General features: G+C 72.3%; 180 protein-coding genes, 3 tRNA genes and 4 pseudogenes (2 of these 187 only partly in view). 86 read left to right on the top strand and 101 right to left on the bottom strand.

Features of this window, described 5'->3' with window-relative positions; all coding sequences use genetic code 11:
• The 3 genes from SCAB_RS30615 to SCAB_RS30605 all read left to right on the top strand — a co-directional run.
• Positions 1–279, top strand: the 3' portion of a protein-coding gene (locus SCAB_RS30615) for a ketoacyl-ACP synthase III (RefSeq protein WP_013003980.1). The gene continues 753 nt to the left of window position 1, outside the view; only the last 279 of its 1032 coding nucleotides appear in the window; the start codon falls outside the window, past its left edge; the stop codon is at positions 277–279.
• 103 nt (positions 280–382) lie between these two features.
• Positions 383–631, top strand: a complete 249-nt coding sequence (locus SCAB_RS30610) for an acyl carrier protein (RefSeq protein WP_007381745.1) — start codon at positions 383–385, stop codon at positions 629–631.
• 104 nt (positions 632–735) lie between these two features.
• Positions 736–2007 (top strand): beta-ketoacyl-[acyl-carrier-protein] synthase family protein, encoded by a 1272-nt coding sequence (locus SCAB_RS30605; protein WP_013003979.1) that lies wholly within the window; start codon positions 736–738, stop codon positions 2005–2007.
• A 105-nt stretch (positions 2008–2112) separates the two neighbouring features.
• Here the strand turns inward: SCAB_RS30605 and SCAB_RS30600 are convergent, their stop codons facing one another.
• A complete protein-coding gene (locus SCAB_RS30600; RefSeq protein ID WP_037725175.1) occupies positions 2113–2607 on the bottom strand; it encodes a DUF3145 domain-containing protein in 495 nt (164 codons plus the stop codon).
• Between the two features lie 276 nt (positions 2608–2883).
• On the opposite strand from SCAB_RS30600, the gene SCAB_RS30595 reads away from it, so the two are divergent.
• Positions 2884–3783, top strand: a complete 900-nt coding sequence (locus tag SCAB_RS30595; protein ID WP_013003977.1) for an SGNH/GDSL hydrolase family protein — start codon at positions 2884–2886, stop codon at positions 3781–3783.
• Positions 3784–3900: 117 nt separating this feature from the next.
• Here SCAB_RS30595 and SCAB_RS30590 read toward each other — a convergent pair whose 3' ends face one another.
• A complete protein-coding gene (locus SCAB_RS30590; protein ID WP_013003976.1) occupies positions 3901–6366 on the bottom strand; it encodes a glycoside hydrolase family 3 protein in 2466 nt (821 codons plus the stop codon).
• 111 nt (positions 6367–6477) lie between these two features.
• Between SCAB_RS30590 and SCAB_RS30585 the strand changes: the two genes are divergently transcribed.
• Both SCAB_RS30585 and SCAB_RS30580 read left to right on the top strand, forming a co-directional pair.
• Positions 6478–7074: a TetR/AcrR family transcriptional regulator gene (locus SCAB_RS30585; protein ID WP_013003975.1), complete on the top strand. Its 597-nt coding sequence runs from the start codon at positions 6478–6480 to the stop codon at positions 7072–7074.
• 142 nt (positions 7075–7216) lie between these two features.
• The gene (locus SCAB_RS30580; protein WP_013003974.1) at positions 7217–8566 is read left to right on the top strand and encodes a hypothetical protein; all 1350 of its coding nucleotides are present in this window, start codon (positions 7217–7219) and stop codon (positions 8564–8566) included.
• Positions 8567–8600: 34 nt separating this feature from the next.
• On the opposite strand, the gene SCAB_RS30575 is transcribed toward SCAB_RS30580, so the two are convergent.
• The 4 genes from SCAB_RS30575 to SCAB_RS30560 form a co-directional block, all read right to left on the bottom strand.
• On the bottom strand, positions 8601–9428 hold the full coding sequence (locus SCAB_RS30575; protein ID WP_013003973.1) for an EI24 domain-containing protein: 828 nt from the start codon (positions 9426–9428) through the stop codon (positions 8601–8603).
• A 39-nt stretch (positions 9429–9467) separates the two neighbouring features.
• On the bottom strand, positions 9468–10661 hold the full coding sequence (locus SCAB_RS30570) for a GDSL-type esterase/lipase family protein (protein WP_013003972.1): 1194 nt from the start codon (positions 10659–10661) through the stop codon (positions 9468–9470).
• Positions 10662–10726: 65 nt separating this feature from the next.
• Positions 10727–11305, bottom strand: coding sequence for a TetR/AcrR family transcriptional regulator (locus SCAB_RS30565; RefSeq protein ID WP_041669844.1), 579 nt, complete (start codon positions 11303–11305; stop codon positions 10727–10729).
• Between the two features lie 119 nt (positions 11306–11424).
• Positions 11425–12489, bottom strand: a complete 1065-nt coding sequence (locus SCAB_RS30560; RefSeq protein WP_013003970.1) for a serine/threonine-protein kinase — start codon at positions 12487–12489, stop codon at positions 11425–11427.
• Positions 12490–12630: 141 nt separating this feature from the next.
• Here SCAB_RS30560 and SCAB_RS30555 point away from each other — a divergent pair, with 141 nt between their 5' ends.
• Positions 12631–13791 (top strand): EstA family serine hydrolase, encoded by a 1161-nt coding sequence (locus SCAB_RS30555; protein ID WP_013003969.1) that lies wholly within the window; start codon positions 12631–12633, stop codon positions 13789–13791.
• A gap of 123 nt (positions 13792–13914) precedes the next feature.
• Here SCAB_RS30555 and SCAB_RS30550 read toward each other — a convergent pair whose 3' ends face one another.
• Positions 13915–14937, bottom strand: coding sequence for an NADP-dependent oxidoreductase (locus SCAB_RS30550; RefSeq protein ID WP_037725171.1), 1023 nt, complete (start codon positions 14935–14937; stop codon positions 13915–13917).
• 126 nt (positions 14938–15063) lie between these two features.
• On the opposite strand from SCAB_RS30550, the gene SCAB_RS30545 reads away from it, so the two are divergent.
• Both SCAB_RS30545 and SCAB_RS30540 read left to right on the top strand, forming a co-directional pair.
• On the top strand, positions 15064–15501 hold the full coding sequence (locus tag SCAB_RS30545; protein ID WP_013003967.1) for a MarR family winged helix-turn-helix transcriptional regulator: 438 nt from the start codon (positions 15064–15066) through the stop codon (positions 15499–15501).
• Positions 15502–15542: 41 nt separating this feature from the next.
• Entirely contained in the window at positions 15543–15992 is a 450-nt protein-coding gene (locus SCAB_RS30540) for a GNAT family N-acetyltransferase (protein ID WP_013003966.1), read from the top strand.
• Positions 15993–16059: 67 nt separating this feature from the next.
• On the opposite strand, the gene yjfF is transcribed toward SCAB_RS30540, so the two are convergent.
• The 6 genes from yjfF to SCAB_RS30510 all read right to left on the bottom strand — a co-directional run bounded on the left by yjfF (position 16060) and on the right by SCAB_RS30510 (position 23701).
• Positions 16060–17094, bottom strand: coding sequence for a galactofuranose ABC transporter, permease protein YjfF (yjfF, locus tag SCAB_RS30535; protein WP_037725169.1), 1035 nt, complete (start codon positions 17092–17094; stop codon positions 16060–16062).
• Positions 17094–18224 (bottom strand): ABC transporter permease, encoded by a 1131-nt coding sequence (locus SCAB_RS30530; RefSeq protein ID WP_013003964.1) that lies wholly within the window; start codon positions 18222–18224, stop codon positions 17094–17096. Before SCAB_RS30530 ends, yjfF begins: the two co-directional genes overlap by 1 nt.
• 11 nt (positions 18225–18235) lie before the next feature.
• A complete protein-coding gene (locus SCAB_RS30525) occupies positions 18236–19768 on the bottom strand; it encodes a sugar ABC transporter ATP-binding protein (protein ID WP_013003963.1) in 1533 nt (510 codons plus the stop codon).
• Between the two features lie 407 nt (positions 19769–20175).
• Positions 20176–21186, bottom strand: a complete 1011-nt coding sequence (locus SCAB_RS30520; protein ID WP_037725163.1) for a substrate-binding domain-containing protein — start codon at positions 21184–21186, stop codon at positions 20176–20178.
• Positions 21187–21326: 140 nt separating this feature from the next.
• A complete protein-coding gene (locus SCAB_RS30515; RefSeq protein WP_013003961.1) occupies positions 21327–22373 on the bottom strand; it encodes a LacI family DNA-binding transcriptional regulator in 1047 nt (348 codons plus the stop codon).
• A 425-nt stretch (positions 22374–22798) separates the two neighbouring features.
• Positions 22799–23701, bottom strand: coding sequence for an SCO2400 family protein (locus SCAB_RS30510; RefSeq protein WP_041669841.1), 903 nt, complete (start codon positions 23699–23701; stop codon positions 22799–22801).
• A gap of 263 nt (positions 23702–23964) precedes the next feature.
• Here SCAB_RS30510 and SCAB_RS30505 point away from each other — a divergent pair, with 263 nt between their 5' ends.
• The 8 genes from SCAB_RS30505 to SCAB_RS30470 all read left to right on the top strand — a co-directional run bounded on the left by SCAB_RS30505 (position 23965) and on the right by SCAB_RS30470 (position 34338).
• The gene (locus SCAB_RS30505; protein WP_041669839.1) at positions 23965–25122 is read left to right on the top strand and encodes a mandelate racemase/muconate lactonizing enzyme family protein; all 1158 of its coding nucleotides are present in this window, start codon (positions 23965–23967) and stop codon (positions 25120–25122) included.
• A complete protein-coding gene (locus SCAB_RS30500) occupies positions 25119–26159 on the top strand; it encodes a zinc-dependent alcohol dehydrogenase (RefSeq protein WP_013003958.1) in 1041 nt (346 codons plus the stop codon). Before SCAB_RS30505 ends, SCAB_RS30500 begins: the two co-directional genes overlap by 4 nt.
• 133 nt (positions 26160–26292) lie before the next feature.
• A complete protein-coding gene (locus SCAB_RS30495; protein WP_037725158.1) occupies positions 26293–27261 on the top strand; it encodes a hypothetical protein in 969 nt (322 codons plus the stop codon).
• A gap of 136 nt (positions 27262–27397) precedes the next feature.
• Positions 27398–28510, top strand: a complete 1113-nt coding sequence (gene chvE / locus SCAB_RS30490; RefSeq protein WP_349239019.1) for a multiple monosaccharide ABC transporter substrate-binding protein — start codon at positions 27398–27400, stop codon at positions 28508–28510.
• 43 nt (positions 28511–28553) lie between these two features.
• The gene (gene mmsA / locus SCAB_RS30485) at positions 28554–30104 is read left to right on the top strand and encodes a multiple monosaccharide ABC transporter ATP-binding protein (RefSeq protein ID WP_013003955.1); all 1551 of its coding nucleotides are present in this window, start codon (positions 28554–28556) and stop codon (positions 30102–30104) included.
• Complete coding sequence (gene mmsB / locus SCAB_RS30480; RefSeq protein ID WP_013003954.1) at positions 30101–31342, top strand: multiple monosaccharide ABC transporter permease; 1242 nt, start codon at positions 30101–30103, stop codon at positions 31340–31342. Before mmsA ends, mmsB begins: the two co-directional genes overlap by 4 nt.
• Positions 31343–31412: 70 nt before the next feature.
• The gene (locus tag SCAB_RS30475) at positions 31413–32456 is read left to right on the top strand and encodes an aldose epimerase family protein (protein ID WP_013003953.1); all 1044 of its coding nucleotides are present in this window, start codon (positions 31413–31415) and stop codon (positions 32454–32456) included.
• Between the two features lie 193 nt (positions 32457–32649).
• Complete coding sequence (locus SCAB_RS30470; RefSeq protein ID WP_013003952.1) at positions 32650–34338, top strand: pyridoxal phosphate-dependent aminotransferase; 1689 nt, start codon at positions 32650–32652, stop codon at positions 34336–34338.
• Positions 34339–34446: 108 nt separating this feature from the next.
• Here the strand turns inward: SCAB_RS30470 and SCAB_RS30465 are convergent, their stop codons facing one another.
• On the bottom strand, positions 34447–35301 hold the full coding sequence (locus SCAB_RS30465; protein ID WP_013003951.1) for a calcium-binding protein: 855 nt from the start codon (positions 35299–35301) through the stop codon (positions 34447–34449).
• A 405-nt stretch (positions 35302–35706) separates the two neighbouring features.
• On the opposite strand from SCAB_RS30465, the gene SCAB_RS30460 reads away from it, so the two are divergent.
• Positions 35707–36969, top strand: a complete 1263-nt coding sequence (locus tag SCAB_RS30460) for an ABC transporter substrate-binding protein (RefSeq protein ID WP_013003950.1) — start codon at positions 35707–35709, stop codon at positions 36967–36969.
• A 16-nt stretch (positions 36970–36985) separates the two neighbouring features.
• Here the strand turns inward: SCAB_RS30460 and SCAB_RS46040 are convergent, their stop codons facing one another.
• The gene (locus SCAB_RS46040) at positions 36986–37366 is read right to left on the bottom strand and encodes a hypothetical protein (RefSeq protein ID WP_063775681.1); all 381 of its coding nucleotides are present in this window, start codon (positions 37364–37366) and stop codon (positions 36986–36988) included.
• 348 nt (positions 37367–37714) lie between these two features.
• Here SCAB_RS46040 and SCAB_RS30450 point away from each other — a divergent pair, with 348 nt between their 5' ends.
• The gene (locus SCAB_RS30450; RefSeq protein ID WP_013003948.1) at positions 37715–38221 is read left to right on the top strand and encodes an ATP-binding protein; all 507 of its coding nucleotides are present in this window, start codon (positions 37715–37717) and stop codon (positions 38219–38221) included.
• 4 nt (positions 38222–38225) lie between these two features.
• On the opposite strand, the gene SCAB_RS30445 is transcribed toward SCAB_RS30450, so the two are convergent.
• A complete protein-coding gene (locus SCAB_RS30445; protein ID WP_013003947.1) occupies positions 38226–38684 on the bottom strand; it encodes an RrF2 family transcriptional regulator in 459 nt (152 codons plus the stop codon).
• Positions 38685–38755: 71 nt separating this feature from the next.
• Positions 38756–40270 carry an arabinosylfuranosidase ArfA gene (arfA, locus tag SCAB_RS30440; protein ID WP_013003946.1) on the bottom strand — a complete coding sequence of 505 codons (1515 nt, stop codon included), beginning with the start codon at positions 40268–40270 and terminating at the stop codon, positions 38756–38758.
• A 221-nt stretch (positions 40271–40491) separates the two neighbouring features.
• Between arfA and SCAB_RS30435 the strand changes: the two genes are divergently transcribed.
• The 3 genes from SCAB_RS30435 to SCAB_RS30425 are packed head-to-tail and all read left to right on the top strand — an operon-like array spanning position 40492 to position 43336.
• Complete coding sequence (locus SCAB_RS30435) at positions 40492–41106, top strand: hypothetical protein (RefSeq protein WP_013003945.1); 615 nt, start codon at positions 40492–40494, stop codon at positions 41104–41106.
• Positions 41103–41942, top strand: coding sequence for a toxin-antitoxin system, toxin component (locus SCAB_RS30430; protein ID WP_231885149.1), 840 nt, complete (start codon positions 41103–41105; stop codon positions 41940–41942). Before SCAB_RS30435 ends, SCAB_RS30430 begins: the two co-directional genes overlap by 4 nt.
• The gene (locus tag SCAB_RS30425) at positions 41939–43336 is read left to right on the top strand and encodes an MAB_1171c family putative transporter (protein WP_013003943.1); all 1398 of its coding nucleotides are present in this window, start codon (positions 41939–41941) and stop codon (positions 43334–43336) included. Before SCAB_RS30430 ends, SCAB_RS30425 begins: the two co-directional genes overlap by 4 nt.
• 77 nt (positions 43337–43413) lie before the next feature.
• On the opposite strand, the gene SCAB_RS30420 is transcribed toward SCAB_RS30425, so the two are convergent.
• The 4 genes from SCAB_RS30420 to SCAB_RS47855 form a co-directional block, all read right to left on the bottom strand.
• A complete protein-coding gene (locus SCAB_RS30420; protein ID WP_013003942.1) occupies positions 43414–44286 on the bottom strand; it encodes an SMP-30/gluconolactonase/LRE family protein in 873 nt (290 codons plus the stop codon).
• Positions 44283–45056, bottom strand: coding sequence for an IclR family transcriptional regulator (locus tag SCAB_RS30415; protein WP_013003941.1), 774 nt, complete (start codon positions 45054–45056; stop codon positions 44283–44285). The genes SCAB_RS30420 and SCAB_RS30415 overlap by 4 nt, the downstream gene beginning before the upstream one ends.
• A gap of 341 nt (positions 45057–45397) precedes the next feature.
• Positions 45398–46639, bottom strand: coding sequence for a helix-turn-helix domain-containing protein (locus tag SCAB_RS30410; RefSeq protein ID WP_013003940.1), 1242 nt, complete (start codon positions 46637–46639; stop codon positions 45398–45400).
• Between the two features lie 3 nt (positions 46640–46642).
• The gene (locus SCAB_RS47855) at positions 46643–46795 is read right to left on the bottom strand and encodes a hypothetical protein (protein WP_013003939.1); all 153 of its coding nucleotides are present in this window, start codon (positions 46793–46795) and stop codon (positions 46643–46645) included.
• A gap of 211 nt (positions 46796–47006) precedes the next feature.
• Between SCAB_RS47855 and SCAB_RS30405 the strand changes: the two genes are divergently transcribed.
• From SCAB_RS30405 to SCAB_RS30350, 12 genes are all read left to right on the top strand, one after another.
• Positions 47007–47984, top strand: coding sequence for a DUF3068 domain-containing protein (locus tag SCAB_RS30405; protein ID WP_013003938.1), 978 nt, complete (start codon positions 47007–47009; stop codon positions 47982–47984).
• A gap of 284 nt (positions 47985–48268) precedes the next feature.
• A complete protein-coding gene (locus SCAB_RS30400) occupies positions 48269–49420 on the top strand; it encodes a glycosyltransferase family 4 protein (protein ID WP_013003937.1) in 1152 nt (383 codons plus the stop codon).
• Between the two features lie 179 nt (positions 49421–49599).
• A complete protein-coding gene (locus SCAB_RS30395) occupies positions 49600–50280 on the top strand; it encodes a class I SAM-dependent methyltransferase (protein ID WP_037725329.1) in 681 nt (226 codons plus the stop codon).
• Positions 50277–54710 carry an alpha-(1->3)-arabinofuranosyltransferase gene (locus tag SCAB_RS30390; protein WP_037725147.1) on the top strand — a complete coding sequence of 1478 codons (4434 nt, stop codon included), beginning with the start codon at positions 50277–50279 and terminating at the stop codon, positions 54708–54710. Before SCAB_RS30395 ends, SCAB_RS30390 begins: the two co-directional genes overlap by 4 nt.
• A complete protein-coding gene (locus tag SCAB_RS30385) occupies positions 54707–56143 on the top strand; it encodes a condensation protein (RefSeq protein WP_013003934.1) in 1437 nt (478 codons plus the stop codon). Before SCAB_RS30390 ends, SCAB_RS30385 begins: the two co-directional genes overlap by 4 nt.
• A complete protein-coding gene (locus SCAB_RS30380; RefSeq protein ID WP_013003933.1) occupies positions 56140–56898 on the top strand; it encodes a class I SAM-dependent methyltransferase in 759 nt (252 codons plus the stop codon). Before SCAB_RS30385 ends, SCAB_RS30380 begins: the two co-directional genes overlap by 4 nt.
• Positions 56899–56913: 15 nt before the next feature.
• Positions 56914–57831: a DMT family protein gene (locus SCAB_RS30375; protein ID WP_013003932.1), complete on the top strand. Its 918-nt coding sequence runs from the start codon at positions 56914–56916 to the stop codon at positions 57829–57831.
• Positions 57828–58085 (top strand): Trm112 family protein, encoded by a 258-nt coding sequence (locus tag SCAB_RS30370; RefSeq protein WP_013003931.1) that lies wholly within the window; start codon positions 57828–57830, stop codon positions 58083–58085. The genes SCAB_RS30375 and SCAB_RS30370 overlap by 4 nt, the downstream gene beginning before the upstream one ends.
• Positions 58082–58930, top strand: a complete 849-nt coding sequence (locus tag SCAB_RS30365; protein WP_013003930.1) for an FkbM family methyltransferase — start codon at positions 58082–58084, stop codon at positions 58928–58930. The genes SCAB_RS30370 and SCAB_RS30365 overlap by 4 nt, the downstream gene beginning before the upstream one ends.
• Positions 58890–59522 carry a hypothetical protein gene (locus tag SCAB_RS30360; RefSeq protein WP_046773305.1) on the top strand — a complete coding sequence of 211 codons (633 nt, stop codon included), beginning with the start codon at positions 58890–58892 and terminating at the stop codon, positions 59520–59522. Before SCAB_RS30365 ends, SCAB_RS30360 begins: the two co-directional genes overlap by 41 nt.
• A gap of 155 nt (positions 59523–59677) precedes the next feature.
• Positions 59678–60670: an MEDS domain-containing protein gene (locus tag SCAB_RS30355; RefSeq protein ID WP_041669836.1), complete on the top strand. Its 993-nt coding sequence runs from the start codon at positions 59678–59680 to the stop codon at positions 60668–60670.
• Positions 60667–61089, top strand: coding sequence for an ATP-binding protein (locus SCAB_RS30350; RefSeq protein WP_041669832.1), 423 nt, complete (start codon positions 60667–60669; stop codon positions 61087–61089). Before SCAB_RS30355 ends, SCAB_RS30350 begins: the two co-directional genes overlap by 4 nt.
• Here SCAB_RS30350 and SCAB_RS30345 read toward each other — a convergent pair.
• The 3 genes from SCAB_RS30345 to SCAB_RS30335 all read right to left on the bottom strand — a co-directional run bounded on the left by SCAB_RS30345 (position 61067) and on the right by SCAB_RS30335 (position 65523).
• On the bottom strand, positions 61067–63466 hold the full coding sequence (locus SCAB_RS30345) for an ATP-binding protein (RefSeq protein WP_013003926.1): 2400 nt from the start codon (positions 63464–63466) through the stop codon (positions 61067–61069). The genes SCAB_RS30350 and SCAB_RS30345 overlap by 23 nt on opposite strands.
• Before the next feature lie 137 nt (positions 63467–63603).
• Positions 63604–64494 (bottom strand): ATP-grasp domain-containing protein, encoded by an 891-nt coding sequence (locus SCAB_RS30340; protein ID WP_037725326.1) that lies wholly within the window; start codon positions 64492–64494, stop codon positions 63604–63606.
• 159 nt (positions 64495–64653) lie between these two features.
• Positions 64654–65523, bottom strand: coding sequence for a DUF3152 domain-containing protein (locus SCAB_RS30335; RefSeq protein WP_013003924.1), 870 nt, complete (start codon positions 65521–65523; stop codon positions 64654–64656).
• A gap of 429 nt (positions 65524–65952) precedes the next feature.
• Between SCAB_RS30335 and SCAB_RS30330 the strand changes: the two genes are divergently transcribed.
• Positions 65953–67020, top strand: a complete 1068-nt coding sequence (locus tag SCAB_RS30330) for a MerR family transcriptional regulator (RefSeq protein ID WP_041669831.1) — start codon at positions 65953–65955, stop codon at positions 67018–67020.
• Positions 67021–67098: 78 nt separating this feature from the next.
• On the opposite strand, the gene SCAB_RS30325 is transcribed toward SCAB_RS30330, so the two are convergent.
• Complete coding sequence (locus tag SCAB_RS30325) at positions 67099–68100, bottom strand: nucleotidyl transferase AbiEii/AbiGii toxin family protein (RefSeq protein WP_013003922.1); 1002 nt, start codon at positions 68098–68100, stop codon at positions 67099–67101.
• Positions 68097–68789 (bottom strand): hypothetical protein, encoded by a 693-nt coding sequence (locus SCAB_RS30320; protein ID WP_013003921.1) that lies wholly within the window; start codon positions 68787–68789, stop codon positions 68097–68099. Before SCAB_RS30320 ends, SCAB_RS30325 begins: the two co-directional genes overlap by 4 nt.
• A gap of 246 nt (positions 68790–69035) precedes the next feature.
• Between SCAB_RS30320 and SCAB_RS30315 the strand changes: the two genes are divergently transcribed.
• The 4 genes from SCAB_RS30315 to SCAB_RS30300 all read left to right on the top strand — a co-directional run bounded on the left by SCAB_RS30315 (position 69036) and on the right by SCAB_RS30300 (position 74011).
• The gene (locus tag SCAB_RS30315; RefSeq protein WP_013003920.1) at positions 69036–70541 is read left to right on the top strand and encodes an acyl-CoA synthetase; all 1506 of its coding nucleotides are present in this window, start codon (positions 69036–69038) and stop codon (positions 70539–70541) included.
• Entirely contained in the window at positions 70534–72012 is a 1479-nt protein-coding gene (locus SCAB_RS30310; protein WP_013003919.1) for a carboxyl transferase domain-containing protein, read from the top strand. Before SCAB_RS30315 ends, SCAB_RS30310 begins: the two co-directional genes overlap by 8 nt.
• A gap of 195 nt (positions 72013–72207) precedes the next feature.
• Positions 72208–73245: a rod shape-determining protein gene (locus tag SCAB_RS30305; RefSeq protein ID WP_037725325.1), complete on the top strand. Its 1038-nt coding sequence runs from the start codon at positions 72208–72210 to the stop codon at positions 73243–73245.
• Between the two features lie 274 nt (positions 73246–73519).
• Positions 73520–74011, top strand: a complete 492-nt coding sequence (locus SCAB_RS30300; protein WP_231885148.1) for a hypothetical protein — start codon at positions 73520–73522, stop codon at positions 74009–74011.
• 27 nt (positions 74012–74038) lie between these two features.
• On the opposite strand, the gene SCAB_RS30295 is transcribed toward SCAB_RS30300, so the two are convergent.
• A complete protein-coding gene (locus SCAB_RS30295; protein WP_013003916.1) occupies positions 74039–74953 on the bottom strand; it encodes a DUF4231 domain-containing protein in 915 nt (304 codons plus the stop codon).
• A gap of 231 nt (positions 74954–75184) precedes the next feature.
• Here SCAB_RS30295 and fxsA point away from each other — a divergent pair, with 231 nt between their 5' ends.
• The 5 genes from fxsA (at position 75185) to fxsT (ending at position 83759) form a co-directional block, all read left to right on the top strand.
• Positions 75185–75364: an FxSxx-COOH cyclophane-containing RiPP peptide gene (gene fxsA / locus SCAB_RS30290; protein ID WP_037725135.1), complete on the top strand. Its 180-nt coding sequence runs from the start codon at positions 75185–75187 to the stop codon at positions 75362–75364.
• A 97-nt stretch (positions 75365–75461) separates the two neighbouring features.
• A complete protein-coding gene (gene fxsBH, locus SCAB_RS30285; protein WP_037725134.1) occupies positions 75462–77618 on the top strand; it encodes a radical SAM/SPASM protein FxsBH, inactivated beta-hydroxylase extension form in 2157 nt (718 codons plus the stop codon).
• Positions 77611–78384, top strand: coding sequence for an AAC(3) family N-acetyltransferase (locus SCAB_RS30280; RefSeq protein ID WP_013003913.1), 774 nt, complete (start codon positions 77611–77613; stop codon positions 78382–78384). The genes fxsBH and SCAB_RS30280 overlap by 8 nt, the downstream gene beginning before the upstream one ends.
• Positions 78385–78480: 96 nt before the next feature.
• Entirely contained in the window at positions 78481–79812 is a 1332-nt protein-coding gene (locus SCAB_RS30275) for a TIR-like protein FxsC (protein ID WP_013003912.1), read from the top strand.
• Complete coding sequence (fxsT, locus tag SCAB_RS30270) at positions 79809–83759, top strand: FxSxx-COOH system tetratricopeptide repeat protein (protein WP_013003911.1); 3951 nt, start codon at positions 79809–79811, stop codon at positions 83757–83759. Before SCAB_RS30275 ends, fxsT begins: the two co-directional genes overlap by 4 nt.
• 202 nt (positions 83760–83961) lie before the next feature.
• Here the strand turns inward: fxsT and SCAB_RS30265 are convergent, their stop codons facing one another.
• A complete protein-coding gene (locus SCAB_RS30265; RefSeq protein ID WP_013003910.1) occupies positions 83962–84864 on the bottom strand; it encodes an alpha/beta fold hydrolase in 903 nt (300 codons plus the stop codon).
• A gap of 252 nt (positions 84865–85116) precedes the next feature.
• Between SCAB_RS30265 and kstD the strand changes: the two genes are divergently transcribed.
• Complete coding sequence (kstD, locus tag SCAB_RS30260; RefSeq protein WP_049875792.1) at positions 85117–86916, top strand: 3-oxosteroid 1-dehydrogenase; 1800 nt, start codon at positions 85117–85119, stop codon at positions 86914–86916.
• Here kstD and SCAB_RS47850 read toward each other — a convergent pair.
• Together SCAB_RS47850 and SCAB_RS30250 are read right to left on the bottom strand one after the other, a co-directional pair.
• Positions 86913–87377 (bottom strand): GNAT family N-acetyltransferase, encoded by a 465-nt coding sequence (locus tag SCAB_RS47850; RefSeq protein WP_013003908.1) that lies wholly within the window; start codon positions 87375–87377, stop codon positions 86913–86915. The two genes, kstD and SCAB_RS47850, sit on opposite strands and share 4 nt — an antisense overlap.
• Positions 87374–88423 (bottom strand): cyclase family protein, encoded by a 1050-nt coding sequence (locus SCAB_RS30250; RefSeq protein WP_013003907.1) that lies wholly within the window; start codon positions 88421–88423, stop codon positions 87374–87376. Before SCAB_RS30250 ends, SCAB_RS47850 begins: the two co-directional genes overlap by 4 nt.
• A gap of 70 nt (positions 88424–88493) precedes the next feature.
• Between SCAB_RS30250 and SCAB_RS30245 the strand changes: the two genes are divergently transcribed.
• Positions 88494–89417 (top strand): LysR family transcriptional regulator, encoded by a 924-nt coding sequence (locus SCAB_RS30245; RefSeq protein WP_013003906.1) that lies wholly within the window; start codon positions 88494–88496, stop codon positions 89415–89417.
• Between the two features lie 4 nt (positions 89418–89421).
• Here the strand turns inward: SCAB_RS30245 and SCAB_RS30240 are convergent, their stop codons facing one another.
• Together SCAB_RS30240 and SCAB_RS30235 are read right to left on the bottom strand one after the other, a co-directional pair.
• The gene (locus SCAB_RS30240; RefSeq protein WP_037725125.1) at positions 89422–89982 is read right to left on the bottom strand and encodes a TetR/AcrR family transcriptional regulator; all 561 of its coding nucleotides are present in this window, start codon (positions 89980–89982) and stop codon (positions 89422–89424) included.
• A 110-nt stretch (positions 89983–90092) separates the two neighbouring features.
• Entirely contained in the window at positions 90093–92288 is a 2196-nt protein-coding gene (locus SCAB_RS30235) for an MMPL family transporter (protein ID WP_013003904.1), read from the bottom strand.
• A 335-nt stretch (positions 92289–92623) separates the two neighbouring features.
• On the opposite strand from SCAB_RS30235, the gene SCAB_RS30230 reads away from it, so the two are divergent.
• Together SCAB_RS30230 and SCAB_RS30225 are read left to right on the top strand one after the other, a co-directional pair.
• Positions 92624–93106 (top strand): SRPBCC domain-containing protein, encoded by a 483-nt coding sequence (locus SCAB_RS30230; protein WP_041669827.1) that lies wholly within the window; start codon positions 92624–92626, stop codon positions 93104–93106.
• Positions 93107–93160: 54 nt separating this feature from the next.
• Positions 93161–94420 carry an FAD-dependent oxidoreductase gene (locus SCAB_RS30225; RefSeq protein ID WP_013003902.1) on the top strand — a complete coding sequence of 420 codons (1260 nt, stop codon included), beginning with the start codon at positions 93161–93163 and terminating at the stop codon, positions 94418–94420.
• Between the two features lie 86 nt (positions 94421–94506).
• Here the strand turns inward: SCAB_RS30225 and SCAB_RS30220 are convergent, their stop codons facing one another.
• The 7 genes from SCAB_RS30220 to SCAB_RS30190 form a co-directional block, all read right to left on the bottom strand.
• Positions 94507–95745: a cytochrome P450 gene (locus tag SCAB_RS30220; protein WP_013003901.1), complete on the bottom strand. Its 1239-nt coding sequence runs from the start codon at positions 95743–95745 to the stop codon at positions 94507–94509.
• A 198-nt stretch (positions 95746–95943) separates the two neighbouring features.
• The gene (locus SCAB_RS30215) at positions 95944–96360 is read right to left on the bottom strand and encodes a hypothetical protein (protein WP_013003900.1); all 417 of its coding nucleotides are present in this window, start codon (positions 96358–96360) and stop codon (positions 95944–95946) included.
• A 232-nt stretch (positions 96361–96592) separates the two neighbouring features.
• On the bottom strand, positions 96593–97639 hold the full coding sequence (locus tag SCAB_RS30210) for a ketoacyl-ACP synthase III family protein (protein WP_013003899.1): 1047 nt from the start codon (positions 97637–97639) through the stop codon (positions 96593–96595).
• Positions 97640–97666: 27 nt separating this feature from the next.
• Positions 97667–99292 (bottom strand): phosphopantetheine-binding protein, encoded by a 1626-nt coding sequence (locus SCAB_RS30205; protein WP_013003898.1) that lies wholly within the window; start codon positions 99290–99292, stop codon positions 97667–97669.
• Positions 99282–100868, bottom strand: a complete 1587-nt coding sequence (locus SCAB_RS30200; RefSeq protein WP_013003897.1) for a class I adenylate-forming enzyme family protein — start codon at positions 100866–100868, stop codon at positions 99282–99284. The genes SCAB_RS30205 and SCAB_RS30200 overlap by 11 nt, the downstream gene beginning before the upstream one ends.
• The gene (locus SCAB_RS30195; protein ID WP_013003896.1) at positions 100865–101929 is read right to left on the bottom strand and encodes a ketoacyl-ACP synthase III family protein; all 1065 of its coding nucleotides are present in this window, start codon (positions 101927–101929) and stop codon (positions 100865–100867) included. The genes SCAB_RS30200 and SCAB_RS30195 overlap by 4 nt, the downstream gene beginning before the upstream one ends.
• A 284-nt stretch (positions 101930–102213) precedes the next feature.
• Positions 102214–103461, bottom strand: a complete 1248-nt coding sequence (locus SCAB_RS30190) for an MFS transporter (protein ID WP_013003895.1) — start codon at positions 103459–103461, stop codon at positions 102214–102216.
• Between the two features lie 264 nt (positions 103462–103725).
• Here SCAB_RS30190 and SCAB_RS30185 point away from each other — a divergent pair, with 264 nt between their 5' ends.
• Positions 103726–105318 carry an MFS transporter gene (locus SCAB_RS30185; protein ID WP_013003894.1) on the top strand — a complete coding sequence of 531 codons (1593 nt, stop codon included), beginning with the start codon at positions 103726–103728 and terminating at the stop codon, positions 105316–105318.
• A gap of 766 nt (positions 105319–106084) precedes the next feature.
• Here SCAB_RS30185 and SCAB_RS30175 read toward each other — a convergent pair.
• Together SCAB_RS30175 and SCAB_RS30170 are read right to left on the bottom strand one after the other, a co-directional pair.
• Positions 106085–106876 carry a thioesterase II family protein gene (locus SCAB_RS30175; protein ID WP_231885147.1) on the bottom strand — a complete coding sequence of 264 codons (792 nt, stop codon included), beginning with the start codon at positions 106874–106876 and terminating at the stop codon, positions 106085–106087.
• Between the two features lie 145 nt (positions 106877–107021).
• Positions 107022–107858, bottom strand: coding sequence for an AfsR/SARP family transcriptional regulator (locus tag SCAB_RS30170; RefSeq protein ID WP_013003892.1), 837 nt, complete (start codon positions 107856–107858; stop codon positions 107022–107024).
• Positions 107859–108153: 295 nt separating this feature from the next.
• Between SCAB_RS30170 and SCAB_RS30165 the strand changes: the two genes are divergently transcribed.
• The 4 genes from SCAB_RS30165 to SCAB_RS30150 all read left to right on the top strand — a co-directional run bounded on the left by SCAB_RS30165 (position 108154) and on the right by SCAB_RS30150 (position 113929).
• Entirely contained in the window at positions 108154–108471 is a 318-nt protein-coding gene (locus SCAB_RS30165; RefSeq protein WP_037725119.1) for a TIGR04351 family putative TOMM peptide, read from the top strand.
• Positions 108468–110864: a TOMM precursor leader peptide-binding protein gene (locus tag SCAB_RS30160; RefSeq protein ID WP_013003890.1), complete on the top strand. Its 2397-nt coding sequence runs from the start codon at positions 108468–108470 to the stop codon at positions 110862–110864. Before SCAB_RS30165 ends, SCAB_RS30160 begins: the two co-directional genes overlap by 4 nt.
• A 59-nt stretch (positions 110865–110923) precedes the next feature.
• Positions 110924–112588, top strand: a complete 1665-nt coding sequence (locus SCAB_RS30155; RefSeq protein WP_013003889.1) for a SagB/ThcOx family dehydrogenase — start codon at positions 110924–110926, stop codon at positions 112586–112588.
• Positions 112589–112675: 87 nt separating this feature from the next.
• On the top strand, positions 112676–113929 hold the full coding sequence (locus SCAB_RS30150; RefSeq protein ID WP_013003888.1) for a sensor histidine kinase: 1254 nt from the start codon (positions 112676–112678) through the stop codon (positions 113927–113929).
• Between the two features lie 77 nt (positions 113930–114006).
• Here SCAB_RS30150 and SCAB_RS30145 read toward each other — a convergent pair whose 3' ends face one another.
• From SCAB_RS30145 to SCAB_RS30120, 6 genes are all read right to left on the bottom strand, one after another.
• The gene (locus SCAB_RS30145) at positions 114007–114612 is read right to left on the bottom strand and encodes a response regulator transcription factor (protein WP_013003887.1); all 606 of its coding nucleotides are present in this window, start codon (positions 114610–114612) and stop codon (positions 114007–114009) included.
• A 109-nt stretch (positions 114613–114721) separates the two neighbouring features.
• Positions 114722–115741, bottom strand: coding sequence for a ScbA/BarX family gamma-butyrolactone biosynthesis protein (locus tag SCAB_RS30140; RefSeq protein WP_041669818.1), 1020 nt, complete (start codon positions 115739–115741; stop codon positions 114722–114724).
• A 52-nt stretch (positions 115742–115793) separates the two neighbouring features.
• The gene (locus SCAB_RS30135; protein WP_013003885.1) at positions 115794–117440 is read right to left on the bottom strand and encodes an FAD-dependent monooxygenase; all 1647 of its coding nucleotides are present in this window, start codon (positions 117438–117440) and stop codon (positions 115794–115796) included.
• Positions 117437–118111 (bottom strand): HAD family hydrolase, encoded by a 675-nt coding sequence (locus SCAB_RS30130; protein ID WP_037725095.1) that lies wholly within the window; start codon positions 118109–118111, stop codon positions 117437–117439. Before SCAB_RS30130 ends, SCAB_RS30135 begins: the two co-directional genes overlap by 4 nt.
• A gap of 791 nt (positions 118112–118902) precedes the next feature.
• Positions 118903–121296, bottom strand: a complete 2394-nt coding sequence (locus SCAB_RS30125; RefSeq protein WP_013003883.1) for an MMPL family transporter — start codon at positions 121294–121296, stop codon at positions 118903–118905.
• A gap of 104 nt (positions 121297–121400) precedes the next feature.
• The gene (locus SCAB_RS30120) at positions 121401–122432 is read right to left on the bottom strand and encodes an SMP-30/gluconolactonase/LRE family protein (RefSeq protein WP_041671059.1); all 1032 of its coding nucleotides are present in this window, start codon (positions 122430–122432) and stop codon (positions 121401–121403) included.
• Between the two features lie 631 nt (positions 122433–123063).
• On the opposite strand from SCAB_RS30120, the gene SCAB_RS30115 reads away from it, so the two are divergent.
• From SCAB_RS30115 to SCAB_RS30095, 5 genes are all read left to right on the top strand, one after another.
• On the top strand, positions 123064–124977 hold the full coding sequence (locus SCAB_RS30115; protein WP_041669817.1) for a 2-oxoacid:acceptor oxidoreductase subunit alpha: 1914 nt from the start codon (positions 123064–123066) through the stop codon (positions 124975–124977).
• Entirely contained in the window at positions 124967–126013 is a 1047-nt protein-coding gene (locus tag SCAB_RS30110; protein ID WP_013003880.1) for a 2-oxoacid:ferredoxin oxidoreductase subunit beta, read from the top strand. Before SCAB_RS30115 ends, SCAB_RS30110 begins: the two co-directional genes overlap by 11 nt.
• Positions 126014–126100: 87 nt before the next feature.
• Positions 126101–126412: a ferredoxin gene (fdxA, locus tag SCAB_RS30105; RefSeq protein WP_013003879.1), complete on the top strand. Its 312-nt coding sequence runs from the start codon at positions 126101–126103 to the stop codon at positions 126410–126412.
• 244 nt (positions 126413–126656) lie between these two features.
• A complete protein-coding gene (locus tag SCAB_RS30100; RefSeq protein WP_013003878.1) occupies positions 126657–127682 on the top strand; it encodes an AfsA-related hotdog domain-containing protein in 1026 nt (341 codons plus the stop codon).
• A gap of 69 nt (positions 127683–127751) precedes the next feature.
• Positions 127752–130511, top strand: a complete 2760-nt coding sequence (locus tag SCAB_RS30095; protein WP_013003877.1) for an AfsR/SARP family transcriptional regulator — start codon at positions 127752–127754, stop codon at positions 130509–130511.
• A 90-nt stretch (positions 130512–130601) separates the two neighbouring features.
• Here SCAB_RS30095 and SCAB_RS30090 read toward each other — a convergent pair whose 3' ends face one another.
• The 14 genes from SCAB_RS30090 to SCAB_RS30025 all read right to left on the bottom strand — a co-directional run bounded on the left by SCAB_RS30090 (position 130602) and on the right by SCAB_RS30025 (position 148240).
• Positions 130602–131630, bottom strand: coding sequence for an alpha/beta fold hydrolase (locus SCAB_RS30090; RefSeq protein ID WP_013003876.1), 1029 nt, complete (start codon positions 131628–131630; stop codon positions 130602–130604).
• Between the two features lie 3 nt (positions 131631–131633).
• Complete coding sequence (locus tag SCAB_RS30085) at positions 131634–131876, bottom strand: hypothetical protein (RefSeq protein ID WP_037726487.1); 243 nt, start codon at positions 131874–131876, stop codon at positions 131634–131636.
• A gap of 368 nt (positions 131877–132244) precedes the next feature.
• A complete protein-coding gene (locus tag SCAB_RS30080; protein WP_013003875.1) occupies positions 132245–133483 on the bottom strand; it encodes an alpha/beta fold hydrolase in 1239 nt (412 codons plus the stop codon).
• A gap of 321 nt (positions 133484–133804) precedes the next feature.
• Entirely contained in the window at positions 133805–134698 is an 894-nt protein-coding gene (locus tag SCAB_RS30075; RefSeq protein ID WP_037726486.1) for a 4'-phosphopantetheinyl transferase family protein, read from the bottom strand.
• Entirely contained in the window at positions 134631–135497 is an 867-nt protein-coding gene (locus SCAB_RS30070; protein ID WP_013003873.1) for a 2-oxo acid dehydrogenase subunit E2, read from the bottom strand. Before SCAB_RS30070 ends, SCAB_RS30075 begins: the two co-directional genes overlap by 68 nt.
• Entirely contained in the window at positions 135494–135721 is a 228-nt protein-coding gene (locus SCAB_RS30065; RefSeq protein WP_013003872.1) for an acyl carrier protein, read from the bottom strand. Before SCAB_RS30065 ends, SCAB_RS30070 begins: the two co-directional genes overlap by 4 nt.
• A 36-nt stretch (positions 135722–135757) precedes the next feature.
• A complete protein-coding gene (locus tag SCAB_RS30060) occupies positions 135758–136816 on the bottom strand; it encodes a 3-oxoacyl-ACP synthase III family protein (RefSeq protein ID WP_013003871.1) in 1059 nt (352 codons plus the stop codon).
• 61 nt (positions 136817–136877) lie between these two features.
• Positions 136878–139928 (bottom strand): type I polyketide synthase, encoded by a 3051-nt coding sequence (locus SCAB_RS30055; protein ID WP_013003870.1) that lies wholly within the window; start codon positions 139926–139928, stop codon positions 136878–136880.
• On the bottom strand, positions 139925–140233 hold the full coding sequence (locus SCAB_RS30050) for an acyl carrier protein (RefSeq protein ID WP_005478986.1): 309 nt from the start codon (positions 140231–140233) through the stop codon (positions 139925–139927). The genes SCAB_RS30055 and SCAB_RS30050 overlap by 4 nt, the downstream gene beginning before the upstream one ends.
• 46 nt (positions 140234–140279) lie before the next feature.
• A complete protein-coding gene (locus SCAB_RS30045) occupies positions 140280–142079 on the bottom strand; it encodes an acyl-CoA dehydrogenase family protein (protein ID WP_013003869.1) in 1800 nt (599 codons plus the stop codon).
• Complete coding sequence (locus SCAB_RS30040; protein WP_013003868.1) at positions 142073–143995, bottom strand: acyl-CoA dehydrogenase family protein; 1923 nt, start codon at positions 143993–143995, stop codon at positions 142073–142075. The genes SCAB_RS30045 and SCAB_RS30040 overlap by 7 nt, the downstream gene beginning before the upstream one ends.
• Before the next feature lie 3 nt (positions 143996–143998).
• Positions 143999–145807 (bottom strand): fatty acyl-AMP ligase, encoded by a 1809-nt coding sequence (locus tag SCAB_RS30035; RefSeq protein WP_013003867.1) that lies wholly within the window; start codon positions 145805–145807, stop codon positions 143999–144001.
• Positions 145808–145935: 128 nt separating this feature from the next.
• Positions 145936–146274, bottom strand: a complete 339-nt coding sequence (locus SCAB_RS30030) for a DUF6059 family protein (protein WP_013003866.1) — start codon at positions 146272–146274, stop codon at positions 145936–145938.
• Positions 146275–146284: 10 nt separating this feature from the next.
• The gene (locus tag SCAB_RS30025) at positions 146285–148240 is read right to left on the bottom strand and encodes an HAD-IIIC family phosphatase (protein ID WP_013003865.1); all 1956 of its coding nucleotides are present in this window, start codon (positions 148238–148240) and stop codon (positions 146285–146287) included.
• A 620-nt stretch (positions 148241–148860) separates the two neighbouring features.
• Between SCAB_RS30025 and SCAB_RS30020 the strand changes: the two genes are divergently transcribed.
• The 3 genes from SCAB_RS30020 to SCAB_RS30010 are packed head-to-tail and all read left to right on the top strand — an operon-like array spanning position 148861 to position 152635.
• Entirely contained in the window at positions 148861–150468 is a 1608-nt protein-coding gene (locus SCAB_RS30020) for an amino acid adenylation domain-containing protein (RefSeq protein ID WP_013003864.1), read from the top strand.
• Entirely contained in the window at positions 150465–151826 is a 1362-nt protein-coding gene (locus SCAB_RS30015; RefSeq protein ID WP_013003863.1) for a ferredoxin reductase domain-containing protein, read from the top strand. The genes SCAB_RS30020 and SCAB_RS30015 overlap by 4 nt, the downstream gene beginning before the upstream one ends.
• A gap of 41 nt (positions 151827–151867) precedes the next feature.
• Positions 151868–152635 (top strand): enoyl-CoA hydratase-related protein, encoded by a 768-nt coding sequence (locus SCAB_RS30010; RefSeq protein ID WP_041669815.1) that lies wholly within the window; start codon positions 151868–151870, stop codon positions 152633–152635.
• A gap of 201 nt (positions 152636–152836) precedes the next feature.
• On the opposite strand, the gene SCAB_RS30005 is transcribed toward SCAB_RS30010, so the two are convergent.
• Positions 152837–154291 (bottom strand): amino acid permease, encoded by a 1455-nt coding sequence (locus tag SCAB_RS30005; protein WP_013003861.1) that lies wholly within the window; start codon positions 154289–154291, stop codon positions 152837–152839.
• A gap of 733 nt (positions 154292–155024) precedes the next feature.
• Here SCAB_RS30005 and SCAB_RS30000 point away from each other — a divergent pair.
• The 3 genes from SCAB_RS30000 to SCAB_RS29990 all read left to right on the top strand — a co-directional run bounded on the left by SCAB_RS30000 (position 155025) and on the right by SCAB_RS29990 (position 158766).
• Positions 155025–155759: a FadR/GntR family transcriptional regulator gene (locus tag SCAB_RS30000; protein WP_013003860.1), complete on the top strand. Its 735-nt coding sequence runs from the start codon at positions 155025–155027 to the stop codon at positions 155757–155759.
• 77 nt (positions 155760–155836) lie between these two features.
• Complete coding sequence (locus tag SCAB_RS29995) at positions 155837–157306, top strand: APC family permease (protein ID WP_037726478.1); 1470 nt, start codon at positions 155837–155839, stop codon at positions 157304–157306.
• Positions 157307–157494: 188 nt separating this feature from the next.
• A complete protein-coding gene (locus SCAB_RS29990) occupies positions 157495–158766 on the top strand; it encodes a DUF418 domain-containing protein (RefSeq protein WP_013003858.1) in 1272 nt (423 codons plus the stop codon).
• Positions 158767–158831: 65 nt separating this feature from the next.
• On the opposite strand, the gene SCAB_RS29985 is transcribed toward SCAB_RS29990, so the two are convergent.
• The 3 genes and pseudogenes from SCAB_RS29985 to SCAB_RS29975 form a co-directional block, all read right to left on the bottom strand.
• Positions 158832–159533 carry a hypothetical protein gene (locus SCAB_RS29985; RefSeq protein WP_158512267.1) on the bottom strand — a complete coding sequence of 234 codons (702 nt, stop codon included), beginning with the start codon at positions 159531–159533 and terminating at the stop codon, positions 158832–158834.
• 134 nt (positions 159534–159667) lie between these two features.
• Positions 159668–159978: pseudogene (locus SCAB_RS29980) on the bottom strand (PIN domain-containing protein); the annotation flags it as partial.
• A gap of 135 nt (positions 159979–160113) precedes the next feature.
• Positions 160114–160773 (bottom strand): hypothetical protein, encoded by a 660-nt coding sequence (locus tag SCAB_RS29975; RefSeq protein ID WP_158512266.1) that lies wholly within the window; start codon positions 160771–160773, stop codon positions 160114–160116.
• A gap of 526 nt (positions 160774–161299) precedes the next feature.
• On the opposite strand from SCAB_RS29975, the gene SCAB_RS29970 reads away from it, so the two are divergent.
• A complete protein-coding gene (locus SCAB_RS29970; protein WP_037726474.1) occupies positions 161300–162151 on the top strand; it encodes a MerR family transcriptional regulator in 852 nt (283 codons plus the stop codon).
• Between the two features lie 206 nt (positions 162152–162357).
• On the opposite strand, the pseudogene SCAB_RS49560 reads toward SCAB_RS29970, so the two are convergent.
• From SCAB_RS49560 to SCAB_RS29935, 8 genes and pseudogenes are all read right to left on the bottom strand, one after another.
• Positions 162358–162910, bottom strand: a pseudogene (locus tag SCAB_RS49560) (helix-turn-helix domain-containing protein); the annotation flags it as partial.
• A 394-nt stretch (positions 162911–163304) separates the two neighbouring features.
• Complete coding sequence (locus tag SCAB_RS29965; RefSeq protein WP_013003850.1) at positions 163305–164936, bottom strand: MFS transporter; 1632 nt, start codon at positions 164934–164936, stop codon at positions 163305–163307.
• Positions 164937–165030: 94 nt separating this feature from the next.
• Positions 165031–166074, bottom strand: a complete 1044-nt coding sequence (locus SCAB_RS29960) for an NAD(P)/FAD-dependent oxidoreductase (RefSeq protein ID WP_231885145.1) — start codon at positions 166072–166074, stop codon at positions 165031–165033.
• Complete coding sequence (locus SCAB_RS47435) at positions 166071–166238, bottom strand: hypothetical protein (RefSeq protein ID WP_158512265.1); 168 nt, start codon at positions 166236–166238, stop codon at positions 166071–166073. Before SCAB_RS47435 ends, SCAB_RS29960 begins: the two co-directional genes overlap by 4 nt.
• Before the next feature lie 730 nt (positions 166239–166968).
• Positions 166969–167847, bottom strand: coding sequence for an alpha/beta fold hydrolase (locus SCAB_RS29950; protein ID WP_013003845.1), 879 nt, complete (start codon positions 167845–167847; stop codon positions 166969–166971).
• Positions 167848–168039: 192 nt separating this feature from the next.
• Positions 168040–169524, bottom strand: coding sequence for an ATP-binding protein (locus SCAB_RS29945; RefSeq protein ID WP_013003844.1), 1485 nt, complete (start codon positions 169522–169524; stop codon positions 168040–168042).
• Positions 169521–171161, bottom strand: a complete 1641-nt coding sequence (locus SCAB_RS29940; protein ID WP_086022895.1) for an FAD-dependent oxidoreductase — start codon at positions 171159–171161, stop codon at positions 169521–169523. Before SCAB_RS29940 ends, SCAB_RS29945 begins: the two co-directional genes overlap by 4 nt.
• A 113-nt stretch (positions 171162–171274) precedes the next feature.
• Positions 171275–172090 carry an oxidoreductase gene (locus tag SCAB_RS29935; protein ID WP_013003842.1) on the bottom strand — a complete coding sequence of 272 codons (816 nt, stop codon included), beginning with the start codon at positions 172088–172090 and terminating at the stop codon, positions 171275–171277.
• A gap of 214 nt (positions 172091–172304) precedes the next feature.
• On the opposite strand from SCAB_RS29935, the gene SCAB_RS29930 reads away from it, so the two are divergent.
• Entirely contained in the window at positions 172305–172928 is a 624-nt protein-coding gene (locus SCAB_RS29930; protein ID WP_013003841.1) for a TetR/AcrR family transcriptional regulator, read from the top strand.
• A gap of 1062 nt (positions 172929–173990) precedes the next feature.
• Here the strand turns inward: SCAB_RS29930 and SCAB_RS29925 are convergent.
• From SCAB_RS29925 to SCAB_RS29910, 4 genes are all read right to left on the bottom strand, one after another.
• A complete protein-coding gene (locus tag SCAB_RS29925) occupies positions 173991–174329 on the bottom strand; it encodes an XRE family transcriptional regulator (RefSeq protein ID WP_013003839.1) in 339 nt (112 codons plus the stop codon).
• Positions 174326–174703, bottom strand: coding sequence for a type II toxin-antitoxin system RelE/ParE family toxin (locus tag SCAB_RS29920; protein ID WP_049875791.1), 378 nt, complete (start codon positions 174701–174703; stop codon positions 174326–174328). The genes SCAB_RS29925 and SCAB_RS29920 overlap by 4 nt, the downstream gene beginning before the upstream one ends.
• 235 nt (positions 174704–174938) lie before the next feature.
• Positions 174939–175982, bottom strand: coding sequence for a ketopantoate reductase family protein (locus tag SCAB_RS29915; RefSeq protein WP_013003837.1), 1044 nt, complete (start codon positions 175980–175982; stop codon positions 174939–174941).
• Between the two features lie 616 nt (positions 175983–176598).
• Complete coding sequence (locus tag SCAB_RS29910; RefSeq protein WP_013003835.1) at positions 176599–177015, bottom strand: winged helix-turn-helix transcriptional regulator; 417 nt, start codon at positions 177013–177015, stop codon at positions 176599–176601.
• 533 nt (positions 177016–177548) lie between these two features.
• Between SCAB_RS29910 and SCAB_RS29905 the strand changes: the two genes are divergently transcribed.
• Positions 177549–177905: a nitroreductase/quinone reductase family protein gene (locus SCAB_RS29905; protein WP_078580356.1), complete on the top strand. Its 357-nt coding sequence runs from the start codon at positions 177549–177551 to the stop codon at positions 177903–177905.
• Positions 177906–178406: 501 nt separating this feature from the next.
• On the opposite strand, the gene SCAB_RS29900 is transcribed toward SCAB_RS29905, so the two are convergent.
• From SCAB_RS29900 to SCAB_RS29890, 3 genes are all read right to left on the bottom strand, one after another.
• Positions 178407–178480: transfer RNA gene (locus SCAB_RS29900), tRNA-Ile, on the bottom strand.
• A 175-nt stretch (positions 178481–178655) separates the two neighbouring features.
• Positions 178656–178728 (bottom strand) — tRNA-Asn (locus tag SCAB_RS29895).
• Positions 178729–178734: 6 nt separating this feature from the next.
• A tRNA-Asn gene (locus tag SCAB_RS29890) sits at positions 178735–178807 on the bottom strand.
• Between the two features lie 174 nt (positions 178808–178981).
• Between SCAB_RS29890 and SCAB_RS29885 the strand changes: the two genes are divergently transcribed.
• The 4 genes from SCAB_RS29885 (at position 178982) to SCAB_RS29870 (ending at position 184662) form a co-directional block, all read left to right on the top strand.
• A complete protein-coding gene (locus SCAB_RS29885) occupies positions 178982–179287 on the top strand; it encodes a hypothetical protein (protein WP_037726468.1) in 306 nt (101 codons plus the stop codon).
• Positions 179288–179356: 69 nt separating this feature from the next.
• Positions 179357–180811 carry an FGGY family carbohydrate kinase gene (locus tag SCAB_RS29880; RefSeq protein WP_013003831.1) on the top strand — a complete coding sequence of 485 codons (1455 nt, stop codon included), beginning with the start codon at positions 179357–179359 and terminating at the stop codon, positions 180809–180811.
• A gap of 183 nt (positions 180812–180994) precedes the next feature.
• Positions 180995–182728: an ABC transporter ATP-binding protein gene (locus SCAB_RS29875; RefSeq protein ID WP_013003830.1), complete on the top strand. Its 1734-nt coding sequence runs from the start codon at positions 180995–180997 to the stop codon at positions 182726–182728.
• Complete coding sequence (locus SCAB_RS29870) at positions 182728–184662, top strand: ABC transporter ATP-binding protein (RefSeq protein WP_013003829.1); 1935 nt, start codon at positions 182728–182730, stop codon at positions 184660–184662. The genes SCAB_RS29875 and SCAB_RS29870 overlap by 1 nt, the downstream gene beginning before the upstream one ends.
• A gap of 99 nt (positions 184663–184761) precedes the next feature.
• Here SCAB_RS29870 and SCAB_RS29865 read toward each other — a convergent pair whose 3' ends face one another.
• The 3 genes from SCAB_RS29865 to SCAB_RS29855 form a co-directional block, all read right to left on the bottom strand.
• Positions 184762–186087: an RNA polymerase sigma factor gene (locus tag SCAB_RS29865; RefSeq protein WP_037726464.1), complete on the bottom strand. Its 1326-nt coding sequence runs from the start codon at positions 186085–186087 to the stop codon at positions 184762–184764.
• A 213-nt stretch (positions 186088–186300) separates the two neighbouring features.
• Positions 186301–188202 (bottom strand): DNA primase, encoded by a 1902-nt coding sequence (dnaG, locus tag SCAB_RS29860; protein WP_013003827.1) that lies wholly within the window; start codon positions 188200–188202, stop codon positions 186301–186303.
• A gap of 114 nt (positions 188203–188316) precedes the next feature.
• Positions 188317–189582, bottom strand: coding sequence for an NAD(P)/FAD-dependent oxidoreductase (locus tag SCAB_RS29855; protein WP_013003826.1), 1266 nt, complete (start codon positions 189580–189582; stop codon positions 188317–188319).
• 361 nt (positions 189583–189943) lie between these two features.
• On the opposite strand from SCAB_RS29855, the gene SCAB_RS29850 reads away from it, so the two are divergent.
• Positions 189944–191521 carry a M28 family metallopeptidase gene (locus tag SCAB_RS29850; protein ID WP_013003825.1) on the top strand — a complete coding sequence of 526 codons (1578 nt, stop codon included), beginning with the start codon at positions 189944–189946 and terminating at the stop codon, positions 191519–191521.
• A 96-nt stretch (positions 191522–191617) separates the two neighbouring features.
• Here SCAB_RS29850 and SCAB_RS29845 read toward each other — a convergent pair whose 3' ends face one another.
• The gene (locus SCAB_RS29845) at positions 191618–192943 is read right to left on the bottom strand and encodes a deoxyguanosinetriphosphate triphosphohydrolase (RefSeq protein ID WP_013003824.1); all 1326 of its coding nucleotides are present in this window, start codon (positions 192941–192943) and stop codon (positions 191618–191620) included.
• Between the two features lie 169 nt (positions 192944–193112).
• Complete coding sequence (locus SCAB_RS29840; protein WP_013003823.1) at positions 193113–193973, bottom strand: sirohydrochlorin chelatase; 861 nt, start codon at positions 193971–193973, stop codon at positions 193113–193115.
• Positions 193974–194278: 305 nt separating this feature from the next.
• Here SCAB_RS29840 and SCAB_RS29835 point away from each other — a divergent pair, with 305 nt between their 5' ends.
• Positions 194279–194944, top strand: coding sequence for a SanA/YdcF family protein (locus SCAB_RS29835; RefSeq protein WP_013003822.1), 666 nt, complete (start codon positions 194279–194281; stop codon positions 194942–194944).
• Between the two features lie 39 nt (positions 194945–194983).
• Here SCAB_RS29835 and SCAB_RS29830 read toward each other — a convergent pair whose 3' ends face one another.
• The gene (locus SCAB_RS29830) at positions 194984–195511 is read right to left on the bottom strand and encodes a hypothetical protein (protein ID WP_013003821.1); all 528 of its coding nucleotides are present in this window, start codon (positions 195509–195511) and stop codon (positions 194984–194986) included.
• Positions 195512–195827: 316 nt separating this feature from the next.
• Between SCAB_RS29830 and SCAB_RS29825 the strand changes: the two genes are divergently transcribed.
• A complete protein-coding gene (locus SCAB_RS29825) occupies positions 195828–197945 on the top strand; it encodes a molybdopterin oxidoreductase family protein (RefSeq protein ID WP_013003820.1) in 2118 nt (705 codons plus the stop codon).
• A 40-nt stretch (positions 197946–197985) separates the two neighbouring features.
• Here SCAB_RS29825 and SCAB_RS29820 read toward each other — a convergent pair whose 3' ends face one another.
• The 4 genes from SCAB_RS29820 to SCAB_RS29805 form a co-directional block, all read right to left on the bottom strand.
• Positions 197986–198426 carry a gamma-glutamylcyclotransferase family protein gene (locus tag SCAB_RS29820; RefSeq protein WP_013003819.1) on the bottom strand — a complete coding sequence of 147 codons (441 nt, stop codon included), beginning with the start codon at positions 198424–198426 and terminating at the stop codon, positions 197986–197988.
• A gap of 51 nt (positions 198427–198477) precedes the next feature.
• The gene (locus SCAB_RS29815) at positions 198478–199347 is read right to left on the bottom strand and encodes a TIGR03943 family putative permease subunit (RefSeq protein WP_013003818.1); all 870 of its coding nucleotides are present in this window, start codon (positions 199345–199347) and stop codon (positions 198478–198480) included.
• Positions 199344–200408 (bottom strand): permease, encoded by a 1065-nt coding sequence (locus SCAB_RS29810; RefSeq protein WP_374194919.1) that lies wholly within the window; start codon positions 200406–200408, stop codon positions 199344–199346. Before SCAB_RS29810 ends, SCAB_RS29815 begins: the two co-directional genes overlap by 4 nt.
• A gap of 61 nt (positions 200409–200469) precedes the next feature.
• Positions 200470–200910, bottom strand: coding sequence for an SsgA family sporulation/cell division regulator (locus SCAB_RS29805; RefSeq protein WP_078580205.1), 441 nt, complete (start codon positions 200908–200910; stop codon positions 200470–200472).
• A gap of 373 nt (positions 200911–201283) precedes the next feature.
• Here SCAB_RS29805 and SCAB_RS49100 point away from each other — a divergent pair, with 373 nt between their 5' ends.
• Positions 201284–202897, top strand: coding sequence for a sigma-70 family RNA polymerase sigma factor (locus SCAB_RS49100; RefSeq protein ID WP_013003815.1), 1614 nt, complete (start codon positions 201284–201286; stop codon positions 202895–202897).
• 404 nt (positions 202898–203301) lie between these two features.
• Here SCAB_RS49100 and SCAB_RS29795 read toward each other — a convergent pair whose 3' ends face one another.
• A complete protein-coding gene (locus SCAB_RS29795) occupies positions 203302–203940 on the bottom strand; it encodes an NADPH-dependent FMN reductase (protein ID WP_037726455.1) in 639 nt (212 codons plus the stop codon).
• Positions 203941–204218: 278 nt separating this feature from the next.
• Between SCAB_RS29795 and SCAB_RS29790 the strand changes: the two genes are divergently transcribed.
• Both SCAB_RS29790 and SCAB_RS29785 read left to right on the top strand, forming a co-directional pair.
• Positions 204219–204758, top strand: coding sequence for a hypothetical protein (locus tag SCAB_RS29790; RefSeq protein ID WP_013003813.1), 540 nt, complete (start codon positions 204219–204221; stop codon positions 204756–204758).
• A gap of 153 nt (positions 204759–204911) precedes the next feature.
• On the top strand, positions 204912–205571 hold the full coding sequence (locus tag SCAB_RS29785; protein WP_013003812.1) for a class F sortase: 660 nt from the start codon (positions 204912–204914) through the stop codon (positions 205569–205571).
• Between the two features lie 55 nt (positions 205572–205626).
• On the opposite strand, the gene SCAB_RS29780 is transcribed toward SCAB_RS29785, so the two are convergent.
• On the bottom strand, positions 205627–206415 hold the full coding sequence (locus SCAB_RS29780) for a sulfite exporter TauE/SafE family protein (RefSeq protein WP_037726453.1): 789 nt from the start codon (positions 206413–206415) through the stop codon (positions 205627–205629).
• 396 nt (positions 206416–206811) lie between these two features.
• Here SCAB_RS29780 and SCAB_RS29775 point away from each other — a divergent pair, with 396 nt between their 5' ends.
• From SCAB_RS29775 to nirD, 3 genes are read left to right on the top strand one after another with little or no spacing between them, the layout of a single operon-like run.
• Entirely contained in the window at positions 206812–208044 is a 1233-nt protein-coding gene (locus tag SCAB_RS29775; RefSeq protein WP_013003810.1) for an NAD(P)/FAD-dependent oxidoreductase, read from the top strand.
• Complete coding sequence (gene nirB / locus SCAB_RS29770) at positions 208045–210648, top strand: nitrite reductase large subunit NirB (protein ID WP_013003809.1); 2604 nt, start codon at positions 208045–208047, stop codon at positions 210646–210648.
• A complete protein-coding gene (gene nirD / locus SCAB_RS29765) occupies positions 210645–210995 on the top strand; it encodes a nitrite reductase small subunit NirD (protein ID WP_013003808.1) in 351 nt (116 codons plus the stop codon). The genes nirB and nirD overlap by 4 nt, the downstream gene beginning before the upstream one ends.
• Before the next feature lie 18 nt (positions 210996–211013).
• On the opposite strand, the gene SCAB_RS29760 is transcribed toward nirD, so the two are convergent.
• The 3 genes from SCAB_RS29760 to SCAB_RS29750 form a co-directional block, all read right to left on the bottom strand.
• Positions 211014–211946: an oxidoreductase gene (locus SCAB_RS29760; RefSeq protein WP_013003807.1), complete on the bottom strand. Its 933-nt coding sequence runs from the start codon at positions 211944–211946 to the stop codon at positions 211014–211016.
• Positions 211947–212236: 290 nt separating this feature from the next.
• Entirely contained in the window at positions 212237–214066 is a 1830-nt protein-coding gene (locus tag SCAB_RS29755) for a SulP family inorganic anion transporter (RefSeq protein ID WP_013003806.1), read from the bottom strand.
• On the bottom strand, positions 214063–214704 hold the full coding sequence (locus tag SCAB_RS29750; protein WP_013003805.1) for a carbonic anhydrase: 642 nt from the start codon (positions 214702–214704) through the stop codon (positions 214063–214065). The genes SCAB_RS29755 and SCAB_RS29750 overlap by 4 nt, the downstream gene beginning before the upstream one ends.
• A gap of 274 nt (positions 214705–214978) precedes the next feature.
• Between SCAB_RS29750 and SCAB_RS48705 the strand changes: the two are divergent.
• The 6 genes and pseudogenes from SCAB_RS48705 to SCAB_RS29725 all read left to right on the top strand — a co-directional run.
• Positions 214979–215251, top strand: a pseudogene (locus tag SCAB_RS48705) (response regulator); the annotation flags it as partial.
• Between the two features lie 720 nt (positions 215252–215971).
• Positions 215972–216373, top strand: a pseudogene (locus SCAB_RS48700) (winged helix-turn-helix domain-containing protein); the annotation flags it as partial.
• Positions 216370–218016, top strand: a complete 1647-nt coding sequence (locus SCAB_RS29740) for a sensor histidine kinase (protein WP_013003803.1) — start codon at positions 216370–216372, stop codon at positions 218014–218016. The pseudogene SCAB_RS48700 and the gene SCAB_RS29740, both read left to right, overlap by 4 nt.
• 193 nt (positions 218017–218209) lie before the next feature.
• Positions 218210–219370, top strand: coding sequence for an alkaline phosphatase PhoX (locus SCAB_RS29735; protein WP_013003802.1), 1161 nt, complete (start codon positions 218210–218212; stop codon positions 219368–219370).
• Positions 219371–219478: 108 nt separating this feature from the next.
• On the top strand, positions 219479–220813 hold the full coding sequence (locus SCAB_RS29730; protein ID WP_078580355.1) for a glycosyltransferase: 1335 nt from the start codon (positions 219479–219481) through the stop codon (positions 220811–220813).
• A gap of 164 nt (positions 220814–220977) precedes the next feature.
• Positions 220978–222486: a condensation domain-containing protein gene (locus SCAB_RS29725; protein WP_013003800.1), complete on the top strand. Its 1509-nt coding sequence runs from the start codon at positions 220978–220980 to the stop codon at positions 222484–222486.
• A gap of 62 nt (positions 222487–222548) precedes the next feature.
• On the opposite strand, the gene SCAB_RS29720 is transcribed toward SCAB_RS29725, so the two are convergent.
• From SCAB_RS29720 to SCAB_RS29695, 6 genes are all read right to left on the bottom strand, one after another.
• Positions 222549–222902 (bottom strand): hypothetical protein, encoded by a 354-nt coding sequence (locus SCAB_RS29720; protein WP_037725011.1) that lies wholly within the window; start codon positions 222900–222902, stop codon positions 222549–222551.
• Between the two features lie 121 nt (positions 222903–223023).
• On the bottom strand, positions 223024–225324 hold the full coding sequence (locus tag SCAB_RS29715) for an FtsX-like permease family protein (RefSeq protein WP_013003798.1): 2301 nt from the start codon (positions 225322–225324) through the stop codon (positions 223024–223026).
• Entirely contained in the window at positions 225321–226007 is a 687-nt protein-coding gene (locus SCAB_RS29710) for an ABC transporter ATP-binding protein (RefSeq protein WP_041669803.1), read from the bottom strand. Before SCAB_RS29710 ends, SCAB_RS29715 begins: the two co-directional genes overlap by 4 nt.
• Positions 226008–226070: 63 nt before the next feature.
• Positions 226071–226490, bottom strand: a complete 420-nt coding sequence (locus tag SCAB_RS29705) for a hypothetical protein (protein ID WP_049875890.1) — start codon at positions 226488–226490, stop codon at positions 226071–226073.
• 254 nt (positions 226491–226744) lie between these two features.
• On the bottom strand, positions 226745–229492 hold the full coding sequence (ppdK, locus tag SCAB_RS29700; RefSeq protein WP_046773719.1) for a pyruvate, phosphate dikinase: 2748 nt from the start codon (positions 229490–229492) through the stop codon (positions 226745–226747).
• A gap of 518 nt (positions 229493–230010) precedes the next feature.
• Positions 230011–230686, bottom strand: partial view of an ROK family protein gene (locus SCAB_RS29695; protein WP_013003793.1) — the 3' portion only. 545 nt of this gene lie beyond the right edge of the window; only the last 676 of its 1221 coding nucleotides appear in the window; the start codon falls outside the window, past its right edge — the gene reads right to left on this strand; the stop codon is at positions 230011–230013.

Below are 230686 nucleotides of genomic sequence, written 5' to 3'. Positions count from 1 at the left end.
CTGGACGCGGCCGGGATCACCTCGGACGACCTGGACGTCTTCATTCCCCACCAGGCCAACGAGCGGATCATCGACTCGATGGTGAAGACACTCAAGCTGCCGGAGCACGTCACGGTCGCGCGTGACGTGCGCACCACCGGCAACACCTCGGCCGCCTCGATCCCGCTCGCGATGGAGCGGCTCCTGGCGACCGGTGAGGCGAAGAGCGGCGACACCGCGCTCGTCATCGGCTTCGGGGCGGGTCTCGTGTACGCAGCGACGGTCGTTACCCTCCCCTAGGCACCGCTGCCGGATCCTCGGTTCCGGCGCGGGAAACACGCACAACCTGCCGCTGACGCGGCGGGCCGCCCACCCTCTGGAAACCAACGAAGGAGCGCCCGACATGGCCGCCACCCAGGAAGAGATCGTCGCCGGTCTCGCCGACATCGTGAACGAGATCGCCGGCATCCCGGTCGAGGACGTCCAGCTGGACAAGTCCTTCACCGACGACCTGGACGTCGACTCCCTGTCCATGGTCGAGGTCGTCGTCGCCGCCGAAGAGCGCTTCGACGTCAAGATCCCGGACGACGACGTCAAGAACCTCAAGACGGTCGGCGACGCGACCGACTACATCCTCAAGCACCAGGCCTGATCCGGCGGGATCGGGCCCGGCCCGGTCCCTCGCGGAGCAGTCCGTTTGCCCCGCCACCCGGCGGTGGCGCCGCTGAATCCTCGTAACCGTTGGAGAAAAATCCCGTGAACTCGACCAATCGCACCGTGGTCGTCACCGGTATCGGCGCAACCACACCGCTGGGTGGCGACGCGACTTCCACCTGGGAGGGTCTGATCGCCGGCAAGTCCGGTGTCGGTCCCCTGGAGCAGGAGTGGGCCGCCGACCAGGCGGTCCGCATCGCCGCGCAGATCGCCGTGGAGCCGACCGAGGTCATCCCCCGGCCGCAGGCCCGCCGTCTGGACCGCTCGGCGCAGTTCGCGCTGATCGCGGCCAAGGAGGCGTGGGCCGACGCCGGTTACACGGAGACCTCCGCCGACGACGGCACCGTCGACGCGGACCGTGTCGGCGCGGTCATCGCCTCCGGCATCGGCGGTGTGACGACCCTGCTCGACCAGTACGACGTGCTGAAGGAGAAGGGCGTACGCCGCGTCTCCCCGCACACCGTGCCCATGCTGATGCCCAACGGCCCGTCCGCCAACGTCGGTCTGTACGTCGGCGCGCGCGCCGGTGTGCACACCCCGGTCTCCGCCTGCGCGTCGGGCGCCGAGGCCATCGGCTACGCCATCGAGATGATCCGCACCGGCCGCGCCGACGTCGTGGTCGCCGGTGGCACCGAGGCCGCCATCCACCCGCTGCCGATCGCCGCGTTCGGCAACATGATGGCGATGTCCAAGAACAACGAGGACCCGCAGGGCGCCTCCCGTCCGTACGACACCGGCCGTGACGGCTTCGTCCTCGGCGAGGGTGCCGGTGTCGTCGTCCTGGAGTCGGCCGAGCACGCGGCGGCGCGGGGTGCCCGGGTCTACGCCGAGGCCGTGGGCCAGGGCATCTCCGCCGACGGCCACGACATCGTGCAGCCGGAGCCGGAGGGGCGGGGCATCGCCGCCGCCCTCCAGCACCTGCTGGAGAGCACCGACCTGGACCCGGCGGAGATCGTGCACGTCAACGCGCACGGCACGTCGACGCCGGCCGGTGACATCGCCGAACTGAAGGCGCTGCGCAAGGTGTTCGGTGACGACACCGACCACTTCGCGGTGTCCGCGACCAAGTCCATGACCGGCCACCTGCTCGGCGGTGCCGGCGGGGTGGAGACGGTGGCGACGGTGCTCGCGCTGTACCACCGGGTGGCCCCGCCGACGATCAACGTGAACGACCTCGACCCCGAGGCCGAGGCAAACGCGGACATCGTCCGCGGCGAGGCGCGGAAGCTGCCGGTCGAGGGCCGTATCGCCGCCCTCAACGACTCGTTCGGGTTCGGTGGGCACAACGTGGTGCTGGCGTTCCGGACGGTGTGACCGTTCGCCGACGCGCGTGTGGCCCGGGTCCCTTTCAGGGATCCGGGCCACAGTCGTCTGTCCGTCCCGGCCGCGACCGAGGTCACCCCGCGCTCGGACGGGGCGTCAGACCACCTGGTGGAGCCAGCGGACCGGGGCGCCCTCGCCCGCGTGCCGGAAGGTCTCCAGTTCGTCGTCCCAGGGCTTGCCGAGGAGCTTGGCGATCTCGGCCTCCAGGTCGGTCTCGCCGCGCTGGGAGCGGGTCAGGGCGGCCCGGAGGCGGTCCTCGGGGATGAGAATGTCGCCGTGGATGCCGGTGACGGCATGGAAGATGCCGAGGTCGGGGGTGCAGCTGTAGCGCTCGCCCTCGGCGGTGGCGCAGGGCTCGGCGGTGACCTCGAAGCGCAGCAGGTGCCAGCCGCGCAGGGCGGAGGCGAGCGTGGAGGCGGTGCCGGCCCGGCCCTGCCAGGAGAACTCGGAGCGCCAGGTGCCCGGGGCGGCCGGCTGCCGGATCCAGTCGAGGTTCACCCGGGTCCCGAGAACGCCCGCGACGGCCCACTCCACGTGCGGGCACAGCGCACGTGGCGCGGAGTGCACGTACAGGACTCCACGTGTGGTCACCGGGGCCTCCACAGAGCAGGACGGTTTGCGATTCGACGGATCGGCGGTGGCCGGGCGGCCACGGGGCGAGGCTACCGTGCGGCGGGGCAAGGAGTGTGACGTACCGTCGGAGCAAGGGCCAGGATGCCGTGCTGTTTCACCCGGGGGGACGCCTGTGCGGATGGAACGGTTCCGCCTTCTGTCGCATCCGGCCCACGGCCTTCCGTTCCCGGGAACTCCCGCGCGTTGTCATGGGTGGGAGCTTGTACGTGCGGGACCGACCGAGGGGACCAGGGGATGCGGAAGCGACGTCACCGTTCGAGGGCGGTGTTCGGCGCGGCCTTGGCGGCGGTATTGCTCGGCGTGTCGGGGTGTGACGCCACCGGCGGCGACTCCCCCGGCCCCGAGGGGACGGGACCGAGGGCGAAGCCCTCCGCCTCGCCCACCCCCGCCTGGGACAGCACCCCCGGATCGCTGGCCGCCGTCGGGGACTCCATCACCCGGGGCTTCGACGCGTGCCAGGTGCTCTCCGACTGCCCCGAGGTGTCCTGGGCGACCGGGACGAAGGCGTCCGTCGACAGTCTCGCCGTACGGCTGCTGGGCGAGTCGGGGGCGACGCGGCGGAGCTGGAACTACGCGGTGACCGGGGCCCGGATGGCCGATCTGCCGAGCCAGATGGCCCGGGCGGTCGCCCGTGAGCCGGAGCTGGTCACGGTGATGATCGGCGCGAACGACGCGTGCCGGGCGACGGCCGCCGCCATGACGCCGGTCGCCGACTTCCGCGCCGACTTCGAGGACGCGATGGCCACCCTGCGCAAGAGCCTGCCCAAGGCGCAGGTGTTCGTGGCGAGTGTGCCGGACCTGAAGCGGCTGTGGTCCGAGGGTCGTGCGAACCCGGTCGGCAAGCAGGTCTGGAAGCTGGGCATCTGCCCGTCCATGCTGGCCGACCCCGACCTGCTCACCACGGCGGCGGGCGAGCGGCGCGACGCCGTCCAGGGCCGGGTGGAGGCGTACAACGACGTGCTGCGCGAGGTGTGCGGGAAGGACCGCCACTGCCGTTACGACGGGGGCGCCGTCTTCGACTACCGGTTCGGGCAGGCCCAGCTCAGCCAGTGGGACTGGTTCCACCCGAGCGTGGACGGGCAGGCGCGGCTGGCCGAGATCGCGTACCGGATCATCAGCGGGAAGGGTTCGTGACCCGGGGTTCTGCCGTGCCCCCGGGTGGCGCTCACAAGTGAACTCGGCCGGACCGGCCGCGGTTCGCGCATACGCGACCGCGGCCGGGCGGCGTTCACCGGGTGAGCGGGGGCCGTGTCACGGTGCCTCGATCGTCACCCGCGTGCGGCGGTCCGCGATCGAGCGGCCGGCCGCCACCTCGTACGAACCCGTCACGTACACCCACGCGCCGGTGGTCTCGTCCCAGATCTCGAAGGCCCGGCGCGGGAGTCGGACGACGGCTTCCGCCGTCTCGCCCGGGGCCGCCTCCACCGTCGCGAAGCCCGCCAGCCAGCGGGTCGGCCGGTTCTCGTCCGCGGTCGTGGGGGCCAGGTAGAGCTGGACGGTCTCCCGGCCCTCGCGGGTGCCCGTGTTGCGGACGCGGACGGTCGCCGTGGTGCCGGTGACGTCGAGGGACTCGTACGTCCAGTCGGTGTAGCCGAGGCCGTGGCCGAAGGGGTACGTGGGGGTCCTGTCCTCCTTGTCCCAGGCCCGGTAGCCGATGAACACGCCCTCGTCGTATACGAGTTCACCGGCGGTGGGGGTGACCTGGGTGACCGGGGCCCCGGTCAGGGAGCCCCAGGTGGTGGGGAGGCGGCCGCCGGGCTCGTGGGCGCCGGTGAGGACCTCGGCGAGGGCGGCGCCGCCCTCCTGGCCGGGGAACCAGGTGAGCAGGACGGCGGCGACGTCCTCGCGCCACGGGAGCTCCACCGGGGAACCCGCGTTGACGACCACGACCGTGGCGGGGTTCGCGGCGGCCACCGCGCGGACCAGGTCGTCCTGGCGGCCGGGCAGGCGGAGGTCCTTGCGGTCGAAGCCCTCGGACTCGACCCGTTCGGTGGTGGCGACCACGACGACGGCCGTGTCGGCGGCGCGGGCGGCCTCGACGGCCTCGGCGATCAGCTCGTCGGGGTCGCGCTGCGGTTCCTGGTGGCAGAGCGAGAAGGCGAGCATCGTGATCGGGGCGTCCGCGGCGAGCTCCACGACATGGGTGAGGGAGACCTCCAGCGGTGTGCCCTCGGTCAGTTCGACCTCGGCCAGCGGGACGGGGGCGCCGAAGAACGACACGAAGGGATCGTCCGTGTCGGTGGTCCGGACCCCGTCGAAGTGGGTCGTGCCGTCGACGGTGAGGGTGTAGGCGCCCAGGCCCTTGACGCCGAAGGTGTGCGTGCCGGTCTCGCGCGGGGTGAACGTGCCGGTCAGCTCGACGGAGTGCAGGGTGGCGTGGGTGACGCCGTCGGGCAGGTCCGAACCCATCCACTGGATGTGGCCGTTGGGGGCGGAGCGTGTCCCGATGACGGTGCCGGAGGCGTCCCGGCAGACGGCCCGGAGCGTGAACCCCGTGTCGGCGACGGCCAGTTCCTCGTTGGGGTCCGCACCCAGGGCGTAGGTCGGCGCGCCCTCGGGGAGGGCGGCGGTCAGGCCGTCGAGGGGGGAGACGACGCGGGCGGGGAAGACCGTGGCGGAGCCGCCGCCGAGGACGCGGGCGTCACGGGCCGCCGCGCCGATGAGGGCCACCGTCGCCCCCTGCTCCAGGGGCAGGGCCGCCCGGCCGTCCCGTACCTCGTTGCGGACCAGGACGAAGGAGCGGCGGGCGATCTCGCGGGCCAGGGCCTCGCCGTCGACGGGGGCGGGGAGTTCGGTGACGGCCGGGGCGGCACCCTCCAGGATGCCGACGCGGGCGGCGAGGCGCAGGACCCGGCGGACCGCCTCGTCGAGGAGGGACTCCGTGACCTCGCCGGCGCGGACGGCGGCCGCCAGGGGCTCGCCGTAGACGGTCGCCGGGCCGGGCATGGCGACGTCGAGTCCGCCGGTGAGGGCGCCGGTCGTGGAGCGGGCGGCCAGCCAGTCGGAGACGTTGAAGCCGTCGAAGCCCCACTCGCCGCGCAGGACCTCGTTCACGAGATAGCGGTGCTCGGTCATCGTGGAGCCGTTGACCTGGTTGTAGGCGGTCATGATGCCCCAGGGGTGGGCGTTCGCCACGATCGCCTCGAAGGGAGCCAGATACAGCTCGCGCAGGGCGCGTGCCGAGACGAGGTTGTTCACCGTGAAGCGGTCGGTCTCGGCGTCGTTGGCGACGAAGTGCTTGACGGTGGTGCCGACGCCGCCGGCCTGGACGCCGGTCACATAGCCCGAGCCGATCTCGCCGGTGAGGTACGGGTCCTCGCTGTACGCCTCGAAGTGGCGGCCGCCCAGGGGGGAGCGGTGCAGGTTGACCGTGGGGGCGAGGAGGACGTGGACCCCCTTGCGGCGGGCCTCCTGGGCGAGCAGCACCCCGGCGCGACGGGCGAGTCCGGGGTCCCAGGTGGCGGCGAGGGCGGTCGGGGAGGGCAGGGCGACGGACGGGTCGTCGGCGGTCCAGCGCACCCCTCGCACCCCGATCGGCCCGTCGGACATGACGAGGGAGGCCAGGCCGATCTCGGGGAGTGCGGGCAGGGTCCACATGTCCTGACCGGACAGCAGCCTCGCCTTGGCGTCCAGGTCCAGTGCGGCCAGGGCCTTCTCCACGGCCGCTTCGCGCGCCTCGTCGGCCGGGGTGGTGCGGGTGCCCGGGGTTGCCGCCATCGCGGTGCCTCCTCGTCGAGTCCGATCGTCCCCTCATCGTGCATCGATTACCTGTAGAGTGGTAGGTTTCGTTATTCTGCCGTTATCTTTAGCGGCGGTGGACGGGACGGGATGCCGTACGGTGACGGCATGAGCGGCACCAGCAGGACCAGGGGCGTCAGGGGCGAGGAGCGGCGCGCGGAGATCGTTCTCGCGGCCCTGGAGGTGATCGCCGAGCGCGGGTACCGGGGCGCGAGCATGGCGGCGGTCGCCGAGCGCGTCGGGCTGACCCAGCAGGGCCTGCTGCACTACTTCCCCACCAAGGACGCGCTGCTCGTCGCCGTCCTGGAGGAACGGGACCGCTGGGACGCGCTGCCCGACAGCACGCTGCGGCTCGATCTGCTGGGCTCGCTCGTCGAGTACAACGCCATGCGGCCCGGCATCGTCCAGACCTTCTCCGCGCTGCTCGGCGAGAGCGTCACCGAGGGCCATCCCGCGCGGGAGTTCTTCACGCAGCGGTACGGCCGGGTGCGGGGGGCCATGGCGGAGGTGCTGCGCGCCGAGTACGGCGACCGGCTGCCGAGCGGGCTCACGCCGGAGCGGGCGGCGCCGCTGCTGGTAGCCGTGATGGACGGACTGCAGTACCAGTGGCTGCTGGATCCGGGCTCCGTGGACATGCCGGGGGCCTTCCGGGACTTCCTGGCGCTGCTGGGCGAGGACCAGGGCTGAGACCGGCCGCACGCGCGTACCGCCGCACCTGTCGTGACGACCGGAGGCGGCCGTGGCGCGCGCCCCTCCCGTCACGCGATACTGCCGCCGTCCCCGAGCGAGACCCCCACGGCACCACAGCGACGGAAGGACTCCGAGTCCCTTGACATCCTTACTGACTTCCCGGCGGGCACGCGGCGCGACGATCTGTCTGGCGGCCCTGCTGGCCGGCCTCTGCACCCCCGCGTCCGCCTCTCCCGCCTCCCCCTCCCCCTCGGCCGCTTCGGCGGCGGCCCCCACCGTCGAGGAGCAACGGCTCGACCGGGCCGTCCCCCAGGAGATCCTGCGGCGCTCCGGATTCGACACCGTGGCACCGGAGTTCGGGCGGGCACTGGCCGGGGCGCGGTCGTACGCCCGCGCCGAGCGGATCGTCGTACGAGAGGGTGCGCGGCTGTGGACGCGGGCCGTTGACCGGGCGCAGGGGCGCGGGCCCGCGGGCGGTGATCTGAGCCGGGACGACGACCGGCCCCTGTACTGGGCGCGGTTGGGCATGACCCGGGAAGTGCGGGGATGGGAGCCCGAGTTCGGCCTGTCGGACCGTCAGAGGGCGGACCTGCTGGCCGCGTTGGAGCGGGCGTCACGGGGGCAGGACTCCCTGGGCTTCCCCCAGGGCGGCAAGGGGCTGAAGCGGATTCTGGTCACCGGGTTCGATCCGTTCACGCTGGACCGGGACATACGGATCTCCAACCCGTCCGGGGCCACGGCCCTCGCCCTCGACGGCACGGTGATCCGGACCGCCGACGGTCCCGCGCGCATCGAGACCGCCGTCTTCCCGGTCCGCTGGCAGGACTTCGCGGACGGCACGGTCGAGCGCACCCTGCGGGGGCCGCTGCCCCGGGTGGACCTCTTCGCGACCGTCAGCCAGGGCCGGGTGGGGCGTTTCGACGTCGAGCGGACCAACGGGGCCTGGCGCGGCGGTTTCGCCGACAACGACAACATCGGCAGCACCGGGACCGTGCCGGTGAGCGACCCCGCCGGCCAGCCCCAGTGGACGACCACGACCCTGCCGTACGCGGACATCGTGGCCGCCCGGACGGGCCGCTTCCCGGTGTACGACAACACGAGCGTCACCGAGATCCCCGCGGGCGGCACGACGGCGGTCGTCCGGCCGGACGGGCCCACCCCCGGCTCGACCGCGCGGGCGGGGGGCGGCGGTGACTATCTCTCCAACGAGATCGCCTACCGGGCGACGCTCCTGCGCGACCGGCTGGGGCTCGGCCCCTCGCTGCCGGGCGGGCATGTGCACACGCCCGTCCTGCAGTTCGGCGCCGGCAACACCGACCCGGCGACCGGGACGGTGACCGACCCCGAGTTCGTACGGAACCGGCTGGACATCATCGCGCAGGTGCGGGCGATCGTGACGGTCGCCGTGGAGTCGGCGGGCGCCTCGGGCGGCGCCGCGACCGGTTCCGGTGCGTCTGGCTCCGGTGCGACCGGGGGAACGCGGGACTGACGCGGGGGCCGGGTGTCGGCGCCGGGGATCCGTCTCAGGCGCCGACCCGGGGCTTGCGGAACATGTCGTGCTGCCCGTTCTGGGCGGGGACCCGGTTGCGCTCCTCCTCGTCCGTGGTCTCCTCGCCCAGCAGGTCGCGGGCCATGAGGGTGGCGCCCGCGACCGCGCCCGGCATCAGGAAGACGGCGACGAACGGCACCAGGAAGGCGAGACCCAGCGGGGTGCCGAAGCCCCAGATCAGCATCTTGCGGGAGCGCAGAAGGGCGAGCCGGGCGCGGAGTTCGACGCGGCGGCGCTGGAGGGCCACGGCGGTCAGTTCCTCGGTGAGGAAGAAGCCGGTCACCATGAAGCCGATCACGGGGACGACCGTCTGGCCGACGAACGGGACGAAGCCGAGGCCGAAGAGCAGCAGGGCCCACAGCAGCGCCCGTACGACGACCCGGACGCTGTCCCGGGCCGAGATCCACAGCTCCCGCCACAGCGGAAGGCCGGACTCCGGTGCGGTGCCGTCCGGGGAGACGTCCCGGTCGACGCTCTCCGAGAGGCTCTCGTAGAAGGGCTGGCCGATGAGGAGGGTCACCGCGGTGAAGGTGACGACCGCGAGGGCCAGGGCGAGGGCGAACAGCACGGCGGTGAGCAGGCCCCGGAAGAGGCCGGCCCAGGGGCTGGACCAGTCGTCCGCGAAGGGGGTCGCCCAGGTGACGAAGTCCGGGCCCCAGACGCCGAGCGCGACCAGGGCGCCCAGGTAGAGGACGAGTGTGATCAGGCCCGGGATCAGACCGAAGCCGTACTGCCTGCCGTGCCTGGCCACCCAGCGTTGGCCCTGCACCAGGTACTGGAAACCCACCCCTAGATCGCGCATGGGGGAAATTTTACCCAGCGGGGGCCTGGCCTCCGGCGCTCAGGGGGCGAAGGCTCCGTCCTCCCCGAAGGCCAGCTTCGCGAAGCGTTCGCCGATGAGGCGGTGGGTCTCGGCGTCCGGGTGCAGGTCGTCCGGGAGCGGGAGGGCGGCTGTGTCGGGCTCGCCGTACAGGGTGAGGCCGTCGAGGTGGTGCAGGTGCGGGTCCTCGGGGGCGCGCCGGGCCACGATCGCCGCCAGTTCCTCGCGGATCACCTTCAGGGTGAGCCGGCCTGGGGTGGGGTCGTCCGGGTCGCCCATGGCACGGAAGCGGAGCCGGCCCTCGGCGAGGTCGGTGAAGTCGGGGGCGCTGGGGCCGGGGGTGTCCTCGTGGATGGGGCAGAGGATCGGGGAGACCACGAGGAGGGGCGTGGTGGGGTGGCCGTCGCGGATCGTGTCGAGGAAGCCGTGCACGGCGGGGGCGAAGGCGCGCAGCCGCATCACGTCGTGGTTCACCAGGTTGATGCCGATCTTGACGCTGATCAGGTCGGCGGGGGTGTCCCGGATGGCGCGGGCGGTGAAGGGGTCGAGGAGCGCGCTGCCGCCGAGGCCCAGGTTGACGAGTTCGACGCCGGCGAGGCCGGCGGCGTGGGCGGGCCAGATCTCGGTGGGGCCTGCGGCGTCGGAGCCGTGGCTGATCGAGCTGCCGTGGTGCAGCCAGACCCGGCGGCCCCGGTCCGGGACGGGCTCGACGGGAGCGTCGGTGCGCAGGGCGAGAAGCTCGGTGGTCTCGTTGTGCGGGAGCCAGATCTCGACCGTCTTGAGGCCCTCGGGGAGCTCCGTGAAGCGCACGGTGCCGGGCGGGCCGGACCGGTGCTCGGACCGGCCGGTGGTCATGTCGAGGGTGATGGTGTTGCCGTCCGGCACGCTCGCGCGGGCGGTCAGCCGGCCGTCGACGAGGAGGTCGTACAGGCCGTCCGGGCGGGGCGGGGCGCCCACGTAGGCCCGCTTGGTGCGCAGGGCGTCCAGTTCGATCGCGGTGGCGCGGGTGCGCAGGACGAGGCGTACGCCGGAGGGCTGGGACTCGACGACGGCCAGCTGCGGATCGGTGCACTGGGCGCGGGCCCGGGCCGGCAGCCGGTGGGGCAGCACCCCGTGCTCGGTGCGCTCCAGCTCCAGGGCGCCGCGCAGGAGGTCTGCGGTGAGGGGGGTGGTGATCCACCGGGGGCCGGTGGGGTTCTCGGGGTTCGTGGGCATGACCTGACCTGACGATCGGTGGGGTGGGGGGTCCGGCGGTGCGTGTCGTGGGGCCGCCCGCCGGTTCAACCGGGGGGCGGGACCGGCCAGTTGCGCAGCAGGGCGTCGAGGGCGTCGAGGATCCGCTCCCAGCTCTCCTGCGAGTCGGGGGCGCTGTGGCTGAAGCCGCCGGCCGACTCCAGGCTGACGTACCCGTGGAAGACGCTGCCGAGGAGCCGGACGGCGTGGGTCTGGTCCGGTTCGGTGAGGTCGTAGCCGCGCAGGATGGCCCGCGTCATCTGCGCGTGCCTGCCACCCGCACTGGCCGCGGCGGCCTCCGGGTCCAGCCTCAGCCGGGTCGCCTCGTAGCGGCCTGGGTGTGCGCGGGCGTAGTCGCGGTACACGTTCCCCAGCGCCGCCAGCGCGTCCTTCCCGGCCCGCCCGGCGAGCGCGGCGGCGCCCCGGTCGGCCAGCTCCTCCAGGGCGAGCAGGGCGATCCGGGCCTTGAGGTCCTGGGAGTTGCGCACATGGGAGTACAGACTCGCGACCTTCACGTCGAACCGCCGGGCCAGCTCGGACACAGTCACCTCCCCGAACCCGATCTCATCGGCCAACTCCGCGCCCGCCAGAGCAAGACGCTCCGGGGTGAGCCCCACGCGTGCCATGACCGTCCTTCGCTCGACAGGGCCGACGGGTGCCGACCGGGTGGATCGGCGACTGGATGGATTGCCGACCGGGTGGATTATGCAATTACCTAAAGCTTTTAGGCAAGAGTCAATGGCTCTTAGGTAAGGTCCAGGAACCGGTCAAGCTCCTCCACGGGGTACGGGGTGCTGCTCTCGGCCTCCAGACGACGGAAGAAGCCCGCCATCACGGTGGCGAGCGGCGCGTACCGGGCGATCGCCGCCGCGGCGGCGTCCGGGATCCCGGTGGGGCGCTCTCCCTGGGCGTACGCGCGCGTCCGGACCTCCCGTTCCTCCCGGTCGAGGTCGTACAGGTCCTTGAGCAGCCAGTTGACCAGGTAACTCAGGGAGTAGCAGCGGTCGTAGTGGCGATGACCGTCGAAGAAGGCCCGTTCCTGCGGTGTCAGGTCGAAGCGTGCGGAGAGGGCGAGGCCGAAGTCGGCGAAGTAGAGGCGGTGACCGTCGGTCAGGATGTTCTGGAAATGCGCGTCGAAGTGGAGCAGACCCTGGCTGTTCATGAACGTGATGCCGGCGGCCAGTTCCCGCTCCACCAGGGCGCAGGCCCGGTCGGCGGCCGCGGCGCCGGCCGTCGTCTGTGCACCCAGCCAATCGTGGAGGGTGCAAGGGATGTACTCCAGGAACAGCGTGACGCTCGCCGAGGAACTTCCGCGGGCCTCGATGCGCTCGCGTACGCCCGGGGCGCCACCCCAGTGGGCGACGGCCCGTTCGACGTCGGTCAGTTCCTCGGGGAGGGGCGGGGAGTCCGGCAGCACCCGCCAGTGGTGCATGAGCGGGAAGCCGTCGTACTCCCCCGCGAGCACCCAGTTGGTCGTCATCGTGTGGACGGCGAGTTCGCGCCAGGCGCCGAAGCCGGGGCTGCCGACGGCGCCGACGCCGTACTGGCACCAAGGGGGAAGCCCGAAGAGGTTCGCCGTGGAGTGGACGTTCTCCGGGCGTCGTTCGAGGTCCGTGAGGGGCACCCGTTTCACGAAGACCTGAAGCCCGTCGAGTTCCAGCAGCACCGAGGTGCCGCCGATACCGGAGCCGCACGGGGTGGCCTTGTCGAGGAGCCTGCTCAGGGAGCGGTCGCTGTGCCGGGCGAGGGCGGTGGCGGCCGTATGGTGGGAGGTCAGGCGCGCCTCGCGGGAGATGCCGGGAGAGTTCATCCGCGATGCGTAGCACCTCGGCGGACTCCGGCGCACCCGTTCCCGCCCCTCCCCCATGACCGCCCCAGGCCCCCGGGGGAATGCGCGCAGGTGGGGCCGGTGTTGGGGAGCGGGTGGGTGGTGTCGAGGAGAGGGTTGGGTATGGGTGAGGGGACTCGGGCGGTCGGTGTCCAGGGGTCGGTCGCCGGTGGTTTCGAGGCGGTGCGTGAGGCGTTCGCCTTGTTCGTGGCCGGTGAACGGGACGACTACGAGGGGCAGTTGACCGCCTATGTGGACGGGCGGCGGGTCGTGGATTTGTGGGCAGGCCCTGGTGGTGACACGTTGCACGGCGTGTTCTCCTCCACCAAGGGGGCCGCGCATCTCGTCGTCGCGCTGCTCGTCCAGGACGGTGTGCTGGAGCTGGACCGGGAAGTCGCCCACTACTGGCCGGAGTTCGCGGCCGAGGGCAAGGGGGCGGTGACCCTGCGGGAGCTGCTGGCGCACCGCGCGGGGCTCGTCGGCACCGATGCCGGGTTCACCCTGGAGGAGCTGGCGGACGACCGGGTGATCGCCGAGCGCCTCGCCGTCCAGCGCCCGTTCTGGCGGCCGGGCACGGCCTTCGGGTACCACGCGCTCGTGATCGGCGCGCTCACCGGAGAGGTCGTACGGCGGGCGACGGGGCGCACGCTGCAGGAGGTGTACGAGGAGCGGGTCCGGGCCCCGTACGGGCTCGATCTGTTCCTGGGGCTGCCCGCCGAGCACGAGCCCCGGTTCCGGAGCGTGCTGCCGATGACGCCGACGCCCGCGCAGCAGGCCGAGCTGGACGCCGTCCCGCAGGGGCCGCACACGCTGACGTCGATCGCGTTCAACTCCCAGGTTCCGGAGCCGGGCGAGCTGACGGACTTCCCCAACGCGCGGATCGTGCGGGCGAACGGGCAGGCGTCGGCGGGCGGGATCGGCTCGGCGCGCGGGCTCGCCGGGATGTACGCGGCGGCCATCAGCACGGTGGACGGCCGTCCGCCGCTGCTGAAGCCCGACACCATCGGCGAGTTCGGCCAGATCCACTCCGTCGGCCACGACCTGGTGGCCCGCGCCCCCAAGGCGTTCGGCCTCGGCTTCCAGGCGACCGCCGAACTGGTCCACCCCTTCCTCGGCGCCGGCACCTTCGGCCACAGCGGCGCCGGCGGCTCCCAGGCCTTCGCCGACCCCCGCAGCGGCCTCGCCTACGGCTACACCCGTCGCCGTATGGCGTTCCCGGGCGGGGCGGCGCCGGAGAACGCGGGGTTCGTCCGGGCGGTCCACACGGCGGCGCTGGCGTTCTGAGGACCGCGGGTCGGGCCCCGTGACCCGACCCGCGCACACGAACGGAGTCCGCACCCCACGTCCAGGGGTGCGGACTCCGTCTTGTGCAACGAACGTGAGCGGGCGTCCGTCACGGGGCGGGGCTCAGAGCTTGACGATCATCTTGCCGGTGTTGTCGCCGCGCAGGACGCCGAGGAATGCCTCCAGGTTGTTCTCGATGCCCTCGACGACGGTCTCGCGGTACTTGAGCGCGCCCGAGGCGACCCAGGGGCCGACCTCCTGGACGAACTGCGGCTGGAAGTCGTAGTGGTCACCGACGAGGACGCCCTCGACGCGCAGACGGTTCTGCAGGATCTTGACCATGTTGCGCGGGCCCGGGGTCGGCTCGGTCGAGTTGTACTGCGAGATCATGCCGCAGATCACGGCCCGGCCCCGCAGGTTGAGCGCGCCGATCGCGGCCTCCAGGTGCTCGCCGCCGACGTTGTCGAAGTAGACGTCGATGCCGTCGGGGGCCGCCTCCTTGAGCTGCTCCCACACGGGGCCGTTCTTGTAGTTGAAGGCCGCGTCGAAGCCGTACTCCTCCACGAGCAGCTTGACCTTCTCGTCGGAGCCGGCCGAGCCGATGACGCGGGAGGCGCCCTTGAGCTTGGCGATCTGCCCGACCTGGCTGCCGACCGCGCCGGCGGCGCCGGAGACGAACACGGCGTCGCCCTCCTTGAAGGCGCCGACCCGCAGCAGGCCCGCGTAGGCGGTGAGGCCGGTCATGCCGAGGACACCGAGGTAGGTGGAGAGCGGCGCGGCGTCCGGGTCGACCTTCACGGCCTGCTTGGCGTCGATCGTGGCGTACTCGCGCCAGCCGCCGAAGTGCAGCACGTGGTCACCGGCGGCGATGCCGTCCGCCGCCGAGGCGACGACCTCGCCGACGGCGCCGCCCTGCATGACCTTGCCCAGCTCGAACGGGGCGACGTACGACTTCGCGTCGCTCATGCGGCCACGCATGTACGGGTCCACGGAGAGGTACTTGTTCCGTACGAGGACCTCCCCCGCGCCGGGCTGCCGGATCTCCGCCTCGACCAGGGCGAAGTCCTCGTCCTTGGGCCAGCCGACGGGGCGGCTCAGCAGGTGCCATTCGCGGCTGGTGGCGGGGAGGGCGGGGGTGTCGGACATGGGGGTGGGCCTTCCTGCGGGTGCGTGGTGCGAACGGTGGCACATACCGTGCGGTTACTTCAGTGCCTGAAACAACCATGCTCCTGAATATTTCATGTTGTCAAGTAAAGGGGTAACCTCGACGCCATGCCCACGCAGAAGACGACCCCCCGCATCGACCCCTTGACCATGGAGGTCGTCGAACTCATCGGCACGGTGGTGGCCCGCTACCACGAGGAGTACGAGGCCGCCGCCGCCGAGCACACGCTCACCGGCGCGCAGGCACGCCTCCTCGGCCTCCTTTCCCTGGAACCGCTCCCCATGCGCCGCCTGGCCCAGAAACTCCGCTGCGAGCCCTCGAACGTGACCGGCATCGTGGACCGGCTGGAGAGCCGGGGCCTGGTGGAGCGTCGCCCCGACCCCGGGGACCGCCGCGTGAAGCTGGCGGCGGCCACGGACGCAGGCCGCCGGGTGGCCGGCAGCCTGCGGGACTCCCTGGACTTCGCCCGGGAGCCGCTGGCGGGGCTGAGCGCGGCCGAGCGGGAGGTGCTGCGCGATCTGCTGCGGCGGATGGTGGGGGCGTAGGGCCGGTGCCCAGCGTGCACCGAGCCGCTATCGTGTAATGCATGCCGAGCCAGAATGACCCTTACGACCTCAGCGTGGGCGTGCCCTCGGTCGAGGTCTTCCGCCGACTGCGTACCGACGCGGGCCTGTCCGACAAGGCGCCCGAGGCGGTCGCGCTCGCCCTGCCCCGCACCTGGCACGGGGTGATCCTGCGGCACGAGGGGCGGCCCATCGGCATGGGGCGGGTCATCGGGGACGGCGGAACGGCGTTCCAGATCGTCGACATCTGTGTGCACCCCGCCCACCAGGGCCGCGGCCTCGGCCGGCGCATCATGGCCGCGCTCACGGAGGAACTGGAGCGCCGGGCGCCCGCCACCGCGTACGTCTCCCTGATCGCGGACGGCCCCGCCCGCTTCCTCTACGAGAAGTTCGGCTTCGCCGACACCGCCGCGCACGGCTCGATCGGCATGTACCGGGTGATGGGCGGGGGTCCGCAGGGCCACGGTACGTAGGCGACCAGGCGGAAAGGGGACGCCCGCCCGTTCCCGGGCGGGCGTCCCCTTCGGCTCGGGTGACGCGTCAGGTCTTCTTGCGTGCCGTCATCGCCCGCTGGATCAGGATGAACGCGCACAGCAGCACGCCCGTGGCGATCTTCGTCCACCAGGAGCTGAGGGTGCCCTCGAACTGGATGATGCTCTTGATGAGGCCCAGCACGAGGACGCCGAACAGGGTGCCGATGACATAGCCGGAGCCGCCCGTGAGCAGCGTGCCGCCGATGACGACGGCGGCGATCGCGTCCAGTTCCATGCCGGTGGCGTGCAGCGGGTCGCCGGACTGGATGTAGAGGGTGAAGAGCAGGCCCGCCAGCGCCGAGCAGAAGCCCGACACCGTGTAGACGGCGATCTTGGTGCCGCCCTGCGGGAGGCCCATCAGCATCGCGGACTGCTCGCTGCCGCCGATGGCGTACACCCGCCGGCCGAAGCGGCTGTAGTGGAGGATGTAGAACGCCGCCGCCAGCACCACCAGCGCCACGATCGCGCCGATGGAGAGGAAGCCGAAGCCCAGCTGCGCCTGTGCCTGCGCCAGGCTGCTGACCGTCTCGTCGCCGATGGCGATGGACTCCTTGCTGATGACCAGGCACAGGCCCCGGAAGAGGAAGAGGCCGGCGAGGGTCACGATGAAGGGCTGGATCTCGAAGTTCTGGATCACGTAGCCCATCAGGAAGCCGCCGAGCGCCCCCACGGCCAGGGCCAGCGGGATCACCAGCAGGATCGGCAGGCCCTGACGCTCCACCAGCCAGGCCGTGAACATCGTGGTGAAGCCGATGACCGAGCCGACGGACAGGTCGATGCCGCCGGAGAGGATCACGAAGGTCGCGCCGACGGCGGCCACCAGCAGGTAGCCGTTGTCGATGAACAGGTTGAGGAAGACCTGCGGTTCGCCGAAGCCGTAGTTCTGGTAGCGGCTCAGCCCCGTGATGTACATCGCGAGGAAGAGCACGGCGGTCACCAGGACGGGCAGCCGCCGGTCGGCGAGGAGCGCCGAGACCCTGGACGAGGACGCCGATGCCGCGAGGGTGTCCTGGGGCGGCGGGGTCTTGGTGGTCGCGGTCATCACGACACCTCCATCTTCGGGGCCGCGTCGGCGGGCGCGGTGGCGGTCTTCGCCGGGGCCGCGGGCGACGTGCCGCCGCCGGTCGCGCCGGACTTGGAGCCGAACCGGGCGCCGAAGACCTTCGCACGGAACTTCGGGGACTGGAGCAGGCAGACGACGATCACGACGGCCGCCTTGAAGACCAGGTTGGTCTGGGTGGGGACACCGATCGTGTAGATCGTCGTGGTGAGGGTCTGGATGACCAGGGCGCCGACGACCGTGCCGCCGATGGAGAACCGGCCGCCCAGCAGCGAGGTGCCGCCGATCACCACGGCGAGGATCGCGTCCAGCTCGATCCACAGGCCGGCGTTGTTGCCGTCGGCGGCCGAGGTGTTGGAGCTGATCATCAGGCCCGCGATGCCCGCGCACAGGGCGCAGAAGACGTAGACCATGATCTTGATGCGCATGGAGCGGATGCCGACCAGACGGCTGGCCTCCGCGTTGCCGCCGACCGACTCGACGAGGAGGCCGAGGGCGGTCCTGCGGGTCAGGGCCACCGTGATGGCGACGACCGCCGCGACGACGAAGATGGAGAAGGGCAGCGTCAGCCAGTAGCCGCCGCCGATCAGCTTGTACGGCTCGCTGTTGATGGTGATGATCTGGCCGTCGGTGATCAGCTGGGCGACGCCCCGGCCGGCGACCATGATGATCAGGGTCGCGATGATGGGCTGGATGCCCATCCGGGCCACCAGGAAGCCGTTCCACAGCCCGCAGACCACGGCGGCCACCAGACCGATGCCCATGGCCAGGAAGACCGCCGACAGCGTGTTCTGGTCGGCCTGGTCGCTGATGTACGAGCAGGTCAGGGCGCCGGTGATGGCGACGACCGCGCCGACGGAGAGGTCGATGCCGCCGGTGGCGATGACCAGGGTCATGCCGACCGCGACCAGGATCAGGGGCGAGCCGAAGAGCACGATCGAGACGAGGCTGCCGTAGAGGTGCCCGTCCGTCATCCTGATCGAGAAGAAGTCGGGGGTGAAGGGGACGTTGATGAGCAGCAGCGCCACCAGGACCGCGACCGGCCAGAACAGGTGGTGGTGCGCCAGCGCCCGCCAGCGGGATGCCGTGCCGGTCGTGGCCGTCGTCGCCACGGGTGGGGTGCTCAACTGTCTTCTCCGCTCGCGATGGTCTCCAGGATCCGGCTGGTGGTGATCTCCGGTCCGTTGGTGAGCTTCGCCACCAGCTTGCGGTCGCGGAGCACTCCGATGGTGTGGCTGAGGCGGAGGACCTCCTCCAGCTCGGCCGCGATGTAGAGCACGGACATCCCGTCCTCGGAGAGGGACACCACGAGCTTCTGGATCTCGGCCTTGGCGCCGACGTCGATGCCGCGGGTGGGCTCGTCGAGGATCAGCAGCTTCGGCTGGGTGATCAGCCAGCGGGCGAGCAGCACCTTCTGCTGGTTGCCGCCGCTGAGCTGGCCGACGCGGGCCTCCGGGTTGGCGGGCCGGATGTCGAGGGCCTTGATGTACTTGGCGACCAGTTCGTCGCGCTGGGCGGCCGGGATGGGCCGGGTCCAGCCGCGGGACGCCTGCAGGGCCAGGATGATGTTCTCCCGGACCGTCAGATCGGGGACCAGGCCCTCGGTCTTGCGGTTCTCCGAGCAGAACGCGACCCCGGCACCGATGGCGTCGTTCGGGGCGTGCATCGGGACCTGCTTGCCGCCCACGGTGACCTTGCCGCTGTCGGGCTGGTCGGCGCCGAAGAGCAGCCGGGCGAGTTCGGTGCGGCCGGAGCCGAGCAGTCCGGCGAGGCCCACGACCTCGCCCTTCTTGATGTCCAGGTCGAAGGGGGCGATACCGCCCGTGCGGCCGAGGCCCTCGGCGTGCAGCAGGGTCTCGCCGACGTCGGCGTGCAGCTGCTGCTCGTGCAGCTCCTCCAGCTGGTCCAGGTCCTTGCCGATCATCAGCTGGATCAGGCCAACCTGGTCGAGTTCGCTGACCATGTGCTCGCCGACGAGGGTGCCGTTGCGCAGGACGGTCATGCGGTCGCAGGTCTCGTAGATCTGGTCGAGGAAGTGCGACACGAAGAGGATCGCGACGCCGTCGTCCTTCAACCGCCGCATCAGGCGGAAGAGTTCGAGGACCTCGTCGCGGTCGAGGCTGGACGTCGGCTCGTCGAGGACGAGGACCTTGGTGCCCTTCCCCTCCTCGCCGCCGGAGCTCACCGACCGTACGATCGCGACCAGTTGCTGCACGGCCAGCGGGTAGGAGGACAGCGGGGCCGTCACGTCGATGTCGAGGCCGAGCCGGTCGACCAGCTCCGCGGCCTCCTGGCGCAGGCGCTTCCACTGGATGCGGCCGAAGCGGGTGGGCTCGCGGCCGATGAAGATGTTCTCCGCCACCGAGAGGTTGGGGCAGAGGTTGACCTCCTGGTAGACCGTGTTGATGCCGGCCTGCTGCGCCTGCAGCGGGCTGGCGAACCGCACGGACTCCCCGTCGAGGGTGATCGTTCCGCCGTCCAGGGAGTAGACCCCGGTGAGCACCTTGATGAGGGTGGACTTGCCGGCGCCGTTCTCGCCCATGAGGGCGTGGATCTCGCCGGGGAAGAGCCGGAAGTCGACGCCCGACAGAGCCCGTACCCCCGGGAATTCTTTGACTATGCCCGTCATCTCCAGGACGGGCCGCGGCTCTGCCATAAGTCTCCTAGCGAGGACCACCGGGGATGTCCGGTGGGGGAATTCACTTACGTGGGCTGTGGTGCGTTCGTCCCGGCCCGCGCGGGGCCGGTCGGGGCCGGACCCGCGCTCCGCGGGTCCCGGGCCCTCGCACGGGGCGCGGTCGTCGCCGCGCCCCTCGTGCGATCGCGTCGCCGCAGGCCCTAGGGCCCTTCTGACGGGTCTCCGTGGGAGAAGGAGCGGCGTTCGGTGCGTGCTCTCGGCGTGCCGGGCGGAAGACCTCGTACTGGACGTACTTGGGCTTTCGCCCGGTGCGGCGAGAGGGCGTGCCGGGCGTCGCGACGCCGCGGAGAACCGTCAGAAGGGCCCTGAGGGGCCCGGCCGACCGTGATCCCGGTCGGCCGGAGGCTCCCTGCCGGTGGATGCGGTCAGTACTTGCGGGTGGGGAGGGCGTCCTTGGCCTGGTCCTGCATGAAGTCGCTCTCCTTGGTCTTGATCCAGCGATCGACCTTCTCGCCGTTCTTGACCTTCTCCACGACCTCCATCAGCTGGGGGCCGAGCAGCGGGTTGCACTCCACGATGGCGTTGATCTTGCCCTCGGACATGGCGATGAAGCCGTCCTTCACGCCGTCGACCGTGACGATCAGGATGTCCTTGCCGGGCTTCTTGCCGGCCGCCTCGATGGCCTGGATGGCGCCGATGCCCATGTCGTCGTTGTGCGCGAACAGCACGTCGATGTCCGGGTTGGACTGCAGGAAGGCCGCCATGACCTGCTTGCCGCCGGCGCGGGTGAACTCACCGGTCTGGCTGACGACGATCTCCCAGTCGTCCTTGTGCTCGGCGTCCATGACCTCCTTGAAGCCCTTGGCGCGCTCGATCGCGGGGGCGGCACCGGTGGTGCCCTCCAGCTGGGCGATCTTCACCTTGCCCTTGTGGCCGGCCTTCTCCAGGACCTTCTCCAGGATCTTGGCGGCGCGGCGGCCCTCGTCGGTGAAGTCGGAGCCGACCAGGGTGACGAACAGGGACTCGTCGGAGGTCTCGACGGAGCGGTCGGTGAGGACGACCGGGATCTTCTTGGCCTTGGCCTCCTTGAGCACCGCGTCCCAGCCGGTGACGACCACCGGGGAGAAGGCGATGACGTCCACGCCCTGGGTGATGTAGCTGCGGATCGCGGAGATCTGGTTCTCCTGCTTCTGCTGCGCGTCGGAGAACTTGAGGTTGTAACCCGCCTCCTTGGCCGCGGACTTCACCGAGTCCGTGTTGGCGCTGCGCCAGCCGCTCTCCGAGCCGACCTGGGAGAAGCCGAGGGTGATCTTCTTGCTGCCGCCGTCGCCCTTGCCGGTGTCACCGGAGGAGCTGTCCTCCTTGGCGCAGGCCGTCAGACCCGTCGCGGCCACCACGCCGACCGCCGCGGTGAGGAAGTTTCTTCTGTTGAGCATGTCTTCTCCTTTGAAGAGCCGGCCCGGGAAGGACCGTTGGTACTCGTGGTGGACCGGCCGCACTGCGTCCAACCTGTCGATCATTGTTCGAAATGTCGGCCACACGGGTGGATGAAAAGCGTTCGGTTGTTCGGTGCCCGTCAGCCGGGCGGGGGGCCCGCCGAGGGCAGGTACGGGAAGGTGCTGGCCCGTACGACGAGCTGCGGTTCGATGGCGATCCTGGACGGTCCGGCGGGGGGCCGGCCTTCGATCAGGTCGAGCAGCAGGGCGATGCTGCGCCGGCCCACCGTCGTGAAGTCCTGCCGGACGGTGGTCAGGGGCGGGGCGAAGAACTCCGACTCCGGGATGTCGTCGAAGCCGACCACCGCCACGTCCTGGGGCGTGCGTACGCCCGCCTCCCGCAGCGCGCGCAACACCCCCAGTGCCATCTGGTCGTTGGCGACGAAGACGGCGGTCAGACCGCGGCCCACCCAGCCGGCCAGTTCCTGGCCCGCCCGGTAGCCCGACAGCGGGCTCCAGTCCCCGCGCAACGGCTGCGGCGGTTCGATGCCCGCCTCCTCGAGGGTGGCCCGCCAGCCGGCGGTCCGGTCCGCCGACTCCTGCCAGTCCTCGGGTCCGGCGAGGTGCCAGACCTTGCGGTGCCCCGCGGCGAGCAGATGGCCGGTGGCCAGCCGCGCGCCCAGTTCCTGGTCCACGTTGACGCTGGGGACCTCGGAGCCTGAGCCGGTGCCCACGGCCACCACCGGGAAGGGCAGCCGCAGTCCGGCGAGGGCCGCGACCGCCGAGCGCTGCGGGGCCAGAGCGATCACTCCGTCCACGCCGCCGTCGCTGAGGCGGTCGACCGCCTCGGAGAGCGTCTCCATGGTCAGTTCGCGAAGACTGACCGTCGAGACGAGGTACCCCTCGGCCCGAGCCGCCTCCTCCAGCGCGAACAGCGTGCTGGCGGGGCCGTAGAGCGTGGTGTTGGAGGCGACCACGCCCAGGGTCTGGGTGCGCCGGGTCACCAGGGCCCGTGCGGAGGAGTTGCGACGGTAGCCCATCTCCTCGATCGCGCGCTGCACCCTCGTGCGGGTCTCGTCCCGGACGTTGGGGTGGTCCCCCAGCACCCGGGAGACGGTCTGGTGGGAGACACCTGCCTGGCGTGCCACGTCGGCCATGGTGGGCGGCCGGAGCTGCGAGTGGGTCACGGCCGCACCTCCTCGGCGGTCGACGGTGGACTGGTTCTGTGCTGCGGGTGGTTCCGTACTGCGGGTAAGTCCGGTGGCGGCGAAGGTTCCCGCGCCGTGGACGGACCCTGTGCGGCGGGCGGATGGTTCCGCGCCGTCGGCTTCACCTCCGGGTCCCTGAAAAACCCGGGTCGGCCGCCGGTGAGGCGAGTGGGGACGGTGCCGGCAAGACGGTCGTACCTCCTCGGATGCCCTGGGGCGTCGACTGGTGAATGCGGACGTCATTGTGAGCGCTAACAATTCATGGCGGTCAAGAGGGATGCGCCGGGGAAGTCGTCACGGTTGAATAACGCGGCGGCCGCGAGGAGTTGGGCAGAAGGCGGCCGGAGCATGCCGGAGCCCCCGGCGCGGACCACGCGCCGGGGGCTCTGACCTGGCTTTTCTCTCTAGGAGCACCACCACAGGAACTGCTTGCAGGTGGCCGAAGGACTGGGCTGCGGGGCGGGCTCGTCCGCGGTCGGCCCGGCGGTCGGCCCATCGGTCTCCTCGGGGTCCGAGGTCGGTTTCCCGGCCGAAGGGGCGGGGCTCGCCGTGGCTTTGGACGCCGACCTGTCCCCCGGGTCGTCGCCGTCCTCATCGGCGTCCTCGGCCGCGGACTTCTCGGACTCGGAGGCGGACGGGGAGGCCGACTTGTCCGGCTTCTTCCTGTCCTTCGCCGCGTCGGCCGGCCCGGCCCCGGTACCGTCGCCGGACTGTTCGGAGCCGCCCGCCGAAGCCGTCGGGGAGGCGTCGGAGACGTCGTCGACGGAGGCCGCGCGCGGCTCCTTCGGCGGTGCCTCCATGCCGAGTTCGGCGAGGCTCAGTCCGCCGGCGGCGAGCAGCAGCCCGGCCCCGGCGATCAGCACCCGCCGGCGCCGGCGCCGGTGCGCGGCGGCCTTGCGGTCCCGCCGTCCGGCCCGCGCGCCGCGCCCGCGGCCACGCCCCTGGGACCGGCCCCGGCGCGGGCCGTCCTCCGGGGTGCCGTCCGGGGCGTCCTCCGAGGTGTCATCCGGGGCGTCCCCCGCGAGGCCGTGCCCGAACCGGGTTGCCTCGCCGTCGAGTTCGTCCACGTCAGGGGCTGCCTGCGCAACCCGCGATCCGCGGCCCCGGCCACGGGACCGGGCGCGGCGCCCGCCGGGGCCCGCGGGGGTGGTCCCGGGCTCGAAGGAGGTCTCGTGTTCGTCGGCGACCGTGTCGCCCCCGGCGGACAGGGCGTCCGGGTGGGTGCGGCACTCTTCGGCCGACGCGCCGCATCCCGAGCAGGAGAAGGCGCCATTGAGGTGCCGTTGGCACGGGTGGCAGTAATCCATGACGCCGGAAGATTATGTTCCGCGGCGGTGACGTTCCCGGGTGGGCCCGTGAAAGTTGTGTAGGAACCTTGTGGACCAGGCGCGCCGGGCCCGGACGGCCGGGACCGCCCGCCCGCCTCCGGGTCTCCGGCCCCCCGGACGCGCAACCGTTGTGGGTTCACCCCATTGACACCCAGACCGGGTCGTCCTTACTGTCGCGATCAGCATTTCGAACGAGCGACGAAATTTCGAACAGACACAGACCACAGAGGACAGGGAGTACCGTGCGCATCACGGGAATCAGCACGCACGTGGTCGGGACGCCGTGGCGGAACCTGACCTACGTACAGGTGCACACCGACGAGGGGCTCACCGGCGTCGGCGAGACCCGCATGCTGGGCCACACCGACGCGCTGCTCGGCTATCTGCACGAGGCGAAGACCAACCATATTCTCGGGTCGGACCCGTTCGCTGTCGAGGACCTCGTCAAGCGGATGAAGTACGGCGACTACGGCCGGGCCGGCGAGATCGTGATGTCCGGCATCGCCGTCATCGAGATGGCCTGCTGGGACATCAAGGGCAAGGCCCTCGGCGTGCCGGTCTGGCAGCTGCTCGGCGGCAAGGTCACCGACAAGGTCAAGGCGTACGCCAACGGCTGGTACACCACCGAGCGCACGCCCGAGGCGTACCACAAGGCGGCGCAGGGCGTCATGGAGCGCGGCTACAAGGCGCTCAAGATCGACCCCTTCGGCACCGGCCACTTCGAGCTGGACCACGAGCAGAGCCTGTACGCCGTCTCGCTGATCGAGGCCGTGCGCGACGCCATCGGGCCGGACGCCGAGCTGATGCTGGAGATGCACGGCCGGTTCTCGCCCTCCACCGCCGTCCGTCTGGCCAAGGACCTGGCGCCCTTCAAGCCCGCGTGGCTGGAGGAGCCGTGCCCGCCGGAGAACCTGAAGGCGCTGGAGAAGGTCGCCGCCAAGGTGGACATCCCGGTGGCCACGGGTGAGCGCATCCACGACCGGATCGAGTTCCGCGAGCTCTTCGAGAGCCAGGCCGTGGACATCATCCAGCCCGACGTCGGCCACATCGGCGGCATCTGGGAGACGCGCAAGCTGGCGGCCACCGCCGAGACCCACTACACGCTGGTCGCCCCGCACAACGTGGGCGGTCCCGTGCTGACCGCGGCCTCGCTCCAGGTCGGCTTCACCTCCCCGAACTTCAAGATCCTCGAACACTTCAACGACTTCGCGGACGCGGAGATCAAGAAGGTCGTCTCGGGGGCCCCCGAGGTCGTGGACGGCTACTTCCACCTGTCCGACAAGCCCGGCCTCGGCGTCGAGCTCGACGTGGACGCGGCGGCGGAGTTCCCGCAGCAGCAGGCCCGCTTCGACCTGTGGGCCGAGGGCTGGGAGCAGCGCAAGCCCAAGGGCAGCCAGTGACCGGCACGCCCGACGCGGCCGACGCCGGCTCCCCGGCCACCGCCGTCGTCATCGAGGCACCGGGCGAGCACCGGCTGGTGGCGCACGAGCCCCGGCAGCCGGCGGCCGGCGAAGCCCTCGTCCGGGTGCACGCCTCCGGGATCTGCGGCAGCGACCGCGAGGTCTTCCAGGGCAACAGGCCGGAGGGGTACGTCCGTTACCCCCTGACGCCGGGCCACGAGTGGTCCGGTACGGTCACCGCGGTCGGTGACGGTGTCCCTTCAAGTCTTGTCGGCCGCAAGGTCGTGGGCGAGGGCTTCCGGAACTGCCAGGTGTGCGACCGCTGTCACGCGGGCGAGACCACGCTGTGCTCGGCGGGGTACGAGGAGACCGGGTTCACCCAGCCCGGCGCGATGGCCACGACCCTCACCCTGCCGGCCCGTCTGCTGCACGTTCTCCCGGACGACGCGGATCTGTCGGCGGCGGCGCTGCTGGAGCCGGCCGCGTGCATCGCGGCCGCCGCGCTCAAGGCGAACGCCGTCCCGGGCGAGCGGGTGGCCGTGGTGGGCACGGGGACGCTCGGCATGTTCGCCGTTCAGTTCCTGAAGGCGGCGTCCCCGGCCGAGCTGCTCGTCGTGGGCACCCGGCCGGACCGGGCGGAGCTGTCGAAGCGCTTCGGCGCCACGGACTTCCGCACCAAGGACCAGGAGCTGCCCGGCGACTTCGACGTCGTCATCGAGACCGCCGGGTCCGCGGACGCGGCGACCACGGCCGCCGCCCTGCTGCGGCGCGGCGGCCGGCTCGTCCTGACGGGCATCCCGGCGGCGGGCGCGGACGGGCTCGACCCGACCGACCTCGTCGTACGGCAGCTGGAGGTGCACACGGTGTTCGGCGCGGCGCCGGACGCCTGGGCGCACACCGTGCGGGTCTTCGGAGCCGGGCTGCTGGACCCGCTGCCGCTGGTCACGCACGAGCTGCCGCTGGAGCAGTTCCCGCAGGCCATCGAGCTGGTGGGGTCCGGTGACCCGACCGTCGGAAAGGTCCTGCTGCGGCCATGACACACCCCTGAGCCGTGCGCCGGTACGGGGCCACCTGACGACCTCGTACCGGCGCACATCCACGAGTTCTGTGCACCAAGAGCCGCGAACCTTGTCCGAAATATCGAATCCGATGCAGCCAGAAGGACAGCTTGTGACCGACACCACCGCTCCGGCGCCGCGCCGACCCGGCGAGCAGGCCCTCGCCGCGCTCGGGCTGAACGCACCCGCCCTCGACCCCTCCGACGCCTCCCCGCACTCCTTCCCCGGCGGTGGCCGCTGGCGCACCGAGGTGCCCTCCGTCGAGGGGCCCGAGGCGCTCGGCGTGGTCCTCAAGGAGGCCTCGCGGCTCGACGTGCCGATCCACCGGATCAGCCAGGGCAGCGGCGTGTGGATGCTCACCGACGCCGAGATCACCGAGATGGTGGAGGCGACGGCCGAGCGCGACATCGAGCTCTGCCTGTTCACCGGCCCGCGCGGCACCTGGGACATCGGAGCCTCCACCCGCACCGACTCCAAGGGCGCCGGTCTGCGGGCCCGCGGGCACGACGCGGTCGCCGGGTGCGTCGAGGACGCCGTGCGTGCGACCGAGCTGGGCGTGAAGTGCCTGCTGGTCGCCGACGAGGGTGTGCTGTGGACGCTGCACCGGGCGCGGGTGGAGGGGATCATCCCCGCCGACACGACCTTCAAGGTGTCGGCGCTGATCGGCCCGGTCAACCCGACCGCCTACGCCGTCTACGAGAACCTCGGCGGCGACTCGATCAACGTGCCGAGCGACCTGACGCTCGATCACCTCACCGAGATCCGGCGGGTGTCGGGCGCTCCCATGGACATGTACATCGAGGCGCCGGACGACCTCGGCGGCTATGTGAGGATGTACGAGGTCGCCGAGCTGATCCGGCGCGGCGCACCGATCTACCTGAAGTTCGGCCTGTCGAAGGCCCCCGGGATCTACCCCTACGGGCACCACATGCGGGACCTGACCCTGTCCACGGCGAAGGAACGGGTACGGCGCGGCCGGCTGGCCCTGGATCTCCTCGCGCGGCACGGAGCGGACGGTGACATGGCTCCGCTCGGTACCCGTTTGCCCGGAGATCTGAAGCGCTTCGAAAATCCCTCATAACGAAGCGGACAACTGGCTTCACAGAAGAAGACGCAGTCACACAGAATCCCCCACATCTCCTCTGGCTCCTTTCGGCTCATGAAGCGCCGTCCCCGCCAGAACGTACAGAGCCTTCAAGACATCAAGGATGATGATCATGCGCACTCGCCGAGCCGCACTCGCCGCCCTGGCCTCCACCGCCTCCCTCGCCCTGACCCTGACCGCCTGCGGCCAGAACAGCGAGGGTGGCAGCGACGACAAGGGCGGCAGCGCCGAGGGCGGCACGATCGGCATCGCGATGCCGACCAAGTCCTCCGAGCGCTGGATCGCCGACGGCAAGAACGTGGTGACCAACCTCGAGAAGATGGGCTACAAGACCAAGCTGGTCTACGGCGAGGACGACCCGGACCAGCAGGTCGGCCAGATCGAGAACCTGATCACCCAGGGCGTGAAGGCCCTCATCGTCGCCGCCATCGACAACAAGTCGATGAACAACGTGCTGCAGCAGGCCGCCGACGCCGACATCCCGGTCATCTCCTACGACCGTCTGATCCTCGGCACGAAGGACGTGAACTACTACGCCTCCTTCGACAACGAGAAGGTCGGCGAGCTCCAGGGCGGCTACATCGTCGAGAAGCTGGGCCTCAAGGACGGCTCCAAGAAGGGCCCCTTCAACGTCGAGCTGTTCGCCGGCTCCAACGACGACAACAACACCCGCTACTTCTTCCAGGGCGCCATGAACGTCCTGCAGCCCTACATCGACAAGAAGCAGCTCGTCGTCAAGTCCGGCCAGACCGAGCTGAACCAGGTCACCACCCTGCGCTGGGACGGCGGCACCGCCCAGAAGCGCATGGACGACATCCTGACCTCGGCGTACAAGAGCGACCGCGTGGACGCCGTCCTGTCCCCCTACGACGGCATCTCCATCGGCATCATCTCCGCGCTGAAGTCGGACGACTACGGCTCCAAGAGCAAGCCGCTGCCGATCGTCACCGGCCAGGACGCCGAGGTCGCCTCGGTGAAGTCGATCATCGCCGGTGACCAGGCGATGACCGTCTACAAGGACACCCGTGAGCTCGCCAAGGTCGCCTCGAACATGGTCGACTCGCTGCTGAAGGGCAAGAAGCCCGAGGTCAACGACACCAAGACCTACGACAACGGCTCGAAGGTCGTCCCCGCCTACCTGCTGGAGCCGGTCAGCGTCGACAAGTCCAACTACAAGGAGACCGTCGTCGACTCCGGCTACATCAAGGAGAGCGACCTCAACTAGTCAGACGGATTCCCCGACCGACCACTGATTGGAAGGCACGACCATGGCGGGACCCGTCCTGGAAATGCGCTCGATCGTCAAGACCTTTCCCGGCGTCAAAGCGCTGTCGGACGTCACACTGACCGTCCGGCAGGGCGAGGTCCATGCCATCTGCGGCGAGAACGGCGCCGGCAAGTCGACCCTCATGAAGGTCCTCTCCGGCGTCCATCCGCACGGCAGTTACGAGGGCGACATCCTCTTCGAGGGTGCGCCTTGCGAGTTCAAGGACATCAGGGCCAGCGAGCAGCGCGGCATCGTCATCATCCACCAGGAGCTGGCGCTGTCGCCCTACCTCTCCCTCGCGGAGAACATCTTCCTCGGCAACGAGCACGCCAAGGGCGGGTTCATCGACTGGCGGGAGACCCTGCGGCACGGCACCGAGCTGCTGCGCCGGGTCGGGCTCTCCGACCACCCGGACACCCGCGTCGCCGACATCGGCGTGGGCAAGCAGCAGCTCGTGGAGATCGCCAAGGCGCTCTCCAAGAAGGTGAAGCTCCTCATCCTGGACGAGCCGACGGCCGCCCTGAACGACGAGGACAGCGACAAACTCCTCGATCTCATCCTGGAGTTGAAGAAGCAGGGCATCACCTCGATCATCATTTCCCACAAGCTGAACGAGATCCGCAAGGTCGCCGACTCGGTGACGATCATCCGCGACGGCCAGACCATCGAGACCCTCGACGTGAAGGCCCCGGAGACCACCGAGGACCGGATCATCAGCGGCATGGTGGGGCGCGACCTGGAGCACCGCTTCCCGGAGCGCACCCCGCACGAGCCCGAGCTGGGCGCCTCGCCCGCGCTGGAGATCCGCAACTGGACCGTGCACCACCCGATCGACCAGCAGCGCATGGTGGTCGACGACGTGTCCGTCCAGGTGCGGCGCGGTGAGATCGTCGGCATCGCGGGCCTCATGGGCGCGGGCCGGACCGAACTGGCGATGAGCGTCTTCGGCCGCACCTACGGCCGCCACAGCGGCGGCACGGTCCTCAAGGACGGCAAGGAGATCCGTACCCGGACCGTCCCCGAGGCGGTCGGACACGGCATCGCCTACGTCACCGAGGACCGCAAGCACTACGGCCTCAACCTCATCGACACCATCAACCGCAACATCTCGCTCAGCGCGCTGAGCAAGGTCGCCAAGGCCGGCGTGGTGGACGAGCACGAGGAGCGGAAGGTCGCCGAGCGGTTCCGCACGTCGATGAACATCAAGGCGCCGACCGTCTTCGAGCCGGTGGGCAAGCTCTCCGGCGGCAACCAGCAGAAGGTCGTCCTCAGCAAGTGGATCTTCGCGGGTCCCGATGTGCTGATCCTGGACGAGCCGACCCGCGGGATCGACGTGGGTGCCAAGTACGAGATCTACACGGTCATCGACAAGCTGGCGGCCGAGGGCAAGGCGGTCGTCTTCATCTCCTCCGAGCTGCCGGAACTGCTCGGAATGTGCGACCGCATCTACACGATGGCCGCAGGACGGCTGACGGGTGAGTTCTCGCGTGCCGAGGCCACGCAGGAATCGCTGATGCGTCAGATGACGAAGGACAAAGAGGTAACCCGATGAGCACGGACGTGACCGCCAAGAGCCCGGCCCCCGCGCCGGGCAAGAGCGGGACGGCGGCGGGCGGCGGCCTGCTCCAGCTGGTCCTGGACGGCATGCGCCGCAACATGCGGCAGTACGGCATGCTGATCGCCCTCGGCCTGATCGTGGCGCTGTTCGCCGTGTGGACCGACGGCGACCTGCTGCTGCCGCGCAACGTGTCGAACCTGGTGCTGCAGAACAGCTACATCCTGATCCTCGCGATCGGCATGATGCTGGTCATCATCGCCGGCCACATCGACCTGTCCGTGGGCTCGCTGACCGCGTTCATCGGCTCGATGGCCGCCGTGTTCATGGTCGACAACGACATACCGTGGCCGCTGGCGGTGCTGCTGTGTCTGGCCGTGGGCGCCGCGGCGGGCGCGGCCCAGGGCTTCTTCATCGCGTATCTCGGCATACCGTCGTTCATCGTGACCCTGGCGGGCATGCTGGTCTTCCGCGGTCTCACCGAGATCTTCCTCAAGGGCCAGACCCTCGGCCCGTTCCCGGAGGGCCTGCAGAAGGTCGCCAACGGCTTCCTCCCCGAGGTCGGCCCGCAGACCAACTACCACAACCTCACGCTGCTGCTGGGCTTCGCCCTCATCGGATTCGTGGTGCTCCAGGAGTTCCGCGACCGGCGTCGGCAGCAGGAGTTCGCGCTCGACGTGCCGCCGATGAACCTGTTCGTCCTCAAGCTCGTCGCGATCTCCGCGGCCCTGCTCACCGTCACCATGCTGCTCGCCAGCTACAAGGGCGCCCCGATCGTCCTGCTGATCCTCGGCGCGCTGGTCGTCGGCTTCGGCTACGTGATGCGCAACGCGATCATCGGCCGCCACATCTACGCCATCGGCGGCAACCTGCCCGCCGCCAAGCTGTCCGGTGTGAAGGACAAGAAGGTCACCTTCCTGATCTTCCTCAACATGGGCATGCTGGCCGCGCTGGCCGGTCTGGTCTTCGCCGCACGCTTCAACGCGGCGTCCCCGAAGGCGGGCCTCAACTTCGAGCTGGAGGCCATCGCGGCGTCCTTCATCGGCGGCGCGTCGATGAGCGGCGGCGTCGGCACCGTCCTCGGTGCGATCATCGGTGGTCTCGTCCTCGGTGTTCTCAACAACGGGATGAACCTCGTCGGCATCGGCACCGACTGGCAGCAGGTCATCAAGGGCCTCGTCCTGCTGGCGGCCGTCGGATTCGACGTGTGGAACAAGCGCAAGGGCGGCAGCTGACCGCACGGCAAGGGGGCCTCGCCGAACCGGCGGGGCCCCTTTCCCATGGGAGAAAGGCGGGACCTCACCCGTGAAGGAACTCTTCGGCACGCTCTCCGACGGCACCGAGATCCACCGCTGGTCGCTGGAGAACGGCGGCACCCGGCTGAAGGTCCTGTCGTACGGCGGGATCGTGCAGTCCCTGGAGACCCCGGACCGCGACGGCCGGTACGCGAACATCTCCCTGAACCTCGGCACCGTCGAGGAGTACGTCGCAGGGTCGCCCTACTTCGGCGCGCTGATCGGCCGGTACGGCAACCGGATCGGCGCGGGCCGCTTCACGCTGGACGGCGAGACGTACGAACTGCCCGCGAACGACGGCGCGAACAGTCTGCACGGCGGGACGGACGGCTTCGACCGGGCCGTGTGGGACGTCGAGCCGTTCACGGACGGCACCGACGTGGGCCTGCGCCTGACCCGCACGAGCGCCGACGGCGAGATGGGCTACCCCGGCACCCTGGACGTGCGGGTGACCTACACCCTCACCGAGCGGGGCGAGTGGCGGATCGACTACGAGGCCACCACCGACCGGGCCACGGTCGTCAACCTCACGAACCACGTGTACTGGAACCTCGCGGGCGAGGGCAGCGGCTCGGTCCTCGACCACGAGCTGACGATCGCCGCCGCCCGCTACACCCCGGTCGGCCCCGGCCTGATCCCCACCGGCGAACCGGTCCCGGTCGCGGGCACCCCCTTCGACTTCCGTACGGGCAAGGCGGTCGGCGACGACCTCCGCGCGGCCGACCAGCAGCTGCTGCACGCCAAGGGGTTCGACCACAACTGGGTCCTGGACAAGGGGGTCACCGCCGAGCCGGAGTGGGCCGCCACCCTCACGGACCCGGCGTCCGGCCGCACCCTGCGGATCTCGACCACCGAACCGGGGCTGCAGTTCTACTCCGGCAACTTCCTCGACGGCACGCTGGTGGGAGGCTCCGGGAGGATCTACCGGCAGGGCGACGCGCTGTGCCTGGAGACCCAGCACTTCCCCGACTCGCCGAACCAGCCGTCGTACCCCTCCACGGTGCTGCGCCCCGGGGAGACCTACCGCTCCACGACCCTCCACGCCTTCGGCTGACCGCGGTCGCCGGCCGGCCGGCGACCGCGCCACCGCCTTCACAGACGGCTCACATGTTCTTACCGAAATCTCAGCGGTTGAACGGAGCCGTTCCGGCCTCCGTATGTAGGGGCGGCCCGTGCTCCCCCGCACGGGCCGCCCTTAGTCGTCGGGCCCGGCCGTCCCCAACGGGTCCGCCCCCTACGGAGGTTCCATGTCCGACAACGTCACCTCGTTGTTCCGCAGCACCGCGGCGCACAGCCCCTCGATGGCTGCGCTGACGCGTGAGGGCGGCGACGGGGTGGGGCCGGTGGACTTCTGTATCCCGTGCAACCCGTACTTCCCCACGCCCGCGATGTTCGACGACATGGCGAGCAGGCTGCGCGACATCATCACGTACTACCCGAGCAGCGCCGACACCATCACCGCCGAGCTGTGCAATCTGCTCCAACTCCCGCCGCAGTGCGTGGCGATGGGCAACGGTTCGACCGAACTCATCACCTGGCTCGACCATCTGATGGTCCGTGAGTCCCTCGCCGTCCCCGTCCCCACCTTCGGCCGCTGGACCGACCAGCCGATGGAGACCGGCAAGCGGGTCGACATGTTCCCGCTGCAGGAGTCCAGCGGCTTCGCCCTGGACCTCGCGCAGTACGCCGAGTTCATCCGGGCCCGCGGCACCCGGGTCGCCGTCATCTGCAACCCGAACAACCCCGACGGCGGCTTCCTGCACCGGCACGCGCTGGTGCAGTTCATGGACGCGATGGCCGACCTGGACCTGATCGTCATCGACGAGTCGTTCCTGGAGTTCGCCGACGCCGAGTCCGAGCCGTCCACGGTCCAGGACGCGGTCATGCGGCCCAACGTGGTCGTGCTGCGCAGCCTCGGCAAGAACTTCGGCCTGCACGGCATCCGCTTCGGCTATCTGGTCGCCAACCCGGCGCTGGCCGGCAAGGTCCGCTCGATGCTGCCGAAGTGGAACCTCAACTCCTTCGCCGAGCACGTGGTGTTCATGCTGAAGAACCACGGCGCCGAGTACATGGAGAGCCTGCACCAGGTCCGCCGCGACCGGCTGGACATGGCCCGCCAGCTCTCCGCCCTCCCCGGGCTGACGGTCTACCCGTCGCAGGGGAACTTCCTCTTCGTGCGCCTGCCCGTGGGCGCCGAGGGCACCGTGGTCCGCGACCGGCTGCTCACCGAGCACCGGATCCTGGTCCGCGAGTGCGGCAACAAGGTCGGCTCGTCCAGTCGCTTCCTGCGACTCGTGGTCCGGCCCCAGGTCGACGTGCGTCGCCTGGTGTCCGGCCTGGAGTCGGTTCTCTACGGGTCCAGGAGGGGAGCCGCCGTACCCGAGCTGGGCACCGGGACCAGCTACAGCTCGGGTACGGCGGCCGTGGACCGGCTGATGAGCGAGACCAACGGCACGGGCATGCACAACCTCGCCGCGCAGGCCATGAGCATGCCGGCCCCGGCGCCCGCGTCCTCCATGCAGTTCGCCTCCCCCGTGCAGACACCCGCGCCCGCCCCCGCTCCGGCGCCCGTCCCCGTCCCCGCCGCCGCGTCCATGCAGTTCGCGGCACCGGCCCCCGTCCCCGCCCCGGCTCCGGTCGCCCCGATGCAGTTCCCGGCCCCGGCACCCGCTCCGGCGCCGATGCCGATGCCGATGCCGGTCCCCGCTCCGGCACCGATGCCCGCAGCACCGGCCGCCGCCATGCCGGTCCCCGGTCTGCAGCCCGTCGCCCAGACCGGGATGCCCGGCCTCGCGACCGCCGCCCAGAACCGCCGCACCATGGGCGCGGCCCAGGGCCTCACCGCCGCCCAGGTACGCGGCCGCACCCAGCCGGAGCCCCTGGAGGAGCCCCTGGGGTGGCCCGCGGCCGGCGGGGTGTACAACCAGGTGGGGTGAGCCGGACCACCCCCTGACGGACCCCATGGGGCGACGCCCCCGACAGACGCCCAGGCCCTGTCGGGGGCGTCGCCCTGTCCAAGCCTCCCGGCCGGGAGGCGAGGTGCGTCAGTTCTGGTGGAGCCTGTCGCGGCCGGGCCCGCCGGAGAGGGTGTCCCTGCCGCTGCCGCCGTACAGGACGTCGTCGCCGCTGTTGCCGTAGAGCCTGTCGTCGCCGTCCTCGCCGTACAGCCTGTCGTCGCCCTTGCCGCCGTGCAGGGCGTCGGCGCCGGCCCGGCCGCGCAGGACGTCGTCGCCGGAGTCGCCGTACAGGCCGTCGGACTCGGCGCCGCCCGTGAGCGTGTCGTCGTCGGCGCCGCCGTGGCAGGCGTAGGAGCAGTCGCCGAGGACGTCGTCGCCGCGTCCGCCGAAGGAGCCGAGGCCCCACACGCCACCGCCGCCGTCGATCCGGTCGTCGCCGTCCTCGCCCTGCAGCACGACGGACCTGTTGCCGAGCAGGACGTCGTCGCCGGCGCCGCCGTGGATCGTGGCGTACGCGGAGTCGGCGGCGGCGATCGTGACGGTGTCGTTCCCGTCGCCGAGGCCGACGTCGTAGATGTCCGTGTCGTCGGAGTTCATCGGGATCGGGACCGCGCACTCGGCGACGGTGCGGTCGGCCGGCTGCGGGTAGGTGCACTCCTTCGCGGCGAGGGTGATGGCGTACCGGTCGTTGAAGGTCAGCACGTAGTCCGCCTCCCACTCCGTCCGCTCCACGATCTTCGCCGACACCGTCAGCCGGTTCGCCTGGCCGGGCGCGGCCTTGAACCACAACTCGCCCCTGTCGTGCACGAGGGAGGCGGCGGGCGCGGGGGCGGCCAGGGCGGGGGACGCGGTGAGCGGAACGCAGGCCAGGGCGAGCGCGGCGCCGACAGCGACGGCGGGGGCGGTGACGGCTCTGTGCCTGGGCAGTCCACGGGTGGGCATGCGGGGTTCTCCTTCGCTGAACGCCGGAACGAGCACCCGGTACGACCCGGCCCCGAAGCCGGGGGTTGTGGCGCAACACCGCCCCGAGGGCCCTCGGAGGGCGGTTTCATCCGGGATACCTCCGCAGGAGTCCGGGAGTTCACCCGGTGGCCACCGGGCGGGCCGGACCCCGGCCGGCCGGCTGAACGGCGGGGGCGCCGGCCGCGTACCTCCTGTCGGCGGTGGCGCGTCCCGGTCACGTCTCCGGTCGTGCCCCCGGTCACGACGCCACTCCGTCACGCCGTCGGAACCAGAACGCAACGCCCACGGCGCCCCGCACACCCGTGCGCGCCCTACGATCAAGCCCCGTCGCAACTCCGTACCCGCCCGTGCCGGGTGCGGCCGAGAGCTGGAGGTGGGTGGACCGTGCGCCACAACGCCCGGACGATCGTGGCGGTCACGGCCGCGCTGGGGCTGGCGGCCGGACTGTCCGGCTGCGGCAGCGGCGCGGACGCCGAGTCGCGGACGGTCTCCCTGACCGTCGTCGCGACCAACTACGGCGACAGCGTGCGCAAGAACTCCGAGGGCTACTGGGACCGGGTCGCCCTGGCCTTCGGCGCCGCACACCCCGGCATCGACGTGGACGTGCGCGTCTACGGCCCGGACGAGGTCGAGGAGAAGGTCGCCGAGCTCGTCGAGCGGGGTGAGGCGCCCGACATCGTGCAGACGGACAGCTACTCCGAGTACGCCGCGCGGGACCTGCTCTACAGCGCGGACGAGGTGCTGTCGGTCCAGGTCCAGGCCTCCTTCGTCCGCAGCCTCGCGAACGCCGGGGAGATGGACCGGGCGCAGTACGGCCTGCCGTTCACCGCGAGCACCCGCCTGCTCTACTACAACAAGGACCTGTTCGCACGGGCGGGCCTGAAGCCGCCGAAGACCTGGGACCAACTCCAGTCCGCCGCAAGGGCGTTGAAGGCTCAGGGGGTGAAGTACCCGATCGCCGTGCCGCTCGGACCGGAGGAGGCGGAGGCCGAGACGCTGATGTGGCTGCTGGCCGGTGACGGCGGCTACACCGACTCCACGAACCGTTACGACATCGCCTCCCCCGCCAATGTGGCGACGCTGACCTGGCTGAAGGAGAACCTGGTCGGCGAGGGTCTCACCGGCCCGGTCCCGCCCGGCGAGCTGAACCGCGGCGAGGCCGTCGACGCCTTCCTCACCGGTGACGCGGCCATGGTCAACGCCCCGCTGTCGCTGGTGCGTCAGATCGCGGACTCCTCCGACTCCGTGCCCTACGGCGCGGTGCCGCTGCCGAGCCGCGACGGGAAGGAGACCCCCACGATGGGCACGGCAGACTGGGTCGTCGCCTTCCGCAACGACGACCACCGCGCCGCCATCGGGGAGTTCCTCGACTTCCTCTACACCGACAAGTACGTCACCGAGCAGGCCGCCCAGTACGAACTGCTCCCCGTCACCACCTCCGCCGCCGACGCGATGCGCGCGGACAAGACCCACCGGGCCCTGTGGAGCGGCCTGGACACCCTGCAGAACCTCCGCCTCTACCCCGTCGCCGAGACCGACTGGTCCGAGGTCGCCGCGGCCGTCCGGGCACGCATCGGCGGGGCGGTGACCGCGCAGGGGAACCCGCGCAAGGTGCTGGAGTCGATCGCGCGGGTGACGAGGAAGTAGCGGCGGACGGCGGAGGTCAGGGGCCCGTCGGCGTGGAACCGGTGCGGCCGGCGCCGACGGTGCCGGGGCGGTCGGTCAGGTCGGGGCGCGCGTCGGGGCCGGGGCGCTCGGGTCGGTCCGGCGGCGCCAGCAGGTGCGTCGCCATCCCGGCCGCGACCAGGCCCGACGCGAGGAGCAGGCCCTGCGGCAGCACCATGCCCAGGACCAGCATCGCGAGCGAGACGGCCAGGAGGGCCCAGGCACGGCCGCGTCGCCGGCGGTACGCGCGCGGCGGGCGGGGACGTGGGCGGGGACCCTCCGTGTGCGGGCCGTTCCGCGCCGTCCTCTCCCTCGCCGCGATCGGCGGAGCGTGCGGCGGTTCGGTGCCGGGCTGCGGTTCGGTGCCGGGCTGCGTCATGACTCCTCCCTCCGGACCGGTGAGCGGGTGTACCGCCACCGTCACACGCGGCCTCCCGGTGCCACCATCGGGTCCGGCACCCATTTCCGTGCGCACCGGACCCCACGACCGGCCGGCCGGATGGGCAGCGCTACCGATGGACACCGGCGCACCACGCCCCGCCGCCGGGCCCCAGCCGATCGATGAACGCAAACCGATCAGCAGAGGTCGGGCGGAACCGATCACGATTCGATCGAATACACACGGTTTTGACCAGGCACGATGCCCTCTCGATCTCCTGGGTACACATCGAACGAGCACGGCTAGCGTGGGCGGAGTGCGGCAGTTCACGTTTGACGCCCAGCACCCGTGCTCGTACCCATCGAGTCCCATCGAGAGGAGGCGGCCGTGATGCCGGGCGGGGAGACGGACAGCGGTACAGGAACGATCGGCGGCCCGGGCCACGAGGCCCCCGGCCGCGCCCCCGGGACCCTCTTGCTGAAGCGGCACTTCACGGGCGAGAACCTGCCCCAGGTACGCGTCCAGGTGGAGGACACGGCCGCGGCGGCGGGCCTCGGCGGCGTCCGCCTCGGCGAGTTCACCCTCGCGGTCAGCGAGATCGCCACCAACGCGGTCGAGCACGCCGGCGGCCAGGGCCACCTCGAACTCCGCCGCCTCCCCCATGAACTGGAGTGCCGCATCACCGACAGCGGCCCCGGCTTCGTCCCCGCCATCCCCGAACTCCTGCCCGGCCTCACCGGCACCTGCCCCGGGCGCGGCCTCTGGCTCGCCCACCTGGTCACGGACCGCCTGACGGTGCGGACGGCCCGCCGGGGGGCCGGGGCCGAGGTGACCCTGGCGATGCGGCTGGCGTGAGGGGTCAGGGGTTCTCCCAGGCCGCCGGCTCCGCCGCCAGGTTCCTCACCGGCTCGGGAAGGGCGCCGGCCGCGATGTCGGCCACCGTGACGCCCTCCAGGATGCGCCGGACGTTGGCCCGCAGGGCGATCCACAGCGGCAGCAGCGGTTCGGCGGAACCGGTGTAGGTCAGGCCGGTGGGGCGCTCGCCGCGCACCGACACGATCGGGCCGTCGACGGCCCGGATCACGTCGGCGACGGTGATGGCGGCAGGCTCGCGTGCCAGCCGGTACCCGCCGCTGCCGCCCCGTCTGCTGGTGACCAGGCCGCCCCGCCGCAGATCGCCGAGGATGCCCTCCAGGAACTTGTGCGGGATCTCCTGGACGGTCGCGATGACTTCCGCCTTCACCGGCCCGCCGTCCTGCCGTACGGCGACCTCCAGTACCGCGCGTACGGCGTAGTCCGCCCGTGCCGAGATCCTCATGGCCCCATTGTCGACCACACCGCACGTCCGGCCGACCCGCGCCTGTCAGCGGGCAGCCGCCCCTCGGGCTCTCAGCCGAGCCGGATCACGTTCCACGACAGCGGCTCCAGGACCACGCTCAGCACGCCGTCCCGCAGCGAGGCCCCCTCACCCGCGTGCGGCGCGACCCGCTCGGGCTCCGCCTGTGTGTTGCGTGCGTCGGGGTCCGCGTCGGCCAGCACGCTGTGCTCGACGACTCGGCTCAACTCCATCCCGTTCAGGGCGACTTCGAGCGGCAGGGACTCCGACCGGCTGCGGTTGACCGCGAACACGGTCACCGAACCGTCCTCGGCCCGCACCGCCGTGGCGTGCAGCAGGTCCGCCGCGCCGTACTTCTTCGTGTCGTACGTCGGCGAGTCGACCCGGACGTCGAGGACCTCGCCGCGGCCGTACTTCGAGGCCTGGGCGAACGGGAAGAAGGTGGTCTGGCGCCAGGCGGGGCCGCCCGGCTCGGTCAGGATCGGGGCGATCACGTTCACCAGCTGCGCGAGGCAGGCGACGGTGACGCGGTCGGCGTGCCGGAGGAGGGCGATGAGGAGGGAGCCGAAGACGACGGCGTCGGTGACGCTGTAGTTGTCCTCCAGGAGGCGGGGGGCCTCCGCCCAGTCCCGCGCGCCGGAGTCCTCGATCTCGTGCCACTTCGAGATGTACCAGACGTTCCACTCGTCGAAGGAGAGGTTGATCTTCTTCTTCGACTTGAGCTTCGCGCCCACGTGGTCCGCGGTGGCGACCACGTTCTCGATGAAGGACTCCATGTCGACGGCGGAGGCGAGGAAGGAGTCGAGGTCGCCGTCCTCGGGCTGGTAGTAGGCGTGCAGGGAGATGTGGTCGACGAGGTCGTACGTCTCCTCCAGGACCGTCGCCTCCCACGCGGCGAACGTCGGCATGGACTGGCTGGAGGAGCCGCAGGCGACGAGTTCGACGTCCGGGTCGATCTGGCGCATCGCGCGGGCCGTCTCGGCGGCGATCCGGCCGTACTCGGTGGCCGTCTTGTGGCCGGTCTGCCAGGGGCCGTCCATCTCGTTGCCGAGGCACCAGAGCCGGATGCCGAAGGGGTCCTTGTCGCCGTGCGCGACGCGGAGGTCGGACAGGGCGGTTCCGGCGGGGTGGTTGGCGTACTCCTGGAGCTCCAGGGCCTCGGCGACACCGCGGGTGCCGAGGTTGAGGGCCATCATGGGCTCGGCCTGGGGGCCGACCTTCTTCAGGAAGGCGATGTACTCCGAGAGGCCGAAGCGGTTGGTCTCGGTGGAGCGCCAGGCGAGGTCGAGGCGGCGGGGGCGGTCCTCGACGGGACCGACGGAGTCCTCCCACTTGTAGCCGGAGACGAAGTTGCCGCCGGGGTAGCGGATCGTGGTGACGCCCAGCTCCCGGACCAGCTCCAGTACGTCGGTGCGCAGGCCCGCCTCGTCCGCGGTGGGGTGGTCCGGTTCGAAGATGCCGGTGTAGACGCAGCGGCCGAGGTGCTCGACGAAGGAGCCGAAGAGTCGGGGGTCGACCTCGCCGACCTTGAACGCGGGGTCGAGGGTGAAGCGGGCGGTGCGGGTCATTCGGGGCGGCCCCTTCGTTGTTCGGTATTGCGGATGCTGATCGTTGAGCCGAACGGGACGCTATGGTCGATGTCGGGGCGAGTCAATGGGGGGAAGGGCCGGGAGGGGCGCCTCGCCGTCCGCGGGGTGCCGACGGCGGGCGACGCAACCATCGTTGGTCGGAATTCAACGATCGTTGGATTCCCGTGGTCTCGGCGTCCGCGGGCACGTAGGGTCGGCCCGTGCCCGCCCTGCCAGACACCCTTGCCGAGACCCTGACCCGCCTCGACGCCCTCATCGACGTAGGCGGAGGTGACCGGGACCGGCTCCTCGACGTCCCGGCGCTGGCGCGGCGCACCGGCCTCGCCGAGGACGTGGTCGGGGCGTTGCTCGACGGGGACGAGCCCGCGGCCGACCGGGTCGACGACCGGGTGCGCGGGCGGCTGCGCGCCCTGCACGAGGTGTACGCCGCACAGAGCGGCAAGCGGCCCGGTGAGGTCTGCCGGGAGGTCGCGGAGCGGCTCTCCATCAGCCCGGAGTGGGCCCGGCAGTTGCTGCTCGGCCGCAAGACGCCGAACGTGGCCGACCTGACCGAACTCGCGGAGTTCTTCGGCGCCCGGGAGGGTGTCCGGTTCTTCACCGACCCGGCCCCGTCCGTGCTGAACCGGGAACTCGGCCGTCTGCTCGGTGAATTCGAGGGCGGCGACGGCGACGGGCCGCTGGTGGAGTTCGCCACCCGGCACGGGGTGGTCACGCTCGCGCTGCGCGGCCATCGGCTGACCCCCCGCAAGCAGGAGGCTCTCGCCGTCATGCTCGAAGGGCTGCTCGGCGTCGACGACGAGGAGGCGCGCCGATGAGCCGCGCCGAAGGCCCGGGCGGCCGGGGCGCACGCGCGGACGCCGGCCGGAACGGCGAGGTCGCCGCGACGCGCGGGGCGGCCGGGGCGCGTGGGACGGCCGGGGCGCGTGGGACGGCCGCGACGCGCGGGACGGCCGGGGCGCGTGGGTTCTCCGCTCTGCGCGGGGCCCTCGGCAGGGCGCGGGCCGCGCTGCTGCCCTCGCGGTCCGGCGCCGAGATGCGGAAGCTGACCTCGGGGCTCGGCAAGGCGGTCCGGGGGCGGCTCGACGGGCCCGTCGGCGTACAGGAGTTGGGCGCGGCGCTGTGCGCGGAGATGAGCGCGCGGCGGGGCGGGCGGCCGGTGAAGCTGCGGTTCGAACGGTTCCCGGACGGCATAGGGGTGACCGGACTGTGGATGGAGTTCCCCGACTTCGACCTGGTGATCGTCGAGGAGCGCGCCGAGACGGTGCAGCAACTGGTCATCCTCGGGCACGAGTTGTGGCACATGCACGCCGGGCACTGTCATCACCCGCTGCCGGGCCCGGACACGGCGCTCGCGCTCTCCGGTGAGGCGGGCGGGCCGGACGCGCCGAGCGGGTCCGCGTTGCCGTCGCTCTCCCCCGAGCTGTCGGCGGCACTCGGCCGGGGAGGGACGCCCATCGCCGCGCGCCACGGCTCCCACGAGTCGGAGGAGCAGGAGGCCGAGGACTTCGGGCACCGGCTCGCCACCGCGTTCCGTTCCTGGGTGGACACCGGACAGGACGGCCCGGCCGGAACGGCGGACCGGGGCGGCCCGGCCGACCCCGTCGGCCAGGCCCTCCAGGCGACCCTTGGCTATCGCAGGCACCGCAGATGAGGGAGACGGCCGTGCCGGCGACGACCGGGGCATTCGGCTCCACCGGTCCCGCCGACTTCTTCGGTGACCTGTACATCTCGTTCTGGATCCCCACAGCCGTACTGACCGCCGCGCTGATGATCAAGCTGCCCGGCATCGTGAAGCTGTGGCGGGACTCCCTGCTGCGGGCGGTGGGCGGGCTGCTGCTGCTCGCCGCCTGCGTCTTCGTGTTCGCGGTGCCCTCGGTCATCGCCTGGACCAACCAGGTCGCGGGAGTGCCGAACATCGCCGCGCCCTGGGTGTACTCGCTGATCACCGCGTTCTGCGCGTGCTGTCTGCTGCTGATCGTCGCCTGGCGCAACGGCCCGGCCGACCGCTCACCGGCGACCCGCCGGCTCATGCGCTGGGTCGCCGCCGTCTACACGGCGGTGATCGTCGTCCTGTGGGTGCTGTTCGCGCTCGCGGACGTCCCCCGCGAGCGGCTGCGCGACCTCGACACGTACTACGCGACCACGCCCTTCATGCGCGAGGAGATCCTGCTCTACCTCGGCGCGCACACGGCGGCCTGTGCGATCACCTACCGGCTGATCCGCAACTGGGTCCGCGCGGACGGCCTGGACCGGTGGCTGCGCGCCGGACTGCGGGCGCTGGGGCTGGGCTGCGCGCTCAACCTGGTGTTCGACGCCGCGAAGTTCACGGCGGTGGTCGCCCGCTGGACGGGGCACGACCTGGACTGGCTGAGCACGCACGTGGCGCCGCCGGTCGCCGCCCTGGCCGCCATCTGCATCGCGGTGGGTTTCATCGTTCCGCACGGCGGCCAGTATCTGCGGGACCGCTGGCGGGTGCGGGCCGTCCACCGGCGGCTGCGGCCGCTGTACCTGCTGACCCGGACGGTCGACGACTCCCGGGTGCCCTTCGCGCTGCGCGCCACCCCGGAGCTGCGCCTCACCCGCCGGGAGACGTTCATCCGGGACGCCCTGCTCCGGCTGACCCGCCACCTCGACGACGACCTGCGGCGCCGGGCGTACGACGCGGCGCTGGACCTCGGGCACGAGCCCGGCCGGGCCAGGGCCCTCGCCGCCGCCGTGACCGTCCAGGACGCGGTGGCCGCACGGAGGCGGTCGCCCGGCGGCACGGCGACGGCCACGCTCACGTCGGGCCCGCTCGTCTTCCCCGCCCACACGGCGGGTGCGGACGGCCCGGCGGGAGCGGGGGACGCCCAGGGCGTGCCCGGCCGGGCGGCCTTCCCGGAGATCACGGTCGCGACGGACTTCACCGATCTGCTCCAGGACATCGAGGCCGTGTCCCGGGTGCTGCGCGCGCCCGCCGAGATCGAGGCGGTACGGACGCTCGCCGCCGCCAGGGCCCCCGCCCCCACCGCCGACGCCGAGAGCGGTGTGCCCGCACGCGAGTGACGGCAGGCCCGAGTGCGTGGAACGCCGCGGCCGCCCGCCTCACGGCGGGCGGCCACCTGATGCCGTTTCCTCCGGGATCAGCCCGCGAACGCCGGCTGGGCCAGGCCCTTGCCCGCGCCCGGGACGACCAGCAGGGAGCCGGACAGGGGGTGAGGGGTGTCCGTGCCCGTACGGGCCGTCGTGATGTAGAGGTCGGTGAGGTCCGGGCCGCCGAAGGCACAGGCGGTGGGGCGGGGGGTGGGGAGGGGGACCACGCGGTCCAGGGTGCCGTCCGGGGTGTAGCGGCGGACGGCGCCGCCCTCCCAGAGGGCGACCCAGACACAGCCCTCGGCGTCGACGGTGAGGCCGTCGGGGAAGCCGCCGCCGTCCTCGATCGTCACGAAGGGGCGCCGGTTCACGGGCAGCCGGCCCTCCGTCGCGCCCGTGTCCGCGTAGTCGAAGACGTCGATGCGGCAGGTCGGCGAGTCGATGTAGTACATCAGCCGTCCGTCCGGGCTCCAGCCGGTGCCGTTGCTGACGGCGACGTCGTCGAGGACGGTCGTGGTGAGCCCGTCGGCCGTGAAGCGGGCCAGGGTGCCGCCGCCCGGGGCCTCGTCGTAGCGCATGGTGCCGGCGAAGAGGGAGCCGTCGGGTGCCACGGCGGCATCGTTGGCGCGGCGGCCCGGCACCGGCTCGTGGTGCAGCCAGCGGAACGTGCCGTCGGGGTCGGTGAGGCCGACGCCGTCACGGAGGTTCAGGACGAGGCCGCCGCCGACGCGGGGCTTGACCGCGCCGACGTGCTGCTCGGTCACGAGGACCGTGCGGCGGCCCGAGGCCGGGTCGTACGTGTACACGCGCGACCCGAGGATGTCGATCCAGATCAGACGCTGGGCGTCGGCGTCCCAGGTGGGTCCCTCGCCGAGGGCCGCGTACTCCCGTACGGCGATCTCGTAACCCGTGTTCGCGCTCATGCCATGCTCCGGTGGCCGAGGCGCTCGGACAGTTCCGCGGCGCCCTTGGCGGCGAGCTGCTCCAGCTCGATCCGGCGCTCGTCGCTCCAGCGGATCATGGGCACGGAGATGGAGATCGCGGCCACGACCCTGCCGGTGCGGTCGCGGACCGGCGCGGCGACGCAGGAGACGTCCGGGTTGGACTCGCGGTTCTCCACGGCGAGACCCCGCTCACGGATCCGGGCCAGGGTCTCGCGCAGGGCGGCCGGGTCGGTGATGCTGTTGGGGGTCATGGCGAGCAGGTCGGCGTCGTCCGGGATCCGGGCGTTCAGCTCGGCCTCGGGAAGGGAGGCGAGGAGCATCTTGCCGACGGAGGTGCAGTGCGCCGGGAGGCGGCGGCCCGCGGCGGAGACCATGCGGACGGCGTGCGTGGAGTCGACCTTCGCGATGTAGATGACGTCCGTGTACTCCAGGATCGCCACGTGCACCGTCTCGTCGCAGGTCTCGGCGACGGACCTGGCCACCTGCTGGCCCTCGGCGGCGAGGTCCAGCTGCTCGGCGTAACGGCTGCCGAGCTGGTACGGGCGGACTCCGAGGCGGTAGCGTCCCGGCTGTCCCTGGACCTGGACGATGTATCCCCGGGCGGCGAGCGTGGTGACCAGCTCGTGCACGGTGGTGCGGGGCAGCTGGAGCCTGCGCACGATGTCGGGGGCGGAGAGTGTGCCGTCCCCGTCCAGGAAGAGCTCCAATATGTCGAGCGCCCGGGTCACGGCAGGTACGAGGCGTCCCACAGCCGGCCCCCTCCCTCTGTCTGTCGGTTCTGTCTGCGGCGGTGTTCGAAATTTCAACGGTCGATCGGCATGACGAACACAGGCTAGTCATAGTGCGTTGACCGGGCAATAACCTCGGACGATCGAGCGGGGGGACGATCGCGGGGTGCGTGGTCGAGTGCGGGTCCGGTGGGGGCTGGTCGCGCAGTTCCCCGCGCCCCTGAGAAGCAGGGGCTGCGCCCCGTGCTTCTCAGGCCCGCAGGGCCTGGGCTTTTGGGGGCGCGGGGAACTGCGCGACCAGCCCCCACCGGACCCGCACCCGCCGACGAATCACGCACCCCCACCCCGGAAGGCGCCCCGGATCACCGCCGCCCGCGCGGATCCCCCAGCTCCCCCCGCAACCGCTGCGCCCGAAGCACCAGCTCCAGCTCGAACCGGCGGTCGGGATCGTCGATCTCGTCGCCCCACAGCTCGCGGATCTGCCGCAGGCGATAGCGGACCGTTTGCGGGTGCACACCCAGGCGCGCGGCGATCTCGGGGGCGCCGCCGCGGGTCTCCAGCCAGGCGAGCAGCGTCTCGGCGAGCCGGCGGCCGTGCGTGGGCCCGCAGTGGGCCAGCGGCGCGAGGCAGCGCAGGGCGAGGTCGTCGATCAGTTCCTCGGGCTGGAGGAGAACGAGCGCCTCGGTGTGCTCGGTGCAGTGCAGGACCTCGCCGCCGGGGAGCAGCCGGCGCTCCATGAGGCGTACGGCCGCCTCCGCCCAGCGCAGCGACTTCGCCGCGTCGGCCAGCGGCACCGGCGGTCCGATCGCGCCCGACCAGCCGGTCAGCGCACGGTGGAGGAGTTCGGGCCGGCCGCGTGCGTCCGGTTCGGGGACGACCATGCGGGGCTGCTCGTACTCCATGTCCAGCAGGACGCCCTGGCCGACGGCGGGGGCCATGGCCTCGCGGGCGGGCCGTAACAGGACGCCGACGGCGACCTTCTCCGGGAGGGTCCAGCCGATCCGGGCCGCGCGTTCGGTGAGCGCGTCCGCGGGGTCGCCCCGGTGGTGCTCGGCGAGCAGGAGCTCCATCAGCCGGCGTTGCAGTCGCAGCCGTTCACCGGCCTGCCGGGCCGCCGCCTCCGCGTAGCCGCGCACCGACTGGTCGACCAGACCGTCCAGGTACTCGTATCCGGCGTCGACCAGCTCGTACATCGCGGGCGGCGGGATCTGCACGCGCTGGCCGATCTCCGCGAAGCGGCGCCAGGCCAGACGTACACCGAGGCGGTAGATCGCCTGCAGCGAATCCAGGCTGCGGCCGTTCAGGCCCTCGCCGCGGCCGAACTCCTGGAAGACGCCGGGAGGCACCCGCGGGCGGCCCTCGGCGGTCTCCAGGTGCTGGACGAAGACCTCGATCGCGCGGCGGATGCCGATGAGGGCCATCGGCTCGCCGGACTCGTCGAGGACGACGGGCAGATGGGGGTACTCGCGGCGGATCTCGCGCAGGATCTCCTCGGCGAGGGCGGGGGCCTCGGCCATGGCGATCGCGGCGAACTCGCGCACCTGCAGTCGCGGCACGTCGTGCCAGGCGGAGCGGACGGTGACGGCACCCGGTCCTCCGGTCACCCCTCAGCGCTCCTGACCGGCGTTCTCGTAGGTGATGAGCGGGGTGTTCGGCTGGTCCGGTGTGGCGTCGAGCAGGGCGACGACACCGAACGCGGCCCCCGCGGCGAGAGCGGCGGCGGCCGCCATGGTCAGTGCGGCGGCGAGCAGTCTGGACATCGCAGGGGCAGCCTCTCGGTCGACAGGTCGTCCCCACCCAGGGCACCCCGCGGACTCAGTGTCAGCAATGCATTGACACTGCGTCAAGACTCCGCCTACGGTTCCCGGCCCATACACAGCCCCCATCGGCACGCGCACATTCCCCCCAGGCGTCGCGCTTTTCCGCACGCCTACCCGAGCCGCACCTCCCAACGCCCCCTGGAGTGCCCGGATGCGCCGTACAGCTTCACCACTCTCACTGGTCCTGCTGGGCCTCGGCACGTTCCTGCTGGTCCTCGCGCCCCTCCTCGCGTGGTACGTGGCGCCGAGGGCCGCCGTGAACCCGATCGACATCGACACGACCGCCGTCTACTCCGGCACCGGCAGCGTCTTCGACGTGGAGCAGGTGAAGACCGTGCCGGGCCAGGACATCACCGTCACCCAGCGGGTACGCGGCGATGTGGCCGAAAGTGAGCGCAGTGGGGCCGCCGTGTGGGACGTGATCACCTCCGTCGACACCGAGAAGACACTGCCGGCGGCCGACCCGCACGACGCGCTGGACTTCTCCCCGCACCGCTGGGTCAGCGACCGCAGGACCAACCGGCCCGTGCACTGCTGCGACGAGAAGCCGTACATCGAGGGCGAGGCGTACCTGAAGTTCCCCTTCGACGTGCAGAAGCGCTCCTACCGCTGGTGGGACAACACGCTCGGCGCGACGGTGACGCTCCACTACGAGGGCCGCAAGAAGATCCGGGGCTATGAGGGGCTGCGGTTCACGGCGAAGGTTCCGGCCACGAAGACCGGCACCCGGCTGGTGCCCGGCGCCCTCGTCGACGAGCCCGCCCGGCCGCAGGTGCTCGCCGAGGAGTGGTACGCCAACCACGGTCTCGAACTGGTCGTCGATCAGAGCACGGGGCGTGTGCTCTACGCGCAGACCGGACCGCGCCGGACGCTGCGGGCGCCGGGCGGCACCGAGGACGCGGCGGTGCTGCTCGACAGCCGGAAGCTCGCGTTCACCCCGGCCACGCAGAAGTTCGCGGTGGACCAGGCGGAGAAGGACAGCGGACTGCTGCGGCTGGTGGGGCTGACGGTGCCGATCGGCGCCACTGTGGTCGGTTTCTTCCTCGCCGTGGCCGGTGCCGTACTGGTCGCACGGGGCAGGCGGCACCCCGAAACGCCCGAGTCGTCCCAGCAGGAGATCACGATGTGACAGGGCGTCAGTTGAATAAACCCCGAAAATTGTCACGCCGGTGAGTAGCAGCTTCGAACCGCTGGGCGAAAACTGTCCACCCCACCTGAGCACAGCCCACCCACACCTCGCCCACAGCGACTCCGGACACCTGCCGGTACTCCCGACCCCCGTACGTCCGAGCACCTCCGAGGCACGCGCGACCCGCACGACCCACCCGGACCCCACGCCCCACCGGAACATCCCCCACGGCGAACGTCCTTCTCCCCGCTGAGTTCCGCACCCCGAGACGAGTTGGAGCACCCATGCCCCAGCACGTGCCGTTCTCGCTGGTCGAGGTGTTTCCGCACCTCGACCGGCACCGGTCGGCAAGCCCCCCACAGCCGCGCCGGATCGTCTTTCTCGCCCGCCGTGACCTCGGTAATCCGGCGGCGGGGGGCTCCGAGCTCCTCGTCGACCGGCTCGCCGACGGCCTGACCCGGCTCGGTCACCAGGTCACCCTGCTGTGCGGCGGCCCGGCGGCCTACCGCGACTACCGGGTCGTGTCGGCCGGCGGCGACCTGAGCCACCATCTGCGCGCCAGATCGGCCTTCGCCCGTCAGGTCGGCGACTGCGACCTGCTGGTCGAGGTGTGCAACGGCATGCCCTACCTCGCCCCACTCTGGCACCACGGTCCGACGATGTGCCTGGTCAACCATGTGCACACGGATCTGTGGAAGCTGCGGTTCGGCGGCGCGCTGGCACCTGCCGCGCGGCTCGGCCGCCGCCTCGAACACTGGTCGCTGACGGCCGCGCAGCGCCGGAACCTGCTGGTCGCCGTCTCCTCGTCGACGGCGACCGCGCTCCGCTCGATCGGTGTGGACCGGGACCGGATACGGGTCGTGCACAACGGGGTCGAGGAGCCGGGGCCGCGTGCCGAACGGTCGGCCGAGCCACTGTTCGTGGCGGTGGGCCGGCTGGTCGAGTACAAGCGGATCGATCTGCTGCTGCGGCTGTGGGAACGGGTGCGGCCGGTCACGGGCGGACGGCTCGTGATCGTCGGCGACGGACCCGAACGGGAACGGCTGCGGGCGATGGCCGGGGCCGGGGTCGAGTTCGCCGGGCACGTGTCCGAGGAGGAGAAGCACCGGCTGCTGTGCGCGGCCTGGCTGCTGCTGCATCCCTCGGCCGTGGAGGGGTGGGGGCTGGTCGTCACGGAGGCGGCCGTACGGGAGACACCGTCGGTGGCCTTCGACGTGCCCGGACTGCGGGACTCCGTCGTGGACGGGGAGACGGGTGTGCTGGCCCGGGGGGAGTCCTCCTTCGCCGCGGCGTGGTGCGCGCTGGCGCTGTCGACCGACCGGCGGGTGCTGATGGGGAAGGCCGCGCGGGAGCGCGCCGCGCACTACCGGTGGGATCGCACTGTGCGGCAGTTCAGGGCGGTGGCCTCCGAGGCGGTGAGGGGTTGGACTCCGTGAAGGCGGGGCCGAGCGCCAAATGGGGTGCCACCAGGGTGCGTTGGCGAGTGCGCGTGCATCGTGGCCTGTCGCGCCCACGCGGCGGAGCCGCCCCTGTCACAGCCCCGCGCCCCTTGAGCGGACCGGCGGCTTTCAAGGACCCCTCGTTTCGGCGGTCGCTCGCCCTCTTCCGGGCCTTCATGCGGGAGCAGGACGATCCCGAGTACTGCTACTCGCTGCTGGCCCGTGACGCCGTCGACCAGGTCGAGGCGTACGGGGGCCGGCCCGTGGACGGGCTGACCGTCGTCGATGTCGGCGGTGGCAGCGGGTACTTCACCGAGGAGTTCCGGCGGCGGGGCGCCCAGGCGTACCTCTTCGAGCCGGATCTGCGGGAGCTGGGGACGAAGCCGCCCGACGGGGCCGTGGTCGCCGACGGGTACCTCCTCCCCCTGGCCGACGGGGTCGCGGACGTCACGTTCACCTCCAACGTGCTGGAACACGTCGCCGATCCGCCGACCTTCCTCAGCGAACTCGCGCGGGTCACCCGGCCCGGCGGGCTGATCTACGTGTCGTTCACGAACTGGCTCTCCCCCTGGGGCGGGCACGAATGGGCGCCCTGGCACTACCTGGGAGCCGAACGGGCACGGGCCCGCTACCGGCGCCGTACGGGCAGGGACGCCAAGCACACCCTCGGCGAGAACCTCTTCGCCGTGCACATCGGACGCACTCTGCGGCAGGTGCGCGGCCGGGACGACGTGACGGTCGTGTCGGCGCGCTCCCGCTACTGGCCGTTTCTCGCGGAGACCGTCGTGAAGGCGCCGGGACTGCGTGAGTTCGCCACCTGGAACCTCCTCCTCATCCTCCGGCGGTGTCCACCATGACGAGCACGGTCCAGGCTCCACCCCCCGCGCCGGTGCGGCCCGCGGGCACGACCGAGGGACCCCCCGAGGGCCCTCGGTCGCGGCGCTGGCTGCTGGGATTCTGGGCCGTGGTGTTCGTCCTGCTGGTCGCGGCGCAGCCGGGGCGGCAGACCTTCGACACCAAGCTCGGGGTCACCGTCGATCCCTGGCAGTTCGTCTCCGACCTCGGCCAGTTGTGGCACGACCGGGGCGGGTTCGGCGGCATCCAGGACCAGTACGTCGGCTATCTGTGGCCGATGCTGCCCTACTACGGACTGACCGACCTGGTCGGGCTGCCGGTGTGGCTGGCGGAGCGGCTGTGGCTGTCGCTGATCGTGTCGGTGGCCTTCTGGGGCGCGCTGCGGCTGGCCGAGCGGCTGGGGGCCGGGAGCTCCGCGTCGAGACTGCTCGCCGCCGGCGCCTATGCGCTGTGGCCCGTGTTCACGACGGTCGTGGGGTCGACCTCGGCAGCCGCGCTGCCGGGGGCGTTCCTGCCGTGGGTGCTGCTGCCGCTGACGAACGAGCGGTACAGCGCCCGGGTGGCGGCGCTGCGGTCGGCGCTCGTCATCCCCTTCATGGGCGGGGTCAACGCCTCCGCGACCCTGGCCTCGCTGCTGCCGGTCGGGCTGTATCTGCTCACCCGCAGACCGGGACCCCGGCAGCGCGGGCTCATCGCCTGGTGGGTGCCGGGGGTGCTGCTGGCGACCGCCTGGTGGGTGGTCCCGCTGCTGCTGCTCGGCTTCTACGGGGAGAACTTCCTCCCGTACGTGGAGAGTTCACAGACCACGACGGCCACCATGTCCGCCACCGAGGCTCTGCGCGGTGCCGGGAACTGGGTGGGCTATCTGCACTTCGGTGAGCCCTGGCTGCCGGCCGGCTGGTCCGTCGCCGCGTCGGTCGTCGTGATCCTGTCGTCGGCGCTGGCGGCCGGGCTGGGCCTGGCCGGGCTGGCGCGGCGGGACATGCCCGAGCGCCGGTGGCTGGTGCTGACCGTGCTGGTGGTCGCGCTGTTCACCCTCGCCGGGTACGGCGGCGCGTTCGGGGCGCCCTTCCACGGGGTGGTCCAGGACTGGCTGAACGGAGGGCTGGTGCCCTTCCGGAACATCTACAAGTTCCAGACGGGGCTGGCGCTCGCGCTCGTTCTCGGGCTCGCGCACGTGGTGGGCGTGGCCGCGCAGGCGCGGGGTGCCCGGCAGGTGCGGGGACGGCGGTTCGCCCCGCTGGCCGCGGCCGTCCTCGTCGTACCCGGGCTGCTGTGGCCGTATCTCAACGGGTCGGTGCTGCAGCCGGGTTCGTTCCAGGAGCTGCCCAAGTACTGGCAGGCGACGGCGAACTGGCTGGAGAAGTACTCCCCGGACTCCCGCGCGCTGGTCGTACCGGCCACCGCGCACGGCATGTACACCTGGGGCACCACCGTCGACCAGCCCCTGGACGTCCTCGCCGACTCCCGCTGGGCACAGCGCGACTACGTCCCCTTCGGCACCCCCGGCAACCGGCGCGCGATGGACGCCGTCGAGCAGGCGCTGCTCACGGGCGGTGAAGTGCCGGGACTCGGCGACTACCTGAGCCGGGCGGGCCTCTACTACGTCGTCGTCCGCAACGACCTCGACCCCGATCAGATCGGCGCGGTGCCGACCACGACCGTGAAGCGGACCCTGGAGCAGTCCGGGTACGAGCGGGTGACCGGGCTCGGTCCCGTGATGACCGGCGGACGGATCGCCGAGGGCACCCCGCTGCAGGTCGAGGGGTTGTACGCACGGCAGCGGGCCGTGGAGATCTACCGCCCGGCCCAGGACGTGCCGCGTCCCGGGCAGGCGGGGCTGAAGGCGATCGCCGACACGGCCGTCGTCTCCGGCGGCCCCGAGTCGCTGCTGCCGCTGGCCGCCGACCCGGAGCTGCGCGACCGGGCCACCGTGCTGACCGGCGACAACCACCCCGGGCTCGGCACCCCGGCCGTGCAGGTGGTCGGTGACGGGCTGCGCCGGGCGGACACCCGTTTCGGCCTGGTCAACGCCAACACGTCGTACACGTACACGGCGAACGAGCGCAACCCGAGCGGGAGCGTGCAGGACCCCGGGGCGAAGCCGAAGCAGATCCTGCCGGTGTCGGGCCTGGACCACCAGACGGTGGCCGAGCTGCGCGGCGCCAGGGCGGTGACCGCCTCGACCAGCGGCAACTGGCTGTTCCACCTGCCGCAGTACGACCCGGTGAACGCCTTCGACGGCGACCGGAACACCGCCTGGGCGGAGGGCGCGCCCGGGTCGGCGGACGGGCAGTGGCTGCGGATCGACTTCGACGGCAGCCAGGACGTCCCGTCGTCCTTCGAGGTCACCCCGCTGCCGCAGGACGGGGTGCGGTCGGCGCCGACCCGGATCAGGGTGGAGACCGAGCGGGGCTCCCGCTCCACGAACCTCCAGGCCGACGGATCGACGCAGAACGTCGACGCCCCTCCGGGCGACACGAACTGGCTGAAGATCACGATCCTCGACTCGGCGGAGCGGCAGACCGGGCTCGTCGGCGCCGGCTTCTCCGAGATCGACCTGCCCGGCGTCAAGGTCACCCGGATGCTGCGGCTGCCGACGGACGCCCAGGGCCCCGACGGCACGGCCGCCTCGGCCGAGGTGGTCTCGCTGTCACGCGCGGCCGACCCGACCGGCCTCTCCCCCACGGGCACGGAACCGGGGCTGCACCGCACCTTCGGCACCGCCACGGCGGGAACGTACGAGGTGAGGGCGACGGCCGTGCCCGTGCCGGGCGACGCACTCGACAGGCTGCTGTACGAGGTCGCGCCCGAGCAGCAGACCCAGATCAGGGCGAGCGCCGATTCCACGGCCTCCCTCGGGGCCGGGCTCTCGCCGCGCAACCTGACCGACGGCGACCTGACCACGGCGTGGATCGCGGGCGACGACCCCACGATCCACCTCGCCTGGGCCGACAAGTGGCCGGTCGGCTCGCTGGTCCTGGCCCCGGCGGGCGGCCTTTCGGCCCGGCCCACGCAGGTCGAGATCAGCTCCCCGGACGGTGCCGCCGTCGCCGGTGTCGACGAGAACGGCTGGGTCCGCTTCGACCCGATCACCACCGACCGGCTCGACATCACGGTCACCGGGACGGCCCCGCTGACCCTCCACAACCCGGTCGCCGACGAGGACCTGCAACTCCCGGTCGGCCTCACCGAGGCGTACGTCCCCGCCCTCGACCAGTTCCGCACCCCGCAGCCCGCCCCCACCCGGGACTTCGAGCTGCCGTGCGGCAAGGGCCCCACGGTCGAGGTCGACGGAACGCTGTACGAGACGAGCGCCCGGGGCACCGTCCAGGACCTGACGGAGCGCCGGCCGGTCGATCTGACGCTCTGCCGGAACGGCAAGGCCGGCGGCGCGCTGGAACTCGGCGCGGACGACCGCCACACCTTCGAGTCCGAAGACACGGACGCCCTGGCGGTCGCCACCGCGACCCTCACCCGGGGCTCGATCGCCGAACCCGCGGTCAGTGGGCGGGAGTTGGGCATTCGGGACTGGCTCGGCGACCGTCGGGAGGTCACCGTCGGCGACGGTGCGGCCTCCTATCTGACCACCTACGAGAACTTCAACGAGGGCTGGAAGGCCACCCTGGGCGGCCGTGAGCTGACCCCCGTGCGGCTCGACGGCTGGCAGCAGGGCTGGCGCGTCCCCGGCGGCGCGGGCGGCACGGTCAAGCTGTCCTACGAGCCGTCCGTGACGTACGAGGCCGGGCTGATCGGTGCGGGGGTGGGTCTCGCGGCCCTGATCGGGCTGGCCCTGTGGCGCCGCCGGGAGACCAACCCCGACGAGCCGCAGCCGGCGCCGCCCGGCCCCGGCCCCTGGCTCGGCGTGGTCGCCCTCACCCTCGTCGGCATCGTCGTCGCGGGCTTCCTCGCCCTCCTCGTCCCGCTGCTGGCCCTGCTCGCCCGCAGGAGGCACAGCCTGCTCGTGCCGATCGCCTTCCTCGCCCTGGCGGGCGCGGGGGTCGCCGCCGCACTCGGGGCGGGAGAGCCGGTCGCGGCGGGCGGGGGCGCGTTCGGCCATGCCGCCCAACTCCTCGCGCTGACCGGCCTGTTCGCGGGACTGGTGAGCCTGGGGGACGCGGTGGAGGGCGCCCCGGACCGGACCGGCACGACCCGGCGGTTCGCGGTCCCGCCGGGAGCCCCGACGGAACCGTTGCCGCAGCGCAGGCGGGTGGACGCGACGCCGAACGGCGGGGCGGCGGGCGGCGGGTCCGTGGCCGGTCCGACGATCTCGGCGCGCGGGCCGGGCGCCGCGCAGGAGGACCCGGACACCCCGACCCGGCGGATCGCGTTCACCAAGCCGAAGTCCGAGGCACCGCCGAGGTCCGAGGCGTCGCCGGAGGGCGGCGGCCCCGCGGGAGGCGACGGTACCGGCAAAGGAGGGGCCGTATGACGACGCTGGACCACCCCGCGCGGGACGACGCCGCCCCCGGGCCCGTCCGCATCCCCTTCCCGGTGGTCGACGAGGTGTCCCGGCACTGCGCCCAGGAACAGGAACCCGAGACCGTCCACATCGAGGTCCACCTCCCCGGCCGGCTCGACCCCGGCCGGCTCCGCACCGCCTTCGTCACCGCCCTGCGCGCCCACCCCCGCATCCTCATGCGGGAGGCGCCGGGGCGGTGGTGGAGCCGCCGCTACGAGTGGGAGCTGACCGAGGGGCCGGAGGTCGAGGTGGTGGCCTTCCCGCCCGCCGGCCCGCACGCGCTGCGGGACGCGCGGACGAGGTCCCTGGTCGAGGCGCCCCCGCTGACGCTGTCGCCGCCGATCCGTCTGGAGGTGGTCCGGGGCGCGGGGCCCGCGGTGGGCAGCGAGGCGACCGACGCGGTCGGCCTCGCCGCGGGCCGCCCCGCCGCCGGGGCGGCCGAGGACGCCCCGGCCGGGCCGGACCGGACGGCGGCCCCCGGAGAACCGAAGGGCACCGTCCTCTTCCTCACCGTCAACCACACCGCGCTCGACGGCCCGGCCTGTCTGCGGATCCTCGCCACCGCGGCCCAGCTCTACGGCGGCGAGGACAACGCCCCCACGGCCCCGCCCGTCCGCCCCGCTCCCGCCCCCGACGAACCGGCCGCGCCCGGCGCGGACACCCCCTCGCCCTGGGCCCGCCCGGCCCGGGTCGCCGCCGGCACCCCCGAACCCTCGCCCGGCAACGGCCTGCTCGTCACCGAACTGCCCGTGCCCCGCCGCCCGAAGGGCGCCCCCTACACCGTGAACGACCAGCTCATGGTCACCACGGCCCTGATGCTCGCCCACTGGAACCGGGAACACGGCGCCCACCCCCGCCCCCTGCGCATCACCATGCCCGTGGACGACCGCCCGAGGGACACGGACATGGCGATAGGCAACGGCACCCGCCTGGTCGAAGTCCCCTTCTCCCCCGGCGAGTTGCACCCCGAGCACACCCCGCTGCCCCTTCTGCTGCGCCGTACGGCCGAACGCACCCGCGCCCTGAAGTCCCTCCCGAGGCCCCAACTCGGGCACGGCGCCTCCCTGCTGACGGCACCGGTGGTCCCCGTCGCCTGGCGGGCGGCCCTCACCCGGGGCCTGCGCAGAGCCGCGGGCCCCTGGACCTCGACCACCCTGCTCAGCAACATCGGCCGCATCCCCTACTCCCTCGACTTCGGCGAGGAGGCCGGCCGCGCCCACGCCGTGTGGTTCTCGGCCCCCGCCCGCATGCCCCGCGGCTTCACCGTCACCACCGCCTCCACCGCGGGCCGCCTGCACGTGGCCCTGCGCTGGTCCCGCGCCCTGCTCGGCCACGGCGACGGGGCCCACCTCCGGGACCTCTTCGAGCACTATCTGCACGCGACGCAGGAGGACGCCCGGTGACACCGGCCACCTCGCCCACCACCTCGGCCGAGCCGCCCGTGCGGGGACTGCGGGACTTCTACGAGGACCCGTCCGTGCCCGTCGCCTCCGGCACCCCCCGCAGCCTCGCCCAGGCCCGTATGCTCGCCGCCGCCCTGGGCCCGGCGGCCAGGACGGGCCCCCGTACCGTCCTCGACATCGGCTGCGGCGACGGCACGGCCGCCGCCACCGCCGCCCCGCTCCTCACCGGCCACCGCGTCATCGGCGTCGACTGGTCCCAGGACGCTCTCAGACGGGCCCGCACCCGCATCCCCCACGCGATCCGCGGCGAACTCACCGACGGCGGACTGCCGTTGCGGGGGGAGTCCGCCGACGCCGTCCTGTTCAGCGAGGTCATCGAGCACCTCGTCGACCCGGACGCCGCCCTGGACGAGATCCGCCGCGTCCTGCGCCCCGGCGGCCACCTCATGCTGTCGACCCCCAACCTCGCCGCCTGGTACAACCGCGCCCTGCTGCTCGCGGGCGTCCAGCCGGTCTTCTCCGAGGTGAGCCTGCGCGGCATCCACGGCCGGCCGGGGACCGAGGTCGTGGGTCATCTGCGGCTCTACACCGCCCGCGCGCTGCGGAAGTTCGTGGCCGCGTCCGGCTTCGAGGTCGTCCGGCTGCGCGGGGCGCCCTTCCACGGCGTACCGCGCCCGCTGCGGCCACTGGACCGCCTGGCCTGCGCCGCCCCGTCGGTGGCGTCGATCCTGCTGCTGCACGCGCGAAGGACGTAGGCGATGTGGTGGGGAGTGGCCGCGGCCCTGCTGGCGAACGCGCTCTACAGCACCGGGTTCGTCCTGGAGAAACGGGCGCTCACCGCCATGCCGCAGGTCACGGTCCGCGCCCCGGTGAGACTGCTGCGGCAGGTCGTCGGCAGCCCGCTGTGGATCGCCGGTTCGCTGTCGCTGGCCGCCGGGTTCGCCGCCCAGCTGGCCGTGTACCGGACCCTGCCGATCGCCGCCGCCCAGGGCATCTTCGTGTCGGGGCTGGTCCTGCTGGTCCTGCTCTCGGCACGCCTGCTCGGCGAGCGGACCACGGGCCGGGAGCGGTACGCCCTCGGAGCCATCCTCGTCGCGCTGCTGATGGTGGTGCTGTCGCTGGACGAGAACGCCGACACCGTCGGCCACCGGGCTCCGTACGCGCTGGTTCTGACGATCTGCCTGCCCGCGCTGGCGGCCGGGGTGGGGCTCTACCGGTCCGCCGAGCGGCGCGCCCGGCACCGGCACCGGCTGCCCACCACGGGCGTCGAGTACGGCGTGGCCGTGGGCCTGCTGTACGGCGTCAGCTCACTCGCGATCAAGGGCGTGTCCAGCCGACTGACCACCGACGGGTTCGGGGAGGCGGTGACGGGCCTGCTGCGCTCCCCGTACCCGTATCTCCTGCTCGTCACCGGCGCGTTCGGCCTGGTGATGTCGCAGGCGGCGCTGCAGCGCTGCCGGGCCTCGCTGATCGTGCCGGTCTGTACGACGGTGACCTCCCTGTTCACGGCGGTGCTCGGCACGCTGTCGTTCGGCGAGTCGCTGCCCGGCGATCCACTGCGGCTGACGCTGCGGCTGTCCGGCACCGTGCTGGCGGTCGCCGTACTGCTGAGCATGCCCAAGCACGACACCCCGGCGCCCCCGGCGTCCCACGACCCCTCACCGGCCAAGGAGTTGACTCCTCCATGAATCCCGACGACCCGTTGCTCCAGATCCTGGCGTGCCCGCTGGACAAGGGCCCACTGCACCTGGTGGTCCACGAGGAGGAGGGGGAGCCTACCGGCGCCACCGGCGCGCCCGAGTCGCTGTACAACCCGCGGCTGCACCGGCGCTACCCGATCGTCGACGGCATTCCCCAGCTGCTGCCGTCCTCGGGCGAGCAGGTGACCGAGGACGAACACGAGAAACTCTCCGCGCTGCTGCCGAGGAGGACGGGTTCATGACCACACTCGCCGCACGGCTGGCGCCGCTCCTCCCGGACCGGCTGGTCGCCGCGGCCGCCCGGTCCGTCTATCCGCGCTTCGAACCGGAGCTGAACCGGCTCGGCGACCTGTGCCCGCCGGACTGCGGTACGGCGGTGGACGTCGGCGGCTGGTACGGCCCCTGGACCCACCGGCTGGCGGCGCGGGCGGCGCGGGTGGTGACCGTGGAGCCCGCGCCCCGGCTGGCCCGGCTGCTCGCCGCGTCGGCGCCCGCCAACGTCCGGGTGGTCCAGGCCGCCGCCTCGGACGGCCCGGGCACCGCCCGCCTGTGGCTGCCGTCCGGCGACGACGGCGGCCGCGGGGTGTCCTCCCTGGTCCGCCGGGACATCCACGCCCGCGCTCTGGACGTCGACTGCGTCACCCTCGACGGGCTCGGCCTGACGGACGTCGGCTTCGTCAAGATCGACGTCGACGGCAACGAACTCGCCGTCCTGCGCGGCGCGTCGGGCCTGCTGGCCCGGGACCGCCCGGCCCTCTTCGTGGAACTGGAGGCCCGTATCCAGCCGATCGCCCCGGTCGTCGACCTCCTGGCCGGACTCGGCTACGCCGGCTGGGTCCTGCCCGCCGGGACCTGGCTGCCCCTCGTCCCGGCCACCCTGGAGGCCCACCAGGCGCGCACCTCGCACCGGGCGTCCCAGGGGCTGCTCCGGCGTGTCCTGCCGCTCGCCGGGCGGTACGTCAACTCGGTGCTGTTCCTGCCGGACGGGCGCCGCCCGGGTGAGCGGGCCGGTGGCCGCCGGGCCGCCTCCGGTGCCGTGGGCCACGATGGACCCCATGTCCTCCGCGAAGCGCCCCGGCCCCGATAGGCCCTCCGGTCCGTTCACCCCGCTGGACTTCCAGCTCGTCCTGCTGCGCCGCATGGCCGACCACAACCCGGGACTCGTCGAGGACGCCCGCCGTGAGCTGGGCGTCTCCGTCGCGGACATGCGGGAGGCGAACCGGCGGTGGCAGGCGATGGTGCGCTCGCCCCGGGCGCGGGGCTCGGCGTCCCGCTACCGGTCGGTCCTGGGCGCGCCGGAGTCCGTCGCCGACCGGAGGATCGGCGACCTGGACTGCGAGGCGTGGCTGTGGCCGGTGCCGTTGTGGGCCGACCTCCGCTTCGAGGTGCTGCTCGCGCCGAACGGGGCGGTGTGGAACGAGTGGCTGGTGCGGGCTCCGGGGGCGGCCGCGCCCGAGCCGCGCGCGCTGGAGGATCTGACGCCGTGGTCCTGCACGGTGGACGAGGTCGCGCGGGCGTTCGCGCCGGTACGGCCCCTGGAGGGGACGGCGCCCACACGGTGGGGACTGCGCTTCCACGCGCCCGACGGACAGGGCGTGCGGCGGGAGTGTGTCGCGGAGTTCACCTGGGGGTTGCTGCAGCGGACCGCCACCGTCCCGCAGCGGCCTGACAGCACCTGATCGCGTCGCATCAGCTCACGCGCACCACCGGTCGAATGCCGTCGCGATCGCTCACCAGGGCATCACGAACGGACGATTGGTGATCATCCGGCTGTAAGGGGCACCGCTGGGCCTACTGTCCGTACCGAGTGGTGATCTCACGGAAGGGCAGCCCCATGACGACCCGGCACCCCGCGGAGCGAACCGTGCCCGTCGAGCGGCTGCGGCTGGGGGACCACGCCTGCATGGGACCGGGGACGCCGGACGAGGCCGGTCAGTCGCCCTGGAAGGTGTTCACCGCGTACACCCGGACCAGCCTGGCGCGCGGGGAGAAGGTCCTGCTCGTCATGGACCCGGACGACCTGAGCGACGACGAGGTGGTCGCCCTCCTGGACCGGGGCAGCGGACAGGTCGTGGCCGCGCGGGCCGGCGGTCAGCTGTCGCTCAAGCGCAGCACGGAGATCTACGCCCCCGACGGCCGCTTCCGGGAGCGGCGCACGATCGACGCCTACGCCTCCGAGGTGGACCGTGCCTGCGAGGAGGGCTGGACGGGGCTGCGGGTCACCGCGGACATGAGCTGGGCGCCCCGGATGAACCTCGGCCACGACCGGCTGCTCGACTACGAGGCGTCCGTGGCACCGCTGTTCGCGGACCCGCTGTTCACCGCGATCTGCTGGTACGACCGGCGGCACTTCGACGACGACGTGACGGCCCGCGTCGGCAAGGTGCACCCGCTGCGGGTCATGGAACGCCTCGACTCCCTGGAGGCCGCCGAGACCCCCGACGGCGGGCGGATCGCCGGCAGCGCCGAACTGAGCACGCGCACCGAGTTCGTCGAGGCCCTGCGCGAGGCACTGGAACGCCGTGACGAGGCCGGCCCCAGCCATCTCGTCCTCGACCTGCGCGACCTGTGTTTCATGGAGGCGCACTGTGCCTGGCAGCTGATCAGCCTCGCCGCGTCCCTCCCGGCCGGCAGCGAGGTCACCGTGCGCTGCGGCGAGCTGCTGGGGCTGGTGCTGGAGCAGTTGGGTGCCGGCGAGGTACCCCAGCTGCTGGTCAGCGTGGAGGCGGACGGGGACGGGGACGGGGACGGAGAGGCCGGCGGGGCCGGGGCCGGGATCAGGCCCGGGGCCGGACCCGGTCTCGGTCTCGGGGGAGGCGCCGGGTGAGAGAAGTCTTGCTGCTGCGGACGGAGTTCGACGCGGGCGGCCTCCCCCTGCTGCGCTCGCTCGTCGAGGAGGTCGGCCTCCGGACCGGCCTCGCCGGCGCCGTCCGGGGCGCCCTCGTCCAGGCCGTGGCGGAGATCGCGGCGGACGCCGTGGAGCACGGGAGCGGCGCCGGAACCGTCGGCATCCGTTCGCTGGACGGCGCGTTGTGCTGCGAGGTCACGGAGCACGGGCCCGGCGCCACGGCGGAACGGAGCGCGGGGCTCGGGCCGCGGCTCGCCGAGGCGCTGGTCACGGCCCCGGGGGCCGGAGGCGGCCGGGTCCGGGTGCACGGCACCGCCCGGGGAACCTCGACCACCCTGTCCGTGCCCCTGCCGGCCTCCGCCACGGCCCCGCCCGCTACAGCCCCGCCCGCGCGCTGAACCAGGCCGCGACCTGACTGCGGTTGTGGAAGCCCAGCTTCACCAGGATGCGCTCGACGTGCCCCTCGGCGGTACGGCGGGCGATGACCAGGTGGTCGGCGATCTGTTTGTTGGTACGGCCCTGGGCGACGAGGGCGGCGACCTGGAGTTCACGGCGGGTGAGAGGGACGAGGTCGGCGGCCCCGGCGCCCTGGGCCGGAGACGTGCCGACGGGACCGGCGGCGGGGGCGGCATCCGCGCCCCCGGTCGAGGCGGCCCGCGCGCGGGAGGCCGGGGCGGGCCTCTCCCCCTCGCGCGCGCCGGGCACCCGGCCCCTCCCCGGCCCGCCGAGCGCGTACGCCACCGCCTGCTCGGCGGTCAGACGGCCGCCCCGGCGGTGGGCCAGGGTGTAACCCTGGTCGCCGAGGGCACGGCGGGCGTGGTGCTCGGCCGCGCGGGGGCGGCCGGGGCGCAGGGCGTCCATGGGGTTGCCGCCGATGTCGTGCCAGATGCGGTCGACGGCGCCGCGCAGCACACCCGCCCGCTCGGCGTCGCCCGCCAGGGCCTCGGCGGCGGCGAGCAGGTCGAGGGTGCGGGCGAGGCTCTGGTGCTGGCTCACGGTGTAGGGGAGCCGCAGGCAGGCGCGGGCGTGTTCGGCGGCGCGGCCGTACTGTCCGGCCGACCAGTGGGCGAGGGCGAGGGTGCGCAGCGCCCAGGAACGCGCCCACTGTTCACCGTGCGCCTCGCACAGGGCGACGGCCTCGGCGCACAGCGGGATGGCGTCCGCGGCGCGGCCCCGGCTGACGAGGGAGCAGGCCAGTTCGACGCGGGTGAGGACGACGAAGGCGGTGGAGGCGCGGGTCCGGCCCGGGACCAGGGCGCCGGCCGGCACGGGCGGGGGCGCGGGCACCGGGACTTCCGCGTCGGCGGCGGCAGCGCTGCGTAACGGGTCCAGGCCGGCGAGGACGGCGGCGGAGCGGCTGTGCACCAGCGAGGTCAGGGCACCCGCCCACATGGCGCGGGTCAGGCCGGCGTCGGGCCGGGCCCCGGCCCGCAGGGCACCGTCCATCCAGTGCCGGCCCTCGCCCCAGATGCCGCCCGCGACCCAGTGGAACCACAGGCCGGCGGCGAGCCGCAGCCCGTGCTGGGCCTCGCCCGGGGTGGTGAGACAGAAGTCCAGCGCGGCACGGAAGTTGTCCTGGTCGATACGGATGCGTTCGGTGATCTCCGCCTGGTCGGGGCCGAACCACGCCTGCTCGTACCCGGCGCCGAGACGCGCGAAGTGGTCGCGGTGCCGGCGGCGGGTGTCGGTGGCCTCGCCCAGGTCGTGCAGCTTCTCCAGTCCGTAGTCGCGCAGGGAGACCAGCAGCCGGTAGCGGACCTGCCCGGCGTGCTCCTCCCGGACCAGCACCGACTTGTCGACGAGCCCGGCGACGGCGTCCAGCACGGCGCACGGGGCGATCCTGTCCCCGGTGCCGTCCTCTCCGGCGCAGACGGCCTCGGCGGCGGCCAGATCGAAGCCGCCGACGAACACGGACAGCCACGCCCACACCAACTGCTCCTGCGGGGTGCACAGTTCGTGGCTCCAGTCGACGGCGGAGCGCAGGGTGCGGTGGCGGGGCGCGGAGGTGGGGCTGCCGCAGGTCAGGAGCTGGTAGCGGTCGTCGAGGCGTTCGACGAGCTGGTCGACGCCGAGGGCCCGCACCCGGACCGCGGCCAGTTCGATGGCGAGCGGCAGTCCGTCGAGGCGCCGGCAGAGCCGGGCCACCGCCTGTTGGTTCGCCTCCCCGACGGTGAAGCCGGGGACCACGGCCGCCGCCCGGTCGGCGAACAGTCTGAGCGCCGGGAAGGACTCGACCGCCGACGGGGTCAGTTCCTCCGGCGCGGGGGCGGGCAGCGGTGGCACCTCGAAGAGCTGTTCCCCGGCCAGACCGAGCCGGTGCCTGCTGGTGGCGAGGATCCGCACCCCCTCGGTGCCCGCCAGCACGGCCTGGGCGAGGACCGCGCAACTGCGCAGCAGGTGCTCGCAGTTGTCGAGGACGATGAGCAGGCGCCGGTCGCGCAGGTGGTCGACGAGGATCTCCAGCGGGGGCCGTACGGTCTCGTTGCGCACGCCGAGCGCGTCGTTCACGGCGTGCGGCACGAACGCCTCGTCGCTCAGGGCGGCCAGGGGCACGAGCCACACACCGTCCGGGAAGGCCCGCGCGGCCTCTCCCGCCACGTGTCCGGCGAGCCGGGTCTTGCCCACCCCGCCCGGCCCCGTCAGGGTCAGCAGTCTGCCCGCCGACAACAACCGTCTGACATCGGCGGCCTCGTCCCGTCGCCCCACGAAGCTCGTCAGCTCCGCCGGGAAACCGGAAGTGCGCCGCGACTCCCATCCGCCCACGATGCTGGTCACGCTCTCAGTTGTGGTTCCCGTACGCGCTGTTGTAACCCCGAAGGGTAGGCAGCGGGCACGGGCGGGACGCGCGCTTCGCGGATTTCCCGCCTCTTCGGGTGAGACGGGCTCGCGGGTCCGGGTGCGGGGGCGGCGGTTCAGCCGGTGGTCGCCGCTGCGAGGATCGCCTCGACCACGCGGGGCAGCGACTCGGGGTGCAGCCACAGGAAGAGGTTGGGTTCGACGAGTTCCAGCTCCATCACGCACGGCCGCCCGTCCTCGCCGGTGACGAGGTCGACGCGGGCGTACAGCAGCTCGGCCTTCCCCGGTACGGCTGCCAACGCCCGCTCCGCGACGGCGAGTTCGGCCTCGGTCGGGGTCCAGGGCACCAGGTCGGGGTGGGCGATCTTGTCGGCGTCGTAGGCCGTGCCGGGCGCGAGCACCGCGCCCTTGCGGCTGGCGTGCAGCAGCCGGCCGCCGAAGAACTGCAGGGCCCGCTCCCCCTCGGCGTCGATGCTGGTGACAAAGGGCTGCACCATCGCGGTGAGCCCTTCGGCACGCATCCGCTCGACGTGCCGTACGGCGGTGTCACGCTGGTCGGGGGTGTACCGGGCGGCGAAGCGGGCGCCCGCACCGGAGGTGGGCTTGACGACGTACTGGTGGGTCTCGGGAAGCTCCACGGGGTCGCCCGGTGCGAGATAGGCCGTCGGCACGACGGGCACCCCGGCGGCGGCGAGGTCGCCGAGGTAGCGCTTGTCGGTGTTCCAGCGCACGACCCCGGCCGGGTTGGCGAGCCGGGTGGCCCCGCCGGTCTTCTCCGCCCAGGCCACGAACTCGGCCGCGCGCCAGCTGTAGTCCCAGGTGGACCGGATGACGACGAGGTCGTACCCGGCCCAGTCGGCCGCCGGGTCGTCCCAGTGCACGGCCGCCGCGTAGGCCCCCGCCTCCCCCAGTGCCCGCACCAGCACCGGCAGGTCCCGGTCGTGGCTCGTCTCCGGCCCGGGGTCGTAGGTGGCGACGGCGATGCGGGGGGCGGCTGTGCGGGCCACGGACGACTCCACTTCTCGGACGGTCACGACGACCCTCCGGGCACGTTCCCCAGGGGCCTTCGCCGCAGGCTAACAACCGCGCGGGCCGAGGAGGCGGGGAGTTTCGACGGGCGGACGCCGCTCACGGCAGGCTCACCCCCGGGCAGGTGCGGGCCCCGCTCACGGCACGGCGGGGCCCGTCAGGGCTCGGCCCTTGGTGTCGTACGGCCAGACGTTGGGGACGCAGCCGTTCATGCCCTTGATCTGCTGCATCATCGCCGGGGCGGGCTTGCCCTTGCCGGGGCAGCCGACGTGGCCCTGGCCGAGGAAGTGGCCGACCTCGTGGTTGATGATCAGGGCGCGGTAGGCCGGGACGTCCTCGGCGTAGACCGGGGTCGCCAGTTCCCAGCGTTCCAGGTTGACCATGACGTCGTCGTTCACGTTGCAGTTGAACTCGCCGCCGGTGTCCAGCCCGCCCGCGCCGCAGACGTCGTCGACGGTGCCCGGGGTCGCGACCTTGACGACGAAGTCGGAGGGACCGCCGGAGACCCGCCGGAAGGCGTGGTCACCGCCCGCGGTCCAGCCGCGCGGGTCGGCCAGGACGCGTTCCACCTCGTCGGCGACGTCGTCGAGGGAGAGCGAGAGCCCCTTCTCGACCTCGACCCGGTAGCGCAGGGGCGTACCCTCGCCCACCTTGCCGCTGCCGCCGGACGCCGTGCGGAACGTCCCCGGCCCGGTGGCCGGGATGGTCACCGGCCTGCCGCCGGGGGACGACGACGCCGACCCGTCCGGCGAGGGGTCGGCCGAGGAAGAGGAGGAGGGGGAGGGGGAGGAGGAAGGGCTCTGCCGGGCGCCGGCATCGGAGCCGGAACTCCGGCCGGGGCCGGGACGGGAACCGGTGGCGGGCTCGGAGCCGGGGCCGGACGAGCGGCGGGACCGCTCGTCCGGGGACTCGGCGGAGGAAGTGGGCTCCGCCTCCGCGGCCACCTCCCGCGCTCCCCCGTTCATCCAGCTCACCGCCGCGAATCCGGCGACACCGAGGACCGTCACGACCCCGAGGCCGCCCCACAGGGCCCCTCTCCCCCGGGGCGCGGGGGCCTTGCGCCTGCGCCCCGGGCCTCCGCCCCTGCCCTGGCCCTTGCCTCGGCCCCTGCCCTTGCCCCGGCCTGCGGCCGTTCCCTCGGGTGAGCCTTGAGCGGTGACACGCGGCGAGCCGCCGCGACGCGTACGAGCGCCGGAAGGTGTTCCTTTGTGCGCGGTCATGTTCCTTCAGAGTGTGATCAGTATGTGATCGGATGTGGCCGAGTCAGTCACGAAAAGATAACGGATGATCGGCGCGGTTCCGCACACCCCGCTTGACCTTCCCCTTCGGTGAAGCCCCAGCATCGATCGCGGAACGAGGAACCGCCGGGCCGCAAGGCCGGAACCTGCCCGGGCAGGCAGGAGAACCGTGACGAGCCGGGGAGGGCCGGGAGAGCCATGGAGATGCTGACGATCGGGGCCTTCGCGAAGGTCTGCCGGCTGTCGCCGAAGGCACTGCGCCTCTACGACGAGCTGGATCTCCTGCGGCCCGCCCGGGTCGACCCGGACACCGGCTACCGCTACTACGCCACCGAGCAGTTGGAGCAGGCCCGCCTGGTGGCCTGGCTGCGCCGCCTCGGCATGCCGCTGGCCCGCATCCGTACGGTGTGCGCGCTGGAGCCGGGCCCGGCGGCCCGGGAGATCCGGGCGTACTGGGCCGGGGTCGAGGCCGAGACGGCGACCCGGCGCGACCTGGCGGCCTTCCTCGTCCATCACCTCGCCCACCCGTCCGAGGAGGACACCACGATGCAGACACTCCGTCACGCCGCCGTCTCCGACACCGGCCTGGTCCGCGCCGCCAACCAGGACACCGCCTACGCGGGCTCCCGGGTCCTCGCCGTGGCCGACGGCTTCGGCCCGGCCGGAGCCCCCGCGAGCACGGCCGCCGTGGAGGCACTGAAGGTCCTGGAACACGGCACCCTGCCGGCGGGCAGCGTGCTGAACCTGCTGGAGGACGCGGTGCGCGGCGCGGGTTCCGCCGTACGCGGCATCGCGGGGAACGGCGACGACGGCACGACCCTGACCGCGATGCTCTGGACCGGCTCCCACCTCGCTCTCGTCCACATCGGCGACTCCCGCGCCTATCTGCTGCGCGACGGCGAACTGTTCCGGATCACCCATGACCACACGGTCGTCCAGTCGATGATCGACGAGGGCCGGCTGACTCCGGAGGAGGCGGCCGCGCACCCTCAACCGGCCCTGCTTCTCAAGGCGTTGACCAACGGCGAGTCCGTCTCCGCCCCCGATCTCCGTCTCCACGACGCCCACCCCGGCGACCGCTGGCTCCTGTGTTCCGACGGCCTGCCCGCGGTCGTCCCCGACGCCGGCATCCGGCGCGTCCTGTCCACCGCCCCGGACCCGGGGTCCGCGGCACAGGCACTGGTCGCCGAGGCGAACGGGGCGGGCGGCCCGGACAACGTGAGCTGCGTGGTGGCGGACGTGGTGCGGGAGGGGGCCGGGACGTAGGAGCAGTCGGTCCCCAGTGCCGCGGCAGGCAACGTTGGGCCGGGCGTCGCGACGGGGCGAACGTTGCCTGCCGCGGCACTAGGCTCCGGCCCGCAGCGGCATCGCCTCCAGCGCCCGGTCAAGGCGGTCGGCCCACTCCCGTGCCGTACCCCGCACCCACGGGTGGGCGGCGCGGAAGTCCGCCCAGTCCGTGGAGTCCAGGACGACGGTGTCCGGAACGACGGTGTCGGGGCGGGGGGCGTCCGCGGCCGCCGTGCCGCCGGCACGGTGGCGGAAGACCTCGCGCAACAGCCCCGGTGAGAGGTCGGTGACGTCGGCCTCCGCGAGGAGCACGGCGTCGTAGAGGTCCTTGGCCCGGGCGCGGCCCTCGGTGGCGCAGTCGGTGTGCAGCCACAGGAGCTTCCAGGCGAGGGAGAGGCCGGGGCCGGGAGTACGCACGACGGTACGGCCGGAGCCGTCGCCCCGCGGGATCGCCGTCCACACGGGAAGCTCCGGCAGCCTCTCGTCGCGGGCGAAGTCCAGCCTCGCCTCGCCGGGCGGGAGGCCCTCCGCCGTCCAGGGGACGGTCAGGCGGGTGCCGGGAGTCTCGTACTCCGTGTAGGTCCAGGTGCCGTCGGGCCGGGCGGCGGACACGTCGAGCACCACCCCCGGCGCGGCCACCGGCCGCTCGCGCACCAGGTCGAGCACCGCCAGATGCGGCGGGTGTTCCTCCGGCTCCGCCCCGACCACCCAGTGCAGCCCGTCGGGCGGCACCGCCGGCCGCAGACCTCCGGTGTCGAACTCCTCGAACGTCCAGATCTCGTAGCGTCCGGCACCGCCGGCCGCCTCCGGCCACTGCTGGACGACGTCCAGCCCCTCCACGTACGGATAGGGGTGGGCGTCGTCCACCGGGACCAGCAGCGGCCGCGGAACGATCCAGTCGAGGTCGGCGGGTTCCCGTGCCGCCTCCCCCACCCACGCCGGCATCACCATGCTCCCGCGCAGCACGAGGTCGCCCCCCAGGGGCGAGTCGGCGACGAGGCGGAGCAGATGGTCGAGCACGGCCCGGTGGGCGGCACGCCAGGGCCCGGAGCCGGTCATGAGGGCTGCGTCCGCACGCCTGCCGGCAGGTCCGCCCGCCCCGGCGGCCCCTCGTCGATCCACCCGGCGTCCAGGCCCGGGCCGTCGTCGTGCACCACGAACTCCTCCTCCACCTCGACGGCCTTGAACCCGGCCTCCGCGAGCGCGTCGAGGAGGGCGTCCAGACGGCGGCGGGCCTCGGGGCGGCCGACGTCACGGCAGCGCTGGGTGACGAACCGCTCGTGCCCGCGCCCGTCACCACCGCCGCCCGTACGCCGGGCGTTGCGCGAGACATGGGCCGCGTGCCGCCCGGCGAGGGCGCGTACGCACGCCACCTCGGTGTCGTCGGCGAGGGCGAGCTTGACATGGTGTTCGAAGTAGCAGCCGGACGGCAGCGCACGGGCCTGAGCGGCGGTCAGCGGCACGTCCTCGTTCCACGGTGCCGCCTCGATCTTCACCCTGGCCACCCCGAACCCCTCGGCGTCCAGCCGCCCGACCCACCCGGACGCGGCCGCACGCTGCGCCGACAGGGAACCCTCGCCGCGCACCGTCACCATCGGCTGGTCGGGCACCGCTCCCCGGTCGAGCACGATCCGCGTGTACTTGACCCGGTGGCGCTCAGCCCACCGCCGTACGCGCTCCTCGCCGCCCGGCCCGTCCCCGACGACCACCGTCAGATGGGTCTCGAACTCCCCCGTGAACTCCCGCACCCCGGCCTCGCATCCCCGCGCGCATCCCCGTGCGCCTCGCCCGCCCGCTCCCGGTGGCCGACTGTACCGACCACCACCGACAGCGGCCGCTGCTCGCCCCACCTCCTCGCCGCCGCTCCTCGCCGCCCCGTCGGTCTGCCGCGTCGGTGGAAGGGTGGTGTGGCTGGTACTGGTGGTTCCCAGGGTTCCGGTAGTCAGATGTGCGGTAGCGGTACCTCGGACGGCGACAACCAAGGAGTACGCGACGTGTCATCTCTCTTCCCGGCCCTCACCGGCGAAGCCCGCACCCCCGCACGCCCCGCCCTGCGCTTCGGCGACCGGTCCCTGACGTACGCGGAACTCGCGGCCGTCACCGGCGCCCTGGCCGCCCGGCTCGACGGCGTCGACCGGGTGGCCGTCTGGGCGACCCCCACCCTGGAGACGGCGGTGGCCGTGGTGGCGGCACTGCGGGCCGGCGTCCCCGCCGTACCGCTGAACCCGAAGTCCGGGGAGAAGGAGCTGGGGCACATCCTCGGCGACAGCGCCCCCTCGCTCGTCCTCGCCGCGCCGGGTGACGAACTGCCGCCGCCGCTCGGTGAGTTGCACCGCATCGATATCGATATCGATGTCGATGCCGACGCCGGTGACGAGGGCAGTGCCGACGCGCGCGGCGGCGGAGACCGGCAGGCCCCCGCCGAGGGGACGGCCGACGAGGAGTCCGCCGCCCTCGTCGTCTACACCTCCGGCACCACCGGCCCGCCCAAGGGCGCCGTCATCCCCCGCCGCGCCGTCACGACCACCCTGGACGCGCTGGCCGACGCCTGGCAGTGGACCGCCGACGACGTCCTGGTCCACGCCCTCCCTCTCTTCCACGTCCACGGCCTGATCCTGGGCGTCCTCGGCCCCCTGCGGCGCGGCGGCGCGGTCCGCCACCTGGGCAGGTTCGACACCGCCGCGGTGGCCCGGGAGCTGTCGGCCGGGGCGACGATGCTGTTCGGCGTCCCCACGATGTACCACCGCATCGCGGAGACCCTGCCCGGCGACCCGGAGCTGGCGAAGGCGCTCGGCGGCGCCCGCCTCCTCGTCTCCGGCTCGGCCGCGCTGCCCGTGCACGACCACGAACGGATCTCGGCGGCCACCGGACGCCGGGTGATCGAGCGGTACGGCATGACGGAGACCCTGATGAACACCAGTGTCCGCGCCGACGGCGAGGCCCGCGCCGGCACGGTCGGACTTCCGCTGCCGGGGGTGGAGCTGCGGCTGGTCGAGGAGGACGGCACCCCGCTCACGGCGTACGACGGCGAGTCGGTCGGCGAGATCCAGGTGCGCGGCCCCAACCTCTTCACCGAGTACCTCAACCGCCCCGACGCGACCGCCGCCGCGTTCGCCCCCGACGGCTGGTTCCGTACCGGCGACATGGCCGTACGCGACCCGGACGGCTCCGTGCGCATCGTCGGCCGCAAGGCCACCGACCTCATCAAGAGCGGCGGTTACAAGATCGGCGCGGGCGAGATCGAGAACGCCCTCCTCGAACACCCGGGGGTCCGGGAGGCAGCCGTCACCGGTGAACCCGACCCCGATCTCGGCGAACGCGTCGTCGCCTGGATCGTCCCGGCGGACCCCCAGTCCCCGCCCCCGGCGGGCGAGTTGGCGGCCCACGTGGCCACCCACCTGTCGCCCCACAAGCGTCCCCGCAGGGTCAACTACCTCTCCGCCCTGCCCCGCAACGACATGGGCAAGATCATGAAGCGAGCGCTGAAGACGGATGAGTGACCGGCGCGTCCCGGCCCGCGAGGCCGTCGCCTTCCTGACGGACGACTTCACCGAACTCCCCACGCCCGAGGGCGACCACGCCCCCGACGGCCCCCTCGCCTGGCAGGGCTACGACGCCTCCCGCGCCCGCGCCGCCGAGCGCACCGGGGAGGAGGAGTCGGTGGTGTGGGGGCGGGCGGCGATCGGCGGTACGGCGGCCGTCGTGATCTCCTTCGAGTTCGGCTTCCTCGGCGGTTCGCTCGGCGAACGCACCGGCGACCGTCTGGTGGCGGCGCACACGTACGCCCGCGCGCACCGCCTCCCGGTCGTCCCGCTGGTCGCGACGGGCGGCAGCCGTATGCAGGAGGGGATGCGCGCCCTCGCCCAACTGCAGCGCGTGGCACGGGAGTCGGCGCTGACGAGCGCGGCCGGGCTGCCCCGGATCGCGGTGCTGCGCGACCCCACGACGGGTGGCGGCTGGGCCACCCTCGGCGCCGGCGCCGACATCGTCCTCGCCCTCCCCGGCGCCCAGGTCGGCTTCGCCGGCTCCCGGGTCCGGCCGCCGGACGCGGACCCGGCGGCGTACACGGCGGAGGCCCAGCTCGCGGCGGGCTCGATCGACGCGGTGGTCCCCCCTGCCGCCCTGCGCGACACGCTGACCCTCTACCTGACCCTCCTGACCGCCCCCTCCACCGCCCCGGCACCCCCACCCCGAGCCCTTCCGCCGGACACTCCCCCGCAGCCTGAAGAGCACGGGGCGCAGCCCCTGCTTCTCAGGGGCGCGGGGAACTGCGCGACCGGCCCTCACGAACCCGCAGCCGCCACCCGACCGAACCCCCCACCCCGATCGGCGCCCCTCCCCACCACCGGCTGGGAGGCCGTCCAACGCGCCCGCTCCCTCCGACGCCCCCGCGCCGAGGCCTACTTGGACGCCTACTTCACCCGCCGAGCCCCCTTGCGAGGGGACCGTGCCGGCGGCACCGACCCCGGCATGCTCTGCGGCTTCGGGGAACACGAGGGCCGCACCATCGCCTACGCGGCCCAGTGCGGCACCCCCACCCGCCCGGCGGGCTACCGCACCGCCGCCCGTCTGATCCGCCTCGCCGACCGCCTCGGCATCCCCGTCCTGACCCTCGTCGACACCCCCGGCGCCGCGAACGACGCCGACGCGGAACGGCAGGGCGTGGGCCCCGCCGTCGCGGACCTCTTCACCGCCGTGGCCACCGCCCGCACCCCCGTCACGACCCTTCTGATCGGCGAGGGCGGCTCCGGCGGCGCCCTCGCCCTGGCCGCCCCCGACAACACCTGGGCCACCCCGGACAGCTACTTCTCGGTCATCGCGCCGGAACTCGCGGCGGCGATCCTCAAACGCCCCGCGCACCGGGCCCCCGCCACGGCGGACGAACTCCGGCTGCGCCCGCAGGACCTGGTGGAGCTGGGCGTCGTACGGGGAATCGTCGAACCGGCACGACACCTCCGCCCACCCGGCTGACGGCCGGACCGCCGCCGCGCCACACGCCACCCCGCCGTCCCGCGTCGAACCACCCGTCCGGCCGCACCCCCACCCGGCCCACCCCAGCAGGCACCCCGCTCCCGCCCCGCGCACGATGCAAGGGAACCGGGGAACCGCCGACCGGCGGCGGGCCCGAACGGTCCGTGCTCTCGGGAGGATCCGCAAATGACCGCGATGACCGCCAGTCTGGAGCAGCTGCGCCGCTGCCACTTCGGCGTCGACCTGGGAGCCGCGCGGACCCGCGTGTACGTGAAGGGCGCGGGTCTGGTGGTGGACCAGCCGAGCGTGGCCGCCGTGAACATCCGGACGGGCGCGCTGATCGCCGTCGGGGAGTTCGCCGAGAGGATGATGGGCCGTACGCCCGACTACATCCGGGTCGTCCGGCCCGTCTCCGGCGGCACGGTGGTCGACATCGAGATGGCCCAGCGGATGCTGCGTCAGCTGCTGGGCGACCGGGTCCGCCGCACCCTGCGCCGCAAGCCCGTCCTGCGCGCGGCCGCCTGCACCCCGCACGGCGCGGACCCGCTCGCCCAGCGCGCCACGATCGAGACCCTGGTGGGTCTCGGCGCCCGGCGGGTGGAGCTGGTCGACACGCTCATCGCGGCGGCCGTCGGCTGCGGACTGCCCGTCGAGCAGCCCGAGGCCACCATGATCATGGTCTGCGGCGCCGGGGCCACCGAGCTGGCCGTCCTGTCCCTGGGTTCGGTCGTCAGCGCCGTACGGATTCCCGTCGGCGGCGAGGCCATCGACCACGCGATCGTGCAGCACCTGCGGCTGCGTCACGAGCTGACCCTGCCCAGCCAGTCCGTACGGCCGCTCCAGCTCGCCCTCTCCGGCAACGGCCTCACCCCGCACGGTCCCGCCTCCACCGAGATCCACGGCCTCGACGTGGCGACCGGCCTCGCCCGCTCCGTACAGGTGGACACCGCGGCCGTGCGCGACGCCATCCAGACCCCGCTCACCGCCGTGGTCGACGGCATCGGCAAGGTGCTGCGGGACTGCCCGCCCGACCTGGTGGCCGACCTCGCCGACCGCGGCATCATGATGGTCGGCGGCAGCGCCCTGCTCCCCGGCTTCGACCAGATGCTCCGCCACGCCACCGGTATGCCCGTCCACATCGCAGAACGCCCCGACGTCTGCGCCGCCCTCGGTCTCGGCGCCATGCTGGACGGCCGCATCGCCCCCATCAGCCTGGACCCGGTGGGCGACTGACCCGTTCCCCTGCCCTGCCGCCGCCGTCCCACCGGAGTCCCCTCGCACCGTCCGCCCCGCCCACCCGGCGAACACGTCTGCGAACATCCGGCGGGCATGCACGTGAGCGGCAGCATCCGGAGCACGGGGGGCGGCCGGAACCACGGCCGTCACCCGGCGGTCGCCCCCGTGAGCCCGTGACGCCCCACCGAACACCCGTTTGTGTCGTTCTCGCCGGAGTCGCCCGCCGCTAGGGTTACTCGGAGGAACGCGGGCCACGGAGGTGAGCGCACGGATGCCAGGCCACGTGACCCGGATCGGTGTCACCGGACACCGTCAGATCCCGGAAGCCGCCCTCCCCGCCGTCCGTTCGGGCATCCGGGCGGAGTTACAGGGCCGCCCCGCCACCACCCGGGCCCTCAGCAGCCTCGCCGCCGGCGCCGACCAGCTCTTCGCGGAGATCGCCCTGGAGAGCGGTCTGCAGCTGACCGCGGTGATCCCCGGCATGGACTACGAGGCCCATCTCGGGGACGACGAGGTCAGGGCCGCCTACCGCCGGCTCCTCAAGTGCTGCGGCGAGCGCGTGGAACTGACGCGCGAACGGACCCACGAGGAGGCGTACTACGCGGCGGGCCGCTACATCGTCGACCACGCCGACCGCCTGATCGCCGTCTGGGACGGCGACCCGCCCCGCGGGCTCGGCGGCACGGCCGACATCGTCGACTACGCCCACCTCACGGGTGTGCCGGTGACGGTGCTGTGGAGCCCGGGCGTGCGCCGCGCCTGACACGGCGCCGGCGCCTCCACCGCACCTTCAGGTCCCGAACCGCACCAGCCAGTCCGTGTGCTGGGGCGAGACCACCCGCTCCGCCTCCGCGACCGCGTCGGCCCAGCCGTCCTCCCCGACCGTCGTGCCCATGGCGACGCGCAGGGTGTCCAGATCCTGTTCGACGAGCTTGTGCGCGTATGTCAGCGGCCGGTGCCGCCGGACCTCCTGCCAGGCCACGCCCGCCGCGGCGGCGGCGCTCAGCAGGCCGGTCGGGTCCCAGCGGCCGTCGATCGCCCCCAGGGCCCGCAACACGGCGGTGACCAGCGCCAGCAGCGTCAGGATCGTCGTCATGCCCGACCATCGCACGGACGAGCGGTGCGCGTCCCCGGCCTTGTTGCCGTACCAGGTGAGCTGTTCCGAGACGCGGTCGCGGAGGTAGATGTCGCGGCGGGCGGCGAACGGCTTGGCCCGCACCGCCCGCATCATCGGGGTGATCTGTCCGAGTCCGAGTTCGGTGACGCCCTCGCGGGGGTCGTCCCAGCCCACCTTGCGCAGTTCGCTGAGCCGTTCCTCCAGCCGCTCGGCGAACATCGCCTCGGGGTTGACGAGCCGTGAGGGGAACGGCCCGCCGTGCACCATGAACTGCCAGGCCAGCGACTTGACCACCTCGGCCGCCGCCCGGTGCGCCTGCCACTGCACCCGGGCGCGGCGCCGGGAGGCGTAGAACCCGATCCCCATCGTCAGGGCGTAGAGCACGGCCGCCACGGCCGACGGCACCCGGCTGCCCACCCGCTCGGCCAGGGAGGCGGTCGCGGTGGCGAGCAGCAGCACGAGCAGTTGCACACGGACCACCTTGAAGGATTCCCCCTGATGGGTCACCGCCTTCTCGTCGCACACATGGAACAACGGGGACAGATCTCGATCACTCACCGTGGTGCTGGGGCCGGGCGTCGCAGCCATGCACACCTCGTACGGATGCCGAAGTCGACGGAATGGTCATGCTCTCGTCAATCTCGAATTACCGCCAGAGCGCCACCCCCTCATATCGCGCAGCGAACACCTGCTGACGCATGATAGAAACGCGCAAGTCTGTACTCTGTCGTCCCCCTCTCACGTCCGAGCCTCGACCAAAAGGACCTCGTCGGCAAGGGACCGATGACAGCGTCCCTTTTTTCGAACTGGAGCGACGAGATGAACCTTTCCTTCACCAAGACGACGCGTGGAACGGACACCACCCGGTCGGCCCACAAGAGGCTCGCCCCGCTCGCGACGGTCGCCGCACACGAGCCCCGCACCCAGCGCTCCACGGGGCGTGTGACGGACGCTCGCGACCTGCGCCTCGCCAGGCAGGGTTTCACCTCCAGCATCTGATGCGGGCCGACCGGGGCCTCAACCTCCTTTTTGATCAAGGAAGTTGGGCCCCGTCGTCATGTCTTCCCGCCGGAGCGCGAGGGCTTACACTGCCGAAGTGAGGGACCCCGCGATCCAGCAACTGGTGCTCAAGATCCACAGCCGGTGCGACCTGGCGTGCGACCACTGTTATGTGTATGAGGCATCCGACCAGTCGTGGCGCACACGGCCGACCGTCATCGCCGAGGAAACCCTCGTTCAGGTGGCCCGTCGTCTCACCGAGTACGTGTGCGCGAGAAATCTTCCGTCCGTCACGGTCATTCTGCACGGCGGTGAGCCTCTCCTCGCCGGTCCGGCCCGGCTGGAACGAATCTGTGCGGAACTCACCCGCGCTCTCACCCCGGTCACCGCCCTCGATCTGCGAATTCACACCAACGCGGTGCGGCTGAACGAAAACCACTTGCGGATCTTCGACGAATTCCGGGTCAAGATCGGGATCTCGCTCGACGGCGACCGCGTCGCCAACGACCGGCACCGGCTCGACCACCGGGGCCGCAGCAGCTACGACCGGGTCCTGCGAGCGATCGAACTCCTGCGCCTGCCCGAGTACCGGCACCTGTACCAGGGACTGCTGTGCACCGTGGACGTCGCCAACGACCCGGTCGCCGTGCACGACGCCCTGACGTCCCTCGGTCCTCCCCGGATCGACTACCTGCTCCCGCACTCCACCTGGGACACCCCTCCGCCCGGCCATGGGCCCGGCGCACCGGCCACCCCGTACGCCGACTGGCTGCTGAAGGTCTTCGACCGGTGGGAGGAGCAGGGGCGCCCCATGCCGGTGCGCACCTTCGAGTCGGTGCTCAGCACCCTGCGCGGCGGCCCCAGCCTCACCGAGGCGCTGGGCCTCGCCCCCTCCGATCTGGCGGTCATCGAGACCGACGGCACCTTCGAACAGGCCGACTCGCTGAAGACGGCGTACGCGGGCGCCCCCGCCACGGGCTACGACGTCTTCCGGCACGGGTTCGCCGAGTTCGCCGAGCATCCCGGCGTCCGGGCCCGCCAGCTCGGCCTCGCCGGAGTCAGCGAGACCTGCCGGCGCTGCCCGGTCGTGGAGTCCTGCGGCGGCGGCCTCTACGCCCACCGCTACAGCGGCGAGAAGGGCTTCGACAATCCCTCGGTGTTCTGCGCCGACCTCCGGGCCCTGGTGGAGGGGATCGCCGAGCGGATCACCGAGCGCGCGCTCCACCCCGCGGTCACCGACGCCGAGGAACTGAGGCTGGCACAGCTGCGGTTGGACCGGGACCTGCTGGCCCGGGTCAACGCCCGGCATGAGGGCGCCCCCGACTGGGACGCGGCCTGGCGGGCGCTGCTCCGGCTGGACGCCGACGGCTCCACCGCGACGCACCTCAACACCGTCCTCGCCCACCCGTACCTGCGTGCCGTGCTGCGCGGCTGCCTGGACGGACCCGCGGACCTCCCCCGGCTGATGGCGGCGGTCACCGCGGCGCTCGTGTCGGCGAACGCGGAGGCGACCCTTTCCTGGTGGCAGCCCGGCCCCGACCTCCATCTCCCGACCCTCGGCACACTGCGGCTCTCGGGCCCCGGACGGGTCGAGTGCCTGATCACGGCGGACGGCCTGGAGGTGCGCGCCACGGGCGAGGGCGGCACGGAACTCGCCGTCGCATGGCGGCCGCTCACGACGGTGGAACTCACCGAAGGGCCGGCGCTGCTCGTGGACGACGCCGATCCGTTCCGCGACCGCTTCGAGGCACCGGTCGCGGACCCCCTGTCCCCGAGCGACCTGGAGCTCTTCGCCAAGCGGCTGCGCGCGGCCCACGAGGCGCTGGACGCGCGGGAGCCGGGCTGGCGCAAGGGCGCCGACGCGCTCGTCGCCACCACGGTCACCCCGCTCGCCCCGGGCTCGGGCCTGCGGCTCGGCACACACGCGTTCGGCGCGCTCGGCGTGGCCGTCGACTTCGAGCCCGACGCGTTCCCGCGGCAGCTCCCGCTCCTGGGGCGCAGAGCCAGGCTCGCCGCGCTGCGGGAGGTCACCGATCTCAGCGTGCCGGGCAGTGCCGCCGAACGGCTGCTCGACGAGGCCAGTGAGTGCGCGGGACACCTCGCCGCGGCGCCGCACGACGCCGCCGAACCGCTGCGCAGCCGGGCACGGGAGGCCCTGGACACACTCGTCCGCTCCTCGGGACACCACCTCACGTCGAGCGGCCTCCACCTGGTCGGGGAACTGCGTAGGGAACTGGCGGTGATGGATGGCTGAGGCGGCCCGGCTGCGCGACATGCTCGTCGACATCGGGGTCCGGCCCGGTGGTGTCCTCATGGTCCACTCGTCCTTGCGCGGCACCGGATGGAGCCCCACCGAGGTACGCAACGCCCTGCTGGACACGCTCGGCCCCGACGGCACGCTCGTCGTGCCCGCGTTCACCGCGGAGAACTCCGACACCTCCCCCGCCTACCTCAGCCGTACCGAGGGGATGACCGAGCGGGAGAAGGCCGAGTTCCGCGCGTCGATGCCACCCTTCGAGCCGAACGCCACTCCCTGCCCCGCCATGGGCGCCCTCGCCGAGTGCGTGCGCACCACCCCCGGGGCGGTGCGCAGCGCGCACCCGCAGACCTCCTTCGCCGCGATCGGGTGCCGCGCCGAGGAGCTGCTCGACGACCACGATCCGCACTGCCACCTCGGTGAGCGGTCCCCGCTGGCGGCGCTGTACCGGGCCGACGCCCAGGTCCTGCTGCTGCGGGTCGGGTTCGAGGTGTGCACCGCCTTCCATCTCGCCGAGTACCGGATGACCCCGCCGCCGCCCACCCGCACGTACCGCTGCGTGGTGGAGGACAAGGGCAACTGGATCGAGTACCGGGATCTCTCCCTGGACGACGGCGACTTCGGCACGATCGGCGCGCGCCTACCGCATGTTTTGTTCACGGAAAGGGAGTTCGCGGGAAAACCGACGTTTGCGTTCGGAATGCGCGATGCTGTTGACACGGCACAGCATCTGATGTCCGGATATCGCTCTGAAATGACGTGAACCGAGCCATGTGCCAGGGGTGCTGATCGGGCACATTGTTGGTTCCGGCTGGAGGGCGCCTGGGCGGGGGCACGAGGCATCGAAAGGCGGGGGCGTGTGGACACATCTGCGCGGGGGCGGGCTCCGGACAATCGGCCGTACTTCTTCCTCAGTTACGCGCACACCCCGCCCTCGGGTCCCGACAGCGGCGATCCCGACCACTGGGTGCATCTGCTCTACAAGGATCTGTGCGCGGACGTCCTCGCCCTCACCGCTCATCCGCGGGGGACGCCCGCGGGATTCCTGGACCGGGAGATGCGGTCCGGAGAGGGCTGGCCGGACCGGCTCAGTGACAATCTCGCGCACTGCCGGGTGTTCGTCCCGTTGTACTCACCGCGCTATTTCGCCAGCGACAACTGCGGGCGCGAGTGGTTCGCCTTCGACGAGCGCATCCGCGAGGCCCGCAACGCGGGCCTCGGCGACATCCCGGCCATCGTCCCGGTCCTGTGGACGAGCATGGACCTGGAGAACCTCCCCGAGTCGGTGCGACAGATCCAGGTCGAGCGCTCCAAGTTCGGTGAGCGCTACGCGTCGTACGGCATCTACGGGCTGATCAAGCTCAAGCGGTTACGGGACGAGTACGAGGAGATCGTGTTCGGTCTCGCCCAGCGGATCGTGCAGGTCGCCGAGAACACGCCGCTGCCGTCGAGCCGGCCCCGGCCCTACGAGTCGACACACAGCGCGTTCCGGCCGCACGGCGAGGGGCCGCGCCGTATCCACCTCACCGTGGTGGCGCCCAGCCGGGGTTCGGTGCCGGAGGGCCGGGACGCCGTTCCGTACGGCGAGGACGCCACGGAGTGGAACCCGTACCACAGCGAGTCCCGGCGCCCGCTCTCCGCGCTGGCCGAGGAGCTGATCCGGTCGCTCGACTACCGGATCACCGTGTCGGACTTCGACCTTCCGGACCCCGGCACCGACGTCCTCACCACGGCCGAGCCCGAGGCCGACGGGACCGGGCAGCAGCCCGAGCCCCATCCGGGGATCCTCCTGCTCGACCGCTGGGCGCTGCTCGACCGGGAACGGCGCCACCGGCTCAAGACGTTCGACTCGGCCGCCCACCCCTGGGTCGGCGCGATCGTTCCCTGGAACCGTCTCGACCTCCAGTGCCGCGGCGAACAGGGCGAGCGGCTGCGGGAGCAACTGGAGGACACGCTGCCGGTGATCCTGGAGCGAGGCCGGCGGGCCAAGTGCTGGGCGGCGGTCAACGGCGTACCGACACTCAAGCAGTTCACCGAGATCCTGCCGGTGGTCGTGGCCCAGGCGACCCGGCAGTTCCTCAGACACGCCGAGGCCCACCCGCCCCCCGGCCCGGTGACACCGAGGCCCCGGCTGAGCCTCGCCGATCCGGCCCACCCCGATGCGGATTCCGACCACGGAGGAGAAGCATGACGGCCCGTAAGGACGGACGCATCATCACCTTCTACTCGTACAAGGGGGGTACGGGCCGCACGATGGCCCTGGCCAACACGGCCTGGATCCTGGCCGCCAACGGCAAGCGGGTGCTCGCCGTCGACTGGGACCTGGAGGCACCGGGTCTCGACCGCTTCTTCCAGCCCTTCCTCGACCAGAGCGTGCTGGCCTCCACCACCGGCGTCCTCGACATGATCACCGAGTACTGCTGGGCCGCGACCACCGGCGGACCGCGCACCGGCCCCTGGCACCGGGAGTTCGCCCGCGTCGAGCAGCACGCCGTGTCCCTCGGCCCCGAGCGGCTCGGGCTGTCCTTCCCCGAGGGCGGCTCGCTCGACTTCCTGTCGGCCGGCCGGCGCAACCGGGAGTACTCGGCGACCGTGTCGTCGTTCGAGTGGGACAACTTCTACGAACGGCTCGGCGGCGGCCAGTTCCTGGACGCCCTGCGCGAGGACATGAAGGCGGCCTACGACTACGTCCTCATCGACAGCCGCACGGGGCTGTCGGACAGTGCGGACATCTGCACCATCCAGATGCCCGACGTGCTCGTCGACTGCTTCACCCTCAGCGGTCAGTCCCTCGACGGGGCCGCTGCGGTGGCCCGCAGCGTCGAGGGCGGCCAGCACAAGCGGCGGATCAGGGTGCTGCCGGTGCTGATGCGGATCGACGAGGGCGAGAAGAGGAAGGTCGACGCGGGCCGGGCCCTGGCCCGGCTGCGGTTCGAGGGCCTGCCGCGAGGCTCGGACGGCGAGGCACTCGGCTCCGAACAGCAGGACGCCTACTGGGGCGCGATGGAGATCCCCTACGTCCCGTTCTACGCGTACGAGGAGACGCTCGCGACCGTCGGCGACAAGAGCAACATCGCCAACTCCCTGCTGTCCGCCTTCGAACGGCTGACGAAGGTGATCTCCGACGGCGAGGTCACCGCGCTGCCGCCGGTGCCCGAACCGGTGCGGCAGCGCTGTCTGGAGGCGTTCACCCGACGGCAGCCGATGACGGACATCGTCCTCGTGTACGCGGCGGAGAACCGGATGTGGGCGGACTGGGTCGAGGCCGTCCTCAGACAGACCGGCTGCAACGTCACCCTGCACGACGTGTCCACCGGGCCGCCGGAGCGCCTGGACCCCACCTCGCGCGCCCTCCTGCTGCTGTCCCACGCCTTCCAGAAGTCCCGGCACGCACCGGCGGTCTGGCGCTCCCTGGCCGACACCGCCCTGGCGGTGCCGCGTGCCACCATGGTGCCGCTGCGCGTGGACGAGGTCCGCCTGCCCGACGTGTACGTCGACCACGAACCGGTGGACCTGTACCGGTTCGACGCCGCCCAGTGCGTCTCCGCCCTGCTCGGCGCGCTGAAGCTGCCGGAGCGGCCCGACGACCTCGGCGCCGTGGATCCCCGCTTCCCGGGGAGCGCCCCCGCCGTGTGGAACGCCCCGCAGCGCAACGCCACCTTCACCGGCCGCAGCCGTATCCTCGACGAGCTGCGCGAGCAGTTGCGGAGCGGGGTGTCGGCCGTGGGGAGTCAGCCCAAGACACTGTTCGGCCTCGGCGGCGTCGGCAAGACACAGGTCGCGCTGGAGTACGTGCACCGCTTCATGGCCGACTACGACCTGGTGTGGTGGATCTCCGCCGAGCACGGCGACGGCGTCACCTCCGCCCTCGCCGAACTCGGGGCCCGGATCCACGCGCCCGGCGGCGACGACATGACGCTGGTCAGCCAGGAGACGGTACGGATGCTCGCCGAGGGCGTGCCGACCAAGCGCTGGATCCTGGTCTTCGACAACGCCGACAGCCCCGAGGAACTGACCCGGTTCTTCCCGCAGGGCGGCGGCGGGCACATCCTCGTCACCTCCCGCAACCAGACCTGGGAGCAGCGGGGCGCCTCGCTGCCCGTCGACGTCTTCCCGCGGCCCGACAGCGTCGAACACCTCTCCCGGCGCGCACCCGGGCTGAGCGCCGAGGAGGCCGACCGTGTGGCGGAGGCGGTCGGCGACCTGCCGCTGGCCGTGGAACAGGCGGGGGCCTGGCTCGCCGAGACCGCCACGCCCATCGAGGAGTATCTGCGGCAGCTGAACGAACAGACCACCGGTGTCCTCGATCTCAACCAGCCCCCCGACTATCCCGAGACCGTGGCGGCGACCTGGAACATCTCCATCGCCCGGCTGCGGGAACGCTCCCCCGCCTCGGTGCGGCTGCTCCAGCTGTGCGCCTTCATGGCCCCCGAGCCGATCTCCTCCCACCTGCTCTACAGCCGGGAGATGCTCGACGAGCTGAAGAAGGTCGACCCGAGCCTCCAGGAGAGCCTGATGCTGGGCCGGGTCATCCGGGAGATCGGCCGCTTCGCCCTGGCCAAGGTCGACCAGGCCAGCACCAGCATCCAGGTCCATCGGCTGGTGCAGGCCGTGATCCGCTCCCGGCTCGACGAGGAGGAACAGCGGCGGGCCCGGCACGTGGTCCACACGATGCTCGTCGGTGCGCGTCCGCCCGGGGACGAGCCCATCGACGACGCCGAGACCTGGCCCCGGTTCGCCATCATCTGGCCGCACCTGAACGCCTCGGAGCTGCGCGACTGCCACGAGGTCGAGCCGCGCAGGCTGCTCATCGACCGGGTCCGTTACCTGTGGAAGCGCGGCGACTTCCCCGGTGCGCGGAAGCTGGCCGAGGATCTGCTGGGGTACTGGAAGGAGACGCTCGGCGAGGAGGACATGCAGTACATGTACCTGCACGGGCAGCTCGCCAACGTGCTGCGGACGCAGGGACGGTTCGTGGAGGCCCGCGACATCGACGAGGAGGTGCGCGACCGGCAGCTGAGGGTGCTCGGCCCCACCCATCCGCACACCTACGTCACCACCTCCAGCCTCGCCAGCGACCTCGCCGCCCTGGGCGAGTACACGAAGGCCGTGAAGCTGGCCCGCGAGGCCCATCAGGGATTCAGCCAGATCTTCCACGAGTCGCACGGCCGGACGCTCAACGCCGCGAACAACCTCGCGCTCGCCCTGCGCATGGTCGGTCACTACGACGAGGCCCGCGACGTCGACCAGGACACCTACACCCGCCGCCGGGAGGTCCTCGGTCCCGACCACCCCTACACGCTGATCTCGGCCCAGGGGCTCGGCCGCGATCTGCGGGAGGTCGGCCGGTACACCGACTCGGTGGCGGTGCTGTCCGAGGCGTACGAGACCCACAAGCGGATTCTCGGCAAGGACTTCCCCGGCACGCTCAGCTGTGCCAAGTCGCTCGCCGTGTCGCTGCGGCGGGCGGGCCAGTTCGTGGACGCGCACCGGCTGACCCGGGCGACGCTGACGCAGTACCGGACGCAGTACACCAGGGACAAGTTCCCCGAGCCGATCCCCGACTCGCTCGCCTGCGAGCTGAACCTGGCGGCCGACCTGTACGCCGCCGACGAGCCCGACCGGGCGCGGGAGACCGTCAGGAGTGTGCTGGAGCACTATGTGAAGGTGCCGGGCAGGGAGCACCCGTACACCCAGGCCGCGCTCAACAACCTCGGCATCTATCTGTGGGCCTGCGGTGACTCCGAGGAGGCCGAGGAGGTGTTCCAGCAGGTGACGGAACGTATGGCGGCGACCCTGGGCGACGAGCACCCCCACACCCTGTTCGCCCGCGCCAACCACGCCAACGTGCTGGCGGAGAAGGGACGGCCGGAGGAGGCGTGGGCCCTGGAGGAGCCGGCCCGCAACGTCCTGCGGTCCGTCCTCGGTCCCCAGCATCCCGAGACGCTCGCCGTCGTCAGCAACTCCGCGCTGACACTGCGCTCCCTGGGCCGGGAGGAGGAGGCTCAGCGCCTGCGCGAGGCGACCCTCTCCGAGCTGCGCCGGCTCGGTCAGAAGCTGGGCGAGGGCAACGGGATCACCCGCCTGGTGGGGCAGCGGCGGCGGGTGTACCGGGACCTGGAGCCGCTGGCGGTGTGAGGGGCACGTGAGCGGGTGGGGGTACCGATACGCCGGCGGGTGCGGGTCCGTCGTGGCTGGTCGCGCGGTTCCCCGCGCCCCTTGAAAGCTCCGGGCGCGCCCCCTGCCTTCAAGGGGCGCGGGGCTGTGTCGATATGCGGCTCCGCCGCGTGGGCGCGACCAACCCCCACCGGACCCGCGGCCAAAAGAACAACCCCTCCGCTCAAGCCGCCGCAGGCTCCGTGGCGACAAGGAGCCAGCTCAACACGTCCGGCAGAGCCCGGATCGCGGCGAAGTGGGCGGCGGCCGGTTCGTAGACGGTGAGCGCGCCGGGGATGCGGTCGGCGAGCCAGGAGGAGTGGGCGGAGGGGGTGAAGACGTCCTTGCCGGCGTGCCAGAGCAGGACGGGCACCTTGATCTCCGCCGGGTCGAACCCCCAGGGGCCGGTCAGCGCGAGCGCGTCGTCGATCCAGCCGTACGGAGAGGTCCGCAGCGCCTCGTGGTAGTTGCGCAGCAGCATCGACCGGATGCCGTCGTCCGAGACGATCGCCCGGTCCTCGTCCGTGAGGTCGCCGCGCAGTTCGTCGAGCAGGCGGGCGGGGTCGGACCGGATGGCGGCCGACCGGGGGATGAGCTGGGCCACGAAGGCGCGGGGGTCGGTGAGCACGGAACGGAACTCGCGGACGTTGTGCGGGGCCATGCCCGCGAACCAGTCGAGTCCCTCCGCGTCCTGGGGCGCGAGGGTCACCAGCGCCGCCGCCCTGGTCACCCGGTGCGGCAGCAGGGCGGCGCAGGCCAGCGCGTGCGGTGCCCCGCCGGACCGGCCGACGACCGCGAAGCGGTCCAGTCCCAGGGCGTCGGCGACCACCTCGACGTCCGCCACGGCGTCCGCGACCCGCCGGCCCTGCCTCCGGTCCGATCCGCCGTACCCGGGGCGGTCGTAACTGATCAGCCGGGCGCCGCGGTGGTAGAGGAAGATGGACCGGGGCCTGGGACCCACCCTGCTCCCCGGCATCCCGTGCAGCAGGAACACCGGCCGTCCGTCCGGATCCCCCGCGCACTCGATCCGCAACCGCCGCCCGTCGGCCGTCCGGACATGGTCCGGCGTCCGTACGAGGTCATGCACAGCGTCCCCCTCCCTCGGTCCGGACGGACCGGGACCACGCTGCCGGAAGATTTCCCGCGCGCCTACCCCGCGAAACGAATATGCAGGTCAAATGGGGCCTAAGCAAACGCATCTGATGATGCGTCAGTAAAACTCTTGACTTCACCACCCCTTCCCGTCAGATTCGAGGCTCCGCACACCGCCCGGGGCGCACGGAACCGTCGCCTCCGGGGCGGCACGGCCACCGTCCCTTCGTGAGGCTGGAGCGTCGGCATGTCCAAGAGCGCGGATCCCGGGAGACGTACGGGGGCGGAGGCCGGCCCCAGTCGGCGGCGGGTGCTCGGCACGGCGGCGGGGGCGGGGATCGCCGTCGCGGCCGGCGGGGCCGTGGGGAGTCCGGCCGTCGCAGCCGCCCCTCCCCTGCTCGGCACCTACGACGTGGTCGTCGTCGGCTCCGGGGCGGCCGGGATGACCGCCGCGCTCACGGCCGCCAAGCAGGGCCTGAGTTGTGTCGTCGTGGAGAAGGCGCCGACCTTCGGGGGGTCGGCGGCGCGCTCGGGGGCCGGGATCTGGCTGCCCAACAACAGTGTGATCAAGGCCGCCGGGGTGCCGGACACGCCGGCCAAGGCGGCCCAGTACCTCGCGGCCGTGGTCGGGGACGAGGTCCCCGCCGACCGGCAGAAGGCGTTCCTCGACCACGGGCCCGCCATGCTGTCGTTCGTCATGGCCAACAGCCCGCTCCGGTTCCGGTGGATGGAGGGGTACAGCGACTACTACCCGGAGCTGCCGGGCGGGTTGCCGAACGGACGGTCCATCGAGCCGGACCAGTTCGACGGGAACCTGCTGGGCGAGGAGCTGGCCCGGCTGAATCCCGCGTATCTGGCGACGCCGGCCGGGATGGTGGTGTTCAGCGCCGACTACAAGTGGCTCGCGCTGACCACGGTGAGCGCGAAGGGGCTGGCCGTCGCCACCGAGTGCCTCGCGCGGGGCACGAAGGCCGCGCTGCTCGGACAGAAGCCGCTCACCATGGGGCAGGCGCTGGCGGGCGGGCTGCGGACCGGGCTGCTCCGCGCCGACGTCCCGGTGTGGCTCAACACCCCGCTGACCGAACTGCACACGGAGAACGGGGCCGTGACCGGTGTGGTCGTCAGCCGGAACGGCTCCCCCGGACTCGTCCGTGCCCGGCGCGGCGTCATCGTCGGCTCCGGCGGCTTCGAGCACAACGCGGCCATGCGGGCGCAGTACCAGGAGCAGCCCGTGGGGACGCGGTGGACGGTGGGCGCGAAGGAGAACACCGGGGACGGGATCCGGGCCGGGCAGCGGGCCGGTGCCGATCTCGCGCTCATGGACGACGCCTGGTGGGGGCCCGCCATCGACACCCCGGGCCAGGCATGGTTCTGTCTCGCCGAACGCACCCTGCCCGGTGGGCTGCTGGTCAACGGGGCCGGGGCACGGTTCGTCAACGAGGCGGGGCCGTACAGCGATGTCGTCCACACCATGTACGAGAAGGACACCTCGTCCGCCTCGCACATCCCGGCCTGGCTGATCGTCGACCAGAACTACCGCAACCGGTACCTGTTCAAGGACATCCTGCCGACCTTCCCGTTCCCGGACGAGTGGTACGACGCCGGGGCCGCTCACAAGGCGTGGACGATCGACGCGCTGGCCGGCGCGATCGGTGTCCCCGCCGCCGCCCTGCGTTCCACCGTCGACCGCTTCAACTCCCTTGCCCGGCACGGGGACGACCCGGACTTCGGGCGGGGCGACAGCGCGTACGACCACTACTACACGGACCCGTCCGTACGCCCGAACTCCTGTCTGGCGCCCCTGTGGCTGCCGCCCTACTACGCCCTGCGCATCGTGCCGGGCGATCTCGGTACCAAGGGCGGCCTCCTCACCGACGCCCGGGCCCGCGTGCTGCGCCCGAACGGCTCGGTGATCGCCGGGCTGTACGCGGCGGGCAACGCCAGCGCCGCCGTGATGGGCCGCAGTTACGCGGGCGCGGGGTCGACGATCGGGCCCGCCATGACGTTCGGGTACGTGGCCGCGATGGACATCGCGGGGAAGCTCTAGGAGGCCCGCGTCCCGTCGAGGCGGAGGTCGATGTACGGGATCGTGTCGCCGTCGAGCAGATAGCGCTCGGTCTCCACGAAGCCGTGCCCGAGCGCGAACCGCAGACCGTCCTCGTTCGACGCCAGGACGCAGGTCTCGATCACCCGGGCGTCCCGTTCCCGTGCCCGCCGCAGTGCCCGCTCGTACAGCCGCTCGCCGAAGCCGCGCCCGCGGTGTTCGGCGAGCACGCGCGCGATGACCACGGCCGTCGCCGTGTCCCCGTCGGGCGGGCGGACGGTGGAGTTGCCGACGAGGACGCCGTCGGCGTACGCGAGCTCCAGGTCGTTGCGCCGGGCCCGCTGCCGGACGTCGTCGAGCGAGAGCGGGTGCGGGGGGATGATGATGTTGTGGACGTACCGCCAGGCTTCGAGTTCCTCGTCGCTCGCGGTGGCGTCCACGCGCCTGATGTCGAGATCGGTCACCCGGCCAGCCCAGGGCCCGGTCCGGCCTGCGCGGGGTCCGTGCCGGAGGCGTCGTCCAGCACCGCGTAGGCCCGTACCGGGAAGGTGCCCATGCCCTCGACGGCCGGGGGCGCCGCGTGGAACCGGAAGCCCCGCGGCGGCAGTTGCTCCAGGCCCCGCAGGTGCTCCACCACGGGGATGCCGGCGGCGAGCAGGCCGGTGTGGGCGGGGCGGGTGCCGTCGTCGGTGTCGTCGATGTTGAGGGAGTCGATGCCGACGAGGGCGGCGCCCTGTTCGGTCAGCAGGGCGACGGCGTCGGCGGTGAGATAGGGGTGGCCGTGTCCGTAGCGGTCCGTGCCCCAGTGCCGGTCCCAGCCGGTGTGGATCAGCACGGCCCGCCCGGAGACGTCGTACGGCAGCAGCGCCTCGCGCCCGACGGCCCGGCTCCCGGTGTCCTGGACGCGGACGACCACGCCGTCGAGGTCGGCGAACGTGCCGATCGGCAGTCCGGCGAGGTCGTGTCCGCCGCCGAAGCGGTGGAAGGGGCTGTCGATGTAGGTGCCGGTGTTGGACACCATCGAGATACGGCCGATGGCGAACTCGGTGCCGGGCGCGTACACCGCGCGGGACGCCTCCCGGGTCAGGTGCTCGCCGATCTCCGGGCCGGGCAGCCCGGGGTAGGTGGTCATGCCGTGCCGGATGGTGTGGCTGAGGTCGACGACCCGGCGGCCGCCCGCCTCCCGCAGGGACGTCCCCGCCGCGCCGGCGGTGCCCGGCACACCCCGCGAGCCCTTGTGCGGCTCCCGGACCGCTTCCCGGCCGGTGACCCGCACCTCGTCGACCATGAGCAGCCCGAGATGCCGGACGAACAGCTCGGCCAGTGCGCCGTCGCCGATCTCCGGGTCCGGGACGTCCAGCAGGAAGCCCCGGGTCTGCAGCCCGCCGCCGTTGCCGAAGGTCACCTCGGCGTCGAACCGGATCCGCCACTGCTCGCCGCCCGCGCTCCGGCCGTCGTCCCCGTGCCGTGCGCCGCCGTTCCCGTTCCGGTCCTCGCTGTGCTCGCTCATGACCTCATCTTCTCTGCAGTGTCACTACACCACAAGCAAGAATTACTGAAGCAGAGCAACAGTACGGCTTATGGAACTGGACCCTCGCCGGCTGCGCGTCCTGCGTGCGGTGGCGTTGCGCGGTGGTGTGGTGGACGCGGCGAAGGTGCTGCATCTGACGCCCTCCGCCGTGTCGCAGCATCTGGCGCAGCTGGAGCGGGAGGTGGGCCAGCCGCTGGTGGACCGTTCGCGGCGCCGGGCGGGGCTGACCCCGGCGGGGCGGCTGCTGGCGGCGCGGGCCGGACGCATCGAGCACGAACTGGCCGAGGCCCGCCGGGAACTCGCCGAGCTGACGGGCCGTTCGACGGGGCCGGTGACGGTCGCCGCGTTCTCCTCCGCGGTGTGCCATCTGCTGGTCCCCGCCCTCGACACGCTCGCCCGCACCCATCCGGGTCTGGAACCGCGGGTGGTGGAGGCGGAGGGGCCCGGGGCGCTGCGCGACCTGCGCACCGGCGGCGTGGACCTGCTGGTCGTCGAGTACGACGGCGACGATCCCGGCCCGGACGCACAGGGGCGCGACCTGGCGTCCGCGGCGGTCGCCGACGACGCGTACCGGGTGATCACCCCCGGCGACTGGTCGCCGTCGCCCCGCTCGGTCCGGGAGCTGGCCGACCGCCCCTGGGTCGCCGCCCCTGCCGGGACGGCCTGCTCCCGCGCCCTGGACCGTATCTGCGGCCAGTACGCCTTCACTCCGCGCAGGGCGCACACGGCCCTGGAGTTCCCGACCACGCTCGCGCTGGTCCGGGCGGGCCTCGGCGCGGCCGTCGTCCCCACGCTCGCCCTCGCCGACGCCCCGCCGGAGACCGTGGCCCTGCCGACGGTCCAGGTCGCGGGTCACCGCCGCATCGCCGCGGTCTGGCCGGCCTCGCCGTCCGGCCCGCAGCCCCGGACGGCGGCCGTGGTGGAGGCCCTGCGACTCGCCGCCGTGCGGCTGGGGCTGCCGCCCGCGCCCTGACCGGTCAGGGCGTCTTGATGAGGGTGTGGATCGCCCGGACGTACGCGTCGGGGTTGGCCTCGTCGCCCATGGCCAGGCGCAGGGTGTAGCCGGTGAGGAGGGCCAGGAGCACGTTCGCCGCGCCGGTGGCGTGCGGGTCGCCGGACAGGCCGTGCCCGGTGCGTTCGTCGCGGATGAGGCCGGCGGCCTTCTCGTGGGCGGTGGCCAGATGGCGGCGGACCTGTTCCGCCAGGCTCGGGGAGACGGCCGCCTCGCCCCAGATCTGAGCCATCAGCCGCGCGTGCTCCCGCCCGTCGCCGCTGCCGTGGACGCGTTCCGGCGACGCGGACAGGTTCGGCGAGGTGACATGGTCCAGGGCCCGGTCGATGGTGTCCTCGCACACGGCCCGCACGAGATGGTCCTTGCTCGGGAAGTAGCTGTAGATCGCGCCGCTGGACAGCCGCGACCGCGCGACGATGTCACCGGTGGAGGCCCGCACGAACCCCTTCTCGGCGAACACGGCACGGGCGGCGTCCAGGATCTGCCGGCGCCGGGCGTCCCGGTGGGCCTCACTGACCTTCGGCATGGCGGGCGGCCTTTCGTCGTCGTGGACGCGTCGTACGTGGGTGATCACGAGGAAGCCGGGCCCGGGGCCTCGCGGGGCGCCCGGGCCCGGGTCGTACCGCCCGGCCGTCGTCAGCCGACGGGTGCGGACGTCCTGTCGGGAGCCGGCGCGGGGGCGGGCTCGGGGGCCTCGGTGTGCTCCATGCGGTCCAGGCGCAGGGCGCGGTGCAGGGCGCGCAGGGGGGCCGGGGCCCACCAGTTGGCCGCGCCGAGCAGGGCCATCAGGGAGGGGACGAGGAAGGCCCGGACCACGGTCGCGTCGATGAGGACGGCGAACGCCGCGCCCAGGCCCAGTTCCTGGATGAACACCAGCCGGGACATCGCGAGCGCGCCCACCGGGATGCAGAACAGTACCGCGGCCGAGGTGACGATCCCGCCGGTGCGGGACAGACCCTGGGCGACCGCCTCGCGGTTGTCCAGGCCCTGGGCCCTGGCCTCCTTGATACGGCTCAGCAGGAAGACGTTGTAGTCCGTGGAGAGGCCGAACGCGAGCGCGAAGACCAGGACGGGCGTGGTGGCCTCGAGCCCGGTCTGCGGGGCGAAGCCGAGGTTGCCGTCCTGGAACACCCACACCAGGAAACCGAAGGCGGCGCCGGTGGACAGCAGGTTCATCAGCAGGGCCTTCAGCGGCAGCACCACCGAGCCGGAGAAGGCGAAGAGCAGCAGCAGGGTGACGACGACCAGGATGCCGCCGGCCAGGGGCAGGGCGTCTGCGATGCTCTGACGCTGCGCCAGGAAGTCGGCGGTCCGGCCGGTGTACCGGGCGGGGTACGGGGCGGCCAGGTCCTGCACGGCCCCGACGGCGTCCTTGGACGAGTCGGTCAGGGGGTCCTCGGCCAGGACGGCGTCGATCTCCCAGTACCGGTCGCCGAGTTCGACGGGGGTGCCCACCGACCTGACTCCGGGGACGGCGCCGATCCGCTCGGTGTAGTCGGCGAGCCGCGCCGTGTCCGGGGCGCCGTCGGTCTCCAGCACGATCTGCAGGGGCGAGGTGGCCCTCGCGTCGTAGTCCTCGTCGAGCACGGCGGCCACCTTGCCCGCGCTGGTCTCCTCGGGCAGGAGGGTGGGATCCACCCCGGTGAAGCGCACGCCCAGCAGCGGCGAGGCGATCAGCAGCAGTACGGCCGTGGCGGCGAGCGCGAAAACGGCGGGGCGGCGCATCACGGCCTGCGCGACGCGGTACCAGCGTCCCTCGGTGGCGCGGGCGGCACCGGCCGTGCGCTGCCAGCGGCGCGGGGCGAGGGAGTTGATCCGCTTGCCCAGCAGGGCGAGCAGCGGGGGCAGTCCGAGGAGGGCGAACAGGGCCGCGGACACCACGGTGATGACGCCGGCCAGTCCCATGGACCGCAGATAGGGCTGCGGGAACGCGATCAGCGCGGCGAGGGCCGCGGCCACGGTGAGGGCGCTGAACAGCACGGTGCGGCCGGCGGTGGCGACGGTCCGCCGGACAGCCTCGGCGCCCGGTCCGTGCTCGGCGAGTTCCTCGCGGTAGCGGGAGACGAGCAGCAGTCCGAAGTCGATGGACAGACCGAGGCCGAGGGCGAAGGCGAGGCTCGTCGCGCCGGTGGAGACGTTCATGAACTCGGTGGCGACGCGCAGGCCCGCCATGGTGAGCAGCAGGGAGACGATGCCGCCCAGCAGGGGGACCAGCGCGGCGACCAGTCCGCGGAAGACCACGAAGAGCACCACGAGGATCACCGGCGTGGCGAGGAGCTCGGCCTGCCCCAGGTCGGTGCTCGACACTTCGGCCACCTGGACGTGACCGGGTGTGGCGCCGCCCAGCCAGGTACGGTCGCGCAGGGTGGGATCGTCGTCGATGGCCTTCTGGAGGGCCTCCACGGCCCGGGCGCTCTCCTGGTCCGTCATGGAGCCGGTGGCGCCGACGACCACGGTGCTGCGTCCGTCGCGGGAGATGAGCGCGGCGCCGTCCGGGGAGGTGTAGTCGAGCACCTGCTCGACCTCGGGGCGGGACCGCAGGAGCTCCGCGGCGGCCGTGACGGCCTTCGGCGGGGCGGTGTCCTCGGCGAGCCGCTCGTCGGTGCGGACCAGCAAGAGGTGGCCCTGCTGGGGGTCGATGCCGGTGGCCCGTTCGATGATCTCGCGGGCCGCGACGTTGCCGCCGCCCGGATCGTCGTAGTCGGACAGGCCGTTGGAGAGTTTCTCCTCCACGGTGCCGCCGTACACGGTGGCCAGGGCGGTGACCAGGAGGGTCAGCAGGAGCAGGACGATCCGCCGGCGGTGCAGGGCCGAGCCCAGAGCCGAGAACATGGGTATTCCTTCCTTCGCGCCCGTGGGGGGCGGGACGCGTACGCCAAGCGTCGGGCAGGGCGCTGGATTCTCACTGAAGCGTCCGGAGGGGACCCTGCTGACCGGCGCTAAGGTCGTGCTAGAGCCGGAGGCCCGCGGACCGCGCCGGTCCGGGTTCGGCCGGTAGCGTCGGCTCCCGAGGCCCTTCACGGCGCGCCCTGCCCCGCCGCCGGGACACCGGCCGCCCCGTCCCGGTCCCGCCGCCTCCCGCCCCTGCCCCCTCTTCGTCCGCACGACCGTCACGGGGCCGCTTCGTCGCGCCCGTGTTCACCGCAGTCCGTCCCGGAAGGAACGTCATGCGCCGTATCTCGTCCGCCGTGCACATCCACAGCACCGTCGACCAGGTGTGGTCGGTGCTCACCGACTTCGAACGGTTCCACGAGTGGAACCCCTTCCTCGTGGAGGCTTCGGGCCGGGCCGAGCCGGGCGCCCGGCTCACCCTGCGGTTCCGGCTGCCCGACGGCGGACGGGAGATGGTGTTCACGCCGACCGTGCTGGAGAGCGAGCCGGGGCGGCTGCTGCGCTGGCGTGGCCGGTTCGGTGTGCCCGGTGTCTTCGACGGGGTGCACAGCTTCGAGCTGATCGCGCGCGAGGGCGGCACCGACGTGGTGCAGACCGAGCGCTTCAGCGGTCTGCTGGTGCCGTTCGCCGGTTCCGTCATCACCCCGTCCGAACAGGGCTTCCGGCACCTCACCGACGCGCTGAAGGTCCGGGTCGAGTCGTCGCACGTGCCCGCGCGTGACCTGGACCGACGGCAGCGGCTGCAAGGGGAGCTTTAGCCCGCGGTCCCACCATCGGGCGACCATGACTCCGCTGGAGAGGCAGCAAAAACGATGACAGCAGAGCTGACCGCACAGGTGTGCGTGGTCGGAGGAGGTCCCGCCGGGCTCACACTGGCCGTGGAGCTCGCCAAGCGTTCCGTGTCGGTGGTGGTCCTGGAGCAGAGCGGACACTTCAACCGCTCCTTCCGCGGCGAGTCGGTGTCCCCGGACTCGGTGTGGCTGCTCGACCGGCTCGGTCTGCTCGACCGGCTCGACGGAACGTACGCGCAGATGCACCACATGGAGATCATCGACTCCGGCAGCACCGTGCTGAGCGTCGACTTCTCCGACTTCCGCTACCCCCACCCCTACCCCGTGGAGCTTCCGCAGCCCGCTCTGCTGTCCGCCCTGGCCGACGCCGGGCGGGAGCACCCGGGTTTCACGCTGCGTCAGTCCGCCACCGCTGTCGCCCTGCTCCGGGAGCAGGGCGACAGCGGACCGGTGACCGGTGTGCGCGCCCGCACCCCCGACGGCGACCTCGTCGTACGGGCGGCGCTGACGGTCGCGGCCGACGGACGGTTCAGCAAGGTCCGGGAGATGTCCGGGCTGCCGTACGAGAAGCAGCCGCTGGACCGGGACGTCGTCTGGCTGCGGCTGCCCTTCCCCGAGGAGTGGGACAGCCACACGTACCGCATCCGTATCCGGGGCGGTGAGCACGGGCTGTTCATCCCCACCCATCCGGACAGCGTGCGGGTGGGACTCAACATCCCCAAGGGCGGCCTGAAGGACCTGCGGGCCCAGGGGCTGGGCGCGCTGCACGAGCGGCTGGACCGGCTCGCTCCCGAACTGTCGACCACCGTGCGCAAGGAGGTGAAGGCCTGGTCGGACACCTCGATGCTGGACATCTTCACCACGGTGGTGCCCCGCTGGTCCATGCCCGGTCTGGTCCTCATGGGCGACGCCGCGCACACCCTGACCCCGATCCTCGGGCAGGGCGTCAACCACGCGATCATCGACGCGGTCACCCTGGCACCCCTGGTCGGGGAGGCCCTCGCCGACGACAGCGCGGCCGCGCTGGTCCGGGCGGGCGAGGAGTTCCAGCGCTCGCGGGAGGAGGCCGTACGCCGTTCCCGCGCCCTCCAGCTGCGCCAGGAGCGTCTCTTCGCCCTCGACGGACGGCTGGGCGGCCTGGCCCGCCGGTCCCTGTACCGGGTGGTGGACCGCAACCAGGCGCTCCAGCAGAAGGTGCTGGCCAGGGCGTACTTCCAGGTGCAGGAGCCGGGTGCCCCCGTGGCCCCGCGGGTGGTGCGGCAGCCGGCCAGCCGCCCCTGAGCGCGGAGCGCCCACCACAGACCGCTGCCCGGGTCCCTCGGAAGGGACCCGGGCAGCGGTCTGTTCGCCGGCGACACCGGCGAAGGTCACCAGGTGACGGGCATACGGCTCAGGGCGTGCACCATCATGCCGCTGGTGAGGCTGAGGTTGCCGACCTCGTCGGCCAGGGCCAGCCGCGGGAAGCGGCGGATCAGGGAGGAGACGGCGATCTGCAGCTCCGCGCGGGCGAGGGCGGCGCCCAGGCAGAAGTGTGCGCCGTGGCCGAGCGCCAGGTGGGCACCGGCCGAGGACCGCGCCGGGTCGAAGACGCCGGAGTCCGCCCCGAAGCGCTCCGGGTCCTGGTTGGCGGAGGCGACGGCCGCGATCACACCGCTGCCCTTGGGAATGGTGGTGCCGGCGATCTCGACGTCCTCCAGGGTGACGCGGAAGGGGCCGCCGTCACCGATGGGGTTGATCCGCAGCAGTTCCTCGACGACCTGGTCGATCGTCTCGGGGCGCTCGCGCAGGGCGGCCAGGTGCTCGGGGTGGCGCAGCAGGGTCAGGACGCACTTGCCGATCATGCTGACCGTGGTCTCGTGCCCGGCGACCAGCAGCGTGATGCCCATGGTGATCAGCTCGTGCTCGCTCAGCCGGTCGCCGTCCTCGTCGTGGACGGCGACGAGGGCGCTCATGAGGTCGTCGGCGGGCTCCTCGCGCTTGCGCTGCACCAGCTGGGCGAGGTATTGGACCATCGACATCCGCTGCTCCATCACCTCCTCGGCGGTGTGCGCGGTGAGCGAGACGAACGCGTCGGACCAGCCGCGGAAGCGGTCCCGGTCCTCGAAGGGCACGCCGAGGAGTTCGCAGATGACCATCACCGGCAGCGGGAAGGCGAAGGCGGGGTTGAGGTCGACCGGCGGGGAGAGCTTCTCCATGTCGTCCAGCAGCTCGTCGGTCATCTGCTGGATGCGCGGGCGGAGGTTCTGGACCCGGCGCGCGGTGAACTCGCGCGAGACGAGCCGGCGCACCCGGGTGTGCTCGGGCGCGTCCATGGTGAACAGGCTGCCCGGCATGGGCGGGGCCGCGGTGAGGCGGGGGGCGCCCTCGTCGAGCATCGCCGCGCGGCTGAAGCGGGGGTCGGCCAGCACGACGCGGGCGTCGTCGTACCGGCTGACCACATAGCCCTCGTCGCCGCTGGGCAGCCGGACCTTGGCGACCGGGCACTTGGCGCGCAGCTCCTCGTAGACGGGGGGCACCTCCACCGCCGAGGGGCGGTGGAAGGGGTACTCGTACGCGGTCTCGGTGTCGGTCCCGTTCCCGGCGGGGGACGCTGAGGCGGTGTCCATGGTGTGGCCTCCGAGGCTTCTTCGGTTCACAGACGTGTCGGGCTGTCGGCCGACAGTCGCAGGGGCGCCTTGCGCAGCGATAAAGGCGCTCTGTACCGACCCGGGCGGCGCACCCACGACAGCAAGCGGGCCCGCGGCCCCGGGGACGGGCTGCGGGCCTGCGGCTGTGCTGATGTCAGTGCTGCCGGCGTGCTGGTGTCAGCGCTGCCAGCCGTCCGGTGTCCGCAGGCCGAAGCCGAGGGCGCGGGCGAACGCGATGCTGGTGAGCCAGCTCATTCCGAAGGTGAAGGGGGCCGCGATGTCCTCCGGGCCGTCCCCGAGGAACGAGAAGACGACCATGATCGCGAACGGGATCACGGCACGGTTCAGCAGGTTGTGCAGGGGGACGGCCCTCGGGGCCAGCCGGCCCGGCTCGGGGGCCCCGCCCAGTCCGGGCGTCCGGGCGAGGAAGGGCAGGGCCGCGCCGAGGATCGCCCCCGGGATCACCCAGCCCATGTGCTTGAGCACCTCGAAGACGTCCCAGAGCAGCAGGAACGCCGCCAGCAGGCCCCAGGCGACGCGCAGCGCGAGGGGGGTGGAACTTCTCGTGGCGCCGGTGGATTCGGTCATCACCATGTATTTCTCCTCGGTGTCGAGGCGTACGGCCGGGGCGGCCGTCCCGGCCGTACGGATCGGCCCGGCCGTACGACCCGGGCGGATCGAACAGTGCAGTATCGGGCGGGCCACTGGAGCGCCGCTGAAGTCGCAGGTGGCGGGCGGCAGATGGAAGGTGCCGGAGGGGAGGTGGCGGGCGGAGGTGACAGGCGGATCCTTCCCGCCCGCGCACCCGGTGAGTCCCCTCGGCCCGTCACCGTTCGTCGCTGCGGAAGGGCTCCCAGTCCGGTACGTCGAGGATCTCCAGGACGGCACAGGTGCAGCTGAACCCGGAACCGCCGCCGACGAGCAGGACCCGGTCTCCCCGGCTCAACTCCCCTCGTTCCACCAGGTCGTTGAGCCCGGCGATCTGGTCACCGGCGCCGAGGTGGCCCACTCGGCGGGCGAACTCCCAGGTGGAGCGCTCGACGGGGATGCCGAGCAACTGCGGCAGCTGCCACTCCAGGCGGCTGCGCCCGCTGGCGAGCGCCACCACCCGGTCGACGTCCGTCCTCGCCATGCCGGCATCGGCCAGCACGGTGTCCACCACGTCGTTCACCACCGCCGCGACCCGCTCGGTGGCCTCCCGGACCCCGCCGTGGGCGCGCATGTAGTGCCCCACCCTGCCCAGCAGGTCCAGCGGTTCGCCCGAGGGCAGGGGGCGCAGCCCGGGGCCGCGCACCACGGCCTCCAGGGAGTTGTCGGCGCCGGTGGCCGTGGACACCAGCCGGGCGAAGCCGCCCCGCGCGGACAGCAGCAGCGCGGTGGCGCCGTCGCCGTACACGAAGCCGGGCTCGCTGCTCCACCGGCGCACCAGGGGCGCGCCGAACCGGTCCGCCGTGGTGACCATCGCCGCTCCGGTCGCCGGGCCGGCGGCGACCTGGCGGGCCGCGATCTCCAGTGCGCCGAGACCGCCGTTGCACTCCTGTTCCAGACCGAAGGCGGGCATGCCCCGGCCGAGGGCGTGCCCGGCCACGTAGGAGGCCGCGGGCCACATCTCCACGCCCTGGAACCAGATGCCGCTGTGGATCAGCAGATCCACGTCGGCCGCGTCCGCCCCGGACCGCTTGAGCGCGGTCGTCGCGGCGTGGACGGCCATGTCCGGAGGGGCCATGGACTCGTCGGCGACGGAGACGGACAGGATCTCGTCCGCCGCGCACTGCTCCGCGTCGTACGCGCCGGACTCCAGGGCGGACCGGGCGAGTTCGGGCTCGCCCAGCCACACCCCCGTCCCCGCCACGTACACACCTTCCCACTTCATGGGGTCTCCTTCTCTGGTCGCTCGGGGTCAGGCCGAGCCGACGGACTGTTCCCGCAGGGCGGACACCACGCGCCACAGCGAGGCGGGGGTGGCGAAGGTGTCGGCCATCAGCTCGGAGTCCGGGACGGCGATGCCGAACGTCTCCTCCACCCGGACCAGGACCTCGACCATCGCGAGGGAGTCCAGGCCCGCCGCCTTGAGGCTGGTGTCGGGCTTCAGCTCGCCCTGGGCGGCGAGCCGGGGCAGGGCCTCCAGGAGCAGGGCCGCGTACGTCGGGTCCCAGGGCGCGGCCGCCTCCTGCGAAGTACCGGCGGGCGTCGTGCCCGTGGTCGTCTGTGTCATGGCGGTGGTGTCCTCCGTACGGGATGCGGTGAGGGGGGAGACGGGGTGGCGCCGCAGGGCCAGGCGGCCGGCGGAGACGGTCTCGCCGCCGTCCACGACGAGTTCGGCGGGCGCCGGGTGGCCGAGGAAGCCGAGCAGGCTCGCGGACAGTCCGTAGGCGCCCACGTTGGGGAAGGCCAGCAGGTCGCCCGGGCGCAGCCCCGGCAGGTCGGCCGCGCGGGCCAGGATGTCCGCGGGCGTGCACAGCGGACCGGCGAGGGTGACGAAGGCGGGCTCCCGGTCGCCGACCTCGTCCGTCGCCGGGCCGGGGCCGGACAGCGGCCGGGCGGACAGGGGCAGCAGCCGGCCCAGGCCCGACAGGCCGCCCAGGTGGTTGATGCCGGCGTCGAGGACCGCGTAGGTGTTGCCGCGGCTGTTCTTCACGTCGGTGACGGTGCTCACCAGCCGGCCGCAGTCGCCCACCAGATAGCGGCCGGACTCGAAGGCGACCACCGGTTCGCCGTCGCGCCAGCCCGGCAGACTCTCGTCGAGCACGGCGGACAGTGCCGAGCGCAGACCGGGGTAGGCGGGCCGTTCGCCGGGGGTCGCGTACGGGGCGGCGAAGCCTCCGCCGAGGTCCAGCAGGTGCAGCGGGATGCCGAGTTCGTCCCGGAGGCTCGCGGCGGTACGCACGCTCTGGGCGAGTTCGGCGAGCAGACCGTCCTCGTCCCTGGCGTTGGTGAGCGGGAAGAAGTGCATCCCGATGATCCGGACGCCCTTCACCAGGAGCCGGGCACCGTGCGCGGTCAGATCGTCGAGGTCGAAGCCGAACTGGGAGGGGCCCCCGGTCATCCGCAGGCCGCCCTCGCCCGGTGCCCCGGCCGCGTTGATCCGCAGCACACAGTCCGCGGTGACGCCGTGGGCGTCCGCGGCGGCTCCGATCCGGTCCAGGTCGCCGAAGGACTCGGCGGAGAAGGTGCGCATCCCCGCCGCGATCGCCTCGTCGAGCTCGGCCGGGACCTTGCCGGGGCCGGAGTACATCAGTTCCGCCGCCGGGTGGCCCGCTTCGAGGGCCGCGGCCAGTTCGCCGCGCGAGGTCACCTCGGCGCGGGCGCCGCCCCGGCGCAGTTCGGCGACGAGATCGGGGTGCGAGTTGGCCTTCAGCGAGTAGTAGACGCGGGACGGCTGCGGCAGGGCGGCCCGCAGGTCCTCCAGGGCGGTGCGCACCCGGGCCAGGTCGTAGACGTACAGGGGGCTGCCGTACTGCTCGACGAGCCGGCGGACCGTCATGTCGTCGCCGGGGGACCCGGTGCGGTCGCGGTCAGTGGACATAGGTGCCCTCCATGAGCTGCCGGCGCAGCTCCTTGCGGTCGGTCTTGCCGTTGGGGGTGAGGGGAAGGGCGGCCAGCACGTGGCAGACGTCCGGCACCTTGGCGGCTTCGAGGCGGTCCCCGAGCCGGGCCAGCACCTGTTCCCCGTCGACGTCGGGACTCTCGCCGACGACGAAGAGGACCATGTCGCGGTCGTCCTCCGGCACGAGCAGCGCCGCTTCGCGCACGCCGTCGATGTCGAGCACGGCGGCCTCGATCTCGACGGAACTCATGCGCGAGCCGCGCCGCTTGAACAGGTCGTCCCGGCGGCCCTGGAAGTAGACGTGCCCGTCCTCGTCGAGCCGGCCGTAGTCGCCGGTGTGCAGGGTGACCGGGCCGCCGTCCGCACCCGGCCGGAACCGGAGGGCGGTCTGCTCGGGGGAACGCCAGTAGCCGGCCATCAGGTGCGGGCCGCGCACCACGATCTCGCCGGTCTCCCCCGTCGGGAGCGGTCGTCCGTCGTCGTCGACGACGAGCACCTCGGTGCCGGGCAGCGCGGGCCCCACCGAGCCGGGGCGGGCCAGATCGCCGTCGGGTTCGAGGATGGTGATCCGCTTGCACTCGGTGGTGCCGTACATGGGTGCCACCGACGCGCCGGGGAACGTCTCCCGGAGCGTGGCGATGAGCGGGGGGTTGAGGGCGGCGCCGGTGTTGGTGAACAGGCGGATCCGGGTGGGCCGCTGGTCGCGGGAGGCGAGTTTGACGAGCAGTTCGCCGAGCGACGGCACGAGGGGGACGACGGTCGCCCCGTGGTCCCGGGCGAAACCGAGCAGCCGGGCGTGGTCGGCGGGGCCCGACAGCAGCAGTTCGGCACCGGCGAGCGCGCTGAGGAAGACCTGGTAGAGGCCGTAGTCGAAGGAGAGGGGGACGGCGGTGAGCACGATGTCGTCGGGGCGGTACTCCAGCCGTGCCGCGATGGCGCGGGCGGCGAACGCCACGGGTCCGTGCGGGCAGGCCACCCCCTTGGGCGCCGCGGTGCTGCCCGAGGTGTAGATGAGCAGGGCGAGCCGGTCGGCGGGCACCTCGGTCTGGGTGCGGGCGGCCGGGTCGGCCGGACCGGACAGGTCCAGCTCGGAGACGACGGCGACCGGCACCCCGGCCGGCCAGACCAGGCCGTCGGCGCCGTCGCGCTCGGCGTCCTCGACGACGATCAGCGAGGGCTCGGAGTCGGCGAGCACCGACTGGAGGTGGAAGGCCTTCATGCCCGGGTTGACGGGCACCAGGACCGCACCCTGCCGCCAGGTCCCGTACAGCAGGGCGGTGAACTCGCGGGTGCTGCCGACGCGGGCCAGCACCCGGTCGCCGGCCTTGACGCCGCGGCCGTCCAGGATCCGGGCGAAGGAGTCGGCGGCGGCGTCGAGTTCGGCGTAGGTCCACACGCCGTAGCGGTCGCGCACGGCGGGGGCGTCGGGCCGGCGGGCGGCGGCGGCCGTCAGGAACACCTCGGCGGCGTTGTCGACGCGGGGGGCGGTCTCGGTGCCGACGGCGTCGTCGATCAGGGCCGTGCCGGGGAAGGATCCGATCACGGTCGCGGTCATCGCTGCTCCTCGGGGGTCTGAGGTTCGGCGGCCGGAGTCGTCCAGCCGGGGGTGCGGAGGATCTCCAGGACGGCGCAGCTGGCGGTGCCCGGGCCCGCGGAGAGCATCAGCACCCGCTCGCCCGGACGCAGCGCGCCGGTCTCGGCGAGGTCGTTGAGCGCGGCGAACTGGTCGCCGGCGCCGAGGTGGCCGGTACGGCGGCCGAACTCCCAGGTGGTGCGCTCCTGCGGCACTCCCAGCAACTGCTCGGCCTGCCACTGCATCTTGCTGCGGCCGCCGGTCGGGATGACGGCGTGCGCCAGGTCCTCCCGCCTCGTCCCGGACTCCGCGAGGGCGTCGTCGACGGCACCCTTGACCATGGCGACCAGCCGGTCGGTGGCCTCCCGGATGTTGCCGCCCCGGGAGCGCAGATAGTGGGCGAAGCGGCCGGCGTGCTCGTACGGCTCCTGGGTGGGCAGCGGGGTGAGGCCCGCTCCCCTGGCCAGCGCCTCCATGCGGTTGTCGGCGCGGGTCACGGTCGACAGCACCCGGGCGAAGCCGTCGCGGTTGGAGAGCACCAGGGAGGTGCCGCCGTCGGCGTAGACGAGGCCCGCCTCGGCGCTCCATCGGTTGATCAGGGGCTCGGCGAAGCGGTCCGCGGTGGTGAGCACCGCCGCGGCCTCGTCCGGCTCGGTGGTCAGCTGCCGGGCGGCCAGCTCCAGCGAGCCGATGGCCGCGTTGCACTCCTGCTTCACCTCGAACGCCGGCACATTCCAGTGGACGGCGTGGTCGGCGACGTACGACGCCACGGGCCACATGGTCTGGCCCTGGAACCAGACGTAGTTGTGCAGCAGCAGACGTACGGCCTCGGGGGCGAGACCGGACCGCTTGAGCGCGGTGGTGGCGGCCTGTACCGCCATGTCGGGTGGTGCGATGTCCTCACCGGCCACCCGGACGGACAGCAGACCGTCCGCCTCGAACTGCTCGGGGTCGTACTCACCCGCCTCCACGGCGGCGCGGGCGGAGAGCGGTTCGGGGAGCCAGGCCCCCGTCCCCGCCACGTAGACGCTTTCCCAGCGCATGGTTCTCCCATCGGTCGGTTGGCTCACCCGGGCCCGGCCGTGCGGCGAGGCCGCACGGCCGGGGTCCCGGGATCCGCCCTGCGGGGATCGTCGGCCCTGACGCTTTGGCCCTGCTAAAGACCGGGCGCGCGCGGGAGGCGAGTGCGGGCCCGGCGGGGACCGCGGCCGTTCCGCGCCGGGCCGGCCCGTTTGGCCGGGCGGCGGACACGGGCATGCCCCGGCTGCCGTTGGGGCAGTCGGGGCACGGCCGCGCCGGGCGGCACGCCGGGGGAAGCGTGGCGCCGTCAGCCGACGGTGGTCGTCGTCGCCTCCGGACGCGGGACGCGCGCGGAGGAGTCGGCCGCCGTGTCCGGGGCGGCCAGGGAACGGGCGATCAGGAGGACGCCGAGGACGAGGAGGAGCGGCACGCACATCGCCGCGCGGTAGGAGACGGCCGCGCCGACGGCTCCGACCAGGGGCGGGCCGATCAGGAAGCCCACGTAGTTGAAGAGGTTGACGCGTGCCACGGCGGTGTCCTGCGCGCCCGGCAGCCGCTGCGCGCCGATCACGATGACCTGCGGGATGATCACGGACAGCCCCGCGCCGAGTACGGCGAAGCCGAGCGCGCCGGTCACGGGTTCCGGCGCGGCGGCGACGACGGCGAACCCCACCGCGGCGAGCAGAGCGCCCGCGCGCACCACGGCGACCGTCCCCCACCGCTGCACCCAGCCGTCGCCGAGGGCACGGCCCAGCAGGGTGGCCGCCATGTAGAGGCCGTACGGGACGGTCGCCATCGCCTCCGAACTGTGCAGGGTGTCCTCCAGGAACTTGGCGCTCCAGTTGGTCGCGGTGGAGTCGGCGACGACGGACACGGCCATGATCACGCAGAGGGGCAGCAGCGGTTTCCAGGGGACGCCACGCCGTCCGCGCGGCCTCGGGGAGGCCGCGCGGGCAGAGGTAGCGGCGCCGGTCGCCTCGTCCTGGCCGTCCGGCCGCGCGGTGAGGCGGGGGCCGGCCGCGATCGCCCACGGCAGCAGCAGGGCGACGGTGCCGGCGAAGAGGGTGAGCAGGGAGAAGTCCCAGTAGGCCCCGGCCCAGGCGAACAGGGCGCCGAGGATGCCGCCGAGACTCGCGGCGCCGTGGAAACCGAGCATGATGCTGCGCCCGTGGCCGCGCTGGATCGCCACACCCGTCATGTTCAGGCCCGCCTCCATGGCGCCCACCAGCAGTCCGAAGACCGCCAGACAGGCCGCCAGCTGCCAGACCTGGTCGCCCGCCCCTACGCCGGTCAGCGCCAGACAGATGACCGGCTGGACGATCCGGACCACGACGGGCGCGGGAACCCGGCGCACCACGCGCGAGACGGTGACGCTGCCGACGCCGGCGAGGATCGGTACGGCGGCGAGGAACAGCGGGAGTTCGGCGTCGCTGAGGTCGTACCGGTCCTGGATCGCCGGGATGCGGGTGACCAGCAGGGCGAAGACCGCACCGTGCACGAGAAAGATCAGCAGTAGTGCGGAGCGGGCCCGCCGCAGCCGTACCGGGATCTCCATGGCACCTCCTTCGGTGATCGCCGCCGCTCACCCGAGGACGGCACCGGCCGGACCGTAGGGAGCGGCGCTGAAGCGCCGCTAGAGCGGAGGGCAGGATGGTGCCGTCCTCGGGCGGTCGGCGGGCGGCCGGTCGTGGCGACGGGCCGTGGCGACGGGTCGCGGTGGTACGGCCGTCAGGGTGCGGCCGCGCCGCAAGTGGCCCTTCAGCGGGTCCGGCGAGGGTGACGGCGACCCCTGTGCCCACGCCCGACGGAGGACCGACCCATGACCGGCACCGAGCCCGGCACCGAGACCGCGGATCCCCGCCGCTGGTGGATCCTCGGTGTGCTCTCCCTCGCCCTCTTCGCGATCGTGCTCAACAACGGCCTGCTCAACGTGGCCATCCCGCAGATGATGCGGAGCCTGGACGCCGACACCGGCCAGATCCAGTTCATCGTCGACGGCTACGCCCTCGCCCTCGCCGGAGCGCTGCTGACCGCCGGAACGCTCTCCGACCGGTACGGCCACAAGCGCGCGACCCTGTTCGGGACCGTCGTCTTCGGCATCGGATCGGTGGTCGGGGCGACGGCGGCGGGGACCGGCCAGCTGACCGGGGCGCGGGTGCTGATGGGACTGGGTGCGGCGTGCATCATGCCCGGCACGCTCGCCGTCCTGGTCCATGTCTTCCCGCCGGCCGAGCGGGCCCGCGCGATCGGGATCTGGAGCGGCTGCTCCGCGCTCGGGGTCGCGGCCGGCCCGGTGGTCGGCGGCGCCCTGGTCAGCCACTTCTGGTGGGGGTCGATCTTCCTGGTGAACCTGCTGCCGGTGGCCGTGGTGGTGGTCGCCGGAGCGCTGCTGCTGCCGGAGTCCGCCGATCCCTCGCCCCGCCGCCCCGACCCGCTCGGCGCGCTGCTCGGCACGGGCGTCATGGTGGGACTGGTCTTCGGGACGATCCAGGCGTCGAAGCACGGCTGGTCCTCCGCGGGGCCGGTCACCGGCTTCACGGTGGCCGCCGTCGCGGGTGTCTGCTTCGTGCTGTGGGAGCGCCGGCACCCGCACCCCATGGTGGACTTCGCCCTGCTGCGCCGGGCACCGTTCATCGGGGCGAGCGTGAGCATCCTGCTGCTGATGTTCGGGCTGGCGGGCACACTCTTCGTCCTCACCCAGAGGCTGCAGTTCGCCCTCGGCTACGGGGCCCTGCAGGCCGGTCTCGCGGTGATGCCCGTGGCGTTCGCCGTCCTGCTCGGCACGCTGGTGTGCCCCGCGGTGGTCCGCCGGGTCGGGCCCGGCGGGAGCGTGGCCGTGGGCCTGGCGGTCGGGGCGGCGGGGGTGCTGGTCCTCGGCCGGGTCGGCGAGGGCTATCCCCCGGTGCTGGCCGGGCTGGTCCTGGCGGGGATCGGCTTCGGCCTCGCCATGGGGCCCACCACGGACGTGGTCATGTCCCTGGTGCCGCCGGAACGGTCGGGGGCGACCGGTTCGCTGGACATGACGATGCAGGAGTTCGGCAACGCGCTGGGCGTCGCCGTCGTCGGCAGTGTGCTGGCCCACAGTTATACGAGCGAGATGACCCGGTCCGGTCAGCCGGAGGCGACCAGGCGGACGCTGGAGAGCGCCCTGAGCCTCGCCGACCGCACCGGCGGCGACGCCGGCCAGGCCCTCGCCACGACCGCGCGGACGGCCTTCGACCACGCCGCGGGGGTCGGACTGACCGTGGCGGCGGCGGTCGTGGCGGGCGGCGCGGTGGTGGCGGCCCTGCTGATGCCGGGCCGCACGGGGGCGCGCGGCGCGTCCGTCCCGGCGAGCGCGCACCCCGGGAAGACCGAGGTCTCGGCCGCCCCCGCACCGGAGGTTCCGGCCGGGCAGGCGCCCGCCCGCTGAGCGGCCTCGGCGACGAGCGGCGGGCGGCGGGCGGCGAGGGGCGAGGCGGCGAGGGGCGAGGCGGCGGGGGAAACCGGAGAGCCGAGGAACCCGCTCACGGACGGCGCGAGCCGGGCCCTGCGCTTTCAGGAGGCAGGGCCGGCCACCGTCCGGTCCGGTTCGCACAGGGCGCCGGGTCCGCGGCAGGACGTCCTGGATCCGGCGGGCCGGCGGCAGGAGGGCGGGGTGGTCCTCGCTCGGCCGCCACGGGAGAGGTACGCGCGCATCGCGTCCCTCGGCACCGGCACGAACGGATGCAGCAGGCCGGAGACGGTCAGGGACCGCGACGGGCCCGGCGCGACACCCGCGGTGCCGCGGCACTGCGGCGTCCACGAGACGGCGGCCACGAGGCGACGGCCGCGTGACGGCGACGCGTCCGGGAGCGCCGACCGGGGTGCCGCGTCCGGCGCGCCACCGGCGAGGGCGGTGTTCACGGGAGCCGCAGGACGCTGATGTCGAAGACCTCCTGGACGTGCGCGGCCCGCCGCGTCCGTCCGGCCGCCGGAGGAGAACGCGCGCCGGGACGGGCACCGGAGACGGACCGGCCGGGGGCCGGCGGGAGCGTCGAGGCACCCGCGGAGAGCGCCGGCCGCATGCCTCACGCACCCGGGCACGCCGTTGCGCCGACACGAGGCTCGTGTCGGCGCAACGGCCGTCTCCCGGCAGGTCACCGGCCCCGGCCCGATCGCGGAGCGGCGGCCGGAGCCCCCGTCCCGGAAGCGGGTGGTCAGTCGGTCGAGGCTCCCACCAGGTCCATGCCGAGCAGGTCGGCGAAGTCGGTGTAGCGGCTCAGCACCTCGGAGAGCCGGTCGAGGAAGGCGCTCTCCTGCTCCCTGATGTAGAAGTGGCCGCCCGGCACCACGACGGTCTCGCTGTCCTCGGTGGAGTACAGGGACCACTCCCGTACCTCGGGGACCGTCACCAGGCGGTCCTCGGTCCCGGCGAAGGTGTGCAGCGGAACCGGCAGCGGGGTGCGGTCCACGCTCCCGGCGCCCTCACAGAGCATCAGATCGCCCCGGACGACCGGCAGCAGCGCCGCCAGCCACTCGGGCCGGTCCAGCAGCACCCGGGGCAGACCTCCCAGCGCGGCCAGCCCGCGCATGAGTTCCGCGTCGTCCGCCACATAGCCGTGGGTGAGGGGCGGGGCCGGCAGGTGGGGGGCGCGGTGGGCCCCGAGGAGGAGCGCGAGGGGGAGCCGTTCGCCGCGGGCCCGGCGGTGCTGGGCCAGGGCGAAGGCGATGAGCGCGCCCATGCTGTGCCCGAACAGCACGTGCGGGTGGTCGAGTTCCTCGCCCAGCTCCCGGTCCAGGTCCGCCACGAGCGCGGGGAGATCGGTGAAGCGGGGCTCCGTCATCCGGCCCTCACGGCCCGGCAGCTGCACCGGCAGTACCTCGATGCCGGTCCCCAGCCAGCGCTGCCACCCGGCGTAGGCGGAGGCGCCCCCGCCCGCGTAGGGGAAACAGAACATGCGCAGGCGACCGTCGTGGCGTGGACCACCGCGTCTCAGGTATCGCGTCATCGTGACCGGAACTCCTCTCGTTGCGCGGTGGCCACCAGGTGGCCAGTACCCGCCGTGCCCCCAGCGTCGGGAGCGGCGCTTAAGGGCCGCCAAACGCACCGGGCGAAGAGAGGAACGTCCCTGGTCGGTGCCGGGGAGGCCGGGATCAGACCGAGGCGGGCGTGAGCGGCACGGCCCGCGGTCCGGCGCCGCCGGGCACGGCCGGATCCGGTGACTCCAGGGCGGGGTCGGCCCGCAGGATCGCCTGGTGCAGCCGCTGCAGCCGGGTCGACGGCTCCAGCGCGAGCTCCCGGATCAGACACTGGCGCAGCCGCTGGTAGATGCCGAGGGCGTGGGAGGGCCGGCCCGAGCGGTACAGCGCGAGCATCAGCTGCGCGTGCACGGTCTCGTGCAGCGGATGCTGGGCGGCCAGCGCGGTCAGCTCCCCGAGCAGCGCGGCGTGCCGGCCGAGCCGCATGTCGGCCTCGATCCTGGCGTCCAGTGCGCCCAGTCTGGTCTCCTCCAGCCGTACGGTCTCGACCTCCAGCGCCCGGCCGATCTGCACGTCGGCCAGGGCGGGCCCGCGCCACAGCGCCAGCGCCTGGTGCAGCAGCGCGGACGCCTCGCGGGCGGCGCCCTCGCGCAGCGCCGTCTGCCCGGCCACGGACAGCCGCTGGAACTGCGTGGCGTCGTCGGGCCCGGCCACGTCCAGCGCGTAGCCGCCGTAGCGCGTGCACAGGATGTCCTTCGGCCCGCGTACCGCGGTCGGGCCCAGCACCGTGCCCAGCCTGCGGCGCAGTTGCCGTATGTAGGTCTGGAGGGTGGCGGGCGCGGTGCGCGGCGGGGCGTCCCCCCACAGTTCGTCGAGCAGGGTGGACACGGTCACGACCTGACCGGCGTGCAGGGCCAGCAGGGCGAGCACCTGACGGGGCTTGGCCGCGCTGGGCACCACGGACGTGTGGTCGAGCTGGGCGACGAGCGACCCCAGGACCCGGATCTCCATGTGTGGACTCCCTTCAGCCAAAACCGCCGGCTTGCGTTTCGGAGCTCTCCACAGTGGCACGGAGCGCCGCGCCGCCCCAGTGATCGCTTCATCGCCCGCGCATGAATTACCGAGGAGGCGACCCATGACGAATTCACACGGGAGGCATGAGCGGAACACTGTCGGTGACGACCCCGGTCCCCGAAGAATCCTGTCTGCCGGTCCGACCACGGCGACGTCCGATCCATCACACACAGGTTCAACGGAGGGCAACGTGCACGAAGGCGTTATTTCCACTCTCGACGGTGCGTGCGACATGGACCAGGCCGTGGGCCTCGACTCGACCCCCGGCCAGGAACTGCGGTTCATGGAGCTGGTCGCACAGGCGTGGCTGGAGCCGGAGCTTTCGCGCCGCTACCAGGTGGACGCCCGTTCGGTGCTCGACGAGTTCGGCGTCACGCTGGCCCAGGGCCAGCAGCCGCCGTCGCTGCCGGAGAACCCGGTGTGCGAGCTGACCATCGAGGAGCTGTCACGGCCGGGGACCGCCCACGCGTTCCTCTGCTTCTGCCTCTCGCCCGCCCCGGAGCACCGGTACACGGACGCGCCGGACGGCAACCGGGCGGTCGCGCGGTGACCGCCGTCTTCGGCGAGCGTCCCGCGCGGGTGCCGAGAGCGCACGACCGCCGGCTCGTGGGATTCCGCAGCCATCTCAGAGCGGAGGTCGTCGCCGACGACGCGGCCTATCTGCTGTCCGACCGGGGGGTGACCGCTCTGCAGGGCGATCACATCGAGGCCCTGGTGCCGCTGCTGGACGGCACCCGGGACCTGCCGTCCGTGCTGCGGGACGCGGCCCCCGCGATCCCGCCCGAGCGGGTGGGGCTGCTGATCGGGAGGCTCGCCCAGGCCGGCCTCGTGGGGTACGCGACACCGGCCCCGGTCGGCGGCGGCTGCGACGACCCGACGAGGCCCGCCCGCGCATACTGGGAGCTGGCCGGGCTGGACGGCACGGCGGCCCTGCGGCAGGTGGCCGCCGCACCGCTGGAGATCCTGACGGTGGGCGGCGCGAGCGCCGAGGGAGTGGCCGAGGCGTGCCGGGCCGCGGGACTCGCGGTGTCCACGGACGGCTTTCACCACGGACACGCCCACGGGGCGCACCGCGCGCCCGGGGAGGACGTGACCGGGCTGTCCCTGGTCGTCTGCGACGACTACCTCAACCCCGAACTGCGGGAGATCGACGCGCTGCACCGGATCACGGGCCGGCCCTGGCTGCTGGCCAGGCCCGGCGCCTCGACGGCGTGGGTCGGGCCGGTGTTCCAGCCGGGTGCCGGGCCCTGCTGGTCGTGCCTGGCGCACCGGCTGCGCGGCCACCGGCTGTGCGAGGCCCCGGTGCGCCGTGCGCTCGGCCTGACCGGGCCGGTGCCGCGGCCCGCCGCCCAGGTGCCGCCGACGGCCGCGGCGGCCGCGCAGCTCACCGCGCTGGAGACGGCGAAGTGGCTGGCCGGCTACCGCTATCCGGGCCAGTCGGCGGTCCTGACGCTGGACACCCTCGCCCTGACGACCCGCCATCACGAGCTGCGGCGCCGCCCGCAGTGTCCGGACTGCGGCGACCCCGGCCTCGTCACGCGGCAGGTCCTGCAGCCGGTGACGATCGCCTCCCGGCCGAAGGCGCCGCACGCCTCGGGGGGACACCGGGCGTGCTCCCCCGAGGAAGTCCGTGACCGGTACCGGCATCTGGTCAGCCCGGTGACCGGGGTGATCGAGGAGATCCGCCGGGACCCCCGGGCGCCGGCGGGTACGCACTGCTACCTGGCGGGCCGCAACGCCGCGCTGGGCGGCTCCGACCTGGCCCGGCTGCGGGCCGGTCTGCGGCAGCTCAGCGGCGGCAAGGGCGCCACGGCGCTGGACGCCGAGGTGAGCGCCATGTGCGAGGCCCTGGAGCGGTACAGCGGCACCCTCCAGGGGGACGAGCCGCGGACCAGGGACAGTCTGCGCGGTCTGGGGGACGCGGCCGTCTCCCCGGACGCCTGCCAGCTGTTCGCCGCCCGGCAGTTCCGCGACCGGGAGCGGTGGAACGCCCTGCACGGCGCGTTCCAGTACGTCCCCGAACCCTTCGACGACCGGGCGCCGGTCGACTGGACGCCGGTGTGGTCGCTCACCGAGCAACGGCAGCGGCTGCTGCCGACCGGCATGCTGTACTTCCCGGGTTCCCTCGACGGGTCGCCCCCGCCGGTGGCCGGCCGGCGCTCGCTGCGCGCCGACTCCAACGGCAACGCCGCCGGCAGCAGCCCGGAGGACGCGATCCTGCACGGTTTCCTGGAACTCGTCGAGCGGGACGCCGTGGCCCTGTGGTGGTACAACCGCACCCGTCAGCCCGGCGTACGGCTGGACGGGACGGGCGGTTTCGGCGACGGCTGGACCGAGGAACTGCTCGACGCCTACCGGCACCTGAACCGTGAGGTGTGGGTGCTGGACCTGACCGCCGACCTCGGCATCCCGGTGTTCGCGGCCCTCTCGCGGCGCACCGACAAACCCGCCGAGGACATCATGTTCGGGTTCGGCGCGCACTTCGATCCGGCCCTCGCGCTGCGCCGCGCCCTGACGGAGATGAGCCAGCTGCTGCCCGCGGTGACCGGCGCCCGGCCCGACGGCACGGGGTACGGCACCACGGACCCCGGACCGCTCGGCTGGTGGTGGGGGGCGACCGTCGCCACCCAGCCCCATGTGCTGCCCGACCCCACGCAACCGGCGCGCGGCCCGGCCGACTTCGGCTTCCGCAGCCGTCCGGACCTGCGGGACGACGTCGAGGCCGTCGTGGAGCTGCTGCGCGGGCACGGCATGGATCTGCTGGTGCTCGACCAGACCAGGCCCGACATCGGGATCCCGGTCATGAAGGTCGTCGTACCGGGCCTGCGCCACTTCTGGGCCCGGTTCGCGCCGGGCCGGCTGTTCGACGTACCGGTTCGGCTGGGCCGGCTGGCCGCGCCGACTCCGTACGAGGACCTCAACCCCGTCCCCTTGTTCGTCTGATCGTCATCGTTCGTCCGGAACGGCGCCCCACCGCCGTTCCCGTCCTCCAGGAGCCCTCGATGCCCGCCGAAAGGCCGTTCAGCACAGCCGCGACGACGCGGAGCGACCGGCGCTGTGTCGACCTGTGGTCGCTCCGCGAGGACGTCCTGGTGGACGCGGGCGATCCGGCCGGTCCCGTGGTGCTGTCAGGGCGCTGGGGGGAGACCCGGCTGCACCGGGCGGGCCCGCTGGTCCGCGAGGCCCTGCGGCGGATGAGTCTCGGACCGATCTCACTGGCCAACGTGGTCGCCGAGCTGGCGGCCGAAAGCTCCGTGCGCCCCTCCTCCCCCGGGGGGCGCACGGCCACCGCCGCGGACGAGCAGGCCGAGATACTGATGCTGCTGCACCGGCTGCGGCACCTGGTGGTCCGTTCGCTGACGCTGGAGGACGCCGAACAGCCGCTGCTGTCGGTGGTCCCGATCGTGCAGTCGGCGCGCTACCGGCCGGGCACCTTCGACCGGAGCCGTGCGGTGCGCCTGTCCCGTTTCGCGTTCCTGCGCAGCGAGGGCGAGGGATTCGTCCTGGAGAGCCCCGTGTCGCTGTACCGGGTCGTGGTGCACGGTCCGGAGGCGGCCTGGGTGATCGGCATGCTCGGTCGCGCGCACACCCTCGACGAGATCGTGGCGGCCGTCCCCCTCACCACTCCGGTCGTCGCGGAGATCGTCGCCCATCTGCTGGGTACCGGCATGGTCCTGGCCGCCGAACCCGGATCCGCCGAACTCGAATCCGACGAACCCCGGCCCGCCGAACGGGAGTCCGCCGTCCGGGCCCTGCCGTCCCGGACGGGCGCGGACGACGGCGGCCGCGGCGCCGACTCGGTTCCGGTGTTCGCGGAGGACACGGACCCGGCCCTGCTGTCCTGGAGCGCGGTCGACCTGCTGTTCCACAGCCGCTCCACCCTCGGCAGGCACGACGCGGACTTCGGTGCCACCTATCCGCTCGCCGAGCGCCTGCCCCCCGCCCCGGCCGTCAAGCCGCTCCCCGACGGGCCGCGCCTGCCCCTTCCCCGGCCCTCCCTGAGCGAGGTGACGGCCGCGGACGCGCCGCTCACCACCGTGGTGGAGGCGCGCCGCAGCATCCGGTCGTACGGCTCGGAGCCGCTCACCGCCGCCGTCCTGGGCGAGTTCCTGTACCGGGCGCTGCGGGTGCGCGGGCTGCCCGAGCAGCACGGCGAGGGCCGGCACGAGGAGGAGTACACCGACCGCCCGTACCCCAGCGGCGGCCGGGCCTACGAGCTCGAGTTCTACCTCACCGTCCGGGACTGCGCCGGGATCCCTCCGGGCACCCACTACTACGCGCCGCTGGAGCACTGTCTGGTGCGCGTCGGCGACGAGGGCCCGGACGCGGCGACGGCGGAACTGCTGGCGGAGGCGCAGATCTCCGCCGGGCTGGACACACCGCCCGCCGTGGTCATCACCATCACCTCACGCATCCACCGGCTGTCGTGGAAGTACAGCGGCCTCCCCTACTCGCTGACGCTGAAGCACGTCGGCGCGGTGATCCAGAACCTGTATCTGATCGGGACCGCGATGGGCCTGGCCTCCTGCGCCCTCGGCAGCGGCGACATCGAGCTGGCCGCCCGCTCCACGGGCACCGACTGGCTGACCGAGCCGAGCGTCGGCGGTTTCGCCCTCGGTGTGGCCCCGAAGGCCGTCACCAACCATCCATGCAAAGCGCACAGTTGATCCATGAGTCCTACATTTATTACTTAAAGTTCAAAGAACCCGCATAGACTGATCGCTCCTTGATCCCGTTCAGTGTGAGGGGTTTTCATGGAGGCAGCCGCGCCGGACGCGGAGACAGACGCCGGCATTTCCTTAGAGGACACCGCCGACGGCGGCGTAGGCGGCAACCCCCCTCTCTCGGCGGCGGTGCGGTTCCTGGGGCTGAGTGCCCCGCCGCCCCGGCTCGCCCGGAGTGTCGTACTGATCGTCGAGTGCGGGTTCGTCCTGACCGGCTTTCTGAACATCGCGGACGCGGAGCCGGGGCCGCTCACCCTGGTCTTCTCGGCCCTGGGCTTCAGCCTGGTCTTCCTGCTCCAACTCGTGCACACCGCACAGCGGTTCCGCCGCTTCAGGGCCCGCTGGCACCGGTGGACGCTCACGGCGCAGGCCCTGATGACCTATCTGCCCCTCTTCGTCCTGGGGTTCGGCTGGGGCGGCATGGCGGGCTTCCTGGGCGCCTCGGTGCTGCTCGTGCTCCGGCCGCAGGTGGCCTGGCCGCTCTTCGGGCTGGTCGCCGTGGCGGCCGCCGCGACGGGGCCGCTGCTGGGCAAGGACCTCGTCGACTCGGCGTACATCACCGTCGCCACCGTGCTCACGGGACTGATCGTGTACGGCCTCAACCGGCTCGCCCAGCTGGTGGTCGAGGTGCACGCGGCCCAGACCGAACTCGCCCGGCTGGCCGTGACCCAGGAGCGGCTCCGTTTCGCCAGGGACCTGCACGACCTGCTCGGCTTCAGCCTGTCCGCCGTGACCCTCAAGAGCGAACTGGCCTGCCGTCTGGTGCCCGCGGCCCCCGACCGGGCCCTGGAGGAGCTCAGGAGCATCCTGGAGATCTCCCGGCAGGCCCTCTCGGACGTCCGCACGGTCGCCCGCGGCTACCGGGACATGTCCCTGACCAGCGAGGCCGTGTCCGCGCAGGCGGTCCTGGCGGCCGCCGGCATCCAGGCGGAGGTGCGGTGCAGTGCGGAGCCTCCCGAGGGGGAGGTGAACACCATCATGGCCACCGTGCTGCGGGAGGCCATCACCAACCTGTTGCGGCACAGCAAGGCGGAACACTGCCGGATCGACTGCCGCAGGACGTCCTCGGGCAAGCTGGTGCTCACCATCGCCAACGACGGGGTGCAGAAGACCGCGACGGGCTTCCGGGACCCCTCGTCGGGGGCGGACGGCAGCGGCCTCGGCAACCTGCAGTTCCGGCTGGCGTCGATCGGGGGCCGGCTGACGTCCGGGCTGGACGAGGAGGGGTGGTTCGTCCTGCGGGCCACCGCCCCGCTGCACCGGCCCGCCCGCAGGACCGGCTGAGCGGGAACGGTTCTGCGGGCGGCGGGACGGGCGAGGGCCGGGCGAGTGGTCGGACCACTCGTCCGGCCCTCTTCGTCTCACAGCCAGCCGCTCTCCCTGGCCACCCGGATCGCGTCGACGCGGTTACGCGCGTTGAGCTTGGTGACCACGGTCGTCAGGTAGTTGCGCACGGTTCCCACCGAGAGGAACAGCCGGCTGGCGATGTCCGCCGCCTCCGCCCCGTCGGCGGCCATCCGCAGCACCTCGGTCTCACGGGGCGTCAGCGGGTTCTCCCCGTTGTCGAAGGCCGCGAGGGCCAGCTGGGGGTCGATCACCCGCTTCCCCGCCGCGACGTCCCGCACCGCGCCGGCCAGCCGGTCCGGGGGAGCGTCCTTGAGGAGGAAACCGCCCACCTGGGCCGCGAGCGCCTTGCGGAGCGTGCCCGGGCGGCCGAGGCTGGTCAGGATCAACGTGCGGCAGGAGGGCAGCTGTTGGGCCAGCTGAGCCGCCGCGCTCAGTCCGTCGAGGCCCGGCAGGTCGACATCGATGACGGCGACATCGGGCACGCACTCCAGGGCCGTGGGGAGGATGCGGTCCCCCCGCTCGACCTCGGCGACCACCGTCAGGTCATCCTCCAGGGTCAACAGGGCGACCAACGCCCCCCGGACCATGTGCATGTCCTCGGCGAGCAGGATCCTGATCACTGTGCTCCCCCCGTCGGGCCGCGACGATCAGGACGGCCCGTTCGACGAGGACACTACTTGACAGAGAGTGGGCGTAAAAGATCAGAGAGCGATTCCCTTTAAAGTTCACTTAATTTTGCGCGTATTGCGCGACTTCGAGTCGCATGGCCGTGGTGACCGTGTCGTCCTGTACGGCCTCCACCGCGACCGGGACCGTGAAGGTGCCCAGGGCCTCGTCCGACCGGAATCCGCCGACCGTCGCCCGCAGGCTGGTGATCCGGTCCAGCTCGGCGTAGTCGGTGAAATCGGTCTCGATGGAGGCGAGCGAGAGGGTGCACGGGTCCAGGCCGTGCAGCCGGGCCACCGAGGCCACCGCCAACTGCCGCGCCGCCTCCATCTGCAGATGGCCCGGCACATGGTCCAGCGGGTGGTCGAACACGTGCGGGTGGCTGGTGTCCACCACCAACTGGCAGGAGAAACTGCCCGGTTGGCCGTCCGTCACGGGTTCGGTGACGAACACGTTCCGGGCGTCGCGCCGCCCCACGGAGCACGGTTCGGCCGCCGTGAAGCGCGGGAGCAGGAAACCGGGGTGGTCCGGCAGCTGCCGCCTGCTCCGCATGGCCTGGTACGCGGTCTTGGACAGGATCAGCAGCCCGCCCTCTCCGCGCATCGCGGGCCGCCCGTCGACGGCGACGTCCCCGGTGAAGCTGAACCCCTGGATCCGGCCCGCCCTGTTGCGCCGGGTCGACACGCTCACGTCGACCCGCAGATCGGCGGGCCGCCGGCCGATGCGCAGCGGCTCGAACGCGGTGACGCGCAGCCGGAGGTCCCGGAAGATGAACGCCGCACCCAGGTCCACCCCCATGTGGCGGTGGGCGACCAGGACCCCGGCCTGCCGCACCACTTCCACCAGCAGGGTGAAGTCGTACGCCGGGGAGTGCTCCCCGATCAGATGGCCGCGCGGCAGCTGGGCGGCGACGGCGTACGTGTCCTCACCGGTCTGCGCCGAGTCGGTGACGAAGACCTCGGCTATCGAGGCCCGGTGGACCAGGGTGCGGGGAACGGTGGCGTCGTAGCTCAGTTCCGCCTCGGGCGCCGGTGGGCTCACCGGGGCCGTCTCGGGCGCGAGGGCGGACGTGGAGATGCTCATGGTCGGTCCTTCCAGCAAAGTCTCGGTGTCGCGATGGGTTGGCCGGGCCCGGTCAGGGCAGTTCGGCGGGGACCGGCGCCGTGAGGGCCGGACGGGACGGCAGCCGGGCGATCAGCCCGTCGAGGCCGGCCGGCCCGGAACAGGCCGCGACGACACCGTCCGGCCGTACGTACGCCACCCAGCGGGCGCCGGACCCGCCGAGCGTGCGGCCCTGCTCCCGGGCGACGGCGAACCCCGCGCCGCCCTCGGGAACCGGCCCGTCGGCGGTGTCCCGGGGCTGGATCCACAGCACGTGGACCATGTCGCCCGCGTCCCGGGCCCGTACCGCCCGCGCGGCCCGCGCGGCCGACTCGCCGGTGTCCCCGTCCCCGTAGACCAGGAGCGTGTGCCTCCCGGCCGCCGGGCGGGCGTGCGGCGTCGCCGCCGCCGGGCCGTGCACCGGGGTCAGCGCCACGTCGGGTGCACGCCGTCCGGGCCTCAGCACCCGCGGCACACCCGCGTCACCGCCGGACGCGGTCACCGCCGGGCTCCCGGAGTGGTCCAGGTCGAGCTGGGCGAGCAGGGGGATCGCCTTGCGCTCCAGCAGACCGCCGGCGGACAGCACCCGCATCACCGTGTCCCGCAGGAGCCGGGCCGCCGGCCTGCGCAGCAGCCACATCCGGGTCTGCTTCTCCCCGTTGGCGACCGCCCGCACCGAAGCGGGGCGGCGCTCGGCCTCATAGCTGTCGAGCAGGGCCGGATCGGCGCCGCGCACCACGCTCGCCAGTTTCCAGCCCACGTCGTAGCCGTCCTGGACGCCGGTGTTGAGGCCCTGTCCGCCGGCGGTGGTGTGGGCGTGCACCGCGTCGCCCGCCAGCAGCACCGGCCCCTCGCGGAACCTCGGGGCGACCCTGGCGTGCACCCGGAAGCGGCTGGTCCACCAGGTGCCGTGCAGACGCAGCCCGCCCGGCCCCCGCTCGTCGAGGAGCCGCTGCAGCTGCTCCTCGGTGGGCGGTTCGGTCCGCTCGTCCGGCTCCGTGTCGAAGAAGACCCGGTGGCCCTCGGGCTGGGGGACGATCACCAGCACCCCGTCGGGCGTGATGTGGTGCTGGACCTCGGCCTCGGCGGACGCGCCCTCCAGCCGGCCGTCCCCGATCAGGAACGTACGGTCGAAGGTGTGCCCCTCGAAGGGGATGCCGACGCTGTCGCGCACCAGGCTGCGGGCGCCGTCGGCGGCGACGAGCCAGGGCACCGTCACCGACTCCTCGCCCCCGGCCGCGCTCAGCGCGACCGTCACCGACTCCCCGGGGCCACCCCTGTTCACGGTCACCTCCGTGACCTCGGTGTCCCACTCGACCGTGCCGCCCAGCTCCGTCAGCCGCTCCAGCAGCGCCCGTTCGGTGACCGGCTGCGGCACACAGAGGGGACCGGGGAACGCGGTGCCCGTCAGATTGCCGAACCGGGCACCGGCGATGCGCCGGCCGTTCGACCAGTACGACGCCCCGGCCAGCGGCAGGGCCGTCCCCGTGAGCTTCTCGGCGACGCCCAGACGCTCCAGGCATTCGAGCGCGCCGCTCCACAGCACCAGGCCCTTGGGGGCGATGCCGGGACCGGGACGGCGGTCGACGACCCGGCAGGGCACCCCGAGGTCCCACAGCGCGCAGGCGGCGCTGAGTCCGGTGGGCCCGGCGCCGACGACCAGCACCTCCGCGGCCGTCACCGGACACCTCCCGCGACGCCTGCGGCCACGGCCACCGGGCGGTGCAGCAGGCCCGAGATCTCCCGGACGGCGCTGTCGGTGTCGGCGAACAGCACCGCCCGCATGCCGAGTTCGGCCGCGGCCCGGCAGTTCTCGTCCGTGTCGTCGACGAACAGGCACCGCCGCGCCGGGGTGCCGAGCCGGTCGAGCAGGATCCGGTAGATCTCCGGGTCCGGCTTGCGCACGCCCTCCCGGTGCGAGTCCACGACCACGTCGAAGAGTTCGTCGACGGGGACCTGGGCGCGCCACAGCGGTTCCCACTCGCGGACGTTGTTGGTGAGCAGCGCGAGCCGGTAGCCGTCGCGGCGCAGGGCGCGCAGGAAGGACAGGAACGGCTCGTTGGGGCGCCGGCCCCGGAACCACAGCTCACCGAAGCCGCGTCCGTCCGTCAGGATCCGGCCCGCCCCCTCGGGCAGGTGCGCGAGGATCCGGTCCACCATCTGCCGCTCGGTGATCGCGCCGGTCTCCAGGGCCGCCATCGGGGTCTCGCCGTGGAGTTCGGTCGCCGCCAGGAACGCCTGGGCGAGGTCGGCCGGCTCGATGCCGGCCAGCTCGGCGAAGGCGGCGAAGGTCTCCACGAGCGGGTTGGTCAGCACTCCTCCGTAGTCGACGACGATCGTGTCGACTGCCATGGCGCTCCCCTCGCCCGCCGCGACGCGGCGTACGGACCGCGCCTGTGGCCCGGTCGGTTGTGTGGATGTCATCGGACTGGTCCCCCTTGCTCTGGTCGATCTGTTGGCTCTGGTGGATCTGTTGGCTGGTGGATCCGGCTGTTGGATCCGGTCGCGTAGGTCGCTCCGGTGGATCTCACGGGTCTCGTGGGTGTCGCGGATCTCGCGGATCTCGTGGGTGTCGTGGGTGTCGTGGATGCCTTGGATGCCGTCGGCCCGGATGCGGGCGGCGTGTGCCGGTGTGGGTGATCCGGACGGACCGGGCGGGGCCGGCCCGCCGTCGGGGCGTCCGGCCCTCCGGACGGCCCCGGCGACGACCGGCCGGCCTCGGACGGCCGGGGCCGGCGAACCGGAGCCGGACCACCCGGACGACCGGACACCGTAACCGGACGACCGGGACGACCGGGACGACCGGGACGACCGGGACGAACGACCGACCCACAGGGCCGGGCCGAACGACCCGAGACCACCGGACAACCGGACAACCGGATCCGGACGACCGGACAAACGGACGATCGGACAAATGGAACCGAACGCCCCGAACGCCCCGGCCGACCCGGGCAACCGGGCAACCGGGTCACCGGATTTCGTCGGCCGGGCGGCGTGGTGGCCGGGCTGGTGCCCGTGGCCGCCGCGGCGTCCGCCCGACGCGTTGCCCGGACGCTAACGGCGGTCGCTTGTGCCCGGGCAAAGAGGTGCGGGAGGACCTGTGGAGGTCCTCCCGCACCCTGGGTTCGCTGATCCGGCGTCCGTCAGCCGGACGGCTTTCCGGCCGCCGCGCCGACCGTGCCGGCCCGTTCCTTCTCCGTCGGCGCCGAAGGCGGCGCCGACGCCGACGCGTCCCGGTCGGCCGAACCGTCCGGTGCCAATGCCGCTGCCGCTGCCGGTGCCGCTGCGGTGGGTGCCGGGCCGCCCTCACTGATGCCGAACCGCGCGTGCAGCCGGCGCAGCGGGCCGGGTGCCCACCAGGTCGCCCGGCCGGTGAGCGACAGCACGGCGGGGACGAGGAGCGTACGGATCACCATGGCGTCCATCAGGATCGCCAGGGCGACCCCCAGGCCGAGCATCTTCGTGTTGGTGATCCGGGACGTGCCGATGGCCACCATGACCACCGACAGGACCAGCGCGGCGGCGGTGATGACACCGCCGGTGGAGCGGATCCCCTCGACCACCGCGGCCCGGTGGTCGTGCGTGCGCTCGTGCTCCTCCTTGATACGGGAGAGCAGGAAGACCCCGTAGTCCATGGAGAGACCGAACGCGAGGCAGAACATCAGCACCGGCAGGGCCGTCTCGATGCTCCCGGTCGGGGTGAAGCCGAGCAGCCCCGACAGGTGCCCGTCCTGGAAGACCCACACGACGGCACCCAGCATCGCGGTGAGGCTGAGCGCGTTCAGCAGCACGGCCTGGAGCGGCACGAGCACACTGCCGGTGAGCAGGAACACCAGGACCAGCGTGGCGAGCACGATGATGCCGACCGCCCACGGCAGCCCGCGTCCGATGGCCGCCTGACTGTCGATCAGGGCCGCGGTGGTCCCGGAGGCGGAGGCGGGGAAGTCGGTGTCCACCGCCCTGACGTCCCGCACCAGGTCCTTGCCCTCGTCGGAGACGGCCTCCACGCCGGGCACCACGGTGAGGTACGCGATCTCGCCGGAGGTCCGGCCCGGCTGTGCCGGCCCGGTGGCCCGGCCGTCGGTGTAGGTGCCCGTCGGCGCGTCCACCCGCAGGACCCCGTCGATCCGGGACAGCCGCTCGGCGTACGCGCCCAGTCCGGCGGCGGGCGCCTGCCGGGTGACGACCTCGACCGCCCCGGTGGGGCTGCCCTGGAAACGGTCCCTGATGTGCTCCTGCACCACCCGGGAGTCCGCGGACGAGGGCAGCTGCCGGTAGTCCGCGGTGCCGAAGTCGACGTTCAGGAAGGGCGCGCCGAGGAGCAGCAGCACGGCCAGGGTGCCGGTGGCCACCAGGGGCGCGCGCCGCATCACGCCGCGCGCCAGCCGGGCCCAGGCGGCTCCGGCAGCCGCGGGTGCCGCGCCCGCGCGGGAGCGGCGCCGGACCAGTTTGCGTACGTCCAGGGAGTCGATCCGCCGGCCCAGGACGGCGAGCAGGGCCGGCAGCACCACCAGGGCCGCGACTGCGGCGAGGACCACCACGCTGATCCCGGCGTAGGCGAGGGACCGCAGGAAGTACAGCGGGAACACCAGCATCGCGGCGAGCGAGACGGCGACCGTCGCGGCCGAGAACAGCACGGTCCGGCCGGCGGTGTTGAGGGTGACGGCGAGCGCGCCGGAGGTGTCCCGGCCTGCGGCGAGTTCCTCGCGGTAGCGGCGCACGATCAGCAGCGCGTAGTCGATGGCGAGGCCCAGGCCGAGGGCGGTGGTGAGGTTGGTGGCGAAGACGGAGACGTCGGTGAAGGAGGTGAGGACGCGCAGCACCGCGTTGGTGCCGAGGATCGCGATCACCCCGATGCCGATCGGGAGCAGCGCGGCGACCGCGCTGCCGAACACGACCATGAGGATGAGGAGCGTGATCGGCAGGGCGATGACCTCGGCGCGCACGAGGTCCTCACGGATGAAGGTCTGCTGCTCGTTCTGGACGGCGACGCTGCCGCCGATCCGGACGGTGAGATCGCCCCGCCGTCCGTCGAAGTGGCCGACGATCCGGTTCTCCAGGGTGCGGTCGGCCTCCAGCTCGTCCCCGGTGAGCCGGGCGACCACCAGGGCTTCCCTGCCGTCCTTCGAGCGCAGCGCGCCGGAGCCGGTGTCCCAGTAGGAGGTGACGCCGGTGACGCCGGGCTCGTCGGCGAGCCGGGCCGCCAGTTCCCGGCCCTGACGCGCCACGTCGGCGTCGTCGACCCCGGTGCCGGCCCGGGCCAGCAGGACGAGGTTGGGGCGGGCGCCGGGGAACTCCCGTTCCAGGACGCCCGCCGCGTAGGAGGACTCGGAGGAGGGGTCGACGACGCCTCCGCTGCCGCCGCTGCGCAGCCGGTCGGCCACACCGCTGCCGAGGACGACGGCCCCGGCCAGCAGGATCACGGTGAGCACGAGCAGCAGCCGGGCCCGGCTGCCGGTCAGCCGGGCGAGGGCGGTGAACGCGCCGGGGGGCGGGGCGGTTTCGGGGGGCGGGTTGTCTTTGGTCACTGCGGTCATGGGGGCTCCCGGGACGTCGGGGTGAGTGGGGTGGTGCCGGGTCGGCTACGGCGCCCTGGGCGTCGTACGCGGCCCCGGACGCCCGGGGACGCCGACCGGTGCCGTCAGCGGCGGCGCAGCTGGAACGTGCCGGGCGTGGTCGAGGGGACGCCGGTGAGGATCTCCCGGAGTCCGCCGCTCACCACGTAGTCCCCGTACGGGGTCACGGCGACGGTGGTGGGGTCCTCGTGCGGCCAGGTCCGGCGCTGGACCGTGCGGGCGGTGCGCCAGCCGTCGGTGGACCGCAGCACCACGACCTCGTCCGGGCTCTGGCGTCCGCCGGACAGCGACAGGTCGTTGGAGACGGCGACCAGCGTGCCGTCGGGGCGCAGTGCGATGCCGTCGAGGGAGGCGGGCGCCCCCTCCAGGCGGACCTCGCTGACCTTCGGCCGCGCCGAGCAGGGGCGGTCGATGCGGAAGAGGCGGCCGCCCTCGTACTTGCCCATGAGGAGGAAGCCGGCGGGGTGGTGGACGATGCCGTTCGGGCCGGTGTCGGCGGTGGCGAAGCGGTCGTCGCGCAGGACGTTCAGGACCTCTCCGTCGCGGCTCACGGTGGTGACGGTGTCGACCCCGGTGTCGGTGACGTGGATGGTGCCGTTCCGGTCGACGGTGAGGTCGTTGGCGCGCGGCAGGGGCTGTCCGTCGGAGACGTCGACCAGGTGCCGCACGGCTCCGGTGACGAGGTCGAAGACGCCGACGCCGGACACCGGGGGCAGGGAGGGGTCGATGATGCCCATCATGCGGAAGAAGTAGTCGGTGTAGGCGGCCAGGACCCGGCGGCGGGGCGCGTCCACGGTGACGCCGAGGACCGACACCTGGGCGAACGGGGCCACCAGCGGGGTCACGGAGCCGTCGGCCCGGACCACCGAGATCGTGCCCTGCGCGCTGGAGCCGACGAGGAACGCCTTCCTCGTCGGGTCCCATGCGACACCCTCGGGGTACAGGCCCGGGGCGGTGACGCTGAGCGTGCGCGGCAGCGGGCAGCGCGCGGACTGCGCGAACGCCGGCAGCGGAGTGGCGGCGAGCGCCCCGCCCAGGCCGGCGGCGGTGGCGAGTCTCAGCAGGGTTCGGCGGGAGGCCGAGGCTGACGCGTCCAAGGTGTGCTCCTTCATGCGGTGGTTCGTACGGCGGTTCGTACGGTGGCGAGGAGGGAAGGCCGGGCGGGCCGGTGCGCGGCGGCGGCGGTCGGTGACGACGGGCGGGGCCGTGCGGGGCACCGCCGGGGAAGGGAACGCCGAGTCCGGCTGTCCACCGGCCGAGAGAAGCGTCGCGAGCCGCTCTGGAGAACCGCTGAACCACCGCTGAACCGGCGGCGGGCGGGCGACGGGGCCGGGGCCTGTCGTGCGGTTCATGCCGACTTCGGGCCACGGCGTCCGACGACCGCCGGTGAGCGGCGTTCGGAGCGTGCGGCTGCAAGGCGGAGGAAGGCGACGAAGGCGTGGACGCGGAGCGTCGGCACCCGACGACAACGCCGCTGGGGTCCCCCACGCCCTCGATGCAGTGGGGGAAGGCGTGCCGGGCCCCGCGGCCCGGGCGTGATCCGCACGACAGGCCCAGGGCGCGAGCGTGTGCGGGGCGCTTTGGCCCGGCGCAAGGCGGCCTGCCTAGCGTCCCGGTCAGGCAGGCCCTGCCGGCTCGTCACCGCCCATCGGGACGACGGGGACGCGACGGCAGGGCCGGGCCCACGCAGCGGCGCCGGACAGCGGAAAGCCAGAGGAGACGAGACGCGTGACGGTAGACACCGTGGACATCGAAGAGGCCGTGCCGACGCCGGCCGGGATCCGCACCAAGGACGTGCGCCGCCTGGACAGGGTGGTCATCCGGTTCGCCGGGGATTCCGGTGACGGGATGCAGCTCACGGGTGACCGTTTCACCTCCGAGACGGCGTCGTTCGGGAACGATCTCTCCACCCTGCCGAACTTCCCCGCCGAGATCCGCGCCCCCGCCGGCACCCTGCCCGGCGTCTCCAGCTTCCAGCTGCACTTCGCCGACCACGACATCCTCACCCCCGGCGACGCCCCCGACGTCCTCGTCGCGATGAACCCCGCCGCGCTCAAGGCCAACATCGCCGACATGGCCCGCGGCACGGAGATCATCGTCAACACCGACGAGTTCACCAAGCGGGCGATGCAGAAGGTCGGTTACGCCACCAGTCCCCTGGACGACGGCTCACTGGACGCCCACCGCGTCCATCCCGTCCCCCTGACCACCCTGACCGTCGAGGCGCTCAAGTCCTTCGACCTCAGCCGCAAGGAGGCCGAGCGCAGCAAGAACATGTTCGCGCTCGGCCTGCTGTCCTGGATGTACCACCGGCCGACCGAGGGCACCGAGAAGTTCCTGGCCGCCAAGTTCGCCAAGAAGCCCGAGATCGCGGCCGCCAACCTCGCCGCCTTCCGCGCCGGCTGGAACTTCGGCGAGACCACCGAGGACTTCGCCGTCTCCTACGAGGTCGCCCCCGCCACCAGCGCCTTCCCACCCGGCCTCTACCGGAACATCAGCGGCAACCTCGCCCTGTCCTACGGCCTCGTCGCCGCCTCCCACCGGGCCGAGCTGCCCCTCTACCTCGGCTCCTACCCCATCACCCCGGCCTCCGACATCCTCCACGAGCTGTCGCGGCACAAGAACTTCGGTGTCCGCACCTTCCAGGCCGAGGACGAGATCGCCGCCGTCGGCGCAGCGCTCGGGGCGGCCTTCGGCGGCTCCCTCGCCGTCACCACCACCTCCGGTCCGGGCGTGGCACTGAAGTCGGAGACCATCGGCCTGGCCGTCTCCCTCGAACTGCCCCTGCTCGTCGTCGCCATCCAGCGCGGCGGCCCCTCCACGGGCCTGCCCACCAAGACCGAGCAGGCGGATCTGCTCCAGGCGATGTACGGCCGCAACGGGGAGGCACCGGTGCCGGTGGTGGCGGCCCGCACCCCCGCCGACTGCTTCGACGCCGCCATCGAGGCCGCCCGCATCGCCGTCACCTACCGCACCCCGGTCTTCCTGCTGAGCGACGGCTACCTGGCCAACGGCTCCGAGCCGTGGCGCATCCCCGGTGCCGACGAACTCCCCGATCTGCGGGTGCGGTTCGCCCAGGGGCCCAACCACACCCTCGACGACGGCACCGAGGTCTTCTGGCCCTACAAGCGCGACCCCGAGACCCTCGCCCGCCCCTGGGCCGTCCCCGGCACACCGGGGCTCGAACACCGGATCGGCGGCATCGAGAAACAGGACGGCACGGGCAACATCTCCTACGACCCGGCCAACCACGACTTCATGGTGCGGACCCGGCAGGCGAAGATCGACGGCATCGACGTCCCCGACATCGAGGTCGACGACCCGCACGGGGCCGACACCCTCGTCCTGGGCTGGGGATCGACCTACGGCCCCATCTCGGCGGCGGTACGGCAGCTGCGGACGGCCGGCGAGCCGATCGCCCAGGCCCACCTGCGCCACCTCAACCCCTTCCCCGGGAACCTGGGCGAGGTGCTCTCCCGGTACCGGCGGGTCGTCGTCCCCGAGATGAACCTCGGCCAGCTCGCCACGCTGATCCGGGCGAAGTACCTGGTCGACGTCCGGGCATGCACCCAGGTCACCGGCACACCGTTCAAGGCGGGCCAGCTCGCCCACACACTGCGGGAGACGATCCGTGGGAACTGAACTCCGGCTCCAGCCGAAGGACTTCAAGTCCGACCAGGAGGTGCGCTGGTGCCCCGGCTGCGGTGACTACGCCATCCTCGCCGCCGTCCAGGGCTTCATGCCCGAACTCGGTCTGGCCAGGGAGAACATCACCTTCGTCTCCGGCATCGGCTGCTCCTCCCGCTTCCCGTACTACATGAACACCTACGGGATGCACTCCATCCACGGACGCGCCCCCGCCATCGCCACCGGGCTCGCCACCTCCCGACGCGACCTGTCCGTCTGGGTCGTCACCGGCGACGGCGACGCCCTCTCCATCGGCGGCAACCACCTCATCCACGCCCTCCGCCGCAACGTGAACCTGAAGATCCTGCTCTTCAACAACCGCATCTACGGCCTCACGAAAGGGCAGTACTCCCCCACCTCCGAGGTCGGGAAGATCACCAAGTCCACCCCCATGGGCTCCCTCGACGCCCCCTTCAACCCGGTCTCCCTCGCGCTCGGCGCCGAAGCCTCGTTCGTCGCCCGGACCGTCGACTCCGACCGCGCCCACCTCACCGGCGTCCTGCGGCAGGCCGCCGCCCACCCCGGCACCGCGCTGGTGGAGATCTACCAGAACTGCAACATCTTCAACGACGGCGCCTTCGACGCGCTCAAGGACCGTCAACGGGCCCAGGAAGCCGTCGTCCGCCTCGAACACGGCCGCCCCGTCCGTTTCGGCGCCGACGGCAGCCGAGGCGTCGTACGCAACGAGACCACCGGCGACCTCGACATCGTCACCGTCACCCCCGACAACGCGTCCCGCGTCCTGGTCCACGACGCCCACGCCGCGTCCCCCACCACCGCGTTCGCCCTGTCACGGCTCGCCGACCCCGACACCCTGCACCACACCCCGATCGGGGTCTTCCGCAGCGTCGAACGCCCCGTCTACGACACCCAGATGGCCGGCCAGCTCGACACCGCCGTCGAGCGGTCCGGCAAGGGCGACCTGTCCGCCCTGCTCGCCGGCAAGGACACCTGGAGCGTCGGCCGGTCCGCCACGGCCGGCCGACCGTAGGGCGCGCCCCCGGTTCCACGGCCGCCCGCACGTGTCCGCGCCCGTCCGACCGCAACCGTTTCACCGCTCATCCCGGGGAGGGACAGCATGACCTACGTGATCGCTCAGCCCTGTGTCGACGTCAAGGACCGGGCCTGCATCGACGAATGCCCCGTCGACTGCATCTACGAGGGCCCGCGCAAGCTCTACATCCAGCCCGACGAATGCGTCGACTGCGGCGCCTGTGAACCCGTCTGCCCGGTGGAGGCGATCTTCTTCGAGGACGACGTCCCGGCCGAATGGAGCGGTTACCGCTCGGCGGACGCGGAGGTCTTCGCCGGTCTCGGATCACCCGGCGGCGCGAGCGCGGCGGGACCGCTGGCCGAGGACCACCCCCTGGTCGCCGCACGGGCCGCGTAGTACCCCGGCAGACCTCGCGCAGACCTCGCGCAGACCCGTGCGCGGACCTCGCGGTGCCCGGTGTCCGGCCCCGGATGGCCCGATTCCGCCGTGATACAGCCCGGTTCCAGGCCAGGTACAGGCCGATACCAGTGATCCGGGACACCGTGGAGGCGGTGGCGGAATTCTTTCGCCACCGCCCTGTGGCGTTGTGCGCGCCGCCCGCACCCCGCGCGCACCCCGGGCCATCCCAGAAGGAGCTGCAATGGACATCACCTTCACCTCCCAGCCCGCCGCGTCCACCCCGGACTCCAGAGGTCGCACCGCACCGCTGCACCTGCTGCACAGACCCGTCACACCGGAGGGGTTCCTGCTGGACGCCACCGCCGCGGAGGAGCAGCACTTCGCGCTCTCCGCCGAACTGCCCGGTGACCACGGGACGTTCAACGACGGACCGGGCACCTTCCACGATCTGCTCTTCGTCGCCGAGACCCTGCGTCAGGCGACGCACTTCGTGGCCCACCAGTACTTCCGGGTGCCCGCCGAGCGCCCCGCGGTGTTCGTCTCCAGCGGGCTCGACGTCCTCGACCTCGCCCCGTGGCGTCCCACGGGGCGCCCGGCCCATCTGACCCTGGACATCACCCTGGTCCCCGTGGACGTGGTCAACGGCGTGCCGCGCGGCCTCGACTGCCGCGGTGACGTGGCGATCGACGGCGTCGGGTGTGGGAGCGCTTCCGCGCGGATCCAGTTCCTGATGCCCGGGGTGTACCGCTCGCACCGCGAGGTGGGGCGTCGGGAGAGTCTGCGCAGCACGGCGCCGGTGGTGCGCCCGCTGGCCTCCATGACCGCGGCCTCCCAGGAGGAGCCGCCCGCCGTGACGCCCGAGTCGGTCGGGCGCCGGGACCCGCGCAACGTCATCGTGGGAACGCCGCTGCGGGCGCCCTACGGGGAGTTCGTGCTGCCGGTGGCCGGTGATCCCGGGCACGAGGTCTTCTCGGCGGTGCCCGGCGACCACGTTCCCGGTCCGGTGTTCCTGGAGGCGTCCCGGCAGGCGTCGCTGCTCGCCGCCGCGGAACTGCACGGGCTGCGGCCCGCCCACGCCATGCTGACCCGGTGGCGGGCGTCGTTCCGCGGCTTCGGGGATGCCGACCTGCCGCTGACCTGCACGGTCGTCGCGGACGAGCCGGTCCGCGACGAGGCGGACCGGCCCACCGTACGGACCCGGCTCGCCTTCAGCCAGGGCAGCCGTGTGCTGTGCACCGCCTCGGCGGTCCTGCTGCAGGACTGCTGACGCACGCCGCCGCCCGGACCGGCCGACGCCCTCCCCTCCCACTCGTCTTCCTGATCAAGGAGCTCTCCGATGCGTTTCCGGGTTCTGGGGCCGGTGAGTCTGTCGCCCCGCACTCCCTCCGCGGCGAAACCGCGCGCCCTGCTCGCCACCCTGCTCGTGCAGGCCGGTGAAGTCGTCCCGGTGCACAGCCTGATCGACGAACTGTGGGGGACGGAGCCACCGCGCACCGCGACCACCACCCTCCAGGTGTACGTCTCCCAGTTGCGCAAGGTGCTCGCGGACAGCGGGGGTCCGGCACCGGCCGGGGATCTGCTGACCCGGGCCCCGGGATACCTCCTGGCGGTTCCCGAGGGGGAGTTCGACCTGCCCTGCTTCGAGCGGCTGCGGGCCGAGGGCCGCGCGGCCTACCAGGAAGGGGACTTCGCCGGCGCCTCCCGGCTGCTGCACGAGGCGCTCGCGCTGTGGACGGGCCCGGCCCTGTCGGGGATCCCGCACGGGGTGCGGCTGGAGTCCGCCGCCATCCGGCTGGACGAGCTGCGGATGGAGGTCCTGGAGCAGCGGATCGTCGCCGACCTGCGGCTGGGCCGCCACCAGGAACTCGCCGGGGAGCTGCTGGCCCTGGCCAACGAGTACCCGTTGCGGGAGAGCCTGCACGGGCACCTCATGGTGGCGCTGTACCGCACGGGCCGCGGGTCCGACGCGCTGCGGGTGTACGGGCGGCTGCGCCACTCCCTGGTGGAGGAGCTGGGGGTCGAACCGGGCCCGGGTCTGTCCCGGCTGCACGAGCGTGTCCTGCGCCGGGACCCCTCCCTGGACTGGCAGCCGCCCCGCGCCGCGCGCGGCGACGGCCGTGACGGCGCGGGCCGTGCGGCGCCGGGCCGCGAGACCGGCGCATCGGCGCACCCGGGGGTTCCCCGGCGGGCGGCGGGACCGGCCGACGGACCTCTCCCCCTGCCCGGCCCGCCTCCGGCGCTGCCCTCCGCGCCGCCCGGTTTCGTCGGCCGCCACGAGGAACTGGCGTACGGGGAGAAGGCGTTGCGCGGGAGCGCCGGCGGGGACCCGGTGCGGGTCCTGGCCCTCTCCGGGCCGGCCGGCGTCGGCAAGACCGCGCTGGCGCTGCGGCTCGCCCACCGGACGGCGGACCTGTTCCCGGACGGCGGGCTGCTGATCGGCCTGCGCGGACCGCAGGGGCGTCCGCTCAGCTCCGCGCAGGCGGGAGCGGCCCTGCTGCGCCGTCTCACCGACGACGTCCCCGGCGCCCCGCCCACCGACCCCGAGGAGCTGACGGACCGGCTGCGGCGGGCGCTGCGGGGACGCCGGATGCTGCTGATCCTGGACGACGCCGCGTCGGAGCAGCAGATACGGCCGCTGCTGCGGGCCTTCGCGGAGGGCACGGTGATCGTCACCGGTCGCCGCCGGGCCGCAGCCCTCGACGGCGCGGAGCACCTGGGGCTGGACGCGGTACGGCCCCAGGAGGCGGTGGAACTGCTGCTGGCCGCCGGCGGCGAGCGGATGGCGCAGGACCCGGCGGCGGCCGCCGAGATCGCCCGGCTGTGCGAGTACTTCCCGCTGGCGCTGCGCGTGGCCGCGGCGGCCCTGACGGCCCGGCCGCACACCACCCCCGCCGCGCTGGCGGGCCGGCTGCGCGACGAACGGACCCGGCTCGGCGTGCTGCGCGAGGGCGATCTCGACCTGCGCTCCAGCCTGCTGACCGGCTACCAGGAGGCCGGGCCCGCGCTGCGGCGCGCCTTCCGGCTGCTGTCGCTGGCCCCGGCCCCCGACTTCACGGGGTGGACCGTCGCGGCCCTGCTCGGCACCGGGCGGGCGGAGGCGGAGGAGACGGCCGAGGAACTCGTACGGGCCCAGCTGCTGGAGGCCCGCGGCGACGGGCAGTCGGTCCGCTACGGCTTCCACTCGCTGCTGCGGGTGCTGGCCACCGAACTGCGGGAGGCGGAGCCGGACGCCGCCCGGACCCGGCGGGACGCCGTCGAGCGGCTGGGCCGGGCCTACGTCGCCCTGGCCCGGCACGCCGACGCGCGGCTCACCCCGGGACGCGACTGGCGGGCCCGCCCCGCCGCCACGGCCGGCGAGAGCGACGCCGGGGCGGTCGTCGGCGCGAGTCCCCTGGGATGGTTCCGCGAGGAGGCCACGGGCCTGGTGGAGACCGTACGGCAGGCGCACGCGGCGGGGCTGTGGCCCCTGGTGTGGCGGCTCGCGTGGAGCGCGGCCGGTTACTTCCACGCCCGGGCCGCGTGGGAGGAGTGGGAGGAGACCCACCGGCTCGCACTGGACGCCGCGCGGCGGTCCCGGAGCACCGAGGCGGAAGCGGTGATCCAGTACTCGCTGGGCGACCTCGCCTGGCAGCGCCGCCAGGCCGACCGGGCGCTGCGCCACCACACCGCCGCCCAGCACGCGTTCGAACTGGTCCGCGACCGGACCGGCGTCGCGCGCTGCCGGATCGGCGCGGCCGACGTCCTGCTCGGACAGGGACTGGCGGAGCCCGCCGCGCGGCGTTACGGGCGGGCCCTGGCGGTGTGCTCGGCGGAGGGCGACGCGCGGGGCGAGGTGGCCGCGCTGAACGGCCTGGCCCTGGTGAACCTGCGGCGGGGCCGCCCGGAGGTGGCCGGCCGGCATCTGGAGCAGTGCCGGCGGACCGCGGAACGCCTCGGTGACCGCCGCTGGACGGAGTACGTCCGCCGTACCGCGGCCCGCCTGGCGCCGGACCCCGCGCGCCGTCTGTCCCCGGTCGCGCACGCGGTCGAGGTCCGCCCGGGGATGTGGCTCATCGGAACGGCCGTCCCGGCCCTCACCCCGGCGGGGGCCGCCTGACGTCCCGGGAGCCGGCCCCGGGCTCCCCGGGCGGCCGGCGGCGGGTGCGGGCCGCGCGGTGAACCTCTCCGGTCACCGCGCGGCCCGCCGTCATCCGGTGGCCCGCCCCTGGAGGGGGTGGGCGCCGCGGTGACGGGCTCGGCGGGTGCGCAGCAGCTGCCGCCACTCCTCGGCGCTGAACCGGGCGGGCTCGGTGCGGGCGATGAAGTCGTGGAGCACGCCGAGGAAGCGCTCCGGGTCCGAGTGGAACGGGAAGTGTCCCGCCTCCTCGAAGATCTCCAGCCGGCTGCCGGGCATGGAGACATGGCCGAGACCGGCGTGCAGGGCCGGGACCACCATGTCCCGGCCGCCCCACAGCAGCATGGTCGGCATGCCCTGGGTCAGGTAGCAGCGGTCGAGCAGGGTGCCGACCTGTCCCCGCCAGTCGACGACGGCCCGCAGGGTCCGTACGAAGGCGCTGCGCGAACTCGCGTCCGGCAGGGCGTCGACCACCCTCAGCAGGTCCGGCGCGTCGACGCCCAGGCCGGTGTCCAGCGTCTTCATGATCTTGACGATCATCTGCAGCTGCCAGCGCACCGTGGGCAGTTGCAGGGCCGAGAGCAGCAGTTCGGCGCCGGGCAGGGTGGCGGCCCGCAGCAGCGGGGAGACCTGGCGTCCGATGCCTCCGCTGCCGACCAGGACCAGCCGCTCGGTGCGCTCCGGGAACTGGTAGGCGAACTGGGCGGCCACCGCGCCGCCGAGCGAGTGCCCGACGAGGGTGGCCCGCTCGATGCCGAGGGCGCTGAGCAGGTCCCGCAGTCCGTTGGCGTACGCCCCGGGCGAGTAGTCGCCGCGGGGTTTGGCCGACGCCCCGTGGCCGAGCAGGTCGGGAGCGACGACCCGGTGGCGGGCGGCCAGGCCCGGGATGACGTCGGCCCAGGTCGCGGAGGAGTCGCCGATGCCGTGGATGAGCACCACGGCGGACTCGCCCTTGCCGGCCATCCGGTAGGCGAAGCGGTAGCCGTGCAGGTGGCGGGTGCGGACCCGGACCTCGTTGCGGCCCACCGCACGGGGTTTGGGGCGGCCCGGCTGGTGGCTGGGCCGGAAGGGCGAGCGGGCGGTGAAGGGGTCGTCGGCCACGGTTCAGGCCTCCTGCGGAATCGGGTGACGGTCACGGACGGGGCGGCGCGGAACGGGTGCGGACTCGACGACGTCCGGTGCGCCCGGTCCCTGGGCGCCGGGGACGCTCTCGGGATCGGGGTCGGGATCGAGGCCGAGCGACATCAGGGAGCGCCAGGGCTGGGCCTGGCCGGGGGTACGCGTCCGCCACGGAGCGAACACCTGGGCCTGCGGGGAGGGAGCGCGGAGGGTGTGCACGGAGGACATGACAGCCACCTCTGGATAGGCGTGCGAGGAAAGGACGCGGGAGCGCTGCCGCCGGGCGTTGCGGCGTACGGCCGAGGGGGCGACGGGCCGGGCCCCGGACCCACCGGAGGCCGCCCGCCGCGCCCCCGGCTCGCCGGAACCGGCAGGAGACGCACGCGGCCATGGCCGGCGGGCGAACGCGGGACATTCACCCGGCAGGAGCCGACAGGCGGTCGCAAGGCACTCGCCCGGCGGGAGCCCACGGACCCACACGGGACGTTCACCCCGGAGGAGCCGGCGGACCGACGCGGGACGCCCGGCCGGCAGGAGCCGACGGGCCGGCCGCCGGACACTCGCCCGGCGGCAACCGGCGGACCGACGCGGGACGTTCACTCCGCGGGAGTCGGTTGTGGTTGCCGGGGTACGGCGTCGGCGTAGCCGGAGGGCCCGGGAGCTGCCGGACTCGTCGTACCCGTGGCGCTCGCGGCGAACGGGGCGCCCGCGGCGGTGCCGGGTCGCGCGGGCGCGTCGGACCCGTGCGCCGGGCCCCCCGCTCCGGTGCCGTTCGCGCGCGTGGGCGGCCTGCGGTCCGGCGTGGCCCGGCGGTCGCGGGTCGTGACGCGGGCCCGGAGCAGTGAGGTGATCAGCCACTTGCGCAGGGCGCCCAGGTGCGCCGGGGAGCCGTGGACGTCGTCGAACTCCTTGAGGCGCACACGGGGCAGCGCGGAGGCGAGGAGCCGGTGCTCCGTGGGCGGGATGATCTCGTCCCGGGCGCTGACCACGTACCCGACCGGGATGCCGACCGCGCCCAGGACGTCCGGGCCGAGCGGGAAGTCCGCGAGCAGCGCCCGCAGTTCGGCGTCGGAGGCCGCCCCGGTGAGCCGGCGCAGCGTGGCGACGGTGATCCCCGGCACCCGGGGCCACCAGACGGGGTCGGTGAAGAACCCGGCCACGGGGGCGCCGACGGTGTGGACGGAGCGGATGCGCGGGTCCGCGGCCGCGGCGCGCAGCGCGAGGTGGCCGCTGAAGCTGAGGCCGAGGACGGAGGTGCGGGTCACGGCGGCACGGCCGGCCAGCCGGTCCATCAGGAACGGCAGCAGCCGCCAGGAGTCCGCGTGGTAGCGCAGGGTGTTCTCCCCGACGCCGGGCATCTCGGTGACCACCGCCGCGTACCCCAGGCGGGCGAGCCGGGGCAGCAGCGGCGCCCACTGCTCCTTGACGCTGACGATGCCGCCCATGACCACGAGCAGCGGCCGCCGGCGCCGGGCGTCGAGTCCGCTCGCCCAGCAGACCACCGTGCCGTCCGGGTGGTCGAGGACCAGGCGTTCGACGCCCCGTCGGCGACGCCAGTCGTCGAAGGTCCGTACGCAGTTGTCCTGGGCCCGGCGGCGGACGTCGTCGCCGTGGTACGGGAAACGGGCGAGGGCGTAGTGCCGGCAGGCGTCGAGCGGGCGGCCGGCGAAGGCCAGCCGGTCGGCCTCGCCGGTCCACACGCGGGCCCAGGAGGCGGGGTGCCCCGGCTCGTCGTTGGTGATCCTCGGCAGTACGGCCGCCACCTGGCGGTCGCCGATGCCCTGGCCGCGGGCGTGCAGCCGCGCGAACTCCTTGAGCTCTGCGAGATGGTCCATCGCTGTTCTCCGTCTCCTCCGGGGTGCGGGGCCGATGCCCGGAGGATGCGGCCGGAGGGCTCGGTGGCCTTCCTGGTCGTACCGGCGGCGGGCGGGGCTGTCCGGTCGTACGGCGGGCGGGCCTCCCGGCCGGGCGCGGGGGACGTCCCCCGGCCGGGCGGCCCGCCCGGGGAAGATGCTGGCCGCCGTCCCTTAAGCCGGGCTGGCGCACGGGTTGCGCCGCGCTAAGCGCTCCCCGGCCCGCGCAGTCGGCCGCCCGGGCACACGGCGGCGCGCCGGGGCGGGAAGGTGTCCTCCTCGCCCCGGCGCGCCGGCGGCCCCTCACCAGTCCAGAGCCGCGTCCTCTCCCCCGTCGGGGTCGTCGCCGTCCGCGTCGTCGCCGAGGGCCTCGGCCACCGCCGCGACCACCCGCGGGTCGAGCATGGTGCGCGCGTCGGTGTCCCGGGTGCCGCCGAAGCCGGCGTCGCTCACCGCGACGCTGACGACGAAGCCGCCGTCCACCGAGAAGGTGCGGAACTGCCACTCGACGCCGGTGCCCGGTGCCCCGTCCGGGGCCAGGACCCGCGCGGGCCGGCCGTCGCCGCTGAAGCCGAAGTCGGTGAAGCGGAACCGCAGTCCCTGCCCGATCGCCTTGCTGTACGCCTCCTTGAGCGTCCACATGCGCACCAGCGCGGCTCCCCGCCGCGCTGCGGGAAGCCGCTCCAGGACGGTGAGTTCGTGCGGTGTGCAGACGTGCCGGTGCAGCCCGCGCGTGTAGAGCGGCCGGTCCGCCCGCTCGGCGTCCACTCCGATCAGCCCTTTCGTGGCGAGCCCGATGAGCAGCAGGTCGTCGGTGTGGCTGAGGCTGATGTCCACCGCGTCGTAGCCGCGCAGATAGGGCCGGCCGGTGGGGCCGTACCCGAGTTCCACGGCCTGCGGGGGCACCCGCAGCGCCACCGCGGCGGAGAACTTCAGCAGCACCCGGGAAGCGGCGAACCTCGTCCGCACGTCCGGGTGCGTCATCTCCAGGTACCGGTCCCAGTCGCGGCCCAGCAGGGCGCGCAGCCGCGGGCCGCCCGCCCGGTCCGGCCGCCAGTCGGCGAGCCGGGCGTGCAACACCGCGACCTCGTGCTCCTCCAGGTCCGCGCGTACCTGGTCCCAGGCTCCGTCACGACCGGAGATCCGCACCGGCTCCCCGAGCGATGGGCTGGGTGCCGTCGTCCTCCGCGCCGTCATCGAAGCCCTCCATTTCCTGCTTGAGATCACCGAGTACGTCGGCGGCGGCTCCGCCGTCGATGATCCGGTGGTCGAAGGTGAGTCCGAGCCGCATCACCGGGGCGATCGCGAGGCGCCCGTCCCTGACGACCGGCCGGTCGACGACGCGGCCCGCGCACAGCGTGACGGCGGTGCCCCCGCTGGAGTGGAAGCCGTCGACGGGCCGGTGGCCCAGGGAGCTGACCGCCACGGTGCCGAAGACGCCCGGCCGCCGGGCCGGGTCGCGGGTCGCGGCGGCGAAGGCCAGCCGGCCGAGCGGCACCGGCAGCCGCCCGAGCATGCGGACACCGCGGAACTCGGGCAGCTGTTCGGTGCCGGGTCCGCGGTAGCGGTCGACGCGCCGCTGGATCTCGTCCAGATCCGCGCGTTCCAGGGCGGGCAACAGCGCGGAGAGCACGGTCCGTTCCCCGTCCACGGTGCGGTCGAGGGCCAGCTTGGCGGTGACCTCCGGGAACCGCAGGGTCCGGGGTCCGCGCAGCCCGAACAGCCGGGGCGGGGCGAGGGCCGCGTTGGCCTCCGGGTGCCGGTGCAGCACCCGGCCGGTGGCGTGCAGCAGATAGGTGACGACCGAGTAGCGCCGGCCGGCGGCCCTGGCGGCCGCCCGGTGGGCCTCGATCCGGGTCATGTCGAGGTCGGTGTCGAGGTGGACGGGCCGCTGCCGGGCGGCGTGCTCCAGGAAGTAGAGGGTGTGCCGGCGCCGGCGCTCGGGGTGGGCCCGGGCGGGGGCCGGCGGAGTGCCGCCGGCCCCGGATCCGGTCACGGCCGCGCCGCCAGCTGGTAGATCTCGCCGAGGCTGCGGGCCTCCAGCAGCCGGCCCACCGGCAGCGAGCGGCCGGCGGCCTGTTCCAGGGCGGTGACCAGTTTCAGCAGGTACAGCGAGTCCCACTCGGGCAGCTGGTCCAGGTCGGCGGAGATCTGGTACTCCTCCAGCGGCATGCCGAGCTCGTCCCTGACGAGGCGGACGAAATCGTCGATGGTGTGCATTGCGTACGGTCCTCCGGGGCGGGTGGGTGCGGACGGTCAGATCTTTTCGAGGGCGAAACCGGACTTGATCCACTTGCTGGACTCGACGGCGACCGCCAGCGCGCGCTGTCCCACGCCGATCTTCCCCAGCAGCGCCTCCAGCTGGAGGAAGGGCAGGGCGTTGCCGTTGTTGCCGGTGTCCGCGACGCAGGACACCTCGACGGCGCCGGGCAGGCCGAGTTCCTCGGCGATCCGCCGTGTCATACGGCCGGACAGCTGCGGCGGCAGCAGGAAGTCGACCTGTTCGGGGGTCCAGTCGCGGTCCTCCAGCAGCTCCCAGAGGATCTCCACGGCCATGACGGGCACGGACTCCTCGATGGCCTTGTAGTCCTCCCGCACCGCCTGGCGGTCCTCGTGCCGGTCGGCGAGCCCGAACCAGTCGATGACCTGGCCGGGTTCCCGGCCGAGGCCGGTGAACCGGTTCAGCACACCGCTGAGGGCCAGGCGCTGGCCGCGCGGCTCCGAGGTGATGACGGCGGCGCCGGCTCCGTCGCCGAAGAGGACGTAGTTGACGAGGTCGCTGGGTGCGGCCGCGGACAGGTCCCGGTTCAGGTCGAGGTGCTTGCTGCAGACGTCGCCGCCGATCACCAGGCCCGCCGAGTGTCCCCCGCCGGTGACCAGGGTGTGGCCCAGCTGCAGGGCCTGGACGGCGCCGGCGCAGCCGGACTGGAGCTGGTAGGTGGGGAGTTGGTCGAGGCCGAGCTGGTCGGCGACATGGTTGACGGTGGCGGGCATGAGGTGGTCGGGGGTCGCGGTGCCCATGACCACGAAGTCGATCTCGTGCGGGGCGAGTCCGGACGCGGCGAGCGCCTGCTCGGCGGCCCGGGCGCACAGGTCGGCGAGGGACCAGCGCACCTCGCCGGTCTCCAGGTCCCGGGCGAAGTGCCGGGTCCGGGTGCCGATGAACACGTCGATCCACTCTTCGTTGACGCCGAGCGTCCGGGCCAGCGCCGCGTTGTCGACCGGGTCGCCCGGCAGGGCCGTGCCGACCGAGGCGAGGTAGGAGACCGGCCCGGAAGGGGCGGAGCCGTGCTGGGGTGGGTGTTCCGACTGCATACGAGCGGTCCTTCCTTGGAGTCCGTCACGGGGCGACGCCCCGGCCGTGACGACGGGTTGCCTACGCGACGGCCGAACCGGCGCGATCCTGGAGGTAGTCGACGAGGTCACCGACCGAGGACAGCCGGGGCAGCAGGTCCTGCACGCTGATCGTCTCCAGCCCGTCCAGCCGTTCCTGGAGCCGGTCCTTGAGCTCCATGATCATCACCGAGTCGAAGCCCAGGTCCTCGTAGAGCAGGGACTGCCGCGAGACCTCGTCCGTGGCGTAGCCGCCGACCTCCGCGACGGCCTCGATGACGGCGCGCGCCACCGGGGCCGTCGACACGTCCTCCGGCGCGGCGGGCAGCACGGCGGTGAGCACGGCGCCGTGTCCGGGCGCACTTTCCTGCTCCCGCTGGTGCGGCGCGGTGTCCGCCCGGTCGGGTACGACGCTGAGGTCCGCCGCCGGGGCGGCCCGTACGGGGGTGCGGGCCCAGAACCGGTGCGCGTCGGAGAAGGCGTAGGGCGCGAGCCGCTGGGGCTGGCGTTCCTCCTGCGGGTAGACGGCGTCCCAGCGGGGGTCGAGTCCGCTGCGGAAGAGTTCGGCCAGCGCCTCGGCGAACGTGCGGCCGTCGGCCTCCTCACCGGACACGGGGGCCACGGAGTGCACCCCGGCCCCGGCGGCGGAGCGCAGGGAGCGTGCCATACGGCTGAGGACCGGGCGGGGGCCGGTCTCCACCAGGTGCGTGGGTCCCGCCTCCAGCAGCCGGCTCATCGCGTCGCCGAACAGGACGGGGGCGCTGATGTGCTCGGTCCAGTACTTGGCGTCCATCGGCTCGGCCTCCAGCAGCCGCCCGCGCACGGTGGAGTACACCGGGAGCTTGGGCACACCGCCGCCGGTCTCGTCCGCGAGCGCGGCGAACCGGTCGAGCATCGGGTCCATGAGCGGCGAGTGGAAGGCGTGCGAGACCTCCAGGCGCCGGGTCCTGACGCCCCGTCGGGTCAGCTCGTCGTCGATCCGGCCCAGTGCCGCGAGGTCCCCGGACAGGACCGTGGCCCGGGGGCCGTTGACCGCGCCGACCCCGACCAGGGGTTCCGAGTCGACCAGTTCGGTCAGCTCGGCGAGCGGCGCCCGTACGGCGAGCATGCCGCCGCCCTCGGGCAGTTGCTCCATCAGCGCGCCCCGGGCGGCGATCAGCCGGGCGGCCTGCTCCAGCGGGAACACCTCGGCCAGCACGGCGGCCGCGTACTCGCCGACGCTGTGGCCGAGCAGCAGCGCCTGCGGCACCCCGAGTTCGCCGAGACTGGCCGCCACGGCGTACTCGACGGCGAACAGGGCGGGCTGGGCCCAGCCGGTGCGGTGCACGGCCTCGTCTCCGGAGAGCAGCAGGTCGCGCACCGAGCCGCCGACGTGCGGGGCGAGCGCCTCGTCGGCCTCGTTGAGGAAGCGGCGGTACAGCGGCGACTGCAGGTACAGCCGCGCCGTCATCGCCGGGTACTGCGAGCCCTGGCCGGTGAACAGCAGTGCCACCTGCGGCTTGCCCGCCGCGTTGCCGACGAGCCGGGCCAGCAGGTCCTCGTCGCCGGCGGCCTCGCGCAGGGTCGCGGCCAGTTCGCCGGTGTCCCGGGCGGGGACCGCGAAGCGGTAGCGGTGGCCCGTCTTGGTGCGGTTGCTGCTCCAGGACAGCGGGCCCGCCGGCACCCTGCGCTTCTCCAGCGCCTCGGCCTGGACCAGCAGGTTGCGGCGGAGGGCTGCCGTCGAGGGGGCGGTCAGGGTGAAGACCCCGGCCCCCAGTCCGGTGGCGCCGGTGGACCGGCCGGTGCTCCCGGACTCCGGGTCTCCCCCCTCGGGGCGGGCGGCGTACGGGGGCGCGGACTCCAGGACGGCGTGGGCGTTGGTGCCGCCCATCCCGAAGCTGCTCAGGCCGCCGATGGCGGGGCCCGAGCGCAGCCGCAGCGGCGCCTTGAGCAGCCGTATCCCCAGTTTGGCGAGTTTCAGCGCGGGGTTCTCGCGGGCGGCGAACCGGCTGGCGGGGACCGTCTTGTGGTGCAGGGACAGGGCGACCTTGATGAGCCCGGCGATGCCCGCGGCGCCCTCGGTGTGCCCGATGTTGCCCTTGACCGAACCGAGGGCCAGCGGGCGCCCGGAGCGGCCGGCGTGCAGCTGGCCGAGCGCCTTGGTCTCGATCATGTCGCCGAGGACGGTGCCGGTGCCGTGGGCCTCGGTGAAGACGACGTCGGACGGCTCGACACCGGCCCGGCGGTAGGCGGCGGCCAGCACCTCCTGCTGCGACCAGCGGTTGGGGGCGGTGATGCCGTTGCTGCGGCCGTCCTGGTTGACGGCGGTGCCGCGGATCACCGCGTACACCGGCTGGCCGTCGGCGATCGCGTCCTCCAGCCGGCGCAGCACCACCGCGCCGACCCCCTCGCCCCGGCCGATGCCGTCGGCGTCGGCGCTGAAGGGCTTGCACCGGCCGTCGGGGGCGGACAGCCCGGCCTGGGTGTAGAAGATGCCGAGCGCCGGGGTGAGCGCCACGTTGACCCCGGCGGCGATGGCGGTGTCGCACTCCCCCGCAAGCAGGGCGTTGCAGGCCAGGTGGACGGCGACGAGGGAGGAGGAGCAGGCGGTGTCCACCGCCAGGCTCGGCCCCTTGAGGTCGAGGTGGTAGGAGACCCGGTTGGCGGTCATGCAGTAGCCGTTGCCGGAGCCGAGCTGGGCGGTGACCTGGGCGTAGTCGGTCATGTGCAGGTGGGCCCACTCGTTGCCCATGATGCCCACGAACACACCGGTGTTGGTGCCGGCCAGCCGCTGCGGGGCGACCCCGGCGTCCTCGACGGCGCGCCAGGCGCACTGGAGCAGCAGCCGCTGCTGCGGGTCCATCGCGGCCGCCTCGCGCGGGGAGACGGTGAAGAACTCGTTGTCGAAGGCGTCCGGGTCGGAGATGAACCCGCCCTCGGTGGTGTTGGAGTGTCCTTCCGCTCCGGCGCGGGAGTGGAATGCGCGGGCGTCCCAGCGCTGCCGGGGCACCTTCTCCACTCCGTCGCCGGAGCGCATCAGCATGTCCCAGTAGGCGGCCGTGTCGGGCGCCCCCGGGAACCGGCAGTCGATGCCGACGATGGCGACGGGCCTCATCGATTCTCGCCCTCCATCGCCCGCAGTTCCTCCACCAGGTGCTCGGCCAGTGCCGCGACGGTCGGGTAGTCCCAGGCCACGGTGGGTTCGAGGACGAGGTCGAAGTCCTCCTCGATGTCGCCGCACAGGCTCAGCGCCGCGACCGAGTCGAGGCCGTACTCGGCCAGCGGCACGGTGGGCGAGATCTCGGACGGCGTGCGCCTGAGGTAGAGGGCGATCCGGTCGGCGAGCCAGCTGCTCAGCGACTCGACGGTGTGTGCGGTGTGCTCGTTGTTCGCGGTGCGGTCGGTCGCGGGGACAGTCATGGAAGAACTCCTCGGTGAAGGCGCGTCGGGTCCGGTCGGCCGGCGCTCAGCCGGCCAGCGGGGTGTCGTAGAGGTCGTAGCTGCGGCGTTCGTGGAAGCGTCGGAGCACTTCCTCGTGCACCCGGCCCTCGCACCCGGGCGGCAGGTCGGCCGGGCGCTGCCCGAGCCGGCGGGCGAGGCGGTGCAGTGCGGCGGCCACCCAGGCCGGGTCGGCCAGGAAGGGATCGTCGCCGCCCTGGGCCCCGCGCCAGACGCCGAGGACGGAGGCGGCCGCGAGGAACACGGCGTAGCGGTCGGCGAGCGCGAAGCTGGCGGGGCTGGCGAGGGCGGTGCGGTCCTGCGGGGAGAGGTTCAGGCTGTCCTCCTGGAGCTGGCGCAGCTGGTCCAGCATCCGCATGACGAGTGCCTGGACCGCGAGTTCCTCGGGAGAGCCGCTCGGCAGCCCGTCGGCGGCGGCGACCAGCGAGGCGCTCAGGCTGTCCCGGCCGCTGGCGAGGGCGAGGCTCTCGAAGGGGATGCCGGGCAGCCCCTCCCTCGGCCGGAACAGACTCTGCGGGGCCTCGTCGCCGGAGAACCAGGCGCGCCGGGCCAGCCGGGACAGCTGCGGGATGATGGTGGCCTGGCAGGCCGCGGAGCCCGCGTGGCCGAGGCTGAGCACCGGCAGGTCGCGCACGTGCTTCTGGAAGAGGCCGAACTCGCCCTCGCGGACGTAGAACCGCGCCCCGAGCACGATCGACAGGTCGTACATAGTGTCGGTGAGCATCTTGGGCACCAGGTACTTCACGGCCGCCGCGTAGACGCTGGTCTCGTCGGGCAGCAGATGCACCGCCCGGGTGCCGACCGTCGCCATGCTGTCGCAGATCAGCAGGTCCAGGAAGGCGCCGGTGAGGGTGGAGGAGGCGTGCGGGATCTCCATCACCGACCGCCGGTAGAGCTGGCGCCCGAGGGCGAACCGCACCACCGTGCGCAGGCTGGTGTCGAGGGCGCCGACGGCCATGCTGGGGATGGCGCTGCGGGTGATCTGGAAGGAGCGCAGCGCCAGTTCCACGCCCTGGCCGCGGGCACCGAGGAGGGTGCTGTCGGGCACCGGGCAGTCGCTGAAGTCCAGCCCGGACAGCCGGCAGCCGCGCACGCCGACGGCGTGGTAGCGGGGCAGGACCTTGAAGCGCTCCGCGTCGAGCTGGTCCCGTTCGGCCAGCAGCACCGAGTGGCTGCGGCTGCCCGGGCTGTCGTCGGTGCGGCTGAACAGGGCGTAGGCGGCGGCCCGGTCGGCGTTGTTGATGACCTCCTTGCGGCCGTTGAGGCGGAAGGCACCGGGCACGGGGTCGGCCCGGAACTCGTTGCGGACGAAGTCGTTGCCGTGCGGCAGCTCGTGATAGGCGACGGAGATCTTGGAGCCGCCCAGCAGCAGCTCCGCCGTCCGGCGGCGCTGCTCCTCGTTGCCGGCCGTCCACACGTTGACGGCGGCCATGAACGACGTGATGCCGTAGCCGAGGCCGAGCGCCACGTCGCGCCGGAACACCTGACGCATCACGCGGACGAGCGTGTCGAGGCGGTCGAGGCGCCCACCGAGGCCGGTGGGCACGAACTCGGCGTTGAGGACGACGTCGTCGAGGAGCCGCTCGCCCGCGGCGGGCAGTTCCCCGGCCTCGTCGGCGGCGAGCAGCCCGGCGGCGCCCAGCGGGTTGGCGGGGTCCTGGGGGTCCCCGAAACGGTTCTCCAGGTCGGCGATCCTGGCCCGGACCGCGCTCTCGCGCGCCTGGTGCGTGGCCGGGTCGGTGGCAGGGGCGGTACCGGTCGGGGCTGCCTTGCCGTGCAGCCCCTGGACCGCGGGATCACTCAGCATGACGTCCCCTCGGGTGTCCGGGTGCCGCCGACGGCGGCCCGGGTGTCGGTCTGTCCTTGCGGTACGGCGGCCGGCGGACCGCCGTCACCGCCGGATGTGCGGGCGAGCGGGCCCGCACCGCCGGATGCGTGGGCGGGCCGGGCGGCGGCGTCGGACGCCCCGGTGGGCCGCCCGGCGCTCCCGCCCAGCGAGAACGGGATCAGGGAGAACAGCTCGCCCGCCTCCCGTGCGGCCCGCAGCCGCTCCAGCAGCTGCGGGTAGGCGTCGGGGTCCCCGGCGTCCGGTTCGCCCAGTTTCACCAGCAGCCGGTCGAGGACGGGCCACAGCCACACCCCGTCGCGCCACAGTTCACCGGTGCGCCCGGCCCGCGCCGTCCGCTGGTTGTGGGTCCACAGGCCGAGGCAGGCGGCGCCGGCCAGGCACAGGCTGTAGTGGCGGGCCACGTCGAAGGCGGCGGGCGGGACGTCGGAGACGACGGCGCGGTACGCGTCCATCTCCTCGTGGACCCGGCCGGTCACCGCGAGCAGCCGCTCCGCCGCGCCCAGCGCGCCCTTGAGTTCCGGCCGTCGGCCGGCCTCGGCGCGCAGGGCCGCCACCGACGCCGGCAGCGTGGCCATGACGCCGCTGCCGCGCCGGGCCACCAGGGACAGCCGCGCCGGGTCCAGCGGGGGCAGCGGGGTGGACAGGTCGAAGGCACGGACGGCGCCCTCGGTGTCCCCGCCGCCGCGCAGCCAGCCCCGGGACAGCGAACGGAACTGGTTGACCAGGGAGTTGAGGTTGACCAGGGTGTTGCCGTCGAAGAGGCCGACGATGCGGTGGTCGCGGTCGACCTTCTGGAACATGCCCCGGGCGTGGACGTCCTTGAGGAAGGCCCGGGCGCCGAGCAGCCGGGTCAGTTCGACGATCACGCCCTCGGTCCCGGTGGGCACCAGGTACTTGGTGGCCGCGGCGGCGACGCTCAGCTCGTCGGGGACGGTGTGCACGGAGCGGGCGGCGACCGTGGCCAGTGCCTCCCCGGTCAGGACGTCCGCCGCGGCCGAGGCGAGCACGTGCCGCGCCTGCGGCAGGTCGATGAGCCGCCGTCCGAACAGCTCGCGCCGCTCGGCGAAGTCCAGGGCGATGCCCAGCGCGTGGTCGGCGGCACCCAGCGACAGCGAGGCGCACATGGTGCGGGTGAGCTGGAGGGCCTTGAGCACGGTCTCGACGCCGCCGCCCTCGCCGCCGACCGCCGCGTCCGCCGGCACCGGGGCGCCGTCGAAGGCGATGCCGCTGATGTCGGCGCCCCGGATGCCGTGGGTGCGGATCTTGTCCACGCAGCGGTAGTCGTCCCCCTCAGCGAGCCGGCGCTTGTCGACGAGCAGCACGGTGAAGCCGCGCGGCCCGCCGTCCTCGCAGGTGCGGGTGAGGACGGACAGGAGGCTGCCCCGGGTGGCGTTGTTGATCAGCCACTTCTCGCCGCTGATGCGCCAGCCGCCCGCGCCGTCGCTCTCGCCGCGCACGTCCCCGGCGAGCAGGTCGCTGCCGTGGGCGCGCTCGGTGAGGGCCAGCGAGACCGGCACCCCGGCCCGGATGTCGGCGGCGAGGCCGCGGGCCTGCTCGGGGGTGCCGGAGATCCAGACGCAGACCCCGCCGAGGTAGGTCTTGCCGTGGCCGACGGCGACGGTCAGGTCGCGGCGGGCCACCACCCGCATGACCTGCATGACGGTCTCGTAGTCGGTGAGCCTGCCGCCGTGCTCGGCGGGGATGTAGAACTCCTGCAGCCCCCAGCCCTCCAGCAGCCGGCAGAGGTCGGCGGGGAACTCCTCGTTCTCGTCCAGTTCCAGGCTGCGGGCGTGGGAGAAGGGTGTGGCGGGGTCCTCGGGGTCGCCGAGCAGCGACTCCAGTTCCTGTGCGACGCGGTAGGGAGGATGCTCCATGGCTCAGCCCACCGGTGCCATGGCCGGATCGGCGGCCGGGGCGCCGTGCGCGCCGCTCGCGTCTCCCTCGACCAGCGTGCGCACCGACGGGTCCAGCACCGAGTGCAGCGCGGTGACCGCCCCCTGGAGGAACAGCTTGCGCATCAGCGTCCGCTGGATCTTGCCGCTGGTGGTCCGGCGCACGGTGCCGGGGCGGACCAGCAGCACGTTGCCCGCCGGGACGGCGAACTCCATGCCGATGTGCCGCTGGATCTGGGTGGCCACGTCCTTCAGGTCCGCACCCGCGGCGGCGGCCCGGATCTCGTGGATCACCACCAGGTGCTCCTGGCCGCCGGAGTCGACGGCGAAGACGGCCCCCGCGCCGATCGCGGGATCCAGGCCGCGCACCGCGCTCTCCACGTCGTACGGGTAGATGTTGCGGCCGTTGATCAGGACCATCTCCTTCAGACGGCCCGTCACGAACAGCTCGCCGCCGCTCCCCATGACGCCCATGTCGCCGGTGCGCAGCCAGGCGCCCAGCTCCTCCTGGCCGGCGATCCGGGCGCCGAAGATCTCGGCGTTCACCTCGGGCCGCTCCCAGTAGCCGGAGGCCACACTGGCGCCGCGCACCCAGATCTCCCCGACCTGGCCCTCGGGCCGCTCGGCGAGCGTCTCGGGGTCGACGATCCGCACCTCGAAGTCCTCGGCCAGCGCGACACCGCTGCTGACCAGCGTCCGTGTCGCGGCGCCCAGGTACGGGCCCGTCAGCGTGCCCTGCTCCAGTCCGGCCGCGTCGACCTCGCGCAGCAGCGCGCCGCGGGTCTTGGGGGTGCCGGTGACCAGCAGGGTGGTCTCGGCCATGCCGTAGCAGGGGAACATGGTCTCGGGCCGGAACCCGTAGGGGCCGAAGCGCTCGGTGAACGCCTGCAGGGTCTCGGCCCTGACGGGCTCGGCGCCGTTGCAGGCGGTCCGCCACGTCGACAGGTCCAGGCCCTCCAGCTGCGCGTCGGTGACCCGGCGCACGCACAGGTCGTACGCGAAGTTGGGGCCGCCGCTGGCGTTCACGCCGTACTCGCTGACCAGTTCCAGCCAGCGGGCGGGCTTGCGCAGGAAGGACACCGGCGGGATGAGCACACTCGTGGTGCCCAGCCACAGCGGCTGGAGAATGTGCCCGATCAGGCCCATGTCGTGGTAGAAGGGCAGCCAGCCGCCGATCATCGTGTCGGGGGTGTTGCCGGTGGAGCGGGCGATGGCCGCCTCGTTGGCGAGCAGGTTGCCGTGGGAGACCATCACGCCCTTGGGGGCGCTGGTGGAGCCCGAGGTGTACTGCAGGAACGCCAGGTGGTCCGGGGTCAGCGCCGGGTCCCGCCAGGCGGCCGCGTCACCGACGGGGCCCTGGTCGGTGGGCAGGCAGACCACGTCCGAGAAGCCCTCGGCCGCCAGCCACGCCTCCACCTCCGGCGCGTGCTCGGCGAGGGTCAGCACGGCACCGACCCGGGCGTCGCGGACGATGCCGGACACACGGCGGAAGTGCTGGCCCTGCTCGGAGGGCAGCGGCGCGGGCACCGCGACGGCCCCGGCGTAGAGGCAGCCCGTGAACGCCTTCACGAAGTCCAGGCCCGAGGGGTACAGCAGCAGGACCTGACGCCCCGCCAGTCCCCGTTCCTGCAGCCAGGACGCGATGTCCTTGGCCGCACGGTCCAGGTTCCGGTACGGCAGTCGCTCCGGCACCTTGCCCCGCACGCCGTCCGCGAGGAACACGAACGCGTCCGTGTCACCCCGTTCGTCCGACCGCGTCAGCACGACCTCCGCGAATGAACCGAATTCCGCCACCGTCTTTCCCCTCGCCTCGAAGCGACTCGTATCGCGTTGACATCGGTCGGCCCGGTCGAACCGACTGTCCGCCGGACCCGTCGTGCCGATCGTCGGGTCCGTCTCTAAAGCCCCTCTTGCGGCCGGCGTCACTCCCGCCGGCCGGGGCCGTCCTCCACCCGGCCGTGCCCCCACAACTGCGCCCACAACTCCCGTTCACGCGGGGAGAGCGGCACGTCGGGGACCATGCGTTCGGGATGCGCGGGCGGCGGCTCGTCGAGCGGGCACGGGCCCGTGCCGCCCGGTCCCCCGGCGCCGCCGTCGTCGAGCCACCACTGCTTGGCCTGCTCCACGGAGGCCGGCGGCACCATGCCGAAGATGACGGCCAGGGCGCCGAACCCGTCCACGAAGAACGTGACGACGCCCTTCCTGATCCGCCGCGCCGCAGGACGCACGGACCACCACCCCATGCCGGGCGAGACGGCCACACCGGCCGCCTCAGGACGAGCGCCGGGTGAAGTCCGTGCTCAGACGGACGTGCGCCGGCGGCGTCGGCAGGTGTTCCTCGGTCAGGTCGTGCCGGAACGACACGGTCCCGTCGGCGTCCTCGCCCGTCTCGGCGAAGCCCAGGGACGGGTACAGACCGCGCACCCGGTGGTTCTTGGCCGTCGGACGGTAGCGGGCGTACACGGCGGCCGCCCCCCGGGCCCGCGCCTCGTGCAGCACGGCGGCCAGGCTTGCCTGTTCGATACCGCGGGCGAACACCCGGCAGCTCAGCAGCATGTTGTCGATGTGCCAGCCGCCGTCCGCCGCGCCGTCCGCGCCGGCGCCGCTGACCAGGATCGCTCCGACCAGTCCGTTGTCCCCGAACCGGTCCGCGGAGCGGATCGCCAGCACCAGTCCGTCGGAGGACTCGTGCAGGGCCCGCACATCGGCCTGCTGAAGCCGTTCGGTGGTGAGGTTGAACTGGTTGGTGCGCAGCGTCACCTGCGAGACCCGGGGGATCTCGTGGTCCCGCGGGGGCGAGAGGGTGACCTCGACGCCCAGTTCCGCGAGGTAGTCCTCCATGGAGTCCGCGCCCTCCAGGAGGTCCTGGCGGGCCACCTCGGTGCGGTACTGCGTGGACCGGGCACGGTCCTCGGGCGTCAACTCCCGTACGTCGAACCAGCCGTCGGCGAGCAGCCGTTCGATGTGCAGGGCGGGTTCCTCGTCGAGCCGGACCACGGCGACGCCGGGCAGGCTGCGGGAGACCAGACCGCACTCGAACGGCGAGTCGTCCACGAAGACGAAGCTGTCCACGCCGAGGTTGAGCCGCTGGGCGATCTCCAGCAGATTCCGGTCCTTGGGCTCCCAGTTGGCGGTGACCTGCACGAAGTCGGTCTCCCGCAGGGCCATGTCGGGGTGCTCGCGCAGGACGGCGCGGACCGGCTCGATGTCGTTCTTGGAGCACACCGCGAGCAGGACGCCCTGCGCGCCGAGCTGTCCGACGGCCTTCTGGAACCGGCCGAACGCCTCGCCGCGGTAGGTGGTGGCGGCGGCGATGCCGTCCGGGCCGTCGTCGCCGAGGATGCCGTCCCACAGGGTGTTGTCCAGGTCGACCACCAGCACCTTCTTGGTGCGTCCGCGCAGCACGCGGGCCAGGTGGCCGACCTCCCGGGCGTAGCCGGCGAGGACCTCCTCACCGAACTGCACCTTGGCGTAGGCGGCGAGCCGGGGCTCGTTGACCGGGCCGCAGGAGGCGGCCAGCGGATCGAGGTCCACGACGTGGACACGCTCGTGCACGACGGCCAGCCGCAGCAGTCCGGCGTTGAACTCCCGCCAGATCACCCCGAGCCGGGCCCGGGAGCGGGCGTCGACGAGCCGGCGCAGATGGCCGCGGAGCAGGGGCACGGTGTTGAGCACCAGGGTGCCGCCGCCGCGCGTGACATAGCGCTCCACCAGCGAGCTGATCAGGTTGAGCTTCCCGGCGGTGACGCGCTGGACGTCCTCCACCAGCCAGGGGTGCGGCAGTTCGCCGAAGACGATCTCGGCGTCCAGCACGCACAGCGCCAGATCGGCGTCGTACATCTCGCTGGCGGTGTTGTGGAGATCGCGGCGCCAGGAGTCGTAGTCGCCCTCGTGCAGCTTCGACAGCAGGCCGTGACGGGCGAGTTCGGCGGTGAGCGGGGCCGTGAGCCCGTTGAGGGTGGAACCGCCGGTGACCGCGACGGTGATCGTCTCGGTGCCGGGGTGTTCGCGCAGCACCTCGTCCCGGTCCAGCCGGGACAGCAGTTGCCCGGCTCGCGCCAGGTCCGGGGCCGGGGGCCCGGCGGGGTCCCCCGCCGCGGCCAGTTCGGACAGCAGACCGGGCACCTCGTCGTACGCGTCGGCGAGGCGTCCTTCGGCGTGGAGGGCGCGCAGCCGGTCCAGCGGTCCGGTCCGCTCGCCCACGGCGGTGTTCACAACCGTGGCCATGGTGTCTCCATTCACTGAATCGCCCGTCGCTCGGCGCCCGCGGTGTCCCGGGAGCACCGACGCGGGTCCGCGCCCCATCCCGGACACGGACCCACCACCACTGCCGGTGGCCGCACCGAGCGTGCCGAGGGCGTCTTAAGCGGGCCTTGAGCGCCCGGGGTTCGTGGGGGTGGTCGGGGGTGCGTTGTCGGGTGCGGGTCCGGTGGGGCTTCTCGCGCAGTTCCCCGCGCCCCTGAAAGCCCAGGCCCCTGCGGGCCTGAAAAGCAGGGAGCACAGCCCCTGCTTTTCAGGGGCGCGGGGAACTGCGCGACCAGCCCCCACTCACCCGCACCCGACAACGCACCCGACAACGCGCCCACGTCCCGTGACGCGCGGCAGCGCATGTGGCTGCGGGCGCCTGCCCGGAGGGAAGCGGTCGCTGTGCCGCAAGTCCAGTCATGTGACTGGTTTTCACAGTGACGCAGAGCACATTGAACGTTGAAGCTGTTTGAGGCGCCACCGCACACCGGTGCTGTCGCCCGCACCTCCGCACGGCGCTCGACCCATGCACCTTTCGAGGCACGTCAGCGTTCAGTAGCCCGAGGCATCTTCTCCCCACACAGCCAGGAGGTCTGTGAAGCATGCCCCTGAGCCATCTGTCCCCTCACGACAGGGCCCTGTTCCGGCAGTTCGGCCGAGGCCCTGACATCCCCGTCCCCGACCCCCTCGTCCACCACGCCTTCGAACGGTGGGCCACCGCCGCGCCGCACGCGGTCGCCGCCGAGCACCAGGGCACGACGATCACGTACGGCGAACTGGACCGCCGTGCCACCCGCCTCGCGGCCGTGCTCCTGCGGGAGGGCGTACGGCCCGGCGACCACGTCGGCCTCTTCGTCCGCAGGTCCGTCCCGATGCTCGTCGGGCTGCTCGGCACGCTGAAGGCAGGCGCCGCCTACGTCCCGCAGGACATCGGCCTCACCCCCGACACCCAGCTGCGGCACGTCATCCGTACCGCCGGCACCCGGGTCGTCCTGACCCAGTCGGAGCACACGCTGCGGGTGCCCCTGCCCGCCACCGGGCACCGGCTGATCACGCTCGACGACGATCTCGCCGGCCCGCCCGCGCCGGGGCCGGTCCGCCCGGAGCGGCCCGTACGCCCCGACGACGGGTGCTACGTCCTGTTCACCTCGGGCACGACCGGCAAGCCCAACGGGGTGAAGGTCACCCACCGCAACGTCGCGAACATCCTCCTCACCTCGCCCGGCGACCTGGGCATCCGCCCCGGTGACCGGGTCGCCCAGCTCCTCAACATCGCCTTCGACATGGCCGCCTGGGAGATCCTCGGCTGTCTCGCCCACGGCGGCACGCTCGTGATCCGCGGCAAGGACGTCGCGGCGGCGGCCCGTACGGCGGACGTGCTGATCGCGACGCCGACGGTGCTGTCCGGGATCGACCCGGCGGACTGCCCCCGGGTGCGGACGGTGGCCGTCGCGGGCGAGCCGTGCCCGCGCCCGCTCGCGGACGCCTGGGCCGGGCGGTCCGCCTTCCACAACTCCTGCGGGCCCACGGAGACGACGATCGTCAACACGATGCGCCGGCACCGCGTGGAGGACGCGCTGCTCACGATCGGCCGCCCCACCCCCAACAACACGGTGTACGTCCTCGACGAGCACCGGCGTGCGCTGCCCATCGGGGAGGTCGGCGAGATGTGGGCCGGAGGCGACTGCGTCTCGGCCGGCTATCTGGACAACGAGGCGCTGAACGCCGAGCGGTACGCCCCCGACCCCTTCCTCGGCGGCGGACACCGCATGTTCCGCACCCGCGACCTGGGCCGCTGGACACCGGACGGCGAACTCGAACACCTGGGCCGTACCGACGACCAGGTCAAGGTCCGCGGCTTCCGCGTGGAACTCGACTCCGTCTCCTCGGTGCTGGAGTCGGTGGCGGGCTGCTCCCGCGCCGTCACCCTGAAGCGGGACGCCCGCAGCCTGGTCTCCTTCGTCTGCCCGGCCGACGTCGACCCGGACACGGCCCGGCGCGCGGTGGCCGACGCCCTGCCGTACTACTGCGTGCCGGCCACGGTCCTCCCGCTGGCCGCGCTGCCGGAGACGGACCGGGGCAAGGTCGACCGGGCGGCACTGCTGCGGCTGGCGGAGCAACGGGAGAAGGCCGCGCGGGCGGTGCCGGTCCAGGACGCGGGGGCACCCCTGCTGCCGGTGCCGGCGGTACGAGAGGGGGCGGCCCGATGACGTCGTCCATCGAGACCTCGTCGGCCGGCGGCTCGTCCGCCGGGGCCGCCTCCACCGGGGCCGCTTCCGCCGGGACGTCGTCCGCGGAGGCGGGAGGCGTCGCGGGCGTACCGCCCTCGGCTCTCGCCGAACTCCCGCCGCTCACGTCCGCGCCCCGCCGCCTGCTCAAGCACCCCCGTCTGATGCACTACAACCGCCTCGCTGCGCTGGTGATACTGGCCAACATCGTTCTGCTGACCGCCAGTTGGGTGCCGGACGCCGAGACCGTCGGCCACGCGTCCCTCGCGAACCTCGCGCTCGCGGTGGTGGTCCGGCAGCAGTACGTCGTCAACCTCTTCTTCCGGCTGGCGACCTGGGCTCCGACGAGCTGGCCGCTGAAGGCGCGGTGGACGCTCGGGAAGGTCTACCACTTCGGCGGACTGCACGTGGGCGGGGCGCTGGCCGGAGCGGCGTGGTTCCTCGCCGGGGCGGTCGCGTCGGCCGTCGACGGCACCGACCCGGCCCTCATGGCCGTGAGCTGGACACTGGTGGCCCTGCTCGCCGTCATCGTCGCCACCGCCCTGCCGCCGTTCCGTTCCCGCTTCCACGACCGCTTCGAGAAGATCCACCGCTTCGGCGGCTGGAGCGCCCTCGCCCTGTTCTGGACGCACACGCTGCTGGGCGGGCAGGGGCCGGTCGCCATCGGGGTGCTGGCCGTGGTCACCTTCAGCGTCGCCCTGCCCTGGCTGCGGCTGCGCAAGGTGGACGTACGGATCGAGAGGCCCTCCCCGCACGTCGCGCTGGCCCGTTTCGACCACGGTGTGACCCCCTTCGCGGGCTCCTCCACCGCCATCAGCCGCAGTCCGCTCACCGAATGGCACTCCTTCGCCAACGTGCCCTCACCCGGCGTACCCGGCTTCCGGCTGACCATCTCGCGCGCGGGCGACTGGACCGGCTCGTTCATCGACGACGCGCCGGCGAAGGTCTGGGTCAAGGGCATCACCACGGCCGGGGTCGCCAATATCGAGACCCTGTTCAGCAAAGTGATCTACGTGGCAACCGGCAGCGGCATCGGCCCCTGTCTGCCGCACCTGCTGGCCGCCGAGGTGCCCTCCCGGCTCGTGTGGGCGACACGTGACCCGCGCAGGACCTACGGCGACGAGCTGGTCGACGAGATCCTCGCCGTCCAGCCGAACGCGCTGGTCTGGGACACCTCGCAGCACGGCAAGCCGGACATGGTGCGGCTCGCGTACACCGCGTACCGCGACTTCGGCGCCGAGGCTGTCATCTGCATCTCCAACAAGAAGCTGACCTGGCAGGTGGTGCACGGCCTCGAACAGCGCGGGATTCCCGCGTACGGCGCGATCTGGGACTCATGACAACCGCCGGAACCGGCAGGCGAGGGAGAAGAGGAGAGTCGTTGAACACCCTCAAGATCGAACGTCATGACCGCGTGGTCACGGTACGACTCCATCGGCCGCACGTCCTGAACGCCCTCAGCGGTGAGCTGCTGGGCGAACTCCTCGACGTGATGCGCCCGTTGGACCGCGACCCGGACGTGGGCTGCTTCGTCGTCACCGGGTCGGAGAAGGTCTTCGCGGCCGGTGCCGACATCAAGGAGATGGCGGGGAAGTCGGCCGAGGACATGGCCGCGGAGGACTACTTCGCGGGCTGGGAGGAGTTCGCCGGATTCCGGACGCCGAAGATCGCGGCGGTCAACGGGCATGCGCTGGGCGGCGGTTGCGAGCTGGCGATGATGTGCGACCTGATCGTCGCGGGCGAGTCGGCGGTCTTCGGCCAGCCGGAGATCAAGCTCGGCGTGATCCCCGGCATCGGCGGCACCCAGCGGCTCACCCGCCTGGTCGGCCGCGCCAAGGCCATGGACCTGATCCTCACGGGCCGCACGATGAGCGCCCGCGAGGCGGAGGCCGCGGGCCTGGTGTCGCGGGTGGTCCCGGACGACCGCGTCCTCACCGAGAGCACGGACGCCGCGGCGACCATCGCCTCCTACGGCCGCCGGGCCGTCTCGGCCGCCCGTGAGTCGGTCGACCGGGCCCTGGAGACCGGCCTGCGCGACGGGCTCCTCTTCGAACGGCGCGTGTTCCACGCCCTGTTCACGACGGCGGACCAGAAGGAGGGCATGAGCGCGTTCCTGGAGAAGAGGACCCCCGTCTTCAGGGGCCGCTGACGACGGATCCGCCCGACCCGGCGACCGGGGCGGCGGACGGGGCTCCCGTCGGACGGGCGCCCGGTCCGCCGCCCTCGTCGTAGAAGCGGGCCGCGCCGCGGCGCGGACATCGCACCGCGGCGCGGACGCCGCGAAGCCGGTGACGCGGCGGGAGGGCCGCGTCACCGGCGGGGCGGGTCGGCCGTACGACGGGCCGGGCCGCTAGGCGGAGGTGACCTTGTCCGGCCGGGCGTTCCGGGCCCGCCGCTCGCGGACGAGGGCGAAGACCACCACGGCCACGGCGAGCAGCGTGGACAGGACGACCTGGTCGCGGCCGCCACCGTCGGCGGTGTCGGTCAGCATGTAGACCAGGACGAAGGTGATCATCGCGATGGTGGCCCAGGTCAGGTAGGGGTAGAGCCACATCCTGACGACCAGCTTGTCCGGCGACTCACGCTGGATGATCTTGCGCATCCGCAGTTGGGAGAAGCAGATCACCAGCCAGACGAAGAGGGCGATCGCGCCGGAGGAGTTCAGCAGGAACTGGAAGACCGTGTCCGGCCACAGGTAGTTGAAGGCGACCGCGACGAAGCCGAAGACCACCGAGGCCAGGATGGCCGATTGGGGGACGCCGCGCCCGTTGGTGCGGGCGAAGGCGGCCGGGGCGTCGCTGCGACGGCCGAGCGAGAACGCCATCCGGGAGGCGGTGTAGAGGCCGGAGTTGAGGCAGGACAGGACGGAGGTGAGCACGATGGCGTTCATGATCTCGCCGGCGTGCGGGATGCCGATGGAGTTCAGCGCGGCGACGTACGAGCCGTCCTTGAGGATCGCCGGGTCGTCCCAGCGCAGCAGCGACACCACGATCAGGATCGAGCCCAGGTAGAACACCGCGATCCGCCAGATCACGCTGTTGGTGGCCTTGGTGACCGCGGCCCGCGGGTTCTCGGTCTCACCGGCGGCCAGGGTGACGATCTCGCTGCCCATGAAGGAGAAGACCACCATCAGGATGCCGGTGAGGATCGCCCCCGGCCCGTTGGGCAGGAATCCGCCGTGGTCGGTCAGATGGGAGAAGCCGGACGCCGGGTGGTCCGAGCCGGGCAGCAGGCCGAAGATCGCGAGCCCGCCGACCACGATGAACGCGGCGATCGCGACGACCTTGATGCCGGCGAACCAGAACTCGAACTCGCCGTAGGAGCCGACGGAGACGAGGTTGGTGGCGGTGAGGACCACCATCACGAGCAGGGCCCAGCCCCACTGCGGTACCGCGGGGATCCATCCGGCCAGGATCTTGGCACCGGCGGTCGCCTCTACCGCGAGCACGACGACCCAGAAGAACCAGTACAGCCAGCCGATGGTGAACCCGGCCCAGCGGCCCAGCGCACGGTCCGCGTAGGCGGAGAACGAGCCGGAGGTGGGATTGGCCGCGGCCATCTCGCCGAGCATCCGCATCACCAGCACCACGAGGGTGCCGACGAGGAGGTACGAGATCAGGATGCCGGGACCGGCGGCCGCGATGCCGGAGCCGGAGCCGACGAACAGGCCCGCACCGATGACACCGCCGATCGCGATCATCGACAGATGACGGTTCTTCAGTCCGGCTTGCAGGCCGGATCCTCCTGAGGGGCTCTCGGTGGTGGTCACCGGATCGGGCGCGGGACGAGGTGTCTGTGTGGTCATCTCGGCATCCAGGAAGCAGGTGGGGACGAGGGAAGGTTCCGGCGGGGCCGGGCGGCCGGCGGCGGGGAGGCCGTCGGGCATGAGGGGTGCGGGCGTGCCGGGTGAACGTGCGGGTGGCGATCACGGCCGCAGGGAGGGCATGGTGGACCGTGGCCTCCGGGCCGGTCCCCGTCGGACCGGTCGTCCCGGTGGCGTTCAGGAAAATAGTTCAGGACGATCGAATAAAACAAGGGGTCCGTCCGCCCATGCCCTGGCGTCGGCACGCCGTCCCGCCGGGCCACACCCACCCCGCACCCGCTCGGCCCGCACCCTCGCCGACGCCCCGCGACCCTCCCGCCAGGGCGCGAATCCCCTGGTCAGGACGCCATCGGACCGGCCTCCGCGTTCGCCCCGCCCGCACCTTCCGGCCCGCCCACGGCAGGGTCTTGTTTAACTGTTCACCTTGCTCTAATTTTTCCTGCAGCGCGACCCGCTCCACCCGTCGCGACGCCCGTGCCGTGCCCTGCCGTGCCGCGCCGCGCCTGCCGCCTGTGCCGACGGCCGTCGCGGGCCGGACCGGATCACCACCTCCTCGGGAGCCCCCATGCACCACACCGCGGTGTCGTCGCGGGAACCACCGGCGGGCCCAACCGCCCCGCACCGGGCCCGCGCCCGCCCTCGACGCCGGTCCGGCGCTCCGCGCGGCGGCCGTCGCGGACCGCGACCGCGCTCAGCGGGCCGTTAGGGTGGCGCCGTGGCGAATGCAGCGGGCAAGTTCGGGCCCTACAACCCGCCCGGCCCGGCCCAGACGACGGCGGCCACCGGCGTCGGACACGCCCGCGCCCTGCCCGGCGGGGGCCAGAGCGGATCCGATCTCGTCCGGTCACGGATCGCCCTGCGGGTACGCCTGCGTTCCGTACGGCCCGGGGACCGGCTGCCGGACGCCGGGGTCCTCGCCGAGGAACTCGGAATCGGCGAGATCACCGTGCGCCGCGCGCTGGAGGGCATGTGCCAGGACGGCCTGCTCGACCGCCGGCGCGGACGCGCGGGCGGAACCTTCGTCGCCCAGGAGTGGGACACCGTCGTGGCTCTGACCCACGACCCCGAGGAGGCGGCTTCGCTCGAAGCCTTCCGGCTCCTGCTCGAATGCGGCCTCGTGGCGCACGGTTCGGGAGAGGTCCCGCCCGCACGGCTGGACGGACTCCGGCCGCTGGTCGAGGAGATGGAGGAGACGGACGACCCGGCCCGCCTGGCCGAGCTGGAGACCCGGTTCCACCTGGACCTCGCGGTGGCGCTCGGCGGCACCGGGATCCGTGAGTTCGCCGCCGACCTGCTCGGCCGGCTGTGCCTGTTGCTGCCCGTACCGGACCCCGCGGTCGTCCGGGCGCAGAACCACTGCCACGCCGAGCTGCTCGCCGAACTCGGGCGGGGTGCGACCGACGCGGCCGTACAGGCGGTGAAGGCACACCACCGCGCCCGGCACCGCTGACTCCCGGTCCGTGCCGGCCCGGCCGTCGTACCCCCGCGTATCCACCACACCGCCCCACCACACGAGGAGTTGCCGCCATGCCCCACCCCGGAGCCGGCTCGCCGTCCCCGCCGGGCCCTGCCGGCGGCGCGCCGCAGCGGCTGCGCGGTGGCGTCCTCGGTATGGCGGACATCGCCGCCGCCACGATGGCCAACGTCGGCCCGGCCATGAGCTTCTTCTTCGGTTTCGCCTTCCTCGCCACCACCGCGGGCGTGGCCTCGCCGCTGACCATCCTCGCCGCGGGCGTCGCGGTGGCGCTGCTCGGCAACACGCTGGCGGAGTTCTCCCGGGCGCACCCCTCGGCGGGCAGCTTCATCACCTTCGTCGGCAAGACCTTCGGGCCCGTCAGCGCGGTGACGACCGCGCTGCTGGCGGCTCTGGGCTACATCATCGCGATGGCCGGCGTCATCTCGATCTCCGGCGGGTTCGTGCAGATCACCCTGTACCACTACACCGGGGTGGACCTGCCGTGGATCATCTGGACGCTGCTGCTCACCGGGCTGGCCGTGGCGCTGATGCTGCGCGGGGTGGTCGTCTCCACCAAGTGGGCCGGCTACTTCTTCGGCGCGGAGATGCTGGTGCTGGTCGTGGTGTCGGTCGCCGCGCTGGTGGAACACCGCGGCGAGCTGTCCTTCGACCCCTTCCTGCCCAGCCACATCAGCGACGGGTTCAAGGGGCTGGCGGCGGGCTTCCCGCTGGCGGTGTACCTGTTCATCGGCTGGGAGAACTCCGCGGCCCTCGCCGAGGAGACGGAGAACCCGCGCCACAACGTCGGCCGCGCGGTGTTCTCCTCCGTCGCGATCATGACGGTGAGCTACATCCTCTTCGCCTACGCCACGGTGACCGGCTTCGGCTACGACGTGACCCGGCTCGGCGCCTCCCGCATCCCCTTCGTGGAGGTGGCCGAGAACACCCTCGGCGTGCTGGCGTTCCTCGCCTACCTCGGCGGACTGACCTCCACCCTCGGCGTACTGATCGCCGGCATCAACTCCCAGGCCCGCCTGGTGTTCAACGCCGGACGCGAGGGGCTGCTCCCCTCCTTCTTCGGCTATGTGCACCCCATCCGCCGCACACCGAACAAGGCGATCATCACCTTCACCCTCACCGCTCTGCTGATCATCGGCGGCTGGGGCCTGGGCCACCTGCTGGGCTCCTCCGGCGGCTCGATGAACCCCGTGGTCTTCTTCACCGAGTCCTCGACGCTCGGCGCCATCCTGATCCTGCTGGTCTACCTCGCCTCCAACATCGCCCTGCCGCTGTACTACCGCAGGTACCGTCCGCAGGAGTTCCGGCCGGTCCGGCACCTCGTCCTGCCCGTGATCGGTACGGTGGCCATCCTGATCCCGCTCTACTACCTGGCCAAGCCCGGCCAGCCCGCGCCCTACAACTGGTTCCCGTACGTGGCGGTCGCCACCCTGCTAGCCGCCGTCTGCTATGCGGCCCTCCTGGTCCGGCGCGACCCGACCCTGGCCGAACGTGTCGGCTCCATCGTGGCCGACGCGGACTGACCCCCGCCGGGCGGCTGAAGAAGATCGTCACCCGGCCGCACCGGTGCGGCCGGGCCGGTCGCCGCCCTCTGCCGGCCGGCCGGTCGCCGCTCTCTGCCGGCCGGCGGGGCGGTGCCCGCCGACCGGCGGGGGCAGCACCGCGGCCTGCCGGATGGCCCCGCGACCGGCGGCGACGCGAGGGTCGTCCCATGCCACAGACACCCACCACACCGCAGGACACGTCAGTCCCGCAGGAGAACCCGCCCCCGCAGTCCCGGACCTCCCCCGAGACCGCCGAGCCGACCTCGCCCGGCCCTTCCATGGGACGGCTCGTCGGGGTGGATCTGGCCCGCGCGCTGGCGGTGTTCGGCATGTACATCGTGCACATCGGCCCCCCGCTGTCCGCCACGAGCGGCGTCGCGAGCTGGATCCGGTACATGGCGGACGGCCACTCGTCGGTCCTGTTCGCCACCCTCGCCGGGTTCTCGCTGATGCTGATCGCCGGCCGCCGCGAGCCGAAGACCGGCCTGGCGGGCCGGCAGGCGCGGGCCCGCATCGCGATCCGCGCCGTGATCCTGCTGGCCCTGGGCACCGTGCTGGCGATGGAGTACGGAGGAGTGATCATCCTCGGCTTCTACGGGGTCTACTTCCTCCTCGCCCTGCCCCTGGTCCGCCTGAGCGCCATGACCCTCGCGATCATCGCGGCCGCGTGCGCCCTCGTCACCCCGCAGCTGGCGTTCGCCCTGAACGCGCTGCTGACACCGTCGGTCCAGAACACCGTCAACGCCTACGACCCGCTCCGCCATCTCAGCGAGGTGGGCGTCCTCGACCTGCTGCTCAACGGCTTCTACCCGGCCCTCACCTGGATGTCCTTCGTGATCGCGGGCATGGCCCTGGGCCGCCTCGACCTGTCCTCCACCACCGTCCTCAAGCGTCTGGCCGCGCTCGGCGCCGCCCTCACCGCGGCCGCCTACGGCACGTCCCTGCTCCTCGCCGGCCCGGGCGCCCTGCGCAGCAGCGCGGAAGACGGCTCGTCGTCCGGCGGCTCCGGCTCGATGCCGCTCGACAGCGCCTCGATGCCTTCCGGTGGCGGCTCGTTCCCCGAGATGCCGGCGTCGACGCTGCTGACGGCCGGGCCGCACAGCGGCACCACGTTCGACATCATCGGCAGCGTCGGCGTCGCCATCCTGGTGATCGTGGGCGCGACGGTGCTGGTGGACCGCCTGCCGCGACTGCGCCGCCTGGCCACACCGGTCATCGCCGTGGGCACCATGTCCCTGACCGCCTACGTCGGCCACTTCCTCGCCCAGTCCGCGTTCTCCACCCCCGCCGGAACCGGCACCCAGCAGTCCTGGATACCCGTACTCACCTACATCCTGGGCGCGATCGTCTTCGCCGCCCTGTGGTCCCGCTTCTTCCGCCGCGGGCCCCTGGAGTACCTCCTCAACGCCGCGACCAGGCCGGCGAAGCGCATCCGATGAGGAACTGCCGGGGCGGGCCCGGACCGGCGTGACGGGGCTGCGTCCGATGCCTTGACGCCCGGCGCTCAGGGCCGTGCGGGCGCGCCCTCCGTACCGGTGTCGTCGGCCTCGGTGCGGTCGGCCCCGCTCTGCCCGCGCCGGAGCTGCCGGCGCATGACGAGCAGGGTGACCGTGGCGCCGACGGCCACCGGGATGAGCGGCCAGAACCGGGGATGCTCGGTGCCGAGGGCTGCGGGTACCACGGCCAGCGGGACGATCGTGGCAGCTCCGACGATGATGCCGAAAAGGATCTCGAAGACGAAGTCGACCGGGTCGCCCACCCGGGCGCCGCCCCGGCGCGCCATCCGGACGCGCGCCGCCACCGTCAGGACGATCAGGTAGCCCATGGCCAGGGGGTAGAACGCGACAAGGATGTACCCTCCGGGGCCGCTGCCCCACCCTTGCCACACGTAGAAGCCGTCGAGCTCGATGATGTGCCCGTGCCACAGGCCGACCTGGACATGGTCGCCCACCTCGCCGCCGGCCTCCACCGACTGCAGTTCGCCGTTCACCCGCAGTTCGAGCGTGACCCTGTCCCAGTGGACCCAGTCCGCATAGCGGTCCTGGCCTGTGCCCCTGGGCGCCCTCCCGTGTTCTTCCGTCCGATCGACGACGACGGCGTCCGCCAGTTCCAGGTTCCCCGAGGAACGGGCGTCGGCGATGGCCATCTCCTCATACGTCCGCCAAGCGAACAGCACGATCACCACCGCCATGACCAGACGGAACACCGCCACACCGATACGAGCCCGTCTCGACCGGCCCCTCCGCGCACCCTGCATGCCCGCCCCCTGCGTGCCTCGCCGCTACTCCGTCACGGGGATCATTGCCCCGCAGGAAGCCGATCGCAGCGTTGCGGCCACAGTCAGGTCCACACGTCACGCTGCTCGACCTCCTTGAGGACCCCGGCGACCGTTGGGAAGTCGTTGTCCACGTGGAGCACGGTGTGCCCGTAGTGCACCGCGGTCGCGCACACCAACAGGTCGATCACTCCCGCTGCCTGATGCTGACCTTGTTGCGTGAGCTTGTACTGGGCGGTCTCGACCCAGCGCCAGGCGTTCTTCGGAACCGGCGAGAGCAGGCAGAGAGCATCCAACTCCTCCGCAAACTCATCCTGGTGAGCGGGACGGGCGCCGAGTGGAGAAACTCGGTTCGCGTCGGCTCGCAGATGTGGAAGCCCGACTACCTCATCGCCCACCAAACCGCACAACTGCTCGGCATCACCGTCGGCGGCGTCCACAAGCTCGTCCAACGCGGCCGTGCGCGCAACAGAGCCCGCGCATCAACTCTTCGGCGAGGGCTCCGACGTTCCTAAACCTGTTCTGCTTCCAACTGAGCGATCCGGTCCTGGAGTGCCCTTAGAAAAGGATCGTTAGCTTTCACGTGCTCGCTCATCGCCTCGAACCCACCCCATGTGTAAGCAAACGTGACCCGGGCGATCGGCCACAGCGCCACCCATCCCACGCCGACACTCACGATCACTGCGCATACTTCGTCCGCCATCGGGTTTACGTGGGATAGGTCCCGCAAGGCGTTCAGAGCAATCATGGCTGCCACAGCTTGGGCTACTAGCACGGTGGCCCAGCACGCCCAGGCGATCCACTTCAACCACCTCAACCGGTGTACCCATGCCTTCTTTGTGCCCACCGGCACGCTCACCCCGAGCTTCCGAGCCAAGGCCCGGGCTACACCTGGGTACACCTCATGGATTTCCTGCACGGTCCTCAGGCGAACGAGCAAAGCCGCGTCGCCCATGCGACCTACCCGGCGCGCCTGGCTCGCGAGGTCAGTGATGCCTACGGCAGCTCCCACGAAGCGATGACCCCGTTCGCGACGCTCACGCTCATACCCGACAACCTCGACTACGGCCACCAAGAGCACTACGGGGGCCACCGCTGCCACCGTGGCGGCGAATGCCTCAGTCATTTCTGCTGCCATCCCAAGTGCATTCCGCACGGGCAACGTGGTCATGCCCCGCAGAGCGATGCAGGTTTGCCGGACCCCTGGCTGCCCTCCGGGGCGCTGCAAGGCATGCCAGGGCCGGGCCCAGCGCGCACGTCCCACAGCAGCCTCGAAGGGCCACCTGAGAACCCATCGGCTCTCTGGCCGTCGACAGCAACACCATCTACAACTGCGCCTCGCACGGCGTGACCGTCTTGACCGACACCAACGTCGACAGCGACATCGTCCGCGAGCCCGGCGGCAACGGCATCCTCGACCGGGGCGGCACCTTCCTCCAACTCCGCAACTACGTGCGCTCGGCTGGCCGCACCACGACAACACCTTCTACGGCGTGCGCACCTCGACCGTCGCGGATCCGCTCAACCTGTCCGAGAACAAGGTGAGGTCGCACAGCTCCGGGAACGAGGCCGCCTACGCGCTGTCCATCGCCTCCGGCGTGACCACCGTGAGCCGGTACGCGTGGTGGGTAGTTGCACATGCCGTAGCGGCATGTGGTGTCGTCGAGGGCACCACAGCACGAAAGGCCCCGTCTGCGATGTACCCCTCCGCCACGCCTCCCCGCGAGGTCAAGATCGGCGATGCCGCCGCCTTCGCCGGAACCACCCCGCGCGCCATTCGTCACTACCACCAGATCGGTCTGCTGCCCGAGCCCGAGCGAGGCGGAGACGGACGCCGCCGCTACGGCTACGACGACATGATCCGCCTGCTGTGGATCCGCAAGATGTCCGAGGCCGGCATCAGCCTGGACGACATGCGGACCGCCTTCGACGAAGCCCGCGACGTCGAGGACGTCCTGGGCCGGCTGGAGGAGACCCTGGCCGCCCAGGAGGCCGACATCAAGCGTCAGCGCGCGGCAGTCCAGCGCCTGCGAGCCGTGGGCAGCCCACTGGGCCTGCTCTCCCCGTTGGTCACGGACCGGCTCAGCCACCTGCCCCCTGGCGCACTGCGCCCCTCCGACCTGGACACCCTGCTGGTCACGGAACGGATCTTCGGGCCGCTCGGCGCCGCGATTCAGGCCAGTGTGTTCATCACCCTGGCGACCCATCCCGGCCTACGGGCCGAGGCAGACCGCCTCGACGCGGCCGACGCCGCCCTCGACGACACCGTCGACCCCCACGACCCGCAGGTCGAGGAACTCGCCGCGCGGCACCACGCCCACCACAAGGCCCTGCACCAGGCCATTGAAGCGGCCGGACTGGACGAGGCCGAGGAGAAGCTCTTCGACATCTACGACGCCGAGGCGAGCGGCGAGGAGGATGAGGAGGGAGCCCGGATGAGCGCCTTCGAAGCGATCACCAAGATGCCCTACGGCTTCTCCGCGGCCCGGACACGGTGCATAGAACTCACCGGACAGCTCCTTGCCGCGGACCTCTCCGCAGACAGCTGACCGCTGGTGTGGCCGTACGTGAGAATCCCGGATCGGCCACCGACACGAAGCCGGTGTCTCGACCCGGCCGGCACGCTCCACGACCGGTAGCCCGTGATCGGCCCCGACCGCACCCCAGGACAGGGGGCCCTGAATCGCCCTGCACCGGACGGACTTGGCCAGTTTGGTGGTGCTGTTGTGCTGGTTGCCCGGCTGGCCGAAGCAAGGAGAGCATGGCATGGCTGTTCCGGGCTCCACCGGCGGTCCAGGCCGGCCTGGACGAAGACCCGCAGCTCGGGGTTCTGGTGGATCTTCCGGGGCTTGGGGCGGGGGCAGCGGCTGCCTGCAACGGGCTTGAGCGGCGTAGCGCCGTGGTGCCACTGGCCGGTGATGCCACTGGCCGGTGATGCCACTGGCCGGGGGTGCCTGTGGTGCGGTTGCGGCGGATCTCGCGGCTGACGGTCGACGGACTGCGGCCCAGCTCGACGGCGATGGCCCTGACCGGCACTTTCTCCCGTACCCGGTCGGCGATGTAGACCCGTTCGTCCTGGCTCAGGCATCGCGACGACCAACGGACGGCGGCACCACCGGACGAACCGGTGATGCCGCCTTGTTCCCGCCGGACGGTCTGCGTCCGTTGCCCCGGCGCCTGCCGGCCTTCGAGTTCGACCCGACGATTCGGCACGTGTCCTCGTCGCGCACACCCTGCTGCATGAGCTGGAAGTGTGCAGCTCGCTCAGCAGAGAGCTTCGTGCGGCCCTGAAGGTACGGGTGACGCAGGGGCCTTCAGCCCGCGACGGTCGGGCCGGCTCGTGCATGACCTCGTCGGGGCCGGCCAGGACCGGGACGGTCGTGGCGGCTTCGTCGAGAGCGTCCTGGAGCGCGTCTCAGCCGTTCATGTCCGCGAGGACTTCAGTCGCGGCCTTCTGGTAGTCCGTCCTACTGAGGCCGTCACACTCGGCGGGCTTCAAGGCCTCGGAGTCCGCATCGGAGTCCGCATCGAGTACGGCCTTCATCGCCTTCGGTATGGGTGGACGTGGACCAGGCCCGCGCCCTGCGCGTCTCGCGCCGCCGGGTTCCTGGCCGACGCGCCTGGCGGGTGATCCGGCGGAGGCGGTGCCCGGCGACTCGGCGGACGCGTCCCTGGCGATCCGGTGGACGCCCCGTCGGCGATCTAGCGGGGGGACCCGGTGTGCTCCCGCACAGTCGCCGCCTCGCTCACCGCCGTCCCTGCCCCCGGCTCGGCGCTCTTCTTGGTGAACGCGCGCCGGCCCGGCAGGACCGCGAGGACGATGAGGGTTCCGGCGGCCATGACGATCCCGCCGATGAGGCTGGTCTGGGCGACTCCGTGGGCGAAGGCCTGGTGGACGGCGTCCACGGCGGCCTGGGCCTGCTGGGGCCCGGCGGAGGGGTCCTGCGCGACCCGCTGCGCGACGGCCAGGCCGGCGCCGACCGAGTCCTTGGCGGTCTCCATCGCCTCGGCCGGGAGCCGGTTGCCCACCAGGTCGGTCAGCTCGTCCCGGTAGGCCGTGCCCAGCAGCGAGCCCAGCACCGCGATCCCCAGCGCCCCGCCCAGCTCCAACGCGGTGTCGTTGACACCGCCGCCGACGCCCAGCTCGGACTCGGGGAAGGAGCCCATGATCGTGTCGGTCGCCGGGGAGATGGCCAGACCGAGCGCGAGGCCCAGCATCATCAGGGGCGCCAGGAAGTCCCCGTACGTCGACCCCTTGTCGATCTGGGTGAGCAGGAACATGCCCACCGTGCCGATGGTCAAGCCGGTCACGGCCATCACCCTCACCCCCAGCTTCGGGGCGAGCACCCCGGTCACCGCGGACCCGAGGAACACCGCACCGCCCAGCGGCAGCAGCCGTACACCCGTGTCCAGGGCGCCGTAGCCGAGGACGAACTGCAGGAACTGCGTCGCGTAGTAGATCACGGCGAACATGCCGAAGAAGAAGAACATCACCGCGAGCATCGAGCCGGTGAAAGGCCGCAGCGCGAACATCCGGACGTTCAGCATCGGGTGCGGGTGGCGCAGCTCCCAGGCGATGAAGGCGACCAGACCGACACCGGCGATCACGGCGGCCGTGACGGGGCCGACGCCCCAGCCGGAGTGCGGGCCCTCGATGGCGGCGTAGATCAGCGAGCCGACGGTCACGATCGACAGCAGACCACCGACGTAGTCGATCCGGCCCATGCCCTCCGCCTTGGACGGCGGTACCAGGGCGAGCGCGCCGAACACGGCGAGGACGGCGAACGGCACGTTGATCAGGAAGGTCGAGCCCCAGGCGTGGTTCTCCAGCAGCCAGCCGGAGACCAGCGGGCCGACGGCCACCGCCACCCCGGAGGTCGCGGCCCAGGCGGTGATGGCCTTGGCCCGCTCGCTCCGGGGGAAGGTCGCGACCACCAGGGACAGCGTGGCCGGCATCACGACCGCGGCACCGACACCCATGATCGCGCGGGCCACGATGACCAGCGAGGTCTCGTCGACCAGGCTCCCCATCACCGAACCGCCGGCGAAGATCAGCAGACCCAGCACCAGCGCGCCGCGCCGGCTGTACTTGTCGCCGATCGCGCCCAGCACCAGCATCAGCGCCGCGTACGGAACGGTGTAGCTGTCGACGACCCACTGCAGATCACTGCTGCTCAGGCTCAGGTCGGTGGTCATGTCGGGGGCGGCGACGATCAGTGACGTGTTCGCCATCACCGTGATCAGCAGGCTCAGGCACAGCACGAGCAGCGCCCACCAGCGCCGCGCGTAGGGCCCGGTCATTTTCTCCACGGGGGTGTTCGCGAGGAAGGTCATCAGTAGCTCCAGAGGGGGACGGGACGGACGGGCGGAATCACCTGACCGCCCGTGCGACAAGCGGGTGACGGGCTGAGATCTCCGGGCTTCAAGATCATTCCGTGACCCCTTGCGGGCTTCCCTCGGCGATCCCCTGGAGGGCCGCGTCGGTGTCCGCGACGGCCAGCACCTTGTTGATGTCGATTCCGGCCAGCGCACCGGCCGCTGCGGAGGCCCCGACCTGGGCAACCGGATCGGTGACGTTGCCGGCCACCCACACACCCGGCACCTCGGTGGTGCCGTCGACACCGGAGGCGAAAGTGCGGCCCGTCGGCAGGTCCTGCACCGGCAGGCCCAGACCTTCCAGGCCATGGGTGCGGGCCTGCATCCGCGGGGCGACCGCGAGGACGCGGCGGGCCACGACCTGGCCGTCGGCCAGGCGCACTCCGGCGAGGGCACCGTCGGCGTCGTCGACGACCTCGGTGACCGGGGTGTCGATGACGCGGATGCCGCGGGCGGCGAAGCGGGCGCGGGTGTCCTCGTCCAGGTCGGTGCCGTGGGTGAAGTAGGTCAGGTCCTCGGTCAGCTGACGGAACAGATACGCGTGGCCGATGGACGCCGTGCCGGTGGCGAGGACGCCGATGGGCTCGTCGCGCACCTCCCAGCCGTGGCAGTACGGGCAGTGCACCACACTGTGTCCCCAGTGCCCGGCGAGCCCGGGCACCTCGGGCAGCACATCCTTCAGGCCGGTGGCCACCAGGATGCGGCGCGCGGTGACGCTGCGGCCGTCGGCCAGGGTGACGGTGAACCTCAGGTCCCCGTCCACCGACGGAGCGGCGGAGTCGGCCGAGACCACCTCACCGAACACGACACGTCCGCCGTACTGGCGCACCTGCTCCCGGCCCCGTCGAAGGATCTCGGACGGCGGGGTGCCGTCCAGGGCGATGAGGCCGTGCACCGCCTCCGCGGGCGCGTTGCGCGGGGAGCCGCTGTCGATCACGACGACCGAGCGGCGGGAGCGGGCGAGGATCAGTGCACCGTTCAGCCCCGCGGCGCCCCCGCCGATCACCACCGCGTCGACGGTCCCCTCGGGCAGAGCGTCGCTCGCGTGCGGAGGAGTCGCCGCAGCCACGGCCTCCTGCCTTTCCTGATCAGTCATGGTTCGGTCGATCCTTCGAGTTCTGGGTGGTTGGAGGGGCAGCCGTTCAGGAAGCGCAGGAAGCGGGCGGCGACCGTCGTGGGCTGTTGTGAAGAGTCCGGCCCCGGTTTGCCGAGGTCGTTCGTGATGGACGGATCCAGTACGTCGATGAACGCCTTCGCCAAGATCGCGAGGATCAGACCGCACCGCATCGGCCTGGAGGGCACCGCAACGCCAGGCGTGCACGCAGCCTGTCCAGCCTGTCCGGTGAGCTCAGGGCCGTTGTGTACTGAACAGTCAGAAACTTAGCCGTTCTGTACTGAGTTGTCAAATACGGCGGGTCGGCCCTCGCTCAGCACAACGGCGGCGGCAATGCACCGATCGGGGCGGGGGCCGCGAAGGCGGCGTTCACGTACATCACCCACCGCCACGACGCCGCGTGGTGAGCATGCCGCCGGGCAGCAGCCCGAACCGCTCGCGGACTTCGGGCCCGTGGCCGCCTCCGAGGACCTTGTCAGTCAGGCAGCGCGGCGAGCCTCTGCACCGCGTGTCATTCAGCCCGGCGGCGATGCCTCTCATCGGAGGGGCGGTCCGGCAAGACCGTCCCTGACGGGCCACCAGTCCGCTACACGCCCGACGACGCCTCTGACCAGGCCAGACAGCGAAACGGTGCTGGAGTGCCCAGGGTCAGGCCGTGATCGGCTCCGGTGGTACCGGCAGTGCCATGAGGTGGAGCAGTTCAGCGACTTCGGCGTCGAGTCGTGCTCCGACCTCGGCGATGCGGGGATCGCCGAAACGAGTCGTCGGTGTCGATGACAAGGCGGTTGACGAGGTGGGGGGGGACGGTCTGAGTCATGGCACTTCCTCATGTCCTGACGGGGCTGGGCGGCGGGTGCCGATGGCTGCCGGGTCGGGTCAGGCCGCGTCGAGCAGGATCCGCGCCATCTCGTCGGGACGCTCCAAGGCGGAGAAGTGGCCGGTACGGGGCACGGTGATGCGGTGGACGTCCGTCAGCGCGTTGGCCACGCGGTCCCGCTCGGCGGGACGGGACCAGTCGTTCTCGCTGTAGACGAGGGTGACGGGTGCCGACACGCGCGGGTAGCGCTCGCGGGCCCTCTCGAATCCCTTGAGGCTGCGGAAGATCCCTCGGGCCACCTTGTCGTAGCCCTTGCGGCGGCCGCTTCTCAGCAGCTCGGTGATGAAGTCCTCGGGCAGCCGGGCCTTGTCGACGTAGCCGCCCTGCAGGATGGCCCGGAAGACGGGCCGCGGCTCTTGGGTGGCGAAGAAGGGGCCCAGCACGGGCATCCGCACGCTGGAGATGATGACGCGGGCGATCCAGTTCCCGCGTTCACCTCCCTGAGGGTAGTCGTAGCTGTTGAAGGCCACGACCCGGCCGACCCGGTCCTTCAGGTCGACCGATGCCGACAGGGACAGGGCGCCGCCGAGCGATTCGCCCGACAGGGTGACGTCGTGAAGGTCCAGTCCGCGGACGAATTCGACGACCGCGGCCCGCAGTTGCGGCTCCTCGTACTGTGCGCCGGGGACGATGTCGGACCATCCCATCCCGGGCAGATCCAGCGCGTAGACCGTGTAGTGGTCCCACAACAGCGGGATCACCCGCTGGAAGTAGTCGAGCTGGCCGCGCACGGTGTGCATCAGCACGAGGGCGGGGCCGGTGCCCACCGTGTAGTAGCGCAGCCGCGAGCCATCGGCCCGGGTGAAGAACCGCACCTCGCCGCGGCCGTTGCTCCAGGTTCTCGCGTACGTCACGTCGGGAGACTCGTTGCGTTCCATGGTTCTGTCCTCTCCGGTGAGGAGAATGCCGCGATACCGGCATTCACCTCATTTCGCTGGCCTGTGAAGTTGATCAGGTGCAAAGGGGTGCGGTCGCCCGAGGCGTCCTGTCTCGGAGAGCACCGCCCGCGCTCCGGAGTCGACGTCCTGGCCGGCGTCTCCCCCGCTGCGGTCGATTTCCGGTGTCCTTGGTCATGAGGGCTCCTGAGCCGGGTCGGAGACGGCGTCGGGCTCGATGTCAGGGTCGGTGGCGGTGAGGGGGAGCAGCACCTGGAAGCGGGTGTCGCCGGGTACGGACTCGACTCTCAGGTCACCGTGGTGCTTGTTGACGACGATCCGCCAGGAGATGTCGAGCCCCAGCCCCGTGCCCTCGCCCACCGGTTTGGTGGTGAAGAACGGGTCGAAGATCCGGCCGCGGACCTCGGCCGGCACTCCCGGGCCCGTGTCGCGGAACTCCACCAGCAGCCGGTCGTGCACCACAGCGGTGCGTACGGTCAACGTCCCTTCGCCGCCCGCGCTCCTGATGGCGAAGACCGCGTTGTCGATCAGGTTGGTCCACACCTGGTTCAGCTCGGCCGGGTAGGCCGGAATCCTCGGCACCGAACGGTCGTACTCCTTCACGACCTTGACCTGTGGACCGATCTTGCCCGACAGCATCAGCAGCGTGCTGTCGAGGAGTTCGTGGACATCGGCGACCTGGTAGGGCGCGCGGTCCAGCTGCGAGTACTGCTTGGCGGCGTCGACGAGGTGCGAGATACGGGCGGTGGAGTCCTCGATCTCGGACATCAACAGCTCGGTCTCAACTGTGTAGTTGAGGCACTCGATGGCACTCTGCAGGATTTCCCGCTCGTCGACGGCCGTCGCGATCTGCTCCAGCCAGTCGATGTCGAGACCGCCCTGTACGAAGGTAGGCGCGATCTTCCAGCCGTTCTGGACACCGTGGTCGTCGAGCCAGTCGGCGAGTTCGTCCTCCCGGTCGGAGGCTTCGAGCGGGCTCAGTGGCGGCGCCTTGGAGACCCGCTCGGCCGTACGCTCCTGGAGGTCGAGCAGGGCCTTCAGGGCGTCGCCCCGGTAGGGGCCCGAGGCGATGGCGCTGAGCTTGTGCCGCATGTGCGCGGCCCGGTCCCTGAGCGACGAGGTGGCCCGTACGGCCGCCGCGGCCGGGTTGTTGAGCTCATGGGTGAGACCCGCTGACAACGAGCCCAGCGCCAGCAGCCGTTCGCGCTGCCCGATGGCCTGCTGAAAGGTCTGCGAACCGAGGAAGAGCCCCTCCAGGAGATGGACCGCCATCGGAAACCACTCGTGCATGAAGGTCGCGAACGATTCGGCGGGCAGGACGAAGAACCGCGTCGGCTCCGACACCCGCAGCGAGTTCATGTACCGCTGCGGTTTCCCGTCCCCGACGTACGCCCGCACGGCCCCCGCGTACACCCCTGGCTGGGACGTGCGGCTCACCTCGATGTCGTCGCCGCCCACCCGGCGCGACATGACGACCGTGCCCTCGATCATCACGTAGAAGCAGACCGCCGCGTCACCTTCGGTGAACACCGGCCCGGGGTCGAACAGTTCGACCCGCCCCTCGCTGCACAGCCTGTCGATCTGCTCGGAGCTCAGCCTCTCGAACAGGAACAGCGAGCTGATCTCCGCCGCGCTGCACGGCATCAGCCGCCCGCTCACGACTGCTCCAGATACCGGTGGACGAGCATCACGGCCATGGCTCCCTCTCCGACGGCGGACGCGACCCGCTTGGCGGACTCCGCGCGCGCGTCCCCGGCGACGAACACGCCGGGGATGTTGGTCTCCAGGTGGTACGGCGGCCGGTCCAGCTCCCAGTTGGCCGGTGGCCGCCCGTCGGCGGTCAGATCGGGCCCGGCGAGGATGAACCCGCGCTCGTCCCGCAGCACCGTGCCCTCCAGCCAGTCGGTCAGCGGGGCCGCGCCGATGAACACGAACAGCCATTGTGCGTCGACCAGTTCGGTCCGACCGCTCGTCGTGTCACGCAACATCAGCTGTTCCAGGTGACCGTCGCCGTGCGCGGCCTCGACGACCGTGTGGGCCCGTATCGAGATGTTCGGCGACTCGGCGATCTGCTGGATCAGATAGTGCGACATCGACGCGGTGAGGTCCGCTCCGCGTACCAGCAGGGTGACCGACTTGGCGCCCCGGGACAGATACATCGCCGCCTGCCCGGCCGAGTTGGCACCGCCGACGATGTACACGTCGTGGCCCTGGCAGGCGGCGGCCTGGGTGAGCGCGGACCCGTAGAACACCCCGCGGCCCGACCACTCGTCGGCACCCGGCGCCTCCAACTGCCGGTACGACACACCGGTCGCCAGGATCACGCTGTGCGCCGCGATCTGCGACCCGTCCGCGAACCGTACGAGCCGCCCCGCCCCGCTGCTCTCCAGACCGGTCACCTCCCGCGCGGAGAGGATCTCGGCGCCGAACTTCGTGGCCTGGCGTCGCGCCCGGTCCGTGAGCTGGCCGCCGGACACACCGTCCGGGAAGCCCAGATAGTTCTCGATCCGCGAACTCTGCCCCGCCTGCCCGCCGGTCGCCGACCGCTCCACGAGCACCGTACGCAGCCCCTCCGAGGCCCCGTACACGGCCGCGCCCAGCCCGGCCGGCCCGCCGCCGATGACGACCAGGTCGTAGAAGTCGACCGTGGGCGTCGTCGCCAGCCCCACGTGCGCGGCCAGCTCCGGCACCTCCGGCTCGACGAGCGCCGTACCGTCCGCCGTGATCACCACCGGGAGCCGCTGCCCGTCCTCGCCCGCGGCCGCGAGCAGCCGCTGCCCCTCGGGTTCCTCGGTGGAGTACCAGCGGTACGGCACCTGGTTGCGGGCCAGGAACTCCCGTACGTCCGACGAGCGCGCCGACCACCGGTGCCCGACGACCTTGGTGCTCGGCACCGGCCGGAAGTCACTGCACCGCCACGCCTCCAGCAGGTCGTCCAGCACCGGGTAGAGCTTCTCCTCCGGGGGGTCCCAGGGCTTGAGCAGGTAGTGGTCGAGGTCGACGACGTTGATCGCGTCGATCGCCGCGTTCGAGTCCGCGTACGCGGTCAGCAGCACGCGCCGGGCGCCCGGATAGAGGTCCAGGGCCTGTTCGAGGAACTCGATGCCGTTCATCTGGGGCATCCGGTAGTCGGCCAGGATCACCGCGACCGGATCACCGCGCAGCTTCAGCTCCCGCAGCGCCTCCAGCGCGGACTCTCCGGACTCCGCGCGCACGATCCGGTACGAGGCGCCGTAGCGCCGCCGCAGATCTCGGGCGACGGCCCGGGACACCCCGGGATCGTCGTCCACGGTCATGATGACGGTCCGCGCAGCGTCCGAGGGCGGTCGGACGAGAGATGCTGATACCTGCTTCGGTGTCTCTGGTTCGGACATGTACGTCTCCTCGGGCGCCGCCCCGTACTGCGGGGTCAGCCGGCCAGTCGGTTGAGCTTGCGGATCTGTCTGTCGAAGGCGCGCGAGGGCACGATCCGGCGCAGGACGCTGACGCGTTTGGCCATCGAGCCGGCGGTGTACCGGAGCTTGGGCTTCGAATCGGTGGCGGCCGCGACGATCGCCTTCGCGACAATGTCCGGGGCGTCGGCGTTGCGCACGGCCGTGGCCAGCACGTCTCGGGAGACCTCCCGCTGTGCGGCGTAGACCGGCAGGGGCGAGTCGGGGGCCATGCTGCTCGCCTCGAAACTCGTCTTCGTGTAGGCCGGCTCGACCAGCAGCATCCGGACGCCGTGCTCGCGCAGTTCATGATCGACGGACTCGGAGTAGCCCTCGACCGCATGCTTGGCGGCGGCGTAGACGGACATGAAGGGGGCTGGGATCAGACCCAGTACCGAGGAGACATTGACCACGCGGCCACCGCCCTGGGCGCGCATGAGGGGCAACACTGCGTTGGTCATCCGCATCACGCCGAAGACGTTGATGTCGAAGACCTCCTTGGCCTGGCTGGTCGAGCTCTCCTCGCCGGCGCCGACCGCGCCCACGCCCGCGTTGTTGACCAGGACGTCGATCCGACCGAACCGATCGATCACCTCCCCGACCAGGGAGCGGACCGACTCGTCGCCGGCCACGTCGAGATCGAGGAACGTCACCCCGGCGAGCGGCTCGGCCTTCGCCGCGTTGCGGCTCGTGCCGACCACCGCGAAGCCGACGCCCACGAGGGCGAGCGCCGCCGCCCGCCCGATCCCGGAGGAGGCGCCCGTCACGAGGGCCACTCGGTGAGCTGTCTGCATGGTGGTTCCTTCGGTTTCCTTCGGTTGTGATCATGACTTCGCCGGGCGCTGCGCGGGGCCGCCTGCGCTCAGGCCGACTCGGTCGGCACCGGTCCTGCAAGCCCGAACCAAGCCTGTCCGGCGAGCTCAGGACGGTTGTTTACTGAACAGTCCGAAACCTAGGCAGTTCTGTACTGAGTTGTCAAGAAGGGTGGGTCGGCTTTACGGTCTTCGTATGGCGAGACCACGAAGCTTCGACCGCGACCACGTCCTCCATGCCGCCGAGCGGCAGTTCCGCACCTCGGGCTACAACGGCACGAGCGTCGACGACATCAGTGCCGCCACCGGCCTGGGCCGCGGCAGTCTCTACGGCGCGTTCGACGGCAAGCACGGCGTGCTGCTGGAGGCGATGGCCGGCTACTTCGCCCGGCTGGCGCAGGGTCCGCGCAAGATGCTCGCCGGGCCTGACGAGGGCGCCCTGGAACGACTGCACCAGTACTTGCTCCGCGCCGTCCACGGGGTACCACTCGCCGCGGACGTACCCCCCGCCTCCGACCGGGCGGGGGCGGCCTGCTTCGCCGCCAAGATGGCCCTGGAGATCGGCGCCTCCGACCCCGAGGTGAAACGCCTGGCCAACGACTGCTTCTCCGTGGTCCGGGCGGCGGTGGCCGAATGCGTGCAAGCGGCACAGCGCAACGGCGACATCGACCCCGACGCGGATCCCGACGACCTCGCGTACCTACTGCTGACGATCATCCGCGGGAGCGACGTCGTGGGCGCGTACGGCCACGACCCCGACCGCCTGACCTCGATTGCGGAGAGCGCGTTCGCCTTGCTGCCTCGCCCGCGCCACCCCTGAGAAGGGCACGGCCTGCCTCGCTGCACAGGCATCTGACCGTGCGCGTGGCTGCGGGCTCCTGACAAACGCACGGGTCGGTCGCGGGACGACCGGTGCGGGTGGCGGTGAGGCAGGTCCTCGGGCGACGACTGGGTGCCCATCGGCCCGCGGGGCCACTACCCCCACCCTGAGGAGGCAACGTCTATCAGCGTGCGGGCGGCCACCCCCGTTTCGGGCGGCAGCGAAAGCTTGCGACCGGCTTCGGCGTTGCCGCAGCCCAGTGCCACCTGCGCCAGGACGTCGCGTTCCCGGGGTGAACGAGGACGTCGGCGGAGGAGTGGTGCCGAACTGCGTCCGAACTCGGCAAGCCCCTGGACGCCCGGCGCCCGGACAGCGGATCACGTCGCGCCTCAGCGGCAGCGGCCACTCAGGCCGGCCCGTCCCGCCATGCCTGCCGACCCCTTCCGGGCCGCCTCCAGTACGGGCCGTTTCGCGCCCCGACTCGCCCCTCAGTCAGACGGTCCCCCGCACCCACCCGCCGACCCGACCGAGCCGACTGTCGATGGTCACCGGGCAGCGCTTCTGATTCCTCGCGTCCAGCCGGCGTCCGGAATCCAGCGCCAAAGCGTCGTACACGCCACCCACAGCATTCCGCCCGAACACCGGAACGCGGCACCCGCGCAGTCCGTTCAGGCAAAGCTGACGACCCGACAGGACAAATTGAACGTTTCCGCAGGTCAGAGACCTGCAAAGGTGGGGCGGGTGGGACTCGAACCCACGGCCGACGGATTATGAGTCCTTCGAGGATCTTGGCGGCCCTTGTCGATCCATGCTCGTCCTGGCCGTTTTCCCAGGTCAGGGGCGGTTTGGCACCCCAACCCTTCTCGGCCCTTGTCAGTCTTTTCCGATCCTTGTGACCAACCAGCGTCCAGAACTCGTCCCGGAAGGACAAGCCCAACCAGCTTCCGAGACGATCACCGCAGCTCGGGAGTGCGCCTCGAACCCACGCGCAACGGATTGGCTTACCAACGAGGTGACGCTCCACCCCTGCGGGCAGACCTGGGGCACGGCGTTTCCATCGGATCAGCCGAGGACGTAGCTCTCATCACCGAAGTCAGCGACGATCTTCAACTTGCCGCCGAGCGCCTTGACGTAGGCGGCGAGAGTGTCGACCTCGCTGCGCTCCAGCTGGCCCTTCTCGATGCGCGAGACACGGGCCTGGGTGACGCCCATGGCTTCGGCCACCTGGACCTGTGTGGTGTGCTGCCGCTTCCGCAACTCGGCGAGGCGGTGCACACGGGAGGCCAGGACCATCGCCTGCGCCCCCTTCTGGATCTGGTTCTTTTCGGCGTCGGTGAAGGCGAAGTCCCCGGCCAGGTCTCCCCAGGAGACGGCCTGCGGGTCCTTGAGGTGATCAGTCATCGTTCCCCGTCCTCTCCATCGATTCGCTTCAGATGCTCCGCGTACGCCTGCTCCGCCTGGGGCACCGCGACGCGGTACCAGCCGGACCAGTTGCCCGCCTTGTCACCGCCGACCAGGATCACGGCCTGGCGGTCCGGGTCGAACACGAACAACAACCGCACTTCCGTGGCCCCTGCCGAGCCGGGGCGGAGCTCCTTGAGATTCGACAGGGCCGAGCCCTTGATCGTGTCCACCAGAGGTCGACCCAGCGCGGGGCCTTCCTCCTGGAGGGCGGTGACAGCCTGGCTGACCTGGATCAGAGTGTCGCGGTCGGTACGGCGCAGGTCGTGAAGCCACGAAAGAGCCGGCTCAACCACGACGATCTGCCAAGCCATTCGCGTCCCCATCTGCAATTATTACACGAGTAGCATACACCACTGGTGGCATATTGGGAGGGGTTACAGTCCTCACAGTGCTGACACGTCGCAAGAGCCAGTTCCGCTACGTCGTTGAGCAGACCTTCCCACTCCTTCACTCTGAGGATGAGCAGTTTTAAGCGGCACCCGCGCGCCGACGATCCCGGAGGCCCCCTACCGACCGTTGGGTGGATGTATCCGCGTTCGGGTGACCCTAGCTCGGCATGTTGGCGTGGCTGGCCGCTTCATGCGCCTCGAGCCGCGCCAGCAATTCCTGTAGGGCAGACATCCGTCGACCCTGGCGCCGGCCGTCGGCCAAGTCGGTGCGCATGGATTCGACGTCCTGGACGCGAACCTTGTCACCGTGCTGGAAGCGACTGAACGCCATGTAGTCCAGCGGCCCAACCTCCCGTGCCACCTTGAGATTCACTGATGCCGTCAGGCGCGGGCCCAGAACCGCGGCCATCACTTTGCCGAGCAAGCCGTTCTGAGGCAGCGACATGATCTCGCCCTGCGCTCGGCACGCCAGGCGCCAGAGTTCCTTGTCCGCCACCACGGTGGCGAAGTCGTCGGGCCAGCCGGCGATCTCGCACGCCGAGAACATCGGGAAGAAGGCACTGGCACTGTTGACCAGGAACGCGTTCCCCGCGGTGCAGCGCGAGACGCCGTTGAGGTCGTAGAGCGCGGCGAACTTCTTCGCAGCCGCCTTGTTGCTGGCTCCGACGCGGAAACCGACCTTGTTCGCCGGATGCCTGTAGCAGACGCTGGCCTTGGCAACCATTGCCGGATCTGTCGGTGCGTGGACGGGCAGGTCGGCGTCGGCCTGATGACTGAGCATGGCGAGCATCCCGGCCAGCAACTGATCGTCGGCAATCCGCATGACGTCCAGGTAGTGCTCACGCAGCCCTTTGCCGATTCCACACATGATCACCGTCGCGTCGGTGCCACGGATCACGTCGCCGAGCGCGCGCAGCAGGGCCGTGCCTTCGGCCGAGCGGCTGACATGGCCGTCGAGCGTGACAACGACAAACTGGAACCGCGGCTCTACCAGTTCGTCGACGCCTTCGACGACGGTGTAGCCGGCAAACGTCTTGAGTGCGGCGTCGTCGTACGAATAGAGCTGTTGCGGGGCCGCGAACACGGCCTTTCGTCCAGGACGGACGAGGAAGGTGATGTCAGCACCGGCCAGGCTCAGGTGGTAGCCAACCGCCATCCCTACGGCACCAGCGCCGACGATCAATACTGAGGGCTTGCTCATCGATCTTCTCCTCCGGATGACCGGACAGAACCGGTACTGCGTCCAAGCACGAGCAGTTTCATGACGGGGAATCCCTTTGCGTTCGGACTGGAGCGGGCGTGAGGTCCCGGCCACACCTGACGGACGGTCGTGTGGGCGATCGATTCACGCGGCGGTGCGTCCGCCATTCCTCCCGGCCAGATACCGGGCCTGCTCGCGTGCGTCGGCGAGGGACGCCTCTTGCAGCGCCATGATGGACCAGCACGGAAGGCCGTACAAAAGGAACATCGGTGTCCGTACGGGACGTGGATGTGTGCCTTGGAAGCCGCAGACCGACCGGATGCGGCCGGGAGCCGGGCCGCCATCCCCGCCGAGTGAAGGGACTTCATCCGGCAGACACCGGACCAGGTCGGTGACAGGAGCATGCTGGTGGGCTCCGTCCGGGGGGGCGGTCCCCTGTGCTACCGCGATCCTGTGACGCGAGATCCCCGGCGTCTCCCGTGATCAGGGATGTGACGAGCACCGGGTCCACGCTGCCGCCGCACCCTGATGTCCGACGGGTGGGTGCGCTTCGACGACGCGACAGCGACTTGAGCGGCCCGCCGCCTCGACCGCGGATTCCGACCGGTCAGGGGGGTCACATAGCTGAACGCTCTCGGTTCCGGCGGATCTCGTCATGGTGATCGGCGGCCCAGCCGATCATGGAGACCACGATGTCGTTGAGGCTGGCGCCCAGGGGAGTGAGCGCGTACTCCACGCGCGGCGGAACCTCGGCGTAGGCGGTCCTGGAGACCAGGCCGTCGTGGTGGAGCTGGGCCAGGGTGCGCGAGAGCATGCGCTGGGAGATGCCGGGGATGTAGCTCTGCAGCTCCTTGTAGCGCATCACGCCGCCGCCCTGGAGGCTCCCGATCACCATCAGGGTCCACTTGTCGCCGATCCTCTCCAGGACCTGGCGGATGAAGTCCGCATGCTCGACCGGGACCGCGGTGCAGGCCGCGGGGAGTGCCGACCCGTCCGGCGCGGCGGCATTCTCGTGAGCTGCTACGGCCTCCATTGCGGACCTTCCCCTTCGGTTGCGGACACGGGTGTTCCTTTTGTACCGCCCTCCATGCTGGCCCATGATGGCGCTACGCACCAACCGTAAGTATTGGAGGCGAGTGCCATGAAGGCAGAAATCCAGTCCGAGGCCACCTCCCTCCGGGACGCCTGGACGAGCGGCGCCGCCCGCCGCGACCTGGGGCCTCGCAAGTACCGCACCTGAGAGCGGCCGGCATCTCGGCCCGCTTCACCGACCCCGCCCGGCAGACCCCGGAACAGGCGGCCGCCACCGCCGACCAGGACCAACTCGTCGAAGAGTTCTCCCGGGGCGAGCGCATACCTGTCACACACCGTCGCGGTGGGTCCCTCGCGGCCCACCGCCCCCGACCCGGGCACTCAACGCCACCAGACATCCCCTCAGGAGCCCGCCATGAGCCAAGGCGACACCACCCCCGCCAAGCGCCCCCGGTCGGGTTGATCCGGGCGGCCAACCGTCTCGTCCGCCCCCTTCTCGCCTCGCGCCTGCACGGGATCCTCAGCAGATTCCTGATGCTGCTGACCTACACCGGCCGCAAGTCCGGACGCCGCATCACCATCCCCGTCGGCTACTTCGACTGGGACCCCGGCACGGTCCTGGCCAGCACGTTCTCGCACAGCAACTGGATCCCCAACCTGCGCATCGGCCCCACCGTCCACCTGCGCATCCACGGACGGGACTACGAGGCGGTGCCCACCGTGATCGAGGACCACACCGCGATCACCGAGCTGCTCGCCGAGTTCGCCCACCGGAAGTCACCGCGCGAGGCGAAGATGGTCGGTCTGCCCGGAGACCGCAAACCCACGCCCGAAGAGCTGCACGAGGCCGGCGAGACGCGTCGCTTCGTCCTCTTCCGGCTCCAGATCTGACCGGACACGGCTTGAGGACTCACTCATCCACGGTGTCCTCACACAGATGATCGGCTCACCACTGACGCCCATGTCCGCAGAGCCGTTTCCTCTTCGGGCAGTTCCCCAACCTGCGGACCGCGAACCGGACGTACCGGCATCCGCACCGGCCTCGACGCCGGACCGGTGTCCGACCGGCCGCGAGGGGATGTGGATCGATCCCCCGCCCCCACGACAGGTGAATCCAGACAGCGAACCGCGTCAGAGACACCGTCGGCCAGGACCCTGCTGTGCCGCCCCGGCCCCTGTACAGCCCCTGGGTTTCGTCATCGGCCTCAAGGCAGCAACCCGGACGCCGAGCGACAACCTGGACCATCTACTCCGCCGCAGGTCAGAGGGTTACGACGCCTCCGACCACTACCCGGTTCCAAACCCACGAGCAGCGGATCCAGTCCGTTCAGGCGAAGTTGACGACCCGACAGGACAAATTGAACGTTTCCGCAGGTCAAAGCCCTGCTGAAGTGGGGCGGGTGGGACTCGAACCCACGGCCGACGGATTATGAGTCCGCTGCTCTAACCGGCTGAGCTACCGCCCCGTACGGCGTGTCGCGTACATGTGTGCGCGCCGTCTGCCGCAGCATAGCCGCTCATACGATCTCCTGCTTCGGATGGTCGGCCTTCGCATGCGCTTCTTGACCTTGAGGACTTCGGCGGCGCGCACGCGGTTCCCCCGGACATGAAAAAGGACCCCGACGGGGTCCTTCCTCACTGCTCTCCCGACTGGACTCGAACCAGTAACCTGCCGGTTAACAGCCGGCTGCTCTGCCAATTGAGCTACGGAAGATCGAAGCTCCCCCGACTGGACTCGAACCAGTAACCTGCCGGTTAACAGCCGGCTGCTCTGCCAATTGAGCTACGGAGGATTGCCTCGCTGCATCGAACGTACCTCCCTGGGTATTCGCCAGGGGGCGTGCGCTCGCTGCGACACATACATTAGCGCAAGCAGGGGGGTGCTCCGCCAATCGGTATCCCCCGCGCCCGTCGCCCGCGCAGGGCACGCAAGGGACCGACGCAGACGTAAGGGAAGGGTGGCCGCCATGCGCTATCGGCTCACGTTCTTTGCCGGACTGGCCCTGGGCTACGTACTGGGCACCAAGGCCGGACGCGAACGCTACGAGCAGTTGAAGAAGTCCGCGCGCCAGGTCGCGCAGAACCCCGCGGTGCGCAACACCGCCGAGTCGGCCGCCCAGCAGGGGCGCGTCTACGCGGGCAAGGCGTACCACGTGGTCAGCGAGAAGGTCGGGGACCGTGTCCCGGACCTGGTCGCCGAGCGGGTGCGCTCGCTGCGTGAACGCAACGCCAACGGCTCCGCCGCGGACGACTGGGGAACGAGCAATACCTAGGGACCGGATCGAGTCGGCCGGACCGGCTCGCGGCGCCCCCACCCCTTCCGGTGCGGCAGAATTTCTGCCATGGGGATAGTCGCCGGGCTGGACAGTTCGCCCGATTTTACGCGCATTGTCGTCTGTGACTCGGACACAGGGGCCGTGCTCAGGCAGGGCTATGCCCCGCACCCGTTGGAGCCGGCGGAGCACGGGGGGCGTCCGGCGGACGTCGACCCGCAGGCCTGGCTGCTGTCCCTGGGCGAGGCGGCCGGCGGCGGGCTGCTGGAGGGGGTGCAGGCGATCGGGGTCTCGTCCCAGCAGAACGGGCTGATCGCGCTGGACGCCCAGGGCAACAGCGTGCGCCCGGCGATGGTCGGCGGCGACAAGCGGACCCAGGTCGCGGCGGCCGACCTCGTCGACGCGCTCGGCGGGCGCGGCGCGTGGGCGGAGGCCGTCGGCTGTGTGCCGGGGGCGGCGCAGCCGGTGACGAAGCTGCGCTGGATGAGCCGTACGGAACCGGACGCCGCGATGCGGACGGCCGTCCTGCTGCAGGCGCACGACTGGCTGGTCTGGCAGTTGCTGGGGCGGCCGGTCAGGAGGACCACCGACCGCGGTGGGGCGTCCGGGACGGGGTACTGGAACGCGGCGACCGGGCAGTACCGGACCGATCTGGTCGAGATGGCGCTCGGGCATCAGGTGATGCTTCCCGAGGTGCTGGGCCCTTCGGACGCCGCCGGTACGACGCCGGAGGGGCTCCTCATCTCCGCCGGCACCGGGGAGACCATGGCCGCCGCGTTCGGGCTAGGCATCGGGCTCGGGGACGCGGTCGTGTCGCTGGGTGCCTCCGGGTCCGTCATGGCCGTGCACACGCAGGCGCTCGTCGACTCCTCCGGGATGATCACCTCGCTGGCCGACGCCACGGGGATGCATCTGCCGGTCGTCACCACGCTCAACGCCGTACGGACGCTGCGCGGGGCCACCGAGCTGCTGGGCGTGCCCGACCTGGAGGCGCTGTCCGATCTGGCGATGAAGTCGACGCCGGGGGCGCACGGGCTGGTGATGCTGCCGTACCTGGAGGGTGAGCGGACGCCGAATCTGCCGCACACGGCGGGGACGCTGGCCGGGCTGCGGCGGGAGTCGATGAAGCCGGAGCACTTCGCGCGGGCCGCGTTCGAGGGCATGCTGTGCGGTCTCGCGGACGCGCTGGACGTGCTGCGCGGCCGGGGTGTCGACGTACGGCGGATCTTCCTGCTGGGCGCGGCGGCGGAACTGCCGGCGGTGCAGGCGGCGGCGCCGGCGCTGTTCGGGGTGCAGGTGGTGGTGCCGCAGCCGGCGGACTACGCGGCGGTGGGCGCCGCCCGTCAGGCCGCCTGGGCGCTCGGGGTCTCGCAGGGGGCGCTCGATCCGCGTACACCACCGATGTGGCCGGGAGCGGCGGCCCAGGTGCTGGATCCCGGGGACGAGTTGGCGGTGGGGCAGGCGGTGCGGCAGCAGTACGTGGCGGTGCGCGAGCAGACCCACCCCGGGGCGTTCAGGGCCTGATCCCGGGGCGTTCAGGGCCTGCGGACGTGGGCTCGGCGGTGGCCCGCGGCCTCCGCGCGGTTCGGTCATCAAAGCGTCAAGGCTTCACCGTCGGGTTAATTCGGTTGAGGTAACGCGGGGGGAGTGTCCGACGATGGGGGGTGGTGCGTCCCGAACCCCTTCCTCGACCCCGAGAGATCTCGCGTGCTCATACGATTGCTGAGAAGTCATCTCCGTCCTTACCGGACACCGATCACCCTGCTGGTGCTGCTGCAGTTCGTGCAGACGTGCGCCACGCTCTACCTGCCCACACTGAACGCGGACATCATCGACAAGGGCGTGGTGGAGGGGGACACGGGCTACATCCTGTCCTTCGGCGCGCTGATGGTCGGCATCTCGCTGGTGCAGGTCGTCTGCAACATCGGGGCCGTGTACTACGGCGCCCGCACCGCCTCGGCGGTCGGCCGGGACATCCGGGCGGCCGTGTTCGACCGGGTCCAGTCGTTCTCGGCGCGTGAGGTCGGTCACTTCGGGGCCCCGTCGCTGATCACGCGGACGACGAACGACGTCCAGCAGGTGCAGATGCTGGTGCTCATGACGTTCACGCTGGTGGTGTCGGCGCCGATCATGTGCGTCGGCGGCATCGTGCTGGCGCTCGGGCTGGACGTGCCGCTGTCGGGGGTACTGCTCGCCGTCGTACCGGTGCTCGGCATCTCGGTCAGCCTGATCGTGCGGCGGCTGCGCCCCCTGTTCCGTGCCATGCAGGAGCGGCTGGACACCGTGAACCGGGTGCTGCGGGAGCAGATCACCGGCAACCGGGTGATCCGCGCGTTCGTGCGGGACGACTACGAGAAGGACCGGTTCCGGAAGGCGAACGCCGAGCTGACGGAGGTGTCCCTCGGTACCGGGCGGATGCTCGCGCTGATGTTCCCGATCGTGATGACCGTCATCAACCTGTCGTCGATCGCGGTGGTGTGGTTCGGTGCCCATCGCATCGACAGCGGCGGGATGGAGATCGGCGCGCTCACCGCGTTCCTCGCCTATCTGATGCAGATCGTGATGGCCGTGATGATGGCCACCTTCATGTTCATGATGATGCCGCGCGCGGAGGTGTGCGCCGAGCGCATCCAGGAGGTGCTCGACACCGACACCAGTGTGGTGCCGCCGGTCGCGCCCGTCCGGGAGCTGCGCAGGCACGGGTTCCTTGAGGTGCGGGGCGCGGGCTTCCGCTATCCGGGTGCCGAGGAGCCGGTGCTCCGGTCGATCGAGGTCGTCGCCCGGCCCGGTGAGACGACCGCCGTCATCGGGTCGACGGGCAGCGGGAAGTCGACGCTGCTCGGGCTGGTGCCCCGGCTGTTCGACGTCACCGAGGGCGAGGTGCTGGTGGACGGCGTCGACGTACGGACGCTCGATCCGCAGCTGCTGGCCAGGACCGTGGGGCTGGTGCCGCAGAAGCCGTACCTGTTCTCGGGGACCGTGGCGACGAACCTGCGGTACGGCAATCCCGACGCCACCGACGAGGAGTTGTGGCACGCGCTGGAGGTGGCGCAGGCCAGGGAGTTCGTGGAGCGGCTGGAGAACGGGCTGGACTCCCCCATCGCACAGGGCGGGACGAACGTGTCCGGCGGGCAGCGGCAGCGGCTCGCGATCGCGCGGACGCTGGTGCAGCGGCCCGAGATCTATCTGTTCGACGACTCCTTCTCCGCGCTGGACTACGCGACCGACGCCGCCCTGCGCGCGGCGCTGGGGCGGGAGACCGCCGACGCGACCGTGGTGATCGTGGCCCAGCGGGTGGCGACCATCCGGGACGCCGACCGGATCGTGGTCCTCGACGAGGGCCGGGTCGTCGGCACCGGACGCCACCACGAGCTGATGGCGGACAACGAGACGTACCGGGAGATCGTCCTCTCCCAGCTCACGGAAGCGGAGGCAGCCTGATGGCCGGGCCGTTGGCACGGATGGCGGGGGCCGGGGCCCCCGATCAGCACTCCATGGACTTCAAGGGGTCCGGGAAACGGCTGCTGGCGCAGTTCAGGCCCGAGCGCTTCACCATGTACGCGATGATCGTGTGCGCGGTGCTCAGCGTCGGTCTGTCGGTGCTGGGGCCCTACATTCTGGGCCGGGCGACCGACCTCGTCTTCGCGGGGGTCGTCGGGCGGGAGATGCCGGCGGGCGCGACGAAGGCCGAGGTGCTGGCCTCCATGCGCGAGCGCGGGGACGGCGCGGTCGCCGACATGCTGTCGGGCACGGACTTCACGCCCGGCAAGGGCATCGATTTCGACGCCGTCGGCACGGTGCTGCTGGTTGCCCTCGGCATCTTCCTGGTCGCGGGGCTGCTGATGGCGGCGGCGACCCGGCTCTCCAACCGGGCGATCAACCGGACCGTCTACCACATGCGCGAGGAGCTGCAGGCGAAGCTGTCGCGACTGCCGCTGGCGTACTTCGACCGGCGGCAGCGCGGTGAGGTGCTGAGCCGGGCGACCAACGACCTCGACAACATCGGCCAGACGCTCCAGCAGTCGATGGGGCAGCTGGTCAACTCGCTGCTCACGATCATCGGCGTGCTGGTGATGATGTTCTGGGTGTCGCCGCTGCTGGCGCTGGTCGCGCTGGTGACCGTGCCGGTGTCGTTCCTGGTGGCCACGCGGGTCGGCAAGCGGTCTCAGCCGCACTTCGTGGCGCAGTGGCGGGTGACGGGCAAGCTCAACGCGCACATCGAGGAGATGTACACCGGGCACACGCTCGTGAAGGTGTTCGGGCGGCAGGAGGAGTCGGCGAAGCAGTTCGCCGAGGAGAACGAGCGGCTGTACGAGGCCGGGTTCAAGGCCCAGTTCAACAGCGGGATCATGCAGCCGCTGATGTTCTTCGTGTCGAACATCAACTACGTGCTCGTCGCGGTGGTGGGCGGACTGCGGGTGGCCACGGGTGCCCTGTCCATCGGTGACGTGCAGGCGTTCATCCAGTACTCGCGGCAGTTCTCGATGCCGCTGACGCAGGTCGCCTCGATGGCGAACCTGGTGCAGTCCGGCGTCGCCTCGGCCGAGCGGATCTTCGAACTGCTCGACGCGGGGGAGCAGGAGGCCGACGCGGTGCCCGGCGTGCGGCCGGAGGAGCTGCGGGGGCGGGTCGCGCTGGAGAACGTCTCCTTCCGGTACGAGGCCGACAAGCCGCTGATCGAGGATCTGTCGCTGGCGGTCGAGCCGGGGCACACGGTCGCGATCGTGGGGCCGACGGGCGCGGGGAAGACCACGCTCGTCAACCTGTTGATGCGGTTCTACGAGGTCACCGGGGGGCGGATCACGCTCGACGGCGTCGACATCGCGTCCATGTCGCGGGACGAACTGCGGGACGGGATAGGGATGGTGCTCCAGGACACCTGGCTGTTCGGCGGGACCATCGCGGAGAACATCGCGTACGGGGCGTCCGCGTCGCGGAAGGTGACGCGGGGGGAGATCGAGGAGGCGGCCCGGGCCGCGCACGCGGACCGGTTCGTGCGGACGTTGCCGGACGGGTACGACACCGTGATCGACGACGAGGGGTCCGGGGTGAGCGCGGGTGAGAAGCAGCTCATCACGATCGCCCGGGCGTTCCTGTCGGACCCGGTGATCCTGGTGCTGGACGAGGCGACGTCCTCGGTGGACACGCGTACGGAGGTGTTGATCCAGAAGGCGATGGCCAAGTTGGCGCACGGGCGGACCTCGTTCGTGATCGCGCACCGGCTGTCGACGATCCGGGACGCGGACACGATCCTGGTGATGGAGAACGGGGCCATCGTGGAGCAGGGGGCGCACGAGGAGTTGCTGGCGGCGGACGGGGCGTACGCGCGGCTGTACAAGGCGCAGTTCGCGGAGGCGGTGGCCGAGGTGGACTGAGGGGTGGGTCGAGGGGGTGCGTTGTCGGGTGCGGGTGGGTGGGGGCTGGTCGCGCAGTTCCCCGCGCCCTGAAGGGCACGCGCCCGACAACGCGTCCCCTCAGTCCAGGTAACCCCGCAGCTGGTCCGCGAAGGCGTGGTCACGGAGTTTGTTGAGGGTCTTGGACTCGATCTGGCGTATCCGTTCCCGGGTGACGCCGAAGATGCGGCCTATCTCCTCCAGCGTGCGGGGGCGGCCGTCGGCGAGGCCGTAGCGGAGCTGGACCACCTTGCGTTCGCGTTCGCCGAGGGTGGAGAGGACCGCTTCGAGGTGTTCCCGCAGCAGCAGGAACGCCGCCGACTCCACGGGGCTCGCCGCGTCGCCGTCCTCGATGAGGTCGCCCAGGGCCACGTCGTCCTCCTCGCCCACGGGGGCGTGCAGGGAGACCGGTTCCTGGGCGAGGCGCAGCACCTCGCTGACGCGCTCGGGGGCGAGGTCGAGGTGGGCGGCCACCTCGTCCGGCGTGGGCTCGTACCCGCGTTCCTGGAGCATGCGGCGCTGCACACGCACGACCCGGTTGATCAGCTCGACGACGTGGACGGGGACGCGGATCGTGCGGGCCTGGTCGGCGAGGGCACGGGACATGGCCTGGCGGATCCACCAGGTCGCGTACGTCGAGAACTTGTAGCCGCGGGCGTAGTCGAACTTCTCGACGGCCCGGATGAGGCCCAGGTTCCCCTCCTGGACCAGGTCGAGCATGGTCAGGCCGCGGCCGACGTACCGCTTGGCCACCGACACGACCAGCCGCAGGTTCGCCTCGATGAGGCGGCGTTTGGCCATGCGGCCCATGACGACGAGCCGGTCGAGGTCGAGGGCGAGCCGGGTGTCGAGGCCGGAGGCGGTGCCGAGCCGCTCCTCGGCGAAGAGGCCGGCCTCGACGCGGCGGGCCAGCTCCACCTCCTCCACGGCCGTCAGGAGGGGGATGCGGCCGATCTCGCGCAGGTACTGGCGGAACAGGTCCGAGGACGGGCCGCTGGTGTCCGGACGCACGCGCGGCAGTTCGACCGGCTCCGGCTCGGAGGGGTCGGCCGGCCCGACGGCCTCCGGCCCGGCGGACGGCGGCCCGTCGGGCCCGGGCGGGTCGTCCGGGGTCGCCTCGGGGTGGTGCGCGGCGCGGCTCTGGGCGGGCACCGCGGTGATCACATCGGTCTCCGGGTCCGGCTCCGCGCCGCCGGTACCGATGGCCGTACCGGTGTCGTTCTGTACGAGGGTCTGGGTCTGCACGGGGGCGACCTCCAGGAATGTCGCTGCCCGGGCGTGCGGCAGCGGTACGTCTGGGATGGCGCGGGCGGCCTCTCCGCCGTCCATCCCTAACTCATCGAGCGGAACCGCGGGGATCTCGGACCCATGGGGGACGGGTCGGCCGCGCTCCGAGGACTCAGGCACCGGAACCCAGTGTGGAGTACGACACACAGCCGAAACGAGGGGCGTGCGGTGACTTTTTGCGTCCGGTGCGTGACCGCACGGTTACCGTGCCGTAGGAGTGCGCTGCTGGGAGGGCCGTACGCCGCTCGCGGGCCGGACGGGCGGGGGTGGCTCCGGCGCGGATTGGCATGTGCTGCGGGGACGTGCCCGGCCCGGGGCGCGTGCCGGCAGGGCTCAGAGCGCCTCCGCGCCCCGCTCCCGCAACGCCTGGTCGTACTGCTGCAGCACCCACAACTCGTTCTGCACGGCGGCCAGCTGGGCGGGGTCGCCCTGGGCGGTCGCGCGGGCCAGGCTGCCCTGGACGTCGCGCACCCGGCGCTCCACGGCCCGGCGGCGTACGGTGACGAGCTGGTCGCCCGCGTACACCTCGTCGACCTTCTTGCGCATGATCGCCTCGACCGCCAGCTCGGTCACCATGGCCCGCACGGTGTCGTCCGGCGCCGCCTCGCGGACCCGGACCAGGTACTCCTGGGGGTCCTCGGCGCCGTACTCGACCCCGCCGGCCTCGATGATCGCCACGCGGACGGCCGCGTACGGGGCGGCGGTGAACTCGTCGACCCCGTAGGCGTCGAAGGCGGGGGCGACCAGCTCCGGGCGCTGGAGGGCGAGTTTGAGGAGTTCGCGCTCGGTGGCGAAGACCGGGTTGCGCAGGGTGAGGGCCGGGCCGGAGGGGGGCCGGGCGGTGGACTCGTACGGCTGGGCCGTGTGCCGGGCGGCGGGTGCGGGGCCCTGGCCGCCCCGGTCGCGGGCCCAGCGGGCCAGCTGGGCGACGCGCTTGACGACGAACTGGGTGTCGAGGATGCCGAGCATGCCGGCGAGCTGCACGGCGACCTCGTGCTGCGCGCCGCTGTTCTTGATGCGGGCCACCACGGGCGCCGCCTCGTCGAGGGCGGCCGCGCGGCCCGCCGGGGTCTCCAGGTCGTAGCGGGCCACGATCTGGCGGAGCGCGAACTCGAAGAGCGGGGTGCGGGGTTCGGTCAGTTCGACCACCGCGTCGTCGCCCTTGGCCAGGCGCAGTTCGCAGGGGTCCATGCCGTCCGGGGCGATCGCGATGTACGTCTCGGCGGCGAACTTCTGGTCGTCCTCGAAGGCGCGCAGGGCGGCCTTCTGGCCGGCCGCGTCGCCGTCGAAGGTGAAGATCACGCGGGCCGAGCCGTTGTCCATGAGGAGCCGGCGCAGGATCTTGATGTGGTCGCCGCCGAAGGCCGTGCCGCAGGTGGCGATGGCCGTGGTGACCCCGGCGAGGTGGCAGGCCATGACGTCGGTGTAGCCCTCGACCACGACGGCCCGGCTGGCCTTGGCGATGTCCTTCTTGGCGAGGTCGATGCCGTAGAGGACCTGGGACTTGCGGTAGATCGCGGTGTCCGGCGTGTTCAGGTACTTCGGTCCGTTGTCCGACTCGTAGAGCTTGCGGGCGCCGAAGCCGACCACGTCGCCGCCGATGTCGCGGATGGGCCACATCAGACGGCCCCGGAAGCGGTCGATCGGGCCCCGGCGGCCCTCCTGGGACAGCCCGGACAGCAGCAGTTCCTTGTCGGCGAAGCCCTTGCCGCGCAGGAAGCGGGTGAGGTGGTCCCAGCCCTGGGGGCTGTAGCCGACGCCGAAGTGGACGGCGGCGGCCTGGTCGAAGCCGCGCTCGGCGAGGAAGATCCGGCCGGTGTCGGCCTCGGGGCTGGTGGCGAGCTGCTGCGCGTACCACTCGGCGGCGAGCTTGTGGGCCTCGACCAGGCGGATGCGCTCACCGCGCTGGTGGGTGGGGTTGTACCCGCCCTCCTCGTAGCGCAGGGTGATGCCGGCCTGGCCGGCGAGGCGCTCGACCGCCTCGGAGAAGGAGAGGTGGTCCACCTTCATCACGAAGGTGATGGTGTCGCCGCCCTCCTGGCAGCCGAAGCAGTGGAAGAGCCCCTTGCTGGGGCTGACCTGGAACGACGGCGACTTCTCGTCGTGGAAGGGGCACAGGCCCTTCAGGTTTCCGCCGCCCGCGTTGCGCAGCTGGAGGTACTCGGACACCACGGCGTCGATCGGGACCGCGTCCCGAACCGCCTTCACGTCCTCGTCGTTGATCCGTCCTGCCACGCGGAGATTCTACGGTGACCCGCTGACAGGGCTGTGCTGCCGAAGCGGCGCGGGGAACCGCGCGACCGTCCCTCGACGGCCCGCGGTCGCCCCGCACCGCACACCCGGCGGGCGCTAGGCGACCAGACTCTCCAGGGGCACCTGGGGATTCGACAGCGCCTCGTCGTCCACCCGCGCCCGGATTCTGATCAGCTGCTGGATCGGGTCGGTGACATCCCACACGTTCACGTTCATCCCGGCCAGCACCCGCCCCTCCTTCAGCCAGAACGCGATGAACTCGCGCTTCCCCGCGTCCCCCCGGATCACCACCTGGTCGTACGACCCGGGCGGCGCCCACCCCGAGTACTCCATCCCCATGTCGTACTGGTCCGAGAAGAAGTACGGCACCCGGTCGTACGTGACGTCCTGCCCGAGCATCGAGCGTGCGGCGGCCGGTCCGCCGTTGAGCGCGTTGGCCCAGTGCTCCACCCGCAGCCGGGTGTCGAACAGGGCGTGCGGGAAGGAGACGACGTCACCGGCTGCGTAGACGGCGGGATCGGACGTGCGGAGCCCCGCGTCGACGACGATGCCGCCGCCGTGCGCGCGGTCGGCGATCTCCAGACCGGCCGCTTCGGCGAGACCGATGCGCGGGGCGGCGCCGATGGCCGCGAGGACGTCGTGGGCCGGGTGCTCCTCCCCCGTGTCGGTGCGGGCCGCGAGGACCATGCCGTCCTGGCCGACGATCTCGGTGAGTCGCGCGCCGAAGTGGAAGCGGACGCCGCGCTCGCGGTGCAGCTCGGCGAAGAGGTTGCCCAGCTCGGGGCCGAGCACACCGTGCAGCGGGGTGGGTTCCGGTTCCACGACGGTGACCTCCGCGCCGTACTCACGGGCCGCGGCCGCCACCTCCAGGCCGATCCAGCCGGCGCCGGCGACGACGAGGTGGCCGTTGTCCCGGCCGAGGGCGGCGAGGACGCCCTTGAGGCGTTCGGCGTGGGCGAGGCGGCGCAGATGGTGGACGCCCGCGAGGTCGGTGCCCGGGATGTCCAGGCGGCGGGGTTCGGCGCCGGTGGCGATCAGCAGCTTGTCGTAGTGGACGAGGGTGCCGTCGTCGCCGAAGCGGACGGTCCTGGCCGTGCGGTCGATCGCGTCGACGGTCTGGCCGAGGTGCAGCTCGATGTCGTGGCGCGCGTACCAGGAGGGCTCGTGGACGAAGACGCTGTCGCGCTCCTCCTTGCCGAGGAGGTAGCCCTTGGACAGCGGCGGGCGCTCGTAGGGGTGGTCCCGTTCGTCGCAGATCAGTATCACGCGGCCGGTGAAGCCCTCCGCTCGGAGCGTCTCGGCCGCCTTCGCGCCGGCGAGACCGCCACCGACGATGACGAATGTCTGATCCGCGTCGACCACTTGATGCCTCCTGCCAGGGGGTCTGGGGACGGACCCCAGATGAACCTTGCGGATGTCGCCCTTGCGAGCGTCCCGCACGGAGCGTGATGCGGGAAGAGGGAGTGACCCGATCGGGCCACAGCGGGTCACATCCGGGGAGGATTCCCGCCGGGAGGAACCGTGACGAGGAGCCCGAGGAGGGACCACCACCGGAGGGATCGGTTCCGTGCCACCGGATCGGCCAAGTGGCCCCGCCCGCAAGGAACATGCGGGGCCAAATCGGCGAAACCGAACATGAGTTGCAAGAAAACCCTTCTGATGATCCCTGCGGCTCGCTAGCGTCCCTTGCACCTCGTTCGCACATCCCTGGGGAAGGACCTCTGTGAACGCATCACCCAAGGCATCGCCTCGCTCGCGCAGACCCGTCGCGGCCATCGCCGCCCTCGCGCTCGCGGCACCGCTGCTGATCGTCTCCGCCGGAACGGCCGACGCCGACAGCAACGACAGCAAGCCGGCCAAGGACGCCAAGAAGCTCTCCCGGAAGCTGGTCAGGGAGTCGTCCACGAAAGACGCGTACAAGCACCTGAAGGCGCTGCAGGCGATAGCCGACGCCAACGGCGGCAACCGCGCGGCCGGTACGCCGGGCCACGACAAGTCCGCCGAGTACGTCTACAAGGTGCTGAAGAAGGCCGGCTACAAGGTCTCGTACGACACGTTCGAGTTCGCCTACATCGAGACCCTCGCGGAGAAGGCGTCCGTTCTCTCGCCGACGCCGCGCGGTCTCGGCATCGCGGCGATGACGTACACCAAGTCGACGCCGGTGGGCGGCATCACGGCCCCGCTGGCGGCCGCCGCGGTGGACGCCACCTCGGGCTGTGAGGCCGGTGACTACGCGGCCGGTGCCTTCACCGGCAAGATCGCCCTGATCAAGCGAGGCGGCTGCACCTTCGCGCAGAAGCAGCTCGTCGCCTCCGAGGCGGGAGCCGTCGGCGCGATCATCTACAACAACACCGCTGGGGCCCTCGCCGGCACCCTCGGCGACCCGGCGAGCGCGAAGATCCCGACCGCCGGACTCAGCCAGGCCGAGGGCGAGGCGCTCGCCGCCGACGTCGCGGCGGGCGTGGTCACGGTCGGCTTCGAGGTCCGCCAGCTCCAGGAGAACCGCACATCGAAGAACGTCATGGCGGAGACCCCCGGCGGTGACGCGGACAGCACCGTGATGGTCGGCGCCCACCTCGACTCGGTCACCGCGGGCCCCGGCATCAACGACAACGGTTCCGGCTCGGCCGGCATCCTCGAGGTCGCCGAGGAACTCGCCGAGAACCTCAAGCCGGGCAAGCAGCAGCCCAACAAGGTGAAGTTCGCCTTCTGGTCGGCCGAGGAGCTCGGCCTGGTCGGCTCCGAGTCGTACGTCGAACGGCTCACCGAACAGCAGCGCGAGCAGATCAAGCTCTATCTGAACTTCGACATGATCGCCTCTCCGAACCACGCCCAGTTCGTGTACGACGGCGACGACTCGGACGGTGTGGGCGCGGGCCCCGGCCCCGAGGGCTCGGCCCAGCTCGAACGTGACATCAACCGGTTCCTCGACTCCAAGGGCGAGCCGCACGAGGGCACCGACTTCTCCGGCCGCTCCGACTACGGGCCGTTCATCGCGGTCGGTATCCCCTCCGGCGGCACCTTCACGGGCGCCGAAGGCATCAAGACCGCGAACCAGGCCGCGGTGTTCGGCGGAACCGCCGGCGTCGCCTACGACGCGTGCTACCACGCCGCGTGCGACAACCTGAAGAACATCAGCATGAAGGCGTTCGGCATCAACATCGGTGTCATCGCCAACGCGGTGGGCACCTACACCCACGACCTGAGCTCGCTCGCCGAGCCGGTCGCGTCCAAGCCCACCACGGGCGGCGACACCAGCGGCGGCGGCCTCCACTCCGACCACGACGAGGTCGCGGAGTAACCACCCGCACACACGCCGGCCCGGGGCGTTCGCGGCGATTCGCGCGGAAGGTGTCCGGCCCGAACATCTCACTGTGGATGTCCGGGCCGGAACTCCTCAGGAGTGCCCCGCCAGGCGCACGTGGAGGGAGCGGGCCGAAGCGTCGGTGAGCGAGGCGATCTGGTCGACGATCACCCGCTTGCGGGCACGGTCGTCCGGGGCCGCGTCGAACAGCGCGCGGAACTGGGGTTCGAGCCCCTCCGGCGCGCGGGCGGTGAGCGCCTCGGCCAGTTCGGCGACGACGATCCGCTGGTCGGCGCGGAGCCGTTCCTGTTCGGCGCGCTGCATCACGTACCGGTCGGCGACGGCCTTGAGGACCGCGCACTCCAGCCGCGTCTCGTGCGGGACGACGAGTTCGGCGGCGTACCGGGTGAGGGGGCCGCCTCCGTACGCCTGCCGGGTGGCGCCCTCGGCGGCGAGGCAGAAGCGGCCGATGAGCTGGCTGGTGGCGTCCTTCAGGCGGGCCTGGGCGACGGCCGTCCCGTCGTAGCCGTGCGGCCACCACTCCTGGTCGAGGAGGCGGTCGAGGGCCGCCGCGAGTTCGGCCGGGTCGGTGCCGGCGGGGACGTACCGGCCGCGCGCGACCTCGAACACCGCCTGCCGTTCGGGCTCGGCGTGCAGGCAGTTGGGGTCGATGTGGCCGGCGTGCAGGCCGTCCTCGACGTCGTGGACGGAGTACGCCACGTCGTCGGACCAGTCCATGACCTGGGCCTCGAAGGTCGTGCTGGTGCCGGGGGCGTCCTTGCGGACCCAGTCGAACACCGGACGGTCGTCGTCGTAGACGCCGAACTTGGGGGACGCCGGGTCGGTGGGGTGGGCGCCGCGCGGCCAGGGGTACTTGGTGGCCGCGTCCAGGGCGGCGCGGGTGAGGTTGAGGCCGACGCTGACGAGGTCGCCGGTGGTGTCCGAGGGGACGAAGCGTTTGGGTTCGATCCTCGTCAGCAGGCGCAGGGACTGGGCGTTGCCCTCGAAGCCGCCGCAGTCCTCCGCGAACTCGTTCAGCGCCTGTTCGCCGTTGTGGCCGAACGGGGGGTGGCCGAGGTCGTGGGAGAGGCAGGCCGCCTCCACGAGGTCCGGGTCGCAGCCGAGGGCCGCGCCCAGCTCGCGGCCGACCTGGGCGCACTCCAGGGAGTGGGTCAGCCGGGTGCGGGGGCTGGCGTCCCAGGCGAGGTTGCGGGTGCCGGGGGTGACGACCTGGGTCTTGCCGGCGAGTCTGCGCAGGGCCGCGGAGTGCAGGACGCGGGCCCGGTCGCGCTGGAAGGCGGTGCGGCCGGGGCGTTTGTCGGGCTCGGGGGCGTAGCGCTCCGCGGAGGGCGGGTCGTAGGCGGCCGGGGTGTCGTGGTTCGCAGGGGTCTCGTTGCCGGGGGGTGTGGTGCCTTCCATGATTCGACAGTACGGGGCGGGTGTGACAAATGGGTGCCTACTCGTGCGCCGGGTCGGGCTGTCGGGCGGGGTGGGCCGTCGGGCGGGTGCGGGGTGTCGTGGCGGGTCGCGCGCCCACGCGGCGGAGCCGCTCGTTCGATACGGCCCCGCGCCCCTTCGGAGGCGCCTTCTAGGTCGTCGCCAGGGCCGGCAGGGGGCTCGTCCTGGTCGTCCGTGCCTCGTCGTAGCGGTGCAGGATCAGGGTGGCCATGGACGGGTGGGCTCCCAGGGGGGCCGACGCGATCCACGGGGCCGCCTTCGCGCATTCCGTCGCGAAGCGGCCCGGGGCCGTGAAGTAGGAGGCCACCGCGACGCGGGTGCGGCCCGCGGCGGTCAGGGCGCGGACGGCCTCGGCGACGGTGGGGGCCGCGGCGGAGGCGTAGGCGGGGACCACCGGGACGCCCAGGCGGTCGGCGAGGAGCCGGGCCGTGCGGCCGGTGTCCTCGGCGGCCTCGGGGTCGCGGGAGCCGGCGGCGGCGAGCACCACGGCGCCGGTGCGGCGGGCGGCGGCGCTCGTCCGGGCGGGCCAGCCGGCCTCGACGAGGCGGGCGTGCAGGGTGTCCACGAGGAGGGGGTGCGGGCCGAGGGGGGCGGCGAGGCGGGTACGGGCCCCGGAGGCGGCCGCCGTCTCGGGGATGTCCCGCTTGACGTGGTAGCCGCGGCTGAGGAGCAGGGGCACGAGGACCGCCTCCCGGTCGCCGAGGGCGGCGAGGGTGTCGGGGAGCAGGGGCTCGTTCAGTTCGATGTGGCCGAGGCGCACGGACAGGCCGGGGCGCTGCTCGCGGACGCGGTCCATGAGGGTGCGCACGGTCGCCAGGGCGCGCGGGTCACGGCTGCCGTGGGCCACGAGGACCAGGGCGGGCGGTGCCGGACGCCGGGTTCCGTCGCGGGAGACGCGGCTGAGCTGGGCGGCCAGCTGGTCGGTGATCAGGTTCATGATGTGCGCCGTACTGTCGAGGTCCGCGTTCGACTTGGTCGTCGTCGCCGTCATGGGTCCATGGTGCCGGGAGGAGGTTGCCTGCCCGTTGCGCGGTGGTCACAGGGGTTTTCCGGCACTTCACCGTGCGGAGGGAGGGCGTGTGAACCGACGTGACCTGCCATTTCCCCTCGTACGAGTGAACCTTGTCACGCCGGGCGGTGAACCGGAGCACAGCGGATGACGTCTTCGTTGGTCGGAAGGACGGGCGCGGTGGGGCGCGTCCGAAACAAGCAGGACACAAACGAGCAGGACACGGTGCGGGACGCCTTCGGGGGTCCGGGATACGGGGGTGGGCCGCCGTGAGGCGAGTCGGGCGGATGGTGCGGCTGCCGCGTACGCGGACGGGCCGGCGGCGGACCGTGCAGGCGCTGATGCTGCTGTGTGTGCTGGCACTGCTGCCCTCGACCTGGATGTTCACGGCGGCCGGCGACCGGCTGCGGACCACGGCCGACGTGCCGCGCACCGAGGTCGCGATGGTCTTCGGCGCGGGGCTGTGGCAGGGCGAGCCGTCCCCGTACCTCGCGCGCCGGCTGGACGCGGCGGCCGAGCTGTACCGGTCGGGGCGGATCAAGGTGGTGCTGGTCACCGGCGACAACAGCCGTGTGGAGTACGACGAGCCGGACGCGATGCGCGGCTATCTCACCGAGCACGGCGTGCCCGACGACCGCATCGTCAGCGACTACGCCGGGTTCGACACCTGGGACTCCTGCGTCCGCGCCAGGAAGATCTTCGGGGTGGACCGGGCGGTGCTGATCAGCCAGGGCTTCCACATACGCCGGGCGGTCGCGCTGTGCGAGGAGGCGGGCGTCGAGTCGTACGGCGTCGGGGTGCAGGACCGGCACGACGCGACCTGGTACTACGGGGCCACCCGCGAGCTGTTCGCGGCGGGCAAGGCGTCCCTGGACGCGCTGTTCGAGCCGGACCCCCATTTCCTCGGTCCTGAGGAAACGGGGGTCTCGAAGGCGCTGGCGTCAGCGGGTTAGCGCGCGGGGCCGGTGCGGGCCGGGCCGGCGCGCGGTCCGTCAGTGCTGGACGGTGCCCCAGGTGCCCTGGTCCACGGCGCAGCCCCACTTCTTGCCGTCCGTGGTCTTGCCGTGGACGGCGAACTTCACCTCGTAGAGGTCGGTGCGCAGCATGCGGGTGCTGACCTTGAAGGCGGCGCTCTTGCCGGGCTTCAGGGTCTTGGCGGCGACCTTGACGATCTGGTTGGTCTTCTGGGTGATCTTGGCGCCCGTGGTCGTGACCGTCGCCCTGCCGAAGCGCAGGCTCTTGGTGTTGGTCACCTTGAGGCTGACGTCCTTGAAGGTCACCTTCTTGCTGGAGTTCTTGAGACCGAACCGGAGACCGCCGTTGGTCACCCAGTTGTTGTTGTCCACATAGAACTTCTTCAGGTAGGTGATCTTGATCGGGCAGCTCGCGGCGACCTGCGTCCCGACGCTGGGCCGCGAGTCGGTGGACGCGGCGGACGCGGCACCGGCGAGGCCCAGCTGAGCGGCGGTGAGAGCGCCGGCGGCCCCCAGGACGGCGACGGTGGTACGCATACGGTTCACGGTGGTTCCTCTTCCCCCTACGGCCCTCGCTCGGGCCCTGTGACAGGACGTACGCCACCCGGGGTGACACGGCACGACCCCCGTCGTCTGTGGCGCCTGTAGTTCTTAGCACGCACGGGCCGAACACGTGGACGGTAAGTGCTTGTACCGCCGCCTACGGTGACAGAACCGGGACATCGGCGCGCCGTCCGTTCACCCCTGCGGGGCCCCGGAACCCGGCCCTCACGCCCGGCCCGCGGGCGCCGGGAGGTTGCCGTGCCGGTCGCGTAACGGGGAGCGCCCCGGCGCGTAACACGTCCGACGCACGCTGGGCGGTATGCCGAACTCCGCGACGCCCACCCACTGTCCGTACTGCGCCCTGCAGTGCGGAATGAACCTGACGCCCGGTGCGGACGGGACCGAAGGGGTCGTAGTGGTCACGGAGCGCGCGGACTTCCCGGTGAACCGGGGAGCACTGTGCGGCAAGGGCCGTACGGCCCCGGCGGTGCTCTCGTCCCGGGTCAGGCTGACCGGTCCCTTGGTCAGGCGGGCGGGCGTCCTGGAACCCGCCTCCTGGGACGAGGCACTCGACCGGATCGCCGAGGAGCTCACCCGCACGCGTACGGAGCATGGCCCGGACGCGTGCGGTGTGTTCGGCGGCGGCGGACTGACCAACGAGAAGGCGTACGCGCTCGGCAAGTTCGCGCGGGTGGTGCTCGGCACCTCGCAGATCGACTACAACGGCCGTTTCTGCATGTCCTCGGCGGCGGCCGCCGGGATGAAGGCGTTCGGGCTCGACCGCGGGCTGCCGTTCCCGCTGGAGGACATCCCGAAAACGGGGTGCGTCGTCCTCGTGGGCTCCAACCTCGCGGAGACCATGCCGCCGGCGCTGCGCTATCTCACCGAGCTGAAGGAGAACGGGGGCACGCTGATCGTCATCGATCCGCGCCGCACCCGTACGGCCGAGCAGGCCGACCTGCACCTGTCCCCGCGCCCCGGCACCGATCTGGCCCTGGCCCTCGGCCTGCTGCACCTGATCGTGGCCGAGGGGCGCACGGACGAGGAGTACATCCGCGAGCGGACCGCTGGCTGGGAGGAGGCCCGGGCGGCCGCCATGGCGCACTGGCCGGAGTACGTGGAACGGATCACGGGGGTGTCCGTTCCCGAACTCCGCGAGGCGGTACGGCTGTTCTGCGAGCCGGAACACGCGATGGTGCTCACCGCGCGCGGCCCCGAGCAGCAGTCCAAGGGGACGGACACCGTCGGAGCGTGGATCAACCTCACACTGGCGACGGGCCGGGCCGGCCGGCCGCTGTCCGGGTACGGCTGTCTCACCGGGCAGGGCAACGGGCAGGGCGGACGCGAGCACGGCCAGAAGGCCGACCAGCTGCCCGGTTACCGCAAGCTGGCCGACCCCGAGGCCCGGCGGCACGTCGCCGAGGTGTGGGGCGTGGATCCCGACAGCCTGCCCGGACCGGGCCGCAGCGCCTACGAACTGCTGGACGCGCTCGGCGGTGACATCAAGTCCCTGCTGCTGATGGGCTCCAACCCGGTGGTGTCGGCGCCCCGCGCCGCGCACATCGAGGACCGGATCAGGTCGCTGGACTTCCTGGCCGTGTGCGACGTGGTGCTGTCCGAGACGGCGGCGCTCGCGGACGTCGTGCTGCCGGTGACGCAGTGGGCGGAGGAGACCGGCACGACGACGAACCTGGAGGGCCGGGTGCTGCTGCGGCGGCGGGCGATCAGCCCGCCCGACGGGGTCCGCAGCGACCTGGAGGTCATGCGCGAACTGGCCGACCGGCTGGGCGTGGAGAAGGGCTTCCCGACCGATCCCGAGGAGGTCTTCGAGGAGCTGCGCCGGGCGAGCGCGGGCGGCGCCGCCGACTACTCGGGGATCACCTACCGGAGGCTGGCGGAGGAGAACGGGGTGTTCTGGCCCTGCCCCGCGCCGACGGCCGAGGCGGGGGCCGCGTCCTCCGCCGAGGCGCACCCCGGCACCCCGCGCCTCTTCCTCGACCGGTTCGCCACGGAGGACGGCCGGGCCCGTTTCGTGCCCGTCTCGCACCGGGCCGCGGCCGAGGAACCGGACGCCGAGTACCCGGTGCTGCTCACCACCGGACGCGTGGTCGCCCAATACCAGTCGGGCGCCCAGACCCGGCGGGTCGAGGAGCTGAACGAGGCCGCGCCCGGCCCGTTCGTGGAACTGCACCCGCGGCTGGCCGAGCGGCTCGGCGCGGCGGAGGGCGATCCGCTGGCCGTGGTCTCCCGCCGGGGCCGGGCCGTGGCCCCGGCGCGCATCACGACCGCCATCCGCCCCGACACGGTCTTCATGCCGTTCCACTGGCCCGGCGAGGGCCGCGCCAACACCCTCACCAACCCCGCCCTCGACCCCACCTCCCGCATGCCGGAGTTCAAGACCTGCGCCGTGCGGGTGGAGACCTTGGGCGAGCGGTAGCAGCCGCCGGGCGCGCCCGGCGCCCCGGGCCGCCGGGTCCCTACGCGGACGGCGGCAGGCGGCGGGCCAGCCAGTCGCCGTCCTCTATCCGCGTGCCCCGGGCACGCAGTCCGGCGGCGACGGCCGGGGCGGCGACGTACACCCAGGCCCGTACGGCCGTGCCGTCGTCGAGGGTCGCCGTGCGCTCCACCCGTTCGTACAGGTTCGCGGGGTCGCCCGGGGCGTACTCCTCCAGCTCGTCCAGCAGACGCAGGAGTTCGGCGTACGCCTCCGGCCGGGCGGTGACGAGGTCACCGGCCACCGCGCCCCCTCCCCCGTGGTCCTCGCCGGTCTCCTCGACCGCGTAGGGGTATCCGGGGCCGTCGTACAGGGTCAGGCCGGGCATCCGGGCCGGCCGCTCGGTGCGGGTGCGGCCGCGCAGGAAGAGGTCGTGGTTGACCTCGCCGGGGCGGAGGGTGCCGTAGACGAAGAAGGGGAGCACGGTGTCTCGTCTCCAGGGGTGCGGAGGCGCCGGACGGAGGGGCGTGGGCGGTCAGGATGCCGGGGCGGGGAGGCCGTCCGTGTAGTCGTTGTACGGGCGCGGGACCTTCTTGATGCCGTGGGCGTCGAGGGCCGCCGCGGCGGAGCCGGTGCCGAGGGTGCCGGCCCGGTGCCAGGTGCCGGTGAGGGTGACCCAGGTGTCGGCGGGCGGCGCCGGGGTGTCGTGGACGCGCACCTTCACGAACTGGGCGTCGGCGGCGCAGCAGCTGAAGATGACCCGGGTGAGGTACCAGCCGCCGTCCCCCTTCCCGCCGGCCGTCTCCTTGTCCGGGCTGACGAAGCCGGTCAGCTGCACGGTACGGCCGTCGATGGCCCGGGCACGGTCCTGCTGCACCCGGCGGGTGAAGTCGGTGAGGGTCATCGGGAGCGGGGACGTCTTGGGCAGGGGGTCGAAGTCGCCCTCCCCGGTGACCGTCACCGCTTTGGGGGGCTCACGCGAGGCGGTGTACGCGCCGATGGCGGGCGGGGCGTAGAGGAGCAGGCTCAGGGCCGGGAGGAACAGGAGCCAGGCGACCCGGGGCGGGGCGGAGTGATCGTGGCCGTGGTCGTTGTCGTGGCCGTGGTCGTGGCTGCGGTCGTGGCCTTGCTCGTCGTTCTCGCCACGGAGGTCGTGGTCCTCGCCTCCGAGGTCTTGCGCGTGCGTGCGCTCGTGGTCGTGGTGCTCCCGGTCGCCGGTGCCGCGCCGCCTCCACAGCGACCATGCCTCGGCCGCGGCCAGCACGAGCAGCAGCGCGCCCGAGGCCACGAGGAGGGGGTACATGCCCTTCTTGACGTATCTGAGGTAGTGGTCGGTCAGGAGGGTGGCGTGCAGGAGGCCGAGGCCGCTGAGAAGGAGAAGGAGCGCCTGCAGGGGTCGTTTCACAGCAGGACGGCTCCGATCAGGGCGCTGCACAGGATCGCGACGACGACCGTCGCGGTGGAGAAGCGGACCGCGAAGGCCCGGCCGAAGGTGCCCGTCTGCAGGGCGATCAGCTTCAGGTCGACCATGGGTCCGACCACCATGAACGTCAACCGCGCGGTGGGTGAGAAGCCGGTGAGGGACGCGGCGACGAAGGCGTCGGCCTCGGAGCACACCGACAGGAGGATCGCGAGCGCGGCGAGGAACAGCACCGACAGCCAGGGCGAGTCGGCGAAGGTGTCGAGCACGGTCCGCGGGACGAGGACGTTGAAGGTCGCCGCGGCCATCGCACCGACGACGAGGAAGCCGCCCGCGTGCAGGAAGTCGTGCTGGAAGCCGGTGCGGAACTCGTTCCAGCGGCTCTGTCCGGGCCGGTGCCCGGTGTGCCGGGCGACCGGCTTGAGCCACTCCGCGCGCCCCAGCCAGAGCCACAGCCAGCCCATCCCGGCGGCCGTGACGAGGGAGGCGAGCAGCCGGGCCAGCACCATCGCGGGGCTGCCGGGGAAGGCGATGGCCGTGGCGGTCAGGACGATCGGGTTGACGGCGGGGGCGGAGAGGAGGAACGCGAAGGCCGCGGCCGGGTCGACCCCCCGGCGGATCAGGCTCTGCGCGACCGGCACCGAGGCGCACTCGCAGCCGGGCAGGATCACCCCGGCGGCACCGGCGACCGGGACCGCGAGTGCGGGCCTGCGGGGCAGCACCCGGGTGAACACCCGCGTCGGCACGAAGGCGTTGATGGCACCCGACAGGGCCGTCCCCAGCAGCAGGAACGGCAGGGCCTGCACGGCGATGGAGAGGCAGACGGTCCGCCACGCCTGTACGGCCGGGTCCTCCGCCCACCTCACCGCGGCGAACAGCGCGAGCCCGGGGACGACGGCCGCGCCGAGGAGCAGCAGGGGCCAGTGACGGGGCCAGGTCTGGTCGGCGGGGGCGTCGGCGGTCCCGTCGGGTGTCGCCTTGTCGGCAGCCGGCTGTTCCGGCTCGGCCGTCACCGCCTCTTCGGCCGGTTCGTCTGTCTTCTGCATGCCCACTCCGCACATCCGGACGCTCGGGTCGAACATAGCGGGCCCCTCCGAGCCGCCCGTCTCAGACCCCGTCCAGCAGGGACGCGAGGCCGTCGTCGAACGCCGGACCCAGGCCCTCGCCGCCGAGGGGGACGACGGCGTACGAGCGGCGCAGGAAGCGGCGGAGGGTGGGAGTGTCGAAGCGGATCATGGCCATGCCGTGCGGTGAGCGGAGTTCCACGACGGTGTGGGCCGGGCCGCAGGGCCACAGGTGCACGTCTCCGATACCGGCGGACGCGGTCAGTCCCTCCGCGAGGAGGGCGCGGGCGAAGGCCCACGTCACGCTCACGTCACCGGCGGAGACCCCGGCCGGGAAGTCGATGTGGACGGCGAGGGGGTCGTCCGGCGTGTAGCGCAGGGTGGTGCGGACCGGGACCTCCTCGTAGGCGGGCGTGATGAGGCAGGCGCGGGCGCGCTGCTCCAGGGCGGGGGGTGTCGGCATGGTGGGCTGGGCGGGGTGCATGGGCGGTCTCCAGTTCAAGCACGTCTGTGCTTCGGGGCCCTTCGGGTGGTGCGAGGCCCTTCGGGTGGTGCAGGTGTTGCAGGTGTCTCGGGTATTGCAGGCGCTTCGGGTGTTTCAGGTGCTTCGGGCACTTCGACTTCTTCGCGGGGTTCGGGCGCTTCGGATGCCCGGAGAGCGCGGGTTCGTATGTTCGTCAGTTGGTCCTTCGGGTGACGCGCGGGTCCGGATCGCGCCAAGACCCCCTGTATTACGCCGCCTTCGAAGTAACCCGCTGTGATGCGCGTCACTTTGTGTGATTACTTGAGATTTTTGTCATCGCTACATACAAAATCAGCCACACCCCATCAGCAGGTGACTGGAGAGCGTTCCTGCCATGACCGACGGCCCGACCTCGTCCGCGACCGCCGCGACCGCCGCGTACACCCGGATCTTCGAGGAGCAGCACCCGCGCCTCGTCGCCTACGCGCGCTCCCTCACCAGGAACTCCTGGACCGCCGAGGACCTCGTCGCGGAGGCGCACTTCCGCGTGTGGCGACGGCTGTCGGCGGGGCACGAGATCGACAACGTCCCGGCGTACCTGACGACGACGGTGCGGCACCTCGCGACGGCCGAGGGCACCGCCGCCGCACGGGAGACACCGCTGGACCCGACGGCTCCCGAACGGGTCGAGGCCGGCGTACGCGGGGCCGGCGCCGCCGACCCCGCCGAACAGGTCTCCTCCGTCGATCTGCTGGTGCGCGTACTGGGCCAGCTGCCCGAGCGGTGGGTACGGGCGCTGTGGCTGGCCGAGGCGGAGGGGCAGCCGCTGGAGACGGTCGGCCGGCGCATCGGCGCCAAGCAGGGCGCGACGGCGGTGCTGTTGCACCGGGCGCGCGAGGGGATGCGCCAGGCCTTCCTGCGCGAGCAGCCCGGGGCGCCGGCCGATCCGGCGTGCCAGGTGCGGTGGGGGCGCATGCCGGCGTACGTGCGCGGTACGGCGACGCCGCGGCAGTCCGAGCAGCTGCTCGGCCATGTGGACGCGTGCGACGACTGCCGGGGACGGCTCGCGGTGCTGATGCGCACCAATGACCGGCTGCCCGCGCTCGCCGGTCCGGCGCTCCTGGTGTTCGTGGCGGGCGGGGGCGGCGGGAAGCTGCTGCTCTCCCTCACGGCGGGCTCCGCGGGTACCGCCGCGCTGGGCGGGGCGGGGGCGCAGGTGAGTCAACTGCTGCATGGGGTGCGGCAGGTCGTGACGGGTGGGGCGGGTGGGGCGGGTGGGGTGAAGGTCCCCGCGGTCGCCGCCGTGGGGGTGGCCACCGCGGCCGCCGTCGTCGTGGCCGGGGTCGTCCTCGCGCCGCTCGACTCGGACGCGGTGCCGGCCCGGCGGGCGCCGGTCGCGCAGGCTCCGGCGCCGCATCGGCCCGAGGGGCACTCGCCGGAGGTCGTCGAGCGCCGGGGTGGGATGGCGGGGGCGGTGAGCTCGCGTCAGGTGGTGGCGTGGGGGGTGGACGGTGGGGGGTCGTCCTCTACGGGGTTCGGTGACGGCGGGGGTGGGGTCGGCGTCGCGGGTGGGGGTGACGGGGGGCCGCGGGGTGAGCGGGTGCCGCCCGGGGAGCGGGTGCCGCCCGGAAAGCAGGGGCCTCCGGTGGTGGAGGCTCCGCCGGTGGTGGAGGCTCCGCCGGTGAAGGAAGCGCCGCCCCCGAAGGAGGCGCCGCCTGTTCCGGAGGCACCGCCGGTGAAGGAGGCTCCTCCCGCGCAGGAGGAGCCGCCTGCTCCGGAGGCACCCCCGGCGGAGGAAGCGCCTCCCCCGCAGGAGGCGCCGCCTGCTGCAGAGGCACCGCCGGCGGAGACGGCACCCCCTGAGGAGCAAGCACCGCCGGTGCAGGAGGAGCCGCCTGCCCAGGAGACGCCACCGGTGGAGGAAGTGCCTCCCGTCGAGACGGCGCCACCCGTGGAGGAAGCGCCTCCCGTGCTGGAAGCGCCTGAGGGGCCTGGGGGCGGTTGCTGAGACCGGGGCCGGGGGCGGTGTCGGGTTGGTGGGGGTGCGCCCCTCGGATTCTCGCCCCCGCCGCCCCTACCCGTCCCTTCCCCAGGGGCTGCGCCCCTTCGACCCCCATGCGCGGGTCCGGTGGGGCTTCTCGCGCAGTTCCCCGCGCCCTTGAAAAGCAGGGGCTACCGCGCCCATCCACCCCCACCCACCGGCCCGGCGGAACACCTCGCACAGTCCCCCGCAGCCCTGAAAAGCAGGGGCCATGCCCCCCTTCTACCCCCATGCGCGGGTCCGGTGGGGCTTCTCGCGCAGTTCCCCGCGCCCCTGAAAAGCAGGGGCTACCGCCCCCATCCACCCCCACCCACCGGCCCGGCGGAACTCTTCGGACAGTCCGCCGCGGCCTGGAGAGCGGTGGCCCCGCCTCACCCCCCGTACGGGCGGCGTTCCTTCGCCTCGCGCAGGGCTTGGGCCCACCAGGCGAGTTGGTCCAGCATCACCCGGGCCGCGGCATCCGGTGCGGACGGGTCCTTGAGGTGGCCGGTCTCGTCGAAGGCGGCGTGCGCCTGGTGGAAGGAGACCGTGTCGCGGACGGTGACGGCGTGGAGTTCGGCGAAGACCTGCCGGAGGTGTTCGGCCGCTCGGAGACCCCCTGACATGCCGCCGTAGGAGACGAGCGCGACCGGCTTGGCGCGCCATTCGTGGAAGTGCCAGTCGATGAGGTTCTTGAGGCCCGCCGGATAGGAGTGGTTGTACTCGGGCGTCAGCACGATGAACGCCTCCGCCTCCGCCAGCTTCGGGGTGATCCCGGCCAGCCGTGCCGTGCTCTCGGGGGTCGTCGCGAACGTCGTCGGGAGGAGGTCGGCTTCGGCGACGTCCACCACCTCGACCTCGAAGCCGTCGTGCCGGCGCACCCTGTCCAGCAACCACTCGGCGATCACCGGGCCGAAACGGCCGGTGCGGTTGCTGCCGATGAGCAGCGTCACCCGGACCGGGGTGGCGGAGGAGGAGCCGGGGGTCGGGTCGGTCGTCTCGCGTGTGCGCGTGTCCGTCGTGGTCTGCATGGGAAAGACCCTCGTACCTCGACTTCGCTTGAGGTCAAGCCCGCGCCCTTCCCCCCGGCCGGTCACCCGTTCACACTCCCGGCCGCCCCTCATCGCCTTCTTCTCCACCGCACCCCCACCCCACCCCGGTGACCTGCCCGAACGCCTCTGAACCCACCCTCCTCACCCACTCCCCTGACACCCATTCACCTCATTTCTGACGATCCATCAGCAAGCGCGCGCGGCACTGTGCCGCTTACCTCGGAGAGGAACGGAGGACTCTCGGAGGAGCCAGCACGATGCGACGTACCGCCCGGCCGCTGACCGCAACCGCGCTCGCCGTCGCCCTCGCGGCGCTGGCCGCAGCACCCGCGTACGGCGGCCCGTACGACGGTGGAGGCGGTCGGCTCGACGTCTCGCCGGCCGGTGTCGTCCCCGGCGACGAGGTCACCGTCCGCACGACGGCCTGCGGGCCGGACGGTACGGCGACGGGGGACGCCGGAGCGGTCGGCGCCGGGTCCTTCTCGCTGGCGTCCGGCGCCGGGCAGCAGCGGCTCGGCGGGCGGTTCGAGGTACCGCCGAGCGCGCAGCCGGGGACGTACGAGATCGTCGCGACCTGCGCCGACGACGGGCGCCGGGTCACCGGCGACCTGGTGGTCACGCTCACCGGTACGCGTACCGCGCCGCCGGCGTATCCGCGGGGAAGTGTGAAGACGGGGGTCGGTGGCGCACTCGGTCCCGACCCCGTGCAGACCGCGGCGGGCGTGGCGGCTCTGGCCGTCGCCGCCGCGGGCGGTACCTGGCTCCTGCATCGCCGGGCGAGAGGCGACGGGATCTGACGGACACCCTCCGCCGTCCGTCGGCCGGTACCGCCGTCCCCCTCCCCTCCGGGTCCGATGCCCCTCGGCCCGGAGGGGAGGAACAAGGGACCGTCCCACAGGGGAGGAACAGGGGCCCGTTCCGAACGTCCGTACGGCCGTGAGGAGATCCTCGTGCGACGGCTCCCCGACTCCGCCATAGCCGGGGTCACCCTGGTGGCCCTCTTCTGCGGCGCGTGGCTGCTGCACAGCGGCACGGCCTCGCACGCGCCTCCCCAGCCGTCGGCCGCGCAGGCCCATCTCCGGTCCGGGACGCCCGGTGTCCCGCCGGAGCCGGGCGGCGCGTCCGGAACCCCGGCGGCCCTCCCGCTGCCGCCCTCCCCGCCCGACCGCATCCGCATCCCCTCCCTCCGCGTGGACGCGCCGCTGACGGGTCTCGGTCTCACCGCCGCCGGCAGCCTGGACGTGCCGCCGGCCGCGAAGCCGAACCTCGCGGGCTGGTACGAGGCCGGGACCAGCCCGGGGGAACGGGGGACCTCGATCGTCGCCGGGCACGTGGACAACGCCGACGGGCCCGCCGTCTTCTTCCGCCTCGGCGCGCTGAAGCGGGGCGCCGTCGTCGAGGTGGACCGGCGGGACGGCGGGACGGCCGTGTTCACCGTGGACGCGGTGGAGGTGTACGACGCGCGGGACTTCCCCGACGCGAAGGTGTACGGGGCGGCGACGAGGCCCGAGTTGCGGGTCATCACCTGCGGCGGGGGGTACTCGCGGGCGACCGGCTACCGGGGGAACGTGGTCGTCTTCGCCCATCTCACGGGCAGTCGCCCGAGCTGATCACCGGGGGCCGCCGCCCCGACACCGGGGGCCGCCGCCACGCTCCTCGCGCCCTTCACGCCACCCACTGTTCGTACCCCATCTTGGCCACCAGCGTGAAGACCACCGTCAGCAGGACGATCCGGACGAAGCCGCTGCCCTTCTTGAGGGCGGTGCGGGCGCCGACGGTGCCGCCGACGAGGTTGAAGACCGCCATCAGGGCCGCCAGCTGCCAGTACACCGTGCCCTTCCAGGCGAACATGGCGAGGGCGCCCGCGTTGGTGCAGCAGTTGACGATCTTCGCGGTTGCGGAGGCGGTGACCAGGTCGAGGTGGAGCAGGGCGGTCAGGGCGAGGACCAGGAACGTACCGGTGCCGGGGCCGATGAGACCGTCGTAGAAGCCGATGCCGACGCCCGCGAGGCCGACCGCCGCGAGGACGCGCCGAGCGGAGACGGGGCCCGTGGCGGGGGCCGTGGTGCCGAAGGAGGGGCGCAGGATCACGAACGCGCCGACGGCGAGCAGGACGGCCATGACCACCGGCTTCAGGATCTCGGTGCTCAGTCCGGCGGCCACGAGGGCGCCGGCCGTCGAGCCCGCCAGCGCGGCCAGGCCGATCCGTACGGCGATCCGCACGTCGACGGGTGTGCGGCGGGCGTAGGTGACGGCCGCGCCCGTGGTGCCGACGATGGCGACCGCCTTGTTGGTGCCGAGCGCGTACTGTGCGGCCGAGGTGCCGTTCGGCAGGCCCAGGAGGAGGGCGGGGAGGAGCAGGAGCCCTCCGCCGCCGACCACGGCGTCGATCCAGCCGGCGGCGAGGGCGGCGAGGCAGAGGACAACGACCATGGTCAGCGATATGTCGGGCACGCACGCGACCCTATGCGGTGCGATAGGTGTGCCGTCCATCGACCTGAGGATCATCTGAGGTTCGCCGCCCCTGACCTCCGCCCGGCCCTCGTCCGGACACGCCCGGCCCCCGCCCGGACCCGCCGCGCAGGTTTCGCCGTGGTGCCCGCCCGGCGTGACCTACGGCACCGGACTCCGCCGCGCCCTCGTCTCCCCGCGCCCCGCCCGGCTCTCCCGTATACGCCCGCACGGTCCTCGTATCGGCAGGTCAGCAGCGTGATCACGGGTGTCCTCACACCTCGTCCCGCCCTTCCGGAAACCCCTCACACCCCGTTCGGGGGCACGGGGAGGGCAGCGTTCCTCGTGGGAAACAGACGCGATGCGGTCGGGTAACACCGGCACCGCAGGCTCAAGGACATGACCTCGAACGAGCGTGTGGTGGTGATCGGCTCCGGCCTCGCGGGCGTACGTCTCGCCCGGCGGCTCGGAGAGCTGGGCATGCCCGCCACGCTGGTCGGCGAGGAGGAGCACCCACCGTACAACCGGGTGCTGCTCGCCGAGGTGCTGGCCGGGCGGTACGCCCCCGAGGTCATCGCGCTGCCCGCCCCCGCCGAGCCCACGCGGACGGTGAACGGCCGGGTGGTCCGCATCGACCGCGAGGTGCGAGCCGTACACCTCGCGGACGGTACGGAGATCCCGTACGACAGGCTGGTCCTCGCGACCGGCTCCAACCCGGTGCTGCCGCCGCTGCGCGGCCTCTGGGACCCGGAGCGGCACGAGTTCCCCGACGGGGTGCACGCCTTCCGGACCATGGACGACTGCCTGCGGCTGTCCGAGGCCGTACGGCCCGGGGCACGCGCCGTCGTCATCGGGGGCGGGCTCCTCGGGGTCTCCGCCGCCCGCGCGCTCGCCCTGCGCGGCGCCCAGGTCGTCCTCGCCCAGCAGGGCGAGCGGCTGATGGAACGTCAACTCGACCCGTCCGCCTCGAAGCTGGTCCGCCGCCACCTCACCGACCTCGGGGTGGAGGTGCACACCGAGACGCGCGTCCGTGCCGTGCGCAGCGTCGGCGGGGCCGTACGGTCGGTGTCGATGGCGGACGGCTACACGCTCGACGCGGACCTCGTCGTCATCGCCTGCGGGGTCCACCCCCGGGTGGGTCTCGCCCAGGAGGCGGGGCTCGCCGTGCACAAGGGCGTCATCGTCGACGAGGAGCTGCGCAGCTCCGACCCCCGTATCCACGCGATCGGCGACTGCGCCCAGTTCGAGGGCACGGTCTACGGCCTCGCCACCCCGGCGCTCGAACAGGCCGACGTCCTGGCCGAGTTGATCGCCGGGGTCGCGTCCCCGGCCGCCCGCTACACCGGCACCCGGGCCCTGACCCGGCTGACGCTCGCCGGAGCCGACTTCCTCGACCTCGCCGCGTTCGGCGAGCCCGAGCCGCTGCCCGGTGACGACGTCATCCAGCTCGCCGACGCCACCCGCGGCACCTACCGCAAGGTCGTCGTCCGCGACGACCGCCTGGTCGGCGGGGTCCTCGTCGGCGAACTCGGCACGGTGGGCGCGCTCGCCCGCGCCTGGGAGGGAGCGGAGCCGCTCCCCGCAGACGGCGCTCCCCTGCTCCACCTGCTCACCAACGATGGAGGCTCCTGAATGTCCGCCACCCTGGGGCCCACCCCCACGATCGTGCTCGTCGGCCACGGCATGGTCGGCCAGCGCTTCCTGGAGGCGCTCGCCGAGCGCGGCCTGACCGCCACGCACCGCGTGGTCGTGCTGTGCGAGGAGCCGCGCCCGGCGTACGACCGCGTGGCGCTCACCTCGTACTTCGCGGGCAGGACGCCCGAGGACCTGTCGATGACCGACATGGAGTTCATCGAGACGCACGGCATCGAGCTGTTCGTCGGTGACCCGGCGGAGACGGTCGACCGCGAGGCGAAGAAGGTCACCGCGCGCTCCGGGCAGGTCTTCGAGTACGACATCCTCGTCCTCGCCACCGGCTCCTTCCCCTTCGTGCCGCCGGTCCCGAACAAGGACGCCACCGGCTGCTTCGTGTACCGCACGATCGAGGACCTGCTCGCGATCGAGGAGTACGCGAAGACGGCCGAGACCGGTGCCGTGGTCGGCGGCGGTCTGCTCGGCCTGGAGGCGGCCGGCGCGCTGAAGGGTCTCGGACTCACCTCCCACATCGTGGAGTTCGCACCCCGGCTGATGCCCGTGCAGGTGGACGACGGCGGTGGCGCCGCGCTGCTGCGCACGATCGAGAACATGGGCCTGAGCGTGCACACCGGTGTCGGCACGCAGGAGATCGTGGTCGACGCCCAGGGTGCCGTCACCGGGATGAAGCTGTCCGACGGCAGCGAACTCGCCACCGACCTGGTCGTGTTCAGCGCCGGTGTCCGCCCCCGCGACCAGCTCGCCCGCGACTGCGGTCTGACGGTCGGCGAGCGCGGCGGCATCAGCGTCGACGAGCAGTGCCGGACGGTGAACGACCCGCACGTGTTCGCGATCGGCGAGTGCGCGCTGGCCGCCGACGGCCGGGTGTACGGCCTGGTCGCCCCCGGTTACGAGCAGGCCGAGACGGCCGCCGCGACGATCGCCGCCGACGAGGCCGCGTTCACCGGCGCGGACCTGTCCACCAAGCTGAAGCTGCTCGGCGTGGACGTCGCCTCCTTCGGTGACGCGCACGGCGCGAGCGCCGACTGCCTGGACGTCGTGTACTCCGACTCCCGCTCGGGTGTCTACAAGAAGCTCGTCATCGGCCGGGGCGGCGAACTGCTCGGCGGCATCCTGGTCGGCGACGCGGAGGCGTACGGCACGCTGAAGGCGTTCACCGGGTCCGTCCCGCCGGTCTCGCCCGAGTCGCTGGTGCTGCCCGCCGGCGCCGGGGAGGCCGTGCAGCTCGGCCCGACGGCGCTGCCGGACGACGCGATCATCTGCTCCTGCAACAACGTCCGCAAGGGCACGATCCGCGGCGCGGTCACCGAGCACAACTGCACCACCGTGCCCGAGGTGAAGAAGTGCACCAAGGCCGGTACGACCTGCGGCAGTTGCGTCAAGGTCCTGGGCCAGCTGGTCACCGCCGAGCTGGAGGCGTCCGGCGTCGTCGTCGACAAGGGCCTGTGCGGCTGCTTCTCGCAGACCCGCGAGGAGCTGTACGAGATCGTCCTCGCCCTGCGCATCAACACCTACCAGCAGCTGCTGGACCGTTACGGCCGCGACGAGGCCCGGGGCGGCGACGGCTGCGAGGTCTGCAAGCCCACGGTCGGTTCGATCATCGCCTCCCTCGCCCCGACGATCGGCGCCAGCGGCTATGTCCTGGAGGGCGAGCAGGCGGCGCTGCAGGACAGCAACGACCACTTCCTGGCCAACCTGCAGAAGAACGGCTCGTACTCCGTCGTCCCGCGCATCCCCGGCGGTGAGATCACGCCCGAGGGCCTGATCGTGATCGGGGAGATCGCCCGCGACTTCGGTCTCTACACGAAGATCACCGGTGGTCAGCGGATCGACATGTTCGGCGCCCGCGTCGAGCAACTGCCCGTCATCTGGACCCGGTTGGTGGACGCGGGCTTCGAGTCCGGCCACGCCTACGGCAAGTCCCTGCGCACGGTGAAGTCCTGTGTCGGGCAGACCTGGTGCCGCTACGGCGTCCAGGACTCGGTCCGCATGGCGATCGACCTGGAGCTGCGCTACCGGGGCCTGAGGTCGCCCCACAAGCTGAAGTCGGCGGTCTCCGGCTGCGCACGCGAGTGCGCCGAGGCCCAGTCGAAGGACTTCGGCATCATCGCCACCTCGGGCGGCTGGAACCTGTACGTCGGCGGAAACGGCGGCGCCACCCCCCGCCACGCCGACCTGCTGGCCCAGGACCTCGACGACGCCCAGCTGATCCGGCTGATCGACCGGTTCCTGATGTTCTACATCCGCACCGCGGACCGCCTGGAGCGGACCTCGACCTGGCTGGAGCGGATCCCCGGCGGACTGGACCACGTGCGGGACGTCGTCGTGGAGGACTCCCTCGGCATCTGCGAGGAGCTGGAGTCCCTGATGACCGACCACGTCTCGGCCTACGCCGACGAGTGGGCCTCCACCATCAACGACCCCGAGAAGCTCGCCCGGTTCGTGTCCTTCGTCAACGCCCCGGACACCCCGGACCCGGTCGTCGGCTTCGTCCCCGAGCGCGACCAGATCAAGCCCGACCTGCCGCTGCTGTCCATCGGCCTGCGGCCCGCCGATGTCCTGGAAGGAAGCGCCCAGCGATGACGATCGCCCCCGAGAAGACCGATGTGAAGGTCCAGCTGCGGCTGGCGGACGGCTGGTTCACGGTCTGCGACCTGACCCTGCTGACCCCGGGCCGCGGCGTGGCCGCCCTGCTCCCCGACGGCAGCCAGGCCGCGCTGTTCCTCGACCGCGCGGGCAGGCTGTACGCCATCGACAACCGGGACCCGTTCGGCGGTGCCGCCGTCCTCTCCCGCGGCCTCACCGGCAGCCACCAGGGCCGCCCGTTCGTGGCCTCCCCGCTCCTGAAGCAGCGCTTCGACCTGGCGAACGGGCAGTGCCTGGACGACGAGACGGTACGGATCACGGCGTACGAGGTGCGTGCGGCGTAGGCCGGACCTCCCCGCCCGTCACGCCTTCAACTCCGAGCACCTGACCCCGGTCAGGTGCTCGGAGGCGGTCCAGAGGCGTTCGCCCGCCCGGTCGTCGAGGGTCCAGGGCGCCCGGGGCGACGGACGCGGGGCGCCCCACATCCCGAAGGCCGGGCCGATGAAGGAGTCGGGGCGTACGGCGGGGGCGGTCGCCGCGTACAGCGTGGGCAGCGCGCCCCCTTCGGGGGACTGGGCGAAGAAGCGGTTGCCGACACGCATGAAGCGTTCGACGCCCTTGCGTCCCTCGGCGCTCGGCCCGGCCGTCTGGAGGTTGGTGGACGCGTACCCGGGGTGCGCTGCGGCGGCCACGACCTCCGAGCCGTTCATCGCCAGCCGCCGGGCCAGTTCGTGGGTGAAGAGCAGGTTGGCGGTCTTGGAGCGCCCGTAGGCGAGCCAACGGCGGTACTTGCGCTCGGTGTTGAGATCGTCGATGTCGATGTTGGCTCGTAGGTGCATGAAGCTGGAGACGGTCACCACGCGGGCGCCGGGCGTGGCGAGGAGGGTCGGCAGCAGCAGGCCGGTCAGCGCGAAGTGGCCGAGGTGGTTGGTGCCGAACTGCGTCTCGAAGCCGTCGGCCGTACGGCCCTCGGCGACGGCCATCACGCCCGCGTTGTTGACGAGCAGATCCAGGCGGTCGCCGGCGCGTGCGTACGCCGCCGCGAACTCCCGTACGGAACCGAGGTCCCCGAGGTCGAGCCGGATCAACTCCACGCTGCCGTCCGGGACTTCGGCGGTCATCCGCTCCAGCGCGGCGGCCCCGCGCTGCTCGCTGCGGCAGGCGAGGACGACGTGCGCACCGCGGCGGGCGAGTTCGCGGGCGGCGGCGTACCCGATGCCGCTGTTGGCACCGGTGACCACCGCGGTACGGCCGCGCTGATCGGGAATGTCGTGCACGTTCCAGCCGCTGGTCATGACGCCGCCTTCCCGGAGCGCTCCTGATCGAATTCCACCCTAGTCTCGCCGCGGGGGGTGCGGGAGGTGGGCGTGGGTTTCGGTGCGTGTTCGGGTACGGGTCCGGTGGGGGTCGCTCGCGCAGTTCCCCGCGCCCCTGAAAAGCAGGGGCTGCGCCCCCGTGCTTCTCAGACCCGCAGGACCGCCGGCTTTCAGGCCCGCAGGGCTGTTGGCTTTCAGGCCCGCGGGGGCCTGATGCTTCCAGGGGCGCGGGGAGCTGCGCGACCAGCCCCCACGCACCCGCAGCCGTCCTACGAGCCCGATGGTCCGAGGGGGCGGGTGTCCAGGTAGAACCACTCGGCGTCGGGGCCGGGCCCGGGTGGGATCCGGCCGCCGGTGCCTCCGACCGCCGCCGAACCGACCGTCGCGTAGTCCCACACCCCCGCCGGATCCTCCGGCACGTCCACACTCCGCTCTGCCGCCGCAGGCACCCCCGTGAGGTCCGGCATGAGCAGTTCCACCCGCACCCCCGCCCCCCGCTGCTGGGCCACGAACTCCTCGACCTGGCTGCGGCACGCGTGGTCGAGGTGGGTCACCCCGAGCAGGTCGAGCCGGATGCGCGGCTTGCCGGAGGCGGCCGCGGCCTCCAGCGCGTCGATCAGCTTCGGGAGCCGCAGGAACGTCGCGTTGCCCGCCATCACGACCTTCGCCGTGTCGTCCTCGATGTGCTGCCGGACGACGGTCCGCGACATGCGCAGCGCGGCCAGCACCACACCCGCCGCCAGCCCGAACAGCACCCCTTCGAGCAGCGCGGTCACCGTGATGACCAGGGTCGTCAGCGTCATCACCGCGAACTCGCCCCGGTCCTGCCGCCACATCTTCGGGAACTCGTCCGGCGCGAACAGTTTCCACCCGCTGTGCACGAGGACGCCCGCGAGCACCGAGATCGGGATGAGTGCCAGCACCTGCGGCAGGAGCAGCGCGAAGGCGAGCAGCCACAGGCCGTGCAGGGTCCGGGAGAGCCGGGTCTTCGCTCCGGCCTGGACGTTCGCCGAGCTGCGCGCGACGACGGCGGTGATGGGCAGCGCGCCGAGCAGGCCGGCGATCGTGTTGCCCGCGCCCTGCGCGACCAGCTCGGTGTTGTAGCGGGTCCGCGGACCGCTGTGCATCCGGTCCACGGCGGCGGCGGTGAACAGGCTCTCCGCCGACGCGATCACGGTGAACGTGAGGATCGCCGTGATCACCCCGGCACTGGCCAGCCCGGAGAGCTGCTCCGGCCCCGGCACGTCCACGGACGCCGCCAGGTCGCCGACCTGGAGCGTCTTCACCCCGACGCCCGGCAGGGAGGCGACCGCGATCCCGATCCCGACGGCCACGAGCGCGGCCGGCACCTTCCTGACCGGCCCCGGCACCCGCTTCCACAGGAAGCTCAGCACGATCGTGACGATGCCGAGCCCGGCGGCGAGGAGTGCCTGCGGGTCGGTGACGGTGCCGGCGATCAGCCCGGGGACGCCGGCCATGTTCTCCAGGGGGGTGCCCGGCGCCTTGGCGTCGGACATCGGGTAGAGCTGGCTGAAGATCAGCGGCAGACCGATGCCGGCGAGCATGCCCTGGACGACGGCGAGGGAGATCGCCTGGAACATCCGGCCCAGCTTCACCAGGCCCAGCACGATCTGGAGGATGCCGGAGAAGAGGACGATCACGCCGAGCATCGCGACGCCGAACTCCATGACCGTCTCCGCGACAAGCGCCGCGAGACCGGCGGCCGGCCCACTCACCTGGAGCGTGCTGCCCCGCGCCGCCCCGACCACCAGACCGCCGATCACACCGGAGATGATCCCCAGCTCGGCCGGCACACCGGAGGCCACGGCCACACCGATGCAGAGCGGCAGCGCCACGAGGAACACGACGAGGGACGCGGTGATCTCCGTACCCAGGTCGATGCGGTCACGAGGGGGCGCGGTGCGGTCGGCCGGGGGGCCGTCGGGCTTCGGCGGGACAGCATCGAACTCGTTGCCGAACTCCTTGCTGAACTCGTTGCCGTACTCCTTGCCGAACTCCCTTCCGGCGCCGAACTCCTGCCCACCGAAGGCCCTTCGGGGGCCCGCACCCGGGCGCCGTCCGTGCGCGCCGCGCCTCATGAGTCGTGCACCTGGAAGTCCCCGTGGGCGTCCAGTTCGTGGACCCTGCCGGTGTCGATCTCGTAGTACCAGCCGTGCAACCGGAGCCGTCCGGCGTCCAGTTGCCGCCGCGCGCCCGGATAGTCACGCAGGACGGCGAGCTGGTTGCGGATGTTGAGCTGGACGACCTCGCGCAGGCCGGGGCCCTCGGACGACGGGACGGCGTCCCGGCCGCCGTCGGCGCCGCGTTCACCGAGGACCGGTTCGAGCGCGGGGCGGGCGTAGTCGAGCCAGGCGTCCACGCTGGGCAGACCGGACAGGTCGGCGCCGTACGTCAGCGCGCCCATCGCGCCGCAGTGGGAATGGCCACACACCACGATGTCCTGAACGCCGAGCGCCTCCAGCGCGTACTCGATGGTGGCGGCCTCACCGGAGGCGGCCCCGTACCCGTCGTGCGGCGGCACGATGTTGCCCGCATTCCGCAGCTCGAATATCTCGCCGGGCCGCGCCCCGGTGATCAGGGCGGGAATCACCCGCGAGTCCGAGCAGGTAATGAACAACGCCTCGGGAAATTGCCCGACGGCGAGTTTCCGGTATTCGTCGCTCTCGAAGTCGACCCGTCGCCTGAACGACCGGGCGCGATCCAGCAGCGCCTTCATCCTGCCTCCCTGAAACGGTTCCGACCAGCAGGTACGACCGTAGGGTGGCGATGGCCAGAGAAAGGTTAAGCGAACACTAAAACGCCGCCAGGTTTTCCACAGATTTCGGCCACGCACCTCTTCTCCGCAGGTCGGGCCGTCGAATACGAGCAGCTTCTGAGGGTCATTTCACAATGCCTCTCATTCCCCGCACGTTCTTGTTCGGTGTCTTGTAGCGTGGCGCCCCACAACACGGGTCCCGTGTTGTCCCGACTTTCTGGAGAGACAGGCGGCCATGGGCGTACGAGTGCTGCTCATCGAGGACGACGAGACGATCGCCGAGCCGCTCGCCGACGGGCTGCGGCACTTCGGCCTGACGGTCCACCACGTGGCCACCGGCGCGGACGGGTTGAGAGGTCCGTACGGCGATGTCGTCCTGCTGGATCTCGGCCTGCCCGACATGGACGGCATCGACGTCTGCCGCGGCATCCGCCGCACCTCCGACGTCCCCCTCATCATCCTCAGCGCGCGCGGCGAGGAGGCCGACCGTGTCCTGGGCCTGGAGCTGGGCGCCGACGACTACCTGGCGAAACCGTTCAGCATCCGCGAACTGGTCGCCCGCATCCGGGCGGTGTCACGTCGTCACCGGCGGCCGGGGGGCGGCACCGCGCCCGAGGTGGTCGCGGGGGTTGTGGTGGGCGAGGCAGGGGTGGGCAAGGGGACCGGTTTCGGGGCCGAGAACGACTTCACCGCCCCGAGCGCCTTCGAGGCGGGGAACGGCCCCGGGAGCGACGACACGAGCCGCGCCGGGGACGAGGAGCCGGGTCGGGACGGCGCCGGGTACACGGGCCGTGGGGCGGCCGGTCCCGGCGACAGGAGCGCGGGCCGTCACAGGGCCGGTCCCGGTCCCGGCGTGGGGGCGCGCGGGGCGCAGTACGACTGGTCGGCCGCGGACGAGACACCGGCGCGGGAAGGAGGCCCGGCGTATGAACGCCAGGCGTACGGAAGCCGGGAGTACGACGCGTCCGCCTACGGAACCCCGCCCCACGGCACGCCCGCCGTCACGAACCCGCCGTACGGCACTCCGGCGCACGGCACTCCGGCGCACGGCAACCCCGTCTACGAACCCCCCGCCTACGCGCCCTCCGTCCACGAGCCCCCTGCCTACGCGCCCTCCGTCCCCCAGCCCCCGGCGTACGAACCTCCCGTCTACGAGCAGGCCCCGCCCGAGCCTCGGCCCCCCTCAGGGCCGGCCTTCGACGACGACGGCGCCGGCGGCGGCTCGGCTCCGCCGCCCGGCCCGCTGGTCGTGGACCGGCGGACCCGGCAGGTCTGGGTCGGCGAGGTGCCCGTCGCGCTGACGCCGAAGGAGTTCGAGCTGCTGGCCCTGCTCACCGAGGACCCCGGCGCGGTCTACTCCCGGCAGCAGATCCTCAACCGCGTCTGGGACGACCACTACCAGGGCCCGACCAAGACCCTGGACGTCCATGTCGCCACCCTGCGCCGCAAGTTGGGCGACCCGGCCTGGATCCAGACCCTGCGCGGTGTCGGCTTCCGGCTGGCCGTACGCACCCCCGGGCAGACTTCGGGTCCGGCCCGGGGCAGGCCGCCGAGTCACGAGCAGGGCACCGGCCGTGGGCGGGGCGCGGGTTCCTGGAGGCATCGCACGCCCGAGACCAGGGCGTCATGACCCGCCGCCTGCTGCTGAGCTACCTCAGCCTCGCCGCCCTGGTCCTGCTCGGGCTGGAGATCCCGCTGGGCTTCGTCTACTCACGGGCCGAACGCGAGCGGATCGTCAACGCGGCCAACGACGAGGCCGAGTCGGTGGCCGCGTACACCGCCCTCTCCCTCGCCGCCGGCCGTCAGGACGAACTCGCCGAGCGGGCCCGGCACTGCGCCGAGCGCATCGGCGGGAAGGTCGTCATCGTCGACGCGGACGGCAACCTGCTCGCGTCCTCCCACTCCCTGTCCGACGACGAGGAGAAGACCCTCCCCACCCAGCCCGAGATCTCCGCCGCGCTCCGCGGCCGCGCCACCACGGACGTCCGTACGACGACGACCGGCGGCGTCCACTACCTGGCCGTGGCGGCCCCGGTGGGCCACGCGACCCCGGAGACGGGCCCCCGCCCGGGCGACGAGCGCGCCCCCGGCGCCGGCTCGGTCACGGTCGCCGACTCGACCCCGAGCACGGCCTCGGCCACGACCGCCGACACGGCCGCCGGAGCGACCACCGTCACCGCACAGGGCGCCGTACGCGTCACCCTCCCGACGACCATGGTCCACGCCCGGGTGTTCGCGGTCTGGCTGCTGCTGGCGCTGGCCGGGCTGGCGGTGCTCACCGGGGTGGCCGCGGTGGCGTTCGCGTTCGCGCGCTGGACGGGGCGCCCCATCCGGCAGCTGGAGGAGGCCACGCACCGGCTGGCCGAGGGCGGCAGGGCCACCAGTGTGGTGGTCACCTCGGGCCCGCCGGAGGTACGCAGCCTCGCGGCGGCCTTCAACACGACCGCCGCCCGGCTCGAACACCTGCTGGCCTCCCAGCGGGCGTTCGCCGGCGAGGCCTCGCACCAGCTGAAGACCCCGCTCGCGGCGCTCCGGCTGCGGCTGGAGAACCTGGAGCCGGACATCGCCCGCCGCGCCCGGCCCAGCCTCGACGCCGCCGTCACGGAGACGGACCGGCTGGCCCGGATGGTCGAGGGACTGCTGGCGATGGCCCGTCTGGAGGAGGCCGCGGCCATCCCGGCCCAGGTCGACCTGGGCGCGATCTGCGCGGAGCGGCACCGTACGTGGGGGCCGCTGTTCGAGCGTGGCGGGGTGTCACTGGTCCTCTTCGCCGGGGTGGTCGGCCCGGTGACGGCCGTCCCCGGAGCCGTGGAGCAGATTCTCGACAACCTCCTCTCCAACGCCCTGCGCGCCTCCCCCACGCACAGCACGGTCACCATGGAGCTACGGCTCCACGTCCCCGCCCGCCGGGCACTGCGCGAGGCCCGGCCCCACTGGGTCGACCTCCATGTCACCGACGAGGGCCCAGGGATGACGCCCGAGCAGCGCGCCCGCGCGTTCGACCGCTTCTGGCGCGCCCCCGGCGCCCCCAAGGGCGGAACCGGTCTCGGTCTCTCCCTCGTCCAGCGCCTCGCGCACGCCAGCGGCGGGGAGGTGACGCTGAGGGAGGCGGCCACGGGCGGCCTGGACGCGGTGGTGCGCCTTCCGTCGGCGGAACACCCCGGTCAGGCCCCCGGCAACGGGCACGGCCAGGGCCAGGGGCACGGACACGGACACGACTTCGGAGGGCGGCAGGGGCAGCGCCGCCGGGAGGCACCACCACTGCCGGCCTGAGCGCGCCACACACAACGCACAACGCACAACGCACCCGCCATCGCCATCGCCATCGCCATCGCCAGGCGGGGAACGCCGCCGTAGAGTCACGAGTTGTCCATGCTCTGTCAATCAGAGTGTCCTAAGGTCCATCAGCGCGCGACCCCGCCGCCGACCGGCAGGCGGGCCGTTCGAGGTACTCCTTGGAGCGACAGTGGAACGTCGTACTCTCCTGCGCGCGGCCGTGCTCGGCGGCTCGTCGGCCGCCTTCGGCGGAACCCTCTGGCGCGGCGCCGCGTACGCGGCGCCCGCCCAGCCCGGCGCGGGCCCGTACGGGGCACTCGGCGCGGCCGACGCGAACGGCGTCAGGCTCCCGAGCGGCTTCAGCAGCCGGGTGATCGCCCGCTCCGGCCAGACGGTCCCCGGCACCTCCTACTCCTGGCACAACGCCCCCGACGGCGGCGCCTGTTACGCGGACGGCACCGGCTGGATCTACGTCTCCAACTCGGAGATCAACCCCTCCGGCGGCGCGAGCGCGGTGCGGTTCTCCTCGACCGGCGCGGTCACGTCGGCGTACCGCGTCCTGTCCGGCACCCGGCAGAACTGCGCGGGCGGCAGGACCCCGTGGAACACCTGGCTGTCCTGCGAGGAGGTGGACCGCGGCTACGTCTACGAGACCGACCCGTGGGGCGTGAACGCCGCGGTCCGCCGGGACGCGATGGGCCGCTTCAAGCACGAGGCGGCGGCGGCCGATCCGGTCCGCCGGGTGGTCTATCTGACCGAGGACGAGTCGAACGGACGCTTCTACCGCTTCGTCCCCACGACCTGGGGCGACCTGTCCGCGGGCACCCTCCAGGTCATGGTCGCCGGCACCGCCGCCTCCGGCTCCTACACCTGGGCGAACGTCCCCGACCCGGACGGCTCCCCCACGAGCACCCGCACCCAGGTCTCGGGGTCGAAGTCCTTCAACGGGGGCGAGGGCTGCTACTACGCCGACGACACGGTCTGGTTCACCACCAAGGGCGACAACCGTGTCTGGCAGCTCAACCTCACCGCCGGGACCTACGAGTTGGCGTACGACGACTCCCTGGTCACCTCCGGCACGGCTCCCCTCACCGGCGTCGACAACATCACCGGCACCTCCTCCGGCGACCTCTACGTCGCCGAGGACGGGGGCACCATGGAGATCTGCCTCATCACCCCGGACGACGTCGTCGCCCCCTTCCTCCGCGTCGAGGGCCAGTCCGCCTCCGAGATCACCGGCCCCGCCTTCTCCCCCGACGGCCGCCGTCTCTACTTCTCCAGCCAGCGCGGCACGAGCGGCAGTTCGTCGGGCGGCATCACGTACGAGGTGACGGGACCGTTCCGGAGCTGACCGTCGTACCCGTCGCCCGGCCCTGTGAATGACCGTCGCGGAATTCATCGAACTCATTATCAGGCGCAGCTTGTTCGAATTTACTTCTGCTAGGTTCAGCGCGTGGTCATGCCCAAAGAATCGGGGTCGGAAAGCCTCGGGTCCGGTGCTCGCCCGCGCAAGGTTCTCCTGGCGGCATGCGGTACTCGCGGGGACGTACAACCCTTTCTCGCACTGGCCGTGGCGTTGCGACGCCACGGCCATCACCCTTTATTGGCGGCACCTTTCGCATACGCGTCCGACGCCGCCGCGTACGGGGTGGAATTCGCCGCCATCGACGACGGCCCGACCAGGATCCTGGACGAGCCGGCGACCCGCGGAATCGTCGACGACGGTCTGACAGGGGTGCGCGGGGGCATCGCGGCCGCCCGGACCGTCGCCCGCCTCAAACACCTGCTGATCGCCCCGCTGCGCGACGTGGCGGCCATCGCCCACGACCACGGCGACCTGGGGGCGGTGGTGCATTCGGCGGCGTTCCCCGCCCAGTACGTGGCCGACATGCTGGACGTGCCCGCCGTCGTCGTGGCGCTGCAGCCCGGCTGGATCCCGTCCGGCTCGTTCCCCTGCCGGCTCGTCCCGCTCCCCCGCGTGCCGCGCCTGCTCAACCGGAGCACCTACGCCCTGGTCACCGCCGCGCAGCGGTCCCGCGAGGTGGAGCGCTGGCGGACGTCCGAACTGGGTCTGGCCCCGCGCCGCCACGGGGCCCGGCGGTGGCTGCGGGACCCCGGGGGCGGGCGGCGTCCGGTCCTGCAGTCGTTCAGCCGGCACATCACTCCGGTCGACCCGGGGTGGGGCGGCGCCGTGCGCACCACGGGGTTCTGGTACCTGCCGGCCCGCCCCGACTGGACGCCCCCGAGAGAGCTGGCCCGCTTCCTCGACGAGGGTCCGCCCCCGGTCTACATCGGCTTCGGCAGCATGGCCGGCACCCACGCCCACCGCAACAACGCGCTGGTCACCGAGGCGGTCCGGCTCACCCGCGTACGGGCGGTGGTCGCGACCGGCTGGGGCGGCATCGGCGCGGCGGCGGACGGCTCCGCCTCCTCGGCCCCCGACATCCTGACGATCGAACAGGCCCCGCACGACTGGCTCTTCCCCCGTACGGCCGCGATCGTCCACCACGGCGGCGCCGGGACCGTAGCCGCGGCACTCGCCGCGGGCCGCCCCCAGGTCCTGTGCCCCCACATGGGCGACCAGACCCACTGGGCGGCCCGTATGCGTGCCCTGGGCGTGGCCCCCGCCCCCCTCACCGCCCGGACCCTCACGGCACACGGACTCGCGGAGGCGATCACAGCGGCGGTGAAGGACCGGCACCTGCGGCACCGGGCGGGCGAGATCGCCCCGCTCGTCCGTGCCGAGAACGGCGTGGACGCAGCGGTGAATTCCCTTGCGCTCCATCTCACTTGAATGCGATCGACACCGTCCCGCTTACCTCCACCCACAGCTTCCCCCGTCCCCCGGCGTCTCTCTTCTCGCTTCCCCCGGGGGAATTCACGAACCGACAACCCACGAACCCGTCATCGTCACCCCGACAATGCCCGCCCGACAATTCACGAACAGAAAGCACCCGAGTGCTGCAGATTCCTTTCTCCGACGCCGCCGTCGCACCCGGGACCGTCATCTCCTGGTCCCTGCGCACGAAGAACTCCCCCCGTGACGGAAAGGATTCCTCTCCCGAACCGGCCTCCTGCCCCTCCCCCGCGTCCTCCCCGGCCCCCCTCACATCGGCGTCCTTCAACCAGGACAAGCACCACTCGTCGTCCGAGGCGGCGCGCAGTACGAGCGACGGGATCGCCAGCTCGATCACGGTGACCTTCGAGATCACCGGCACCCTGGACACCGGGGCCCTCGAATCGGCGCTGCTGCTCCTCGTACGGCGGCACGAGGTGCTCCGCAGCGAGTTCCGGCGCCTGGCCGGTGATCTGAACTGCACGGCTCTGGCACCCGAATCCATCGTCCTGGAGGCGGAGCGGGTCGGCGACTTCCCCACCGGGGACGAGCTGCACACCCATCTCGACAAGACGTTCAAGAGCATCGACACGCTGTCCTGGCCGCTGTTCCTCATGGGCGCGGTGGTCCGGGAGACGGGCGCGACCGTCTACCTCTGCTTCGACCACATCGTCTGCGACGGCCTGTCCATGCCGGTCGTCGTGAACGAACTCCAGACCGCCTACGCCGATCTCGTCGACGGACGGACTCCCCAGCTCCCCCCGGCGGGCAGCTATCTGACCTTCGGCGACGACCAGCGCCGCCGCTACACCTCCCTCGGCGCCGACGACGAACGCCTCACCTACTGGAAGGAGTTCATCCGCGGGAACGGCGGCTTCTTCCCCCGGTTCCCCTTCGACCTGGGCGTGCCGGATGACCACCTCTACCCCCTGGTCAACCGGGCCCTCCCCCTGCTGGACGCCTCTCGCACCGAGGCGCTCGCGGCGGGCGCCCGCGCGTCGGGGGGCAGTGTCTTCACCGCCGTACTGGCCGCCGCGGCGACGGCTCAGCACCGCTTCGGCGGGCCGGGGGTCTACCGGGGCCTGCTGCCCGTCAGCGAACGGGCGGACGAGGGCGACGGGACGTACCAGCACTCCATCGGCTGGTTCGTGAACACGATGCCGATCGAGTTCCGCGTCACGGAGGGCGGCGCCGACCACGCGGCCACGATCGCACGGGCCCGCACGGCCTACGGAGAGCTGCAGCGGCACGCCGACATCCCCTTCGTGCGGGCGTGGGAGCTACTGGCCCCCGAGTCGTTCACCCTCCACCACTGGCCGTTCCCGGTGAACTTCTTCTCCTACATCGACTTCCGCAGGACCCCCGGGGGGCACCAGCACCCGCTCTGGAAGCCGATGCTGCACGTCTGGGCCGCCCGCGGAAACGGCATCAGCCACTGGTTCCACCGCACCGCCACGGGGCTCCACGTCAACATGCTGCACGTCGACACCCCCCAAGCACATGAGATCAGCGACGCCCTCCACGACGAGCTGGTCCGGGTCCTGCTGGAGATCGCGGGCGACCGCGACGCGGGCCGCCGGCCGGTGTCCATTCCCAGGCCGTCCCGGACGGCGACGACCGTGAGGAGCTGACCCCGGCGACGAGGTTCCGAGGCGGGCGGCGGGCGGTGCTCCGCCGCCCGCCGCCGCGCGGCTCATCGGAACTCGTGCACGACCTCGATCGCGCCCACGATGTGCGCGTTGAACTCCTCCAGCTCCTCCGCCGGGACCCACAGCTCGAGAATGGTCCGGCCGCCGGCCTGCCGTACCGGGTACCGGCGCAGGAACCCGGCGTCGACCTCGAAACGGGTGACGAACCCCGCGCCGTCGTGCTTCACGTTCCAGTCCCGCGCGATCTGCACCGCGTACGCCTCGTCGAGCACCGGATAGAAGATCGGCTGCTCGGGCAGCCGGGGAGGCCAGGCCCGCCACCCCGACTCCCGCACCAGGTCCAGCTCCACGGGACCGGTGGGGCGCCACAGAGTCGTCGTCCCTCGCTGCGCGTTCACGGCTTTCCTTCACTCTCCGGGCCTACGGCGACCGCGGGTTCGGCCGGCCGGGGTCACCGACGGTATCCAGGGACCCGGTGCATCGGCCACGGGGTTTGCCCGGCGAGCGCTGCCGGGCCGCTCAGTCCCGCCGGATCAGCTCCGGGTCGATCCGGCGCCCGACGAGGGGCAGCGCCCCGGCCGCGGCCACCGCCACCGCCCCGACCGCGCAGGCGAGCAACAGGGGGATTCCGGCGCCGTCCCAGTAGACGGCGCCGCCCCCGGTCACGAGATAGCTCGACTCGGCGAGCTTGCCCAGCACCACGGCCAGAGCGAGACCCACGGCCAAGGGGACGACCACCTGGGCGACCTGAACGGCACGCAGCGTACGCGGCCGGGCGCCGAGCAACGACAGAGCGGTGACCTGGGGCTTCCGCTCCACGGCACGGTCGGTGGCGGCGACGAGGTAGGCGGCCACGCCGATGATCAGCCCCAGGACCATGCCGATGCCCAGGAGACTCTTGACCACGGTGATCTGCTGAAGAGACGTGACGACCACCCCCGGCGTCCCGACCTCGGTGGTGGGGTCCACACCGCCGATGCCGTCGAGGACGGCGCGGACGGTTTGGGGGGCGGAGCTGCTGATGAGGGTGAGGGTGGCTTTGTCGGGGCGGAAGCCTTCCGGCAGAGCTGAGGGCGGGATCAGCACGTCGCCGCTGTTGAAGATCGGCCAGCCCGGGTAGCCGCTGAACCGTACTCTCTCTCGCGGCACCTCCACCTTCATGGCGTGCCGTCGTTCTTCTCCTCGGGAATCGAAGAGGAAGGTGGCTCCGGGCTTGCTCTCCTCGTTGTACAACTGGTCCGGATCCCAGAGCCGGGCCGGGCGGCCGTCCACACAGCTGTCCACTCTCGTCAGGATTCCGCGCAGTTGGTCGCATGTGGCCACCACGGCACGGATGGTGGGCATCATGTGGTCGATGTCTCCGCCGTCCCGCGAACCCATGACCACCGCGTGAGCGCGGACACCCTTCACCCGCTGGAAGGCCCGCTGCTTCTCATCGGTGACGCCCTTGAGCGGAATGGTGTACTCCTGAACGGGCAGGGTGTTCTTGCTCACCTGGTCCAGTTCGATCAGCACTCCCTGTACGAGCGACGCTGCGAAGACCAGGATCACCAGTCCGGTCGCCACCCGCAACGCGCCCCCGGCATCGACCTCGTTGCGCCGCATGGCAAGGCCCAGGGAGACCGAGCGGGTGGCGCGTGCCACCTTCTGGGCAAGGGTTCGCGAGAAGACCGGCAGCAGCATCACCAGCCCGATGCCGACCAGAACGACGGCAAGGGGCATGAGGATCGAGGAAAGTCCCGTTTCCCGGGGCGCGTTGTCCGTGGCACCGGCCACGCAGTAACCGATCACGATGCCCAGCCCCGGAACGAGCGGGAGCAGACCCCACTTCCCGGGCGCCCTCTCGACCGCGCTGCGGCGGACAGCCAAGGGATTCTCCGCCGCCTTCCTCGCACTGGCCCGGCCCACGAACCACGCGAGGGTCGGACAGCCGAGGAGGCAGACCAGGGCCGTGGACAGGGACAACGATCCGTCCGACGGGTACCACTTGAAGCCCGGCACTCCCAGGCGTGAGACGAGTTGGTTGGCGACCTCGTAGATGCCGAGACCGAGCACGGCGCCCAGCGAGGCTGCCGCGACCGTCTCGGCGGCGTTGACTCGCTGAGTGCCTTTCCTGCTCAGTCCCAGGAGTCGCAACGCGGCAAGTCGCCTGGTACGAGCGGCTGCGGAGAGCCGTGCGCACACGGAGAGGAACACGGCCAAGGGCAGGAGGACGACACTGGCCTGGGTGAAACGGACGATGTCGAGAGTAGACGGGTCCACCGTGGGCGAGCCGGTGAACTCACTACCGAAGAACCCCACGGGGTTGCCGCCGCCCTCCAGTTCGTCCCGTGTGACGCCGACATACGCGTACAGCTCGTCGGGATGCGCGAGCCCTTCGGCGCCGATGACACCTCGCTGTTCACCGGGCAGGATCTGAGCCAGGTCAGGCTCCCGGCGCAGGATCTCACTCAGCCGCGGCGAGACGAACAGTTCGCCCGGGCCGGGAAGTTCGGGCAGGCCCGGCGGTGGCTCGACAGGCTTCTCCCCTCGGTCCAGAAAGACCCGGGTGAGGGGTTCCCCGGCGTAGGGGTCGGTCCTGGTGAGCTGGGAGGAGCCACCCGCAGGTACGACGCAGGCGAATCGGTACGGGTCAGTGACACAATCCGGCTCCCGTGCCGCCTTGCGTCCGTCCTGCGCAGCCAGAATCCCCGGGATCGTCAGAACCATGGCCAGACAGCTCACCCCGATGGCACTCCCCGCGACCATGAGCAGGAAGCGCACTCGGCTGCCGCGCCCCGCTCCCATCAACAGCCGCAACCCCAGCAGGAGTTCCCTCACGACACCTCCCGCACCTGAGCCGAGAGGGTGCCGTCGCGCATCGTGTAGCGGCTGTCCGCCCGGTCCGCGACCTCGGAGTCGTGAGTCACCAGCACCACCGCGGTCCCCTGCGAGCGAGCGAGGGTCAGGAACTCGTCGAGAACGGCTGTGGCATTGGAGCTGTCGAGCGACCCCGTCGGCTCGTCCGCGAAGACCACGGCAGGGCGGTGCACCAGCGCGCGAGCCACGGCGATCCGCTGGCTCTGCCCCCCGGAGACTTGGGAAGGCCGTCGCTCGCGCAGATCAGCGAGTCCAAGTCGGCCGAGCACCTCCCCGGCGGCGGCATGGGCTTCCTTCTTGCGCTGTCCGGCGAGTCGCAAGGGCAGCGCGGTGTTCTCCTCCACTGTCAGCTCGGGCAGAAGTTCGCCGTACTGGAAGACGAACCCGAACCGTTCCCGCCGTAGTTCGCTCAACTCCTCGTCGTCGAGATCGGCGAGCAAGCGGCCCTCGAACCTGACCTCGCCACGGGCCACCGGCAACACCCCGGCCAGGCAGTACAGCAGGGAGGACTTTCCCGAACCGCTCTGCCCGGTGATCGCTACGACCTCCCCGCGGCTCAGGGTGATCTCGGCGTTCCTGACTGCGGGAGTCTCACCGTAGAGAAGGTCGACTCCCTTGGCACACAGGACTTCTGATGTCTTGATCTCATTCCCCTAAGAAGAGCACGAGCCCAGGCGACGGCGCCTGGGCTGTGGATGCCGGCTGACTCAGCGGAGCGTGTACGAGAAGTACTTGGTGGGCGAGCAGTTGTCGGGCCGCAGGGAACCCCGGTCACGGCACACCCGGAACTTCGCGTTGTCCGTGTACTGCTGCGCTCCGCTCCAGTCCGAGTGGCGCATGCTCACCGTGCTGCGCTGCCTCCCGTAGTACCGGGCCCATCCGTGCCCTTCGACAGCGACCTGCACGTACACGTTGTGGCCGTCTCGCGGATACGCGTCCGTGAGCTCGCCGGCCCACTCGAATGAACCGTGATCTGTACCGGGAGGGTTGAACTTGTACTTCCCGTCGTCGAATTGGACACCGTCCGACCTGAGCTGCGGGATCGACCCCTTCTGCGCCGCGAGCGCGGCCCCCGCACCCGAGAGGATCAGTCCGACCGCCACCAACCCGGCCATCGCCTTCTTCATACGCACCTCCGTGATCATCAGCAGCTCACCAGCCACCAGTAACCACGGACTGTAACGTCGCAACTTCGCACAGAAACGATCGATCTACTCAATCACCACTGAAACAGGTGATCTTGGAGCACGCCCCCGCGCAACCGAAAGGGCGGCACCCCCCGCACGGGGTGCCGCCCTTTCTTCGTGGTCCGGAACCGCCGCCCATCGGTGAGGGTCGGTCGGGGACGAGCGGTGGTTCCGGGGTCTGTGCCCGGCAGGGCTCAGCGGTGGTCGCTGCCGATCGACTGCGACGCCGCGCGCCCGGCCTCCAGGCGGGCCACCGGGATACGGAAGGGGGAGCAGGAGACGTAGTCGAGGCCCACCTCGTGGAAGAAGTGGACGGACTCCGGGTCACCGCCGTGCTCACCGCAGACGCCGAGCTTGAGGTCGGGGCGGGTCGCCCGGCCCGCCTCCGCCGCCAGCTTCACCAGGGAGCCGACACCGTCCTTGTCGATCGTCTCGAACGGGCTGACACCGAAGATGCCCTTCTCCAGGTACGCCGTGAAGAAGGACGCCTCCACGTCGTCGCGGCTGAAGCCCCACACCGTCTGCGTCAGGTCGTTCGTGCCGAAGGAGAAGAACTCCGCCGCCTCCGCGATCTGACCGGCCGTGAGGGCGGCGCGCGGCAGTTCGATCATCGTGCCGATCGACAGCTTCAGGGACACGCCCGTCGCCGCCTCGACCTCCGCGATCACCGCGTCCGCCTCCTCGCGGACGATCTCCAGCTCCTGGACCGTGCCGACGAGCGGGATCATGATCTCGGCGCGCGGGTCGCCCTTGGCGTTCTTGCGCTCGGCGGCCGCCTCGGCGATGGCGCGGACCTGCATCGTGAACAGGCCGGGGATCACCAGGCCGAGACGTACGCCGCGCAGACCCAGCATCGGGTTCTGCTCGTGCAGGCGGTGGACGGCCTGGAGAAGACGGAGTTCGTTCTCGTGGGGCTCCTGGCGGGACTCCGCGAGAGCCACGCGGACCGACAGCTCGGTGATGTCGGGGAGGAACTCGTGCAGCGGGGGGTCGAGGAGACGGACCGTCACCGGCAGGCCGTCCATCGCGGAGAAGAGTTCGACGAAGTCCTTCTTCTGGAGCGGGAGCAGCGCCTTCAGGGACTCCTCGCGCACGGCCTCCGTGTCGGCCAGGATCAGCCGCTCGACCAGCTCGCGGCGGTCACCGAGGAACATGTGCTCCGTACGGCACAGGCCGATGCCCTGGGCGCCGAAGCGACGGGCGCGCAGCGCGTCCTCGGCGTTGTCGGCGTTGGCGCGGACCCGGAGCCGACGCTTACGGTCCGCGAAGGCCATGATCCGGTGGACGGCCTCGACCAGTTCGTCGGCGTCGTTGGCGCCGGCGTGCATGCGGCCCTCGAAGTACTCGACGACCGGGGAGGGGACGACCGGGACCTCACCCAGGTAGACCTTGCCGGACGAGCCGTCGATGGAGATGAGGTCGCCCTCCTCCACCACATGGCCGCCGGGGACGGTCATCCGCCTCCGCTTGGTGTCGACCTCCAGCTCCTCCGCGCCGCACACACACGTCTTGCCCATGCCGCGCGCGACCACGGCCGCGTGGGAGGTCTTGCCGCCGCGCGAGGTGAGGATGCCCTCGGCCGCGATCATGCCGTCGAGGTCGTCGGGGTTGGTCTCACGGCGGACCAGGATGACCTTCTCGCCCGAACGCGACCACTTCACGGCCGTGTACGAGTCGAAGACCGCCTTGCCGACCGCCGCGCCCGGGGAGGCGGCGATGCCGCGGCCGACCTGCGCGACCTTCGCGTCCTCGTCGAAGCGGGGGAACATCAGCTGCGCGAGCTGAGCGCCCGTCACCCGCTGCAGGGCCTCCGCCTCGTCGATCAGGCCCTGGTCGACGAGTTGCGTGGCGATGCGGAAGGCCGCGCCGGCGGTCCGCTTGCCCACGCGCGTCTGCAGCATCCACAGCTGGCCGCGCTCGATGGTGAACTCGATGTCGCAGAGATCCTTGTAGTGGTTCTCCAGGGTCTCCATGATCTGCATCAGCTGGTCGTACGACTTCTTGTCGATGGCCTCCAGCTCCGCCAGCGGGACGGTGTTGCGGATGCCCGCCACCACGTCCTCGCCCTGCGCGTTCTGCAGGTAGTCGCCGTAGACGCCCTGGTGGCCGGAGGCGGGGTCGCGGGTGAAGGCGACACCCGTGCCGGAGTCGGGGCCCAGGTTGCCGAAGACCATCGAGCAGACGTTGACGGCCGTGCCGAGGTCGCCGGGGATGCGCTCCTGGCGGCGGTAGAGCTTGGCGCGGTCGGTGTTCCAGGAGTCGAAGACCGCGTGGATGGCGAGGTCCATCTGCTCGCGCGGGTCCTGCGGGAAGTCCCGGCCGGCCTCGGTCTTGACGATCTTCTTGAACTTGGTGACGAGCTTCTTGAGGTCGGCCGCCTCCAGTTCCGTGTCGACCGTGACCTTCTTGGCCGCCTTGGCCGCCTCCAGCGCCTCCTCGAAGAGGTCGCCGTCGACACCGAGCACCGTCTTGCCGAACATCTGGATGAGGCGGCGGTAGGAGTCCCAGGCGAAGCGGTCGTCGCCGGCCTGCCGGGCGAGCCCCTGGACCGACTTGTCGGAGAGGCCGATGTTGAGGACCGTGTCCATCATTCCGGGCATCGAGAACTTCGCGCCGGAGCGGACCGAGACGAGGAGCGGGTCGTCGGCCTGGCCGAGCTTCTTGCCCATCCGCTCTTCGAGGGCCGCGAGGTGGGCGGTGACCTCGTCACGGAGTGCCGGGGGCTCGTCGCCGCTGTCCAGGTAGACCTTGCAGGCCTCGGTGGTGATGGTGAAGCCGGGAGGCACGGGGAGACCGAGGTTGGTCATCTCGGCGAGGTTCGCGCCCTTGCCGCCGAGGAGGTCCTTGAGGTCCTTGTTGCCTTCGGTGAAGTCATAAACAAACTTCACGCCCTCAACGCTCTGAGCTTCGTGGCCTACGTGGGGATCTTTGTTTTCCGACACAGGTCCCAACTCCTTGAGGACGCGGTGGCTGCCCTGACGGCCAGGAACATACCCAGATCGAAGGCACCTGGGTACGTCCACTTGCGCGTCATGCGCCCGTAACCACCCGTCCGCCAGGAGATCGAAAGTCAAGGCTTGGCAAGGAACCAAGCGGGAATGTGTTCACCTCTTGAACGCACCTCCGCCCACCAGGCCCCTCATGCGCTCAAATGAGCGGCATTCCACACGCCTGAGTTCGCTCGATGAACGATCAAAGGGTGGCACCGAGTGCCACCCTTTGAAGTCGCGGAACCGCCCATGATTCGCTCATCTGAGCGCAAGCACTATCAGAGGTGGCGAGAATCACGCCCTCCGGAGAGCCCGGATTTCACGATGCGGACCGAAGACCGGGACGGCAACACGCCCGTCATACGGGCGCGGGGCACGCCCCCGGCCCGCTCGGACGAGCGGCGGCCCGCCGCACACCCCGGCGCCGCCACCTCACACCTCAGGCGCCACCTCACGCCCCAGGCGCCGCCTCACACCCCCAGCGCCGCCAGCCGTTCCTCCGCGCGCTCCGGCGCGTACAGGTGCTCGACGACCTGGGCGGCCGCCCCGATCAGGCCCGCCCGCTCCCCCAGTCTGGAGGTCACCACGTCCAGGTGGGCGGTGGAGCGGGGCAGGGCCCGCTGGTAGAGCAGTTCGCGGACGCCCGTGAGGAAGGGGGTTCCGGCCAGATCTCCCGCGATCATCAGGACGCCCGGGTTCAGCAGGGTCACCACCGTCGCCAGGACGTCCCCGACGGCCCGGCCCGCCTCCCGCGCGAGCGCCGTCGCGCCCGGGTGTCCGGCGGCCAGCAGTTCCCGTACGTCCGAGCCGGAGGCCGCGGGCACCCCCGCCTCCGCCAGCCGTCGCGCCACGGCGCCGCCGCTCGCGACCGCGGCGAGACAGCCGTACGAGCCGCACCTGCACAGCGCGTCCGCTCCCTGCGGGATACGGATGTGGCCGATGTCGCCGGCCCCGCCGTCGACGCCCCGGTATATGGAGCCCCCGACCACCATGCCCGCGCCGATACCGGTGGACACCTTGACCAGCGCGAAGGCCGAGCAGTCGGCGTACCCGGTGCGCTGTTCGCCGTACGCCATGAGGTTGGCGTCGTTGTCGACGAGGACCGGAACCTCGGACGGTCCGGACGCGTGTTCGGCGAAGGCGCGG

This window comes from Streptomyces scabiei 87.22 (genome assembly GCF_000091305.1).
GTDB classification, from domain to species: Bacteria; Actinomycetota; Actinomycetes; order Streptomycetales; family Streptomycetaceae; genus Streptomyces; species Streptomyces scabiei.
The sequence above is the reverse complement of the archived record's forward strand: the minus strand, read 5'-3'. Positions and strand labels throughout refer to the sequence as shown.

Excerpts from the sequence above, each read along its gene's own strand:
- SCAB_RS29740 (WP_013003803.1), top strand. The coding sequence starts at position 216,370 with ATGACCCGCCGCCTGCTGCTGAGCTACCTCAGCCTCGCCGCCCTGGTC.
- SCAB_RS30165 (WP_037725119.1), top strand. The coding sequence starts at position 108,154 with ATGGACCAGGCCGTGGGCCTCGACTCGACCCCCGGCCAGGAACTGCGG.
- fxsA (WP_037725135.1), top strand. The coding sequence starts at position 75,185 with ATGAACCTTTCCTTCACCAAGACGACGCGTGGAACGGACACCACCCGG.
- SCAB_RS30570 (WP_013003972.1), bottom strand. The coding sequence starts at position 10,661 with ATGCCCACGAACCCCGAGAACCCCACCGGCCCCCGGTGGATCACCACC.
- SCAB_RS30575 (WP_013003973.1), bottom strand. The coding sequence starts at position 9,428 with ATGCGCGATCTAGGGGTGGGTTTCCAGTACCTGGTGCAGGGCCAACGC.
- SCAB_RS30365 (WP_013003930.1), top strand. The coding sequence starts at position 58,082 with ATGACCACACTCGCCGCACGGCTGGCGCCGCTCCTCCCGGACCGGCTG.
- SCAB_RS29825 (WP_013003820.1), top strand. The coding sequence starts at position 195,828 with ATGCCGAACTCCGCGACGCCCACCCACTGTCCGTACTGCGCCCTGCAG.
- SCAB_RS30065 (WP_013003872.1), bottom strand. The coding sequence starts at position 135,721 with ATGCACACCATCGACGATTTCGTCCGCCTCGTCAGGGACGAGCTCGGC.
- SCAB_RS30195 (WP_013003896.1), bottom strand. The coding sequence starts at position 101,929 with ATGCGCTGGGAAAGCGTCTACGTGGCGGGGACGGGGGCCTGGCTCCCC.
- SCAB_RS30430 (WP_231885149.1), top strand. The coding sequence starts at position 41,103 with ATGAGCCGCGCCGAAGGCCCGGGCGGCCGGGGCGCACGCGCGGACGCC.
- SCAB_RS30140 (WP_041669818.1), bottom strand. The coding sequence starts at position 115,741 with ATGAGCATCTCCACGTCCGCCCTCGCGCCCGAGACGGCCCCGGTGAGC.
- SCAB_RS29705 (WP_049875890.1), bottom strand. The coding sequence starts at position 226,490 with ATGAAGAAGGCGATGGCCGGGTTGGTGGCGGTCGGACTGATCCTCTCG.
- SCAB_RS29790 (WP_013003813.1), top strand. The coding sequence starts at position 204,219 with ATGCGACGTACCGCCCGGCCGCTGACCGCAACCGCGCTCGCCGTCGCC.
- SCAB_RS29920 (WP_049875791.1), bottom strand. The coding sequence starts at position 174,703 with ATGGCTTGGCAGATCGTCGTGGTTGAGCCGGCTCTTTCGTGGCTTCAC.
- SCAB_RS29975 (WP_158512266.1), bottom strand. The coding sequence starts at position 160,773 with ATGACCACGTTGCCCGTGCGGAATGCACTTGGGATGGCAGCAGAAATG.
- mmsA (WP_013003955.1), top strand. The coding sequence starts at position 28,554 with ATGGCGGGACCCGTCCTGGAAATGCGCTCGATCGTCAAGACCTTTCCC.
- nirB (WP_013003809.1), top strand. The coding sequence starts at position 208,045 with ATGTCCGCCACCCTGGGGCCCACCCCCACGATCGTGCTCGTCGGCCAC.
- SCAB_RS29930 (WP_013003841.1), top strand. The coding sequence starts at position 172,305 with ATGGCGAGACCACGAAGCTTCGACCGCGACCACGTCCTCCATGCCGCC.
- SCAB_RS30300 (WP_231885148.1), top strand. The coding sequence starts at position 73,520 with ATGCCAGGCCACGTGACCCGGATCGGTGTCACCGGACACCGTCAGATC.
- SCAB_RS30045 (WP_013003869.1), bottom strand. The coding sequence starts at position 142,079 with ATGCTGAGTGATCCCGCGGTCCAGGGGCTGCACGGCAAGGCAGCCCCG.
- SCAB_RS30240 (WP_037725125.1), bottom strand. The coding sequence starts at position 89,982 with ATGCCGAAGGTCAGTGAGGCCCACCGGGACGCCCGGCGCCGGCAGATC.
- arfA (WP_013003946.1), bottom strand. The coding sequence starts at position 40,270 with ATGACCCGCACCGCCCGCTTCACCCTCGACCCCGCGTTCAAGGTCGGC.
- SCAB_RS30360 (WP_046773305.1), top strand. The coding sequence starts at position 58,890 with ATGGACCCCATGTCCTCCGCGAAGCGCCCCGGCCCCGATAGGCCCTCC.
- SCAB_RS30250 (WP_013003907.1), bottom strand. The coding sequence starts at position 88,423 with ATGAGCGAGCACAGCGAGGACCGGAACGGGAACGGCGGCGCACGGCAC.
- SCAB_RS30040 (WP_013003868.1), bottom strand. The coding sequence starts at position 143,995 with ATGGAGCATCCTCCCTACCGCGTCGCACAGGAACTGGAGTCGCTGCTC.
- SCAB_RS30280 (WP_013003913.1), top strand. The coding sequence starts at position 77,611 with ATGGCTGAGGCGGCCCGGCTGCGCGACATGCTCGTCGACATCGGGGTC.
- SCAB_RS49100 (WP_013003815.1), top strand. The coding sequence starts at position 201,284 with ATGACCGACGGCCCGACCTCGTCCGCGACCGCCGCGACCGCCGCGTAC.
- fdxA (WP_013003879.1), top strand. The coding sequence starts at position 126,101 with ATGACCTACGTGATCGCTCAGCCCTGTGTCGACGTCAAGGACCGGGCC.
- SCAB_RS30355 (WP_041669836.1), top strand. The coding sequence starts at position 59,678 with ATGACGACCCGGCACCCCGCGGAGCGAACCGTGCCCGTCGAGCGGCTG.
- SCAB_RS30215 (WP_013003900.1), bottom strand. The coding sequence starts at position 96,360 with ATGGTGATGACCGAATCCACCGGCGCCACGAGAAGTTCCACCCCCCTC.
- SCAB_RS29810 (WP_374194919.1), bottom strand. The coding sequence starts at position 200,408 with ATGCAGAAGACAGACGAACCGGCCGAAGAGGCGGTGACGGCCGAGCCG.
- SCAB_RS30305 (WP_037725325.1), top strand. The coding sequence starts at position 72,208 with ATGACCGCCAGTCTGGAGCAGCTGCGCCGCTGCCACTTCGGCGTCGAC.
- SCAB_RS30470 (WP_013003952.1), top strand. The coding sequence starts at position 32,650 with ATGTCCGACAACGTCACCTCGTTGTTCCGCAGCACCGCGGCGCACAGC.
- SCAB_RS30015 (WP_013003863.1), top strand. The coding sequence starts at position 150,465 with ATGACGTCGTCCATCGAGACCTCGTCGGCCGGCGGCTCGTCCGCCGGG.
- SCAB_RS30150 (WP_013003888.1), top strand. The coding sequence starts at position 112,676 with ATGGAGGCAGCCGCGCCGGACGCGGAGACAGACGCCGGCATTTCCTTA.
- SCAB_RS29995 (WP_037726478.1), top strand. The coding sequence starts at position 155,837 with ATGCCCCACCCCGGAGCCGGCTCGCCGTCCCCGCCGGGCCCTGCCGGC.
- SCAB_RS30310 (WP_013003919.1), top strand. The coding sequence starts at position 70,534 with ATGAGTGACCGGCGCGTCCCGGCCCGCGAGGCCGTCGCCTTCCTGACG.
- SCAB_RS29915 (WP_013003837.1), bottom strand. The coding sequence starts at position 175,982 with ATGAGCAAGCCCTCAGTATTGATCGTCGGCGCTGGTGCCGTAGGGATG.
- SCAB_RS30510 (WP_041669841.1), bottom strand. The coding sequence starts at position 23,701 with ATGGATTACTGCCACCCGTGCCAACGGCACCTCAATGGCGCCTTCTCC.
- SCAB_RS30200 (WP_013003897.1), bottom strand. The coding sequence starts at position 100,868 with ATGACCGCGACCGTGATCGGATCCTTCCCCGGCACGGCCCTGATCGAC.
- SCAB_RS29880 (WP_013003831.1), top strand. The coding sequence starts at position 179,357 with ATGGGGATAGTCGCCGGGCTGGACAGTTCGCCCGATTTTACGCGCATT.
- nirD (WP_013003808.1), top strand. The coding sequence starts at position 210,645 with ATGACGATCGCCCCCGAGAAGACCGATGTGAAGGTCCAGCTGCGGCTG.
- SCAB_RS29760 (WP_013003807.1), bottom strand. The coding sequence starts at position 211,946 with ATGACCAGCGGCTGGAACGTGCACGACATTCCCGATCAGCGCGGCCGT.
- SCAB_RS29805 (WP_078580205.1), bottom strand. The coding sequence starts at position 200,910 with ATGCACCCCGCCCAGCCCACCATGCCGACACCCCCCGCCCTGGAGCAG.
- SCAB_RS30560 (WP_013003970.1), bottom strand. The coding sequence starts at position 12,489 with ATGAACTCTCCCGGCATCTCCCGCGAGGCGCGCCTGACCTCCCACCAT.
- SCAB_RS30220 (WP_013003901.1), bottom strand. The coding sequence starts at position 95,745 with ATGGACACCGCCTCAGCGTCCCCCGCCGGGAACGGGACCGACACCGAG.
- SCAB_RS30425 (WP_013003943.1), top strand. The coding sequence starts at position 41,939 with ATGAGGGAGACGGCCGTGCCGGCGACGACCGGGGCATTCGGCTCCACC.
- SCAB_RS30005 (WP_013003861.1), bottom strand. The coding sequence starts at position 154,291 with ATGACCACACAGACACCTCGTCCCGCGCCCGATCCGGTGACCACCACC.
- fxsT (WP_013003911.1), top strand. The coding sequence starts at position 79,809 with ATGACGGCCCGTAAGGACGGACGCATCATCACCTTCTACTCGTACAAG.
- SCAB_RS30550 (WP_037725171.1), bottom strand. The coding sequence starts at position 14,937 with ATGTCCGACACCCCCGCCCTCCCCGCCACCAGCCGCGAATGGCACCTG.
- SCAB_RS30075 (WP_037726486.1), bottom strand. The coding sequence starts at position 134,698 with ATGACGGCGCGGAGGACGACGGCACCCAGCCCATCGCTCGGGGAGCCG.
- SCAB_RS30190 (WP_013003895.1), bottom strand. The coding sequence starts at position 103,461 with ATGGAGATCCCGGTACGGCTGCGGCGGGCCCGCTCCGCACTACTGCTG.
- SCAB_RS29935 (WP_013003842.1), bottom strand. The coding sequence starts at position 172,090 with ATGCAGACAGCTCACCGAGTGGCCCTCGTGACGGGCGCCTCCTCCGGG.
- SCAB_RS46040 (WP_063775681.1), bottom strand. The coding sequence starts at position 37,366 with ATGACGCAGCCCGGCACCGAACCGCAGCCCGGCACCGAACCGCCGCAC.
- SCAB_RS30395 (WP_037725329.1), top strand. The coding sequence starts at position 49,600 with ATGCGGGAGCAGGACGATCCCGAGTACTGCTACTCGCTGCTGGCCCGT.
- SCAB_RS30095 (WP_013003877.1), top strand. The coding sequence starts at position 127,752 with ATGCGTTTCCGGGTTCTGGGGCCGGTGAGTCTGTCGCCCCGCACTCCC.
- SCAB_RS29730 (WP_078580355.1), top strand. The coding sequence starts at position 219,479 with ATGCCCAAAGAATCGGGGTCGGAAAGCCTCGGGTCCGGTGCTCGCCCG.
- SCAB_RS30235 (WP_013003904.1), bottom strand. The coding sequence starts at position 92,288 with ATGTTCTCGGCTCTGGGCTCGGCCCTGCACCGCCGGCGGATCGTCCTG.
- SCAB_RS30420 (WP_013003942.1), bottom strand. The coding sequence starts at position 44,286 with ATGAGCGCGAACACGGGTTACGAGATCGCCGTACGGGAGTACGCGGCC.
- SCAB_RS30210 (WP_013003899.1), bottom strand. The coding sequence starts at position 97,639 with ATGAAGTGGGAAGGTGTGTACGTGGCGGGGACGGGGGTGTGGCTGGGC.
- yjfF (WP_037725169.1), bottom strand. The coding sequence starts at position 17,094 with ATGACCGCGACCACCAAGACCCCGCCGCCCCAGGACACCCTCGCGGCA.
- SCAB_RS30565 (WP_041669844.1), bottom strand. The coding sequence starts at position 11,305 with ATGGCACGCGTGGGGCTCACCCCGGAGCGTCTTGCTCTGGCGGGCGCG.
- SCAB_RS30540 (WP_013003966.1), top strand. The coding sequence starts at position 15,543 with ATGCCGAGCCAGAATGACCCTTACGACCTCAGCGTGGGCGTGCCCTCG.
- SCAB_RS30245 (WP_013003906.1), top strand. The coding sequence starts at position 88,494 with ATGGAACTGGACCCTCGCCGGCTGCGCGTCCTGCGTGCGGTGGCGTTG.
- SCAB_RS30295 (WP_013003916.1), bottom strand. The coding sequence starts at position 74,953 with ATGGCTGCGACGCCCGGCCCCAGCACCACGGTGAGTGATCGAGATCTG.
- SCAB_RS29870 (WP_013003829.1), top strand. The coding sequence starts at position 182,728 with ATGGCCGGGCCGTTGGCACGGATGGCGGGGGCCGGGGCCCCCGATCAG.
- SCAB_RS30370 (WP_013003931.1), top strand. The coding sequence starts at position 57,828 with ATGAATCCCGACGACCCGTTGCTCCAGATCCTGGCGTGCCCGCTGGAC.
- SCAB_RS30405 (WP_013003938.1), top strand. The coding sequence starts at position 47,007 with ATGCGCCGTACAGCTTCACCACTCTCACTGGTCCTGCTGGGCCTCGGC.
- SCAB_RS30520 (WP_037725163.1), bottom strand. The coding sequence starts at position 21,186 with ATGCTCAACAGAAGAAACTTCCTCACCGCGGCGGTCGGCGTGGTGGCC.
- SCAB_RS29755 (WP_013003806.1), bottom strand. The coding sequence starts at position 214,066 with ATGAGGCGCGGCGCGCACGGACGGCGCCCGGGTGCGGGCCCCCGAAGG.
- SCAB_RS29905 (WP_078580356.1), top strand. The coding sequence starts at position 177,549 with ATGCTGCTGACCTACACCGGCCGCAAGTCCGGACGCCGCATCACCATC.
- SCAB_RS30025 (WP_013003865.1), bottom strand. The coding sequence starts at position 148,240 with ATGGCCACGGTTGTGAACACCGCCGTGGGCGAGCGGACCGGACCGCTG.
- SCAB_RS29970 (WP_037726474.1), top strand. The coding sequence starts at position 161,300 with ATGTACCCCTCCGCCACGCCTCCCCGCGAGGTCAAGATCGGCGATGCC.
- SCAB_RS30590 (WP_013003976.1), bottom strand. The coding sequence starts at position 6,366 with ATGGCGGCAACCCCGGGCACCCGCACCACCCCGGCCGACGAGGCGCGC.
- SCAB_RS29750 (WP_013003805.1), bottom strand. The coding sequence starts at position 214,704 with ATGAAGGCGCTGCTGGATCGCGCCCGGTCGTTCAGGCGACGGGTCGAC.
- SCAB_RS29990 (WP_013003858.1), top strand. The coding sequence starts at position 157,495 with ATGCCACAGACACCCACCACACCGCAGGACACGTCAGTCCCGCAGGAG.
- SCAB_RS30175 (WP_231885147.1), bottom strand. The coding sequence starts at position 106,876 with ATGACGCGATACCTGAGACGCGGTGGTCCACGCCACGACGGTCGCCTG.
- SCAB_RS30465 (WP_013003951.1), bottom strand. The coding sequence starts at position 35,301 with ATGCCCACCCGTGGACTGCCCAGGCACAGAGCCGTCACCGCCCCCGCC.
- SCAB_RS30080 (WP_013003875.1), bottom strand. The coding sequence starts at position 133,483 with ATGGACCATCTCGCAGAGCTCAAGGAGTTCGCGCGGCTGCACGCCCGC.
- SCAB_RS29940 (WP_086022895.1), bottom strand. The coding sequence starts at position 171,161 with ATGACCGTGGACGACGATCCCGGGGTGTCCCGGGCCGTCGCCCGAGAT.
- SCAB_RS30385 (WP_013003934.1), top strand. The coding sequence starts at position 54,707 with ATGACGACGCTGGACCACCCCGCGCGGGACGACGCCGCCCCCGGGCCC.
- SCAB_RS30225 (WP_013003902.1), top strand. The coding sequence starts at position 93,161 with ATGACAGCAGAGCTGACCGCACAGGTGTGCGTGGTCGGAGGAGGTCCC.
- SCAB_RS30085 (WP_037726487.1), bottom strand. The coding sequence starts at position 131,876 with ATGTCCTCCGTGCACACCCTCCGCGCTCCCTCCCCGCAGGCCCAGGTG.
- SCAB_RS29960 (WP_231885145.1), bottom strand. The coding sequence starts at position 166,074 with ATGACTGATCAGGAAAGGCAGGAGGCCGTGGCTGCGGCGACTCCTCCG.
- SCAB_RS30585 (WP_013003975.1), top strand. The coding sequence starts at position 6,478 with ATGCCGTACGGTGACGGCATGAGCGGCACCAGCAGGACCAGGGGCGTC.
- SCAB_RS30020 (WP_013003864.1), top strand. The coding sequence starts at position 148,861 with ATGCCCCTGAGCCATCTGTCCCCTCACGACAGGGCCCTGTTCCGGCAG.
- SCAB_RS29795 (WP_037726455.1), bottom strand. The coding sequence starts at position 203,940 with ATGCAGACCACGACGGACACGCGCACACGCGAGACGACCGACCCGACC.
- SCAB_RS30400 (WP_013003937.1), top strand. The coding sequence starts at position 48,269 with ATGCCCCAGCACGTGCCGTTCTCGCTGGTCGAGGTGTTTCCGCACCTC.
- SCAB_RS30055 (WP_013003870.1), bottom strand. The coding sequence starts at position 139,928 with ATGAGGCCCGTCGCCATCGTCGGCATCGACTGCCGGTTCCCGGGGGCG.
- SCAB_RS30390 (WP_037725147.1), top strand. The coding sequence starts at position 50,277 with ATGACGAGCACGGTCCAGGCTCCACCCCCCGCGCCGGTGCGGCCCGCG.
- SCAB_RS30185 (WP_013003894.1), top strand. The coding sequence starts at position 103,726 with ATGACCGGCACCGAGCCCGGCACCGAGACCGCGGATCCCCGCCGCTGG.
- SCAB_RS47855 (WP_013003939.1), bottom strand. The coding sequence starts at position 46,795 with ATGTCCAGACTGCTCGCCGCCGCACTGACCATGGCGGCCGCCGCCGCT.
- SCAB_RS30050 (WP_005478986.1), bottom strand. The coding sequence starts at position 140,233 with ATGACTGTCCCCGCGACCGACCGCACCGCGAACAACGAGCACACCGCA.
- SCAB_RS30325 (WP_013003922.1), bottom strand. The coding sequence starts at position 68,100 with ATGACCGGCTCCGGGCCCTGGCGTGCCGCCCACCGGGCCGTGCTCGAC.
- SCAB_RS30555 (WP_013003969.1), top strand. The coding sequence starts at position 12,631 with ATGGGTGAGGGGACTCGGGCGGTCGGTGTCCAGGGGTCGGTCGCCGGT.
- SCAB_RS30100 (WP_013003878.1), top strand. The coding sequence starts at position 126,657 with ATGGACATCACCTTCACCTCCCAGCCCGCCGCGTCCACCCCGGACTCC.
- SCAB_RS30610 (WP_007381745.1), top strand. The coding sequence starts at position 383 with ATGGCCGCCACCCAGGAAGAGATCGTCGCCGGTCTCGCCGACATCGTG.
- SCAB_RS30125 (WP_013003883.1), bottom strand. The coding sequence starts at position 121,296 with ATGACCGCAGTGACCAAAGACAACCCGCCCCCCGAAACCGCCCCGCCC.
- SCAB_RS30545 (WP_013003967.1), top strand. The coding sequence starts at position 15,064 with ATGCCCACGCAGAAGACGACCCCCCGCATCGACCCCTTGACCATGGAG.
- mmsB (WP_013003954.1), top strand. The coding sequence starts at position 30,101 with ATGAGCACGGACGTGACCGCCAAGAGCCCGGCCCCCGCGCCGGGCAAG.
- SCAB_RS29965 (WP_013003850.1), bottom strand. The coding sequence starts at position 164,936 with ATGACCTTCCTCGCGAACACCCCCGTGGAGAAAATGACCGGGCCCTAC.
- SCAB_RS30170 (WP_013003892.1), bottom strand. The coding sequence starts at position 107,858 with ATGGAGATCCGGGTCCTGGGGTCGCTCGTCGCCCAGCTCGACCACACG.
- SCAB_RS30445 (WP_013003947.1), bottom strand. The coding sequence starts at position 38,684 with ATGAGGATCTCGGCACGGGCGGACTACGCCGTACGCGCGGTACTGGAG.
- SCAB_RS29950 (WP_013003845.1), bottom strand. The coding sequence starts at position 167,847 with ATGGAACGCAACGAGTCTCCCGACGTGACGTACGCGAGAACCTGGAGC.
- SCAB_RS30155 (WP_013003889.1), top strand. The coding sequence starts at position 110,924 with ATGCCCGCCGAAAGGCCGTTCAGCACAGCCGCGACGACGCGGAGCGAC.
- SCAB_RS30205 (WP_013003898.1), bottom strand. The coding sequence starts at position 99,292 with ATGTCCACTGACCGCGACCGCACCGGGTCCCCCGGCGACGACATGACG.
- SCAB_RS30595 (WP_013003977.1), top strand. The coding sequence starts at position 2,884 with ATGCGGAAGCGACGTCACCGTTCGAGGGCGGTGTTCGGCGCGGCCTTG.
- SCAB_RS29845 (WP_013003824.1), bottom strand. The coding sequence starts at position 192,943 with ATGGAAGGCACCACACCCCCCGGCAACGAGACCCCTGCGAACCACGAC.
- SCAB_RS30330 (WP_041669831.1), top strand. The coding sequence starts at position 65,953 with ATGGAGATGCTGACGATCGGGGCCTTCGCGAAGGTCTGCCGGCTGTCG.
- kstD (WP_049875792.1), top strand. The coding sequence starts at position 85,117 with ATGTCCAAGAGCGCGGATCCCGGGAGACGTACGGGGGCGGAGGCCGGC.
- SCAB_RS30230 (WP_041669827.1), top strand. The coding sequence starts at position 92,624 with ATGCGCCGTATCTCGTCCGCCGTGCACATCCACAGCACCGTCGACCAG.
- SCAB_RS30060 (WP_013003871.1), bottom strand. The coding sequence starts at position 136,816 with ATGCAGTCGGAACACCCACCCCAGCACGGCTCCGCCCCTTCCGGGCCG.
- SCAB_RS29835 (WP_013003822.1), top strand. The coding sequence starts at position 194,279 with ATGGTGCGGCTGCCGCGTACGCGGACGGGCCGGCGGCGGACCGTGCAG.
- SCAB_RS30525 (WP_013003963.1), bottom strand. The coding sequence starts at position 19,768 with ATGGCAGAGCCGCGGCCCGTCCTGGAGATGACGGGCATAGTCAAAGAA.
- SCAB_RS30130 (WP_037725095.1), bottom strand. The coding sequence starts at position 118,111 with ATGGCAGTCGACACGATCGTCGTCGACTACGGAGGAGTGCTGACCAAC.
- SCAB_RS29925 (WP_013003839.1), bottom strand. The coding sequence starts at position 174,329 with ATGACTGATCACCTCAAGGACCCGCAGGCCGTCTCCTGGGGAGACCTG.
- SCAB_RS29840 (WP_013003823.1), bottom strand. The coding sequence starts at position 193,973 with ATGACGGCGACGACGACCAAGTCGAACGCGGACCTCGACAGTACGGCG.
- SCAB_RS29885 (WP_037726468.1), top strand. The coding sequence starts at position 178,982 with ATGCGCTATCGGCTCACGTTCTTTGCCGGACTGGCCCTGGGCTACGTA.
- SCAB_RS29775 (WP_013003810.1), top strand. The coding sequence starts at position 206,812 with ATGACCTCGAACGAGCGTGTGGTGGTGATCGGCTCCGGCCTCGCGGGC.
- chvE (WP_349239019.1), top strand. The coding sequence starts at position 27,398 with ATGCGCACTCGCCGAGCCGCACTCGCCGCCCTGGCCTCCACCGCCTCC.
- SCAB_RS29910 (WP_013003835.1), bottom strand. The coding sequence starts at position 177,015 with ATGGAGGCCGTAGCAGCTCACGAGAATGCCGCCGCGCCGGACGGGTCG.